This is a genomic window from Gluconobacter aidae, from assembly GCF_009547075.1.
Classification (GTDB): domain Bacteria; phylum Pseudomonadota; class Alphaproteobacteria; order Acetobacterales; family Acetobacteraceae; genus Gluconobacter; species Gluconobacter aidae.
This window is the reverse complement of sequence record NZ_WIPH01000002.1, coordinates 1-196,039: the sequence shown is the minus strand read 5'-3', so window position 1 is coordinate 196,039 and position 196,039 is coordinate 1. Positions and strand designations below refer to the sequence as shown.

Genomic DNA, 196,039 nt, shown 5'->3' with positions numbered 1-196,039 from the left:
GAATTCACAAGGCGCTTATCAACAGGGAAAATGCCGGTTTTCTGCCGCAAAAAAGACTAGTCCCCGTTATTCATTGCGAATCGCACTCGAAAAAAGGCGGATTTTTCTCAATTTTTCTGCTTTTCTCAGAAGTCCGGCCAGTTGGGAGCCAGGTGCCCCCCCATCCGCAGCGGAGCCACCTTTCGGGCCAGGCCGGTTGCGTCATCCGTCTCCACCATCAGGCCACAGACCGTCGCCTCCCCTTCTGCTGGCTGCGGCCGATCCCTGGGAATCTTGCGAACCAGCCTGTGCAATGAGGCGGGCTTCCCCATTCCGATCACGCTATCGTAGTCGCCGCACATTCCAGCATCTGTCTGATAAGCCGTGCCGGCAGGCAGAATGCGATGATCCGCGGTCGGAACATGAGTATGCGTCCCCACCACGACAGAAGCCTTGCCGTCGAAATAGGCGCCGAAGCCCATTTTCTCGCTGGTGGCTTCTGCATGAACATCGATCAGAATCGCATGGACCGTCACTCCCAACCTGTGTCGGGAGAGGATTTCGCTGACGACGCGGAAGGGGTCATCCAGCGGATCCATGAAGATGCGGCCCATCACATTGATGACCAGCGCCCGGCGCCCACGACTGATTTCGACGATATGACTCCCCTGCCCCGGTGTTCCGGCAGGATAATTTGCGGGTCTGACGATGTGGGGAGCCTGATTGATGTAGCCGATCATGTCCCGCCGGTCCCACGCATGATTGCCCAGCGTAATCACATCAACACCGGCATTGTGCAGGTTCTTGGCAATATCAGGAGACAGGCCATATCCGTGTGACGCGTTCTCTCCGTTGGCGACCACCAGATCCAGCGAGAGCTTCTGGCGCCAGTCGGCCAGATTCCTGATTATGGCTTCACGCCCGCTACGCCCGATAATATCGCCAAGAAACAGCAGTCTCAACAGTCAGTCTTTCATAGTGATTTGGGAAGGATCGGTCCTGATGATCCCGCGCTCGGTCACGATCGCCGGGACCGGAATATCGTAAGGACCTCTGGGAACATGATCGACCTGCTGTCCCGCAAAGCCGAAACCGATTGCCGGCACATCCAGCATGGCCAGAGTGCGATCGTAGTAGCCGCCGCCATATCCGAGCCGATAGCCGGAAGCGTCGAAGGCCAGAAACGGCACGAGAACCAGATCCGGAATGTCGATTTCGCCCTCGGGATGTGAGGTTCCAAAGCGGCCGGCCGTCATGATGCTGGCAGGCGTCCATCGCCGGAAGATCAGGGGAGAGCCTTTGGGCGTGGTTTCCGGCAGCAGAACCTGCCGTCCGGATGCCGAAAGAGCGTGGCAAAGGGGCCGGAGATCCACTTCTCCGGCCAGTGGCCAGACCGCCGCGATCCTGTGAGCCGGTCGTAGCAGAATTTCTCTCAGGAGAAATTTTCGCAACGCCGCCTCGTCATCAGGAGAAGCGGCCTGCCGTAACTGGGCCATTTTCAGGCGCAGGTCTTTTTTCAGAAGGTCGAGGTTGGAAATCTGTGGAGCCGCCAAAGCCGTTGGTCTTTTCAGCCCTCCTAGACCTGCAAGTGCAGGTGGGCACCGGTTAACGTGACCAGGGCCACGACAGAGCCAGTTCCCTAAGGAATGCTTATCGGCCCGGGGGATGATTTGCCTGACGCACCAGGCAGCTCCGTACTCTATATTAGACTGTGTCCGGCCCGATGTTCAATGTAAACGTTATAGAAATCAGGATGCACGCTCGAGTTCCGCAGCCAGAAGCTCCGCCTGCCCTGCCAGACGTGCCAGACGCTCCTGTCGTGCCCCCTCAAGTCGAAGGAGCTGTTCGGCCTGCTGGATCTGCGTTTCGGCCTGGGGTGAGATCTGCCGATGTTTCAGCTCGAAAATCTCATCCGCCATCAGCAGGGCGGCCATCATGAGCGTCTTGGATTCGCTTGCGGCCCCGCCCAGGGTCCGCGCCCGCTGGAGCCAGCCTTCCACATGACGGGCCATGTCATACAGATGGGCTTCTTCCCCATCCTGACACCCGACATTGTAGACGTAACCATTGAGACGAATGGATACCTGTCCCATCGGTCAGCCCTCCTTCCTGTCAAGCACGCCCTGAATGCGGGCGCACAGCGCGTCGATATTGGCCGCGAATTCCGAAAGATCAGGAGCGGAATGAAGCGCACGCTCGCAGGCTTCCTTCGCCAGCAGTTGACGTTCGGACGCAGCGGCAATTCGCATCATCGCTTCCTCAAGGCGTTCAACCGCCTTATCGTCCTGCACATTACCTGTCTCGTTTACCGCCACGATCTTTCCGTTCATGCACTCATTCTGCCAGTAAATGCCCGATTAAAATGCCCAATACAGCCCCGCTCCGGCAAGACCATCAGGAAAGACCCGATCCCGGCACGGGGTCAAGGACATCCCTGCCCGTTCACTACCCTGTTTTTATGATTCCGTCCCGTCAGGAGATGGATCAGCTTCTTCTGTCGCAGGATAAACCGTTTCTTGCCCTCTCCGCCGAAAGTGCGGGGAACGCGTTTGGCGTCCCATGGTGGCTCGAAGTTGTGGGATCACGGGCAGGACAATCCATTCTGGACTGCGGCGCATCGCCCGCAATCGCCCGGCAGGCGCTGGACGCCGGGATCGGCTGGGCGATCTGCCGGGTCAGCCCTGCCCAGTTCCGGGCCCTGGAAACATATAGCGATTATCGCGGACGTATCCTGACTTTCCGCCCGTCTAGCTCCTCCCGCCACAATCTGCGAGAACGTCCCCATGACAGCCTGTGACCTCTACCCCGTTCTGCCCGCCGGTTTTAAGGCGGACGCTGCCCTCGATGTGCTCCGCGACATCCTCGTACTGCCCGAAATAACGGCTCTTCGCATCCCCGCCGGGTGGACCCCGGAGGCAACGCAGCTTTCGCAACTCGTGGACCTGCTGCATGCCAATGGTGTGGCCATGATCCTGGAAGTCGCGGGATCGCTGGCCGACACGCCAAAATCCCTTCTGGGGATCTGTGACGGACTGCACGCGACCAACGTCGATGACCTTGTAAGCCTGCGCAAGACGGTCGGAAGCGACATGCCGGTCGGCTGTCTGTGCACCAATCGCGACGACGCCATGAAGTCTGGCGAATCGGGCGCCGATTACGTCGCGTTTCCGCCCGGCGATCTGGAGCTGGTGAAATGGTGGAGTTCCGTCATGGAACTGCCAGGCGTCGCCGAAAACATCCGGAACACGGAAGACGCCTCGTCCGCCATCACGGCAGGCGCCGACTTCCTTGCCATCCCACTTCAGTTTGATGGCAAGGATGCGGAGCGGTTTTCAGTGATGGCCGTTCTTGCTGCCGGCTGACGCCGGTCTCAGAACCGGCACGGGCAGAAGCGTATCCTGCGTGAAGTAGAGAATGCCGTTGGACTGGGGGAAAGACCTGCTCCCCAAACGGTTGATCTGACCTGCCGTGTTCTCAAGGATCAGTTCACCCTTCTGCGGGGAAAGCTGGACACCCAGCAGATCCCCGTACAGGGTCTTCAGCCCGATGGCATGACCATGATTGTGCTGGATGGCCTTGCGCAGGGCCGCTTCATCCCACTTCCCATACGCAATCGTGTAGCCCAGAATGTGAGTGAGCTGCCCGCGATTGGCAGGAGCGAGCAGTCCACCCGGCCATCGGGCGCTCAGACGCTCCATGGCGGCATTGGGAAAGGCAAAGAGTGTGTATGGACCCGGCCCGCTGATCCAGGGATCCAGTTTCGCAACCTGAATGGCCTTGACGTAATCGGAGAGTTCCAGCGATCCCGCAATGTTCTCATTGAGCGGACGGTCTTCGTAAGACAGCATTGACGGCGCATGATAGGCCACCGGACTGTTGGGTGTGCCGTCCGGGCTAGGCTGATAGGCCTGGTCGGTGCTTCCCGGCATGAGGGCTGCGCGGGCGCTGATCCGGGTCTCGAAGTTGTCCTGGTAGTTCTTCGTCCAGTCAGTGCCCTGCCAGTCAGGATCGCCACAGGCGGAGAGCGAGGCCCCCAGAAGAAGCCCCACGCCGAGTTTCAGCCCCTTCCCCCAGCGCGGAAACCGTCCTGAGGAGAAAACATCGAGTCGCACATCCATGCCTGATCGCACCATCCTGTGAGCGGGAGAAACGACCATAGAGCAGGTTGGCCGAATCAGCACCCGTCCCCGCGCATGGTCCATCCGACGACCCTGCCGCTGACCAGCTCGAATGTCGTCTGACAGCTGGTGTTGTAATAGGTCGACGGGAAACCGCCACCCCATCCACCCATGCCGCCCCAGCCGCCACCCCAGCCGCCCATACCACCCCAGCCACCGCCCCAGCCGCCCCAGCCACCGCCCCAACCATCCCAGCCCCAGCCACCACCCGGTGAATACTGCGTCTGATTGTCGATATAGGCGAGGAAGGTATGACCCTGGGCATCGTAGTTGCGGGTCGGAACACCGAACTGGCGCAGCACGTCCACTTCGGACTTTCCAACCATGGAATCCAGAACCTTGCGCTGCTGAAGGGTCGGGACTTCACAGGCGGAAAGGCCCAGCAGCACCAGGACAGACAACATTCCAACTTTTTTCATCTTGATCTTCCCTGACTGTCCCGCGGCAATGCGGTCATGTTCCTTTTTCGACACGTTCTAGCCCTTCTGACGCAAAAGAAGGATTAAAACTCCTGCAAGTTCCGAAAAGATCAGGCCAACCACAAAATGTCACTGATCCGCGGCGCTCCGGTTGCCAGCATGACCAGCCGGTCAAACCCGAGCGCAATTCCTGAACACGGCGGCAGATCCGGCAAAGCCGCCAGAAACGCCTCGTCCACTGCCCAGTCCTGATCTGGCGACAGTTCCATACGACGCTTACGATCCGTTGCAAAACGCTCCCGTTGCTCCACCGGATCGGTGAGTTCTTCAAAGGCGTTCGCCAGCTCCAGCCCGCCCACATAAAGCTCGAACCGCAGCGCCGCGCGCCCGTCTTCGGGGTCCCGGCGTGCGAGTGCCGCCTGTTCCGCCGGCCAGTGCGTCAGAAATGTGGGACGCTCACGCCCGATCACGGGCTCGACACGCTCCAGAAGAAGGCGGAAAAACAGATCCTCCCAGCTCTCCCCGTTCCGCAGGCCAACATGCGCCTGTCTGGCGAGGGCTTCGGCATTTCCTGCCGTCCCCAGCAGATCCGCCCCCACATAGCGTGCGAATGCAGCCTGCATCGTCAGCCGCTCGAAGGGTAGTGACAGATCAATGACATCCATCCCCCGATGCACTACGGGCGGCAGAAGCGCGCGCAGAAAGGCTTCGGTTTCATCCATGAGAGACGACAGATCCGCACCCGGACGATACCATTCGAGCATCGTGAACTCCGGGGCATGCGTATTGCTGGCCTCACCATTGCGCCAGACACGCGCCATCTGGAACACGGGCCGCCCCGTCGCCGCGACAATGCGCTTCATCGCGAATTCCGGACTCGTGTGCAGGAAACGCGCCTCACGCGAGCCGTCCGGCCGCTCAAGCTCCGTCCTGAAACAGCGCAGATGGACTTCTTCGCCCGGAACAGGAACCGCGAACGGCGTTTCGACTTCCAGATATCCGCGCTCCTCAAAGAAGGTCCGGACCGATCTGACCATCTGCGTACGCCGCTCAAGCAGAGGCAGGCGCTCGGCGATCCGGCCCGGATCAGCAGACAATACGGTCATGGCGTCTATCGCTCCTGTTGCAAAACGGGGACCCGCACCGCTAGAGGCATCACATGCATGATATGGTCAAGACAGCCCCGCAACATTCCGCGGAACGTTCTGCAAAACGTCACACGCTTCGCACACCGTCCGACCTGATCAACGCAGGGATGGCCCCTGAAGCCGACCGGACAACGCTCGAAGCTGTCGGCGAGCGCTTCACAATGGCCATTCCCCCGGCTTTTCAGGATCTGATCACGCATCCGGACGATCCCATTGGCCGGCAGGTCATCCCCGACGCCCGTGAACTCGTCACCTTGCCCCACGAAGACGCGGACCCGATCGGCGATGATGCCCTGTCCCCCGTCCCCGGCATCGTACATCGTTATGCCGACCGTGCCCTGCTCAAGCCATTACTGGTTTGCCCGCTCTATTGCCGGTTCTGCTTCCGGCGCGAACATGTCGGGCCCGGCGGTGGTCTTCTCAACGATGCGCAGCTTGAAACCGCGCTTGACTGGGTGCGGCAGCATCCCGATATCCGTGAAATCATCCTCACGGGCGGCGATCCACTCATGCTCGCCCCGCGCCGGCTGAAGCATATCGTGCAATCCCTGTCCGGCATCCCGCATATCGAGACTATCCGCATTCATTCCCGCGTGCCGGTCGCCGACCCGGCCCGCATGACGGAAGAACTTCTGGATGCGATGGAAACGGACTGCGCCATGTGGCTCGTCGTTCACGCCAACCATGCCAGCGAACTGACCCCGCAGGCGACAAAAGCCATCCGCGCCGTCCTGTCCCGCGCCATTCCCGTGCTCTCGCAGTCCGTTCTGCTGCGCGGGATCAATGATACGGTTGAAAGTCTGGAAGCCCTGCTGCGGGCGCTCATCAAGGCACGGGTCAAACCCTATTACCTGCACCATCTCGATGCCGCCGCCGGAACGGGGCATTTCCACGTGCCGGTCGCGGAAGGTCAGGCCCTGCTGAGGCAACTCCGTGGACGCGTCACGGGACTGGCCTGGCCGACCTATGTTCTGGATATCCCGGGCGGCCGGGGCAAAGTCCCGATCGGGCCGGAATATCTGGACCCCGCGTCTCCGGGCACGGTCTCAACGCCCGAGGGAGAGGCGTGCAGCTTCACCTGACACGCCTCATAAAACGAAACCGCCCTATTTGGCGTCGAACATGTGCGTGGCATGGGTGATGGCCCCACCCGCACGGATGGCGGCGGCCACAAGGGCGATCTCGGAGAGCTGCGCATCGGTCGCGCCGGCCTCACGCGCGGCTTTCACATGCAGTTCGATGCAGTATGGACATTGCGTCGTCAGCGCGACGGCCACGGCGGCGAGCTGCTTGGTCAGGGCGCTGACTTCGCCTTCCTCGAATGCGGCACGATCGAACTGCCAGAAGGCGTCCATGCCCTTGGAGGCATTGGCTTCAAGATGGGAAATGCGCGAAAGGTTCTTCATATCATACATGCGGCTTCTCCTTGCGTTTCGCCCTGACCTTCAGGACAGACACACACTCTGACATGACCTGTCCGCCGTCATGTCCCAAGCCCCCTGCTCTTCACAGTTTCCTGAAGCTGCAAACCGTCACGCGCCCCTTGGCCTTGCTTCCAGCCCCCGTGCGGCGCTAGAAGCCCACAAGACGTGACAGAAAATCCCTCTCCAAGGGTCATCAGGACACAAGCATGAAACAGCAAGCCAACCTTATCCGGGCCGGCCAGGTCATCGAGCACGACGGCCGCCGCTGGACGGTTCTCAAGCAGCAGATCATCACCCCGGGCAAGGGTGGCGCCTTCATCCAGGTCGAAATGCGCGACCTCAAGACAGGCAACAAGACCAACGAACGCTGGAGAACAGCGGATTCCGTCGAGCGTCTGATGACGGAAGACAAGGACTACACCTATTCCTACATGGACGGTGACAACGTCGTCCTTATGGACCCGGAAACATTCGAGCAGCTCATCCTCGCCAAGGACATCTTCGGCGACCAGTTTGCCTTTCTGCAGGACAACATGCCGCTGAACGTCAAGCTGGTCGAAGGCGACCCGGTAGGCGTGGAGCTGCCGCCGCATGTGACGCTGGAAATCACCGAAGCAGACCCGGTGGTCAAGGGCCAGACGGCCAGTTCGTCCTACAAGCCCGCCGTCCTGTCCAACGGCGTCAAGACGCTGGTTCCGCCGTTCATCGAAGCCGGTGAACGCATCGTTGTCCGCACGGAAGACGGATCCTACGTCGAACGCGCGAAGGACTGATCCAGCATGCGTCTCTCCCCGCACATGGCCGTCATGCAGGGCGCCGCGCAGAAGGCCTCGCGCCGCCTGCTCCGTGACTTTGCAGAGGTCGAACAGCTTCAGGTCAGCATCAAGGGGCCCGGAGATTTCGTTTCCCAGGCAGACCTGCGCGCCGAAACCATCCTTCGCGAGGAACTGAGCCGCGCCCGTCCCGGCTACGCCTTCCTGATGGAAGAAAGCGGTGCTTCGGGCGGGGATAACTGGACCTGGCGCTGGATCGTCGATCCGCTGGACGGCACGACGAACTTCCTGCACGGCATCCCGCACTGGGCCATCTCCATCGGCCTTCAGCGCAAGCTGCCGGACGGCACGATCGAAATGGCTGCCGCGGTTGTCTACAACCCCGCTGCCAACGAGATGTTCTGGGCCGAAAAGGGCGTGGGCGCGTTCCTCAATGAACGCCGCCTTCGTGTCTCCGGGCGCCGCAACATGCTGGAAGCCGTTTTTGCAACCGGGATTCCGTTCGCGAAAGTCCCGAGCAGCAGCCGCCTGCCGTTCGCGCGCGTTCTCGGCGCCCTGATGCCTCAGGTTGCCGGGATTCGCCGCTTCGGTGCCGCTGCCCTGGATCTCGCCTGGGTCGCAGCCGGCCGTTACGACGGTTACTGGGAGTTCGGCATCAAGCCCTGGGACTGCGCAGCGGGCCTGCTTCTCGTCCGCGAAGCCGGTGGCTATGCGACCGATCCGGACGGAACCGAACTCCATGACCTGCCCGACGACGTCAATGTCGTTGCCGGAAACACCAACCTTCACGGCCCCCTGCGCGCCCTCGTGCATGAGGCCCTGAACCGGAGCTGACGAAACTGCCCTCACTTCCCATTGCGGGAGTCGTGAGGCGTCGTCTAGGATCGGCCTGACATGTACAGGCCGATCCCCTTCTCCCTTCCTCTGGCGGCCTTTCTGGCCTGCCTTCCGCTGTCCGCCGCACAGGCGCAGGTCACCAGCAATCTGGATGATCTGCCTCAGGCCAAGACAGCCCCCCCCGCGAAAAAACCAGCCCCGACGACGCATCCGGCAGGACACGCCGCCCCGAAACCTGCGACAAGGGCCCCGGCCCCAAAAGTGGCCGCCGGGACAGCAACGCCCGCAGCGGGAGCATCCTCCACGGCAGAGCCCGCCCGGAGCGCACCAACGCCCACGACCGTTCCCGGCGTTCCCCCCGCGCCGCCACCGCCGGTTGTCCTGCCCCCGCCTTTCGTCCCCGTCCAGATTCATCCTCCCGTCCCGCCCGCCGAGGTCACGGCCGTTCCCGACGCGGCCAGCCACACGGCGCCACTCCCTGATGGGGGGATGCGGGTTCTGTTCCCGAGCGGAAGCGCGGCGCTGAACGCAGACAGCCTCAAGGTGCTTCAGGACTACGGAACCGAGCTTTCCCATCACCCCGAGCAGCGCGTCGTGCTGATGGCCTATGCGGCGCTGCCCGGCGATGATGTGTCCATGCCGCGCCGCATCGCGCTGGCACGTGCGCTCGCCGTCCGCTCGATCTTCATTCACGCAGGTGTCGCCACGACCCGCCTCTACCCCCGCGCACTGGGGCGTCCGGATGCGGGAGACACCGCACCTGCTGACCGGCTGGATGTTGTCATCGAGACAAATCCCACCGATACCCCCGCCCCCTCCGCAAACGGCATGCCATAATAAAATCAGGAAAGACACGCCGTGACACGTCCTACGACCTACCTGCTGCGAATGGCCGTTTTCCTTGTCGCGGTCGGCCTTCTGGCCGCGACAATGGGCACGACCCTGCTCCATGCTTTCAACGCGAACCCCAAGCTCGACGCCATCATCCTTGGCGTCCTCCTGCTGGGGATCCTGTGGAATCTCCATGTCGTCCAGCGCCTGATGCCCGAAGTGCAGTGGGTTGAGCTCCTGCGTCAGCCCCGCGCCGGTCTGGCCGCGCCCAAGGCCCCGCGCCTGCTCGCCCCCATGGCCAGCATGCTGGCGGCCCGCAACCGCACGGACCGCCTGACGCTCTCGACCCAGACGACACAGGCCATGCTCGACAGCCTGTCCTCGCGTCTGGATGAAAGCCGGGAAATCTCCCGCTACATGACTCAGCTCCTGATCTTCCTGGGTCTGCTGGGCACGTTCTACGGGCTTCTGCTGACGGTCAGCTCCATCGCATCCGTCATCGGCGGCATGTCCGCAGGCGGCGGGGACATGGACGTCATGTTCAACCAGCTCAAGACCGGACTGGCCGGACCGCTGGCTGGCATGTCCACGGCGTTCTCGGGCTCGATGTTCGGTCTGGCCGGAGCCCTGGTCCTCGGCTTTCTGGATCTTACGGCTGGTCAGGCCCAGACGCGCTTCTTCAACGAACTGGAAGAGTGGCTGGCTGGCGTCACGCGTGTCAGCGGCAGCACGTCCATCGACAGCGATGGCGCGCCTGTCCCGGCCTATGTTCAGGCCCTGCTCGAACAGACCGCCGAAAATCTGGAAACGCTCCAGAACGCCGTCTCCCGCAGCGAGGAAAACCGCGTCCGCGAACTGCACATGCTCGACAGTCTTCAGGAACGCCTGCGCGGCATGACGGATCTGCTGGCTGCCAACCAGACGCTCATGACCCGCACGGCCGAGACCCAGACCGCCCTTCTGCGCCATATGGGCGATGAAGGTCCGGGCTCGCAGGGAACGGCGCTCCTGCGGATCGAGACACATCTCAGCCGTCTGATCCAGGAACTTCATGAAGGCCGCGCCCAGACGATCGGCGAGCTTCGCAACGATCTCCGTGTTCTGGCCCGCACGATCGCGGCGGCCTCGGGCAATACGACACCCCCTCCTGGCAGGCAGGGCTGATCCATGGCCCGGCGCAGACGCGGATCCCACAACGCCCTCGATGCGTGGCCCGGCTATGTGGACGCCCTGTCCACCCTGCTGATGGTCGTCACCTTCGTCCTGCTCGTCTTCGTCGTGGGGCAGCAGTTCCTGTCGGTCTCGCTCTCACGGCGCGAACACACGCTCGACGCTCTGCAAAAGCAGTTGGCCGAGCTGTCGCACATGCTGTCGATGACGGAAGACAAGAACAAAAGCCTGTCTTCCACCGTCGCCACGCTGGCGGACGAGAAGCAGCATAACCAGGCCCAGCTCCAGACCCTGTCGACCCAGATCGCCGCCCTGACGGGGCAGCTACAATCGAAGGATCAGGCTCTGGCCTCGGCTGACGACACGAGCAAACAGCAGAACAGCAAGATCTCAGACCTTCAGGCCCAGATCGAGGAACTGACCCGCCAGCTTCAGGCGATCAGCAACGCCCTCGACATCGAGAAGAAAGCCGAGCAGGGCAAGGACGCGCAGATCGCGGATCTTGGCAGCAAGCTCAATCTGGCGCTGGCGGACAAGGTCAATCAGCTCAAACGCTACCGTTCGGAGTTCTTCGGGCGCCTGCGGGACCTGCTGAAAAACCAGAAGGGCGTGAATGTCGTGGGAGACCGCTTCGTCTTCCAGTCGGAAATCCTGTTCCCGCAAGGCAGTGCTGATCTGACGCCGGAAGGCCGCAAGGAAATCACGACCCTCGCCCACACCTTCAGGCAGGTCGCCTCAACGATCCCGACGGACCTGCCGTGGATTCTGCGGGTGGATGGCCATGCTGACCGCCAACCGATCCACAGCGCCTTTCCCAGCAACTGGGAACTGTCGTCCGAACGTGCCATCACCGTGGTCAAGCTGCTCATTGCCGAAGGTGTGGACCCGCATCATCTGGCCGCGACAGGCTTTGCCGATTACCAGCCTCTGGACGCCGCCAGCACGCCGGCAGCCTATGCCAGAAACCGCAGGATCGAGTTCCGTCTGACGGACCGCTGATCCTTCTTCCGCCTGCCTTTTCACAAAGGCAGGCTTTTGCGCAGATCTACTGACATTTCTGCGATAATCCCTTATGTAGCAGCCATGACCGATACCCCGCTCTCCCTTATCCGCAATTTCTCGATCATCGCTCATATCGATCACGGCAAATCGACGCTGGCCGATCGCCTGATCCAGGCCTGTGGCGCGCTGACCGCGCGTGAAATGAAAAACCAGGTCCTCGATTCGATGGAACTCGAGCAGGAGCGCGGGATCACCATCAAGGCGCAGACCGTCCGCCTGACCTATCCGGCCAAGGACGGCAAGGTTTACACGCTGAACCTGATGGACACGCCGGGCCATGTCGACTTCGCTTATGAAGTCAGCCGCTCGCTTGCCGCCTGTGAGGGCTCGCTTCTGGTCGTGGACGCGTCGCAGGGCGTGGAAGCCCAGACGCTGGCCAACGTCTATCAGGCGCTCGATGCCAATCACGAGATCGTCCCGGTCCTGAACAAGATCGATCTGCCGGCTGCCGAACCCGAGCGCGTCCGCGCCCAGATCGAGGACGTGGTCGGCATCCCGGCCGATGACGCCGTCGAGATCAGCGCCAAGACCGGCATCAATATCGAAGGCGTGCTCGAAGCCCTCGTCCAGCGTCTCCCCGCTCCCACAGGCGACGCCGAAGCCCCGCTTCAGGCCCTGCTGGTCGATAGCTGGTACGATGCCTATCTGGGCGTCATCATCCTCGTCCGTATCAAGGACGGCCGCCTCAAACGCGGTGACCGCATCCGCATGATGCAGACTGGCGCGACCTATCATGTCGACCAGGTCGGCGTGTTCCTGCCCAAGATGCAGTCGGTCGAAAGCCTCGGCCCGGGCGAGATGGGCTACATCAACGCCGCCATCAAGACCGTCGCGGACTGCAATGTCGGTGACACCGTCACGCTCGACAGGCGCCCCGCCGAAAAGGCCCTGCCCGGTTTCAAGCCGTCCATTCCCGTGGTGTGGTGTGGTCTCTTCCCGATCGACGCCGACGATTTCGAAAAGCTGCGTGACAGTCTTGCGAAGCTGCGTCTGAACGACGCCTCGTTCCATTTCGAAGCCGAGACCTCAGCCGCGCTGGGCTTCGGTTTCCGCTGCGGCTTCCTCGGGCTGCTGCATCTGGAAATCATTCAGGAGCGTCTGTCCCGCGAATTCAATCTGGACCTGATCGCGACCGCTCCGTCCGTGGTCTACAAGATGCACATGACGGATGGCACGTCCGAAGACCTGCACAACCCGGCCGACATGCCGGAACTGAGCAAGATCGAGACGATTGAGGAACCGTGGATCAAGGCCACCATCATGGTGCAGGACGAGTATCTCGGCCCGGTCCTGACACTGTGCTCCGAGCGTCGTGGCATCCAGGTCGATCTGACTTATGTCGGCAACCGCGCGATGGCCGTCTATCGCCTGCCGCTGAATGAAGTGGTGTTCGATTTCTACGACCGCCTCAAATCCATCAGCCGCGGTTATGCCTCGTTCGACTACCAGATGGACGGCTACGAAGAGAGCGATCTCGTCCGCATCTCCATTCTCGTGAACCACGAGCCGGTCGATGCGCTGTCCTTCATCTCGCACCGCACCGTCGCCGAACAGCGCGGCCGCTCCATCTGCGCCAAGCTCAAGGACCTTATCCCCAAGCAGTTGTTCAAAATCGCCATTCAGGCGGCCATCGGCTCCAAGGTCATCGCCCGTGAAACGATCGGCGCGCTGTCCAAGGACGTGACGGCCAAGTGTTATGGCGGTGATATTTCCCGCAAGCGCAAGCTTCTGGACAAGCAGAAGGAAGGCAAGAAGCGCATGCGACAGTTCGGAAAGGTCGAAATTCCCCAGAGCGCCTTCCTCGCCGCCCTGAAGATGGACTGACCGCTGCCTTATGTCGAAAAGCGCCGCCATCCTGTTCGTTCACAATGAAGTCGACACGATCGGATGGTGGCTCGCGCATCATGCAACCATCGGGTTTTCAACCCTGATCGTCTGTGATGATCATTCGACTGACGGAACAGACGCGGTTCTGTCCAACGCGGCCACGCTTTACGACATCCGCGTCCACTCTTCCGATACACCCCTGACCGAACGCCTGGAACGCCAGACCCGCTTTCACGAAATGGCCCTGGAGCAGGGCAGGAACGAATTCGACTGGATGATGATCCTGGCGGCGGACGAATATCTGCATTTTGAAACCGCCCGGTCCGTCGCCGAGTTCACTGCCGCTGCCTCCGCCGCCATGCTCCCGGTAAACTGGTGCCTGTTTGGCTCGTCAGGCCGCACGCTTCCCTCCCCCTTCTCGCCGGTCGAGACCTTCACGCGGCACGGCCTGCTGAGCCTGCCGGATCATCGCGTTGTCCGGCATCTCGTCCAGCCCCGCCGGATCGCCAACACTCTGCCCGATCCGTTTTCCGCGCTTGAGAAAAACGCGACCTGGTCCGACAGCCGTATCCTTCATTTCGCCGCTGGCGATCATGAAAGCTTCCTGCGGCGCAACTCCAGCGCCGCCCCGGACAAAGCCTGGCAGAACTTCGACCGCAACGACGCCGAATATACGGGCGCGAGCCGCTGGCTGCCGGAAAGCCGCCGGATTGCCTCTTCCATCATACAGGCGTCGCTGACGGATCTGTACTGGCGCCTCAAGGCCAGCGTCACCCACGCGGACCGCGCCATTCTTCAGGACCTCGGCCTGACACCAGCGCAGCTTTCCACGCCATCATCCCGTCGAACACCTCCGCAATTCCATTTCTGCATGTTCGGCCAGACGAAGCAGTTGATGTGGGACATGCAGACGGGCTCTCTCGTGTCTGTCGGGAGGGGAGACGTGAACTTCGGCCGTTACAATCCCCTGATCGTGGCGCTCGAAGCGTCGGACGGGGATGTCTGGAACGCCTGCCTCTTCACGGAAAACCCGCTCCCCGGGCGCTACCTTTCCCTTCCCGGTTCGCCCACCCTTCTGCCGATGGTGCCGCTTCATGTCATGATCTCGGAAAATGCGGTCCTGTCGCCCGTCAGTGGCGAAGAAATCCGGATCGCCATTCCCGACCATGCCCTGACCAGGATCGACGCCACCACGGCACTCTACACGCGGATGACATCGTTCATGGTGCTGACGGCGGAAGGCCATGGTCTTGCCGATCTCCTGCAGGGGATCGACCGGCTCCCTGCTCCGGACGCCAGCGCGCTGGGCTGTGCCATCGCGATGCTTTCTCCCGAAGACGCCGAACGCCTCGCGCAGACCTTCCCCGGCCTGATCCCGCGAAGCCTCATGCCGGTGCGTCCGCCTCAGTCCTGAAGCCCGGCACTCTTCCGGAACAGCGCAAACGTCGCGACCGCGCCCTCCGTCACGGCCTGTCGGCTCACCGCGTCACTTTCATCCAGATACCGCCCGAGCCGCTCAAGAAACGCCGGCCATTCCCCTTTCTGATGAAACGCCGACAGATAGGCCCGGGGCAGCCCTTCTGATACGCGCCCGGACAGAACACGCCCGCCAAGCCGCGAGCCTTCCAGCACATACAGAACACCCATCGCCGTGCCGTCATTTTCCGGGAAACAGTCCGCCTGCACGGCAGGGACAGCCAGGCCCATCTGCCGCAGATCATCCTTCAGAAGCTCCGCCCGCGGACGCCAGGCCGGCACTGAAGACGCATGTCGGCTGAGATAAGCCTCCGCCCCCACAAGCACGCGCGCATGAGCCGTCAGGAAGGCCCCATAGGATTGCGGATCCGCAAGTTCGAACCGGGAAAATGCCTCATCGACCGCCTCATGGGCCTTCCGGCTGACATGCCGCAGTTCCGCCAGAGCAGAGTTCTTCCGCTCATCGGCGCTTCCAACTGTCTCCATTCGTGCTGATCTTCCCATGCGCTGTGAAACCGTTTCCGGTTCTGTCCGTAATCAGAGTGACTTGCAACGACCAGATTCTTTCTGACACGCCCCCGGATTTCGGAGAATACCCTGTTGAGCAGCACCCCACCCCAACCCTCCTCCCCTTCAGATGGGCACGCCCCCCGCCCGGAAAAGCGACATCTGATCCTGAAAACCATCGGGGGGGTGTTGGGAACACTGGTGACTGCCATCATCGTCCTGATCCTGGTCTGGCAGTGGGACTGGTTCGTTCCCTATCTCAACCGCAAGGCCACTTCAGCCCTGCACCGTCCCGTCAGCATCGCACATCTGCATGTCGGCCTTGGGTTTAAAACCACCGTCACCGTCGATGACCTGAAAATCGGTCAGCCGGAAGGTTTCGAGAAAGAGAAGGACGATTTCGCTTCCGCCAGGGCCATTACCGTCACCGTCGATGCCTGGCGCTATCTGACGGGCGGTGGTCTCTCCCTGCCACTGATCCGCGCCGACACCCCCAAAGGCGATATCGTCTCGCTGCTCAACGGCACGAACAACTACAGTTTCGCATCCTCATCCGATCCGTCGTCGCAGACGTCTTCATCGTCCACCGCGACCCTGCCGAAGCTCGGCAAGATCGAAATCAATGGCGGCGATATCCGACTGGCTCTGGCGAAGCTCAAAACGGACATGCATGTCCTCATCCATACCGAGGAGCCGAAAAACGGCGATGACGGACATCTCGTCATCGACCTCAAGGGCCGATACGCGCAGGCCCCGATCACAGGTCATATCGTCGGTGGCACCCTGCTCGGCCTGACGGATTCAACACATCCCTACCCGATCGACGGACGCCTCGCCAACGGCCCGACCTATGTCACGCTGCGCGGCACGGTCGACGATCCGATCCACTTCCAGGGCACCAATCTGGCACTGCATTTTGCCGGCCCGGACATGGCGCTCCTCTACCCGCTGACGGGAATCCCCATCCCCCAGACCCCGGCCTACAGCGTGACCGGCAATCTGGCCTATTCCGACCGCGCAATCCGTTTCCAGAAATTCGAAGGGCATATGGGCTCTTCGGATATCGGCGGGGACATCAACGTCGATCCGCATCAGAAGCCGATCTTCGTGGAAGCCGCGCTTCATTCGCACTCGGTCGATCTGGCGGATCTGGGCGGCTTCATCGGCGCGCAGCCCGGCGAGGCAAAGAAAGCCGAACCGGCCAGCGCCCGCGTCCTGCCTGACAAGAAGATCAATGTCCCCAAACTCAATGCCGCCAATGTCCATCTGACCTATCACGGCGATCACATCCGCAACAAAAACTGGCCGCTGGACAATATTGACGCCGAGTTGAACATTCGCGACGGCGCCATTGACCTCAAACACCTGGCCTTCGCAACCGGAACAGGCACCATCTCCGCGAATGCCACGCTGGAGCCGACGAAAAACGAACAGTTCCACACCCGCTTCCGCCTCGATGTCTCGCGCCTGCCGTTGTCCCGCATCATGACGTCCAAAGACATGTTCCAGGGAGAAGGCACCATCGGCGGACACGTGACCCTGACCTCAACCGGCAATTCGGTCGCAACCCTCGTCGAAAACGGCGATGGCGGCACGACCCTCGTTCTGGATCGCGGTGGCGATGTCACAGCACTTCTCCCGGATCTTCTGGGTCTCAAACTCGGCTCTGCCATCCTCTCCGCCCTGGGCATCCCGAACCGCTCCAAGCTGGAATGCCTCGTCGCCGATCTGCCGCTGAAAGACGGCATCGTACACACCAACTCCATGCTCCTGCAGACCGGCACCACCCGCACGATGGGCACGGGAACCGTCAATTTCCACAAGGACACGCTGGACTACGCGGTCACAACACGCTCGATCGGACCACAGATCCTGTCCCTGCCTGGCGCGGTCCATATTTTTGGCTCCATGAAGAGCCCGACGGTCCTGCCCGGCGCGGAACTGCTCGGTCGCGTCGCAGCCTCCGTGGGCCTGGGGATCGTCTTCCCGCCCGCAGCCCTGATCCCGACGATCCAGCTTGGCGTCGGCAAGGGCTCGGCCTGTGAAAAAGCCATTCTGGAAGCCAACGAGCATCCGGCCGCCGGCATTGCTCCCGGCAGAACCACAGGTGCTGGCCCCAGCAGCGTTCCACACCCTGAACATGCACGGAGTGGAACCCATGCCGCTGGAAAATCTGCAAAAACCCCGCACCGCCGCCTGTCACCGGCTGAAGTCCGCAAGGCCTGGGAGAAAAAATCGAACCCGAAATGAAAAGATATGATCCGGCCCCTGGCAGGAACGGCTTTTTTGACTATAGCTTGGCCCAGCCTTCCCTGCCCCCGGAGCATCCGCTTGCTGCTATCCAGACTCGACCGCTGGTTCCATATCACGGCCCGCGGTTCAACGATCCCGCGTGAGATCATTGCCGGACTGACGGTTTTCGGGGCCATGGCCTATATCGTGGCCGTCAATCCCGCCATTCTCTCGGCAGCGGGTCTGGACCGCCATGACATGGTCATGACGACCATCGCAGGTGCGGTCGCCGGCACACTCCTGATGGCACTCTGGGCCAGACTGCCCATCGCCCTCGCTCCCGCAATGAGCAGCAACGTCCTGTTCGCGCAGGTCGTCGTCCAGCAGGCTCATGTCAGCCCGCGCACGGCCTTCACGGTCGTTCTGTTCAGCGGCCTGTGCTTTACGGCTCTTTCCCTCAGCCAGATCCGCCAGCGCATCATCCGCGGCTTTCCACCTTCGATCGTCCTCGGAATCCAGATCGCCCTCGGCGCCTTCATTGCCCGGATCGGCCTGACAACAGGCGGGATCGCCGTCCCCTCTCCCGAGGGTCTGACATTTGGATCTTTGAGCAACCCGTCCGTCCTGCTCAGCATGGCAGGCGTCGTCCTGAGCGCCATCCTCGTGGTGCTGCGCGTCCCCGCAGGTCTACTCATCGCCATTCTGGCCATTACCCTGGCCGGCCTCTTCATCCAGACGCCTTCCGGCCCGATCACGCATCTGCCCGCACAGCTTCTGGACTGGCCGCACTACCCGACCAACCTCTTCCTGCCCTTCGATTTCCACGAATATTTTTCCCATCTCGGACTGCTCGTCCCCATCACCCTCTACTTCCTGCTGAGTGATTTCTTCGACGCGACCGCGACCATGATGAGCGTCGCCCACCGCGCCGGGCTGGACGGAACGGTCGAGAAACCCGCTCTCGATCACCGCGCCTTCGGCTCCGACGGTGCCGCGAGCATCATTGGCGCCTCGCTCGGAACCTGCACGGTCTCCGCCTATGTCGAGAGCCTTACAGGCGTTGAAGCCGGTGGTCGCACGGGGCTGAGCGCGCTGGTCGTCGCCGTCCTGTTCGCCCTGTCTTCGGTGTTCTGGCCGCTCATCACCGCCATTCCGGCCATTGCCACGGCCCCCGTGCTCATTCTCGTAGGACTGAACATGCTCGGCAGCCTCAGCCGGGTCGCCGAAACGCCCGCAGAAGCCATCCCTCCCCTGACGATGCTGCTCATCGCAGGAGTGACAGGCAATTTCATGCTGAGCCTCTCCTGTGGTCTCCTGATTTACACCGCCCTCGCCATCGCCACACGCCAGTTCCAGCGCCTGACACCCATCGTTCTCGGCCTGGATGCCGCCTTCGTCTTTTACATGATCCTTCAGGCCCACATGGGCGCATGAGCACTTTCCAGACGCCGTTTTAATCATTTTTTCATGACTTCCAGGCAGGCTGTCTGTCATGACTCCCTGCGCCGATACACCTCGCCACGTCTTCATTGCCACGCCCTGCTTCGGTGGCACCGTCACGCTGAGCTACATGCAGTCCCTCATCGGCTGCATGGCCGCCGCCCCGGCTCACAACCTGCAACTGACCCTGTCGACCATCGGAAGCGATGCCCTCATCACCCGCGCCCGGAATACGCTGCTGCATCAGTTCGTGACCATGACCGATGCGACCCATCTTCTCTTCATCGACAGCGACATCGGCTTTTCCATCACCGATATTCTTGCGCTACTGGATGCGGATCGTCCTCTGATCGGCGGGGCCTACCCCCTCAAATCCCATTACTGGGACCACGATACGGACCGTTTCATCGCCGCCGGAGAACCCGCCGCCACCGCCAGCCTGCGCTATGTCGGAGACTGCACCGCACTGCACGATGACAGCGCACCGGGCGAAATCGCGACCGTCTCCTATATCGGCACCGGCTTCATGCTCATAACGCGCCAGATGGTGCTCGACATGATCGCCCGTTATCCGGAAACACGTTACAGCCGCATCGACGCCAGAACCGAAGGCAACAGTCCGAACGCACCGTCCTCAGACGCCTATGCCCTTTTCGACTGCCTGATCGATCCCGAAACCCGTACCTATCTTTCCGAAGATTTCGCGTTCTGCCGCCGCTGGACCGCGATGGGCGGAAGCGTCTCGCTGCACCGCGGCCTTTCCCTGACACATACCGGCAGCACGACATTCAAAGGCGATCTGGCCATCCGGACCCTGCCTCTTTCCTGATCCCCAAACTGATCCGAACCAATTTCCAACGCCACTTGCCACTATTCGGTCATATTGAAACGGTTTAAGTATTCATGCGGTGTCGGGAGCGTGATGCATACATTCCCCGACACCGCTCCCTCCCTTCAGACCATAACCGCCTGCCGGAAATATGGAATATTACTGAGCGGGTCCGCCGCGCCCGCAGCCGTGTTGTAATACTGCTTGTGAAAACGGCTGAGAGCAGCCGGATCACTCGTCACCGGCAAGGGGGCCGAGACCCGGTAATACCGGATACGCGCCATCGCGGACGCATATCTCAGGTTTGAAACCAGTTGCGCGCTCCTCGGCAGATCCTGCGACAGCATTCCCTGCAGAATCCGCTCAAACCGCTTTCCAACCGGATAACACAGAAAATTGACCCAGCAGTCGTCATGCGTGGCAGGCTCCATCTGCCACAGCCCCAGAGCCGGCCCTCCACCAATCTGCCTGACATAAGTCCCCCGGCTCTCCGCCAGAGCCGTGCCCGTCACCAGATTGACCGCGACATCCCCATCAAGCCCCAGCGCCGCCAACGCCGGAGCAACCACCAGATGCTTGAGCTGGCCCGCATCAATTCCGCTCATGCCGCCTCCCTCACTTCGTGCTCAGGGAGAGGGCAAGATGCACCATGCCCGTCCCCAGAATGGATGTGGCCAGCGTGATGATCCCGGTAATGACGGCCCGCCCCCCGATCAGGCGGTCCAGCTTGCCGTTGACGACACGATTCCCCTCGTCAACCTTCGCTTCCAGCAGCTTCATCTGATCCCGCAGAGACGAGATTTCCTGCCGCATCTCGGTACGCAGTTCCTCGTATCGATCCGACAGCCCACCTGCGATCGTCTCCAGCCGCAGAACCCTGTCCTCAAGCATCCGAAGCGTATAAGCGCGTCTTTCATTTCCATCAGCCAGACTGATCGTCCGGCCTTCCCTGTCCGACATGCCGTCCCCCAAATAAAAAAAAGCGCACCCCGAGGGGAACGCTTTTGTGGCATTAAGCCATTAACATAGAAACAAACACGCCGTTTATCAATGAAAACCTGAAAACCACCATCTGGCACAGGAAAACCCGCCTTGGCCCTCCTGCCGGATAGGCGCATAATAGTGCCCCATGAGCGCTCCCCCGACAGAAACACTCCTTGACCTGCGTGGCCTGGCCTGTCCGATGCCTGTTCTCAAGGCCAACCGCGCCCTTCGTGACATGCCGCCCGGCTCCAGGCTGCGCATCCTCGCGACGGACCGCGCATCCGTGGCTGATTTCCAGTTCTACTGCCGCGAAACCGGCCATGCGCTCATTGCGTTTACGGACACCGCAGGCGTGCTTTCCTTCATGATCCGGCGACGTGCAGAAACGTCACCGTCCTGAAGAAACTCCAGCGTTCCCATGCTCGGGGCTGGCAAAACCTGTCTTCTGCCTGTAATCCCCTCGCTACCTTGTTCCAAAGTGTGCCTTGAGGCTTTTCATGCCCGAACCCATTGATGCCATGTCTTTCGAGGATGCCCTCTCCGAACTGGAGCGGATCGTACGTGGCCTTGAAGGCGGCCAGATGAAGCTCGAGGACGCTATTTCCGCCTATGAACGCGGTGCTGCCCTGCGCAGGCACTGTGATGCGAAGCTGGGAGAGGCCGAGATGCGTGTCCGCGCCATCGTGCAGAACGATGACGGCACGACAGGCACGGAGCCTCTTGCCGATACCGGAGAGTCCGGCCGATGAATGCCCCTACCACGTCTGTTTCCCTGAAGGACGCGCTCGCCCGCGCCTGTTCCGAGATCGAAAGCACGATCGACACCCTGCTGCCCATGGTGCCGGGAGACGAGTCCGTTCTCATTGAAGCCATGCGCTACGCGGCCCTCGGTGGCGGCAAGCGTCTGCGTGGTTTCCTGGCTGTCGAAGTGGCCACGCTGTTCGGCGCAGACCGCAAGGCCGCACTGCGTGTCGCCGCATCGGTTGAACTGCTGCACGCCTATTCGCTGGTACATGACGATCTGCCGTCCATGGACGATGACGACCTGCGACGTGGCCAGCCCTCCACGCACAAGCAGTTTGACGAAGCCATTGCGATTCTGGCCGGTGACGCGCTGCAAACCCGTGCCTTCGAAATCCTCGTCGAGCCTGAAACCAGCCCCAACGCGACCGTCCGCGCCAATCTGGCCCTTGCGCTTGCACAGGCTTCCGGATCGGCCGGCATGGTCGGCGGTCAGGTCATCGACATCCGTGGCGAAGGCCGGGCCCTCCCGCTGGACCAGGTCCGTCGCCTGCACGCCCTGAAGACCGGTGCCCTCATCCGCTATGCCGCCGAGTCCGGCGCCATCCTCGCCGATGTGGACGACGCCCGCCGCGCCGCCATCGTCGCCTATGGCCGCGATCTCGGGACGGCCTTCCAGGTTGCGGACGATGTTCTGGACTCCACAGCCACCGCCGAGGAACTCGGCAAAACCGCTGGCAAGGACGAAGCCAGCGGCAAATCAACCTATGTCTCCCTGCTTGGCATTGACGGTGCCCGCACCGAGGCCCGTCGCCTGAGCGACCGGGCCCGGGAGGCCCTTTCATCTTTCGGTGCACAGGCCGACGCCCTCAGGGCTCTGGCAGATTATGTCGTCGAGCGCAGGAACTGATCCCATGAGCAAGAAGTCCTCCACGATTCCCACCTATGGCCGCTATCCGGAACTGGATCGCGTCCGCTTCCCTGCCGACATGCGGAACCTGTCCGTTGACCAGCTCAAGCAGCTTGCCGACGAACTGCGCTCTGAAACCGTTGATGCCGTCTCCACCACGGGTGGCCATCTCGGCGCGTCTCTCGGCGTCGTCGAACTGACCGTCGCCCTGCATGCCGTCTTCAACACGCCGGACGACCGCATCATCTGGGACGTCGGACACCAGGCCTATCCTCACAAGATCCTGACGGGTCGCCGCGACCGCATCCGCACGCTGCGCCAGCCCGAGGGCCTGTCCGGCTTCACCCGCCGCGCGGAAAGCGAATACGACCCGTTCGGCGCCGCCCATTCCTCCACGTCGATCTCGGCTGGTCTCGGCATGGCCGTCGCGCACCATCTGCGCGCGGAAGAAGACCCGAGCTATCATGAGCGCAACGTCATCGCCGTGATCGGCGACGGCTCGATCTCCGCTGGCATGGCTTACGAAGCCATGAACAACGCTGCCGTCGCAGGCCCCGGCGCGAACCGCCTGATCGTGGTGCTCAACGACAACGAGATGTCGATCGCCCCGCCGGTCGGCTCGATGTCGGACTACCTGTCCCGCCTGATGTCCTCGCGCCAGTTCTTCAGCCTGCGCGATCTGGCCGGCAAGGTCGCCAAGCGTCTTCCGGGCAAGATCGAGCGCACCGCCAAGCGCGCCGAGGAATATGCCCGCGGCATGATTACGGGCGGCACGCTGTTCGAAGAACTCGGCTTCTATTATGTCGGTCCGGTCAACGGCCACGACATGAGCCAGCTCGTGCCGATCCTGCGCAACCTGCGCGACGCCGACGATCAGGGCCCGATCCTGCTGCACATCATCACCGAGAAGGGCCGCGGCTACAAACCCGCCGAAACCGCTGGCGACAAGTACCACGCCGTCAGCAAGTTCAACGTCGTCACGGGTGAGCAGAAGAAGGCTCCGGCAGGACCGCCAAGCTACACGTCCATCTTCAGCCGCGAACTGATGCGGCGCGCCAAGACCGACGACAAGCTGGTCACCATCACGGCCGCCATGCCGTCCGGCACGGGCCTGAACGCTTTCGCCAAGGCCTATCCGGACCGCTTCTTCGATGTCGGAATCGCAGAGCAGCACGCCGTCACTTTCGCTGCGGGTATCGCGTCCGAAGGTCTGCGTCCGATCTGCGCGATCTACTCGACCTTCCTGCAGCGGGCCTATGACCAGGTCGTGCATGACGTTGCACTCCAGAACCTCCCTGTGCGCTTCGCGATCGACCGCGCTGGTCTGGTTGGTGCTGACGGCGCCACCCATGCAGGCTCCTTCGATCTGAATTATCTGTGCTGTCTGCCGAACATGGTGGTCATGGCCCCGTGTGACGAAGTGGAACTCCTGCACGCAACGGCAACGGCCTGCGAATACGATAACGGTCCGATCGCCTTCCGCTACCCGCGCGGCAACGGTATTGGTCTTGACCTTCCTGAAAAGGGTGAAGTGCTGGAAATCGGCAAGGGTCGCATCGTCCGCGAAGCCCGCCGCGCACCGAACGCCCGCGGAGGGGTCGCCATCCTGTCGCTTGGCCCGCGCCTGCATGACTCCCTGCGTGCCGCTGACCAGCTTGCCGCGCAGGGTGTCCCGGTCACGGTTGCTGATGCGCGGTTCGCCAAGCCGATCGACAAAGCCCTTGTCGAGGAACTGGCCAGACAGCACGAAGTCTTCATCACGATTGAAGAAGGCGCCATTGGCGGCTTCAGCAGCCTCGTCGTTCAGCACCTCGCCGAGACCGGCCTGCTGGACAAGGTGAAGTTCCGTCCGATGGCCCTGCCGGATCGCTACATCGATCACAACACGCAGGATGCGCAGTATGAAGACGCGGGCCTGACCGCACCGCATATCGTCCGGACGGCAGCAGACGCTCTTGGCGTAAACGTCGCCCAGCAGTCCGCCTGAGCGACTGATGGCCAAACGCCGCGCCGACCAGCTCCTCGTTAACCGGGGGCTGGTCGAAAGCCGGACACGCGCGCAGGCGCTGATCATGGCGGGCCTCGTCTATACGAGTGACCGCCGGATCGCAAAGGCCGGTGACCAGCTCCCCGAAGACGCTCCTCTCGCCCTCAAGGGGCAGGACCACCCCTGGGTGTCGCGTGGCGGTCTCAAGCTGATCCATGCGATCGAGTATTTCGGGCTGGACCCAAAGGGCCGGATCGCCATCGACGTGGGCGCCTCGACCGGCGGCTTCACGGACGTTCTGCTGACCCATGGCGCCGAAAAGGTCTATGCCGTGGACGTCGGGCATGGTCAGCTTGCCTGGAAAATCCGCTCGGACGAGCGCGTCGTCGTCCTGGAAAAGACAAACGCCCGCGCCCTGACGGCCGAGCATATCCCCGAACCTGCCGGAATCGTGGTCTGCGATGCCAGCTTCATCGGCCTGCGCACCGTCCTGCCCGCAGCCCTTGAACTCACGACCCCGGATGCCTGGGCCGTAGCCCTCATCAAGCCCCAGTTCGAGGCAGGCCGCGGGGAAGTCGGCGCAAAAGGCGTTGTCCGGGACCCTGCGGTCCATGAGCGCGTCTGCGAAGAAATCCGGGAATGGTTCGCAGCCCTCCCCGGCTGGGAGGTTCTCGGGATCGAGGCCAGCCCCATTACCGGCCCTGAAGGCAACCGCGAGTTCCTGATCGCTGCCAGAAAAACTGCTCCCCCTCGGCCAGAAGCGGAATAGTTTTCCAAAACAGTTTTACGGGAAAGACCGCGCTTTTCCTTTGGAACTGCGGGTCTTCTCCGTGCTATGGCTCCGCCGTCATGACAGCCGTAATCCATCCCGACATCCGCCCCCGAATCAATTCCGTCGCCTCTGACGACCTGAACGCGGCCGAGCGCGAGCGCATCCACGCCAAATCCGCCCTGTTCGCACCGCCTGAGGCGCGTCTCGCGGACGGACGACGCGATCTGGTGGGCCTGTCCCGCGAAGAACTGGCCACACTCATGACGGATATCGGCGAGAAGCCTTTTCGCGCCAAGCAGCTCTGGCACTGGATCTACCATCAGGGCGCGACCGATTTTTCGGCAATGACGACCATCGCCAAGCCCATGCAGGCCAAACTCGCCGAGCATTTCGTCGTCAGCCGTCCCGAGACCGCGACCGAACAGACCTCCGTGGATGAGACGCGCAAGTTCCTCTTCCGCTTCCGCGACGGTCAGGAAGCCGAAACCGTCTACATCCCGGATCGTCGGGAAGACCGCGGCGCCGTCTGCATTTCCTCACAGGTCGGCTGCACCCTGTCATGCACCTTCTGCCATACCGGCACCCAGAAGCTCGTCCGCAACCTCGGCCCCGCCGAGATCGTGGGCCAGTTCATGGCAGCGCGCGACAGCTACGGCGAATGGCCCAGCCCGAGCGCGGACATGCCGCGCTACCTGTCCACCATCGTCCTGATGGGCATGGGCGAGCCGCTCTACAATTACGAAAATGTCGCCAAAGCCATGCGGATCATCATGGACGGCGAAGGCATCGCGCTGTCCCGCCGGCGCATCACCCTTTCAACGTCCGGCGTGGTCCCGATGATGGACCGTTGCGGCGAAGAGCTTGGCGTCAACCTCGCCATCTCCCTGCATGCCGTAACCAACGAACTGCGCGACCAGATCGTCCCGCTGAATCGCAAATATCCGATCGAAGAGCTGATCGCCGCCTGCCGCCGCTATCCGGCCGCGTCCAATTCCCGCCGCATCACTTTCGAATACATCATGCTCCGTGGCGTGAACGACAGCGAAGCCGATGCCCGCGAGCTCGTGCGCCTGATCCGTGACCTGCCGGCCAAGGTGAACCTGATCCCGTTCAACCCCTGGCCAGGCTCGGATTTCCAGCCTTCGACCCGTCAGCAGCTCACGAAATTCGCCAACATCGTGATGGATGCCGGCTTCGCCTCCCCCATCCGCACGCCACGCGGTCAGGACATCCTCGCGGCCTGCGGTCAACTCAAGACCGAAAGCGAGCGCCAGCGCCGCTCCGCCACCCCGGAAGCCTGACATTCGCCCGGTTTCCCTCTTCCCCCCCGAGATGCTAGAAACGCTTCTCAAACGAAACACACCAAGGACCACGCAGTTATGAGCGCCCACCAGGACGTCAAGAAAGTTGTGCTCGCCTATTCTGGCGGCCTGGACACTTCGGTTATCCTCCGCTGGCTCCAGAAGACCTATAACTGCGAGGTCGTCACCTTCACCGCCGATCTCGGCCAGGGTGAAGAGCTCGAACCTGCCCGCAAAAAGGCCGAGATGTTCGGCGTCAAGGAGATCTTTGTCGAGGATCTGCGCGAAACCTTCGTGAAGGATTTCGTGTTCCCGATGTTCCGGGCCAACACGCTCTACGAAGGCCAGTACCTGCTGGGTACGTCCATCGCCCGCCCGCTGATCGCACAGCGCCAGATCGAGATCGCCGAAGCCGTCGGTGCCGATGCCGTGGCGCATGGCGCAACCGGCAAGGGCAACGATCAGGTCCGCTTCGAACTCGGTTATTACTCCCTCAAGCCGGACGTGAAGGTCATCGCACCGTGGCGCGAGTGGGACCTGACGTCCCGCACGAAGCTCCTCGCTTTTGCTGAAGAGAACCAGATCCCGGTCACGAAGGACAAGCGCGGCGAAGCCCCTTTCTCCGTGGACGCAAACCTTCTGCACTCCTCTTCCGAGGGCAAGCTGCTCGAAGATCCGTCGATCGGTGCCGAGGAAATCGTCTTCCAGCGCACGATCTCGCCAGAAGCCGCACCGGATGTCGCAACCGAAATCACCATTGATTTCGTCAGCGGTGACCCGGTGGCCATCAACGGCGTCGAGATGACCCCGGCCACCCTGCTGACCCGTCTGAACGAACTGGGCCGTGACAACGGCATCGGCCGTCTCGACATCGTGGAGAACCGATTCGTGGGCATGAAGTCCCGCGGCATCTACGAAACGCCGGGCGGCACGATCCTGCTGGCGGCCCACCGTTCCATCGAAAGCATCACGCTCGACCGCGAAGCTGCCCATCTCAAGGACAGCATCATGCCGCGCTATGCCGAGATCATCTATAACGGCTTCTGGTTCTCGCCCGAGCGCCGGATGCTTCAGGCCCTCATCGACACCAGCCAGCATTCCGTGACCGGCCGTGTCCGCATGCGCCTGTACAAGGGCAATGTGACCTGCGTGGGTCGTGAAAGCCCGCACAGCCTGTATGATACCCGCGTCGTGACTTTCGAGGACGACGAAGGCGCCTATAATCAGCAGGATGCCCAGGGCTTCATCAAGCTCAACGCCCTGCGTCTGCGGCTCGGCGGCCAGATCGGCCGTCGCGGCGGCACGCTCTGATTTCTCAACAGACTCCCCGGGGGACCATGACCAGTCTGATCCGTCTCACATCCGCTTTTGCCCTGTGTGGCGCCCTCGCCCTGACAGGGTGCGCCGGTGGCCACAAGCAGGTGGATGATTCCGACCTGACGCCCGAGCAGTACATGGCGAAAGTCCATGCCATGCCCGGCGTCAAGACTCTGCCGGACGGCCTGTCCTACAAGGTTCTCCAGTCAGGCCCCAAAGACGGTGAAAGCCCTCATCACGGCTCTACCATCATGGTCATCTACGAGGGCCGCCTCCCCGATGGAGGCATCTTCGACAGTTCCGATCAGCATGGAAACGGCGCCTATATGGAAATGCCACTGGACGGCCTGGTACAAGGCTGGCTCGAAGCCCTGCCCATGATGCATGTGGGCGACGAATGGATGCTCTACCTGCCGCCAAAGCTTGGCTACGGCAAGCGCTCCATGGGCATCATCCCGTCCAACAGCCCGCTGATCTTCAAGATCCGCCTTCTGGGCGTCAACAACAGCGGCCAGCAGTAACCCGGCCGTCCCCCTTCCGGATATATGCCCTCAGGGTCTGTCCGGGAGGGACCAGTGCGCATCACAGCGCGCTTCATAAAGTTCCTGATCGCCCGTTTCCAGCAGATGCCCGGTTTCATGGGTTTTGGCGGTCCAGGCTGCCGGTGCTCCACAGACATGACAGCGCGCCGTCAGGACAATGACCTCATCCGCCTCATCCAGCAGCCTTGTCATGACGTCGAACGGCACACGCCGGTAGTCGGTATCCAGCCCCCCGACCGTCACGTCCGCGCCCCGCGCACGCGCAGCCCGGATGTCCTCAACGATATCGCCCCGGTAATGCGGCGCGACCCAGAACTGTCCTTCATCCAGAACGATATGACTGTAGCGGTCCGCATCCTCGGGCCACGCATTCGCGAAAACGGCCGCAAGATGCGACCCGTCCCGACTCACCAGTTCCGAACCATCGCGCGTATCAAAACCGGGCTTGAGTGCCAGAACATCCGCCTGCCTCTTCGCCGCGGCAATCAGATGCGCGGATTTGCCCGCAAACATAGGCCCCACATACAGTACAAGACGTCCCCTGACGGTCATGATTGCTCCTTCCGATAGCGCCATGAGCCCTATTCCGACCGTTTTGCCAAGCCCGGCCTTGCTGAAACGCCTCTGAAAATGCCACAACGACAGTGTGATCAGAATTGACCCCGCTGTCCGGCTTCCCCTGTTTCTCGCCATTTCCATGGTGATAGTCTTCGTGATCGGCCATGCCTGGGAAAACCGTATCCAGGCCCCCCGCGAATACTCCAATGAATGCAGTATCTGCCATCATGGCGGCCATGGTCAGGTCTCTGAAATCGCCCCCATTTTCGGACGCGTCGGCCCGATTGCCCAAACGCCCGCAGGTCATCACTATCTCGTCGATGTCCTGCTTTATGGACTGGATGGCCCCATCACGGCCGGCGGCGGCCATTACAACGGCGCCATGCCGTCTTTCCAGCGCCTGCCAAACGACGAGATCGCCCGTATCCTGACCTTCGTCGCGAGTCAGGAAATGTCCGGCAGCACTCCAATCTTTACTGCTGCGGACGTTGCCGCCGCACGCACGCATCCGATGTCGGCATCCGAGGTTCTGCAGGAACGCCAGAAGCTGGACCTGCAGACGCCCGTTCGATGAAACGCATCATCCCTTCCCTGATTTTTTCAGAAACTGAAGACTGAATTCATGCAGCGCGTATTTTCCGGCATCCAGCCAACCGGCATCCCCCATCTGGGCAACTATCTCGGAGCGATCCGCAACTGGGTCACGCTGCAGAAAGACCATGACTGCGTCTTCTGTCTGGTGGACCTGCATTCCATCACCATGCCCTGGGGCCCGCAGACCCTGCGAGAACAGACGCTGGGCTCAACAGCCTGCCTTCTCGCAGCCGGCATCGAGCCCACGCGCCTGTACAACCAGTCCGCCGTCAGTGCTCATGCCCGCCTCGGCTGGATTTTCAACTGCGTCTCCCGGCTCGGCTGGCTCAATCGCATGACCCAGTTCAAGGACAAGGCCGGCAAGAACCGCGAGAACCACTCGGCGGGCCTGTATGTCTACCCGAACCTGATGGCGGCCGACATTCTCGCTTTCCACGCCACTCGCGTGCCCGTGGGCGAAGACCAGCGCCAGCATATCGAACTGACCAACGATATCGCCCAGAAATTCAATCACGACATGGGCGTGGAGTTCTTCCCGCAGGTCGAGGCGTTCATCCCGCCCGCCGCAGCCCGCGTCATGAGCCTGCGCGACGGCAGCAGGAAGATGTCCAAGTCCGACCCGTCCGAGCAGAGCCGCATCGTACTGACGGACACAGCCGATGACATCGCTCTGAAGATCCGCCGCGCCAAGACCGATTCCGAACCGCTTCCCAGCGAAATGGAGGGTCTGAGCGAACGTCCGGAAGCCCGGAACCTTGTCTCCATCTATGCAGCCATGTCGGATGAAACACCCGCGGACGTTCTGGCCCGTTTCAGCGGGCAGGGCTTCGGCCCCTTCAAGAACGCTCTCGCGGATCTTCTGGTGGAGCGTCTGGCCCCGGTCGCCAGCGAAACACAGCGCCTGCTTCAGGACGAAGCGCATCTGCTCTCGGTCCTGCGTGCAGGTGCCGAACGTGCGAACAGTGTTTCGGAACCAATCGTTCAGGAAGCCGAACGCCTCGTCGGCTTCCTGCGCTAGGATCCTAGTGGCTGGACGACCGGGACACCGGTTCGTTCAGCAGATCCATGATCTCTGCCGCCGCCGCGTCGGCGGGCGTTCCCACAGGCGGCGCGAGCATCTCAAGCACATCGGCGAACGCCATACGCTGCTTTTCCACCATCTGTGGATCGCTCAACAGCTTCGAGACCATCTCAGCCAGCTTCTTTGGCGTACAGTCTTCCTGAAGCAGTTCCGGCACAACTTCCCGACCGGCCAGCAGATTGACCATCGCCACATGCGGCACCTTGATCAGGCGCCGCGCGATCGTCGCCGTCACCGGATTGACCCGATACGTCACCGCCATCGGCACATTGCCCATCGCAAGCTCCAGCGTGGACGTTCCTGACTTGGTCAGGGCGCACTGGGCCGCCGCAAACGCATCGTGCTTGTCATGAATGTCCGTGACGATATGCGGCTGGATCGGCCATTTTCGGATCAACTGGCGGATCGTCGGCGCAATCACGGGTGCCACCGGAATGACCGGACAGATATCAGGATACTGCACCCGCAAAATATCCAGCATCTTACGGAACACTGGCAGAAGCCGGGGCGCTTCCGAACGCCGGCTACCGGGCATCAGGATCACGACCGGTGCATGGGCCGGAATGTTATGACGCAGCCGGAAACGCTGCGCATTGCCCTGCCGCACACCGGACTGGAGCACGGGATGCCCCACAAACCGGCCCTCAAGCCCGCGCTTTGCAAACCATTCCGGCTCGAAGGGTAACAGGCACAAAAGCCGGTCCCACAGACCCGGAAATTCCTTGACCCGCTTTTCCCGCCAGGCCCAGACCTGCGGTGCCACATAGTGAACGCGCCTGATCCCGGAACGCTCGATTTTCTGCAACAGGCGCAGAGCGAAACCCGGACTGTCGATCGTCACGACAAGATCCGGTTTCCGCAGTTCGATATCCTGCACGGCCTCCAGAAGGCGCTGCGACAGATGCCGCAGACGAGGCAGCACCTCGACAAGACCCATGACCGCCAGATCACTCATGGGAAACAGGCTGTGCAGCCCCAGCGCTTCCATGCGCCCGCCCCCGACGCCGGCAAACACCAGCGAAGGGTCCTGCGCGTGCAAAGCCTGCATCAGACGCGCACCAATGACGTCCCCGCTGGCCTCACCCGCCAGAATCCAGATCACCCGCCCGTAACGGGGCAAAGGCGTGGCCTTTTGGGAAGGGTCCGCCGGGGACTGTCCGTCAGATCCGGATTCTGGAAGAGCGTTCATCGACGCAGTACTGCCCCTGTTGCCTTGAGAACCGCAGCTTCCACCGATTTGGAAACCGCTTCAAGCTGCGTATCCGTAAGGCTCTCACCCTGCGGCTGCAAGACCACTTCCACACCGAGAGAGCGATACCCTTCCGGCAGGCTGCCGCCTTCGAACACGTCGAACAGCCGGACATCCTGCACCAGATTGCGATCCGCCATCCGCACCGCTTTCAGAACGGCCTGGATTTCGACATCCGGCCCTGCGACGAAAGCAAAGTCGCGCCGAACAGGCTGCAATGCCGAAAGGACAGGCACGGATTTCCGTTTGACCTTCGGCTGCGGCACCCGATCCAGATAAACTTCAAACGCCACCACGGTTCCGCTCAGCCCCAATGCCCGCGCAACACGCGGATGCAGTTCGCCAAAGCTCCCCAAAACCGTCTTCGGCCCCTGCCGTACCTGCCCCGACCGACCCGGATGATAGAAGCGCGGAGCATCCGCCGTCACGGACAGCGCCGCTTCCGGCACTCCCAGCGCCACCAGAGCGGCGGTCAGATCCGTCTTCGCCTCCCAGAGCGTCGCTTCATGCGCCGCAATGCCCGGCTCACGCGCCGTCTGCCCGCCCCGAAGTCCGGCAAGACGCAGATGCTGTCCCTCGGCATCAAAGCACGGTCCGACTTCGAACAACGCGCCCTCGCCCGAAACGCCAAGACCGCGCGCCAGATTACGTGACAGTGCCCGCGCCAGATTGACCAGCGGGGTTGGACGAAGCTGATCCAGATCCGTTGCGATCGGATTCAGAAGATGCTGGGTCTCCGGCAGCTCTCCGACCAGTGCCGCATCGTCCTGCGCCACAAAAGAAAAGCCGACCGTCTCTGTCAGGCCACGCGCCGCACAGATCCGCCGCAGCAGAGCCGCACGCGCCTGAAGAGACGTCACGGCAGGAGCCGGAACCACAGTCGCCTGCGGCAGCGCGACCGCCGGAACATTGTCCAGCCCGTAAAGACGCAGCACTTCTTCAAGAAGATCACATTCCGCTTCCATGGCCTGAACATGGCTGGCAGCCTTCGCGGCGACAGTCTCGTCCAGCGTCGGTGCCTGCGCCAGAACCTGTCCCGAAGCGATATCATTCCGCCAGGACGGCACAAGGAAAGTCGCAGCGTCCGCCGTCTGCTCCGTCACCTCAAAGCCGAGATGCTCAAGCGAGCGCACAGCATCTTCAGATGCGATATCCACGCCCCCCAGCGTCTTCAGACGCCCGAAACGCAGCATCGCGGTCCGCTTCCAGTCCGGCAGAGTGCCTGCTTCGGTAATCTCGCTGACCTCACCACCACACAGATCGCGGATCATGACCGTGGCGGCTTCAAGTCCGTTGAGAACCTGTGCCGGATCAATCCCACGCTCGAAACGCTGGCGCGCATCGGTGTGAATGGCCAGACGACGTCCGGTCAGGGCAATCCGCACCGGATCAAAGAGGGCAGATTCCACGAACACATCGGTCGTGTTCTCATCCACGCCACTGCTCTCGCCACCAATCAGACCGGCAAGCGACTGCACGCCGGCTTCATCGACAATGACCATATCCTCGGTGCCGAGCACATATTCGCGCCCATCAAGCCCCGTAAAGGTCTCGCGGGCCGCATGCGTCACCGTGAGGGTATCGCCTTTAAGTTTCGCAACATCAAAGACATGCAGCGGACGGCCAAGATCGTATGTAAGGTAGTTCGTCACATCGACAAGCGCCGAAATCGGCTTGACCCCGACAGCTTCCAGACGCCGCCGCAGCCAGTCCGGGCTCGGACCGTTCTTCACCCCCCGAATGACGCGCCCGACAATATACGGACAGGCCGGATGTTCGGTCTTCCATACCAGCGGAGACGGGAAATCTCCTTCCAGCGCTTCCGTAAGCCAGGGCTTGAGACGTCCGATTCCCGCCGCAGCCAGATCCCGCGCAATGCCACGAATACTCAGCGCATCGCCCCGGTTGGGCGTAATCGCGATCTCGATGACCGGATCATCCAGTTCAGCATAGGCTGCATAAGACTCGCCGATCGGAGCCGCTTCGGAAAGCTCGGCAATTCCGTTGCTCTCTTCGCCCAGCCCCAGTTCCTTCAGGGAGCACAGCATTCCGTTGCTGTCCTGCCCCCGGATCTTGCCCTTCTTGATGGTGATGTCGAGTCCGGGAACATACGTCCCCGGCGGCGCAAAGATCACATGCAGACCCGTGCGCGCATTCGGGGCACCACACACGACCTGCACATCTTCAAAACCACCGCCAGCCGCTACACGACAGACCTGAAGGCGGTCTGCATCAGGATGGCGGTGCGCTTCAACAATTTTGGCCGTTCGGAAACCCACCAGACGGTCGGCCGGGTTCTCAACACCCTCGACCTCAAGCCCGATGACATTCAGCCGGGCGCAGATGTCTTCAACAGAAGCCGTAAAATCAAGATGTTCACGCAGCCATGAGAGAGAGAACTTCATGTCACACGCCCTCCGTCAGCGTGGCCGGCGAAAACGCCGAAAATCCATAATGCCGCAGCCAACGCAGATCGCTCTCATAGAATGAGCGCAGATCCGGAATGCCATTCTTCAGCATCGCCAGACGCTCGATCCCCATCCCGAACGCAAATCCCTGCCACTCGGCCGGGTCCAGCCCGCAATTCGCCAGAACCCGCGGATGGATCATCCCGGAGCCCAGAACCTCAAGCCAGTCAGACCCGCCACCGATCTCGCCTGTCGCCTTCGACCAGCCGATATCGACTTCCATGGAAGGCTCGGTGAACGGGAAATAGGAAGCGCGAAAGCGAACAGGCAGGTTCGGCTTGTCGAAATAAACACGCAGGAATTCGATCAGACAGCCTTTGAGATGACCCAGCGTGATATTGCGATCGACCACCAGACCTTCGCACTGATGAAACATCGGCGAATGGGTCGCATCATGATCGGCACGATAGGTACGGCCAGGAGCGATAATACGGATCGGCGGCTGTGAGCCGAGCATTGTGCGGATCTGTACACCGGATGTCTGCGTCCGCAGCACCCGTGGCTCCCCGCCTTCAGTCTTCGGCGGCAGATAGAACGTGTCGTGCTCGGTCCGCGCAGGATGGTGGTCCGGCGTGTTGAGCGCCGAGAAATTATGCCACTGGCTTTCGATATCCGGCCCTTCGGCAACGGAAAAACCCATCGCGCCGAAAATGGCCGTCATTTCCTCAATGGTGCGGCTGATGGGATGGATGGTGCCCGTCACGACCGCAGGTGCCGGCATCGTCACGTCCACGCGCTCAGAGCGCAGACGGGCCTGAAGCGCTTCTTCCTCGATATCGCGGCCACGGGCCTCGATAGCTGCCGTCAGTTCGTCGCGCAGACGGTTCAGCGCCTGACCGCGCTCCTTGCGCTCCTGCGGCTCCAGCTTGCCGAGCTGCTTGAGCAAACCGGTCAGCGCACCGGACTTGCCCAGTGTGCCAACACGGATCGCATCCCACTGGGCGCGGTCCTGCGCTCCGGCCAGCGCCGCCAGCGTGTCATTCCTGAGTATATCGAGATCGTCAGCCATACCGCCCATCCCCTGCAGCACAAAACAAAACGGGCCGTCCTGATAACAGGACGGCCCGCCAGTCACCAGACCCCCGGAGGGATCAAGCCGGAAAAGCTCAGCCGAGAGCGGCCTGGGCCTTCTTCACGATTTCACCGAAAGCGGCGCTATCGTCAAAAGCAATGGCGGCGAGGACCTTACGGTCGATCTCGATGCCAGCCTTGTCCAGACCGTTGATGAAGCGGCTGTACGTCAGACCGTGCTCGCGGACGGCAGCGTTGATGCGCTGGATCCACAGAGCGCGGAAATCACGCTTCTTGTTGCGACGGTCACGATACGCATAACGCAGCGCCTTCTCGACACGCTCCAGAGCGATACGGTAGTTCGTGGACGAACGGCCGCGATAACCCTTGGCGAGCTCGAGAACCTTCTTGTGACGGGCGTGCGACGTTACGCCCCGCTTGACACGTGCCATTTACCTTATCTCCTCAGAGCCCGTAGGGCGCCCACTGCTTGATTGTCTTCGCATCCATGTCCGTCATGGTCTGGGGACCACGGTTGGTGCGCTTCATCTTCTGCGGACGGTTGATAAGGCCATGGCGCTTGTTGCCCGGGCCGCACATCACTTTGCCGGTCGCGGTGATCTTGAACCGCTTCTTGACCGACGACTTGGTCTTCATCTTGGGCATTTCGGTCTCCCTCGCCGTAAACGATTGGTCCTTCACACAGTCAGGACTCTGCACGGCCGGGCATGCCACTCGTGGCCCGGACGCGTGCGTGGAAGCGGTGTCCTTATCCGAGGCCAAAGTATTCTGCAAGCGCATTATTTTCTTGAACGCTCAATCATAAGTTCTTCCTTTCCTCAAGTCACGACGACGTGAATACCCTCACACTGACGTGAGCAAGATGAACCTTCTGACATCTTGACCCTTGATATCCATCCATGTGCTTTGTCCGGAAGTCACCGTGATGCATCAGAACAACAGATCCAGGAACATCATGAGCACATCATCCCGGCCAGGGCTCTGGGCCCTGATAACGGCCGCGGTCTTCGCGCTTTGCGGCGCGATCCTTACCGTAGGCGGCGCATGGGTCGCCGCTATCGGCGGCCCACTTTATTATGTCATCCTTGGCCTGGCGCTCCTTGCCACGGCTTTCCTCTCATTCCGGCGCAATCCGGCTGCCCTCTATCTGTTCGCAGTCGTCGTCTTCGGAACGGTCATCTGGGAACTCACCGTTGTCGGTCTCGACATCTGGGCCCTGATCCCGCGCTCGGACATCGTCATCATCCTCGGCATCTGGCTGCTGCTGCCGTTCGTCTCCCGCCAGATCGGTGGCACACGGACGACCGTCCTGCCGCTCGCCGGCGCCGTTGGCGTTGCGGTTCTGGCCCTGTTCGCCAGCCTCTTCACGGACCCGCACGACATCAGCGGCGACCTGCCGACGCAGATCGCAAACGCCTCTCCCGCCGACCCGGACAATGTTCCGGCCAGCGAGTGGCACGCTTATGGTCGTACGCAGGCCGGTGACCGCTGGTCCCCGCTGAACCAGATCAACGCGTCCAACGTCAGCAACCTCAAGGTCGCATGGCATATCCACACCAAGGATATGATGAACTCCAACGACCCGGGCGAAGCGACGAACGAAGCGACCCCGATCGAGTTCAACAACACGCTTTATATGTGCTCCCTGCACCAGAAGCTGTTTGCGGTTGATGGCGCCACCGGCAACGTCAAGTGGGTCTATGATCCGAAACTCCAGATCAACCCTGGCTTCCAGCATCTGACCTGCCGTGGCGTCAGCTTCCACGAAACGCCGGCCAATGCAACGGATTCCGATGGTAACCCCGCTCCGACGGACTGCACCCGGCGTATCATCCTGCCGGTCAACGATGGCCGTCTGGTTGAAGTCGATGCCGACACGGGCAAGACCTGCTCCGGGTTCGGCAACAATGGCGAGATCAATCTGCGCGTTCCGAACCAGCCTTACACGACACTCGGCCAGTACGAGCCGACATCCCCGCCGGTCATCACGGACAAGCTGATTATCGCCAACAGCGCGATCACCGATAACGGTTCGGTCAAGCAGGCTTCCGGTGCCACGCAGGCATTCGACGTCTATACAGGCAAGCGCGTCTGGGTGTTCGATGCCTCCAACCCCGATCCGAACCAGCTTCCGGATGACAGCCATCCTGTCTTTCACCCGAACTCCCCGAACTCCTGGATCGTGTCGTCCTACGACCGCAACCTGAACCTCGTATACATCCCGATGGGCGTGGGTACTCCCGACCAGTGGGGCGGTGACCGCACGAAGGATTCCGAGCGTTTCGCTCCGGGCATCATCGCGCTCAACGCAGACACGGGCAAGCTTGCCTGGTTCTACCAGACGGTTCACCACGACCTGTGGGACATGGACGTTCCGTCCCAGCCGAGCCTCGTGGACATAACGCAGAAGGACGGCACGCTCGTCCCGGCCATCTACGCTCCGACCAAGACCGGCGACATCTTCGTCCTCGACCGTCGCACCGGCAAGGAAATCGTCCCGGCTCCGGAAACTCCGGTTCCCCAGGAGGCCGCTCCTGGCGATCACACCAGCCCGACCCAGCGGATGTCGCAACTGACCCTGCGTCCGAAGAACCCGCTGAACGACTCCGATATCTGGGGTGGCACGATCTTCGACCAGATGTTCTGCAGCATCTATTTCCACACCCTGCGCTACGAGGGCCCCTTCACGCCGCCGTCGCTCAAGGGCTCGCTCATCTTCCCGGGCGATCTTGGAATGTTCGAGTGGGGCGGCCTTTCCGTCGATCCGCAGCGTCAGGTGGCTTTCGCCAACCCGATCTCCCTGCCGTTCGTCTCCCAGCTTGTTCCCCGTGGACCGGGCAACCCGCTCTGGCCAGATGAAAACGCCAAGGGCACGGGTGGTGAAACCGGCCTGCAGCACAACTATGGCATCCCGTATGCCGTCAACCTGCATCCGTTCCTGGATCCGGTGCTGCTGCCATTCGGCATCAAGATGCCATGCCGCACGCCGCCCTGGGGCTATGTCGCCGGTATTGACCTGAAGACCAACAAGGTCGTCTGGCAGCACCGTAACGGCACCCTACGTGATTCGATGTATGGCAGCTCCCTGCCGATCCCGCTGCCGCCGATCAAGATCGGTGTCCCGAGCCTTGGCGGCCCGCTCTCCACGGCCGGCAACATCGGCATTCTGACGTCGTCCATGGATTACTACATCCGGGCCTACAACCTGACGACAGGCAAGGTCCTGTGGCAGGACCGCCTGCCGGCCGGCGCCCAGAACACACCGATGACCTATGCCATCAATGGCAAGCAGTACATCGTGACCTATGCTGGCGGACACAACTCGTTCCCGACCCGCATGGGCGACGACATCATCGCCTACGCCCTGCCCGATCAGAAATGATCTGATCGAGCAGTTCAGGACATGAAAAGGGGGAGATGTCATGTGGCATCTCCCCTTTTTTTCGGCACAGTGGCCAGAAAAACATCCTGAAAAACATCCTGTCGGGGCAATGATGGGCCCGCACCATCAGCGTCGTCGGCTTCCTCACCGACGGCACACCCATAGTCTCTCAGTATCAGGATAGCTTCGGCCGGGATCTCTCCTACCTTTGGATCAAAAGGAGTTCCGCTAACCTCCCCGCGTGAGACAACTTGCGTCAGTTCCAAAACATATTGCATTCTTTCGATAAATCCGGGGCGCGGTCCGCATGCCCCGGTATTGCCCTGGAGACAACCATCATGTCATTCCGCCACCTCTCCGTTGCCGCCCTCGCCGTTATGGCTCTTGGCGCCCAGATGGCCCACGCAAAACCCTGTCGTGACGACAAGGGCAAGTTCACGAAGTGTGAAGCCCCGCAGAAGCCCAAGCCCTGCCGCGATACAAAGGGCAAATTCACCAAGTGCTCCGCCAGCAGCACAGCATCTGCGCCCGCCACGCCCCCCTCGACCAGCAAACCGCAATAAGATCACGCACGATCATGCCCCCGCTGGCTCAGGCCAACGGGGATTTTTCATGTCTAGCGGGCAGCACGCTTCTGAATGGCCTGCGCCATGGCCTCGACCCCATTACCCCGGTTCGTCGAAAGCGCCTTGACCAGTCCCATATCATGCAGAAACACAGGACTTGTCTCCAGGATTTCCGCTGTGGGCCGACCCGAATAAACCCTCAGCAGAAGCGCCACGAGCCCTTGGACGATCGCGGCATCCGACGCCCCGGCGAAAAACAGCTTTCCATCCCGCTCGACCGCTTCAAGCCAGACCTGGCTCTGACAGCCCGGAATACGATGGGCATCATCCTGCCACTCTTCCGGAAATGGCGGCAGCTTGCGTCCCATCTCGATGATGTACTGATACCGCTCCATCCAGTCATCAAACAGACCCAGCTCGGCCTCGATCTCCTCGATGGCCGCAGCAGCCGTGTCCTCCTGGGGAACAAGATAGGCATCACTCACGTGTCACAATCTCCAATTCACAGGCCCCCTGCCGCCAGCCAGCGCAGAACCGGCCTGCTATGACGCGCCGGCGTCCACGGAACGCATGGTTTCGGCAACGGCCCTCTGCAAGCTTTCCTGCGTAAAAGGCTTCGGCAGAAGAAGACCGTTTTCAGGGGCCGGCATATCATCTGTGTGCCCACTGATAAACAGCACCCTCAATCCGGGCACGGCCTTCAGCAATGCTTCCGCACAGGCCAGACCATCATGATCCGGCATCCTCATATCAATGATCGCAAGCTCGAAGGGAGATGCCGGATCAACACGTTTCAGGGCACTCGCCAACGAGGCAACAGCCGTCACCTCATGGCCATCCTGGGCCAGGAATCCGGCCGTCACCATCCGCACAGGCGCCTCATCATCCAGTACCAGGACCCTCAGACGCCGTTCAAGCTTCCCTCCCTGAAGCTGCGGCGCGGCAACCCGTTCCTGACCGGCCCGCGCCACTGGAAGCAGCAGCGTCATGCGCGTCCCCCTGCCCACGACACTATCAACAACGATTTCGCCATAACTCCGGCTCAGAAAACCATACACGCTGGACAGACCCAGCCCGGTCCCGCGCCCGACCTCCTTGGTCGTAAAGAAGGGATCAAAAATCCTTGCCGCCACCTCCGGCGGCATGCCTTCGCCTTCATCCACGACCTCCAGCGCCACGACCCGATCCGGACAGCATTCCGCGGGAAGATCCGTCCGCTTCTGCTCGACGACATGCGCACGGATCCGCACCGTCCCGCCCTCCGCCATGGCATCCCGCGCATTCACACACAGGTTCAGGAGCGCCATTTCAAGCTGGTCCGCATCCGACCAGACCAGCGGCAGATCCGGCGGCACGTCTTCCACACACAGCGCGCACGGAGCCGCCGATGCCGGAACACCCCGCTTCTTGAGACTCTGACGCAGAAGATCCGCCAGCCCCGGCAGCAACTGCCCCAGCGACACCGCCGACAGACGCGCCTCGCGCGGACGTCCGAACTGAAGCAGCCGTCGCGTCAGAACAGCCCCGCGCTGGGCGGAATCCGCTGCATTGCGCAACAATGCCAGAGAGGCTTCATCAAGCTCTGCGATATCCTCCAGAAGCTCGAGAGACCCTGAAATCGCCGCCAGCAAATTATTGAAATCATGCGCGATACCGCCAGCCAGCGTCCCAAGTGACTGAAGCTTCTCGGCCTGACGCAGCCGCGATTCCATAACGACACGGGACGTCACATCCCGGTCCATGCTGACCTGCCAGGCATCTGCCCGGGAGGCACCTTCCGGCCAGGCAAGAGCCAGCCGCGTCAGTTCATGCCAGCGCGTGACAGAACGGCCCTCTCCTTGCGTAAGAACCTCTCCGACCAGACGCTCTTCCTGCCCGGAAACGCGCACATCCTCACGCATGGCCGTGATCTCGGGCCAGAGATTTTCGGGAAAATGGGTCTGCTCGTTCTCGGCCCCACTCTCGGATTCATCCCGAACATTGCTGCGGATACACCGCCCGTCCCGATCAGAAAAGACAAGCCCGATCGGAAGCGCTTCCATCAGCCCCCGTAAAAGCGCCTGCTCCGTCCTCAGGGCACGCTGCGCCAGACAGTGCTGCGTGACTTCCCCGACCAGCGAACGCAGAGCATCCGAATCCCACGGTTTGTGGACATAGGCCTGCACCTGTCCCTGGTTCAGGGCGGAGACGACGGCCTCCAGATCGGCATATCCCGTCAGCAGAATGCTGCGGGCATCCGAAAACGCCCGGGCCTGCATCAGCAACTGGTCTCCGGTCAGACCAGGCATCCGCTGATCGGAAATGATGGTCGCGACATCCCTGTGCGCCCGCAGCAGATCCAGCGCCTTCAGCGGGTCCGTAGTGGACAGGATTTCATACTGGTCTTCCAGCAGATCCGTCAGGGCGACAAGGATCTCCTCCTCATCATCAACCAGCAGGATCAGCGGACGCGACGGCCCTTTGGCACTCCAGAAAGTCATGCTGCACGACCAGTCGCCACCGGCCCCTCCTCGGTCATGCGAACGGGCAGACTCATCCGGAAACACGCTCCGATCCCACGGCCGTCCGGCAGATTGGCGTCCGTTACCTCGATTACCCCGTCATGCGCCTCCATGACGCTATAGGCAATGGCCAGCCCCAGACCTGTCCCGGTTCCCACGGGCTTGGTCGTGAAGAACGGATCAAAAATCCGCGTCCGCAGATCAGGCGGCAGCCCCGGCCCGTCATCACTCACACTCATTTCGTAGCGCCCGTTTTCCAGACGCGAGGCAATAACGATCCTGCCCCGCACGATATCTCCGTCGGTGGACATGTCCGCCAGCGCATCGGCCGCATTGGAAATGATGTTCATGACAACCTGATTGAGAAACGCCGGCTGGCAGACCAGTTCGGCTGGCGCCTGAAGATCCTTCTGCACGACAATCCCCAGCCCCAGCTTGTGCGCCAGAAGAGCGAGCGCCGTATCCAGAGCGGCCGGAACATCGACCTTCTGGAACGAACTCTCATCCAGTCGTGAAAACCGCCGCAGGCTCAAAACAAGGTTCTGGATCCGCTGCAAGCCAAGTTTCATGGATTCCAGACGCGACATCCCCTTTTTCGTCAGCGACATCGCCTCATCGGAAGCATTCACCCCCTGCAACCGCTTGAGGGTCCGCGTCACCGTATCCGCATGTGCGATCGTAAAGGCCAGCGGATTGTTGATCTCATGCGCAATGCCCGCCACCAGCTCGCCCAGCGACGCCATTTTCGCCGTCTGTACGAGCTTGGACTGCGCCTGGAGAAGCCGCTCGTTCGTCCGCGCCAGCTCCATGTTGGCCTGCGCCAGCGCCTCGGCCATTTCCGCCTTGGCACGCGCTGCCTCCAGCGTCAGGGCGTTCTGCTGACGCTCGATTTCCTGCTGACGGAATTCGTCCTGCGCCATCCTGCGCTGCGCCAGCGTCCGGATCCGCATGGCCAGCGCCTCAAGCGCAATATCGCTTGGTACGAGATCATCAATTCCGGCCTCGAAGAACTCACCGGAAGACTGCCGCCGGAAACGCGAGGCCTCCACAATCCCGAGCGTCCGGAACGGAATCCCTCCCGCTTCCAGCACCGCCTGCCGACGCGCATCCAGAAGACGGCAGAACTTCAGATCCTCGTCCCCGCTGCCCAGCTCCAGCACCAGACAGTCCGGACTGTCCGCCCCCCGAAGCCAGCCGCCTTCAATGAGATCATCGGAACGCTCGATGGAGGTGACGGTATGCCCGTCACGCCAGAGCAGCTCTCCCAGAGTGGTCTCAGGAACATCCTCGGCAACTTCTTCCTCGTCTTCATCCTCACGCGGAGAATTGACGATCACGATCCGCGCCCGGCGCAGACGGGATGCCTCATCGACCTGAAGGAGTTCCGGCCCTTCCCGCAACAGGGCCCGCATCCGCAGAACCATGAGATCCGGATGAGCCGACTTGGAGATATAGGCGTCCGCGCCGCTCTCCAGCCCCTCACGCTCCACACCCGGCGACGCATCTTCAGTCAGCATCAGGATCGGGATATTGCGGGTCAGCGCATCCAGCCGCAGCCGCCGCGCCAGCTGGCCGCCACTCATGCCCGGCAGTTCGGTACATGCGACCACCAGATCCGGCATGGTCTCCTCGATCGTGCCCAGCGCCTCCTCGCCACTCGTGGCGCAGGTCAGGGCAAACCCCTCCTTGACCAGAACCTGGGCAATCTGCCGGGCATGGTCACAATCGGGCTCCACAAGGACCACCCGGGGCATGTTGGACGTCACCATAGGCATCTCGAACTCAGGAAAAGGCATGACAGCACGGGAAAGTTTGCATTGGCGTTCTCTTGCAGCTAGTCCGAGGTGAACCGTTCGTCCGTTTTCAGAGGCGAAGACTAACTCCCGTTGCCGGACCACTGGAAGCCATATCTATGGACATGCAGCCCCCACCCCATATCACGGACCGCCTTCTGGGCCGCAGCAGCCGCAGCGATTCATCGCTCACCACGTCCTCCATGATCCGGACGGGTATCTGGTCGGTCTGCTATTTCGCCTTCTATCTGGTCCAGCAGATCGCCGAGCTTATGGCGCCTCTCCTGCTGATTCTGGGAGTAGGCTGGTACATTCTGCCACATATCGTCAACGCGATCACCACGAGCGCCGCCACGGCCGATCCGCAGGCCCGTGACATCATGAACCATGTCGCCGGGACCCTCCCGAACCATCTGCAGATCGGTTCTCACCTCGTCACACCGGGCTCCCTGATTTTCGACGGTATCCTCCTCATGGCCATCGCCGCGATCGGGGCCACGGTCTCGGCCCTCGCTGCCCGCAACATGTAAGATTCGCGGGGGTCAGGAGAAATGTCCGACCCCAGGCAGAAATCCGAAAACGCCAGCGCCCTTGCAGTACCACAGCGCGGCAACCCCGGACCCTGCCAGAACAAGACTGGCGCCCCAGGCCGCAATCCAGACTCTGGTGGACCCGATCATCGACGGACCAGCCGTATCTGCGGGCGCCTGCATTTCTCCGGCCGAGCGCGAATGCAGAACCGCGGAACGGCGCGCATTGCTGCGGCTGGCCATGGCCCCGGTCGCCCGGAACGCCCCTTCGGGCCCCGAAACCGCCGACTCCGCAACGGAAGATGCAGCCGCAGCCTCCTCTTCCGGAACCTCGAAAACTTCAGGCGCGGCGACAGCCCCCTCGGGCGCCTCTTCCAGTTTCGAAGCCGCGGGCGCACCCAGTTCCCAGCTGTCTCCACAGTTGGCGCAACGCAGACGCTTGACCCCTTTTGCCAGCGCCTCCGGGACCTCAAAGACTGCATGACAGTGGGGACATTCAATGCGCATTCAATCAATCCCTTCGACAGCCGGCTCCGATCCGGCCTAGCCTGATCCGTGTGCTTGCCTGTTATGACGAAATGATCGTTATTAAATGGTTAATAGATTGCCCGCCTTTTCAATGAAAGCATCATGATCCGCCTCCTGAATGTCTCGATGATGCCTCCCGGCGTGGGACAGCCCGTTCTGCGGAATCTGACGCTCACCGTCCCGCAGGGAGAGTTCCGCTGGCTGCTCGGACCGTCCGGAGCCGGCAAATCGAGTCTGCTGCGCCTCCTGACGCTCGAAACACGCCCCTCTTCCGGTCAGATGGACCTGCTTGGCGTGTCCGTCAGTCAGGCCAGCCGGTCCACGCTACGGAACCTGCGGCGGAGGATCGGGTTTGTTCCCCAGGACTATCGCCTGATCGGGGAATGGACTGTGTTCGACAACGTGGCTCTCCCGCTGAGACTGCGCGGCGCCTCCGAACGCGACACCAGACGTGAGGCCTTTTCCGTTCTGGAATGGCTGGACGTCGCGCATCTCGCTGACAAGCGCCCCGGAACCCTTTCGGGCGGCGAACAGCAGCGCGCCGCCATCGCCCGGGCCCTGATCGGCCGTCCGGAAGTCCTGCTGGCCGATGAACCCACCAACGCCCTTGAGGATGCGCAGGCCCGTCGCCTGCTGGCCACGTTTCAGGAACTGGTGGACATGGGCACGACCGTCATCGTCGCCACCCATAATGAAGCGCTGGTCCGCGAAGCCCCGGCCTCGTCCATCGTCCTTCAGGACGGCACACTCGCAGGGGCCGATCCTCAGGACGGAATCGCCGCACACCGGAGCGACAGAGCATGAGCGCGCCTGTCTCCCCCGGCCTGCGCTCCGGCAGCCTGCCGCTTCTGGTCGCACTCATGACCCTGCTGGCCGGGCTCTCAATCGCCGGGCTGACAGGCGTGCAGACTCTCGCCGAAGGCTGGGCTGGCGCCGCACGCAACGCCACCACGATCGAGATCCCGTCCGACACGCCCCAGCTTGAGGATCGCACCCGCGCCCTCATCCAGACGCTTCATAAAACGCCCGATGTCACGACTGTCCGGGAACTTTCTCCCCCGCAGGTGCAGACCCTTCTCGCCCCATGGCTCGGGCAGGTCACGGACAGCGGGCATCTTCCCGGCCTTTCCCTGCCCGTCGTTCTGATCGTCGCCCATACCGGAACACCTGATCTGGGTAAGGTCGTGCATGAGGCGCTGCCGGAAGCCGTCGTGGAAGAGGACCGCCGCTGGGGAGACCGGCTCAACGGTCTGGGGAGCAGCCTCGTCGCCTGTGCCTGGCTGGCGGTCAGCCTTATCGCCGCCATCGTGGTCCTGTCAGTCGGCATGACCGTCCGCCGCTCCGTGATGGCCCAGCGCAAGGCCGTCGAGATCGTCCATTTCCTCGGTGCCGGAGATGTAACGATCTCCAGTCGTATCGCTGGCAGGGCCGCCCTCCTGAGTCTCGCCGGCAGCCTTGCCGGACTGTTGTTCCTGAGCCCGGTCATCACCCTGCTCGCACGGAAACTGGCGCCCTTTTCACATGAAGCGGGCCCGTCATCCCTGCCCGCGGCAACATGGCAGACCATGCTGGCCAACTGGTGGAACACCCTGCATGTCCTGCCCCGCCTCCTTCTCGAAGAGCTTGGCGCGCTGCCTCTGATTGCCGCATGCCTGGGCTGGCTCACCGCGCAGACCGTCGTGCTCGTCTGGCTCCGGCGCCTGCCATGAAGCGGCTGTTCCTGAGATGCGTGGGTCTGACGTGTCTGGCAGTGGGAGGGCTCTGGCTGGCGGGATTCGCATGGTTCATTCAGGACGCGAGCAAGGCGTCCGTCACGGCCCCCGTCTGCGATGGAATCGTCGCCCTGACCGGCGGAGAACAGCGCGTCGATACGGCCATCACGCTTCTGCGAGGTGGATACGGGCACCTGCTTCTGATCTCGGGGGTCGGCCCTCATGTCACGCTGCAACATATCCTGCACTCCCAGCGGGAATCCCTGTCCTCCCCCCCGACAGAGCGCATCACGCAGCGCATCACACTGGGCCGCCGTGCTACCAGCACGATCGGCAACGCCCACGAAACCGCCCAGTGGGCCCGTGACAATCACCTCCACCGCCTTCTGGTCGTCACGGCCGGCTACCATATCCGCCGGGCGGTTCTCGAAATCCATCGCGTGGCTCCGGATCTGGCTCTCGTCCCCTATCCGGTCGTGCCCCTCGCCCTTCAGGCACCCCTTTCCCGCCGGACCCTGTTCCTGATGTTTCGCGAATACAACAAGTTCCTCGGCGCGGAAATCTGTGTCCTCACCGGCCTTCCGGATGGCCGGGAAGGACTGGACGGCACCTGACAGCCCTTGTGTCGGAATCACTTTTCTGGTGTGCAGAACACCATGATGAGCATTCTGCGTGGCGTCCTTTTCAATCTCTATCTTTTCTGGATCACCCTGTTCATGGGCCTCGGAACCATTCCGATCCGCCTGATGAAAAACCAGACGCTGGCTCTCTCCTGCGCGAAACTCTGGGCGCGGGCCGTTCTGGCCGGTTTCACCCGGATCTGCTCGGTACGCATCGAGGTCACGGGGCGCGAGAACCTGCCTCCCGGTCCGCTGCTAATCGCCTCGCAGCACCAGTCCTTCTTCGACGGTTTCATCTGGATGACGCTCGTTGACCGACCCGACTACATCATCAAGTCCGAACTGACCCGCATCCCCGTCGTCGGCCCGATGCTGCTCCTGACCGGCATGATCGCCATCGACCGGAAGGCCGGCCCGAAAGCCCTGCGCGACATGATGCGGGACACCAAGGCGGCCCATGCCGATAATCGCCAGATCATCATTTTCCCTGAAGGCACCCGGACCCTTCCCGGAGAGCGCCATCCGATTCAGCCCGGCATCGTCGCCCTGGCACGCCAGGCAGACGTTCCCATCGTGCCCGTCGCCACCGATTCAGGCCTGTTCTGGGACCGCAATGCCTGGCTCAAACGTCCGGGAACCCTGCACGTCGTCATCGGCCAGTCTCTGCCTCCGCAGCAGGAACGCAAAGCCTTCACACAGGCTCTGGAGAGCGCGTGGGACGACCTGTGCACAACCCATACCCTGCCCCGTGATCCTGTGGATAACTCTGTGGACCCGGAAAATGTCTGATCGACCTGAAAAAAACTTAAATCTTTCAACAGCCTTCCGGAGCTGGCGCAATCATGACGGACCGCCCTTAACAGAATCTCCACATACCTTGATCTTCCGCACTTTTCACCGGTCTCCGATTATCGGGATTCCATTTTTGGTCAGGCATCCGTGAGCATTTTCAAACTCATGGAGGCCACTTTCAATGGCTGGGGATAAAACAGGTAGGGCTTGACCAATCCCACAGTCACCCCTGAAAAGACATGCCCAATGGCTCGTCCATTCTTTACTGTCCGTTACGGCCGATCTGCTGTGGTCTTGATTGCCTTTCTCGCAATATCCGCAGAGCTCGATACACTCTTCTGGCTCCAGACCGTCCACAGGCTGGAAGCCACGGCCCAAACCGCCCTGACCGCCGCCCGCGAAAATGGCTGGAAGGTTGAGACGACTCCACTGCACAGGGGTGGCTGGCCCTTCGGAGCCTGGGTGGAACTCAACCGCCTGAACGGCACACACCCCGCCTCGGCCGTCTCTTCTTATGGTGCAGGGTGGGCCGGTGAGAACATCCGTCTGGGCGGATCATGGTTCTCCCTGCTCCACGCGGGACTTCCACTCTCCCTGACAGGACATCAGGCCGCCCGCCTCGCCGTGAATGAGAATGTTCTGACCGTACTGGCTTCCGGCCTTCAGATCCGCTTCCGCAATCCGGAAAACCTGGTCTTTTCGGCACCCCGGCTTCAACTGGCCTTTTCCGGCAGATGGCCGGACAGACAGTTCTCCACACAGACCCTGTCCGGACGCCTCATCCGGTTTCCCGCTGCCAGCCCGGACGCCACACGCCTCGGCCTCATCGCGCATGCCGCCACAGTCAACGGCTTTCCCCTGCCTTATGGCCTCTCCAGCAACCTGCGCAACGCACGTCTGGCAATCGCCCTCACAGCATCGCAGTCATCGCCGGGACTTTCCCTGCTCGACCCCACATCCTACGGACGGCTCATCCTGCAGGAAGCATCAGCCACTCCTGCCCCGGCCTCCCCGGACAACCGGATCACCCTGACAGGCGCCCTCGCCCTACCGGAACAGAACGGTACGCTCACCCTCACCATGACCCACTGGCAGGAACTGGCTTCCCGTCTCCTCGATCGTCCGGAAATAGAGTCGCATCTCGCTCCCGACCTTCAGGCAACGCTGCAAAAACTGCTGCAGAAAGCATCCGGCATCCCGGGCATGAAGGAGCGCCCCTTTTCGCTCTCCATGCCCGTCGTCAATGGTCAGATCCTCCCGGATGCGCAGGCGGTTTCAGCACTTGTCAGCCAGAGTTTCAGAACCCCCTGACACGGCCGGAAAAATCCCGGATACCACATTGATTTTTGTCAAAATCATGTCCGGAGTATCAAACTTTTTCTGGCCAAATGCGTTTAAAAGGTACAAAAGACGGCAACACGCGAAGAGATCACGACTTCGTTATCCTGTTATGCGTGCGGTCTGCGGGGAGCCGACATCCTTCCTGTCGGTCTCTGCGTTTCGCCATCTACCCAGAAGGCAATCGACATGTTTGGCTTGTCGGCTTTATTCCTGGCGCGTTTCCAGTTCGCGTTTACGGTCGGGTTCCACATCGTGTTCCCGGCATTCTCGATCGGTCTCGCAGCCTATCTCGCAGTTCTCGAAGGCCTGTGGCTCAAAACTGGGCGCAGCGCCTATCTCGACCTTTTCAAATACTGGCTGAAGGTTTTCTCCGTAGTCTTCGGCATGGGCGTGGTCTCCGGCCTCGTCATGTCCTACGAGTTCGGAACAAACTGGTCGGCCTTCTCGCAAAAAGCCGGTCCGATCCTCGGTCCGATGCTGGCCTATGAGGTCATGACGGCCTTCTTCCTTGAAGCCGGCTTCCTCGGCGTCATGATGTTCGGCCTCAACCGCGTCGGCAAGGGCCTGCATTTCGCAGCCACCTGCATGGTCTCGATCGGCACGCTGATTTCCATGAGCTGGATCCTGTCGTCCAATTCCTGGATGCAGACCCCGCGCGGCTACCGCATCGACGAGGCCACCGGGCGCTTCCTGCCGGTTGACTGGTGGCAGATCGTCTTCAACCCCTCCTTCCCGTACCGCATCGTCCATATGGGCCTCGCAGCATTTCTGTGCGTGGCATTCATTGTGGCGGGTGTAGCCGGATGGCATCTGCTCAAGGCGCGTCGTGAAGGTCGTCAGGCATCCGAACAGGTCCGCCTGATGTTCTCCATGGCCATGTGGATGGCCGCCATCGTCTCGCCGATCCAGGTTCTGGCCGGTGATACGCAGGGTCTGAACACGCTGGAATATCAGCCCGCCAAAATCGCCGCCCTTGAAGGCGACTGGGAATCCGAAAGCCGCGCTCCGGAACTCCTGTTCGGTATTCCCGACATGGAAAACGAGACGACGCACTACAAGATCGCAATCCCCTATCTGGGCTCGCTGATCCTGACGCACAGCCTGGACGGCAAAGTCCCGGGTCTGAAGGATTTTCCGAAGGAAGACCGCGCCTATTCTCCGCTGCTGTTCTTCTCTTTCCGCATCATGGTCGCCCTCGGCATGCTGATGGTGCTGGTCGGTCTGTGGTCGCTGTATCTGCGCTGGAAAGGCAAATTGTACGATACGCCGCTGCTGCACCGGGTCGCCCTGTTCATGTCTCCGGCAGGCTTCCTCGCCCTGCTGTGTGGCTGGATCACCACCGAAGTCGGCCGTCAGCCTTTCACTGTCTATGGTCTGATGCGGACTGCCGACAGCGTCTCGCCGATCGCCCTGCCGAGTATCGCAACATCGATGATCGCTTTCATCATCGTCTATTTCATCGTGTTCATGGGTGGCATCACCATCCTGCTGCGGACCTTTGCCGAAGAACCCCATCCGGGCGAACATGGCCCCGCTGAAGACCAGCCCCAGCGTGCCGCAGGTACAACACAGGTCTCTCATCAGCCCCCGTCCAGCCCCACGGCCGGCGCTGGCATGGCGGAGTAAGAACCATGACAGAAACAGCCGGCTTCTGGCTCCCGGTGGTCTGGGCGCTGCTCGCAGCAACAGCCATCTTCCTCTATATCTGCCTTGATGGTTTCGACCTCGGGATCGGCATCCTTTTCCTCAGGGAAAAGGACCACGATCACCGCAACCTCATGGTCAACACCGTCGCCCCCGTCTGGGACGGCAACGAAACCTGGATGATCTTCGGCGGCGCGGCGCTGTACGGCGTCTTCCCCGTGGCTTACGGCACGATCCTTCCGGCGCTCTACCTGCCGGTCCTGTTCATGCTGCTGGCCCTGATCCTGCGCGGCGTGTCCTTCGAGTTCCGCTTCAAGTCGGAAACGCCCATGAGCCAGTTCTTCTGGGACACGGCCTTCTGCGGTGGCTCCTTCGTGGCCGCCTTCATGCAGGGCGTCATCCTCGGAACGCTCGTCCAGGGCATCAAGGTCGAGAACAACGTGTTCGTCGGATCCAGCTTCGACTGGTTCTCTCCGTTCGCCCTGTTCTGCGGCCTTGCCGTGGTCATCGGTTACGCACTTCTCGGCGCAACCTGGCTTCTGTGGCGCTGCGAAGGCGAGCTGCATGACACGATGCGCCGCATTGCCTTCGTCCTTGGCGGACTCATGCTGGTGACGATCGCGCTTGTCTCGATCTGGACGCCGATGCTCCACACCACTTACATGCAGCACTGGCTCGCCCTGCCGCAGCTCGCTCTGGTAGCACCAGTCCCGGTTGCAGTGGTCGTTCTCGCAGGAGTGCTGTTCCTTGGACTGCGCAACCCCCGCTCGCACCTGCTGCCATTCATCGCGACGCTGGGCCTGTTCTTCCTGTGCTTCAGCGGTCTGGGCATCAATGTGTGGCCCTATATCGTCCCGCCGACCATCACCATCTGGCAGGCCTCCTCTCCGCCGGAGAGCCAGACCTTCCTGCTGGTCGGCACGATGTTCCTCCTGCCGCTGATCCTCTCCTACACCGCCTATTCATACTATGTGTTCCGCGGAAAAATGTCCGCCGGGCACCACTACCACTGACGGTAAAGGACCAGCCCCATGCGCATCGAATACGGTCAGCCCGACGAGAAGCCAGGCTTCCTGAACTGGATGAAACGTGTGGGCTGGTTCGTGGCGATCTGGGCTGGCGGCGTCGTCGTCGTGGGCCTTGGCGCCGAACTGCTCAAGAAGGTCATCTTCGGCTGGTAACGGCCTGACGATGCCATAAAAAAAGCCCCGCCTCTTTCGAGCGGGGCTTTTTTTATGGCATCGTCAGAACGTATCCTTTTCCCTGCGAAGCCGCGCGAAGGTCGCAACATCCGGCGCGAGCAGGAACGGATTGGTCCTGCGCTCCACACCCAGCGTGACCGGCAGCGTCGGCCGCCCGGCTTCCAGCAGTCGTTCAACTTCTCCGGCCCGCGCCTTCAGGGCAGCATTATCCGGATCGACATGCAGCGCGAACGCCAGGTTGGAGCGCGTATATTCGTGCCCCGCACAGACAAGCGTATTATGCGGCAGACTGTCATAGCGATGCAGACTGTCGAACAGTTCCTGCGCCGTGCCTTCCAGAAGCCGCCCGCAACCCAGACTGAACAGCACGTCTCCGCAGAACAGCGCCGGAACCTCGGGCACGACATACGATACGTGTCCCACCGCATGACCTGGCGTGGACAGCGCACTGATCTGCGTGTCACCCAATGAAAAGCTGTCCCCGTCCTCAACGGCGTGATCCAGCCGAGGGAGCCATTCCTGCTTCTGGCGCGGTCCGTAAACCTGTGCGCCATAACGCTCTCGCAGCGCCTCCGCCCCGGCCGTGTGGTCGGCGTGATGATGGGTCAGCAGGATCATGTCAAGACGGCCCTCCCCGATTTCGTCGATGATCGGCCTCGCCTCACCGGGATCGACAATGGCACGAGCACCCCCGGCCGCGGTCAGCAACCAGGCATAATTATCCGAAAGAACCGGAATCGGCTTGATATCGGGTGGCATGACTGTTCCCCTTCGAAAGTCCTGCTGATTAGGTAACCGAATGCTGACGTTCCTGAACCGCACCCGTTCCGATGATGCCGCAACTTTCTACGAAAGCCGACAGGGTCGCCGCACGGCTCAACTCCTCGACGACAGGCTGCGACACGTCATGCCAACCATGCGCGGCCGACGCATTCTGGGGATAGGCTACACGGCCCCATATCTGCCGCCAAATGCTGAGTTCGCGGTCTGCGCACGCCTGAATCATTCCCAGACCCAGAAATCCCGTAATCGGTCGCAATATGACTGTGTGGTCGACAGCGCCTCCCTTCCTTTCGACGATCTGTCGATGGACAGTGTTCTCGTGGTGCATGGGCTGGAGTTCACCCGTTTTGCGCCGGACTTCCTGCGCGCCATCTGGCGGACTCTGACGGATGACGGCCTCCTTACCCTGGTCGTGCCCAACCGCTCCGGCTTCTGGGCGCATTCCGACGCAACCCCTTTTGGCCACGGCATCCCCTATAGCAGCGGCCAGTTGACCCGCCTCCTCGATCAGGCCCTGTTCCGGATCGAACAGCATCAGGGCGCCCTGATGATCCCTCCTGCCGCCCTTTCCCTCACGCAGGGCCGTCTGACAGAGCGGATGGGCCGGAGCCTCCATCTTCCCTGCGGCGGCGTTCATATCGTCACAGCCCGCAAAAACGTCTATGCAGGCACGCCACTGATTGACGAAAAACTGCGCGTCCCGCTCCCCCGGCAGATCGCAGAACCTGCCTGAGACCGTTTCGAGCGGAAAACCTGCCCGAAAAACGCCTTCTTTGTGGCGAATTCTTGACCCTCCCGCCGTGTGCCGTAAGAGTGCGTTCCATGTCGCTGATCCAGTCCTTCAAGCTCGTCCTGTCGCCGCCGCACCGCGCCGCGACTCCCTTCCTTCTCGCCGGTTCGTTCATCGGACTGCTCGGACGGGCCACGCCATGGCGCGCCACGCGCCTGCTCGGCAATGCGGGCATCGCCTTCACGGCGTTCTGTCTGTATTTCTTCCGCGATCCCAAGCGCGTCCCGCCGCCGCGTGCCGATCTGGTTCTGGCGTCGGCCGATGGTCGCGTCACATCAGTCGCCCTCGTCACGCCACCGCCCGCGCTGGAAATGGGCCATACCCCGGTCTGGCGCGTCTCGACATTCCTCTCCGTACTGAACGTCCACATCAACCGCATGCCAGCCGCCGGTGAAGTGACGAAGATCGCCTATCACGCCGGCAAGTTCCTCAATGCCAGCCTCGACAAGGCGTCCGAGCACAACGAGCGCAACGAACTGCGTCTGACGCTGCCGGACGGTCGCAACATCGGTGTTGTCCAGATCGCCGGGCTGATCGCCCGCCGCATCCTGTGCTTCGTCGAAGAAGGCGACCGGGTGGAAGCCGGCGAACGCTTCGGCCTGATCCGCTTCGGCTCGCGCACCGATGTCTACCTGCCGCCCGGCGTTGAACCCCTGGTTGTGGAAGGACAGACCATGGTTGGTGGCGAAACTGTCCTGGCGAAGCTCTGAGCCAGACGCCGTTCATGACCACACCGCCCACGGCTGACCCCATCCGCCCCGCCAAAAGACGCCGCATCCGACGCAGGCTTCGACGCATGGGGCGCAATCCCCGTACCCGCGTGCGGGGGCCGTCGTTCAACCGCCTCATCCCCAACATCATGACGATGCTCGGTCTCTGCGCCGGGCTCAGCGGCATGCGTTTCGCGCTCGAACACCAGTTCGAACCCGCGGCCGTGGCGCTCCTGATCGCAGCCTGCATCGACGGGCTGGACGGACGCATCGCACGTCTCCTCAAAGGCGCCACACGCTTCGGCGCCGAGTTCGACAGTCTGTCGGACTTCGTGTGCTTTGGCGTGGCTCCGTCCTTCGTGCTGCTCATGTGGTCGCTCGAACATGCCGGACGCTATTCTTTCGTCCCATGCATCCTGTTCACGGTCTGCATGGCGCTGCGTCTCGCCCGCTTCAACGCCAGCCTCGATGACGACGACAAGCCGGAATATTCATACAGCTTCTTCACGGGCGTCCCGGCCCCCGCGGGGGCCGGACTGGTCCTGTTCCCGGTCTTCCTCGGGCTCGAAGCCGACCGCCTGCATGCCGAGGGACTGTCTGCCTTCGCGCGCCTGCCCCTCGTCTCGGCCGTCTGCCTGACCGTCACGGGCCTGCTACTGGTCTCGACCCTGCCGGTCTGGTCCTTCAAGAATTTCAAGGTTCCGGCCCGTTACGTCCTGCCCCTGATGCTCGGAACCGGCCTGTATGCGGCCCTTCTGGTCGCAGACCCCTGGGGCGCTCTTGCCGGTGCGGGACTGCTCTATATTGCAATCCTGCCCTTCTCCCGCCGGTCCTATCACCGCCTGAAACTGGCGGCGGAGGAGATGTCGGAAACGGTGGAAGAAGAACCCGCCTGAGAGCGGGAAATGCCAACAAAAAAGGCCGCCCGGTCATCCGGGCGGCCTTTTTCATATCCAGTCTGCGACAGGCTTATTCCGTCACGTCCCACAGCCATGCCGCACCACGCACGCCAGAGCTATCACCATGCTTGTTCCGTACGATCGGCGTCGTGCAGACCGGGGTAATAACATGCTTGGCCAGAAGCGGCGGCACGCGCTCATAGAGCGTATGAAGGTTGGAGACGCCGCCACCGAGAACGATCACATCCGGATCGAGGAAGTTGATGACCATGGCGCAGGCCCGGGCAAAACGCTCGGTATAACGACCGAGCGCCGCAATCGCAGCCTGATCGCCATTGGCGGCTGCCTCTTCAATCCCGGCCGTGTTGCGGTTGCCCGGCCCCTTCCAGTCCGCCGCCAGCGCGGGACCGCAAAGATAGCGCTCCATGCAGCCCTTGTTCCCGCAGAAGCAGTCACGGGCCGGCATATCGTCTTCCGTCGGCCAGGGCAGAGGCAGATGCCCCCATTCGCCAGCAATGTGATGGCGGCCTTCCAGCACGCGACCATTATTGACGATCCCCGCGCCCATGCCGGTCCCGATGATGACACCGAACACGGTCAGCATCCCCTTGGCTGCACCATCGGCCGCCTCGGACAGTGCAAAGCAGTTCGCATCGTTTTCCGTACGGACAGGACGTGCGAGAGCGGATTCAAGATCATGCCCGAAAGGCTGGTTGTTCAGCCAGGTCGCATTGGCGTTCTTGATCAGCCCGGTCTCCGGAGAAATAGACCCCGGAATCCCGATCCCCAGCGTGGATGTGTGCTGGCCTGCCGAAACACGATGGCTGGGCACCGCTCCCAGACGACGATCCACATCCATCACCAGATCACGGATGGCCAGGACGGCTTCATTATAGATACCAGGGTTGGGAATACGTTCACGCAGGACAAGATCGCCCGAACGATTCAGAACCGCGATTTCGATCTTCGTGCCACCAAGATCAATTCCAAGGCGATAATCAGCCATCTCTAGCCCTGTGCTCTATACGGTGACCTGAACAACAGGCGACCGAACCTCATGGAAAACGCATCCAGTGCGTCCATCTGCTTTAACGCGAAACCGTGTCACGGCAAGCCGTCGGGGGACAAAACTTCGTTGTTTCAGGAAAATTCCCGCGCCCGACCAAACCGTTCAGACCTGCGCCAGTTCCTGCAAAGCCCGCAGAATATCGTCCGGCGACGGCGGACATCCCGTAATCGAACGCCGCACCGGCGTCAGGGCCTCCAGGCCCCCCAGCGTCGCATAACCGGCCGGAAAAGGCCCGCCATCCACGGCACACGCCCCCACAGCAATCAGACATCGGCCCGGCGGCATCGCCCGCCACACCCGGTCCACCATTTCGGCGCAGACCCGCGTCACCGCCCCGGTCAGCAGCAGCCAGTCCGCATCCGCCGGATCGCTCACACAGACAAAACCCGCCTGTTCCAGCGCGAACGCGCTGCCATTGAGGGACTCGATCTCCATGAAGCACCCCTCGCAGCCACCGGTCTCGAGGACATACAGCCCGATCGGCCGCTCCCGACGCGAAGCCGCTCCCTTCGCAGACGGCCGCCCGCGCGTTGCATCCATAAAAGCGTAAAGCAGGCTCAGAGGGCCCGTCCGTTGCACAGTCTTCACAGCGCAATCCCCGCCGGTGAAATCCCGATCGAGCCCAGAGCCGCCGGCACCCGCCTGACTGGATAGCCCCGCAGCATCGCGCCCAGAACCGGAAGAAGCGACACGCCCGGGTCCCGCACATGCAGGCCCTCGATCCGCCCGTCTTTCAGGCGCACCCAGTACCATACGTCTCCGCGCGCCCCCTCGGCCACGCCAATGCCCTCATCCGTCCGATCCGGCGCGGGCTCGTCGTCTTCCAGACCTATGCTCCCCAGAATCCGCTCCAGAAGCTTCAGGGAATCGCGGATCTCCGCAAGCCGCAGCTCTTCCCGCGCCCGGGCATCCCCCTGGCTCGATCCTGTCGCCCGCAACGCCTCCAGCCGCATCCCGGCCTCCCGCCGCCGCATATCCATGCTGCGACCGCTCGCGCGCCCGGTCACGCCGCCCACGGCAAAGCGCTCGGCCAACCGCACATCCAGAACCGCAAACCCGTCCAGACGCGGCGCAAAAACCCGGTGAAGCTCTTCCAGCGCCGCAAGACGGGGCTGCATCGCCGCATGAACGGCCTGAGCCAGCGGTACGATCTCGAGCCCATCCCGAAACCCGTCACAGGCCACCATATCCATCAGACGGCGCGAAACGCCCTGCTCCGCACAGGCCCGCGCGATGACTTCCCGCGCATGATCGCAATGCGTCGCGAGCAGTTCCGCATCCACGCCCCGCGCCGTCCGGGCCATGTCGAACAGATGGAGCGACATCCGCTCGATCTCCAGCAGTACCATCCAGACATCCCGGATGCCGGGCCCCGGAACCAACCCGCGCGCCTGCGCCACAGCCCGCGCAAAAGCCAGCGGATGCGCCACGAACCCACCCGCCGTCATCCGCGACACCAGCGGCATGGCCTCTTCCGGCGTCCGTCCCAGCAAGCGCGACACGACCCCGCGATGCGCGCCGCCCGCGCAGACCTCCACACTCCGGACCTTGCCCTTCAGAACCTCGAAGGACAGTTCCAGCGGTCCGCTCAGCCCCGTCTGCTCGGGACGCAGCAGATGGCTTCCCGCCAGCGGCCGCAATCCTCCCGCCGCCGGCCCCGGACGGGACGACAGCGGCCAGGTGGACGTCCAGCCGCCCTCATCCAGCGCCGGTGCTCCGTTCCCGCGGGCATCCATCGCTTCCACGCCATAGAGGTCATACGCTACGCGCTCACCCCACTCGGCCCCGGCAAAACGCGAGGACGGCGCAAGATAACGCCGCTCTTCCACCGCCGTACTCGCCACAAGCGGGCGATCCCCCTCCAGCAGCAGCACATAGGCACGGGCATCGTCCGCCCAGCAGGATATCAGCGGCAGTGTCGCACCCGGCGCGGACAGCATCGCGCTCCACTGTTCGGCATCAAGATGATAATGCGAAAGCGCAACCCGCTCGCCGCTGCGGATGATCCGCCCCATCCCCATCATGGCCGCCACCCCGTCACCGGGTGCCAGGCCAGCAACAGCGGACCACACAGCCCCCCCAGCAGCAGAACCCCCTGCATCACGGCCACCATGCCCCGCTCTCCCCGCGCAAACGCCGGCAGAAGCGTCCTGTGCCGCACAGACCACAAAGTGGGCAGCAGACACACCACCAGCAGAACAAGCTGCCCCGTCTCAAGCGAACGCCCTATCCCGACAAGCGCACAGAACACCGGCCAGGGCGCAGCCCCGGCCGCGATCCCGTCCTCGCCCACTGCCCCGCGCAGGTCCAGAACCGCAAGCCCGAGCGCCGCAAGCAGCAGCAGGACCAGCGCCGTGCCTTCCCCGGTCGCAGCCGCCAGAGCCCCGAAGGCAGACAGCATCGGCAGGGAGGTACTCCGGCCAGAGGACGCCCCGGAGGAACGCGAGAGGACGAGCATGATGATCGTCCCGAACCCCGCGATCAGCATCAGCAGATGAACCAGCGGATACGCACTCAGCCGGAACATCAGCATGAGTGCCGAAAACCGAAGCCCCGTATCCAGAAGTGCTGCCTCAGGCGCCGGAGCCGGCGACGGCCCAAGCCCCGCCACCATGCACAGCCCTACCGTCAGCAGCACCGCACCAAGCGACGACTGCTGCATCGGCAGAAGCGAGGCCCCCAGAAGCCCCAGAACCACACCGCCCAGCCGGCTGCGCGCCATATCCCAGACAACAAGCGCCCTGCGCGGCCCACGCCCCTCGCGCCAGGCCAGAAGAACCGTTCCCGCGCCACACAGAACCGTCACGGCAAAGGCCGAATGGACATTCAGCGCCAGAAGCGCACAGCCCGTCACCAGAAATGGCAAAATACGGCCAGTGCGATCCTGAGCCTGCGGCAGAAGCAGCGGAATGGCTGTCACCAGACACGAACATGCGGCGGCAAGCGCATCCGTTCCCGGCATGAGCCAGACAGCCAGCGGCGTTATGGCGAGCCCCGCCACAGCGAAAGTCAGACTACTGGAAGACTGGCGGTTTTCCGGCGTCAAAAGCAGCAGCAACGCCGCCAGAAGCGGCCAGACCGTTACGGCAAACAGCGTCCCGACAGGAGCAAGCGGATGCATCAGACGTCCTCCACCCTGCGCCACGCCAGACGCGGCAGAAGCGTGACACCCAGCGCAGCCAGAACGCCCCACAAACTCAGCGCCGCCGCAAAAAGCGGCCATGAATGCAGCACACAGGCCACAACAACCAGCCCGTCCGCTGCCCGCAGCAATCCCGTGAACTGAACCAGCGGCGTCCCCCACGCAGCACCGCAAAGACCGGCCAGAACCGCGCCCGCACCCAGAACAGGCGCGAGCCCCAGACCCGCACCCGACAGCCCGAGCGCGAGCAGCAGCACAAGCGTCCCGACAACCGGCAGAACAGCCGCCCGGTCCGGCGCTTCAGGCGCAAACCGCCGCAGCCAGGCCCAGGCCAGAACATTCAGCCCAACCAGAGCGGCAGATGTCAGAAGCGCCATCAACCCCGAACAGACCGTCGCCCCCGCAAAGGCACAGACCGCCCCGTAAAGCGGCAGCCCCCGCCCGTCCTTGCCCAGCCCCGCCAGCGCCAGAAGCAGCAATAATCCAAATCCGACGATCATGTGCCGAACCTCCCCGCCAGAGCCAGAAGAAGCGCCACACCCGCAAACAGCGCCGTCAGCCGGGCACTCCGCTCCTGCGCCATCAGACGCAGCCCGACCGCCACAGCCACAGTCAGCGCCAGCCGTCCGCCCAGCGCCAGCAGCCCGAGCCACCAGCCCTGCACGCCACCCTGCGCGAGCCCCACACTCACCGGCAGCGCCAGATCCCCCAGCAGCAGCAGCCAGCCACAGTTGAGCACATCGGCGATACTGCGCGCGGTCTCACGCTCATGCCGGCCCCGCAGACCGGACAGCATCTGCGTCACGTCCTCTGACCGCAGAGGCGGACAGACAATTCCCAGCGCCAGGGCACAGGCCGCAAGCGCACCCTCCAGGCCGGGTTCCGGCTCGATATGCAGCATCGCACACAGGCCAGACAGCCCGTCCGTTCCCGGCGCGGCCAGAGCGATCAGGGCCTCGGTCAGACACAGGAGCAGAACCGCAGGCACCAGACGCGCCGCCTCACCCTGCACCAGGCCCGGCCCCAGAAATCCGCGCCCCAGCAGCACGACCAGTCCGATAACAAGCGGATCAGCCAGCGACGACAGCACCGATCCCGTCGTAACCGCCGGCAGACACACAAGCGTCAGCACACCCGTCGTCAGCGCCAGTGCCGGACGCCCGCCCAGCGGAACCTGAAACAGCGATCTCCAGAAACGCACCGCCTGCAACAGACGGAACCTTACTGTCCCGACCGACCGTCCCGCCAGCCAGAACGGCAGGCTGTCCAGACACCAGCCCATCACGGGCGCCAGAACAAGAAGCAGCCCCAGTTGAAACAGTGCTTCCAGCACCGACAGCAGGATCAGGCCGATCTCATGCCCCATCACGCCATCACTCCCAGCACCGCCAGAACGAGACCAAGAAGCACGAGCCAGAGCCCCACCGCGCCCTGACGCAGATCAGGAAGAACAGGAGCCTTTACGCCCCCAAGCGCCCTGAGACGACGACGCCCCGCCACAATGACGCAGCGTATTTTCCAGCCCAGGGACGGCGCTTCCTCAAACAGACCGTCCCCGACCGAAAGCAGGTTTCCCAGTGCAGGAAGAAGCGTGGAAGCCGTCTGCACGATCCCGCCGACAATCCGCCAGGGACGCACCAGCACGCACCACAGAACCGCCCCCGTCAGCACGAAAGCCGGCAACCGCAGAGAGGCTCCATCGCCGCCGCCCATACGCCAGACAGGCCAGACCCACTCTCCACCCACGAAATGCAGGACCGGACTGACCACCCCGAACGCCAGACCGGGCAACAGCAGACTTCCAGCCCCCACCAGCAGGACGCAAACGCCCGGAACACGCCCCTGACAGGCACGGAACACCCGCCCCACAACAAGAATATCCGACAGACCCAGCAGGCCGAGCAGCAGGGCGACCGCCACCCCAAGCACGCTCCACCCTTCGACACCCGCCGCCATACCAAGCGCGGCATGAATCCCGAGCCACAGGACAACCAGTCCCGGCAAAGGCGGAAACGGCAGCCGCAACACCGACAGCACCGGAAACGCGCGTCCCAGTGCGGCCGTCAGAACCAGCAGTGACAGATCGAGAAGTGTGGCTTCCAGTGCTATCCGGGCACAGACCGCAAGCCCTTCCGCCTGCGCCGCCACGACCAGAACCATCAGAAGAACAGGCCGCAAAAGCCCCAGATCTCCCGGGCGACAGGCCCCGAGCACAGACCGGCCAAGCAGCCCGATGACAGCGGCCCCAAGCCCCGCGACGAGTTCCGACGGAACCGCTGTCGGCGCATGCCAGACCAGCGATACGCCTAAAATGCCCGTTACGGCGGGAGATGCCCCGCCTTCCTGTCCCCCGTCAGGCCGGCGCACCAGCGCGGACCAGAACAGGACCGGCAGCATTGCCAGCACGACGAATGTCCGGGCAGGAAACAGCACGGACAACAGCAGAGCCGGAACGCTCCAGACTGCCGGACAGGCCTCCCGGTCCTGCGCTGCAATCACACCCAGCGCGACTGCCTGAACGGCTGGCGACAGGCCCAGAACCGCAGCCAGCGCCGCCACACAGAGAATCACGGCTCTCCCTGCCTGCCCCGGCTGCATCGCCTGCACACAGGCAGGAACGACCAGAAACGCCAGACAGAGAGAAACCGGATCAACGTGGAAAAGGGAGGCGAAAATATGCAGGGCGCGGTCCGGACAAGGGGTGGAAACGGACCGCAATCATCACGACCGTCAGATCATGGCGAGAGATACCTTGCGTTTCGGCGGAGGGAAAGCACTGTCCAGCGTTTTGAGATCCGCATCCGTCAGAGTGATCTCCAGACTGGCCAGATTTCCGGCAACATGCTTCGGCGACCCAGCCTTCGGAATGGCCATCACATTCGGCCGGCGCAGCACCCAGGCCAGTGCGATCTGCGCCGGATCGGCGGGCCCCTGAGATGTTTCATGACGTGACGCTACGTCTTTCAGGGCCGGATGCTCCAGAAGCTCTCCGCCCTGCCCGAGCGGCGAATACGCCATCGTGACCGTATCGATGCCCAGATCATGATCCAGAAGATCGAACTCCGTCCCGCGATGCTCAAGATTGTACAGAACCTGATTGACCAGACAGTTCCCCGACAGGCTTTCAATTTCTTCCATGTCATCGACATCGAAGTTCGAAACACCCCAGCCCCGGATCAACCCGTCATCCTTCAGATCCTCGAACGCACGGATCGTCTCCTCAAGCGGCGTACCCCCGCGCCAGTGCAGCAGATACAGATCAATCCAGTCCGTATCGAGATGCTTCAGTGAACGCCGGCACGCCTTGCGCACCCCATCATAGGACGCATTGGACGGCACGACCTTGCTGACGAGATAGACGTCATCGCGTACATCCGCGATGGCCTCTCCCACCAGGTCTTCCGACCGGCCACCCCCATACATCTCCGCTGTATCGACAACACGAAGCCCGGCTTCCAGCCCCCGACGCAGGCTCTCGATCTCGTCCACGCGCCGCGCGGTACTGTCGCCGATATTCCAGGTTCCCATGCCCAGCGCGGGAACCGTGACACCATTCCTGAGTGTGACTGTTTTCATAACCGTTTCCTGTCCGTGTCCTCAGACAACGACAGGATCAGCCGGCTGTTCCCTCGCAACTTCAGCCTGCCCCACCGTATCGGTTCCCGGCGCGACACCGTTCCGTGCCAGAAGATCCCGCAGCCTGCGCACGATCGGGAAGACCTCGACGTTATGATCGCCGCCCAGTTCGCGCCAGGCGTTCTGCTCCAGTTCCATGATTTCGCGGTCTTCTTCAAAGATCCGGTGCGTGAAGATACCCAGCGCAGGCCAGATCATGTCGATCAGGAACGGCGTCTTGGGCCGCAGCACCGACAGCAGGCCGAAACACTGCGTACTCATGCCATCCGCCGCATTGGGCACATAAACGCTGAACAGTTCCATGACCAGATCGCCGTCCTTGTCATGGATTTTCAGGCTCTGATACGGATAGGTCGTGCGGATGCTGACGATTTCCTCGACCGGCTGCTCCCGGTTCGGATCATCGTGATGCTTGCCGAAAATCAGACGTTCCGCCAGTGGCTGCTGGTTTCCCGTCCGCGCAAAGCTGTAGCGCGCCTCAATGAAGTTCTCACCCGCGTCCTGCCCCAGGAAACGCGCCCTGATCTGCCCCATCTGGCGGCGGTGCAGAAACTGATGGTTCATGTCCATCAGGTTCTCATGCATGAACGTGTAGTGGCACTTCACGACCGGGCTGAAACGCCGCGTCTTGAACGCCGGATTGTCCACCTGGGCCAGAGGCGGCAGCGGCACACTCTCCGCCTTTTCCGCATCGCCGGGGAAAATGAAGATCATCCCGCCTGCCTCACGACAGGGATACGTCTTCACACCATTCGGCAGCTTGCCCTTGCCCAGATACGGCACATCAATGCATCGCCCGGACCGGCCATAGGCCCAGCCGTGATAGCAGCACTGGACCGCCTCACCGCTGACCTTGCCCAGACTGAGCGGAACCTGACGGTGCGCGCAGCGGTCTTCGAGGGCGAAGACATTTCCTTCTTCGGGACGCACCAGTGCAATGGGAAAGCGCCCGAACCGTCGCCCGATCGTCTTCCCGCGCTTGAGATCAGTCGACCATGCCAGCGGATACCAGAAATCGGGATTAATATCGACGCGACGCAGATCAGTTTTGAAAGATGCGGCACAAGAATTCGCGGGCTCTGGCACAGTCAGGCGTCCTCTCCAGTGGAATGAACGGCACCCCGGTTACGGAGCGTCTTCCATCAAGGGTCTCAGACATAATTTGAAACCTTACCCCGCCTTTTTCCAGCCCCGCTCTTCCTGTTTCCAGTACACGAGATTGTGACCGGAAGATTTCATCGCCACCCAGCGTTGTCTTGCCCGCTGAACGGATTGTGAATTTCCACCATCGAACAGATCGAAAATCCGCGTAAAGGGTGCGAACTCATCACGCCCCGCCCCATCCACGCGGAACAGGAACCGCGCCTCGTTCGGCACGTCCTCGCCCTCGGTCAGCCAGATCGGCTGGCGAGCCGCATGACCGCTCTTTGCTGTCCCATGTGGAAGCCAGACCGGGTCCCGGCATGCCCACAGCGCCGCATCCAGTGCCATGACCGCCTCCGCATCCGGACACCGCACAAGCGCGCGCTCCCCCGCATCCAGCGTCCGGCCCAGCAGGGCCGGAAGCGCTTCTTCAAGCGGCGTGCGCGTCAGATGATAGAACCCGACATCCACGGCGTGGTCCCGCTCCTCAGGCGCTGGCTTCGTGGGCCTTCACGAAACAATCCAGCAGACGCACGCCGAAGCCCGTCGCACCTTTCGGAGCGATAGCGGACGCCTTGGTCTTCCAGGCCGTCCCCGCAATATCCAGATGCGCCCAGTCCGTATCGCCCACAAAGCGCTTGAGGAACTCCGCCGCCAGGATCGCACTGCCCGGACGGCCACCGATATTCTTCATGTCGGCAATATCGGAGTCGAGTTCACGGTTATAGGCCTCGCCCATCGGCATCCGCCACAGGCCCTCACCGACCTGCGACCCGGCCTCGGCCAGCCCCTTGGCCAGCGTATCGCTGTTGCTGAACAGCCCCGCGTTCTCGTAGCCAAGGCTGACCACGATCGCGCCCGTCAGCGTCGCCAGATTGACCATGAGCTTCGGGCTGAAGCGCTTGCGCGTATAGGACAGCACATCCGCCAGAACGAGACGGCCCTCCGCGTCGGTGTTCAGAACCTCGATCGTCTGCCCGTCATAGGCCCGCACGATATCGCCCGGACGCTGCGCCCCGCCGGACACCATGTTCTCGACCAGCCCGACCACACCGATCGCATTGACCGGCGCCTTGCGACGGGCCAGCGCACTCATGAGACCGATCACGGTCGCAGCGCCGCCCATATCCGTTTTCATCTCGTCCATGCCAGCCGCGGGCTTGATGGAAATACCGCCGCTGTCGAACGTCACGCCCTTGCCGATGAAGGCCAGAGGCGCCTCGCTGCCACCGCCATTATGACGGACGATCACCATACGCGGCTTGTGCACACTGCCCTGCGCCACGCCCAGAAGCGCGCCAAAGCCCAGCTCCGTCATGGCCTTCTCGTCGAGAACCTCAACCGTCAGGCCAAGTTCACGCAGTTCTTCAATGCGCTGCGTAAAGGTCTGGGGATAAAGCACATTCGGCGGCTCGCTCACGAGATTCCGTGTCAGGATCACCCCCTGCGACACCGCGTCCAAAGCCGTCCAGCGCGCCTGAGCGGCCGCCACGTCTGACACCGCGACGCTCAGTGTCTTCAGAACCGGACGGGCACCGGGCTTTTTCGTACGATACAGATCGAAATCATAAGACGCCAGGCGCGCGCCCAGCCCCGCTTCCGGAGCAAACTGTTCCAGTATCCCGGACACGACCAGAACCGCGCTTTCAACACCATCGAGCAGCCGTACCGCACGACCCGCAGCGTTCTCGACCGCCACGGCATCCACAACCGCGCCGCCCTTCGGCGTCACCCCGGCGAGAACGATCTGCGACAGCCCTTCGGCCGGAGCTGGCAGTACCACGCTCTGCCCCGCCTCCCCCCTGAACCCCTTCAGAGCAACAGCGCGCGACACCGCACCCGCCGTCGTCTTGTCCAGCGCCGAGAACGTCTCGCCCCCCGCAGTCTCGCACAGCAGGACGACCGCTTTGGGCGCATCCGCGGAAAAAGCAGGAAGGGAATCGAAAATCACTGAAAGCATGATGGCCCTGTCGTCTGGAACATGAAATCGTCAGCTCCGTTATCGGAAACACCGCCCTGGCATACAAGCCCTCTCCCGAGAAAGACCTTCCATGCGCCGCATCGCCCTGAAGATCCTGCTCTGCTCCGCCGTTACGCTCGGTTTCCCGAAAGGACATGCCGCTCCCGCCACGCCACAAATCACCGAAATCGCGCCCATTCTGATCGGCAACAGCCCGGTCACCCTGCACCTGAGGGGCTTTCCCGCCATAACGGTCACGCCATTCTGGCGGGAGAACGGAAACGCCTGGGGCTATCATCTGTATGCCGTCACCGTCCCCGACGCCGTACAACCCGATCAGGCTGACCTCGTGGATACGCAGAACGCGAACCATAACGGGCCGCTCCTCGACATGCTTCAGGATAGTCCACACACCGGCGAAGACGCGATCCAGACCATCCATTTCGCCACGGCCCGCGTGAACGGACAACCCGGCCTTCTGCTGTTCGTCACAACGCGCGACATGGGCCCCCATCCCGTTCCGCAGCCCGGCCCGGCGCATGTGCGGATCTACCAACTGACACAAGAACACGGTGAACCCGGCACCACCCCCTTCTCCTTCAGGCTCCTGTCCACACTCACATCCCCGGTCACGACCTGTCACGCCGACATCGCCCTCAGCGCCGCGACAAAAATCCCCTTTGCGACATGGAACGGCAGCACCGCTCCCGTACCCACCTGTCCATGGTAAGACCCGAAGTATTACCGGCCGCATCGACACATGACGCAGAAACCATCTTGGAGTAGTCTGGCCGAATGACTTCCGCTTCCCCCTTTACCGTCCCCGCCAACGATGACCGCGCCCTGCTGGATCTGGCATTCCGGCTCGCTTCCGAAGCCTCGGACATCATCAATGCCATCCGTGAACGCGGCTTTCGCACGGACATCAAGGACGATGCCTCCCCCGTCACGGAAGCGGACCACGCCTCCGAACATCACATCCTGTCCGGCCTGCGCGCGGCCTGCCCGTCCATTCCCGCCATTGGCGAGGAAGAAATATCGGCCGGAATCCGGATAACCGTGGAAGACGCCTACTGGCTGGTCGATCCCCTCGACGGGACACGCGGCTTTGCGTCGGGCGGGAAGGACTTCACCGTCAATATCGGCCTGATCCGTCATGACCGGCCGGTTCTGGGCGTGGTGGCCCTGCCGGGTTATGGCCTGATCTACAGCGGCGGACAGGGCCTCGGCGCCCACCGTTCGGACGGTACAAACAGCACGCCGATCCATACCGCCACGCCTCCCGCGGAAGGCCTGCGCGTTCTGGCCTCGAGCCATCACGGCAATCCCGAACTTCTGGAACGCTGGCTCGCCGGACGACAGGTCGCCTCCGTCGGGAAGCTGTCATCCTCGGTCAAGTTCATGCGGGTGGCCGAAGGCGCCGCGGATTTCTATCCCCGCTTCGGCCCCACGATGGAATGGGACACGGCCGCCCCCCAGGCCATTCTGGAAGCCGCGGGCGGCGCCCTGCTCGACGAGACCGGCATGCCTCTGCGCTATGGCAAGCCGAACTGGCTGAACGGCTCATTCTACTGCACCGGAGGCGCATCTTGAGCGACACGCTTCACACCGAGCGTCTGGCAGCCACGCCCGAAGGCATCCGCCGCGCCGCCGAACTCCTCAAAGCCGGAAAGCTGGTCGCGTTCGGAACCGAGACCGTCTACGGCCTAGGTGCCATCGCCTCTTCCGATATGGCCGTCGCAAAAATCTTCGCCGCCAAGGGACGCCCGCGCTTCAACCCGCTCATCAGCCATCTCCCCGACGCCCAGAGCGCTTTCGCACAGGCATCGCTGAGCGGCAGAATGGAAGAGATCGCCCATGCGCTGGCCGAGCGTTTCTGGCCCGGTCCGCTGACGATGGTGCTGCCCCGTTCTCCGGATTCAACCGTCTCCGACCTCGCGGCGGCGGGCCTGTCCACGCTGGCGCTGCGTGTTCCGCGCGGCAAGACGGCCCTGGCCCTGCTCCGCGAAGTCGGCGCGCCCGTTGCCGCGCCCTCCGCGAATGTTTCGGGCACGGTCAGCCCGTCCAATGCGTTCCACGTCCTGCGCTCGCTGGACGGCCGGATCGACGCGGTTCTGGATTCCGGCCCCTGCTCGATCGGCGTGGAAAGCACCGTGCTCGACCTGACCCGGGAGGTGCCCGTTCTCCTGCGCCCCGGCGGTGTGACGCTTGAAGACCTCACCGAACTGTGCGGCCCCATCCGCCATCCGGACGATTTTTCCGAAATCGCCCCGGCCTCGCCCGGTCGGCTGGCCTCGCATTACGCCCCGAGCCTGCCTGTCAGGCTGGACGCGACCTCCATCGCGCCCGACGAAGCCCAGCTTGCTTTCGGCACCCCCCTGCCCGGCGCCGGCCTGACATGGAACCTGAGCGAGAGCGGAAATCTTGAAGAAGCCGCGGCCCGTCTCTTCGCCGGACTGCGCTTTCTGGACGCGGAAGGAACCCGGCGCGGCCTGACGACCATCGCCGCCCAGTCCATCCCCCGCCACGGACTCGGTCTCGCCATCCGGGACCGTCTTCGCCGTGCCGCCGAACCGCGCACCCATGCCGTGACCCTGACCTGAGCATGGCCCGCGCCCCGGACCCCAGGGAAATCAAGATCCTGTCGGACATTCTGGCGCTGGTGCTGGATGAACAGCCGGGCCATGCCGCAACCGCCCTGGAACGGATCCGCCAGATGGCCCGTCGCGACGGCGTCACGGGCGGCGCGCTGAAAAACCTGTTTGCCACCCGCATCGGAACGCTGTCCGGCAAAGACGAAACCGACCGCGAAAAACGTCTCCGGGAGCATATCTCCGGGCTGGAACGCCGCCTCGGACAGAGCGAGTCCGACACGCGCACGGCACAGATGCGCCTGGGACGCTGCCAAACGGATCTGGGGCTGATCCAGCTGGAACTGGCGACCCTGCGCATGCAACGACCCTGGCGCTACATCGCCATCGTCTTCGCCGCCGGCGCGGGTCTTCTGGTCGGTATTGCCGGAACACAATTCTATCACAGCCTGTCCGTCACAAGGGCGCCCATCGACCGGGCCTCCTATCTGCGATAGAAACTGTTTCGTTTTTTCGCCTTCCTCCCGCCACGCGCTAGGGATAGATGAAGGGCCATGGCCTTATCCTCCGGTATCTCCGGGCGGCAGATCCTGCCTCTGCTCGACCGCTACATTCTTCGCCAGCTTCTCATCGCCCTGCTGGCGCTGACGGGAGGGGCGACGGCCCTGATCTGGCTGACCCAGTCGCTGCACTTCGTCTCGATGGTGGTCCAGCACGGCCTGTCTCTGCGGGTTTTCATCCAGCTCACCGCACTGATGCTGCCATCCTTCATCGCCGTCATCCTGCCGATCACGACGTTTCTTGTGGTGCTTTTCACCTATCAGCGCATGGTCGGCGACAGGGAACTTACGGTCATGCGCGCAGCCGGCCGCTCACCGCTGGAACTTGCAAGGCCAGGGCTGCTCTGTGCCCTCTTCTCGGTCGTCCTGTGCTATGTCCTGACGCTGTGGCTCGCGCCCGTCTCCTACCATGCGTTTCATCGCTACGAGTTCCAGATCCGTAACCGCATGGCGGCCTTCCTGCTTCAGGACGGCGTGTTCACCAGCCTGTCCAATGACATGACGGTCTATGTGCGCGGCCGCACCAGCGATGGCCAGTTGCATGGCGTGCTGGTCGAGGATGACCGGGATCCCGATTCCCACACCACGATCCTCGCGGAACGCGGCACCATGGTCGTGGTCAATGACCAGCCGCGCGTCGTCCTGTATGACGGCTCGCGCGAGGAAATCGACCGTCATACCGGGCGGCTGAATGTCCTGACCTTCGGACGCAACACCATCGACCTCACCTCCTCGCGCCGCAGCAACCACGAAGACCGGGATCCGGACGAAATGTCCCTGCGCGAACTGTTCCATCCCGATCTCCGCGAAGTTTCCGAGCGAGACCGCGGCAAGAACATCGTCGTGGGATGGCGCCGGCTCACCTCGCCGCTGACGGCCCTGTCCTTTGCAATGATCGGTCTGGTCACCGTCCTCCGGGGGGCCTTCTCCCGTCACGGCAACATCACGCGCCCCCTGATCGCCATCCTCACGGTTGTCGGGCTGCTGGCCATTTCACTTATGCTCCAGAACCTCGCCGGGCGGCATCTTGCCCTGGTGCCTCTCATCTGGCTTGAGGCCATTCTTCCGGCCGTCATCTGCGCTGTCATGCTGTTCCTCGAACAGTGGACCGGAACCGTGCGTCAGACCGCCCCCGCGTCCCTGACATCCCCGGGGGCCACCCGATGAGAGCCATCCCGTCCCCCCGTCTGGGCCCCTGGCTGACATCCCTGTTCCAGGCGATCAGCACCCGCGACGAACATGCCGGGTTCTCCACGACACTGGCGATCTATATCGCGCGGCAGTTCATGCTCAGCACCCTGTCCATGGTGCTGGCCCTGACCGGACTGGTCTCCCTGTTCGACTTCATCGACCTGCTGCGCCGCGCGGCAACACGGCCCAATGTCCCGGCCAGCCTCATCGTCAAGATCGCGGCCCTGCATGTTCCCTATTATGTCATCTACGTCCTGCCCTTCGGCATCCTGTTGGGCGGGATCGTATGCTTCTCCCGCCTGACACGCTCGTCCGAACTCATCGTCGCCCGCGCCGCCGGCATTTCCGCCTGGCAGTTCCTCGCAAGTCCGCTGGCCTGCGCCCTGCTGACCGGCCTGCTGACGACAACCGGCATCTCCGCCCTGTCCTCGACCATGTTCCGCAGTGCCGAAATGCTCGACCAGACCTATCTGCGCACCGGCGGCGGGCCCCTGACACTCAACGGAGGCGCGCTCTGGCTCAGACAGTCCGATGACGGTCTGGTCCCGCACGGCGTCGCGATCCTGCATGCCCAGGACGTCCATCTCATCGACGGCGCCCTGAAGGTTTCGGGCGTCTCGATCTTCCGCCTCGACGACCGGGACCGCCTGATCCTCCGTGTCGAGGCCCCGCAGGGCACCCTTGGCGATCACCGGTGGATCCTGCATGGCACCTCGGTACTCCACCCCGATCACCTTCCGCAGCAGATCGGGGACATGACCCTGCCGTCCGATCTGACGGTGGGCCGCGTACAGGAAAGTTTCGCGTCGCCCGATACACTGTCCGTCTTCGCACTTCCCGGCTTCATCAGCCTTCTGGAACGCTCGGGTTTCCCCTCGATCCGGCACAGACTTCATTTCCAGTCGCTCCTGGCCCTTCCCATTCTGGCCGGGACCATGGCATTGGTATCCGCAGGCTTCTCGATGCGCCCGACACGGCGCGGCGGTGTGGCCCGGATGCTGGGATCGGGAATTGCCGCAGGCTTTGCGCTGTTCACCATCTCGAAAGTGGCCGAACAGTTTGGTGAATCCGGCGCCCTGCCGCCGGTTCTTGCCGCATGGGCGCCGACAGGTGCGGGGCTCTGCCTCGCCGTGGCTCTTCTGCTGCACATGGAGGATGGTTGATGACGGTGCCCCTGTGGCTCCCAGCACGCGCCCGCAGACGCGCTTCGTTCATCGGTGCCACGCTGATGGCCGGAACCGCGCTCGTGGCGCCGCAGAAAATGTCTGCCAACACGATGCAGCGCGACAATTCCCATATCATCGTCATCGGAAAACCGACCTCCCAGACCGATCCCCTGACCTATCTTGCAGATAGTGAAAGCTACGCCAAGAACGGCCTGATCACATGGGAAGGTAATGTCCGCGTCTGGCAGGGCGATCACGCCATGCGCGCCGACCGCGTGACCTATGACCGCAGCACCGGCATCCTGTCGGCCAAGGGCCATGTCGCCGTCGTGGAACCCGACGGCAGCACGACCTATGCCGATTACGTCGAGTTCAGCCACGGCATGCATGATGGCATCGGCAGCGGCATCTACATCCGCATGGAAGACAACGCCAAGCTCGCCGGCAACGGCATGCGCCGCACGAACGGGGTGCTCAACGACCTGACACACGCCGTCTACACGGCCTGCAAGATCTGCGAGAAAAACCCCGACCTGCCTCCCTTCTGGCAGTTCCAGGCTTTCGATGCGACGCAGGACGTGCAGCACAAGCGCCTCGAATTCGATCATGCCTGGCTGAAAATGCTCGGCCTGCCGGTTTTCTATTTCCCGTTCTTTTCCATGACCGATCCGTCCGTCAAACGGCAGAGCGGATTCCTGATGCCCGGCATCAGCCCGCATGACCGTTACCTCGGCACCTATTTCACACTCCCCTATTTCTGGGCCATCGACGAGCAGCAGGATCTGACGGTTCGCGGCCTCGTCTCCACCAAGACCGGCCCCGAACTGACGGCGCAGTACCGCAACCGCATGAACTTCGGCTCCGTCGATGTCACAGGCGGGGTGGCCTACGATACCAATAACGAAAGCAAATACACTAACACCTTCGGCAACAATGTCGGCTCATCCAGCGAATATGGCGTGCAGGGCTATGTGTTCGGGCGCGCCAATTTCGCCTTGGACCGCAACTGGAAGCTTGGCGCCAACATCAACGTCGCCAGTTCCGCCAACTACATGCGCGACTATCGCGTTCCCGGCTACGGTCAGGAAATACTGAATTCCAACCTGTTCCTTGAAGGATACGGCATTGGCTCCTATATGCGTCTCGATGGGCAGGCCTATCAGGGACTGAACCAGGGCACCATCCGCAACTCGGACCTGCCCTGGGCGCTTCCTCGGCTGACCTACGCCTTCCAGGGACAGCCCGATATGTTTGGTGGCCGCCTGAGCGTCCAGACGACGGACTTCAACCTGTACCGAAAGAATGGCATCAACGACCAGCGCGGCGAAGCGGCCATCCAGTGGGACCGTCCGTTCCACAACAAGCTCGGTCAGCAGTTCCTGCTGACGGCCCGGCTTGATTCCATGGTCTATCACGCCACCCAGGCCTACCAGCAGCCGACCTACTACACGAACGCCGGCGGCAACCATCTCGTCGGGCAGGTCCAGCCGACCATCGCCCTGCGCATGAACTGGCCGTTCCTGCGCAGCTTCGCCAAGGGGCACGGGTCGCAGATTCTGGAGCCGATCGCCCAGATCATTGCCGCCCCCAACACCGGCAACTCGCAGAACCGCAACATCCCCAACGAAGACAGCCTGTCCTACGAGTTCACTGACACCACGCTGTTTTCCCTCAACCGCTATCTCGGCACGGACCGTCTCGATGGCGGCCTCCGCGCGAATGTGGGCATCCATCAGAACTGGTCCTGGAACGGCCACGCCATCGACATGCTCGTTGGCGAAAGCTTCCAGGAACATATCGACCACAACCGCCTGCCCTATTCCGGCCTCGACCACCACCTGTCGGACCCGGTGGGCCGCCTGCGCGTCAGCCCGAACCAGTATGTCGACGTCACGGCCCGGGGGCGATTCAATCCCTGGACGCACCAGTTCGATTACGGCGAAGGCCTCATCAGCACCGGCGTTCCCATGTTCCGTCTGACCGGTGGTTACATCTACGCGCCCGTGACACCGTATTATTACTATGCGACAAACTTCCGCGAATCCGGGCCGAACGCACCATATCTGGTCAAGACGAGCGAAGTGACAGGCGGTTTCTCGACGCACTGGCGCAATTACCATGCGTCCGGCTTCTTCCGCCGCAGCCTGTCCAGGAAACAGTTCGTCGCAAATGGTGGCACGATCGGCTATTCCAATGACTGTTTCGGGCTGGATATCATGTACATCAAACAATACACCCGTATCGGCGGCGAACAGCGTAACGAGACCATCCTGTTCAACTTTACGTTCAAGACGATCGGCACCTTCGGAATAAACGGTTGAGCATGTCCAAGACCTCCTGCATCGCCTCTACGGCCCTGGCTGCCCTTCTCGCCTTCTCGGCAGCCCTCCCCGCCACAGCCGCCCCGCATCACAAGGCGGACCCGAAAGCGACTTCGAAAACTGCGGCAACCAAGGAGGACGCTCCTCCGGCCAAACCGCCCGAGGACCAGATTCTGGCCGTCATCAACGGACAGGTCCTCACCCAGCGTGACGTGGACAACCGCGCAAAGCTCTTCGTGCTCTCGACCGGCCTGCCCATCAGCCCCGAGATCATGAACCGCATGCGCGGCCAGATCATCCACCAGTTGATCGACGAGCGCCTCAAAACACAGGAAATCCTCAAGCGTCACATCAATGTGGAGCCGGATCAGATCGCGGGCGCCATCGCCAATATCGAACAGCGCAATGGCATGCCCAAAAACGCCCTGCGCAACCGCCTGGCCTCGGATGGCGTCTCCCTGACGACTCTGATCGACCAGATTCGTGTGCAGATCGGCTGGATGCAGGTCCTGCGTGAAAAGCTGGGCGAGGAAGGCCGGATCACCGCAACCCAGATCAGCCAGCGCGAGCAGGCCCTTCAGGCCGAGCAGGGGCGCCCCCAGTATTTCATGAGCGAGATCTTCGTCCCCGTCGCCGATCCGCGCCATGACGAAGCCGAACTCGCCTTCACCAAGACCATCATTTCCCAGCTTCGCGAAGGTGCTCCCTTCCCGATCGTGGCCGCCCAGTTCTCACAGGCCCAGTCCGCCCTCGACGGCGGCTCCATGGGCTGGGTGCAGGAAGACAACCTCGATCCGCAGGTCGTCAACATCGTCCGCCAGATGCCGATCGGTGCCATTTCCAACCCGATCCAGGTCGCGGGCGGCTTCGTGATCGCCACCGTTCAGTCAAAGCGCGTGGTCGGCAAGCAGATGGGCACCCAGCTCGACCTGCGACAGGCCTTCTTCCCGTTCGATGCTCCCCTGAACCCACAGAACCCGACCGAACAGCAGCGTGCCGCCCTGCAGAAGGCCACAACAGCCGTCCAGACGGTCCATAGCTGTGACGCCATGGAAGCGCTCAACAAATCCCTTGGGGAAAAGCGTCCCAGCAATCCGGGCTCGCAGATCCTCGAGCGCCTGATGCCCCAGATGAAGGCCGTTCTCGAATCACTCCCCCCCAACAAGGTCAGCCGCCCCCTGGTCTCGATGGACGGTATTGCCCTGCTCATGGTCTGCAACCGCCAGCAGAAAAACCTGGCCCAGCAGAGCCCGAGCGAGATTGCCGATCAGCTTATGAACGAGCGTGTCGAGCAGGCTTCCCGCCAGCTTCAGCGCGACCTTCAGCGCCGCGCGATCATCGAGATGCGTCCCGCCGCCAAGACGGCCTTCAACTGACGTGTCCCTTCCCTCACTGCGTGACACCATCCAGGCCCATGGTCTGGATGCGAAAAAATCCCTGGGCCAGCACTTCCTTCTCGATCCGGGCATCTGCGCCCGGATCGCGGCTCTGGGCGACGATCTGACAGGGCGCAGCGTCGTCGAAATCGGCCCCGGCCCCGGCGGCCTGACCCGCGCCCTGCTGGATACCCCAGCCAGCCGCGTCGACGTCGTAGAAATCGATGAACGCGCGTGGCCCCTGCTGGACGAACTGGCCACTTACTACCCGAACCGCCTGCACGTCGTCCGTCAGGATGCCCTGAAGCTGGATGCCGCGAGTCTGGCCCCCGCTCCGCGCCAGATCATTGCAAATCTGCCCTATAACGTCGCCACGCCCCTGCTCGTGGGCTGGCTGCGTCAGGCGGCGCAGTGGGAACGGCTGTCGCTGATGTTCCAGCTTGAAGTCGCGGAACGCATCTGCGCCGCGCCAGGAAGCTCGGCTTACGGACGCCTCGCCGTGCTCTCGCAATGGTGCGCCTCGTGCTCGGTTGCCCTGCGCATCCCGCCGGCCGCGTTCTCACCGCCACCCAAGGTCCATTCCGCAGTGGCCGTCATCATCCCCCATGCCGAACAGCCCGCTCCGCAACTGTTCCGCGCCATGGAGCAGGTCACGGCTGCCGCCTTCGGCCAACGCCGCAAGATGCTGCGCTCTTCGCTGAAATCCATCGGCGGCGAGCGTCTGCTGGAACAGGCTGAAATCGAGCCGACCCGCCGGGCTGAAACGCTGTCGGTCGCCGAATTCGCGCGGCTGGCGGAACTGAATCTCGCCAGCCGCTGAGGCTTCTTACGACGTCGCGCTTTCCCGTTCACGCTCGAACATGTAGTCGCGCGTGAACGGCACGGCGTCGATCGACCGGGTCAGCTGAAGCTGGAAGTTCATGTGCCCCTGCACGCGGAACGCCAGTTCGGCTCCCGTGAGATAGAACTCGAACATTCTGACAAACCGCTCGTCATAAAGCGATTGGATCTTGTCACGATTGGCATCGAAACGCTTGCGCCATTCCGCCAGCGTACGCGCGTAATGAAGGCGCAGAACCTCGCAGTCCGTCATCCACAGCCCCGACCGCTCAATCGCCGCCAGCGTCTCGCTCAGCGCGGGTGAATATCCACCGGGGAAAATGTATTTCTGGATCCAGGGATTGGTGCTCCCCGGCCCGTCCATGCGTCCGATGGAATGAATCAGCGCCACGCCATCCGGCTTGAGGCAGGCTTTGAGCTGCCTGAAAAACGCCTCGAACTGTGGCGGGCCCACATGCTCGAACATGCCCACCGAGACAATCCGGTCGAACTGCTGTTGCAGATTGCGGTAGTCGATCAGCTCGAAGCGTACCTGCGCCTCAAGCCCCTCGTCCTTCGCGCGCTTCCGCGCCACCTCGAGCTGTTCGCGTGACAGCGTGATACCAAGGACCTTCGCGCCATAATCCTTCGCCAGCGTCAGCGCCATGCCGCCCCAGCCACAGCCGATATCAAGCACCTCGAGCCCCGGACGATCCAGATTGAGCTTGGACGCAATATGCCGCTTCTTGGCGATCTGCGCCTCTTCCAGCGTCATGTCCTCGCGCGCGAAATAGGCACAGGAATACTGCCGGTCCTTGTCCAGGAACAGATCGTACAGCGTACCGTTCAGATCATAGTGATGCGCGACATTGCTGCGGGATTTCTTGAGCGAATTGAGCGTCTTCCAAGCCCGCGTCACATAGCGCAGACGATCCTCGATCTCTTCGAAGACATGCCCATGCCCGTTGATGTTCTCCATCAGGACCGTCAGCAGCGTCTCGAGCGTACAGCCATCGGGCACGATGCTGCCCGCCATGTATTCCTCACCGAATGACAGACCGGAATTGATAATCAGGGCCCGCTCCGCCTGTTTGTTGAGCAGATGAAGTCCGGCTTCCAGTCCCGGCTTGCGGCCACGATAGGTATGCACAGTCCCGTCACTGAACGTGACCCGCAGGCTTCCTGTCTGGATGAACTTCCTCAAGACAAAATCCAGAATCCGTTTCATTCCGATCTCCTGTTTCCAATACCGGGAAAAAGCCCGAACAGGTCTGAAGTTGTACTCCTCCGGAAGAACAGACACAAAAAAACCCGGCAGGGGATAGTCCCGGCCGGGTTTTTCAGGACAAGGTCCTCGGTAAAAGCCTTACGCTTCTTCCGATGCCTCGGCGGCTTCGGCAGCAGCCTCTTCGGCGGCATTCTCAGCCTGCAGTTCGCCAAGGATGTTCTCATCCTCGTCCTGCACGCCGATGGCTTCGCCACGAGCCTGACGCTCTGCTTCTTCAGCGGAACGGGCAACATTGACCGTCAGCGGAATGGACACTTCCGGATGCAGCACGATGCGTGCTTCCGTCAGGCCAAGCTGCTTGATCGGATGTGCCAGAACAACCTGCTGACGCGAGATCGTCAGACCGGCTTCCGTGGCGGCAGCCGCGATGTCACGGGTGCTGACGGAGCCGTACAGGCTTCCGCTGTCACCAGCCTGACGGATGATGACGACGGACAGCTCGTGCATGCGCTCGGCAAGACGCTCGGCCTCTTCACGCTTCTTGAGGTTCTGGGCCTCAAGCTGGGCGCGCTCGGTCTCGAAACGCTTCTTGTTGGCAGCCGTGGCGCGCATGGCCTTGGCCTGGGGCAGCAGGAAGTTACGGGCATAACCCGGCTTCACGTGCACCAGGTCGCCCATCTGGCCGAGATGCTCGACCCGCTGCAGCAGGATCAGTGCGGTCTGGGACATGATGCTCTCCTCAGTTCACGACGTAGGGGAGCAGGGCGAGGAAACGGGCGCGCTTGATCGCCTGTGCCAGCTCACGCTGCTTCTTGGCCGAAACGGCCGTGATGCGGCTCGGCACGATCTTGCCGCGCTCCGAAAGGAAGCGGCTCAGCAGACGCACGTCCTTGTAGTCGATCTTCGGCGCGTTGGGACCGGAGAACGGGCAGGACTTGCGACGACGGTAGAACGGACGACGTGCGCCAACTGCCGTGCGACGGGCAGCCGGGTTCACTTCGTTGACGTCGGGAGTGATGGTCTCGGACATGTTTCTTACTCCGCTCCGGCCGTCTCACGAGCATCGTCCTGCTCGCCACGTGCACGATATTCCTCACGGTCTTCGCTGCTGCGACGGGGACCGCCACGACCGCTCTCGAAACGACCGGCCGGCTTGGAGCCGCCACGGAAGTTGCCGCGATCGCCACGATCGTCGCTCTTGCGAGCCAGAACCGGAGAGGGGTTCTCGTCGATCTCGTCGACGCGGAGCGTGAGAACGCGCAGCACGTCTTCGTTCAGGCCCAGCTGACGCTCCAGCTCGCGCAGCGTGTCGGGGGTGCAGTCAAGGCCCAGCAGGACGTAATGGCCCTTGCGGTTCTTCTTGATGCGGTATGCGAGCGAACGCAGGCCCCAGAACTCGCGCTTCTGGATGGAACCGCCGTTGTCCTTGAGCAGGGTTTCGATGGTCTCGACCAGGGTTTCCACCTGAGCCTGCGACACATCATTACGTGCGATGAGCACGCTTTCATACAATGGCATGAATACTCCCTTCGGATGAGGTCAACCCGCGACTGGCTCCGGCCCATGCCGGAAACAGGGCCCATGTTTCAGGGCACGGGTATAGCCGGTGCGATGCCACATCGCCCGGCAGGGAAAGGCGGCATTAATCACGCGCGACGCCCAAAAGCAAGCCCTGTCTCAGAGTCGCTTCAGCTTTTCCGGGACATATCTGTTCGGAACGTCCCAGATTTCAGAAGCGACATCCCGCACCGAAAACCCGGCCCGACGATAATTGGGCAGCGCATGCGGATGATCGAGCGTGCAGGTATTGACCCTCAGGCGCCAGCTTCCCGCATCGAAAGCGCGTGCAACGGCATGATCAAGTACGAGACGGCCCAGCCCGCGACCCATCACTTCTGACAGCAGACCAAAATAGGCAAGATTCGCATCCCCACCCTGTCTCAGATCAAGTTCATAAAACCCGGCAGGATGACCGGACACGTCGTGCAGCACCATGAAATGAACGGCAGGATCATGCAGGATGGCCGCCAGATCCGTATCGGGCATCGAACGTCGCATCCACCAGCAGTAATCCCGTCCAACCGCTGCATAAAGCTCGCGATAAAGCGGGAGTGCCTCGCTCCCCGTCACGCGGGTCAGGGAAAATCCGTCTGGCAGGACCGGAGACACACAGGATCTGCGGGTCTCCAGAAAAGTGACATCCACCGCCAGACGGGTGAAGGCCCCTTTCGGCCTGAGCCAGCCAGACAGCATCGCCCCGGTCCCGTGCCCGACGATCAGTTGTCGTCGAGGAAAGAGCGCAGCTTGCGCGAACGGCTCGGGTGCTTGAGCTTGCGCAGCGCCTTCGCCTCGATCTGACGGATACGCTCACGGGTCACGTTGAACTGCTGGCCCACTTCCTCAAGGGTATGGTCCGTGTTCATGCCGATGCCAAAGCGCATCCGCAGCACGCGCTCTTCACGCGGCGTCAGCGACGCCAGAACGCGCGTCGTGGCTTCACGCAGGTTCGTCTGGATGGCAGCATCCAGCGGAATGACGGCCGTCTTGTCTTCGATGAAATCACCGAGATGGCTGTCTTCCTCGTCACCGATCGGCGTTTCGAGAGAAATCGGCTCCTTGGCGATCTTCAGGACCTTGCGGACCTTCTCCAGCGGCATGCCAAGCTTCTCGGCCAGCTCTTCCGGAGCCGGCTCACGCCCGATCTCATGCAGCATCTGACGCGATGTGCGAACGAGCTTGTTGATCGTCTCGATCATATGGACCGGAATACGGATCGTCTTGGCCTGATCCGCGATGGAACGCGTGATCGCCTGACGGATCCACCAGGTCGCATAGGTCGAGAACTTGTAACCACGACGGTACTCGAACTTGTCCACGGCCTTCATCAGACCGATATTGCCCTCCTGGATCAGATCCAGAAACTGAAGGCCACGGTTCGTGTACTTCTTGGCGATCGAAATCACCAGACGCAGATTCGCCTCGATCATTTCCTTCTTTGCGCGGGTAGAATCCCGCTCGCCACGGGAAATGGTCGCGTAGACCCGGCGAAATTCCCCAACCGGCAGACCCGTCTCATGCGACAGTGCCGCAATCTCGCCCCGCAGGTTGCGAAGCTGGTCCATATGCCGGGTCGTCAGGTTCTTCCACCCCTTGCCCGGCAGCGCGGAAATGCTGTCCAGCCACGTCGGATCCAGTTCGCGGCTGCGATACTTGATCAGAAAGTCGTCACGCGAAATCTTGCAGTTCTCGGCCAGACGCATCATCCGGCCTTCAACGCCGTTCAGCTTCTGGACCTGCATCTTGATCTGCGCAACCAGCTCTTCAATCCGGTTGTTATGCAGATGCACCTGCTCCACGAGACTGACCAGCTCGTGACGCAGCTTCTCGTAGGTCTGTTCGGACTTGTCGGAATGGTCCTCACCACCCGTCAGAGCCTCGATGCGCTTGATCTGAAGCCTGCGCAGCTTGTGATACAGCGGCTCGATGGCTTCGAAACGCGCCAGGATTTCAGGCTTCAGCTTCTCTTCCAGAGCCGACAGCGACAGGCCGCTGCCTTCCTGCTGGTCGCCTTCGCCCTCTTCGTTCTCGTCCTCGGCAGAGTCGTCCTCTTCGGACGCCTCGTCACTTTCCTCGCCCTCAACTGCCTCGGGGTCCGGACCACCGCCCTGACTGGCCTCGAGATCCACGATATCGCGGAGCAGCATTTCGCCGTCCTTAAGACGTTCATGCCAGGAGATAATGGCGCGAATCGTCAGTGGGCTCTCACACAGGCCGCCGATCATCTCGTCACGGCCAGCCTCGATCCGCTTGGCGATCGCAATCTCGCCCTCACGCGACAGCAGTTCGACAGACCCCATCTCGCGCAGATACATGCGGACCGGATCATCCGTGCGGCTGGCGGCCTCGGCATCGACATTGCCGCCCTGAGGGCCCTCGGCTTCCTCGCCGTCACTTTCGGCTTCCTTTTCCGCGGGGGCCTCGGCTTCGTCCTGATCCTCGTTCTCGATGACCTGAATGCCCATTTCGGACAATGCCGCCATAACGTCCTCGATCTGCTCGGAAGACATCTGGTCCTGCGGCAGGACAGCGTTCAGTTCGTCAAAGGTGATATGTCCGCGTTCACGCCCTTTGGCGATCAGCCGCTTGACGGCAGCGGACTGCGTATCGAGGAGAGTGGTGTCCCCCTCCTGTTCCTGCGCGTTCCGATCCGTTCCAGAGGCTGTTTTCGTCGCCATTCGTCTCTCCGTCCACTCCGCCGCGAGTTAGCAATCCGGCAGCGTGCAGGTGGTCGATCCTGCGCCCGAAGTCAAGATTGGCACCCCAAAGAATGCAACCTTTCGGGAATAAAATTCATTCCGCCATCATTTCTTCCGCTATGGCGGAGCAGTCTCCGCCACCCCTTACTCTCCGACTCTCTCTCCGCTTTTCAGGGCATCGCGAACCCGCAGACGGGTCATGAGTGCATTGGGAAAGCGCAGCCCGCTCTGCCCGTTCTCATCCACGAAAGGCTCCATATCCCCTTCAATAACGGCCCTGGTCACGTCCTCCTCCAGGGTCCGCTCGAAGGTCTGAAAATTGACCAGGGCATAAAAATGCCACCAGCTTTCAATGACATCCACCTTCAGGATATCGTCCTTGACCTTCCCGTCCCCCACGCTGCGCGGCAACGGCCCGCCTTTCACTCTTCCCGCCAGATCCGCCAGCCCATGCTCCTCCAGCCAGGACATGCAGCTCTCTTCCGTCAGGCCATCTCGCTCCTCTTCCTGACAGGACCAGTCCAGCAGCGCCGAGCGCAGACGGTCCAGTTCAGGCGGCAGATGCAGACCGCTATACGCCTGTTCCACATCCGGAAGGATATCGGGATGGTGAAGCAGCATCGCCGTCATGATGTTAAGCCGCTCCAGATTTCCCGACTCCACATCGCGCATTGCCCCGGGGGCCTGCGTGGAGAGCGGCAGACTCTCGCCCCCCTTGCGCTGGAAGGTTTTCTTCCGCCGGAAGCGCGCAAAGAACATGTCCAGCAGCGTACTGCGATATTCCGATCCCAGCGCCTTGTCCGGAATGAGCCGCGACAGCGCCACCAGCTTTTCGCGCAAGGCCGCCCGCTGATCCGGCCCCGGATCCACCAGCCCCGCCGTCAGCAGCCCGAACAGTTCCTCCGCCATCGACGTCGCGCCGGAGAGGGCCTCCTGCATGGCCCGCGGTCCGCGGCTGCGGATCAGGCTGTCCGGGTCATCCTTCGGGTCCAGCCGGCAGAAGCGGATCGTCCGCTCGGGCGACAGCAGCGGCAGCGAAACCTCACAGACCCGCAGAGCCGCCCGCGCACCCGCCGCATCACCGTCGAGACACAGGATCGGTGACGGAGACATGCGCCACAGCAGTTCAAGCTGCTCCTCGCCCATCGCCGTGCCCAGAGGAGCAACGGCCCCGCCGAACCCCGCCTGATCCATGGCGATGACGTCCATATAGCCCTCGACCACCACGAGATCCGCCCCGCGATGCACGGCCTCCCGCGCCAGGTCGAGATTGAACAGCGTCCGCCGCTTGGAGAACAGGGCCGTCTCCGGGCCATTGAGATATTTGGGCTGCCCGTCTCCGAGCGTCCGGGCGCCAAAGGACATCATGCGCCCCCGCCGGTCCCGGATCGGGAACGTCACGCGATTGAAGAACAGCTCTCCTTTCGGAGCGCCCTGCTCATCCACGCGCATGACCCCGGCGCGGATCAGCATCTCGACCGTCACACCATGCGGTCGCAGTTCGTCAAGCAGTTGCCGCCCATCGCCGGACCAGCCCAGACCGAACCGCTCGATCGTCTCTTCCGTCAGCCCCCGTCCCCGCAGATAGGCCAGCCCCTCGCGCCCTTCCGGCCGATACAGCCGCCGCCGATAGCTCTCCTGCACGAGATTGAGCACATCCCCGAGCGACTGCGCCTCCCGGGCACGGGCTTCCGTCCGCGGGTCGGCTTTCGGAACCTCGAGTCCCGCCTCAGACGCAAGCTGCTCGACGGCTTCAGGGAAGCTGCGCCCCTCGCTCTGCATCACATAGCTGATGGCATCGCCATGCACGCCGCAGCCGAAGCAGTGGAAATGGTCGTCGTAAATGTAGAAGGACGGCGTTTTCTCGCCATGGAACGGACAGCAGGTTTTCCAGTTCCGACCGGACCTCACCAGCTTGTTACGCCGCCCGATCAGCGACGGCAGCGGCGTCCGGTTCCGCAGTTCGTCGAGAAAAGCAGCATCAATTGCCATGGGCAGGAAGAGCCTTTCATGCGGGTTGGGGAAACTGGTTTCCACGCAGGAACCAGATAAGCCCCTCTCTACAGGAACTTTTTTGCCAGCGTCCATAACGACACGAGGCCATCCAGAAAATCCCGGGAAACTGACCGATCGGTCAGTGCTGTCACATAATCATAATGACCGATCGGTCATTTCGAATAATTGCCATGCAGATATAATTTCTCCCTTTTGATATCCATCAATGGTTTCCACCCCGAAGAAGCGTCATGGTGGCGCTGAACGGGGCGCGGGTTCTCTTTGCTCAGCCTGCCCTTCGGCGACAGCCCGCGCCCGACGACAGACACAGGATCGCAGCCAATGACTGTCAAGATTTCAGTCCTGAAAGAACGCGACGAAGGCGGGGAACGCCGCGTTGCCCTCATTCCTCAGGTCGCCGAGAAACTGGCCCCGCTGGGGATCACCTTCGCCATGGAGACGGGCGCAGGCGTCGCATCGTCCTACCCCGACAGCGCCTACAAGGACGTCACCTTCTCGCCGGATCGCAACGCCCTTATCGCCGATGCCGACATCGTCCTCGCCGTCCAGCCGCCGACGCTGGAAACGGTGAAGGCCATGAAGCCCGGCGCCATCCTCATTGCCTTCATCTACGGCCGCAACAATCCAGATCTGGTGAAGGCCCTGCGGGACGGGAAGATCACCTGTTTCGCCATGGAACTGGTGCCCCGCATTTCCCGCGCACAGGCCATGGACGCGCTGTCCAGTCAGGCCACACTGGCAGGCTACTACGCCGTCTTGATGGGCGCGGTGCATATGCCCAAGATCCTGCCCATGATGACCACGGCCGTCGGCTCCCTGCGCGCCGCACAGGTTCTGGTCATGGGCCTTGGCGTCGCGGGGCTTCAGGCTCTGGCCACCGCCAAACGCCTGGGCGCCGTGACCGAAGGCTATGACGTCCGCCCTGAAACCCGGGAAGAGGCGCAGTCGCTGGGCGCGAAATTCGTTGATACCGGCGTCGATGCCACCGGTCAGGGCGGCTATGCCCGCGAACTGACGGATGACGAGAAGCAGAAGGTCCGCAAGGCGCTCAGCGACCATATCGCCCGCTCCGACCTGATCGTCACGACGGCCGCCGTGCCTGGCAAGCGCGCGCCCCGCCTGATCGACGCCGAACAGATCAAGGCCATGAAGCCCGGCGCGGTCATCATCGATCTCGGCGCGGAAGGCGGCGGCAACTGCGAAGGCACGCAGGCCGGGCAGACCGTTCAGGTCGGCCCCACGACCATTGTGGGTCCGATCAACGTCCCGTCCATGCTCGCCGAACAGGCCAGCGAACTCTACTCCAAGAACATCATGCACCTGCTCCAGCAGATCATCACCAGGGACAAGGGACTTGCGCCGGACTTCACGGACGAGGTCATCTCCGGCACCGCGCTGACGCATAACGGCTACATCACGAATGACGGCATCCGCACCGCCGTCGATCCGAATTCGCCAGCCCCGCCCGCGCCGCCCCCTGCTCCCGCCGCATCGCCCTCGCCCACAACTCCCGCCGCAAACGACGCGGGCAAGGAGACCGCAAAATGATCACCGCAATGACGTTTGTCATCGCCCTGTACATCTTCATGCTCGCGGCTTTCACGGGCTATGAGGTCATCAGCCGCGTCCCCTCCATCCTGCACACGCCCCTCATGTCCGGCTCGAACTTCGTGCACGGCATCGTGGTCGTCGGCGCTCTCGGCGCTCTGTTCAACGCGTCCTCCGTTCTGGAGCAGGTCGTCGGCTTTCTGGGCGTCATGCTCGGCGCCGGCAACGTGGTCGGCGGCTATGTCGTGACTGACCGGATGCTGGCCATGTTCAAACCCAGCACAAAACCCGCAGCATCGGCTTCCGCTCCGACACAGGGAGCCAAATCATGATCCTGCTCGCCTATATCGTGGCCCTCAGCGGCCTGGTCGCTTCCGGCCTGCTGGTCTACGGTCTCAAGCGCATGTCCTCCCCTGTCACGGCCGTCTCGGGCATTGTGACCGCAGGCTGGGGTATGCTGTTCGTCGTCGCAGCCAGCTTCCTGCAGATCTTCAGCGTTTCTGACGCAGCCCAACCCCATATCGTCGTGAACGTCATCCTCGCCGTACTCGCCCTGCTGATCGGTGGCGGCTGGGCCGGCTGGAAAGGGCGCAGCGTCGCCATGACGGCCATGCCGCAGATGGTCGCCCTCTTCAACGGCATGGGCGGTGGCGCGGCGGCAGCCGTATCCGTCATCGCCCTCACCGGCCCGAAAGACACCGGCGTCGGTCAGCTTCTCGTCACCGTCGCCGGTGGCCTGATCGGCAGCATGTCGCTCTCCGGCTCACTGATCGCCTGGGCCAAGCTCGATGGCCGCATGAACAAGCCGATCCGCTTCGGTGGACAGCGCATCGTCAACGCCGCCGTCTTCATGCTGACGATCCTGCTCGGCGTCATGGCCGTCGCCCAGTACCATCAGCCCGGCGGTGGCCTGTTCGCCCTGCTGTTCTTTATCGGTGCCCTGCTCTGCGGCATCTGCATGACCGTTCCCATCGGCGGTGCCGACATGCCGGTCGTGATCTCGCTGTACAACGCCTTCACGGGCCTTGCCGTGGGTCTTGAAGGCTATGTCATGGCCGATCCGGCCCTGATGATCGCCGGCATGGTCGTGGGTTCCGCCGGTACACTGCTGACGGTCATGATGGCCAAGGGCATGAACCGCTCCATCACCAACGTCCTGTTCAGCAATTTCGGTGAAGCCACCAAAGCTGCTGCCACGGGCCCGCAGAAAGAAGCCAAATCCGTCAGCCCCAGCGATGCCGCGACCACGATGCGCTATGCGTCCACGGTCATCATCGTGCCGGGCTACGGCCTCGCCGTCGCACAGGCCCAGGGCAAGCTCTACGAGTTCGTCAAACTGCTTCAGGCCGCGGGCGTGGACGTGAAATTCGCGATCCACCCGGTCGCCGGACGCATGCCGGGCCACATGAACGTGCTGCTCGCCGAAGCGGGCGTGCCGTACGACATGATCTACGACATGGACGACATCAACGACAGCTTCGCCGACACCGACGTCGCCCTCGTCATCGGCGCGAACGACGTGGTGAACCCCTCCGCCCGGACGGACAAGTCCTCCCCGATCTACGGCATGCCGATCCTGAATGCCGACAAGGCCCGTCAGGTCTTCGTCATCAAGCGCGGCATGGGCATGGGCTATTCCGCCGTCCAGAACCCGCTGTTCTTCCAGGACAACTGCGCCATGGTCTTTGGCGATGCGCAGGCCGTGCTTTCCAAGATGGTGGAGGCCGTCAAGGGCCTCTCCGCCTCGTAACTTCCGCCAGAAGGAGCCTTTCCCATGGCTGATACAATGCTCGCCGCCGTCGTCCGTGAATTCGGCAAGCCGCTCTCCATTGAGCGGCTGCCCATCCCGGACATCAAGCCCAACCAGATCCTCGTGAAGGTCGATACCTGCGGCGTCTGCCATACCGACCTGCATGCCGCCCGCGGGGACTGGCCGTCCAAACCCAACCCGCCGTTCATTCCCGGCCATGAAGGTGTGGGCCATATCGTCGCCGTCGGCAGTCAGGTCGGCGATTTCGTCAAGACCGGCGATGTCGTGGGTGTGCCCTGGCTCTACTCCGCCTGCGGCCACTGCGAACACTGTCTGGGCGGCTGGGAAACGCTCTGCGAAAAGCAGGAAGACACCGGCTACACCGTCAATGGCTGCTTCGCCGAATATGTCGTGGCAGACCCCAACTACGTCGCGCACCTGCCCGCGACCATAGACCCGCTTCAGGCCTCTCCCGTCCTGTGCGCGGGGCTGACAGTCTATAAGGGCCTGAAAATGACTGAGGCCCGACCCGGCCAGTGGGTCGCAGTCTCGGGCGTTGGCGGCCTCGGCCAGATGGCCGTGCAGTATGCCGTCGCCATGGGCATGAATGTCGTCGCCGTGGACATCGATGACGAAAAACTCGCCACGGCCAAAAAGCTCGGCGCCTCCCTGACCGTCAACGCCAAGGACACCGATCCTGCAAAGTTCATCCAGCAGCAGATCGGCGGCGCACATGGCGCGCTCGTCACCGCTGTGGGACGGACGGCGTTTTCACAGGCCATGGGCTATGCCCGGCGCGGCGGCACCATCGTCCTGAACGGATTGCCGCCCGGCGATTTCCCGGTCTCGATCTTCGACATGGTCATGAATGGTACCACCATCCGTGGCTCCATTGTCGGCACGCGGCTGGACATGATCGAAGCCATGGATTTCTTCGCCCGCGGCAAGGTCAAATCCGTCGTCACCCCCGGCAAGCTCGAAAACATCAACACGATCTTCGACGATCTGCAGAATGGTCGCCTCGAAGGCCGTACGGTGCTCGACTTCCGGTCCTGAAAACAGCCCAAGGAGAACACGCCATGTTCGCCATGCAGCTCAAAGCCCATCATACGCCACTGGAATGGGTCGAACTCCCCGATCCCGAACCCGGCCCCGATGAAATCCGCATCCGGATCGGTGCCTGCGGCGTGTGCCGGACAGACCTGCATGTCGTGGACGGCGAACTCCCCCACGCCACCCTCCCGATCATCCCCGGCCACGAGATCGTCGGCCGGATCGACAGGCTCGGCAGCAATGTCACCGGTCTGTCGGTTGGCGAGAGGGTGGGCGTGCCCTGGCTCGGGCATACCTGTGGGCATTGCTATTACTGCACGCACGGGATGGAAAATCTCTGCGACCATCCTCTCTTCACCGGCTTCACCCGCAATGGCGGCTACGCGACAATGACGGTCGCCGATGCGCGTTACGCCTTCCCGATGGGCGACAAGGGAGAAGACAAGGATCTGGCACCTCTGCTCTGCGCCGGGCTGATCGGCTGGCGCTGCCTGAACAAGGCGGGGGACGGAAAGAAAATCGGGCTCTACGGCTTTGGTGCGGCGGCCCACATCATCACGCAGGTCCTGCGCTGGCAGGGCCGCGACGTTTACGCCTTCACGTCTCCCGGCGATACGCAGAAACAGGATTTCGCCCGCTCTCTCGGCGCCGTCTGGGCCGGCGGCTCGGACGAACTCCCGCCCGAACCACTGGACGCCGTCATCCTGTTTGCCCCCGTCGGCGCCCTGCTCCCTGCGGGCCTGAAAGCCATCCGCAAGGGCGGGAAAGTCGTGTGCGGCGGCATCCACATGAGCGAAATCCCGGCCTTTTCCTACGACACATTGTGGGAAGAGCGCGAAATCGTCTCCGTCGCCAACCTGACCCGTCAGGACGGTCTGGAGTTCCTGAAAATCGCCCCGGAAGTCGGCATCAGGGTGACGAACACGCCCTATGCCCTCAAGGACGCCAATCAGGCCCTCGATGACCTCCGGCACGGCCGTTTCGACGGCGCCGCCGTATTGCTGCCCTGATCCGCGCCAAAATCAGGTTTCGGAAAGATGAATTTTCGGGATAAACATCTCAAAGCGCGACAGAAAGTATCGCGCATGGATCCTGAAGCCATCGCAATGCTGCGCGCTACCGTCAGAAAGAGATATGGGACAGACACAGACCGCCCCACCCGACATTTCCTGTCCCGCCTTCGACCTCCTGCCTGACCTGATCTGCATGGAGCCTGTCAGCAACACAGGCACCATGCACTTCAACACGGCCTGGAGGCAGCAGGCCGACGCGCTTGGCATGCCCCTGCCTTTTTCAGAGTGGCTGCCAGCCCTCGTTCCCGCCGATCAGGCGGAAATCACCCGCCTCCTCCGCGACATCACACCATCAGACCGCTTCCGGAGCACAAGCTTCCGCATCCTCAATCCTGACGGTCACACCCGCTGGTTCCTCCTGCGCCTCGTTCAGTGCCCGGCCACCAACGACGGGGAGGCAGTCCGCCTCCTCATCCTGACCGACATCCATGAGCAGAAACGTCACGAGGAAGCCCTTCTTCAGAAGGCCGCCATCCGCGACCGGATGCTCAATGCCAGCGTGGACTGCATCAAGGAAATCGCGAAAGACGGCACGCTGGTTCACATGAACACCGCGGGCTGCGAGGCCCTCGGTGTGGACAGCATCTCAGGCTTCGGCATGCGCTGGCTTGACCTGCTCCCTCCGGAAGCACATCTTCCCGGCGACGCAGCCCTGAAGGATGCCGCCGAAGGACAGAACGCCCGCTTCATGGGCATCAGCCAGCTTGCCGGTCAGCCCGTCCGGCACTGGGACAACATGCTGACCCCGCTCCTGAACCCCGATCAGAGCGTCGAAACCATTCTCTGCGTCTCGCGCGACGTGACGATCCAGCGCGAGCACGAACAGCGGATCGCCCTGCTGCTCAACGAGCTGAGCCATCGCTCCAAGAACATGCTCGCCATCTTCCAGGCGCTGATCCGACGCACCGTCCCCGACCCCACGGCGCCCTTCGTCAAGGTTCTGGAAGAGCGCATCACCTCCATCGCCCGCAGTCAGGACCTTCTGATCCACGGCGAATGGACGGGCGCCACGGTCCACGATGTCGTCACATCCCAGACCGCGGTGGCGGGCGATTTCCCACCCACACGCCTGCGGATCGAAGGCGATCCGGAGCTTCAGTTCGTCCCCGACACCGCCGACCGCATCGGCCTGGCCATCTATGAACTGACCACCAACGCCATCAAATACGGCGCCCTGTCGAACGACACCGGAACCGTAACCGTCAGTTGGGGTCTGTGCGACGAAGAGGACAAACCCGTCTTCCGGATGTGCTGGAAAGAGACCGGCGGCCCCGCCGTCGCCAGACCCGAACGTCGCGGCTTCGGTTCGGTCGTCATCGAACACAATCCCCGCTCGATCCCCGGCGCCAGCAGTTCCTGCCGCCACGAACCGGACGGGACCATCTGGACCTTCAGCGCGCCGGCCGAAAACGTGGTGCGCTGTTCCACCCAGTTGTTCTGAACGCAGGGTTGAGGCATGCTGGCAACCGTATCTCTGCTGCCGGCCATCCCGACAGCTTTGGAAAAACAGGAAGCACTCATGAAAAAGTACCTGATGCTTGCCGCCGCAGCCGGTCTGCTGGCAACGTCGATCACGACGGCCGAGGCAGAACCGGGTGGCTGCCTCAAATACGGCGCTGCCGGCGCCGTTGGTGGACATGTCGCCAACCATCACGGCGTCCTGGGCGCCATGGGTGGCTGCGTGACCGGCATGTATGTCCGTCACCGTTACCGCAAGGAAGCCCGCGCGAAGGCCGCCCTGTATGACAAGGAGCATCCGGGCGCGAAGGGCACCTACATCGAGAAGGCCACCGCCTACGATGTCGAACACTCCACCACGCCGGGCCAGATGAACAGCACGACCCAGCCGGGAACTCCGGCACAAGGCACGCCGGCCACACAACCGCAGTAAAGCCCTGCCAGTCTCTCACGACTGACACTGTCGGGCTCCCGAAAGGGGGCCCGATCGGCATTCAGGAAGGCTGCGCGGCAATATCCGGAGCACTGTCGCGCTGGTCCTGCGCCTCGACATACATCCGCAGCACCGACGGATACCGCGCCCGCGTTAACCGCTCCAGCGCCGAAACCCCCTGCTCCACCTGCCCGGCCGTCAGCGTATCGTCCCAGTCCAGCGACAGCAGGACTATAATACTCCCCGGCCCCCGCGTCTCGGTCACGACTTCGTTGACCCCGACCACACCTGGCAGCTTCGCCGCCTGGGCCCGCACGAACGCATCGATTTCGGGGCTGCTCTCCCCGACCAGCAGAGAGCGCGTCTCGTTCGTCAGCAGCATCGCGACAATCACCAGAACCACCCCGATCAGCAGCGACGCCACGCCATCGAGCACATGCCAGCCCGTCACAACGGACAGCACGGTGAAGACCAGCGCGATCGTCAGACTGACCAGCGCCGCCCCATCCTCGAACAGCACGACAAACAGCCCCGGATCGGTACTGCGGCGGATCATGGTCCACAGGGAACCTTTCCCGGACGGCAGGGATTTCATGGCCGCCAGAAATCCGTAGCCTTCCATACTGCCCGAAATCCCGAGAATGGCGACATTCAGCCACCAGCCCGGAAAGACATGCCCCAGCACATGGACCTGATCCATCGCCGCCGGATGCCGGACCTTCTCCCAGCCTTCATGCAGGGAGGCGACCCCACCGCCGATGAACAGCGCGCCCGCCACCACCAGCGTCCAGAAATAAAGCTCCCGGTGATGCCCCAGCGGATGCTCCTTCGTTGCCGGAGCCGCCGCACGCTTCATGCCCACCAGCAGCAGAATCTGGTTGCCGCAGTCGACAAAGGAATGAACCGTCTCCGCCAGCATCGCGGCCGAACCGGTCAGCAGAGCCGCCACACCCTTCACGCAGGCAATCGCAAGATTGACCCCCAGCGCAATGAAAACGACCTTCGTTGAACCACCTGCCGACATCCTGACCTCATCCGCAAAACAGGATTTCAGAGTGAGGACCCCGCCGCCGCGCTGTCAAACCCTGCCCCACCCTATTGCAGGCTTCCCAGCGCATCGTCACTGTCATGGCCCTGCTGGACACGTGTCAGTTCATCCACAAGACAGAGCCGTCCGTCACGGAACCGGTAAAACGCAACCACCCGGATCACGCTCCGCACTCCGGAAGGGCGGGTCGCAGAAGCCAGATGAACCGTCGCCGCCCGATCCGCCTCACAGACCAGATGCAGGATCTCGATTTCCAGAGATGAAAGCCCCTCCCGCAGGGCCAGCGCATGGGCGCGGAAATCCGCCAGCGTCATCTCCCGCCCATCCACAAGCTGCCGATAATCCGGCGTCATGAATGCCGTCAGCACATCCAGATCGGACCCGAAATCCGTAAACACGGCGAACATGTCCCGGATGATCTTTTCCGGCGCATGATCGGCCGTCCCAGTCTTTCCTGACATGCCCGACACCTATTTCAGCCCGCTGTCCTGCCGCGCCCGCTCCAGCAGCACGACAAAATCCCGCTCGGCGTCCCCGGCACTGATCGCGCTCAGCAACCGGTCCCGCACCACCGAGGCATAAGGCAGCGGCACGGCATGCTCACCTCCGGCCTTGAGGAACGTCTCCATGTCCTTGAGCCCCAGCGTTACCGGCGTACCCGGATGGCCGTACTCATGATCGACCATCAGCTTCCCGTAATTCCTGTGAACCGGCGCGTTGTAAAAACTGCCCGTCATGATCTCGAAAATCTTATGCGGATCCGTCCCGGCCTTTTCATTCAGCGCGAAAACTTCCGCCATCTGCTCGATCGTCGAATAGATCATGAAGTTCAGCGACAGCTTGGCCAGATTGGCCTGAACCGGGTCCGGCCCCACTTCGAAAATCTTCGATCCGAAACATTCCAGCAAAGGCCGCAGACGCTTCAGCGCCTCCTCCTCACCCGCCGTCACAACAAACAACTCACCCGCCTTCGCGGCTGGCGGACGTCCCAGCACATTGGCACTGACATAGACCTGCCCATGCTCCGCATGCCCGTCCCGCAAACGGCGCGCCTGCTCCAGGGACAGCGTACTGCTGCATGCATGAATACCCCCCGGCGCCAGAGCCTTGGCAATTCCGTGCTCTCCGAAAACAGCCTCTTCCGTGCTTGCATCATCGAACAACATGGAAAACACGACCTCCACCTGTCGCGCCACATCCGCAGGCGTTTCAGCAAAAACAGCCCCCTGCGCCACCAGATCATCCGCCTTCGCGCGCGTCCTGTTGGTCACGACAAGCTCATGCCCTCCCTTGAGAAGACGCTCCGCCATCGCATGTCCCATGGCCCCGAGGCCCACAAAGCCGACTTTCATGTTCCTGATCTCCCGCTGAACACTCCGTTCAGGTTTCAAACCCTTTCGGACACCACAGTTCTAGCGAAAGTCATTTTGGTGTTCTCACGCTCTCAGGCCATAGTTCGACTCATGTGCGCCAATTCCTTCATGACCCCCGCCGCCGCAGACCGTCCAGATGCCGGAACGCCATGGCTTCTCGGCGGCCACATGAAGCAGAACACGCGCCGGATCGCCCAACGACACGCCCATGCACGCGGCCAGATCTTCGGTATTGAGCGCGGCGTCATGGCCATCCGCACCGAGCACGCCTACTGGCTGATCGGCCCCGGCCAGTGCCTCTGGCTCCCGCCTCACATTCCGCACGAAGCCCGCTCCCACGGAGCCGTCGCAGGCTGGAGCCTGTATGTCAGCGCAACAAAATGCTCCGAACTCCCAGACAAACCCTTTCTCGCTGGCAGAACACGTCTGCTCACCGCTCTGGCAGACCGCCTCTCCCACGACGCCGACGAAACACGATGGGACGCGCCTATCAGCCGCCTCGCAGAATGCTTCTGGCACGAATTCCTCACAGCCCCGCGCGTCTCCGTGTCCCTGCCTTTCCCGAAAAGCGAGAAACTCTACCGCGTCGCCAACACCCTGAGCCACAACCCCGCAGACCTACGGGACCAGAAAGACTGGGCCGAACTGGCCGCCATGTCGCTCCGCTCTTTTGTCCGCCATTTCACGCTTGAAACGGGACTGCCATTCTCGGTCTGGCGACAGCGCCTGCGCATCCTGAACGCACAGGAAAAACTGGCCCGTGGCGAGAGCGTAGCCACCGTGGCACTGGATGTCGGCTATGAAAGCCTCGGCGCCTTCGCCACGGCCTTCCACAAAAACACAGGCTACCGGCCCAGCGATTACGCCAGACTCTGCCGGACACCCTGAAAACAAAAAAAGCCGCCCCCGAAGGAGCGGCTTTTTCGTCACACGATACGACTGATCGACGGATCAGGCCGAAAGATGCGCCTTCACCAGCGCACTGGCCTTCGCCGGATCCAGATCCGCGCCGAAACGCTCCTTCAGCGCGGCCATGACCTTGCCCATGTCCTTCATGCCGGCCGCTTCCGTCTTCTTCACGGCGTCTTCAATCCCGGCCTTCAGCGTGGCTTCATCCAGCTCCGGCGGCAGGTAGGACTTGATCGTCGCAATCTCCCCCTCTTCCTTTTCCGCCAGCTCCGGACGGCCACCCTCACGATACATCGTGGCGGATTCCGTACGAGACTTGATCATGGAGCGCAGGGCGGAAATGATGTCCGTGTCCGTCACCTCGGCGCTCTTGGCGCGGGCGGCAACGTCCAGATCCTTGATCTTGGCCGTGATCCCGCGGATCTGGGCCACCGTCTCGGACTGACCGGCCTTCATGGCTGTCTTGAGGTCGTCCATGATCTGCTTGCGAAGCGACATCGCCGTTCTCCTTCATCGGACAGCCCGCAGGAAACTCCCTCGGCGAGCCGTCCCTCATTCCTTGAATGGCGGCAAAATCGCACAAAAGCCGGTTTGCAACAATCCGGCAGCCCGTGTGGCCGCAAAACAAGCCATTCGGAAAAAACTTCCCACCCCTCTCGATAATGCAAAACAGGCAGTGGGAAAAAACTTCCCATTCCGTTTCCGATCCCTTATTCAGAGGCCCCAGAAGTACATCCGGCAGCCAGCAACGGGGCGACCATGGACATCGACAGAATCATCGAAAAAGCCGGAGGCGCGGACGAAATCGCCGCTCTTGCCGGCGTCGGACTCGAGGCCGTCCGCAAATGGCGCCAGTCCCGCATGGTCCCGACCAAGCACTGGCCAGCCCTGCTGCGCGTGCCGGGAATCGCCCTGCAGGATCTGACAGCAGACCTCACCACGACTGAAACCCAGCAAGAACAAGAAAGAGAGACGGACGTGTCCAATCCCTGCCCTCCCGGCGCCAACGCCGCCCTTGTCCTTGCCGATGGGACGGTCCTGTGGGGCCGTGGCTTCGGTGCCCATACGGAAGGCGCCGTCGGAGAGCTCTGCTTCTCCACCGGCATGACCGGCTATCAGGAAACCCTGACCGACCCGTCTTTCGCCGGGCAGATCGTAACCTTCACCTTCCCGCATATCGGCAATGTCGGCACCAACGCCGATGACAACGAGGCCCCGAAAATGGCCGCCCTCGGTGCCGTCGTGAAGGAAGACATCACCGCCCCGGCAAGCTGGCGCTCCCACGAGCCCTTCGCCGCATGGCTCCGCGATCATGGCCGTGCCGGCATCAGCGGCATCGACACCCGCGCCATCACCCGCACCCTGCGCGACAACGGCCCCCAGACCGCCATCCTCGCCTTCCCGGAAAACGGCCGTATCGACACGGACAGCCTGCTGAACCGTGCGCGCCAGTGGCCCGGCCTCGAAGGGATGGACCTCGCCAAGGAAGTGACACGCCCCAGGCGCGTCTGGACTCAAGGCGTGTGGCACTCCACAAAGCCCGTGCGCGAAAACCGCCGCCGCGTGGTCGCCATGGATTACGGCGCCAAGGACAACATCCTGCGCTGCCTCGTGACCGCCGGCTGTGACGTCACCGTCCTGCCCGCCACGGCCACGGCCGAAGAGATTCTGGAACTCAAGCCCGAAGGCGTGTTCCTCTCCAACGGCCCCGGCGATCCGGCCGCGACAGGCACCTATGCCGTTCCCGCCATCCGCACGGTGCTCGACGCGAACGTGCCCGTCTTCGGCATCTGCCTCGGCCATCAGTTGCTGGCACAGGCGCTGGGCGGCAGGACCTACAAGCTGGAGCGCGGCCATCGCGGCGCAAACCAGCCGGTCAAGGACGTCGAAACCGGCCGCGTGGAAATCACCAGCCAGAACCACGGCTTCGCAGTGGACGAAAAATCCCTGCCCACCGACGTGAAAGTGACGCATGTGAGCCTGTTCGACGGCTCTAACGAAGGCATCGCGTCCACCACGAAGGACGCCTTCTCCGTCCAGTACCATCCCGAGGCGAGCCCTGGCCCGTCCGACAGTTTCTATCTTTTCGAGCGTTTCGTCGCGGTCATGGACCGTCGCGCCGCCAACAGCACGAACGCAGGAGCCTGAGCCATGCCAAAACGGACAGACATCTCGTCCATCCTGATCATCGGCGCCGGCCCGATCGTCATCGGACAGGCCTGCGAATTCGACTATTCCGGCGCACAGGCCTGCAAGGCCCTGCGTGAGGAAGGCTATCGCGTCATCCTGATCAACTCGAACCCCGCCACCATCATGACCGACCCCGGCCTGGCGGATGCGACCTATATCGAGCCGATCACCCCGGAATTCGTCGAGCGCATCATCCTCAAGGAAAAGCCCGACGCCGTCCTGCCGACAATGGGTGGCCAGACAGCCCTGAACGCCGCCATGGCGCTCGACAAATCCGGCTTCCTCAAGAAGCACGGCGTGGAACTGATCGGCGCGGACGCGGAAGTCATCGACCGCGCGGAAGACCGCCAGAAGTTCCGCGAAGCCATGGACGAGATCGGGATCGAAAGCCCCCGCAGCACCATCGCTCACACACTGGAAGAAGCCCGCGCAGCACTGGCCGATGTCGGCCTGCCCGCCATCATCCGCCCGTCCTTCACCATGGGCGGCGCGGGTGGCGGCATTGCCTATAACCGTGAAGAGTTCGACCAGATCGTCACGGGCGGCCTCGATGCCTCGCCGACGACCGAAGTCCTGATCGAAGAGTCCGTTCTCGGCTGGAAAGAATACGAGATGGAAGTGGTCCGCGACACCGCGGATAACTGCATCATCATCTGCTCCATCGAGAACATCGACCCGATGGGCGTCCATACCGGTGACTCCATCACCGTCGCCCCCGCGCTCACGCTGACCGACAAGGAATACCAGCGCATGCGGGACGCCTCGATCGCGTGCCTGCGCAAGATCGGCGTCGAAACCGGTGGCTCCAACGTGCAGTTCGGCGTCAACCCGAAGGACGGCCGTCTGGTCGTCATCGAGATGAACCCGCGCGTCTCCCGTTCCTCCGCACTGGCCTCGAAAGCCACCGGTTTCCCGATCGCCAAGATCGCCGCCAAGCTGGCCGTCGGCTACACGCTGGACGAACTCAAGAACGACATCACCAAAACGACCCCAGCCTCCTTCGAGCCGACAATCGACTATGTCGTCGCCAAGATCCCCCGCTTCACGTTCGAGAAGTTCCCCGGCTCCCCGGCCCTGCTCTCGACGTCCATGAAGTCGGTCGGTGAAGCCATGTCAGTCGGCCGCTCCTTCGCCGAAGCCATCCAGAAGGGCCTGCGCTCAATGGAAACGGGCCTCACCGGTCTCGACCCGGTCGAAGCCCCCGGCGACGGTTCGCACAACGCCTATCTCGCCGCTCTCGCCGAACCGCGTCCCGAGCGCATCCTGATGGCCGCACAGGCCCTGCGCGCCGGGCTGTCGGTCGAGCAGATCAACGAAGCCTGCAAGTTCGAGCCGTGGTTCCTGCGCCAGCTCGAAGACATCGTGACGTCCGAGCGCGAGATCGAAAAGAACGGCCTGCCGAAGGACGCCTACAATCTGCGCCGCCTCAAGGCCCAGGGCTTCTCCGACGCCCAGCTCGCTCGCCTTTCCGGCCAGAGCGTCACGGATGTCGCAGAACTGCGTGAAAAACTGGCTGTCACGCCGGTCTATCGCCGGATCGACACCTGCGCCGCCGAATTCGCTTCCGACACGCCCTATCTGTACTCCACCTATGAAGGCGGGTTCGGCACGCCGGACTGCGAAAGCCGCCCGACGAACCGCGACAAGATCATCATCCTCGGGGGTGGCCCGAACCGGATCGGTCAGGGCATCGAGTTCGACTATTGCTGCGTCCACGCCGCCTACGCCCTGCGCGAAGCCGGTTTCGAGACGGTCATGGTCAACTGCAACCCCGAGACGGTCTCCACCGACTACGACACCTCGGACCGCCTGTATTTCGAGCCCCTGACTGCCGAGGACGTGATCGCCCTGATCCGCACCGAAGCCAAGGGCGGCAAGGTTCTGGGCTGCATCGTGCAGTATGGCGGCCAGACCCCGCTCAAGCTGTCCCGCGCTCTTGAAGAGGCCGGCATCCCGCTGCTCGGCACACCGGCCGATGCGATCGATCGCGCCGAAGACCGCGAGCGCTTCCAGGCCATGCTCCGCAAGCTCGGCCTGCGCCAGCCCCGCAACGGCATCGCCCGCAGCCCGGCGGAAGCCGAAAAGATCGCCGAGGAAGTCGGCTATCCGGTTGTCGCCCGTCCGTCCTACGTTCTGGGCGGCCGTGCGATGGAAATCGTCTATGACAAGCCCGGCCTCAAACGCTACCTCAACGAGGTTCTGCGCGCCGCAGGTCCGGAAGTCTCGACCGGCCCTGTCCTGCTCGACCACTACCTCAACGATGCCATCGAAGCGGACGTGGACTGCATCTGCGACGGCGAGAATGTCTATGTCGCAGGCGTCATGGAACACATCGAGGAAGCCGGTATCCATTCCGGTGACTCCGCCTGCTCCCTGCCGCCCTATACGCTCTCCCCGGCACTGGTGACGGAACTGCGCTCGCAGACCGAAGCCATGGCGCGCGAACTGGGCATCCGCGGCCTGATGAACGTCCAGTACGCCATCAAGGATCAGGAAGTCTTCGTTCTCGAAGTGAACCCCCGCGCATCCCGGACCGTACCGTTCGTTGCCAAGGCCACGGGCGTTCCGGTTGCGAAGATCGGCGCGCGCGTCATGGCAGGCGCGAAGCTCACCGAGTTCAAGCTCGATGGCGGTGCGGTGTCTCCGCATGTCGCGGTCAAGGAAGCCGTGTTCCCGTTCCATCGCTTTGCCAATGCCGACACGATCCTCGGCCCGGAAATGCGCTCCACGGGTGAAGTCATGGGGCTGGATTCTAGCTTCGAACGCGCCTTTGCCAAGTCGCAGCTTGCCGCTGGCGTCACACTGCCGCTTGCGGGCACGGTCTTCCTGTCCGTTCGTGACAGCGACAAGGCGCACGTCCAGCCTCTCGCCCGCAAGCTGGTCGCCATGGGCTTCACCATCCTCGCCACCAGCGGCACGGCGTCCCGTCTGGAAGCCGCCGACATTCCCGTAAAGCGCGTGAACAAGGTGATGCAGGGCCGTCCGAACTGCGTGGATTCCATCCGCTCGGGCGATGTGCAGATGGTTATCAACACCTCACAGGGCGGTCAGGCCGCACAGGACAGCTACGAAATCCGTCGCAGCGCCCTGACCATGGGCGTCCCGCATTACACCACGATCGCTGGCGCCCGTGCCGCAACCTATGCCATCGCGGTCCTGAAGGAAGACAATCTGGGCGTCGCCCCGCTCCAGTCCTACTTCAAGGGTAAGTTCTGACCCTATCGACACCCTTCCGGTCCGGTTGTTCCACAAGGGGATCACAGCCTTTCCGGAAGGGATCATCGGACCTGTCGCGCAAAGGAGGGAGCGGATAGTCTGGACGTCCCGGAACTCCCCTCTCCATGCAGGACATCATGATGCTCAGGCTCGCCATCAGCGGTTTTCCGCTTCGGACCGATCTTATGGTCTATCTGGCAGTTGCGGCCCTGGCAGCCATCGAGATCGGGCTGCTGAAGCGCTGCCTTGCAGGCGACCATTTCGTCGCCGGTCCCGCCGGACTGTCGTTTCTGGTCATCGTCCTGGTGCTCGAACATTTTCATCAGGGTGTGATTTCGTCGCATGAACTGATGCGACACTACGGTTTCTCATCAGTGTGAAAATGGCCGTTTTCTTGGCAGCCGGGCTCGCCGCCTGCTTTGGCTGGCTTGTCCTGAGCGAACGTCAGAAGAAAGCCTGATCTTACACAGGTTACCTCCTACCAAACCTGCATTTTCACGCAGCTCAGCCCATGAGCCACCCCGGCCTGTAGGAACAGCATGATGCCTGACATATACAGGCATCATGCCGCCCCACCTTGCAAAAAACCCCGGCAAACCCTAGGCTGTCTGGCTTCATCATAATTTCAGTCACGCTTTTTCGAGGATTTCAGAGTGCAGAAGATCCCCATGACCGCGAAGGGACAGCAGCGTCTCGAAGACGAGTTGCGGACCCTCAAGAGCGTTGACCGCCCGGCCGTCATCCGCGCCATCGCAGAAGCCCGCGAACATGGTGACCTGTCCGAAAACGCCGAATATCACGCCGCCCGTGACCGCCAGTCCTTCATCGAAGGCCGCGTCCTGGAGCTGGAAGGCATCATCTCCAATGCCGAGGTGATCGACCCTTCGACGCTGACCGGAACGCGCGTCCGTTTTGGCGCGCATATCGAACTCGTCGACGAAGAGACCGACAAGGAAGCCCTGTACCAGATCGTGGGCGTCCATGAAGCCGACATCAAGCAGGGCCTGATCTCGATTTCCTCGCCGCTGGCCAAGGCCCTGATCGGCAAGGATGTCGGTGACTCCGTTTCCGTTCCCGCCCCTGGCGGAGACCGGACCTATGAAATCCTCAAGGTCACATATCGCTGATGTCTGACGTCCTGACGTCCACCACCCCTGTCGTGACCATCGCGGATATCGAGAGCGCCCATGAGCGCATCGCGTCCACGGTGGTCCGCACGCCGACCATCGCCTGTCCGGCCCTTTCCCGGCTGACAGGCGCGGAGATTACGCTCAAGCTCGAAAACCTTCAGGCAATCGGCTCCTTCAAGGAGCGCGGAGCAGCCAACAAAATGGCCCTCCTGACGCCGGAAGAGCGAACCCGTGGCGTCATTACCGTCTCGGCAGGCAATCACGCACAGGGTGTGGCCCGTCAGGCCAGTCTTCTCGGCATTGACGCCACCATCGTCATGCCGCGCTTCACTCCGGCCACCAAGGTCGCGGCAACGCAGGCCTGGGGCGCTAATGTCGTGCTCGCGGGCGATGATTTCGCTCAGGCCAGCGAGACGGCTGCCGAACTCCAGAAGCAGGATGGCCGCGTCCTCGTCCATCCCTTCAACGATCCGGCCGTCATCGCCGGTCAGGGCACTGCGGCACTGGAGCTTCTGGAAGATGCTCCGGACATCGATACGGTTGTCGTACCCGTGGGTGGAGGGGGCCTGATCGGTGGATTTGCCACCGTCATGGCCGCACTTCGCCCGGATGTCGAGGTCATCGGCGTACAGGTCGAGGCCTATGCGTCCCTGTCCAACTATCCGCAGGAAGACGGCCCGACACAGGGCGGCTCGACCATCGCGGAAGGTATCGCCGTCACGAAACTCGGCGATCACTGCCTGAATGCCTTTCGCAACAAGATCTCGAAGATCCTTGTCGTCAGCGAGCTTCAGGTCGAAAGCGCCATCACGACGCTGGCCGAAAAGGCCAAGCAGGTCTGCGAAGGCGCGGGGGCTACCGGTCTCGCGGCGGTTCTGGCCTATCCGGAGCTGTTCAAGGGACGCCGCGTTGCCCTGCCCCTTTCGGGCGGCAACATCAATGCCCGCATCCTCGCCAACACGATCCTGCGCTCCCTGCTCCGGGACGGACGGATCCTGCGGCTGATTTTCCAGATCCCCGATCGTCCGGGCATGCTGGCGGATATTTCGGCCCGCATCGGCAATTACGGCGGGAACATCATCGAAGTCTCCCATCACCGCCTGTTCGCGTCCCCGTCCGTTCAGACGGCCGAACTGCTGGTGATGGTGGAAGCCCGCGACACCGAACATGCCCGCCAGATCGAAACCGATCTGGCGCGACATTATATCGTCCGGCGCGACTGATCCTCAGACCCCGTCCACGATCACAACATTGTACGGCCCGGCCTTCCAGCGATGCTCGGCTGCCTTCTGGTAGGCCGGGCTTTCATACCAGGCCCGGGCCGAGGCCGCGTCCGGAAACTCGATAATCACGACACCATCCGGCTCGGTGCCTTCGAGTTTCTCCTGCTTGCCGTAAGCAGCAAGAATCTTGGCTGGAAAACCCTTGAAGGTCTCACCGACCACTTCCGAATATTTCTGAAATTCGGCCGGGTCAGTCAGCTTTTCACGAATGAATACAGCATAGGCAGGCATGGAACGCTCCCTTCTGGATGAGCCTCCATACCCGCCACAAAACCGCGGAAGTTTCAGCACACAAGAGCGTGTGCCAAAGTCTCAGCGCGTACCGAACAGACGATCACCGGCATCACCGAGACCCGGGACGATATAGCCGTGCTCGTCCAGATGACTGTCGATGGAGCACGTCACGATCTGCACATCCGGATGCAGTTCCGCCATGTGCGCAATGCCCTCGGGAACCGCCAGCAGGCAGGCGAAGATCGGGTTCGTCGCACCGGCAGCCTTCACGCGCGTCAGGGCGGCGGCGGCGGAGTGCCCTGTCGCCAGCATCGGGTCGAGCACGATGCAGGTCCGTCCCGGAACATCGCTGGGCATGTTGAAGTAGTATTCGCTGACTTCCAGCGTCTCGTGATCGCGGCGCAGACCAATATGTCCGACACGCGCGGACGGCACCAGATCCAGCATGCCATCCAGCAGGCCATTGCCGGCGCGCAGGATGGAAACGAAACACAGCTTCTTGCCGTCCAGTTCCTCACCTTCCATGGGTCCGCTCGGCGCCTCGATGTGACGCGGCACCAGCGACAGGCTGCGGGTGGCTTCGTAGGCCAGCAGGAGGCTGAGTTCCCTTGTCAGACGGCGGAAACCAGCCGTGGACGTATTGTGGTCACGCAGACGGGTCAGCTTGTGGCGCACCAGCGGATGGTCGAGGACAATAGGCGGGAGCGCCTTGCTCATATTTTTTCTCCTTCGGCCGGGCGAAAATCGAGCGCCAGACCGTTCATGCAGTAACGAAGCCCCGTAGGCGGCGGACCATCGGGAAAGACATGCCCCAGATGGCCCTTGCAGTTCGCGCAGTGGACTTCGGTGCGGACCATGCCATAGCGGCTGTCCTGCGTGGTTTCGACGCCATCCGGCAGGGCCTGAAAAAACGAAGGCCAGCCATTGCCGCTATCATATTTCGCTTCCGAAGCAAAAAGCGGACGTCCGCAGGCCGCACAGGCATAAATCCCCGCGCGCTTCTCGTCGTTAAGGGGGCTGGAGCCAGGACGTTCCGTTCCGTGTTCGTGAAGGATACGCCGCTGTTCCGGTGTCAGGCCGACACCGCAGCCACTGCCGGCCTGCCCGTTCGGGCCGCAACTCTGGGTCATGCTGCTTCTCCGGAAAATCTGAGGGACGTCTTCTGACGATGTATGAAAGCGCCGCCGTATTTTGTCACGCATCTTAAGCTGTCACGACGCAACCCACCGAAGAGAGGCCCGTTAAGGATTGTACAACATCAAGACGGAAGGACCCGGTCATGAGTTCCATGGAAGACAGGATCAAAGGCGTTGCCAATCAAGTTACGGGCAAGATCAAAGAAGAAGTCGGCCACGTAACGAACGACAAAAAGCTTGAGGCGGAAGGCGTGGCCCAGAACCTCAAGGGGAAAGTCCAGAAGACCGCGGGCGACGCCAAGGATGCGGTCAAGAGTGGCATCGACAAGCTCTGAAGCCTTCTCTCCGATCACAATGTAACGCGCGCCTTCATGATCGACGTTCGCATTTGTGGGGAATGATGGCATGATGGGTAACAGTAACAGTCCCATTCCTCCTTTCCTGCAGGAGACATCCCATGTCCGCATCCTCGACACCCCGCCCCGTCATGCTCGTCATTCTCGACGGCTTCGGCTGGCGCGAGGATGAGTCCGACAATGCGGTCCGTCTCGCAAACACTCCGACCTTCGACACGCTCTGGGTCACAAGCCCGCATGCCTTCCTGAAAACCTCAGGCGAGGATGTCGGCCTGCCGGACGGGCAGATGGGCAATTCCGAAGTCGGACATCTGAATATCGGCGCGGGTCGTGTCGTGATGCAGGAACTGCCCCGCATCTCCCGCAGTGCCCGGGACGGCTCTCTGGCGCAGAACCCCGCTCTTCTGGAGTTTATCACAGCCCTGAAGGCGTCTGGCGGAACCTGCCATCTCATGGGCCTGATCTCGCCCGGCGGTGTGCATGCTCATCAGGATCATGTCGTCGCACTGGCAAAAATCGTCAGCGCGGCAGGTGTGCCCGTAGCCGTTCATATCTTCAGCGATGGTCGCGACACGGCACCGCGATCGGGTGAGGACTTCATCGGGAAATTCCTGAAAGACCTGCCGGACAGCGTGCAGATCGCAACGCTGAGCGGCCGCTATTACGCCATGGACCGGGATCGCCGCTGGGAGCGCGTCGCCCTCGCTGTCGAGGCCATCCGCGACGCGAAAGGCCCCCACGCGAAGGACGCCCTCTCGGTCCTTCAGGCCAGCTACGCCAGCGACAAGGGGGACGAATTCGTTCTTCCCACCGTTCTGGGCGATTATGCCGGCATGAAGGACGGAGACGGCATTCTATCCTGCAATTTCCGCGCAGACCGCATCCGTCAGCTTCTGGACGTCCTCGTCCTGCCGGATTTCGCGGAGTATGACAGCGGCCGGAAGGTGAAATTCGCAGCCGTCTGCGGCATGTCGCGCTATTCCGATCATCTGGCGCCTTACATGAGCATCCTGTTCCCCAAGGTGCCGCTCGATGATCTGCTGGGAGACGTGGTGGCCAAGGCCGGCAGAACCCAGCTCCGCATGGCCGAAACGGAGAAATATCCGCACGTCACCTACTTCCTGAACGGTGGCCGCGAAGTCCAGTTCGAAGGTGAAGAGCGCATTCTGGTCCCCTCACCCAAGGTCGCGACCTACGATCTCCAGCCCGAGATGTCCGCTCCCGAACTGACGGACAAAGCGGTTGCCGCCATCGAAAGCGGCAAATTCGACATGATCGTCCTGAACTTCGCCAATCCGGACATGGTCGGCCATACCGGCTCCCTGTCCGCCGCCATCAAAGCCTGCGAGACAGTGGATCAGGGACTGGGCCGCATCAATGACGCCATCGTCAAAGCGGGGGGCGTTCTGCTCGTCACCGCCGATCATGGCAACTGCGAAACCATGCGGGACCCCGTGACGGGCGGGGCGCACACATCCCATACGCTCAACGTGGTGCCCGTCATTCTGGCGCATGCCAGGGGTGAGGCCATCCATGACGGCCGTCTGGCCGATCTGGCCCCGACCATGCTGGCGCTGATGGGCGTGAAACAGCCTGATGCGATGACGGGTGTCTCCCTGCTTGAAAGCGCCTGATCCGCGATCTCTCCTGTCGCTCGCCCTGCTCCTGTCGCCTGCCTGGGCGACAGCACGGCATGCGTCTCATCATCACATCCAGCATACGGGAAAACCGGCGATAGCCGTGCCCAGCGAAGGCCAGAAAGCTCTTGCCCGCGCCCAGGCTGCACGCAGGGCACTGGAAAAACGGCAGGCGAATGAAGCAGCAGCCCTGAAAGCGAAACAGATCGCCTCAGCACAGGCCGAAGCAAAAGCCCGTCAGGACAGCGCACGCACCCTTGCCTTCACGGCCCAGACCCACACGGCCCAATCCGCCATAGATACGACCCAGAGCCGCATTCTTGCACTCAAGGTCAGTATTGCGGAGCTGATGGACAAGCGGACGGCTGTTGAAGCGGACATCCGCCAGCAGAATGCCGCACTGCAACCACTGCTTCCCATCGCCGCGCGCCTGTCCATCGCACCGGATGCCGCGCTGCTGGCCTCTCCGGAAACAGCATCCGAAAGCGTCACCGCGCTCTCCGTCCTCGGTGGCTTCTCGCGGCTGACGCAGCAGCGTGCCCAGGCGCTTCAGTCCCGCGAAGACGAACTCCATGCGATCGGCATTGATCTGGACAGCCGGCAAAAAGAACTCGCGGATCTGCTCACGCAACAGACCCGTGAACGCAATGCGGCCGCAGCCCGGACCCGGATTGCGGCACGGCAGGAGGCCGTCGCGGATCAGGGCGCCCAGAAAGCCCGCAAGGCCGTGGCCGACGCCATGCAGGCCGCGGCCGATCTGTCCGCCGAAATCAACGCGCTTGTCCGACAGGAAGCCCAGGCGCGCGCCGAACTGGAAAAGGAAGCCGCCGCCCTGATGCGTCAGCACCAGCTCGAACGTGCCCGCCATGCACGGTCGCAGGCCCAGGCTCTCTCCTCGGCCGGACAGGGCGTCTCCAGCGGCAGTGGTCACGCCCCCGTCTCTGGCCGTGTCGCCGTCCGCTGGGGCCAGACGACCGAAGCCGGTCCCGCAACCGGAATCACCTATGCGGCCCTCTCTTCCGCGCCCGTACAGGCCCCCTGTACGGGCCGAGTCGAATTTGCCGGCCCCTTCCGCTCCTTCGGACAGATGCTGATCCTCGACTGTGGGCGGAATTACCGCTTCGTGCTTTCCGGACTGGGACAGCTGAATGTTTCGGGTGGCCAAAGCATCAGGAAAGCTGCCACACTGGGCCAGATGCCTGCTTCCGACGGAATGCTGTTTGTCCAGCTCCGGCATGGTACGCAGGTTGTCAGTCCCGCTCCTTTCCTCTGATCCGGTTTGCCGAGCGCGTCTGACCTTGTAGGATTGTTTCTTAATAATTTGGCAACCCGAACCGGCCTAGTCTGCCTTCGCGGCAACGACGGTCAGTACGTTCCTTCGTTCCCAAGGATGGAGATCACATGAAGTTTCGCAGTGGCCTGTTGCTGGGCACCGCCTTTCTGGCCGGACTGGCCGTCGGACCGGGAGCCCTGCGTCTTGCTGGCTCCGGCGACTTTCCGGGCGCGGCCCTCGCCCGTGAAATCTCCCATGACAACAGCGCGGAAACCGTCCGTCTGCTGACACTGCTGGGAACGGTCATGGACGTGGTGAAGGCGGAATATGTCCGCCCCGTCTCCGACAAGGAACTGATCAACAATGCCCTGGACGGAATGGTCGGCAATCTCGATCCCCATTCGTCCTACATGACGGCGGCCCAGTTCCACGACATGCAGACCGAGATTTCGGGCAAGTTCGGCGGTCTGGGCCTTCAGGTTCAGGGGGAGTCCGGACATGTCCGCGTGGTTTCCCCGATCGACGGAACCCCGGCCGCGCGCGCTGGCATCCAGCCCGGCGATTTCATCACGATGGTGGACCACAAGAGCATCGACGATCTGACGCTCGATCAGGCCGTCCGCAGGATGCGTGGTGACCCGGGCACGAAAATCAGCCTGACGATCGTCCGCCCCAAGACCGGCAAGACACTCACTTTCGACATGACGCGTGAGATTGTGCATGTCCAGATCGTAAAGTCCGCGCTGTATGGCAGCACGGGCTATATCCGCCTGACCGAGTTCGATGACGATCTCGAAAGCGCCATGCATGCCGCGTTCGACAAGCTCAAGGCGCAGGCGGCCAAGGCGCCGGGCGGCAAGCTGACCGGTATCATCCTTGACCTGCGCTCCAATCCGGGCGGCAAGCTCGATCAGGCCATTGCCGTTTCGGACGACTTCATCAAGGACGGTGAAATCGTCTCGATCCGTGGCCGTCACGCCGAGAACAACCAGCGCTGGGATGCCAAGGGCACGGACATCACCAACGGCCTGCCGATCGTCGTCCTGACGAATGGCGGTTCGGCTTCGGCCAGTGAAATCGTGGCTGGTGCCCTGAAGGATCATCACCGCGCCATCATTCTTGGCGAAAAGACCTTCGGCAAAGGCTCGGTCCAGACTCTCATCCCCATCGGCGATCAGGGGGCCGTCCGTCTGACCACAGCGCGCTACTACACGCCGTCCGGCCGCTCCATCCAGGGACTTGGCATCACGCCCGATATTCCCGTGGCCGAGACCAAGGATGACGATGCCTATGGTTATCGTGAGGCCGACCTGTCCCACATCCTGACGAATATCGGCGGCAACCGGACGAACGAGACCCCGCGCACCGATATTCCGCCGATCGCAAAATCCATTCCGAAGATGCCGGATGCCAGTTGGCCCGCGTTCGATGCCACGAAACCTGCAACCGATTTCCAGCTTCAGCAGGCGATCAAGGTGATCAACGCCATGGCGGGCCTCTCAAACCCTGCGCCGGCCACCACACCGGCAACAGAGGTCAAGGCTGCCGCGCCGACCACCCCCAAACCGCCTGAAGCCCATCACTGACCACACCACCACTGACAAGGACATCCCGGATCGTGCAGAACCGTCCCGCCTCCAGCCGACCAGGGCTCTGGCAACGACTTCCCGTTATTGGACGCCTTCTGATCGCGTTCTGGGCCGTTCTTCTGGCCGGTGGAGCCAGCGCGGCGGCGTTTCTGTTGCACCAGCAGAAACCCGCTGTCCTCGCTAAGGTCACTCCGCAGTCCAAACCGCTTCTGCCTGCGCAGCCTACCTCGCGGGCCAATTCTTCGATTGTTTCCACTCCGGCACCCAAAGAACCGGCACCAAAAGAAACAACCGTGACTGCCACTGGCGCGCAGGCACCCGCCGCGCCGGTTCCGGCGAAGCCGGCTGACGTGACGTTACCGACGGCGGCGACCACCATTCCCGCCAAGGCTGCCCCGCCTTCACCAGCGGGATCTTCGAACGCTGTGACACAGCAGGCTCTACCACCGGTCGTGTCCTCTGCCGCTCCCCCTTCTCCCCAACCATCAGCGCCCCTCCCGACCGACAAAACCGCCATTGCAATCGTATTGCAGGGATTTGGCTATTCCGATGCCCTGACCTATGATGTTCTTTCGCGTATTCCCGCGCCTGTGGCAGTTGGGATTTCGCCTTATGTCAGCAATATCAGCGATATCATTGCGCGGGCTCATGCCAGCCACAGGGAAGTCTATGTCACCCTTCCCATGCAGAGCGCCCATCCCGAACGGGTCGATGAAGGCCCACACGCGCTGGGATATGGAAACTCCGCTGCTGACGATCAGCGCGAACTGGAATGGTGCCTCTCCCGTGCCGCAGGCGCGGAAGGACTGACGGATGCGTCTGAAAACGGGGACGACCAGCCGGGCGGCGGCTATGCGACTTCGCCCGATTTCTCCCCGATTGCCAGTGCCATCAGCAGCAAGGGCCTGCTCTATCTGGCGGGATCCGCGCAGGATGGCCGTCGTACCCGCGGAATGACGGCAACGGCCTGGATCGACGGGGATACTGACGCCGCCACTCTGGACAACCGACTCGCCGCACTGCTGCCTCAGGACGGAAAGCCGGCAAAGATCCTGCTGATGGTCGGACCGATCACACCTGTCATGATCGACCGCCTCGCAAACTGGCTTAAAGGTCCGGCCGCGCAGAACTTCGTCGTTGTACCGCCATCAGCTTTTGCAGATAGCGGCATCAGCAACGATCAGGCTGCCAATCTTTTACCTTCCAATCCGGTAGCGCCTCTATGACCGACCCCATGACCCTTCCCTACCGCCCGAATGTGGGAATTGCGCTCTTCAACCGTGACGGCAAGCTGTTCATCGCCCGGCGCACAGACCTTCCGGGAGACGTCTGGCAGTGCCCACAGGGCGGCATTGATGAAGGTGAGACACCACAGGTCGCCGCCCTGCGCGAAATGGGAGAAGAAATCGGAACCAAGAACGCGCGAATTCTTGCCGAACGGAGTGGCTGGCTTTCCTATGATCTGCCGTCCGACCTGATCGGAAAGGCTCTGGGAGGACGCTTTCGGGGGCAGACCCAGAAATGGTTCGTGATGGGTTACGAAGGACAGGATTCCGATATCCGTCTGGACCTTCAGGACCCGCCTGAATTCGACGCCTGGGAGTGGGTCGAGCCGCAGGCGGTTCTGAAACGCAATCTGGGCTTCAAGAAAGCCCTCTATGCCGCTCTGATTCCTGAACTGGCAGCGCTTTTTCAGGCTGCGGCCAGGGACTGGGTCCGCACCAGCCGCGCATAAAGGCCGTCCTTGCGAAGAAGTTCGGCATGGGTGCCCGCTTCGGCGACAGCACCCTGATCCATCACAACGATCAGATCGGCAGCCTGCACGGTGGAAAGCCGGTGCGCGACGATCACTGTCGTACGGCCTGAACGCAGGTTTGCCAGTGCATTCTGCACCCGCGCTTCGCTTTCGGAATCAAGCGCGCTCGTCGCTTCATCCAGCAGCAGAACGCGCGGGTTACGAAGCAGGGCGCGGGCCAGAGCCACGCGCTGACGCTGCCCCCCGGACAGTCGGCGCCCTCCCGGCCCGACCCGGGTTTCCAGACCGGCCGGCAGGTTATCGAGGAAATCGACCGCCGCCATGGCACAGGCCTTTTCAACCTCGCTGCGTGAGGCGGAAGGCCGCCCGATCCAGATGTTTTCAAGCACGGACATGTCGAACAGGGTCGTATCCTGACTGACATACGCAATGGCGTCCCGAAGAGAACACAGGGTCAGATCCCGCAGATCCACGCCTTCAAGACGGATGCTGCCCGCGCTGACATCGTGCAGACGCGGGATCAGGGAAAGCGCCGTGGATTTTCCGGCGCCGCTCGGCCCTACGAGCGCGACGGTTTTTCCAGGCTGAACCTCGAAGGTCAGGTTCTGCAGCCCGACCCTGCCATCCTCGTAACGATAACTGGCCTGCTGGAACGCCAGATGTCCTTTTCCGGACGGCAGGGGTTTCGCGTTCGGCCGTTCCACAACAGCCGGTGGTTCATCGATCACGGCAAAGACCCGCGACAGACCGGCCAGCCCTTCCTGAAGAGCCGTATTGAGCGAGCCCAGCGCCCGGATCGGCCGGGCGGCAGTCAGGAGAGCGGCAATAAAGGCGGTGAAGTCCCCCAGTGTCGCACCACCCTGGGCCGCGCGCCAGCCCGCGAAGCCCAGCACGGCAGCCACGGCGGCGCCCCCCAGAACCTCCAGGACCGGATCGACGCGCGCGCGCCCTTTGGCAATCCGCAGGAAGGCCGAGTGAAGCAGATCCAGCGAGTGATCGACGCGCGTACTTTCCCGCTCTTCCATCCGATAGATGCGGACCTGCCGGGCCAGGGCAAAACTTTCGTTGAGCAGGGCCGAGGTCTCGCCGATCTGCTCCTGCATGCCGCCCGAGGCCCGGCGCACTTTCTTGCCCAGCTTCTGGATGGGTACGGCCGCGACCGGGTAGAGCACGAGCGCGATCAGGCTCAGTTCCCAGTCCGTGACGATCATGGAAATGACGAGCCCCACCACCGTCACCGCATCACCGAGCGCGTTGACCACACGGATCATGGCCTCGCGGATCGAAATGGCATCCGTGGTGAAACGGGCGGCCCATTTGGCGGGGGCGTCCTTTTCGATGGTCGAGACGTCCGCCTGAAGCGCATGGGCGAACATGCGCGACTGCAACCCGCGAATTACGGCCAGAACCAGTCCCTGCACGGCAATCGTCTGCCCATACTGGGACGCGGCTTTCAGTCCGGTCACGATCACGACCAGAGCCGGCACCTGATAGAGGATCCGGGAATCATGAGCCGCGAACATGTCCACGGCGCGCTTGATGACCGCGGGATAAAGCGCGGTCAGCGCTGCCATCAGGACCGTCAGAACAATGACGGAGATGATCCGTCCCACATGCTGGCGCATTTCCTCACACCAGATGCGTTTCATCAGGACGCGGCTGTCCGTATCAAGAGCTGTCGTTTTCGTCATATTCCGGGGTTTAGCAGGCCTTGCGAAAAGGACGAAACCGCCGCTTCATTTCTGCCTGGCAAGATAGGCCAGACACGCGCTCCGGTCCGGCAGGCATCCGTGCGCCATCCACCAGTCCCGTCCCGTTTTCAGCCATTGCCCCAGACCCGGTCCTGGCTGGACACCATGCGCAATGGCATCCTTGCCCGTTAGCGGGAATGCAGGCTGCGGCATGGCCTGCACCCGTTCCCGGAACCGGCCCCACGCAATGTCAGGCGCGCCCACAAGACGGGCCTGGAGCAACCAGCTCCGCTCTACAAGCAGGTCCAGATCCTGTAGCACCCGCAGACGACGCAGGTCGTCATCGGACAGTTCCGGATGCAAGACCGGTTGAGCTGACGCCCAGGCATCGATCTTCGCGCCATCCGCGTTGGAGAGTTTCAGACGACCAGCCAGTTCCGGGCTGTTCCGGTGACACAGCGCAAACAGCCTGAGCAGGGAAGACACCGGGGCCTCGCAGGCCAGCAGACGGTTCAGGGCATGCTGGTCCGGCTCGGGCAGAAGTACCTGAAGCAGGCCGACCGATGCCATTGCCCCGATCGTTTCGTTCAGGCGGGGACCGGATAGAATTCTCAGCAACTCCGAGGCGACCCGTTCAGCCGAGAGCGTGCCAATCAGTCCAAGCTGCTCCGAGACGGCCTGACACGCCTCCCGGTCAGGAACGCAATGCCCATATCGTGCATCGAACCGGAAGAAACGCAGTGCTCTCAGCGCATCTTCCGCGATCCGGCGCGAGGCGTCTCCGACGAACCGCACACGGTGGTTCTGAAGATCCTCCCGGCCACCGAAATAATCATGGAGCCGGTCGTGACGGTCCAGCGACATGGCATTGATCGTAAAATCCCGCCGGGCCGCATCTTCCGTCCAGTCCTGCGTCCAGGCCACGATCGCGTGGCGCCCATCCGTTTCCTCGTCACGACGCAGGGTCGTGATTTCGTAGGGCGCATTGTCCAGCAGGGCCGTAACGGTTCCATGCGCCAGTCCGGTGGGGATAACACGGATTCCAGCCTCTTCCAGCCGGCGCTGCACGTCGTCTGGCGGTTCCGGAGTCGCGAGATCAAGATCATGGACGGCAACACCGGCGAGCAGATCTCGCACCGATCCGCCGACAAGGCGCGCATCAGGCAGGACGGACCAGATGCGATCCAGTCCCGTACGATCTGGCAGACGCTCCAGCAGGCCGGAGTTCTGCGTCATGCAGGCCGCGAAAGCGGGAAGAAACAGTCCTGACTCCAGACACCGAGACAGGGCTGGCCCTTCACATGTCCGGGAACCGCAAGCGCCGCGAGTTCGTAATGCACCGCACGCGTCACCCGCGCGAGAATGGGGAAAGCCCCCTCGCCATCACGGACATGGACATAGGGTACGCTGGCGCCCCCGTCCGACCGGCGGTCCCAGTCACAGGAGAGCGGATGTTCGGGGCCGATACAGATCAATTCATCCATGTTGGTGCGGAAACAGAGATTCTGCTGTCGGCCGCAGGTGCCACGGAAGTCCAGCTCGACAGCCACGAACGGTACGTCCTCGACCTGGATGATCCCCTGTTCCATCGGCGTTTTCAGCCAATAGATTCCTTCAGGATCGCGGGTCAGCATCGAAGAGAACATGCACAGCATGGCTTTGCGCTTTATCACAGAGCCCCGGTAGAGCCAGGTGCCATCGCGCTGAATGAGAAAAGGCAGCAGTCGGGGGCCTGGACAAGACAGTCCGGGAAAAGAAGACGGAGGCATCAGGGAATCTGGAGACAGGGCGGCGTCAGGTCGGGCCGCCTGCCGGAACTGATGATCGCTCAATTTTCCCTCCAACTGCATAAAAACTCTCTTCTCACACCAACTTGGGTGCAATCGAGCCTTGATGAAACCCCCACACCTGTCAGACTGGCATCATGAGCGAGCAGCAATATTCTTCCGGCGTCTCCGCCGGCACCCTGCGGGGCGAGGCGGACGTGGCTGAAGCCGATCGTCTGGCTCCGGTTCTCCATCATGTCCGTCAGGCCATCGGCGGGATTGTTCTGGGCCAGGACAGCGTCATTGAACAGGTGCTTGTCACGATCCTGTCCGGTGGTCACGCGCTTCTGATGGGCGCGCCCGGTCTGGGCAAGACCCTTCTGGTCAATACCGCGTCATGTGTACTGGGTCTGGACGCCACGCGCATCCAGTTCACGCCCGACCTGATGCCTTCGGACATCACGGGTGCGGAAATTCTCGATCAGGATGCGGACGGACGTCGCGCCTTCCGCTTCCTGCCCGGCCCGATCTTCGGTCAGCTCGTGCTGGCCGATGAAATCAACCGTGCCAGCCCGCGCACCCAGTCCGCGCTTTTGCAGGCGATGGCGGAACGTCGCGTGACGCAGGGCGGCAAGGATTATGCCCTTCCGCGTCCTTTCCATGTTCTCGCGACCCAGAACCCGATCGAGCAGGAAGGCACCTATCCGTTGCCCGAAGCCCAGCTCGATCGGTTCATGCTACAGATCAGCCTCGGCTTTCCGAACCGCGACGCGGAACGTCAGATGCTGCTTCAGACCACGGGCGCCACGACGCCGACGGCTTCTGCCCTGATGAATGCCGAAAGTCTTCTCGCGGCCCAGAACCTCGTTCGCCGCCTGCCGGTCGGCGACCGGATCGTCGATGCGATCCTGACGCTGACGCGCGCGCTGCGTCCGGAAGATCCGTCCGCCACGCCGGAAGTACGAGAGGCCGTGTCTTACGGTCCCGGCCCCCGTGCGGCGCAGGCCCTGATGATCGCGACCCGCGCCCGTGCGCTGCTGGACGGTCGTCTGGCTCCGAGCCTTGATGACGTCGTGGCCCTTGCAAGTCCGGTCCTGTCCCATCGTATCGGGCTGGGTTTTGGTGCCCGCGCATCGGGGACGGATCGCGAAGCCCTGATCCGCAAGCAGGCTCAGGCTCTCCTCTGATCGCCGTGAAAAATCCGTCCGATACCCTGCGCAGTTTCTTCCACCGCAACCGGGGCACCGCTTCCAGCGCTCCGGCCGTGCAGGCGGAAAGTCTGGCCCTGCCCGCACTTGTTCTTGAAGCCGAAAAAATCGCCGCGAGCCTGCAAAGCGGTGTTCATGGCCGCAGACGTTCGGGACCGGGCGAGGATTTCTGGCAGTTTCGTCCCTATCACGCCGGCGAGCCCGCAACGTCCATCGACTGGCGGCAGTCTGCCCGCTCTCCGGTCGGGGACATGTTCTGGGTCCGCGAGCGTGAGCGTGAAAATGCCCAGTCGCTGATGCTGTGGTGCGACCCGTCGCCCTCCATGCAATGGTGCTCGTCCGATTCCCTGCCCACCAAGGCGGAACGGGCCCAGCTTTGCACGCTGGCGCTGGCTTCGGCGGCCCTGCGGAGTGGCGAGCGCGCCGGGCTGCTGACCGGAATCGAGGCAGGACGTGCGCTGGCTGGCCGACAGGTCCTGCCGCGGCTGGCCGCCTCCCTTCTGCGTCCGGATGCGGGTGAACCAGAGTTCCCGCGCATGGCGCTCGTTCCCGCCCGCTCCGATCTGGTCGTAATCAGCGATTTCCTGTGGGACGAAGAGCGGATCGACACCTTTCTCAAGACCTGCGCCAGCCGCCCGGTACGTACCCATCTCCTCTGCATTCTCGATCCTGCGGAACGGGAACTGAAACGCTCCGGACGAATCCGTTTCGAAGGACTTGAAGGCGGCGTTCTGACTCTTCCCGCCATGGAAAGCCTCGGGGCAGCTTATGAGCAGGCGATGAACGCACATCTTGCGGCCCTGAAGCAGAGTGCGGCCTCGCTTCATGCCGACTGCATCATGCATGACACGTCGCAGAACCCGCTTCCGGCCCTGCTGGCGCTTCATATGGCATTGGGAGGCGGCCGATGATCCTTCTCGCCCCGTTCCTGCTGCTCGGTCTTCTCACGCTGCCCGCCTTGTGGTGGCTGGTCCGCGCCACGCCGCCCGCCCCGCAGGATCAGCGCTTTCCCTCCCTGCTCATCCTGAACCGACTGACGGCCCGGCGTGAGGATGCGGCCCGGTCCCCGCTCTGGCTCCTGCTTCTGCGCATGGCCGCCGTGGCCCTCGTCATTTTCGGACTGGCCCGGCCTGTCCTGACCCCGCATCAGGCCGAAACCGGCAACGGCCCTCTCACCCTTGTGCTTGATGACGGCTGGGCGGCTATTCCGCACTGGAACGAACGTCTTTCCGCGGCTCTGGCCCTCGGCGAAACCGCGATCCGCAATGGTCAGGACGTAACGCTTCTGCATGCCGCCCGCGCGCCAGATGGTGCGATGCCCGAAGCGTTCACGACGCATGACGCCCACGCCCTGTCCGAACATCTCTCCCACCTGCGGCCTCAGCCCTGGCCGACGGACCGTCAGGCGCTGGCGACCCTGCTCCAGCACCGGGACCTGTCCGGCCAGCACGTGATGCTTCTTTCGGACGGGCTGGCTGCAAACGGAGACAACGTCCTGCATGACGCACTCGCAAAGGCCCGTTCCGTGCAGGACATGCGCTGGAATGGCTGTGATATCCTGCGTCTTGCCGCATCCACCGGTCAGGACGGTGCCCTTCATGCCAGAGTGGACACACTGTCCTGCCCGAAGCGCACCGTGACACTCCATGCCGCCAATGCCAATGGTGGAACACTTGCGGCGTATCCTATCAGAACCGGGCAGGATCAGACCATTTCGCTCCCGCCTCTCCTGCGGAACCAGCTCGATCATCTGACGCTGGAAGGCGCGAGCGGCCCTGCTGCCGTGCATCTGATGGGACAGGCCGACCGACGACGCCCCGTCGGCATCCTCCAGACGCCCGGCGATTCCACACCGCTCGTCGGCTCGGCGTTCTTCCTGAACCGCGCCTTGCAGCCCATTTCGGACCTGCATAGCGGGGATGCGACGGCCCTGCTGGGTGCACCCCTTTCTGTCCTGATCGCGACCGATGGCGCGCTTTCCGGCGATCAGACGCGCAATCGTGTCCTGAACTGGGTCCGTCATGGCGGCATGCTCGTCCGCTTTGCCGGTCCCGGACTCGCCGCCGATCAGGGGGCCGCTTCCGACGCCACGTCAGACGCGCTCCTGCCTGTTCATCTCATGAGCGGCATGCGGCAGCTCGGCGGTCCCATGTCCTGGGGCAAGCCCCAGACACTGGCGCCTTTTCCCGAGACTTCTCCGTTCTCCGACCTAACGATCCCGCCCGATGTCACTGTCTCACGGCAGGTTCTGGCCAAGCCTGAAACGGGACTGACGGATCACGTCTGGGCGGCCCTGAGCGACGGGACGCCTCTCGTCACCGCACGGACGGAAGGCAATGGCGAGATCGTTCTGTTCCATGTCACGGCCTCGCCAGACTGGTCCAATATCCCGCTGTCGGGGCTGTTCCCCGACATGCTGGAGCGCCTGATCGAGCGCTCGGCGGGCGTTGCGGGCGGTGGGCCTTCGGAGCTTGCGCCCTGGCGTATTGTGGGAAGTGACGGCGGCCTCATCATGCCGCCACAGGCCGCACGCTCCATCCGCGTCTCGGATCTGGCACATACGGCCGTATCCGTCAGCCATCCCGCCGGACTTTATGGTCCGGCCCATGGAACGCATGCCCTGAACCTTTCCGACTTTGCGCCCGCGATGAAGGAAGAACCCCTGCTCGGAACCCGTATTTCACCGGATGGCGCCCATGCGGACCATCCGCTTGGCCCGGCGCTGATGACGGCGGGCCTGCTGCTTCTGCTGCTGGACCTGATCCTGTCCCTGCGGCGTCGCGGCCTGCTGGGCGCTCTGGGCGTGGCCTGTCTGCTGATCCTGCCCGTGGCCCATGCCCGGAGCCCGACGCAGATGCCGCCCCTGCCAGCAACGGTGCCACAAGCCGCTCTTGAAACACGGCTGGCCTATGTCATCACAGGCCATGACGATATCGACACTGTCTCCCGCGAGGGGCTTCAGGGACTGTCGGACTTTACGACGGCGCGCAGTTCCGCAACTCTTGGCCATCCGGATGGCGTCGTTCCGGGCAAGGACGATCTGGCGTTCTATCCGCTCCTGTACTGGCCGATCACCCCCGATGCCCAGTCCGATCCCGAACGCACGAAGGCCCTCAATGCCTTCATGGACCATGGCGGCATCCTTCTGATCGACGAGCAGGGAGCGGGCACCGACACGGATTCCGGAACCAGTTCCGCGGCCCGGGCCGCACTCCAGCGCGTGACTGACGGCCTCGTCGTGCCGCCACTCGCCAAGCTGACGGAAAAGCACGTTCTCGCTCATACCTTCTATCTGCTGCACAGCGGCTTTCCCGGCCGCGTCGCCGGACAGCCGGTTTATGTCGCGCGTAATGGCGATGAGGCGAATGATGATGTCAGCCCGGTTATCATCGGCAATGGCGACTGGGCACATGCATGGGCCGTGGACAGTTCGGGTAACCATCCCTTTGCCGTCATTCCCGGTGGCGAGGAACAGCGCACGCAGGCCTATCGTTTCGGCATGAACGTGGTGCTGTACGCCCTGACCGGCAACTACAAGAACGATCAGGCCCAGTACCCGGAAATGCTCCGCCGCCTCGGCACACCAGATTCCGGAACTGCCGCGAGCCGTCCCGCCAGCGTTGACGAGGAGGACACGCCATGATGTTCGACCTGTCTCCGATGCTGCCGCTCTGGCTTCTGGCGACGCTGGCAATCCTGACTGTTGCCGGCGCGATTTACGGTGCTGTCCGTGGCGCGCGCGGCATGCTCTGGCGGGCTCTCGCTGTGCTGGCCCTGCTGGGCTGGCTGTCCGGACCGCGCTCGCTTCATCCGGTGCTGCGACCCGTACCGCAGGATGCGCTTCTGATCGTGGACCGCTCGGTCTCCATGCAGGTCGGCCATCGGACCGCCATCGCGGATCACGCCGCCGAACAGATCATGCAGGACGCGGCCCATCTGCCTGGCCTGACGCTGCACCGCGTCGATGTCCCCGGCGGTACCGGTCACGGAACGCGCCTGTTCGAGGCACTGGACCACGCCGATCTGCCGCAGGGCCGTTTCGCAGGCGCCATCGTCGTAACCGATGGCATGGATCATGACGTTCCGCCCCATCTGCCCCCCCGCTTTCATGGCGCGAACGGGCAGACGCTTCCCCTGCATCTTCTGCTGACGGCACATGGCGAGGAACAGGACCGGCGCCTGCGCATCCTGAGCACACCGCCCTATGCGATCGTCGGGCAGAACGCCACGATCCGCGTTCAGGTGGACGATCTGGGCACATCGAATGCTTCGGACGCCATTCTCACGATCCGCTCCGGCGACGCCCCGCCGCAGACACGCCCCGTCCGGACCGGCACGCCGCAGGACATCACGTTCCCGATCCAGCATCCTGGCGAGACGCTGGTGGGCCTGTCCGTCTCCCCTCTGGCCGGAGAAGCGTCCACCGAGAACAACAGTGAAGTCGTCCGCATCCGTGGCGTCCGGGACCGGCTGCGCGTGCTGCTGGTCTCCGGCGTGCCCAATCAGGGCGAACGGGTCTGGCGCCGGCTGCTGAAGGCCGATCCGTCCGTCGATCTCGTGCACTTCACCATCCTGCGTTCTCCCAACACCGATGACGGCACGCCGCTGTCGGATCTGGCACTCATCCCGTTCCCGATCCGCGAACTGTTTCAGGAAAAGATCCGCAGCTTCGATCTCATCATCCTGGATGGCTTTCGCAACAGCAACATCCTGCCCGACGAATACCTGACCAATATCGCCGATTACGTGCGCAATGGCGGTGGACTGCTGGTGACGGCCGGGCCTGAATTCACGCAGGACGGCACGCTTCAGGATACGAGCCTCGCGCAGATCCTCCCGGCGCATATCGGGACAGACGGTGTCGTTACGAAGGCATTCCGTCCTTCCCTGACCGATCTTGGAAAGACGCATCCCGTCACGGCCGGGCTGACAGAAGACTGGGGTCCCTGGTATCGTGCCCTGCGCCCGGACCAGTCGCATGGCGAAGACCTGATGCACGGTCCCGATGGCGCACCGCTTCTCCTGCTGGACCGGGTGGATCAGGGGCGCGTGGCCATGCTGCTGTCGGACCAGATCTGGCTCTGGTCGCGTGGCGAGGGTGGCGGCGGACCACAGGCCGAGCTTCTGCGTCGGCTGTCGCACTGGCTGATGAAAGAGCCCGACCTTGAGGAAAATCGCCTCACGGCCCGGATCGAGAACGGCCAGCTTGAAATCGAACGTCATGCGGCCGGTCAGCCTGTTTCGCCTGAAGTCTTCGTAAGTGCCCCGGACGGAAAGCGCCAGCCCCTGACGCTGACCCGGACGAAGGGCGTCTGGCACGCTACGGCCCCTGCCACGATGCCCGGAATCTGGAGCGTCCGACAGGATGGTCTCGTCGCCTTTGCCAGCCCGCTCTCGCATGATCCGATCGAACGGCAGGATCTGCGCGCCACCGCCACCGTCATGGGCGCCAGTGCCAAAGCCTCCGGCGGATCGGTCTCCTGGATCGCGGATCACACGCCGCATCTGCGACAGGTTCCCACCGGCTCGGCCATGAGCGGTTCGGACTGGATGGGCCTGCCCGTCACGACCGCTGCCGTCGCGGGTGAGACACGCACGAAAGACCTCGTTCCCGGCTGGGCGGCGCTGCTCGCGGCCCTGATTTTCCTCGCAATCGGCTGGTGGCGGGAAGGTCATTGAAAAAATGTCACATTCCGGCACGTCCGGGAGGCATCTGCAGACTCGCACAGGACGATCGATCACAGTATATTGGCATCATGCGACTGCTCCCCACCCTGCCCCGCCTGCTGCTCATTGCCGCTCTGGCAATGACGCCGACGTTTCTCGTACCCTGGCATCACGCCCAGGCTCAGGATGCCGACGACGCCGAGGCTGAACAGGAAGCCGAAGCCGCCCAGAAGAAGGCCGAGGCCCGCAAGGCCGCCAAGCGCGCCGCGCCGCCTTCCGCCCTGCCCGGAGCAGAAGCATCCGATGACGATGCCGGTCATGCCCGAGCGGACGTGAACCCGACCACCGCCCTGTTCGATGCCATCAACCGTGGCTCCCTCAACGCTGCGAAAGAAGCGCTCAACCGCGGCGCCGATATGGGCAGCCACAATGTTCTGGACCAGACGCCGCTGGACATGGCCATCGATCTGAACCGCAAGGACATCATGTTCCTGCTCCTGTCGATGCGGACCTACAACCCGGATGGCAAAATCGAGAACAGCGTCTCCGACGAGGGGGTCGAGATGAAGAATGGCAGCGGCCATCTCACGATCGGCGGCAAATCCGTTACCCCGAAACGCTCTCTCGTCGCAGCGTCCCCGCATTTCGATACGAGCGGCGGAAAACCGGACCCGTCAGTTGGCTTTCTTGGTTTTGCAGGCCACTGATATTTCTGCACCAGACACGAAAAAAGCCGGAGAACAGTCTCCGGCTTTTTTTATGACACTGCCCCGGACGTCAGCCGACGTTGCGGAGCGCCTGGCTTTCCTGACGCAGCACATCGATCTGAACGTACTGGCCGTCCCGTTCGAAATACCAGAACGTCCAGCCATTGCAGGACGGTGCATTGGTCAGCACCGCCCCCAGCTTGTGGATCGAGCCACGCTGATTGCCCGACACGAGCGTACCATCGGGCGTGACGGTTGCTTTCAGCCGCTTCTGCCGATCATACAGCAGCGTCCCGGCCGGAAGGGCACCGGTTTCCACGAAACTGCCGAACGGAATGCGCGGCATTTCGCGCTTGGCAGGCGTCGTCGCAAGCTGCTCGGAGGTCAGGCGCTCTTCACCCGCCACGCGCTCCCGGGCGGCCTTGACGTAGTCCGGGTGGCGTTCGATGGCGATGTAATGACGCCCAAGACGCTTCGCCATCGCCGGCGTCGTGCCGCTTCCACAGAATGGGTCGAGCACCACGTCATTGGCATTGGTCGAGGCCACCAGCACGCGATGAAGCAGACTTTCCGGCTTCTGCGTCGGATGCAGTTTCAGACCATGTTCGTTTTTCAGGCGCTCATTTCCCGTGCACAGAGGCAGGTACCAGTCCGAACGCATCTGAAGGTCATCATTCAGGGCCTTCATGGCCTGATAGTTGAAGCGATACTTGCTCTGCGGCCCGCGAGCCGCCCAGATCAGCGTCTCATGCGCGTTGGTAAAGCGACGTCCGCGAAAATTCGGCATCGGGTTGGACTTGCGCCAGACGATGTCGTTCAGGATCCAGAAGCCCAGATCCTGCATGATCGCACCCAGCCGGAAGACGTTGTGATACGACCCGATCACCCAGATCGTACCATCCTTGTGCAGGATGCGGCGCGCTTCACTCAGCCATTCGCGTGTAAAGTTGTCGTAGGTCGCGTAATCCGCGAACTTGTCCCAGTCATCGTCCACGCCGTCAACGACGGTCTCGTCCGGACGACGCAGTTCGCCTCGTAGCTGAAGGTTGTACGGTGGGTCGGCGAAAATGCAGTCCACGCTCCCATCGGGCAGCGTCTTCATCGTCTCGATGCATTCTCCACGCAGGATCTGGTCGACGGGGAATTCACCGCTCATGCTGCGTGCGCCTCTGCTTCAATCATGTTTCGTATTGGCGCGAACCCGCGCCTGTGATGGGGCGTCACCCCCCGGAGCTTCAGACCCTGCATATGCGCAGCCGTGCCATAGCCAGCGTTGCGCTCCCATCCATAAGCATCATGCCGCACGGCCAGACGCGCCATCAGGCGGTCCCGTGTCACTTTCGCGATGATGGAGGCCGCGGCGATGGACAGGCTGATCCCGTCCCCGCCGATCACCATTTTTATGGGGCATGGCAGCTTCGGGGCGTGTTTGCCGTCCACAAGCGCCAGATCGGGAGTGCGTCCCAGACGGGACAGAGCGCGCCGCATGGCGAGATAACAGGCCTGGGCGATGTTGATCCGCTCGATTTCCGCAACAGAGGCGGCTCCGATGCCAATCAGGGCCTGCCCATCAGCCATCAGGGCCTCATAGGCCAGCATCCGGCGACGGGCCGTCAGTTTCTTGGAATCATCGAGAAGGGAGGACAGGGTCTCTGACGGCGGAGCCGTGAATGCTACGGCAGAAGCCACCACCGGCCCTGCCAGAGGACCACGCCCGACTTCGTCGATCCCGACGACCAGCCCCCCATGGGCAGCTTCCAGGGCGTAATCCGGCATTTCTGAGCATTCTCCCCGACAGACACCCCGAAATCAGGTGACCGAATCGGTTTTGAATCATGGCGACTCGAAAGGGAAGCCCCAAAATGCACATTCTTTAAGTTTAATCTGTCAAGTGTGGTGGGAAAGACTCTTTCCCACCGCCGTCAGAGTTCTTCCTGTTCGTTGTCCTGACCCGAGGCTGGCGGGATCGAGGGAGCAAGCTGATTCAGCTGTCCCTGTCGGGTCTGAAGCTCGGCTTCGATCTGTGGCAGCTGATAGATTTTTTCCGTCACGTTGGCCGCCAGCAGCACGAGACTGACGATCAGGAGCGACAGCCCACGCCCGACAATCTGCCGCCGTCTCCAGAAATATCCGGGCAGGAACAGCCACCACCAGAAGCCCGGCGGCGTCTGTCCACTTTCACGGATGGAGTTCCGGTCCAGCATGAAAGCCGTAAAGAACAGGACCAGCGACATCATTCCAACGATGGAGAAAGTCCCCATCCGCTCGCTGTCAGGGATCTGTCGCCAGTCCAGGACGAGAAGCGCCAGACGCTGGATCAGCCATGGTCCGACCAGCAGAACCCAGGCCCAGTGCTCCGAGATCCCTGCCGACATGCGCAGCAGCCCCGTAAGTGGAGACACCAGCCCCGCGGCGCTGGCCGGCTTCCAGACGTCTCCGAATTCCGACGTCCAGACAAGCGTCTCAGGTCTGATGCGCTGCTGCATGATCAGACGCAGAATTTCTTCACGGGAGACGGGACCGGCCTGCTGCCCGTTATTCTCGTAAAACCATTCCATGCAAAAAGCCTCCCGGATTACTCCGGGAGGCTTCTAGCACAAAGACATCGCTGTGGTCGAAGCGCCTCTTGCCCCCTCAGGAGCTTTTGCGACCGAACATCAGTCCGCCCACGATCATGCCTACGACCGTCGCGATCACCAGCGAAATCAGGGGGCGATCCTGAACGAATGCCGTCGCGGCTTCGAGCTTTGTTTCACCTTCGTCGTACAGATCGGCGAAATCCTGCTGCGCCATGCCGGAAAGCTGGTCGAACTTGCCTTCGGCCTGGAGCTTCGCATCGCCCGTCAGTCCACCGAAACCGTCCTTGATCTTGCCCTTGGCTTCGTCCAGGAGGCCCTCGGCCTTCGTCTCAGTTGTATCAGCCATCTTGTTCTCCTCATGTCCGGATAAACCTATGCCTGCATTGAAACGCATGACGGGAGCATCCGGTTCCAGTCCGATATGATCCCTGAGCGCAGAAGAGACAAGCCCCGCGAAAAGGTAACGAAGCGTATCATTTACATTCTTTTTGATTTTCATTGCCAAAACTGAACAGGATTTAAGGTCGCGTCATGGCAGGCGCTGGCCTCCTGCCTTATAGGTATGGAAACACACAGCATCGCCGCCTGAGAGCCCAGTGCTCTGGTATACAGGAAAGACAGAACCACCATGGATCAGCAGACGGCCGACTCAAACGACCGCCTTACGAACAACACAGCCCAGCCATCCCCCCCACCCGTACGTTCCCGTCGGCGCTGGATCCTCTGGGGAATTGTTCTTCTGGTCGCTTTTCTGATCCTGTTCGCAGTTTTCCGCCCCCATGGCGCAACACACAAGCATGCGCGCGGGACAGCCGCTGACGGAAGCGTGCAGCCCGTCGCCGTCGCAACCGCCCATATCGGCGACATGCCCGTCATTTTCCAGGAAATCGGCACGGTCGTCCCGATCACCAACGTGACGATCACACCGCGCGTCAACGGCCATATCGCCGCCGTCTATTACCAGGAAGGCCAGCACGTCCATAAGGGTGACGAGCTCGAACTGATCGATCCCCGCCCTTACGAGGCCACGCTCGCGCAGTATCGTGGCACGCTTGCGGCCGATATTGCGCAGCTTGAAAAGGCCCGCGTGGACAATGCCCGTTACCAGCGCCTGATCAAGCAGAACTCGACTTCGGCGATGACGGCCCGTGATCAGGAATTCACGGTACAACAACTCGAAGGACAGGTTGAATACGATCGCGCCAATGTCCGCAACGCCGAGCTGAACGTGATGTATTGCCACATCATCGCGCCGGTCGACGGCCGTGTCGGTATCCGCGTGCTTGACATGGGCAACTATGTTACCGCGGGCCAGTCCGGCGGCTTGACGATCCTGACGCAGATGCAGCCCATCTCCGTGATTTTCACGGTTCCGCAAAACCAGCTTGACGAAGTCGCGACCCATCTGCGTGAATCCGGCGAGCTGAAGGTCGAAGCCTGGAACAGCGATAACACCCAGAAAATCGCTACCGGCACGGTGAAGGCCCTCGACAGCCAGATCGACACCTCGACCGGAACGGTCCGGATGCGTGGCATTTTCCCGAACGAGGATGAACGCCTCTTCCCAAACCAGTTCGTCAACCCCCACCTGCTGGTCACGACATTGCATAATGCCCTGCTCATCCCCGGCAATGCGCTTCAGACCGGTCCGGACGGACGTTTCGTCTACCGCGTCAAATCCGACATGACCGTGGAAACCGTTCCCGTCACCGTGGGTGCCACCGACAGCACGAACGCGGTAATCCAGAAAGGTCTGAGCGAAGGCGACCGCGTCGTGACCGACGGGGTCAGCCATCTGCGTCCGGGTCAGAAAGTCTCGATCCCCGATACGTCTTCGGCAGCGAAGCAGACCTCGGAAGCCGAGCAGCAGACCGCCGGTCAGCACCGCCGTCACCGCAACGGCCAGCAGAGTTCCGACGCACCGCAGAGAACCAACGATCCATCCTCGCCCGCCGATACCGGCAACCACTGATCGCCCCCAGAACCGCAAGACCAGAACAGCAAGATTAGGGAACAGCAAGACCGTGAATCCGTCCCGCCTGTTCATCGAGCGCCCGGTTGCCACCAGCCTCCTGATGTTCGCCATCCTGCTGAGCGGTCTGCTCGGCTATCACTTCCTGGCCGTGTCAGCCCTGCCGCAGGTCGAATACCCGACGATCACGGTCTCGACGTTCTATCCGGGCGCCGGGCCGGACGTGATGAGCACGTCCGTCACCGCCCCTCTGGAAACCCAGCTTGGCCAGATGGCGGGTCTGGACCAGATGACGTCCCAGTCCTCGGGGGGGGCCTCGGTCGTGACCCTGCGCTTCGGGCTCGACATGTCGATGGACGTGGCCGAGCAGGAAGTCCAGGCGGCGATCAACAACGCGACCTCCCTGCTCCCCAGTGATCTGCCCGCACCCCCGATCTATGCGAAGGTCAATCCGGCTGACACCCCCGTCCTGACGCTCGGTATCACGTCGAAGACGCTTCCGCTTCCGGAGGTCGAGGACTACGTCAACACGCGCCTTGAGCAGAAGATCAGCCAGATTTCCGGCGTCGGCCTCGTCACCCTGTCAGGTGGCAACCGCAAGGCGTACCGGATCCAGGTCAACATCCCGAAGCTGACGTCCTACGGCATCGCGATCGACACGCTGCGCACCATCATCAGCACGGTGAACGTCAATTCGCCGACCGGTACGTTCGACGGCCCCAAGCGCTCCACCTCCCTGCGCATCGACGGTCAGATCCAGTCCGTCGAACAGCTCATGAACCAGGTGATCGCGTATCAGAACAACGGTCCGATCCGCGTGCGCGACATCGCGACCGTCGTCGAAGGTGCCGAAAACGCGCAGCTCGCCGCCTGGGCCAACCGCACGCCCGCGCTGATTCTGAACGTGCAGCGCCAGCCCGGCGCGAACGTCATCGGCGTCGTGGACAACGTGCTGCGCGTCCTGCCGCAGCTCAAGCTCGACCTGCCGCCCGGCATTGACGTCACGCCTCTGACTGACCGGACCACGACGATCCGCGCCTCGGTCAATGACGTGGAATACGAACTCGCACTGGCCATGCTGCTGGTCGTGGGCGTGATCTTCGTATTCCTGCGGAATGTTCCGGCGACGATCATTCCCAGCCTCTCCGTTCCGCTGTCGCTGATCGGCACGCTGGCGGCGATGTACCTGCTGGGCTTTTCGCTCGACAACCTCTCGCTAATGTCCCTGACCATCGCAACCGGCTTCGTGGTCGATGATGCCATCGTGGTGATCGAGAACATCGCCCGTTACGTCGAGGCGGGCGAGGACCGCTATACCGCTGCGCTCAAGGGCGCGGGCGAAATCGGCTTCACCATCATCTCGCTGACGGTCTCGCTGATCGCCGTACTGATCCCGCTGCTGTTCATGAAAGACGTCGTCGGGCGTCTCTTCCATGAATTCGCGATGACGCTGTCCATCACCATCATCATTTCCGCCGTCGTCGCCCTGACGCTGGTGCCGATGATGTGCGCGCGCCTGCTCTCCGATACGCACGCGCCGTCCACGAAGAACACGCTCTGGAGCCGCCTGTCCAACAGCACCGAACGCGGCATCAATGCGCTGATCGCAGGCTATGGCCGCTGGCTCGACGTGGTGCTGCGCTTCCGTGTCACGACCCTTCTGGTCACGGTCGGCACGATCATCCTGACGGGTGTTCTGGCCTGGACCATTCCCAAAGGCTTCTTCCCGACACAGGATACCGGTGTCATCCAGGGCATCTCCGTGATGTCGCAGGCCATTTCCTTCGAAGGCATGAAGGAGCGTCAGGCAGCCCTTGGAAACGTGATCCTCAAGGACCCCGACGTCGCCAGCATCTCGTCCTTCGTCGGCATCGACGGCCAGAACATGACGCTGAATGTCGGCCGGTTCCTGATTAACCTCAAGCCGCGTGAACAGCGGACGAGCGATCTTCAGACCATCCTGCGCCGTCTGTCCGCCGTCGGGCAGCATGTGACCGGCGCCGAACTCTATGTCCAGCCGATCCAGGACCTGTCGCTGGATTCCTCGATTTCCGCCACGCAGTACCAGTTCATGCTGGAAAACCCGGATTACGACACCTTCAAGACCTGGGTGCCGAAATTCGTGGATGCGCTGCGCAAGGAGCCCTCCCTGACGGATGTGACGTCCGATCTTCAGGCCGAGGGACTGGTCGCCCAGCTCTCGCTCGACCGTCCGACCGGCGCGCGGTACTCCATCACGCCGCAGACGATCGACAATCTTCTGTATGACAGCTACGGCCAGCGCCAGATCACCACGATCTACACGCAGTCCAACCAGTACCGCGTCATTCTTGAAGCTGATCCGAAGCTCCAGACCGATCTGACCTCCCTGAGCCAGCTCTACCTGCCGGGCATCTCGTCCGAAGCCGGTGGCAGCACGTCGGGTCCGACACGCCAGCCGACCTCCGGCCTCGTGCCGCTGTCACAGGTGACGACGATCACCCATGCGCTCTCCCCGCTGCTGATCAGTCATTACGGACAGTTCCCCGCCACGACCGTCTCGTTCAATGTGGCCAATGGCTATTCGCTGGGCACCGCAACCAACGCCATTGAGCGCGTGGAAAAGCAGATCGGCCTGCCGCCCGAGTTCCAGACCGCCTTCCAGGGCACGGCCGCGGCCTTCCGCTCGTCGTTGTCCAACGAGGTCTGGCTGGTCATGGCGGCCGTGATCGCGGTCTATATCGTGCTGGGCATTCTCTATGAGAGTTACGTCCATCCGATCACGATCCTTTCCACCCTGCCTTCGGCCGCTATTGGTGCGCTGATCGGGCTCTATCTGTTCGGGATGGATCTCGACATCATGGGCATCATCGGCATCGTGCTGCTGATCGGCATCGTGAAGAAGAACGCCATCATGATGATCGACTTCGCGCTCGAAGCCGAACGTCTGGAAGGTCATACGCCCCTTGAGTCCATCAAGCGCGCGGCCATGCTCCGTTTCCGTCCGATCCTGATGACCACGCTGGCCGCCCTGTTCGGCGCCCTGCCCCTGCTGCTTGGCACGGGTGTCGGCTCCGAACTGCGCCGTCCACTGGGTGTGGCCATCGTCTTCGGTCTGATGATGTCCCAGCTTCTGACCCTGTTCACCACACCGGTCATCTATCTGTTCATGGATGAACTCGGCACGCGGAGCCGTGCCTTCATCAAGCGTCACCGCCGCAGCAGCCCCCCTTCGCCCAACCAGCCCTCCAACCCCCAGACAGGCGCTCCGTGAATCTGGTCCGCCTCTTCGTTCTAAGGCCCGTTGGCACGACGCTGATGGCCGTGGCCCTCGTGATCGGCGGCATCATGGGGTATTTCGCCCTTCCGGTCGCCGATCTGCCGAACGTGGATTTCCCGGTCATCATGGTGACCGCGAACCAGCCTGGCGGCTCTCCGTCCGAAATCGCGAGTACGATCGCCGGGCCTCTGGAGCGGCATCTGGGCGCGATTTCCGGCGTGACCGAAATGACGTCGGAATCCACAGTCAACCAGACGCGCATCACGCTGCAGTTCGATCTGTCACGGGACATCAACGGCGCGGCGCGTGACGTGGAAGCGGCATTACAGGGCGCGCGGCAGGATCTGCCGACGACCCTGCGCAGCAACCCGACCTACATGAAGGCCAATTCGAATGGTCCTCCGGTCCTTGCTCTGACGCTGACGTCCGGCACCCGGACGCCGCAAGAACTCTACGACTTTGCCAGCAACATCCTGATCCCGCAGCTCAGCCAGATCGAAGGCGTGGGCGATGTGGACATCCGGGGCGCCTCCCTGCCGGCCGTACGTGTAGAGATCAATCCACTTCGGCTCTTCCGTTACGGAATCGGGTTCGAAGATCTTCGCGCGGCCCTGGCATCCGCCAATGCGCATACCCCCAAGGGCTTTCTGGACGCCAATGGCGAGCGCATGATGCTCTCAACCAACGATCAGGCCACGAAGGCCGAAGAATACCGCGACCTGATCATTGCCTACCGTAACAGCCAGCCCGTCCGTCTCACAGACGTTGCGGAGGTCAATGACAGCGTCGAGGATCTCCGCCAGGCTGGCTACCTAAACGGTCAGGCCGCCATCATCTGCACCGTGTTCACCCAAGGCGGGGCCAACGTCATCAAGACGATCGACGGTATCCGCAGCCGCCTGCCTGTCCTGCAGTCCGCCCTACCGGGCAACACCGATATCTCGATCCTGATCGATCGCTCCAAGACGATCCGGGCCTCGCTGAACGATACGAAACAGACGCTCATCATCGCCGTCGTGCTCGTGGTGGCGGTCGTCCTGCTGTTCCTGCGCAGCCTGTCGGCCATCATGGTTCCGGCCATCGTGGTTCCGGTCTCGATCATTGGCACCTTCGGCGCGATGTCGCTGATGGGATATCAGCTCGACAACATGTCACTGATGGCCCTGACGATCTCGACCGGCTTCGTGGTCGATGACGCCATCGTCGTTCTGGAAAACATCGCCCGCTACATGGAGATGGGTTACGAACGGCAGGAAGCCGCTATCAGGGGCACGACGGAAGTGGCCTTCACCGTCGTCTCGATCACCGTTTCCCTGATCGTCGTCTTCGCACCGATCATGCTGATAGGCGGCATCGCCGGACGCCTGTTCCACGAATTCGCTATGACCATGGTCATCACGCTGTGCATCTCGCTGCTTCTGTCCCTAACGCTGACGCCCATGATCAGCGCCCAGCTCCTGACACATACGGACGACAGTGGCCCGGGTCTGTGGAAAAGGATCGGACGTTTTCTGGAACGTACGATCAGCGGCGTGACGACAGGATACGGAAAATCACTGGACTGGGCGCTAGGGCACCAGTTCCTGATCGCCATGTCCCTCCCCGCCACGCTGGTTCTCGCAGGCGTGCTGTATGTGAAGATGCCCAAGGGCTTTTTCCCGTCCGAGGATACGGGACAGATCATGGGCCGTGTCGTTGCCGACCAGTCGATCTCGTTCCAGGCACTCCAGAAAATCGCGGTCCAGGCCATGAAAGCCGTCGCATCCGACCGGGACGTCGTGGGCGTCATGGGTGGCGTGGGCGGACGTTCGACCAACTCCGCCAACATGTTCGTCGCCCTCAAGCCCAAATCCGAGCGCACGGACGATCTCGCCACGACCATCCAGCGCCTGACACGCAAATTTTCCCATACGCCCGGCGCGCAACTTCGCCTGATGGCGCCGGGCAGCGTGCGGATGGGCGCGCGCTCCGGTGACGGCGCCTACCAGTATTCGCTGGAAGGCCCTTCCGCCGAAGACCTGTTCGAATGGACGCCCAAGATCGTGGCCGCGCTCTCGAATCTGCCAGAACTCATGGATGTCACTTCGAATGTTGAACAGGGCGGACAGGGCATCAACATCGCGATCAACCGCGATACGGAAGCCCGCTACTCCGTCACGCCGCAACTGGTTTCCAACACGCTCTATGATGCGTTCGGCCAGCGCTCGGCGTCCATCATCTACGGCAATCTCAACCAGTACCGCGTCGTCATGGAGGCGGCCCCCCGCTACTGGCAGGATCCGTCAATGCTGGATCAGATGTGGGTCAGCATTTCGGGCGGGACAGCCGCAGGCGGAACGGCATCCAACAACATCCGCGTCAAGGCCACAACCACAACCACCACCCTGTCCGAAAGCGAGATCTCCTATCAGAACTCGGTGGCCAACGCCCTCGCCGGCGGCAAGTCAGCCTCGAGCGGCTCTGCGGTGAGCACGAGCACATCCACGATGGTGCCGCTTTCCGTCGTCTCGCGCCAGCGCAACACCAACACGGCCCTGACCGTCAGCCATGACGGGCAGTCCGTTGCGACGACCATCTCCTTCAATCTTGCACCGGGCGTTTCACTTGGGCCGGCTGTCGATGCCGTTCAGGCCGCCATGGTCAAACTGCATGTCCCCGCGGATATTCATGGCGGGTTTGCCGGTAACGCGGCAGCCTTCCAGAAGTCAGTCGGCAACGAGGCCCTGCTGATCCTCGCCGCACTCGCCGCCGTCTATATCGTGCTGGGCATTCTGTATGAGAGCCTGATTCATCCCCTGACGATCCTCTCAACCCTGCCGTCCGCGGGTGTGGGCGCCATCCTGGCCCTTCAGATCTGTGGAGAGGAATTTTCCCTCATGGCGATGATCGGCGTGATCCTGCTGATCGGTATCGTCAAGAAGAACGCCATCATGCTGATCGACTTCGCCCTGGTGGCGCAGCGTGAGGGGATGTCCGCCATGGATGCCATCCGTCAGGCGAGCCATTTGCGCTTTCGTCCGATCCTCATGACTTCCCTCGCCGCGGCTTTCGGCGCCGTCCCCCTGATTATCGGCAACGGATATGGCTGTGAACTGCGGCGCCCGCTGGGCATTGCCATCCTCGGCGGCCTGGTGGTCAGCCAGCTTCTGACGCTCTACAGCACCCCCGTCATTTTCCTGTATCTCGACCGGTTCGGGCGCGCCATGGGCCGTCTGCGGGCCCATCTCGCCTCCTTCTTCCATCTTTCATCCCGGGAAACACAGTCCTGATGACCGCCCTCCGTAAGTCTACTCTGCGCAATACCCTGCTGGGGGCAGCAACCCTGCCTTTCCTGAGCGGCTGCATCGGCGGCATGGTCGGGCCGAACTATCATCGCCCGAAGGCCATCATCTCTGCGAAATTCAAGGAAGCCCCACCACCGCCAGGCTGGCAGATGGCCGCACCGGACCTTGCCAAAATGCCCAAGGGTGACTGGTGGACGGTCTTTAACGACCCCGTTCTGAACGATCTTGAAGAACGTGTCGCCAGATCCAACCAGAGCCTGAAGGAATACGAGGCGCAATACCGCAAGGCTGCCGCGACGATTGATTCGATCCGTGCCCAGCTTTTCCCGACCCTGAGCGGCAAGTTCAGCTTCAACCGGTATGCGCAGGGCAGCAGTGCCCAGAATACGAGTGGCGGCTTCACCTACACCTCCACGCAGTCCTACACCACGAACACCTGGACGACCGGGCCGTCCGCAAGCTGGACCGTGGACGTCTGGGGCATGATCCGCCGTCAGGTCCAGGAACAGGTCGCCGCAACGCAGGCAGATGCAGCGCTCGTTGCGAATATGCGCCTGTCCTATCAGCTGCAGCTGGCCCAGGACTATTTCGACCTGCGCTATCAGGACAGTCTGATCGCACTCTATGCCCGCAATGTGGAGCTGTATCGCCACAATCTGGAAATCCTCCAGAACCAGCTTGATGCCGGCGTTGCGGATCCGACAAGCGTTCTGCAGGCCCGTTATCTGTTGCAGTCCACGCAGGCCAATCTGGCAAACGCTCATATCGCGCGCGCGGAGTATGAACATGCCATTGCCATGCTGACAGGCCGCGCACCGGCAGAGCTTACGCTGCCCCCCTCGCCGCTCCCCGCAACAATCCCGGCCGCACCTGTCGCCGTACCCTCCATGCTGCTGGAACGCAGGCCGGATGTGGCGCAGGCCGAACGCAATATGGAAGCCTATAATGCGGAGATCGGTTACGAAATCGGCGCTTTCTTCCCGCAGGTCACCCTCTCCGCATCCTATGGCTATAGCGGCAATCCGCTCCAGCAGCTGATCCAGACGGCAACGCGGACATGGAGCCTCGGTGCAGCAGCTACGGAAACCATTTTCGAAGGGGGCTCGCGTTCCGCGGCCGTCCGCAGTGCCGAAGCAGACTACGATAATGCCGTTGCCACCTACCGCCAGACCGTTCTCGCTGCGCTTCAGGATACCGAAGATCAGATGTCGGGCCTGCATTATCTCGATCAGCAGCTGGCCCTGCAGAACGCCGCCGTAAAATCCGCCGAAGCCGCGGTTCAGGTTTCGATGAACGAATATCTTGCCGGAACGCAGATCTATACGACCGTCATCACGGCCGAGCAGAACGCCCTGCAATATCAGGAAACCCAGCTCAGCGTGCGGCAGCAGCAGTTCCTTGCCGAAGTAAAGCTGATAACGGATCTTGGCGGTGGCTGGACCACGCAGCAGCTTCCCAGCAAAAATTCGCTCCAGACGGACAATCCGCTGCTTCCGTCCTTCATTCAGAGGGACAAGAACGGAAACTGAAGCACAGAAAAAGGGCGGGGCCAACGGCACCCGCCCTTTTCATATCCCCGTCTGCCGGGATCAGAGAGCGTGCAGCCCCGCCACCCCTGCGAGAATGGCCAGCACTGCCAGAACAAGGAAGATGATGAAGAACAGCTTGGCGATCCCAGCCGTTGCCGCCGAAATACCGGAAAAGCCGAAAACACCGGCAATGATGGAAATGATAAAGAAAACAATCGCATAATGCAGCATGACGCAGGCTCCTCGCCCAAGAGTTCGTGGTCATGTCGTAACGTGACGCGCCTGCGGAAGTTTAACTTTTCCGAAAAAGACCTTTTCCCAACAAAATCCCGATGAAAAACGAGGTCAGCAACCAGAACAGTGGCTGATCCACCATCAAATCGCTGACAAGTGCCTCTGTTTCTCTTGCCGCACTGGAAACTTTTTTATCAAGACCGTTCATCCAGGGACAGACGCCGGCATCCTCCTGCAACCGCCCTACTCCTGCCTCCAGATACTGTTCCAGATCGGCGTCCATAGCTATTCTCCTTGACGTGACTGCCTCCCAACGCGGAAGGGGGCAGCCCGATCCCGGACTGCCCCCTTCTTTTACAGCGTCAGGACGATGACGGAATGCCCTGAACTCAGTGCCCAACCACTGAAGCGCTCTCGCCCCGCGCCGCAGCTTCTTCGCTGTAGCGACGTGCTTCCGGCGAGATGGTCAGAGCCATCGTCATGCCGGCAGAGGCCAGATAGATCACGGCAAAGGTCCAGATCACATACTGCATGCCCGGACCAAAGACGGCCTCACAGCCAGCCACAACTGCCGGGCCAACCCAGGTGGACGCCCCCGCCCCCAGCCCCAGAATGGAGAGGGCAGCAGCTTTTTCACGCGGGCAGATCTGCGGCATCAGGCCGGACAGCGGAACGAACGCTGCGACGGTCGCGCCATAGAAGATGCCTGCGGCGGCCACGGCCCAGAAGTTTCCGGGGAACCACAGCGGCACATAATAGAACAGTGGAATTGCGATAAACCCGCCAATCCCACCGAACACGGCGACAACGAAGCGGTGCCCAAGGCTGTCCGCCACCATACCCGAGACAAGATTGAACAGAATGTTGCTCAGGAAGATGAGCGACAGCAGGTTCAGCCACTGCCCGAGGGAAAACCCGAGATGGTCGACGAAGAACGCCGGCATGATCGCCAGGAAGGCATATTCCGAAGACGTGTCGATCACACGGACGATACCGGCAATCAGCGTCTTGGGTTCACGCCACATGATGCTCATGGAACCGAAGAAAATGTCCTTGGTCGGCACATGGTCTGGCAGAAGGCGCTTCTTGCCGGTCGGCTCATGCGTAAACAGCAGGGCGACAAGACCGCCAATGATCACCAGTCCGAGGGAGCACCAGAAGGTCCGAAGCTCGCCGATCTGGGGAATGGCAAACCGTGCGAACTGCGAGCCAAGCGTCGGCAGGCCGGCAGAGAAGGAAAACCAGAACCAGCCTGCCGCCGAACCCAGCATGGCGGTCGGCGTGGCGGCGGCAATCCAGACAAGAAAACCATACGCAAAGAGCGGATAGGCAAAGCCGCGAAGCGTATAGAAAAGCAGGATCATCGGCCCGCTGTTGGGTCCAAGACCCAGGGACAGGAAGCCCACTTCAAGAATGGCCCACAGAATGAGACCAAGCCACATGACTTTCTTTGGCCCCATGAGATCCGACAGCGGCCCGGAGAACCAGGCGGCAATCATCACGGTGATGCCGTAGAAAGTGAACATTTCGTTCACGAAACCCTGCGTATGGCCGTGATGAAGCATGTAGGTATCGAGATACCCCGCCTCCACGCCATCACCGACCATGAACAGGAGCTGTCCCACAAATGCCCAGAACAGGGCTCTGGGTATCCCAAGGGCTTCCGCAAGCCCGTGCTTGGGGGGGGAAGATTCGGACATTATAACGCTCTCCAAACGCTGGACGCATCACGAACCCATCCGGGCCTCATTGCCGGGATACATATTCGATGCGTCGTGGCAGGCCCTACGAGAGTGCTCGGACCTGTTTCTCAGAATTGTGCAGACCCACCGCGAAGGAGGGCGAAACATTCTCCAAAAGGGCGGGAACCGCTCGCGTGAGGAAACGGAATTTCACGCTGTCCCGACACAGGACAGGAATGGGTCTGCAAAGAGTGGGGACTGCATATCACACAACTTCGTGGCAAAGAAACCACGAATCAAAAAAGGCCGAGGCATTCCTGCCCCGGCCTTTTTCAAAGCTTCGAAAACAGAAAGCTCAGGCGGCTTCCTGCTCTTCTGCAACGTTCTGCTTCGGTCCGCTATCCTGGCCCTTTGCAGCGACATCACGATCGACCAGCTCGATCACGGCCATATCGGCATTGTCGCCATAACGGACGCCGGCCTTCAGGACACGGGAGTAGCCACCGGCACGCCCCTTGTAGCGCTCGGCAACAGCCGAGAACAGCTTCGTCACGACGGCGTCGTCACGCAGCTGTGCGAAAGCCTGACGACGGGCGTGCAGATCGCCACGCTTGCCGAGCGTGATCAGCTTCTCGACCACCGGGCGAAGTTCCTTCGCCTTCGGCAGCGTCGTCGTGATCTGCTCGTGCTTGATGAGAGCCACGGCCATGTTGCGGAACATGGCAGCGCGGTGAGAAGAGGTGACGTTGAGCTTACGCCCGCTCACACCATGACGCATTGCTAGTTTTCCTTACCTTGAAAGTTCTCAGAACGTCTCGTCGAGACGCTTGGCCAGATCCTCGATGTTCTCGGGCGGCCAGGCCGGGACGCTCATGCCGAGCGACAGCCCCATACCGGTGAGAACTTCCTTGATCTCGTTGAGCGACTTGCGCCCGAAATTGGGCGTACGGAGCATTTCCTGTTCGGACTTCTGCACCAGATCGCCAATATAGACAATGTTGTCGTTCTTGAGGCAGTTGGCGCTACGCACCGACAGCTCGAGCTCGTCAACCTTGCGGAGAAGATTGCGGTTGAACGGCAGGTCATCCTGCGGCTCTTCATGCTGGACCGGACGCGGCTCATCGAAGTTGATGAACAGCTGCAGCTGATCCTGAAGAATCCGGGCTGCAAGAGCCAGGCTGTCTTCCGGCGTCACCGCACCGTTGGTCTCAACCGTCAGCAGCAGCTTGTCATAGTCAGTGACCTGACCTACACGCGTCTGCTCGATCTTGTAGGAAACCCGACGCACCGGCGAATAGATCGCGTCGATGGGAATCAGGCCAATGGGGGCATCTTCCGGACGGTTTGCTGCTGCTGCAACATAGCCCTTGCCCATATTGACGGTGAATTCCATGCCGAGCTTCACGCCGTCATCGAGCGTGCAGATCACGAGATCGGGGTTCATGATCTCGATGTCATGACCCGCCTGGATCTGGCCAGCCGTCACTTCACCCGGGCCCGTGGCCGTCAGGATCATGCGCTTGGGGCCTTCACCATGCATGCGCAGGGCGAGCTGCTTGACGTTCAGGACGATGTCCGTGACGTCTTCGCGAACACCCGGCACGGCGGAGAACTCGTGCAGCACGCCATCGATCTGGATAGCGGTCACGGCAGCGCCCTGCAGCGACGACAGGAGAATACGACGCAGTGCGTTACCGAGCGTCATGCCGAAGCCGCGTTCCAGAGGCTCGGCCACGACAGTGGCGATGCGCGAGGCAACCGGTCCGGGCTCGACTTCAAGCTTCTCCGGCTTGATGAGGGACTGCCAGTTTTTCTGGAGAACCAAGGTCGTGGCCTTTCAAACAACGAAGCACGCCAAGAGAAATTGGCGGCACCTGGGCCCGCACCGAAGGTGCGGCAAAAGATGCAATCACTTACAGATGCTGCGTATCGCGCACGATACGCAGCAAAGCATCACTCAGACGCGACGACGCTTCCGGGGACGGCAGCCATTGTGCGGCACGGGCGTCATGTCGCGGATGGACGTAATGTTGAACCCTACGGCCTGAAGGGCACGGAGAGCGCTTTCACGCCCCGAACCCGGACCGGAGACCTCGATCTCAAGCGTTTCCATGCCATGCTCGCGTGCCTTGCGGCCGGCATCTTCTGCAGCGACCTGAGCAGCATACGGCGTGGACTTACGGGAGCCTTTAAAGCCCTGCGCACCCGACGACGACCAGGCAATCGCGTTGCCCTGTGCGTCAGAAATGGTGATCATGGTGTTATTGAACGTGGAAAGCACGTGAGCAACACCGGAAATGATATTCTTGCGTTCCTTTTTACGGATACGCGGAGCAGCGGCCTTGGCCATGAGAGAGGTCGTCCTAAAAGTTTAACGAAAAACGTCGATGAAGATGTCAGGCGCGGATTAGCGCGTAACCTTCTTCTTGCCAGCAATCGCCACGGCCTTGCCCTTGCGGGTACGGGCGTTCGTGTGCGTGCGCTGACCGCGGACCGGCAGGCCACGACGGTGACGAAGACCACGGTAGCAACCGAGGTCCATCAGACGCTTGATGTTCATTGCGGTTTCGCGACGGAGGTCGCCTTCAACGCGCAGTTCGGAATCGATCAGCTCGCGGATCTTCACGATTTCATCGTCAGACAGCTCGTTGACGCGCTTGGCATCGGGGATTTCGAGCTTGTTGCAGATGGACTGCGCCGTCGACGGGCCGATGCCGTAGACATAACGCAGGGCAATGACGACCCGCTTGTTGGTCGGAATGTTTACGCCGGCAATACGTGCCACGCCTGTTACTCCCATTGGAACGGCTCGGGGCCGTACCAGACTGTTACGTGCCCGGCCGTGGCCAGGTCGATTATCTCGCAGCCGGGCCTGTCACCTGCCGATTCCGGCATGCGCATACACGACCTGACTGCACCTGTGTCGAGGGCGCGCAATATACTGCCCACCCTACCTGAGTCAAATGATAGAGATCACTTTTTCGTGATTCTATCAGAATACTCAGTGTTTCTTCGCTGTCGCAACGATGGCATCGATCTCTTTGCCAACGCTCTCAACGTCTTTCATGCCATCAACATGCAGCAGACGCCCGGCCTTCTCATAATAAGGAAGGATCGGCGCGGTCTGCTTGCGGTAGACATCCAGACGGGCACGGACCACATCAGGGTTGTCATCCGGACGCCGCGTACCATCTTCACCACGACGGCTGGCGATCCGCTCAACGAGTTCTTCTTCGTTGACGTCCAGAAGAATAACGGCATCGATTGTCAGGCCGCGTGCGGACAGCATGGTGTCCAGCGCCTCGGCCTGACTTTCGGTCCGCGGGAAGCCATCAAGAATGAAGCCCCGCTCGCAGTCCGGCTGTGCAATCCGGTTCTGGATCATGGCAACGATAATCGGATCAGGAACAAACTGTCCCTTCTCCATGATCGCCTTGGCTTCGTTGCCAATCGCCGAACCAGCAGCGACTTCCGCCCGCAGCATATCGCCAGTGGAAATCTGCTTGAAGCCATAGAGAGTTTCAAGACGTTTGGCCTGAGTTCCCTTGCCTGCCCCCGGGGGGCCAAGAAGAATGATGTTCATCGACGCTTCGAGCCTCCCGGAATACCACCACGGGAACCGCGGCTACGCTGTTTGCGGATCAGGCCCGAATACTGGTGCGCTACCAGATGGGACTGAACCTGTGTCACCGTATCAATCGTGACCGATACGATAATGATCAGACTGGTGCCACCGAAATAGAACGGCACGTTATATTTGCTGATCAGGATTTGCGGCAACAGGCAGACCCCCACGAGGTACATCGCACCGATCGCCGTCAGACGGGACAGGATCTTGTCGAAATACGTTGCAGTGCTTGCGCCAGGACGAATGCCAGGGATGAAGCCTCCCTGCTTACGCAGGTTCTCCGCCGTTTCTTCGGGATTGAACGTGATCGCCGCATAGAAATAGGAGAAGAACAGGATCATCGCTGCATAGAACAGCATGTACAGCGGTTGTCCCTGCCCCAGTTGCTGCCCCAGAACCGAGAGCCATCCCGGCATCGAATGCCCGTTCATGAAGCCGGAGATGGTCACCGGAATCAGAAGAACGGAGGATGCAAAGATCGGCGGAATGACGCCGGCCGTATTGACCTTCAGCGGCATGTGAGTGGAGTCGCCGCCAAAAATACGGTTTCCAACCTGGCGCTTCGGATACTGGATCACGACGCGGCGCTGTGCCTGTTCCATGAAGACGATGAAGCCGATGACTACGATCGCCAGAACAAGGAAGATCACAACGAAAATGGGCGAAAGAGCCCCTGTCCGTCCCAGTTCGAAAAGACTGGCCAGAGCATGCGGCAGGTTCGCCACGATACCCGCGAAAATGATGAGGGAAATCCCGTTTCCAACACCTCGGGACGTGATCTGCTCTCCAAGCCACATCAGGAACATCGTGCCGCCCACAAGCGTCACGACGCAGGATGCAATGAAGAACATCCCCGGGGCCACCACAGCAGTCGCACCGTGCGCCGTCATGTTCTCAAGCCCCACAGCAATGCCATAGGCCTGAAAAAGGGCGATGAAAACCGTAAGATAGCGCGTATATTGATTGAGCTTCTTACGACCCGCCTCACCTTCCTTCTTCATTGCTTCCATGGACGGAAGCGCCGTGGAAAGAAGCTGAATGATGATCGAAGCACTGATATACGGCATGATGTTCAGCGCGAACACGGTCATACGCCCGAGCGCACCCCCCGTGAACATGTCGAACATTCCCAGGATACCACCCTGATGCTGGGCCAGAAGCTGCCCCATCACGGTCGCATCGACGCCGGGAACCGGAATATACGTGCCAAGTCGATAGACGATCAGCGCACCCAGGGTGAACCAGATGCGCTTCTTGAGTTCGGTCGCCTTGGAAAACGAACTCATATTGAGATTGGCGGCGAGCTGCTCTGCTGCGGAAGCCATCCACCTGTCCTTTCATGAAAACAGCGTCGCCGCACGAGAGCACGGGACGCTGTTCACTATCCAACCCTATTCCGGGCCGAAGCCCGGAGAAGAAATATCAGGCGTCAGCCTGAGCTTCCTTCTTGGTTTCGAGCACCTTGATGGTACCGCCAGCCTTCTCGACCGCAGCCAGAGCCGCAGCGGAAGCGCCAGCCACTTCGATGGCCACACCATGCGAAAGCTCACCATGGGCAAGAAGACGGACACCGGCCAGCTTGCTACCGTTGACGAGACCCGCCTTGCGCAGGGACTCCTCATTGACGGTTGCAGCCTTGTCCAGCTTTCCGCTTGCGATGGCCTTGGAGATCGCACCAAGGTTCACCGGAGCATATTCCTTGCGGAAGATGTTCACGAAGCCACGCTTCGGCATACGACGGTACAGCGGAAGCTGGCCACCCTCGAAGCCGTTGAGGGACACGCCCTCACGAGCCTTCTGTCCCTTGACGCCACGACCCGACGTCTTGCCCTTGCCGGACCCGATGCCGCGTCCGAGACGCTTCTTGCGATAACGGGAACCCTCGTTATCGCGCAGTTCGTTGAGGTTCATTTCAACCCTCCACCTTGATGAGGTGGGCAACCTTGCGGATCATTCCACGCACGGCCGGAGTATCCTCCAGCGTACGCGTGGAACCAATTCCACGCAGACCAAGACCGGTGATGGTCTCAGCCTGGCCCGGTTTACGACCGATGACCGATGCGATCTGCGTAACCTGGACGGTCTTGCCGTTCTCAGCCATTTGTCACCTCCGCTTCTGTCTGGCCCTGCTCGCGCTTGCCAAACAGTTCTGCAGCCTTCTTGCCGCGACGGGAAGCAACATGACGCGGGCTGCTGGCCTTCTCAAGCGCAGCAAACGTCGCCTTGATCATGTTGTGCGGGTTCCGCGTACCGAGGCTCTTGGCCACAACATCATTGACGCCGAGGCTTTCAAACACCGCACGCATCGGACCACCGGCGATGATACCCGTACCGGCTTCAGCCGCACGGACAACAACCTTGCCGGCGCCGTAGTGACCGAACGTATCGTGATGAAGGGTGCGACCCTCCTTCATCGGTACGCGAATCATCGTGCGCTTGGCGCGCTCGGTTGCCTTGCGGATCGCCTCGGGAACTTCACGGGCCTTGCCCGCACCGTAACCAACGCGTCCCTTCTGGTCGCCAACAACCACGAGGGCAGCGAACGCAAAACGGCGACCACCCTTCACGACCTTGGCGACACGGTTGATGGTTACGAGCTTGTCGACCAGATCATCGCCCTGCTCGCGCTCACGACCACCACGGCCGCCTTCTCTTGGCTCACGTGCCATGTGTGATCCTCCTTAGAACGAGAGTCCGCCCTCACGGGCAGCCTCTGCCAGGGCTTTGACCCGGCCATGATACAGATAAGAGCCGCGGTCGAACACGACGGTCTTGACGCCAGCTGCAACACCGCGCTCGGCAATCAGCTTGCCGATAACCGTAGCCGCAGACACGTCGGCACCGGTCTTGCCAGCATCGCGAAGCGTCTTTTCCAGCGTAGAGGCGCTGGCGAGCGTACGACCCTGCGCATCGTCGATGATCTGGGCGTGAATGTGCTTGCTGGAACGAAAGACCGACAGACGCGGCCGGCCGCCGCTCTTGCGACGAAGCTGGAAGCGCAGCCGCTGACGGCGGCGTTCCTGCAATCCTTGCTGCGTTGCCATTACTTCTTCTTACCTTCCTTGCGACGCAGAACCTCGGTCTCGTACCGAACGCCCTTACCCTTGTAGGGCTCCGGCTTGCGGAAACTGCGAATATCGAGCGCAACCTGACCGACACGCTGCTTGTCGTTACCTTCAACAACAATCGCGGTCGGACGCGGCGTGGTGATCTTGATGCCTTCCGGAATCGGATAGACAACATCATGCGAGAAACCGAGGTTCATCACCAGGTTGGAGCCCTGAACAGCAGCACGGAAACCCGTACCCTGAATTTCAAGCCCCTTGGAGAAACCGTCTGACACGCCTTTCACCGTATTGGCGATCAGAGCGCGCGTTGTTCCCCACATGGTCCAGTTTTCGCGGGAGCGACGACCGACAGGAGCGACGGAAACGTTGCTGCCTTCGATCTTGACTTCCACATGACGAGAAACGGGCACGGTCAGTTCACCCAGCTTGCCCTTGGCCTTAAAAAGGCCATCAGCAAGAGAAACCTGCACGCCAGCCGGAACTTCGACGGGATATTTACCTACGCGAGACATGCGATCCTCCTTAGAAGACGCGGCAGAGGACCTCGCCGCCAACGTTGGCAGCGCGGGCCTCGACGTCCGACAGGACGCCACGCGGGGTGGACAGGATCGACACACCAAGGCCGGCATAAACGCGCGGAAGTTCCTTGATCTTCGAGTAGACGCGACGGCCGGGCTTGGAAACGCGATGGATTTCCTTGATGACCGGCTGGCCTTCTACATACTTCAGCTCGATACGGAGCTGTGCAACACCCTTGCGGAGTTCTTCAGCGGCGAAACCACGGATGTAGCCCTCACGCTTCAGAGCTTCCAGCACGCTTGCGCGCAGCTTAGATGCAGGTGCAACGCAGACAGCATGACGGGCACGCTGCGCATTGCGGATCCGGGTCAGCATATCGCCCAGTGGATCAGACAAAGACATTCGATCTACCCTTTACCAGCTCGACTTGACCATGCCAGGAATCTGGCCGGCGGAGGCAAGATCACGCAGAGCGATACGGCTCAGCTCGAACTTGCGATAGTTGGCACGGGGACGACCAGAAAGCTTGCAACGCAGGCGGACGCGCGTGGCGGATCCATTGCGCGGCATCTGGGCCAGCTTGAGGGTCGCATCAAAGCGGTCTTCAACCGACAGAGTGCGATCCTTGATGATGTTCTTGAGAGCGGTCCGCTTTTCCTTATCGCGCTTCACCAGGGCAGCGCGATGGTTATTACGGTTTACCGCTGAGACCTTCGCCATCTCGAATTTTCTCCCGGAACCTGTCAGGCCTATCCCGACGGTTTTCCAATCAGCGTGTCTATAAAGGAAAGCGGCCTTCCAATGGAAGGCCGAATCCAGATTTTAACCGTGATCGGTCTGAAAAATTATAGATCAGCCGTTGAACGGCAGATCAAAGGCCTTCAGCAGGGCCTTTGCTTCAGCATCAGACTTGGCGCTGGTCACGAAAATGATGTCCATGCCGCGAACGGCATCGATCTTGTCATATTCGATCTCAGGAAACACGATCTGTTCTTTGATGCCCATGGCAAAGTTGCCATGTCCATCAAAGCCCTTGTTTGCCGGCAGACCGCGGAAATCGCGGATACGCGGCATGGCGATCGTCACCAGACGGTCAAGGAACTCGTACATGCGGGCACGACGGAGCGTGACCTTGCAGCCGATGGGCAGACCTTCACGGATCTTGAAGCCGGCAATAGCCTTGCGAGCAAGGGTCTTGACGGGCTTCTGACCGGAAATGACGGTCATTTCCGCAACAGCAGCATCAAGCTTCTTCTGGTCGCCAGCGGCTTCACCAACACCCATGTTCAGCACGATCTTCTCGAGCTTGGGAACCTGGAGTTCGTTAGCATAACCGAACTGCTCACGCAGCTGCTTCTTCAGAACGTCTTCGTAGCGCTGGTGCAGACGCGGCAAAGCGTTTTTATATTCGCTCATTGTTGCGCTCCTCAGCCTTCGATCACTTCGCCGGTTGCCTTGGCAACGCGAACCTTGCGACCGTCTTCCAGAACACGGAAACCGACACGCGTCGGCTTGCCGCTCTTCGGATCAACCAGCTTCAGGTTGGACAGGTGGATCGGCATTTCGCGCTCGATGATCCCACCTTCTCCGCCCATGCGGTTGGGCTTCGTGTGGCGCTTGGCAACTGCCACGCCACGCACAACAGCCTTCTCGGCCTTCGGCATCACGGCGAGAACTTCGCCACGAACGCCACGGGACTTGCCGGAGAGGACCAGAACCTGGTCACCCTTCTTGATACGAGCAGCCATTACAGCACCTCCGGAGCCAGCGAGATGATCTTCATGAACTTGCGCGCACGCAGCTCACGAACCACCGGGCCAAAGATACGCGTACCAATCGGCTCCTGCTGCTTGTTCAGCAGAACGGCAGCATTCTTGTCGAAGCGGATGGCGGAGCCATCTGCACGACGGACCGGGTAGGAGGTGCGAACGATAACGGCCTGATGGACGTCACCCTTCTTCACCTTGCCGCGAGGAATTGCTTCCTTGACGGACACGACAATGACGTCGCCGACCGAGGCAGTTTTCCGCTTGGAACCGCCCAGCACCTTGATGCACTGCACCCGACGTGCGCCGGAGTTGTCGGCGACGTCCAGGTTGGTCTCGGGATGAATCATGTGCCTACCCCCTTATGCGCTGACGGAAGAGGAGGCAGATGCCAAGTCCTCTCCGTTGCGCGACACGACAGACCACGTCTTGCGCTTGGAGATCGGTGCGCATTCTTCAATGCGGACCAGATCACCCGTCTGGCAGACGTTCTCTTCGTCATGAGCCGCATACTTCTTGGAGCGGCGAATAAACTTCTTGTAGAGCGGATGCATGATGCGACGATCGACAAGAACGGTAACCGTCTTGTCCATCTTGTCGCTCGTGACCCTACCCGTCAGGACGCGCCTTGGCATCGTCCGTCTCCTCTCAGGACTTAGCGGCGGACGTTTTGGCGCCCGCACGGTTCTTCGATTGATGAGCCAGTGTCTTGATACGTGCTACTGCACGGCGCACGACCTTGACGCGGCTTGTGTTCTCCGACTGCCCGGTGGCAGCCGAAAAACGGTGGTTGATCTGTTCGCGCTTGAGATCGAGCAGAAGAGCGTTCAGCTCGTCCTCGCTCTTCGCGCGCAGATCGGCAGGCTTGTACGTGTCGGCCATTACGCGTCTCCGATACGCTGAACGAACTTGGTCTTGATCGGAAGCTTTGCAGCACCCAGGCTCAGGGCCAGCTTGGCGACCTCAGGCGGAACGCCTTCGATCTCGAACAGGATACGACCCGGCTTAACACGTGCGGCCCAGTACTCGGGGTTACCCTTACCGGAGCCCATACGCACTTCTGCAGGCTTTGTCGAGACCGGAGTGTCCGGAAAGATACGAATCCACACGCGACCGGCACGCTTCATGGCACGCGTGATCGCACGACGGGAGGCTTCGATCTGACGCGCGGTAATCCGCTCCGGCTCCAGCGCCTTCAGGCCGAAGGCACCGAAGTTCAACTGGGTTCCGCTTTTCGCCAGACCGTGAATGCGGCCCTTGTGGGCCTTACGAAACTTTGTCCGCTTCGGGGAAAGCATGTTGTTAAATCCTCAAATCAGCACCAGCAATGGAACTGTGAGCTTTCGCTCACAGTCTTAGCGCTGGGGAGCCTGCTCCGCAGCACGACGATCCTGTGCCAGCGGGTCATGAGCCAGGATCTCACCCTTGAAGATCCATACCTTCACACCGCAGGTGCCATACGTTGTCTTGGCGGTTGCCGTACCGTAATCGATATCCGCGCGAAGCGTATGCAGGGGAACGCGTCCCTCACGATACTTTTCGGCACGAGCGATTTCAGCACCACCCAGACGTCCACCGCAGGTGATCCGGATGCCCTGGGCACCAAGACGCATTGCGGACTGGATTGCGCGCTTCATGGCACGACGGAATGCAACACGACGTTCCAGCTGCTGAGCAATGTTCTCGGCAACGAGGGTCGCATCGATTTCCGGCTTGCGGATCTCGACGATGTTCAGCGCCACGTCGGTCTTCGCCATACGGCTCAGTTCCTTGCGGAGCGCGTCGATGTCCTGACCCTTCTTGCCGATCACGACGCCCGGACGGGCAGCGTAGATCGTCACGCGGGGCTTCTTGGCCGGACGCTCGATAACAACGCGGGACACGCCTGCGCCGGACAGCTTGCGACGCAGAAATGCACGAAGTTTCAGATCTTCATGCAGCAGACGTGCGTAGTCTTGACCGGCGTACCAGCGGCTGTCCCAGGTACGGTTGACGCCGAGCCGAAGCCCGATCGGATTGACCTTGTGTCCCATGGATCAGGCTGCCTTCTGCTCTTTGTTGGTTCCGCGAGACGGCTTCGTCTCTTCCGGTGCTTCTGCACGCTCGGCAACAACAATCTTCAGGTGGCTGAAGAACTTCTCGACGCGAGCAGAACGGCCACGGCCACGAGCGTGGAAACGCTTCATGACGATGGACTTGCCCACTTCTGCCGTCTTGACCACCAGCTGATCGACATCGAGCTGATGATTGTTCTCAGCGTTGGCCACGGCGCTCTCAAGAGTCTTCTTGACCTGCTGCGCGATACGACGACGCGAGAAGGTCAGAGCGGCGATAGCCTTGTCAGCCGGCTGGTTGCGGATCATTGCCGCGACCAGATTCAGCTTGCGCGGGCTGACGCGGATGTTGCGGGCAACTGCCTGCGCTTCCGTATCAGCGAGCGTGCGGATGTGCTTCGGCTTGCTCATTTTCAGCCCCGCTTCGACTTCTTGTCAGAGCCATGACCGGTGTAGGTCCGCGTCGGCGAGAACTCACCGAACTTGTGACCGACCATGTTCTCCGTGACCTGCACAGGCAGGAACTTGTGACCATTATAGACGCCGAACGTAAGTCCAACGAACTGCGGAAGGATCGTCGAACGACGCGACCAGATCTTGATCACTTCATTACGACCCGAAGCGCGTGACGCTTCAGCCTTGCCGAACAGATACCCGTCAACGAACGGGCCCTTCCAGACGGAACGTGCCATCTCTGTTTGCCCCCTCTTACTTGCCGGACTTACGGCGACGGATGATCAGGCTATCCGTCTTTTTGTTAACACGTGTCTTATAACCCTTGGTCGGAACACCCCACGGCGTAACCGGATGACGGCCACCAGAGGTCCGGCCTTCACCACCACCATGCGGATGGTCAACCGGGTTCATGACAACGCCACGGTTATGCGGACGACGTCCGAGCCAGCGGGAACGACCGGCCTTGCCCATGTGCTGGTTCATGTTGTCCGGGTTGGACACGGCACCAACGGTTGCCATGCATTCACCACGAACAAGACGCAGCTCACCGGACTGCAGCTTGATCTGCGCGTAGCCGGCGTCCTTGCCGACCAGCTGCGCATAGGTGCCAGCAGAACGGGCCAGCTTGCCACCGGCGCCCTGCTTCAGCTCGATGTTATGCACGATCGTTCCGACCGGCATTGCACCCAGCGGCATGGCATTGCCAGGCTTGACGTCCGTATGGGCGCCAGAAATGACGCGATCGCCAACCTTCACGCGCTGCGGAGCAAGGATGTAGGCGAGTTCGCCATCTTCATACTTGATCAGCGCAATGAACGCGGTGCGGTTCGGATCATATTCGAGACGCTCGACCGTAGCGGCCACATCGAACTTGCGACGCTTGAAGTCGACATAACGATAGGACTGCTTATGCCCGCCGCCACGGAACCGAACTGTCGTACGACCGTGATTGTTACGGCCACCGGACTTGTTCTTGCCTTCCGTCAGCTGCTTGACCGGCTTGCCCTTGAAGAGCTCGCTGCGATCAATCAGCACGGTGCCGCGCGTGCTCGGCGTCGTGGGATTAAAGTGCTTGAGTGCCATGGTATCCTACCCCGCGTCAGCCCAGCTTGGCTGTAAGGTCAATGGACTGACCTTCAGCAAGCTGTACATACGCCTTCTTGATGTCCGAGCGACGGCCAGGACGACCCTTGACGCGCTTGATCTTGCCCTTCTGGACCAGCGTGTTCACGCCGGTTACCTTCACGTTGAAGAGCTTCTCAACCGCAGTCTTGATCTGGGGCTTCGTCGCACCGGGAGCGACCTTGAACACCACCTGGTTACGCTCGGAAAGAAGCGTCGCCTTTTCGGTGATCAGCGGTGCACGGACCACGTCGTACAGGGCTTCCTGCGACATGTTCTGTGCTGTCTTGTGTGCGTTCATGACGGTATTGATGGTCATGCCAGACGCTCCTTAAGACCCTCAAGACCGGCGCGGGTGATGACCAGCACGTCGTGGTTGAGGATGTCATAGACGTTTGCACCAATGGTCGGCAGAACGTCGATCTTCGGCAGATTGGCGATTGCGCGAGCGAACTGCTCGTCAACAGCGCCATCAACGATCAGCGCGGACGTCCAGCCCAGGGCCTTGATCTTCGCTGCGGCTTCACGGGTCTTGGTGACACCGTTGGCTGCATCGAGAACGATCAGCTTGCCCTCGGCTGCCTTCTGCGACAGGGCACAGATCAGGCCAAGACGACGGACCTTCTTGGGGAGGTCATAGCCGTGGTCACGAACGACCGGACCATGGACAACACCACCCGTACGGAACTGCGGCGCGCGCAGGGAACCCTGACGGGCAGAACCCGTACCCTTCTGGCGGTAAGGCTTCTTGGTCGTGCCAGAAATCTCACCCATGCCCTTCGTACGGTGCGTACCGGCACGGCGCTTTGCGAGCTGCCAGTGCACAACACGTGCCATGATGTCAGAGCGCGGAGTGACCGCGAAAATCTCTTCCGGAAGCGCGACAGAGCCTGCGCTACCATTATCGAGGGTCTTGATATCGTATTCCATGCCCCTCGTCCTCAACCGGCGGCCGCCACTGTTGCTGCCGGATACGGCGCATCAGCATGGCGAGCCTTCTTGATTGCATCGCGAATCAGCACAAGGCCGTTCTTCGCACCAGGAATTGCACCCCTGACCATGATCAGGTTACGCTCTTCATCCACGGCAGCGATCTCAAGGTTCAGCGTGGTAACACGCTCGTCACCCATGTGACCTGCCATCTTCTTTCCCTTGAAGACCTTGCCAGGATCCTGGCGCTGGCCCGTAGAACCATGGGAACGGTGGCTGATGGAGACGCCGTGGGACGCTTCGAGACCTGCGAAGTTATGACGCTTCATAACACCCGCAAAACCCTTGCCCTTGCTCTGGCCCGTGACGTCAACTTTCTGCCCCACAACGAAGTGAGCAGCGGACAGCTTGGTTCCAGCTTCCAGCAGGGCGTCTTCAGAGACGCGGAACTCTGCCAGATGCTTCTTTGGCTCGACCTTGGTCCGGGCGAAATGGCCACGGTTCGCCTTGGTGACATTCTTCACCTTGGCATTACCAAGTCCGAGCTGAATGGCGGTATAGCCATCGCGCTCGTTCGTGCGGGCATCCACAACCTCGACATTGTCGAGGTGAAGGACCGTCACAGGCACATGCGTGCCATCTTCCTTAAACAGCCGGGTCATTCCCAGCTTCTTTGCAATCAATCCGGTTCGCATCGTCTGGACCTTAGAGTTTGATCTCGACGTCCACGCCAGCGGCGAGGTCGAGCTTCATGAGGGCGTCCACGGTCTGCGGGGTCGGCTCGACAATGTCGAGCAGCCGGCGGTGAGTCCGAATTTCGAACTGTTCGCGGCTTTTCTTATCCACGTGTGGCGAGCGGTTCACCGTGAACCGTTCGATATGCGTCGGCAGCGGGATCGGACCCCGAACCCGCGCACCCGTACGCTTCGCCGTGTTTACGATCTCCTTGGTGCTGTTGTCCAGCACGCGATGATCGTACGCCTTAAGGCGAATGCGGATGTTCTGGTTGTCCATGTTCTTGTTCGTCCAACTCAAAAATTCGGGTGTCGTCCTACTGCCATTGCCCCTGAAAGGGAACCCCGGTCAGAAAAAATCTGACCGGGGCTGTCAAAGCCAACGGCTAAACGCAGGACTTAGGCGGTGATGGAAGAAACCACACCGGCACCCACGGTACGGCCACCTTCGCGGATAGCGAAGCGCAGGCCTTCGTCCATGGCGATCGGAGCGATCAGCTCCACATCCATGGCAACGTTGTCACCCGGCATGACCATTTCCGTGCCTTCCGGCAGCGTCACGACGCCCGTGACGTCGGTCGTACGGAAATAGAACTGCGGGCGGTAGTTCGTGAAGAACGGCGTGTGACGGCCACCCTCCTCCTTCGTGAGGATGTAAGCCTCAGCCTTGAACTTCTTGTGCGGCGTGATGGAGCCGGGCTTTGCCAGAACCTGGCCACGCTCGACGTCTTCACGCTTCGTACCACGAACCAGCGCACCGATGTTGTCACCGGCTTCACCGCGATCGAGCAGCTTGCGGAACATCTCGACGCCCGTAACGGTCGTCTTGACGGTGTCCTTCAGGCCGACGATTTCGACTTCGTCACCCACGTTGACAACGCCGCGCTCGACACGGCCCGTGACAACCGTACCACGACCAGAGATCGAGAACACGTCTTCGATCGGCATCAGGAACGGACGGTCAACCGGACGCTCCGGCTGCGGGATGTAGGCGTCAACCTGCGTCATCAGTTCGAGAACGCGGTCTTCACCGATGGACGGATCGCCATCTTCCAGCGTCACAAGAGCGGAGCCCTTGACGATGGGGATATCGTCGCCCGGGAACTGATAGGAAGACAGAAGCTCACGAACTTCCATTTCCACGAGTTCGAGCAGCTCCGGATCGTCAACCTGGTCAACCTTGTTCAGGAACACGACCAGTGCCGGCACGCCAACCTGACGGGCAAGCAGGATGTGCTCGCGGGTCTGCGGCATCGGACCATCAGCAGCGGACACGACGAGGATCGCGCCGTCCATCTGAGCTGCACCCGTGATCATGTTCTTCACGTAGTCAGCATGGCCCGGGCAGTCGACGTGAGCATAGTGACGGTCAGCCGTCTCGTACTCAACGTGAGCCGTGGAAATGGTGATACCACGAGCGCGCTCTTCCGGAGCCTTGTCGATCTGGTCGTACGCGCTGTAGGTGGCGCCGCCGGTCTTAGCCAGCGTCTTGGTGATTGCAGCAGTCAGCGAGGTCTTGCCGTGATCGACGTGACCGATGGTGCCGATGTTGCAGTGCGGCTTCGTCCGCTCGAATTTAGCCTTTGCCATCGTCTTTCTCCAAAACCCCGCTCCACCTGGAACGGGAGTAAGACTGAAAGTTCAAACCAGTCAGTGCACGATCCTGAGATCGACACACTGCCGGAAGCCCTTTAACCGGTTCTGATTACCAGCGATAGTGGCTGAATGCCTTATTGGCTTCAGCCATGCGGTGCGTGTCTTCGCGCTTCTTGACAGCGGAGCCACGGTTGTTGACCGCATCCATCAGTTCGTTGGACAGACGCTCCTGCATCGTGTTCTCGCCACGCTTGCGGGAGGCATCGATCAGCCAGCGGATCGCGAGAGCCTGACGGCGCTCGGCGCGGACTTCAACCGGAACCTGATAGGTTGCGCCACCGACGCGACGCGAGCGGACTTCAACCGCAGGCTTCACGTTGTCCAGAGCCGAGTGGAACATGGCCACCGGATCTGCAGTCGCGCCGCCGCGGCGGCGCATGACTTCGAGAGCACCATAAACGATGCCTTCGGCAGTGGATTTCTTACCATCGTACATCAGCGCATTCATGAAGCGCGTAATGACGACGTCTCCGAACTTCGGATCGGGAAGGATCTCGCGCTTTACAGCGCGGTGACGGCGACTCATTCCAAATACCTCTTACTTCGGACGCTTCGCGCCATACAGCGAACGACGCTGACGACGCTTGGCGAGACCCTGTGTATCAAGCACACCACGCAGGATGTGATAACGGACGCCAGGAAGATCCTTCACGCGGCCACCACGGATCAGAACAACACTGTGTTCCTGAAGGTTGTGGCCTTCACCCGGAATGTAGCTCACGACCTCATACCCGTTGGTCAGACGCACTTTGGCGACCTTACGCAGAGCGGAGTTCGGCTTCTTCGGCGTTACGGTATACACACGCGTGCAAACGCCGCGCTTCTGCGGGCAGCCCTGCAGTGCGGGGACCTTGTTCCGCTTTGCGGCCGGCTCACGGCCGTTCGCGATCAACTGGTTGATGGTCGGCATGCGCCCTTCCCAATCCTTGTCCTATTTCAGACAGCAACATTACTGTTTCTGTCGTGACATTTGTTCCAACCGACATGCGGTAGGACCGCCTGCCATTTCCACATCGTGAAAAGGAAACAGCCTGAACTGTTCCCTTCTCTCTTTAGCGTGCGGCCTTGGCATTTTCTCCTGAGAGAATAGCGGCACCGCATGCGATTCTTTAAACTTCGTCGGCTTTTTCAGCCTTCCGGGAAGGCAGTAGCCGAGGGCGCGGAACCTACGAAGGGTTCGACGCCAAGTCAAGTGGTTCAGCCGAAATGGCCCGATTCTGCAAAGAAAGTTTCCGGAATCGGGCGCACCGGATCCCCGCCTCATTCAAAAGCGGGGATCCCTTTCTCATTCCGCTGCGTCTTCGACGGCCTTCGGAGACGTTCCACCGACACGCTGACGATCCTGGCTGGCAGCGATGCCCCGCAGACGGTTCATCACACTGCCCGTTCCTGCCGGGATCAGACGCCCGACAATCACGTTCTCCTTCAGGCCGTTGAGGGTATCCACCTTGCCCGACGTCGCCGCATCCGTCAGGACACGTGTGGTCTCCTGGAAGGAAGCCGCCGAGATGAAGGACTGTGTCTGCAGGGACGCCTTGGTGATGCCCTGCAGAACCGGCATGGCCTTTGCAGGTGTATCCCCGTTCTCCATGAGACGCTGGTTTTCGCCCTCATACTCGATACGATCCACCGTCTCGCCGATCAGGTAGGTCGAATCACCCGGCTCGAGAATCTCCACCTTCTGCAGCATCTGACGGACAATGACTTCGATGTGCTTGTCATTGATCTTCACGCCCTGCAGTCGATAGACGTCCTGGATCTCGTTGACGAGATAGTCGGACAGAGCCTCGACGCCCATGACCTTGAGAATGTCATGCGGCACGCGCGGACCGTCGACCAGCGGATCACCCTTCTGGACAAAGTCGCCTTCCTGAACGGAAACGTGCTTGCCCTTCGGAATGAGGTACTGCGTCTCTTCACCCGTATCGTCGTTCTTGACGATGACGCAGCGCTTGGATTTGTAGTCCTTTCCGAATTCGATACGGCCCTCGCCTTCGGCGATGATCGCATGATCCTTCGGACGACGTGCCTCGAACAGTTCCGCCACACGCGGCAGACCACCCGTAATGTCACGCGTCTTGGACCCTTCGCGAGGAATACGGGCCAGCACGTCACCGGCATTGACCTCGGCTCCGTTCTCCACCGACAGGATACTGTCCGGAGAGAGGAAGTAGCGGGCGTCATTGCCATTGGCGAGCTTGACGACGTTGCCGGAAGCATCCTTGAGCTGCAGGCGCGGACGCAGATCCACACCCTTGGCGGCCTGCTTGTAATCAACGACGACCTTCGAGCTCAGACCCGTGACTTCATCCATGCGCTCAACGAGCGTGATGCTGTCGATCAGATCGAGATATTCGACGGTACCAGCCTGCTCGGTGATGATCGGCAGGGTGTACGGGTCCCACTCGGCCATCTTCTGGGTCCGCGTCACCGCTTCACCTTCCGAGACCATCAGACGTGCACCGTAAGGCACACGATAGCGGGCACGTTCCACACCGTTTTCGTCGGTCAGCAGGATCTCGCAATTACGCGACATCACGACCAGAACCTTCTGAGAGTTCTCGACGACGTTACGGTTCTTGATCGTCACGATACCGTCGCGGGACGCCTCGACCATGGACTGCTCGGCGCCACGCGTCGCCGCACCACCGATATGGAAGGTACGCATCGTCAGCTGGGTGCCCGGCTCACCGATGGACTGGGCAGCGATAACACCGACAGCCTCACCGATATTGACCGGTGTACCGCGGGCCAGATCACGGCCATAGCAGTGAGCGCAGATACCGACGCGGCTGTCACACGTCAGGACAGAGCGGATATCGACGCTTTCCACGCCAGCCTTCTCGATGAGCTCGGCCTCGGCTTCCTCGATCAGCGTGTTGCGCGGCAGAATGACATCCTGCGTCACCGGATGGATCACATCCTTGGAGAGGGTACGACCCAGAATACGCTCGGACAGGGAAGCGACGACCTCGCCGCTATCCATGACCGCACGGACCGTCAGGCCGCGTTCCGTGCCGCAATCCGGCTCGACGATGATGCAGTCCTGCGCCACGTCGACGAGACGACGCGTCAGATAACCCGAGTTCGCGGTCTTCAGCGCCGTATCCGCGAGACCCTTACGGGCACCGTGGCTGGACGTGAAGTAATCGAGAACCGAGAGACCTTCCTTGAAGTTCGCGATGATCGGCTGTTCGATGATTTCGCCCGAAGGCTTCACCATCAGGCCGCGCATACCGGCGAGCTGCTTCATCTGGGCCGGCGACCCACGGGCACCGGAATGGCTCATCATCCAGACCGAGTTCGTCGGCTTGCCGATGACCTGCTTGGAGATTTCCTTGAGCATCGCGGCCTGGACTTCGTCCGTGCAGCGTGACCAGGCATCGACCACCTTGTTGTAGCGCTCGCCAGCCGTGATCAGACCGTCCTGATACTGCTGCTCGAACTCCTTGACCTCTTCCGAAGTCTTGCCGACCAGCGTTGCCTTGGCTTCCGGAATGATCATGTCATCCTTGCCGAAGGAAATGCCTGCGCGAGCCGCATGACGGAAACCAAGCCCCATCAGGCGGTCACAGAAGATCACGGCTTCCTTCTGCCCACAGTGACGATAGACCGTGTCGATCACGTCAGACACGTTCTTCTTCGTCAACTGCTTGTTGATCAGGCTGAACGGGATAGCCTGATGCTTCGGCAGGATCTGCGCAATCAACGCACGACCCGGCGTCGTCACGATCGTCTGGCGGACCGACTTGCCCTCTGCATCGATCGTCGGCAGACGCAGACGGATCTTGTCATGCAGCTTCAGGGAACCCGAAAGCATGGCATTCTCGATCTCGGCGACGTCAGAATAGGCTGGGGGAGCAGCCGTAACCACCTTCCCGTCCTTGATGACCGCTTCATCCGGTGTTTCCCGGTATTCCGGAACTTCAAGGCTCAGATAATACAGACCCAGAACGATATCCTGGGACGGCACGATGATCGGCTTGCCATTCGCGGGGCTGAGGATGTTGTTCGTGGACATCATCAGTACGCGGGCTTCAAGCTGGGCCTCAAGCGACAGCGGCACGTGAACGGCCATCTGGTCACCGTCGAAGTCGGCGTTGAACGCGGTGCAGACCAGCGGATGAAGCTGGATGGCCTTGCCCTCGATCAGCGTCGGCTCGAACGCCTGAATCCCCAGACGGTGAAGCGTCGGCGCCCGGTTCAGCATGACCGGATGCTCGCGGATCACCTCTTCGAGGATATCCCAGACTTCCGGACGCTCCTTCTCCACCATGCGCTTTGCAGCCTTGATGGTGGTCGCGTGACCGTACTTCTCGAGCTTCGAGTAGATGAACGGCTTGAACAGTTCGAGCGCCATCTTCTTCGGAAGACCACACTGATGCAGCTTCAGTTCCGGACCAACCACGATGACCGAACGGCCGGAATAGTCGACGCGCTTTCCGAGCAGGTTCTGACGGAAGCGGCCCTGCTTGCCCTTCAGCATATCGGACAGCGACTTCAGCGGACGCTTGTTGGCACCCGTGATGGCGCGACCACGACGGCCATTGTCGAACAGGGCGTCAACGGCTTCCTGCAGCATGCGCTTTTCGTTGCGGACAATGATGTCAGGCGCACGCAGCTCAATCAGCCGCTTCAAACGGTTGTTACGGTTGATGACGCGGCGATACAGGTCGTTCAGATCGGACGTCGCGAAACGACCGCCATCCAGCGGCACCAGCGGACGCAGTTCCGGCGGAATGACCGGCACGATGTCCATGATCATCCAGTCCGGGCGCGAGCCGCTTTCCACGAAGGCTTCGACCAGCTTCAGGCGCTTGACGAGCTTCTTGCGCGCGGCTTCCGAGGTTGCCTTGCGCAGCTTCTTGCGCATCATGGTCTTCTCGGAATCGCCTTCCATGACATCAGCGTCATAGTCGAACGGATCGGGCAGGCCCTTTTCCTTCGCCGCGAGGCTCAGCTCACGCTCCTGGTCGTTCGGAATACCCCAGTCATAGCTGGACAGCGCGCGCTTGATGGCTTCCGCACCGATTCCGACATCGATACCGGCATCCGGATATTCATCCAGCAGGTCTTCGCAGCGGATTTCGTCCAGCAGGTACTGATCGCGCTTCTTGCCATTCTTGTAGGAATCGATCTGGTCGGATTCACAGACGCCCTTGTCGAGCACCAGGAATTTCTCGAAGTACAGAACCGGCTCGACGTCCTTGAGCGGCAGATCCAGCATCGTGGCGATGCGGCTCGGCAGGGACTTCAGGAACCAGATATGGGCAACCGGGGAAGCCAGTTCGATATGGCCCATGCGCTCACGACGCACTTTGGCCAGCGTGACTTCCACACCGCACTTTTCGCAGACAATACCGCGGAACTTCATCCGCTTGTACTTGCCGCAGAGGCACTCGTAATCCTTGATCGGGCCAAAGATACGCGCACAGAACAGACCGTCACGCTCAGGCTTGAACGTACGGTAGTTGATTGTCTCCGGCTTCTTGATTTCGCCGTAAGACCATGACCGCACCTGCTCGCTGGACGCGAGCTGGATCTTGATCTGGTCGAAGGTCACCGACTGGCCGGTCTGACCCAGGATCTTCATGAGTTCGTTCATGCGCCGAAACCCCAATGTGTTCCGCGGCGTACCGCGGACACCTTAAAAATGAACCGTAACGAGAAGGAAGGAGCGGACAATTAAAGCCCGCTCTGCTCGAGTTCGACATTCAGGCCGAGCGACTTCAGTTCCTTGATCAGAACATTGAAGCTCTCCGGAATACCGGCTTCGAAATCGTCCTGTTCGCGAACGATTGCCTCATAGACCTTGGTACGGCCGGACACGTCATCCGACTTCACCGTCAGCATTTCCTGCAGCGTGTATGCTGCACCATATGCCTCAAGGGCCCAGACTTCCATTTCACCGAAGCGCTGACCGCCGAACTGCGCCTTACCACCCAGCGGCTGCTGCGTGACGAGCGAGTAAGGACCGATCGAACGGGCATGGATCTTGTCGTCGACAAGGTGATGCAGCTTCAGCATGTAGATATAGCCAACCGTCGTCTGACGCTCGAACGGCTCACCCGTACGACCATCGATCAGCTGCGACTGGCCCGACTTGTTGACACCGGCCTTCTCGAGCATCTCTTCGATGTCCGGGATGGAGGCACCGTCGAACACCGGCGTTGCGATCGGCAGACCCTTGCGAAGGTTGTTCGCAAGCTCAATCAGCTGCTCGTTCGGCAGGGTCGCGACATCGTCATTGAAGATCGCATCACCATAGACTTCGTGCAGGCGATCCAGAAGCTCCTGCTTGCGTTCACCGGTCCGCTGATACTCGTCCACCATATCGCCGATGCTTGCGCCGATATTCGCACAGGCCCAGCCCAGATGGGTCTCGAGGATCTGACCGATGTTCATGCGCGACGGCACACCCAGCGGGTTCAGCACGATGTCGACGGCCTGGCCATTCTCAAGGAACGGCATGTCCTCGACCGGAACAACACGGGAGACGACACCCTTGTTACCGTGACGGCCAGCCATCTTGTCACCCGGCTGAAGCTTGCGCTTCACGGCGACGAAGACCTTGACCATCTTCATCACGCCAGGCGGCAGTTCGTCACCCCGCTGCAGCTTCTCGACCTTGCTGTCGAAACGCGCATCGATCCGGCGGGTCGCTTCCTTGAACTCGCCACGCAGCTTTTCAAGCTCCGCCATGACCTCATCGGACGTGACCGTGATGGTAGCCCAAGTTGTCCGATGATGCTCGTCCAGAACCTCTTCCGTAATCGGCGTACCCGAGCGGATGCCCTTGAAGCCAACACCGGCCGTCTGACCAATCAGACGCTCACGCAGACGGTTGTAGAAGCTGCGCTCCTGAATACCACGTTCGTCGTCGCGGTCCTTGGTGAGACGCTCGATTTCGGCGCGTTCGATGGCCATCGCACGCTCGTCCTTATCCACGCCACGGCGGGAGAAGACGCGAACGTCGACAATCGTGCCCGTCGTACCGGGCGGCAGCTTCAGAGACGTGTCGCGAACGTCGGAAGCCTTTTCGCCGAAAATGGCGCGCAGAAGTTTTTCTTCCGGCGTCATCGGGCTTTCGCCCTTCGGCGTCACCTTACCGACCAGAATATCGCCTGGATTCACTTCGGCGCCGACATACACGATACCGGCCTCGTCGAGGTTACGCAGGGCCTCCTCACCGACGTTCGGAATGTCACGCGTGATTTCTTCCTGACCCAGCTTCGTATCACGAGCCATGACTTCAAACTCTTCAATATGAATCGAAGTAAAGACGTCATCACGGGCAATACGCTCGGAGATCAGAATGGAGTCTTCGAAGTTGTAACCGTTCCAGGGCATGAACGCGACGAGTACGTTACGGCCCAGAGCCAGTTCACCGAGCTCAGTGGAGGGACCATCAGCAATGATGTCGCCGGCATGAACCGTATCGCCGACCTTCACCAACGGACGCTGGTTGATGCATGTGGACTGGTTGGAGCGCATGTATTTGCGCAGACGGTAGATATCCACACCCTGCGTGGCACCAGCCTCGTCCGTGGCACGTACCACGATACGGGCACCATCGATCTGGTCGATGACACCACGACGCTTGGCAACGATGGTCGCACCGGAGTCATGCGCAACAGCAGCTTCCATGCCGGTACCGACCAGCGGGGCGTCAGCCTTCACCAGCGGCACGGCCTGACGCTGCATGTTCGCGCCCATCAGCGCACGGTTGGCGTCATCGTTCTCAAGGAACGGAATGAGCGCGGCGGCAACGGACACAAGCTGCTTCGGCGAAACGTCACAGGCCGTGACCTGATCCGGCGGAACAACGCGGAAGTCACCCGAACGGCGAACGGAAACCAGCTCCTCCGTCAGACGCCCCTGATCGTCCTGCCTGGCATCGGCCTGGGCAACGACCAGCTTTTCTTCTTCCATGGCGGAAAGATATTTCCAGCCATCCTGAAGAACGCCTTCTTCCACCAGACGATACGGCGTCTCGATAAAGCCGTACTTGTTCACCTTGGCATAGGTCGACAGCGAGTTGATCAGACCGATGTTCGGGCCTTCCGGCGTCTCGATCGGGCAGATACGGCCGTAATGCGTCGGATGAACATCACGGACTTCGAAGCCTGCACGCTCGCGGGTCAGACCGCCCGGGCCAAGCGCCGAAAGACGACGCTTGTGCGTCACTTCGGAAAGCGGGTTCGTCTGATCCATGAACTGGCTGAGCTGCGAGGAGCCGAAGAACTCACGCACAGCAGCGGCAGCCGGCTTCGCATTGATGAGATCATGCGGCATCACCGTATCGATGTCGACGGAACCCATACGCTCGCGGATGGCGCGCTCCATACGCAGCAGACCGACGCGATACTGGTTTTCCATCAGTTCGCCGACAGAGCGGACACGACGGTTGCCGAGATTGTCGATATCGTCGATCTGCCCACGGCCGTCCTTGAGATCGACCATGATCTTGATCGTCCGCAGGATATCTTCCTTGCGCAGGACACGAAGTGTATCCGGAGCATCGACATCCAGACGCATGTTCATTTTCACACGGCCGACAGCAGACAGATCATAGCGGCTCTGGTCAAAGAACAGGCCATGGAACATGGCTTCCGCCGTTTCCTTGGTCGGCGGCTCACCTGGACGCATGATGCGGTAAATATCGATCAGGGCTTCGTCACGGCAGCTGTTCTTGTCGGCAGCCAGCGTGTTACGGATCCAGGGTCCGTGCGAACCGTCAACGGACAGCAGCGGCAGTTCCGTGATCCCCATTTCCTCAAGCGCGGCAAGGCGATCTTCCGTCAGTTCTTCGCCAGCTTCGCCGTAGATCTCGCCCGTGTTCTCGTTCACGAGGTCATAGGCCAGGAAGCGCCCAAGAATATCGAGGCGACCGACCTGCACGACACGGGTCTTTTCCGCGATCTTGCGGACCATACGCGCTGTCAGCTTGGCATCAGCCTCGGCGACCACTTCACCTGTATCAGCATCCACCAGCGGGCTGAGCAACTTCAGACCACGGAATGCATCCGGATCGAACGGACGCGCCCATTCGCCACCCAGACGGGTGAACGGCACAGCCTCGTAGAAGTAGGACAGGATTTCATCCTGATCCATACCACGAATGTCGAGCCCCTCGACATCGCCACCTTCCGCAATCTTCTGCTCACGCTGAGCGAGGTAGTTTGCCCCCTCAAGCGCATAAAGAAGCGTGGTGACCGGCAGCTTGCGCTTGCGGTCGATGCGGACATAGATCAGGTCCTTGGCGTCGAACTCAAAATCGAGCCAGGAACCACGATACGGAATGACGCGGGCAGCAAAGAGGTATTTGCCCGAAGAATGCGTCTTGCCCTTGTCGTGATCGAAGAACACGCCCGGGCTACGATGCATCTGGGAGACGATGACACGCTCGGTACCATTGATGATGAAGGTGCCGTTATCGGTCATGAGCGGCATGTCGCCCATATAAACCGGCTGTTCCTTCATGTCGTGGATCGAGCGCGACCCCGTATCCTCGTCAATGTCCCACGTCGTCAGACGGAGAATGACCTTCAGCGGCGCTGCATAGGTCAGACCGCGCTGAATGCACTCTTCGACGTCATATTTCGGATCTTCGAATTCGTAGGACATGAAGTCCAGACGACCGCGACCCGCAAAATCGTTGATCGGAAAAACCGAACGGAAGACTTCCTGAAGCCCGGCATCCTGCCGGCTGTCAGGGCTCACGTTCATCTGCAGGAATGCCTCATAGGAGGCGCGCTGCACGTCGATCAAATTGGGCATCGGCGCAATTTCGGGAATACGCCCGAAACTTTTGCGGATCCTTTTGCGTCCCGTGAACGATTTGGTGATCGCGTTCATCTCTTCTGCCCTCTGCACCAGACCTTCGAGTCGCCCGCAAACGGCGCTGGAAATCTGCCCCCAGCATTGCGGACGACCGGAACGACCGGCCATTATGAAATTTTCAGTACGTGGCGAGCCGCGCACTATACACCTGTTTTGCTCCAACGGCAAATCGGGCGGGAACCGCATGCGATCCCCGCCCCATCTGTCTGCCAGGCAGAGACTGCTCCGCGAACGGAGCAGTCTGAAGTCAGTGAATTACTTGACTTCGACCTTGGCGCCGGCGTCTTCAAGAGCCTTCTTGATCTTGGCGGCTTCGTCCTTGGACGCGCCTTCCTTGACGGTCTTCGGTGCGCCTTCGACCAGGTCCTTGGCTTCCTTCAGACCCAGGCCCGTGATGCCACGGACTTCCTTAATCACGTTGATCTTCTTGTCGCCGGCGTCAGCCAGGACAACCGTGAATTCGGTCTGCTCTTCAGCAGGTGCAGCAGCAGCGCCACCGGCAGCAGCAGCAACTGCAACCGGAGCAGCAGCGGAAACGCCCCACTTCTCTTCGAGCATCTTGGAGAGTTCTGCAGCTTCCAGAACGGTCAGAGCGGACAGCTCTTCAACAATCTTTGCCAGATCGGCCATGGTCTTATCCTAAATTGATGTACTGTTGATCAGGTTAAAGCCTACGCCGCAGCGCAGACCTTCATTCTCAGGCGGCTTCTGCTTCGCCGGCCTTGGCATAGGCACCAAAGACGCGAGCAAGCTGGCCAGCCGGCGCCTGGACAACACCTGCGATACGCGTGGCCGGGGTATTGATCATACCCACCAGCTTTGCGCGCAGCTCGTCCAGCGACGGCAGCTCGGCAAGGGCCTTGATTCCATCGACGCCAAGCGTCTGGGAACCGAGGGCACCACCAAGCACCACCAGTTTGTCGTTCGTCTTGGCGAACTCGACGATCACCTTTGCCACCGATGCCGGGTCTTCAGACCACGCAAGCGCGGTCGGTCCCTTGAGCAGCGGCGCGATGCCGTCGAATTGGGTCCCATCCAGAGCACGGCTGGCCAGCCGGTTCTTCGCAACCTTGTATGTCGCCCCTGCCGCACGAATGCGTCGACGCAGCTCCGTCACATCAGCAACCGTCAGACCCTTGTTCTGGGTGACGACAACCATGGACGTGCTGCCAAACACATCGGCGAGGAACTCAACAAAGGCCCGTTTTTCCGTACGGTCCAAAACCTGTCTCCTCGTCAGTCCGGCTTTCACCGAACTAGGTTACCCATGGAACCAGCTTCTTTCGAAGCGGTCCCGCTCGCCTGTCCACAGAAGTGAGCGAACCCAGCACATCGCAGCAGAGCCACAAAAATACCGTCGCCCCGTCTGACGCCCGCGATCCCGGAAGATCCTTAAGGCCCCGAAGGTCCACGTGCGGTCTTGGACAGGTTTGGAAGCAGCCCACCGAAGCGGCCTACCCCTTAGCCGTCGCACCCGAAGGCGTGACGTCATTTCGTGGTGGTCTTTCCCAGAAGGAAGACCACCTGTCAATCAGGCTTCAAAGCTCGCAACGTCAACGCGAACGCCCGGACCCATCGTGGAAGACAGGGCTGCCTTCTTCAGATACGTACCCTTGGCACCCGTCGGACGAGCCTTCTGAACGGCATCGACCAGAGCGTTGATGTTCTCGACCAGCTTGGCTTCATCGAAGGAAGCCTTGCCGACGCCGGCATGAATGATACCGGCCTTCTCGGCGCGGTATTCGACCTGACCGGACTTGGCTGCCGTGATGGCACCCTTGACGTCCATGGTCACCGTGCCGAGACGCGGGTTCGGCATCAGACCACGCGGGCCGAGGATCTTACCCAGACGGCCCACGAGAGCCATCATGTCCGGCGTTGCGATGCAGCGGTCGAAATCGATTTCGCCAGCCTGGATCTTTTCAGCCAGATCTTCCGCACCGACAACTTCCGCACCGGCCGCCAGGGCTTCTTCAGCCTTCGGGCCGCGGGCGAAAACGCCAACGCGAAGGGTCTTGCCCGTGCCGTTCGGCAGGGAGATCAGACCACGGACCATCTGGTCAGCATGACGCGGATCAATGCCGAGGTTCAGCGAGATTTCGATCGTCTCGTCGAACTTTGCCTTGGCGTTGCTCTTCACCAGAGCGACGGCCTCGGACAGACCATACGGCTTGTTACGCTCGACAGTTGCCTGTGCGGCGGTCAGACGCTTGTTCTTGGCCATGATATCAGCCCTCCACCACGTTCAGGCCCATCGACTTGGCGGAACCGGCGAGCATGCGCACGGCGCCGTCAATGTCGTTGGCGTTCATGTCCTTGAACTTCGTCTCAGCGATCTCGCGAAGCTGAGCCGTCGTCACGGAACCAACCGCAGCGGACTTGCCGACCGTCTGGCTGCCCTTGGAAATCTTGGCGGCCTTCAGCAGGAAGTACGTGTTCGGCGGCGTCTTCGTGATGAAGGAGAACGTGCGATCCGCATAGGCGGTGATGACCACCGGGATCGGCATGCCGGGCTCGAGCTGCTGCGTCTTGGCGTTGAACTCCTTGCAGAACTGCATGATGTTCAGGCCGCGCTGACCCAGAGCCGGACCAACCGGCGGAGAAGGATTGGCTTTACCAGCCGGAATCTGAAGCTTGATGTAGCCAACAACTTTTTTGGCCATATCCGGGACTCCCCTGTTTGTCGTTCCCGAACCGCGGTTCAACGGAGTCGGCCACGCCTCCTCCTCCCGCGTTCGAAGTGAGGCGGACCCCTAGACCAGTCAGGGCCGCCCCGTCAAGCCTTGCGGGACATTCTCCGACACGCGATCGCCGCGCAGATCATTGTCCAGCGGCTTGGCATGGTTATCGATGCCATTGACCGGCTTTGGAGTCCGCAGATTGTTATACTGAAGCGGGCCAAACGGATCGATCTGCTTGATGCCCGGCAGGTCAGCGGTGCTCCAACCACCACCCAGGGCACGGACCAGACGCACGGAGGACTGGACCTGCGCCGTCTGGACCTCGACCTCGGCCAGACGCGCCTGAAGGGCATCCTGCTGGGCCACAAGAGCATCAAGATAGTTCGACAGGCCGCCCGTATAGAGCGCCATGGTCATGCTCTGCGTGCGCAGCGCCGCATCCACGGCCTTCTGCTGCTGATCCTGTGCGATCTTGAACTGGCGTGTCTGCGTCAGGCCATCTTCGACATCCTGGAACGCGGACAGGACGACGGACCGGTAGTTGTCCACCATGCTCCGGTACTGCGACCAGGAGCGCTGGAGCGCTGCACGCCGCAGACCACCGGTAAAGGCCGGCTCGACCGCCTGAACCGCGATCTTCCAGAATGCCCGGGAGATGCTGGCGAGATCGAAACCACCGTCCTCGAAACCGCCTTCGGCACTGAACGTGATATGCGGGTAGAACGCGGCACGTGACACACCGATGGCCCGGGCCGACGCGGCCATCTGCCGCTCGGCAATGGCGATATCCGGGCGGCGCTCAAGAAGCGACGCAGGAAGTCCCTCATTGATCTTCACGACCCCGAAATGCATTTTCACGTCCTTGACGGGCGCGATATGGAAGCCTGCGGGAGCCGTGTTGAGCAGGACCGCAATCGCGTGCTCCATGACGTTGCGTCGGGCGATCAGATTGCTCTTGCCGGCCTGCGCGGAATAGAGCTGGGTCTCCGCACGCGAGACATCCAGGCCGGCACCGATCGAACCTGCCTGACGCAGTTCCGTGATCTCGACCGCGGCACGGAAGTAACGGATGGAGTCATCATAAACCGCGTTCTGGGCATCAAGTCCGCGCAGGGCGATGTAGTCGGACGCCAGTTCCGCTTCCAGACTCAGCCTGGCCAGCGCGTACTGAGCCGCCGACGCCTGCGCCAGGTTTTTCTGCATCCGCGTGGTGTTACGGATCGAGTTCCAGAAATCCGGCTCCCAGGTCGCAGCACCGCTATAGGCCTGATTGGACTCATAGACGAGACTTCTGCTCGTGGCCGGGTTGTTATACAACCGGCCGAGCGAGCCCTTGTTGTCGCTCATGTGGGCCGCGCCGGTCACCTGCGGATAAAGACGGCTTTCCGTCTCGCGGGCCACATCGCGGGCCTGCGTGAAGGCTTCCGCCGCGGCCTGCAGATCGGGATTGACGGCCAGCATGCGCTTTTCAAGCCCATCGAGAATGGGATCGTTGAACATGGTCCACCAGTCACTGCGGACAATGCCATCCGCGGGCTGCGCATTGCCCATCATTCCCTTCCCTTCCCATCCTTCGGGGTAGAGGAATTTCTGGGGATGATATTCAGGCGACAGGTCACATGACGCCAGTCCGATTGAAAACACGCCGGCCAGCGCCGTCGTGATTCGCCATCTGGAACGGTTACATCTGGAAGAAGCCACGGCGGATGGGGATGAGTGGAGCGGGGACGACTGGGAACATTCCGGTTTCATCAGCGAGATCCGGCCTCCTCAGGGTTTGCATCATGCTGACGGGCAGGCTGCTGATCCGCATCCTGCTGCGCTTTGCTCGGCGTGTTGTATCCCGGCGTGGTCGGGACGATCTTGACTTCATCCCCTTCCAGCAGATCAGCAGTAGGGTTGGCAACCACACGGTCGTCTTTTGTAATACCGCTGAGGACCTGCACTGTCGTGCCAAAGTTGATGCCGACTTTCACATTCACCAGATGGGCGTGGTTATTGATAACCTTGGCCACCTGCGTCCCTTCGGCCCGGAAGATGATCGCACCTTCCGGCAGGATCAGGATGTTCGGATTGCCCGGGGCCGAAATATGCGCCGTCGCATAGGAGTTCGGCCACAGCAGATTATCGCTGTTATCCAGCGTCAGCTCGGTCGTAACCGTACGGGTCGCGGCATTGAAGGCGTTAGCCGTTGCGAGGAATGTCGCCCGGAAGCGGCTGCCAGGATACTGGGGCACCGTGAGTTCAGCCTCAATCTTCGGAGAAATGACACTCGCGAAATCCTGCGGCACCGAGACGAATACGCGCATCCGGTGAATATCAGCCACCGAAAACAGCTCGGATGCCGCACCACGGGAATTCACGTTCCCACCGCCCGCATTCACATAATCGCCCACATTCACTAGGCGGGACGTCACGATTCCGTCAAATGGAGCGACGATCTTCTTGAAGTCCTCAAGCGCCTGAAAACGATCCACATCATGGTGCGCGGCCTCCAGTTCGGCTTTCTGGGCAGCGGCATTTGCGGCCTGCACGTCCACTTCCTGACGTGACACGGCCTGCGTCCCCTTCAGAGCCGTCCAGCGCTTGGTCGTGATCAGGGCCAGATTGTACCGCGCCAGAATGACGTTGTAATGCGCCTTGGCCGCCTCGAACTGGGCGTCGATGCTCGGAGTACTGATTTCAGCCAGAACATCGCCGCGTTTCACCCGGGCACCATAGTCCTTGTACCACATCTTCACATAACCCGAGACCTGCGCATAAATCGGTGCCTCGTACCAGGCTGCGAGATTGGCTGGCAGATCAACTTGCCGCGTCTTCGGGCCTGGCTGCGGCGTAATCAGGGTAACGGGCGGAATGGCCGCGTCCTCTGTCGCGCTGGTCAGGGAATGATAATGCGCTCCCCGCTGTACGATCCCCCAGGCCGCCAGTATGATCGCCACCAGGATCACCAGCAGCAGAATAAGCTTGCCACGTGCTCCAGAACCCGCGCGTACCGGATGGTTTACCGGAGGCACCTGCCCCTGATCCGTAGAATGGTTCACGCGCGGTCTCCTTCAGGCCCAGCAGGCCGCTTGTAATGAATAAGGGCAAAAACGCAGGGAACAAAAAGCAGGGTGGCAACAGTTGCCACAAGAAGCCCGCCGATCACCGCCTTACCCAGCGGCGCATTGTCGGAATTGCTGATGGACATCGGGATCATACCGATCATCATCGCCAGCGCCGTCATCAGAACCGGGCGGATACGTTCATAACCAGCTTCCAGCGCCGCCGTAATGGCATCACCATGATGGTCCATCCGCTCACGGGCGAACGACACCACGAGAATGGCGTTGGCTGTAGCCGTTCCCATGCACATGATTGCACCGGTCAACGCCGGGACAGACATTGAGGTGTGTGTCAGGAAGAGACTCCAGGAAATGCCGCCCAGAGCGCCCGGCAGGGCGGTGATGATGACGAACGGATCGAGCCAGGACTGGAAGTTCACGACAATGATCAGATAGACCAGCACGATCGAGAGCGCGAGGCCGCCAATCAGTTGGACATAGGCGTCATTCATCGTCACGGCCTGACCGCGGACCACCATGCTCGACCCATGCGGCAGCAGCTTGCGCTCGTGATCCACGATCCGGTTCACCGCACGCGAGACTGTCCCCAGATCCATGTCTTCAGGTGCCGCATAGATATCGAAGACCGGCATGATGTTGTAATGCGCGATTTCCGCAGGTGTTCCGGTCTGTACCAGCTCACTCAGTCCACCCAGAAGCTGCGGCGTCCGATTGGTCGGGTTGCCATCCCCCTTGTCGATCGGAAGGATTTCCAGATCGTTCATGGTCTGCAAGTAGTTCGCAGGCGCCTGAACGTCGATCAGCTGCGATGTGCCCTGCGCATTCAGGTAATAGGTCTGACCGACCTGGCCACTACCGGACAGCGTGACCAGCGCATTCAGCGCGACATCCCGCTCGGTGATGCCCGTTCCGAGTGCAAAGCTTCGGCGGTTGTTCACCATGATGGTCGGCTGCGTCATCGGCTCCTGGATGGAGACATCCGTAATGCCCGGAATATGGCGCAGTTTCTTGGCGAGCTGCGTAGCAAAGCGGAAGTTGTCGGTCAGATCACGTCCCACCACCTGCACGTCAATAGGTGACGGCAGGCCGAAGTTCAGGATCTTCGCGGTCAAATCGCCCGGCTGGAACGTGAAGATGGTCCCCGGGAAATCATTGGTCAGCCCCTTGCGCAGCCGCCGCCGGAATTCGGAGATCGGGCTTTCCGCGTCCCTGAGCTGGATGGTAATATTGCAGTCCTGCGTTCCAACGGTCGGGGACGGAATCATGGCCTGGTTCAACTGACTGCGCGGCAGGCCACAGTTGTTCACAACATTGACGACCTGCCCAGGCAGCAGATTACGAATTCGTCTCTCAACCAGCCCGACGATCTTGCCCGTCTCTGAAAGTCGCGTACCGATTGGGGCACGCATGTGCATCTCAATCGTCCCCGACTTAATCTCGGGAAAGAAATCCTGCCCGATAAACAGCAGCAATGCCATGGATGAGATAGCCGCGAGCAGGAACAGCGTCACGAAACGACCGCGGATCGAGATCAGGGTTTCGAGAATGGATTTGTAGTGCTCGCGGAAGCTGGTGAAGCGTGCCTCAAACCCCTGCTGAAACCGGCCAAAAACACTCAGCTTGCGATTATGCCATTCAGGATCGCGATGCATCCGGACCTGAGCTGCCAGCATCCAGTTCGCCATCGTCGGGACCAGCGTCCGCGACAGGATGAAGGACGCGATCATGGCGAAGATGATCGCCTCGGCCATCGGCATGAACAGCCAGCCCGAAATCCCCGTCAGTTCGAACAGCGGCAGCCATACGATGCAGATACAGGTCGTGGACACGAAAGTCGGAATGACGATCTGGTTCGCCGCATCAATGATCGCATCCTCCAGATCCTTTCCGGTCTCGAGATGCGCATCGATGTTCTCGATCATGACGGTCGCATCATCGACGAGAATACCTACCGCCAACGCCAGCCCACCCAATGTCATGACATTGATGGACTGACCCGCGATGCTTAACCCGATAATCGAGCACAGCATCGCGAGTGGAATGGACGTCGCCACAATGACTGTCGAGCGCCACGACCCCAGGAACAGCATGACCGTCAGACTGGTCAGGATGGCAGCCGTGATCATCTCACGCACCACATCCATAACCGATTCTTTCACGAAGCTCGACGCATCGGTCAGAACATTGACGGTCGTCCCGGCCGGCAGCGTGGTCTCGACCTGCGGGAGGAGCTTCTTGATTCCGCTCACAACAGAAAGCGTGGATGCATCACCACTCTTGAGAACGACGATCAGTACCGCCTGCTGCCCCTTCACGAGCACGGCATTCATTTGTGGCGGCCCACCGCGATGCACCCAGGCAACGTCCCGGAGATAGATTACGGAATTGCCGACCTGCTTGATTGGCATTTTGTTGAACACTGCCAGATCAAGAGGCGTCGAGTTCGTCTTTACCATCCAGTCGAGCTGGCCGATCCGCTGGTCACCCGCCGGGAGAACGATATTTTGCAGGTTCAACGCTGCTGCCACATCTTCGGGTGACAGGCGATGCGCGAGCAATTTGACTGGATCAAGATCCACCATGATATCCGGAGCCAAACCACCATAGGGATTGGGAATGGCCGCCCCGGGCACGGAAATCAGCTCTGGCCGGATCAGGTTGGACGCCATGTTGTAGATTTCCGACCCGGACATGGTCGGATTGTTGACCTGTAGCGTAAGGACCGGAACGGAAGACGCATCCATCGCCAGGATCAGTGGTGGCGTAGCGCCGGTCGGCAACTGCTTGATGACAGTCTGGGAAACCGACGTGATCTGCGTCTGCGCCACCGCCGTATTGGTGCCCGGCTGGAAGAAGATCTTCACGATGCCGCGCCCGTAATAGGACGAGCTTTCAATATGTTCGATGTTGCTGACGGTCGCTGTCAGGGCGCGTTCATAATAATAGACGATACGTCCGGACATGTCATCGGGCATCAGCCCAGTATAGGACCAGATGACAGCCACGATCGGGATCTTGATCGAAGGAAAGACGTCCGTCGGCGTGGAAACAATGGCCCTGACTCCGAAGATCAGGATCATGATCGACAGAACAACGAAGGTATAAGGCCGCTTCAGTGCGGTAACGACAATAGCATTCATGCGGTCAGACAACCCCTTGGGGCTCTTCTTGGTCCGGTCAATCTCAACGGGCGTCCCCTTGCAAATTGATCCGAGTCATATCCATCGAGACCCAGACGACAAGGAAAATTCTATTTAAATATCAAGACACACAGAAAACATTGACACAGTATGGTACAATCAACCTTTTTTCACACAGAGACCGGTGGTGCGAAATGAATAGTGAAAACCGCTCCGGGCAGCGTATGACCGGGATGGGTGGACACGATATCTACTGACGCTCCGTGCAGCCGCAGGATCGCCGATACCAGACTTAGTCCAAGCCCGCTTCCCGGGACATGGCGACTTTTATCCGAACGATAGAACCGGCCCATAACGGCCTTGCGCTCGTCTTCGGCAATACCGATTCCCGTATCAGCAACCTGAAGCCAGGTCGCCCCGTCTGGCGCCTGCCCCGCACTCAGCCGGACGGTTCCCGGCTCAGGCGTAAACTTGATCGCATTGTCCACGAGATTGGCCAGAACCTCATTCAGCAGATCCTTGTCCCCGAAAAGCGGCACCGGTTCGTCCGAATCCAGCACCTCCAGCATGACACCTTCGGTCTCGGCGATGGGTTCGTACAAATCCACCACGCCGACCATCAATTCACGCAGATCGAGCATGGCAAATCCCGCCCGGCGGCGACCATTCTCGATCTCGCCGATCCGCAGCAGGGCCGTAATGACGGAAAAACACTGTTCAAGATCCAGCGTGGCGCGCTCAATCGCCCCCTGGAGCGCCAACGGATCATTCGTGATGGCCGAAACACGCTCCAGCCGGGCTTTCACCCGCGCCAGAGGGGTCCGCAGATCATGAGCAATGTCATTACCCACGTCCCGGATCTCGTCCAGCAGATGTTCCAGGCGGTCCAGCATGCGGTTGACCGAGACCGCCAGCCGCTCGATATCGTCGCGCTCCCGTCCAGTCGGGAGACGTTCATGCAGATCGCCGTCCATGATGCGGTCAATCGCCTCATGCATGTCCTTGATCCGCCCCAGTGCGCGGTGGCTCAGGAAAACCCCTGCCATCAGGGCAAACGCAACGACCGGGACGACGGACATCAGCGCCGCGCGCTTGGTGATATAACGTAACTCATTGGCCATGTGCAGCGAGCGGGCCAGAACGAGAATACGGTCGCGGTTGCCGTTCGCCCCCTCGACCTCGACGGCCAGATACCGCATTTCGTAGGGCGTATCCCCCGGCGGGGCATCCCACAGGCGCTGCGTCTTGGGCGAGACCTCAAGCCCGACCGGCCATTTCTTGATGTCACCCGCAATCCGGTTGCGACTCATGTCGAACAGGGCCGCCCCGTTGAGGATCACGCGCAGATCGGTCTTGCTGCGCTCGCGGACTTCATATTCAAGCTGGGCCGGCGTTTCGTGAACCAGCAGCGCGGCCTCACGCTGGAGCAGATCCGTCGAGCGCTGCTGCTCGTATCCGCTCATCTGGCCGTAAACGAGCCCGAACTGCAGCGCCATTCCCGCGATGATCGCCACGACAAAGGCCAGGGTCAGCCTAAACGTTGCCGTTCGGAAAAGATCAGCCCGGAAGAGTTCGGAAAGACGCGGGTCAGCCCGGGACACGCAGACTGAACCCGGCACCGCGAATGCTGTGAATGAGCGGCGGCTCGCCGGGCACGTCGATCTTGCGACGCAGCTTCCCGATATGGACATCCACCAGATTCGTCTGCGGAACGAACCGGTAATTCCACACATCCTCAAGCAGCATGGTGCGCGTCAGCACGGTGTCGGGACGGCGCATCATGTATTCCAGCAGACGGAACTCGCGCGGCAGAAGCTCGATTTCCTGTCCGTTACGGAACACCCGGCGCTCGATCAGATCCATTTCAAGCGGGCCGACCCGGAGCATCGTCACGCGGCTGTCCGTCGGACGACGCAGCAGCGCTTCCAGACGCGCGGCAAGCTCTTCCATGGCGAAGGGTTTGGTCAGGTAGTCATCCCCACCTGCCTTGAGACCGCTCACGCGGTCATCCACCGCCGAAAGTGCAGAGAGCACCAGAACGGGAATGTTGATCCGCTGTGCCCGGACACTTTCAATAACGGTCAGCCCGTCCAGTTCCGGCAGCATACGGTCCACGATCATCAGATCGAACTGACCCGTGCAGGCTTGATCCAGCCCCTCACGCCCTGTCGCGGCGCGCGTGACCTCATAGCCACGGGTCGTGAGTTCCTCGGCAACCTCGGCCGCAATGCTATCGTCATCCTCGATCAGCAGAAGCCGGGGAGAGGATCCGACAGTGCGCTCGGGCGCCCCATGTTCTTGTATGGACGTCATGGTCATGATCCTCACATGAGGCACGTCCCCATGTCATCCAATTAAAATCGGTCTTAATGGCGTAAAGTGTTCAAGAGCTGGCCGGTTCCTCCAGAGCTTCTTCCATTTCATCAGCCGTTCCGTCCAGAGCCCTCAGCCGCCGCCCGAGCACACGCGTCCGACGACGCGCCTCCTCGATCGTGTTGCCCATGGTCCCGGCGTTACGATGCAGCTTTTCCAGAACCTGATCCATCCGCAGCATTTCCTGCCGCGTCGCCCCCAGAAGCCCGGCGATCGCTTCCGTCCGCTCCTCAAGCGTCAGCGTGACATATCCCAGATGAACGGTCCGGAGCATCGCCGGCAGCAGTGATGGCCCCATCACCATCACCCGATACAACCGGCCGATCTCGTCAATCACGCCAGGCATCCGGGCAATTTCAGCATAAAGCCCATCCGTCGGCAGATACAGCACGGCAAATTCGACCGTCACCGGCGGCAGGATGTATTTGGAGGCGATTTTCTTCGCCTCGAACCGGATGACGTTTTCAAGCTCCCGCCGCGCCTGACGCTCAGCCAGCGCGTCTCCCGCTTCCGCGGCATTCAGCAGCCGTTCATAGGCTTCGGTCGGGAACTTGCTGTCAATCGCAAGGCGCGGCGGCGCCTCCGTCCCACGCACCGGCATCTTCACGGCGAATTCGACATTCTCCCCGGCCGTCCCCAGACGGAAATTCGTATCGTAGCTGCCTTCGGGGAGGATATCGTCCAGAATGGCCCGGCACTGCGCTTCGCCCCAGCCTCCCCGCGTCTTCACATTGGAAAACAGCCGCTTCAGGTCCCCGATCTGCGCCGTGACACTCGTAACCTCGCCCAGCGCCTTCTGCATGGCGCTGAACTGCTCCACCACACGCTGGAAGCTGGTCTGCATCTGCTTTTCGACAGCGCCATGAAGCTGTTCGTTCACGGTCGCACGGATCCGTTCGATCTGTTCGTTCTGGTTCTGCGCCATTTCGCGCAGCGCATCGGACAGCAGGAGCCGCCCTTCGGCCTGATCCTGACCCAGATTACGCGCCAGCGTACTCAGCCGCTCGCTGGTCTCCAGCCGGAACTGATCCAGTCGCCCCGACAGGACGCGCTCGACTTCCGACAGATGTGCCCGGTGATATTCGACGTCCTGTGAGCGCTCCTGCGCCTCGCGCTCAAGCAGGCGCTCGAACCGGCCACCGCCATTGCCGCCCCGCAGCACAGCCAGAAATGCGACCAGTAACGCTACAGCCGCCACGATCCAGGGAAAAAACTGCGCCATTCCGGAAATATTCTCCTGCATGGCGCAGTCCTACCCCCTCAGCACAACGGGGCCAATGCCGTCTGTCTTACGGCTGATGGATATTCCCGTAAGACGCGGCACCAAGACCCGGGCACGAACACGGCGCGCCAAGCGGAACCTGCGTCGGCATCTTGCAGGTGTAGATCCCCGCCTTGCAGGTATAGCCATACCCCGCGATCGGTGTGCCCGGCGCGACGGGACCGGAAGCCGCCGTGCCGACACAGGCGCCAAGCCCCAGAAAGGAGAGACCGGCAGCAGCACGCAGAACATGACGGAAAACGGAACGAGACATTTCGATGTGTCCTTGAACGGCCAGTTTCAGAAAACCGGAATTGGAAAAGCGGAAAACGGATCACCACCTTATCGGTTGCCGCGTGATCGGACGTCAGGATGGCAATCCTGTGGCAAAGAGCGACTAGCGATGTCCGGCCGCCGCCTGCCCTGCCGCAACACCACTCGCCCAGGCCCACTGGAAGTTATGGCCACCCAGCCAGCCCGTCACATCCACGGCCTCCCCAATCGCATAAAGTCCCGGAACATCCCGGGCTTCGAACGTCTGGGACGACAGATCCCGCGTATCGATTCCGCCGCGCATGACTTCCGCCTTGGCATAGCCTTCCGTCCCGGCGGGGCGAAGCTGCCAGTTCGACACCCTCTCGGCCAGCGCCTTGATCGCCCGATCCGGCTGGTTCGCCAGCATCGTATCCCCCATGCCCACGGCCAGAACGCGGGCCAGCCGCTGGGGCAGCGCTTCCAGAAGCCTCGGCGGCAGGGCTTTCGGGCGGTCTTTCTTGACCTTCAGCAGCATATTCAGTGCATTCTGCCCCGGCAGAAGATCAATCTGCGCTGCCTCGCCGTTTTCAAGATAGGACGAAATCTGCAAAATCGCGGGGCCTGAAACCCCGCGATGGGTGAAGACCATCCCGTCTTCGAACCGCGGCCCCTTCTTGCCCACGCGCGCCACGATCGGCAGCGACACGCCCGCAAGCTCCGGATCGGCATCCGCCAGAACCAGCGGCACGAGCGCGGGTGCTGGCGACACAATCCGCAGACCAAATTTCCGTGCCAGCCGCAACGACAGGTCGGACGCTCCGAGCTTGGGAATGGACAGCCCGCCCGTCGCGAGGATCACCACCCCGGTCCGGATCTCGCCCCCATCCGTGACGACGATGAAGCCGTGCTCCGCCTGCCGCACATCCAGAATGCGGGTCTGCATCCGCAACTCACATCCGGCGGTCCGGCATTCCGAGACCAGCATATCCACGATCTGCCCGGCCGAGCCATCACAGAAAAGCTGCCCCCGCGCCTTCTCATGCCAGGCAATACCGTAGCGGTTCACCAGCTTGAGAAAATCCTGTGGCGTGTATCGCGCCAGTGCGGAACGCGCGAAATGGCGGTTCTGCGAGATGAAACAGTTGGGCCCGGTCTCAAGATGCGTGAAATTGCACCGGCCGCCGCCCGAAATCAGGATCTTGCGCCCCGGTTCCGGACCGTGATCCAGAACCAGAACCCGCGCCCCGTTCTGACCGGCCGTCGCCGCAGCCATCAGCCCCGCTGCACCGGCTCCGAGCACAATCACATCGGGGTTCATCATGGCGGCTCTCAGAAATCCAGATTGGCGTAATGCGCCGGCGGCGTGATGCCACTGACCTTGTCAGACAGCAGCCCCCGGAAACAGGGCCGCGACTTCACCCGCGCATACCAGTCCTTCGCGGCAGGCGCCTTGGACCAGTTCACATCCCCGATGAAATCCAGCGCTGACAGATGGGCCGCGGCCGCGAAATCAGCGAGCGACAGCGCAGGCCCCGCAAGCCAAGACCGCGTCTCCGCCAGCCACCCGATATAATCGAGATGAAAGCGCATGTTCGCATAGCCGGCCCGCAGCGCATTGCCGTCCGGATGGCCGCGTCCGAACTGGCGCTTGTCGACCTTTTCGCCAAGCAGGTTGCGGGTGACCTCCTGTGCAAAGCGGGTGTCGAACCAGTCCACAAGGCGCCGCGTCTCGACGCGGTCGGCAAAGGTACGCCCCAGAAGCGGTGTATCGGGATAGGCGTCTTCGAGATATTCGCAGATGACACGCCCGCCCGGCACGGCCAGACCATTTTCCTCAACCAGCACGGGAACCTCGCCCGCGGGATTGAGATGCAGGAATTCCTCACGCTGTTCCCAGACCCGCTCGATGACGGGTTCGAACGGGAGTCGCTTCTCGCTGAGGGCAAGCCTCACGAGACGGCATTGCGGAGAAAGTGGAAGGTGATGCAGGATACGCATTGCCACTTTCTAAGTCAGCCGATACCCGCTCACAAGAGCCTCACCGACTGCCCGACACAGGTCCGACGATTTTCACGATGCCCGATCCCGTTTCCGCACCCTCTTCGAACACCCCCATGCGCATCCGTGCGCGCGGCCGCTCCTTCCTGGCGCTCGTCCTGTCCCCCGAGGCGCCCCTCCCCCTCTGGCTGGAAGGTCTCGACTATCAGATCGCCCGCTCAGGCGGCCTTTTCACCGGAAAACCGGTCATTCTGGACCTCAGCCTTGTCAGCGAAACCACGCCGGACCTCACAACACTTCTGGAAGATATCCGCAGGCGCGGTGTACGGATCATCGGCATCGAGGGGGGAAACCGTCACTGGCAGGCCGTCGCGCACTGGGACTGGCCCGAAACGCTCGACGGTGGCCGCCCGGCCGGGGAAGTCGAGATCCCGGAAGATCCTGCTGCCAGCGCGGCGGGGCCGGTATCCGGTGGCGGGACACTCATCATCGAGCAGACCGTCCGTTCAGGGCAGAGCATCCAGCACATGCAGGGCGACGTAATCATCCTTGGATCGGTCTCGTCCGGCGCGGAGATCGTGGCCGCGGGGTCCATTCACGTATACGGAACGTTGCGGGGCCGGGCGATCGCGGGAGTGGGCGGACAGTCCCAGAGCCGGATTTTCGCAAGCCGGATGCTGGCCGAACTGCTGGCCCTCGACGGGTATTATGCCGTGACGGAAGACATCGATCCCGCGATCCTCGGGCAGGCCGCGCAGGCTACCCTGGACGAGGACCGCGTCCGGGTCCTGCCTCTGATGCCGTGAACTGCGAATTGATGGGTCTGCCACGAAAGCGCCCCTATTCGCAGGTTGCCGCGGGGTATAAAACTTTCATAGAATGGGAAACCGGTTGCGGTAACCCGTCATAGGCAGACGCCGACCGCAGAGACGTTTTTTTGGAGTATTCATGGCCAAGGTTCTGGTTGTCACTTCCGGCAAGGGTGGCGTCGGCAAGACGACATCGACCGCCGCGCTCGGCGCCGCTCTCGCTCAGAGCGGGCAGAATGTGGTGGTGGTTGATTTCGATGTCGGGCTGCGCAACCTCGACCTGGTCATGGGTGCCGAACGCAGGGTGGTTTTCGATCTCATTAACGTCGTGCAGGGCGATGCCCGCCTGTCGCAGGCCCTGATCCGGGACAAGCGCTGCGAAACGCTGTCCATCCTCCCGGCATCCCAGACCCGTGACAAGGACGCGCTGACCTCCGAGGGCGTCGCCCGCGTGATGGACGAGCTTCGCGAGAAGTTCGACTGGGTCATCTGCGACAGTCCGGCCGGGATCGAGCGTGGCGCGCAACTGGCCATGTATCACGCCGACATGGCGGTAATCGTCACGAATCCGGAAGTCAGTTCGGTCCGTGACTCCGACCGTATCATCGGCCTGCTCGACAGCAAGACCCAGAAGGCCGAACAGGGCGAGAAGGTCGAAAAGCACCTGCTCCTGACACGCTATGACCCTGCCCGCGCCGCGCGCAAGGAAATGCTGAGCGTCGAGGACGTTCTCGAAATCCTGTCCATCCCGCTGCTCGGCATCGTGCCCGAAAGCGAGGATGTGCTGAAGTCTTCCAATGTCGGTGCGCCCGTCACGCTGACTGCGCCTACGAGCCTTCCTGCCCGCGCCTATTTCGAAGCAGCCCGTCGCCTGAGCGGCGAGAAGCTCGAGGTCTCGGTTCCCGTCGAGAAGCGCGGTTTCTTTGACTGGCTCTTCAAGAGGGACGCATGAATTCATGAGTTTTCTCTCAAACATCTTCGCCCGACGCCAGCAGTCCAGCAGCGTCGCCAAGGACCGTCTGCAGATCCTGCTTGCGCATGAACGCGGCGCGGGTGAGGCAGGTGAGTCCGATCTGATCCGCCAGCTTCACAAAGAGATCATGGAAGTGATTGCGCGGCATGTCGCCGTTGATCAGGACAAGGTCCAGATCAAGGTCGACCGTGGCAGCGGCTGCTCCATGCTCGAAATCGATGTCGAGGTTCCCCAGGAACTCAGTGGCAAGCGGGGTTCGTGATCCGGAGCCTTTTCCGGATATAACCCAGTTTTAAAAATACCGGCTGCGGCCCTGATGCCGCATCTGCAAAAGACGGAACAATACGGATGAGCGGCTTTCTCGGAAACCTCATGAATCAGGCTGTCGACGCCATTGGTGGACAGCTGGGCGAAAAGTTTGGCGGCAGCATCGGCGATTTCCTCAAGGGAGATGGCCTGAATATGCTCATCAGCCAGGCCCAGAGCGCTGGCCTGACCGACAAGATCCAGTCCTGGATCGGCCACAGCGAGAACCTGCCCATCACGGCGGATGAGCTGCGCAGCCTCCTGACGGATCAGCAGATCCAGACGATCGTCGCCAAGACGGGCCTTCCCGCCGCCACGATCCTGCCGGCACTGGCGCAGCTTCTTCCCGCCGCCGTGGACAAGCACACGCCGGACGGTCAGGCGCCCTCTACGACGGCCTGAAGCCAAACTTCTACAAAGAAGCTGCAGAAAGCCCCAGTGGATTATTCCATCGGGGCTTTTTCGTATCCTCGGTCAGGTTTTCTGCCCCTGCGGCAGGGCGTCGTAAGGCTGCGGCTGTTCGATCGGAAAGCGGATCAGAAGATAGGGCGTGACCCTGCGATCGGTCCCCTCATTAAATGATGCGAGGCGGTTCCACTGCCCGAACGTGCAATAGACATGATCCGCAGTTGCGAAAATCCCGTCCGGTGAGAGAGCACGCGGATCGCGGAGCATCATTTTGAACGATCCATCCGGGTCGCGCCGCAGAATGCAGTCGTGTTCGTAATTCGTCGTATAGAGCCGGTTCTGGTCATCCAGGGCCAGACCATCCGCCACCCCCTTCTCGCCTTCGTCACGAATGGCGGGGCCGAGAACGGCATCATCCGACGCGGGATCGACGAGAAGATCCACCGACAGACTGTAAAGCCGGCGGCTGGTCAAGGGAGCGAAATAGAGACATTTTTCGTCCTTCGTTAGCGCAATCCCATCCACGCCACCTGAGACCATCTGCGGATGACCGGGGATATAGCGGCGGGGCTCGCCTTCCACGATGGCCAGAAATCCGGTTTCCGGAAGGATTGCGGGATGCGTCGTCAGCACGCGACGGGCCTGCTGGGTCGCGACATCGACGATCACCAGTCCGGGGCTTGTTCCGAAGGATGAATCGGTCACGAAGACCGTCCCCTGCGCTCCATGGGACAGCGACACCCGCAGATCGTTCATGTGGCTGTCCGGCAGAAGCACCGGCGCCTTGAGGATGATCCTGTGCACGACCCGGTTCGTTGCCGGATCAATGCAGACGATCTTCGCTGCTCCCGGCCGCAGGGGAAGCCCGGCGCGCTTGCCGTCATCGATGATCCAGAGCCTGCCGCTCCGGTCCAGGGTCATACCGTGAACGGAAACAAGACACTCTTCCGGAACATTCCCCGGTAGACTCATTTCGGAATTAGGATAAGGTATGACCTTCCCACCCACCAGTTCGCCGAGAGTTGCTCCCTTATGATCCACGGCATGACGTGGAAAACCGACAAAAATTCTGCCATTCGGCAGAACCACGATCCCCGACGGGCCAGGGCCATCGAATTCGGCAACGATATCAAGCTCCCCGTAAGGACCCGTGCCGCTATCCTCGTTTCCGGCTGCACGCGCCTGGGCAACCGGCAGTGCTGCAGAAACCGCGAGAGAGGCTGGGGTCGTCGAGGCTACCCGCAGGAAATAACGTCGCTTCATGCACAAACTCCCGAAATCCATTTGCAAGACACACCGTTTCCATAACGCCCCAACCGTGTAAGGAACGCCACAGCCCCTCCAAAATGTGATCGAAATTTTTCCGGAACCGGAAAATGATGTTGACGTTCCGCAAATACGAAACAACTCTGTATTTCGTATAAACTACTAACTTATCGCGTGGTAAAAGTGCTGACCCAGCTTTCCCTTCGTCATGTGACCCTTCTGGGGACTTCCCTTCTTGGCTCTGCCTTTGTCCTGATGATGGACGGAAGCCGGGCTGCGACAACGCAATCCGTTCCGGTTCAGCACAAACAGGCCCATGCAACCCCCGCGTCCCGGAAGGTCGGCTCCCGCCCCGCTCCGAAACCGCCGTCGGAAGTGTCGGGGGGTAGTGAAGCGATCGTTGTGACGGGAACGCGTGAGTTCGGAAAGAAAGCGCGGGATTCGATTGCTCCTGTCGACATCGTGACGAATCGCCAGTTGACAGGCACGGGCCAGCCCACGCTCCGCGACTCTCTGGCGCTGTTGCTGCCGTCCCTCACCGTTCCCACAGGCGGTTTTGATGCGGGCGCCCTGACCGACACCATTTCGCTCCGCGGACTCAACCCCAACGAGACCCTCGTTCTGGTGGACGGCAAGCGGCGCCATACCACAGCGAATATCTATGCGGATGGAGGTCCCGCGCAGGGGTCCACGCCTGTCGATATCGACATGATCCCCATGTCCATGATCGACCATATCGAGGTCCTGCGGGACGGTGCATCCGCCCAGTACGGTTCGGACGCCATTGCAGGCGTCGTCAACATCATCCTGAAGAAGCAGAATCATGGTCTGACCATGCGCTCGAACACGGGAATCACGAGCGAAGGCGATGGTTTCCAGCAGGGCGTGTTCATTGATGGTGGCCTGAATCTGAACAATCGCGGCTTCGTTCATATCGGCGGCGATTTCGTGCATCAGGACCATACGGTCCGGTCCGGGGCGGACAACCGGACCAACACCTATGTCAATCAGCTTCTCGGACAGCCCGAACAGACCCGTGAGAGCGTCGCCATCAATGCCGGCTACGACATCACCGATAATGTGCAGGCCTATGCCAGCGCGACCTATGCGCACCGGCATGCGGAATCGTATCAGAACTACCGACTGGCCTCCACGCTCGCCAAATATCCCGGCTATGCCGCGATCTATCCATACGGCTACGCCCCCATTGAGGCCCTGAACGAGGACGACTACGAACTGACGGCCGGCTTCAAGGGGACCCTGGCAGGCTGGCACTGGGATGTATCCTCGGTTTTCGGGCGGGATTACGACGCCTTCGATACCGAGAGCTCAACGAATGTGGGTCTGTACACGGCCACGGGGCAAACACCGACGTCCTTCGCCGCACAGTCCTATAACGACACTCAGTGGACGAACAGCGTCGACCTGAGCCGCAAGTTCCGCACGTCCTTCTGGCCCTATGCCATCAACGTCGCAGGGGGAGCGTCCTATCGGTACGAGGCCTATGCCATCGGCACCGGGTCTCCGGCGAGCTACACCTATTCCAGTTCGGATGGCTTTCCTGGCACCAACCCGGCCAATGCAGGCAAATGGTCCCGTGACGTTGCGGCGGGCTATCTCGACATCTCCACGAACCTGATGAAGCACTGGCAGATCGATCTGGCAGGCCGCGTCGAGCACTACACGGATGTCGGCAACACCAAGACCGGCAAGATCTCGACCCGCTACGATTTCAGCCCGCGCTTTGCCATCCGCGGCACGTTCAGCAATGGCTTCCATGCGCCGACGCTGGCGCAGGAGCATTATTCCGCACTCTCCGTCTCTCCGACCGCGGCCAGCGGCATCATTGCGGCGAACTCCGCCGGCGCACTCGCCAATGGCGCCTCGACCCTGAAGCCGGAATCTTCCACGAGTGCGGAAGGTGGCATCATCGTCGAGCCGATCAAGAAGCTCCACGTCACCGTCGACGTATATCAGATCGACCTGCGCGACCGGATCATGCCAGGGGGTACGATCTACGGATCGCAGGCGTACAGCGCGCTCCAGGCTGATGGTTTCAACCTGCCTGCAGGGTCCGAAAACTGGGCTGGAAGCCAGCTTGCCACGCACTGGTTCGCCAATGTCGCCAATACCCGCACTCAGGGCCTCGATCTGACGGCGACCTATCCAACCGATTTCGGTCGTTATGGTCATGCGGACTGGGATGTGGCGATCAACCTGAACCGTACACGTCTGCGCCATCAGGCGGCCAGTACGACGGGAGCGGCCCTTCTGAACGCCCAGTACATCGCCTATCTCACTACGGCATATCCCCGCAGCAAGATTATCTTCGGTGGGACCTGGCGCTCTGCCCGCAACAAGTGGGCCGTCTCCGTCCATGAGATCCGTTATGGCGAGACAACGTCCCAGCTCACCTACTACACCGGGCCTTATACCTACTCCACGAGCCACTTCCTGGAGTTCCAGAATGTGCCGAAATGGACGACGAACGCCTCCGTTACCTACAACATTACGCCCAAATGGAGCGCCACGATCGGCGGGAACAACATCTTCGCCAAGTTCCCGTCCGTCGTGCCGGAAGGAAACCGCTATCTGGGCGTGCCCAAATATTACATGAGCACATCCCAGCTCGGCATGAATGGCGGGTATTATTATCTGGATGTTTCAGCGCGCTTCTAAGCGCCGGCTACATCGGAGAAGCGCCGCATGACAGTTGAGCAAGGCGTCCGGGCAAATGCACCCCGGACGCCTGTCGGCATCACAGAATACGGGTCCGTCTCCGTGAATCTCTGAAGAACTGCACCTGTCACTGTTCAGATTATCCACAGACCAGCATACGCATTTCCGCTTAGTGCCCTGTAAGTTGTATCCCCATTAGAAATCGTGCCTGGAGACGTAATTTCGAGCGTCTTCCTTTCGTTGAGGATCGCAATTTTCGGGCAATTGGCGGAATTCACACCAGAGAGGGCACGCTCAATTCCCGTACTGGTCAGCGAGCAACGTCATCCCTGTACGGCAGCTTGTCTGTGTGGTGTCCGCGAGAGGATTCGAACCTCCGACCCCAGGATTCTTACCACTTCGGTTTTCACCGCCATGCCCAAAAGCATGTTCGTGGTCTGGACTGTCTCTTCACCATGGCCAGAAAGCCAAGGTGTCACCCGTACAGTCTCTACACCTTCTCGCCGGCAAGCCGGAAAGCTTGGCTCGGGATTGGCACGATCAAGACGATCAGAGCGTTCCCCGAATTTGAGCGAATCCACCATGCGGTTTCCCATCATGGCGCCCAATTCAAACCTTAGGAATCCTGTGCTCTATCCTGCTGAGCTACGCGGACAAACAAGTTCATTCTATCGCAGTTATATGATCGCTGCAACCGCATCGGTTTTCATCGAGTATGAAAAATGTCAGGAATTCTCCCTCCAAACCAGCGTGCGCCAGAAGGAAGCGAGAAAAATCGCCTCCCTCGACAGGACATATCCTTAGATGATGAAGATCACATATCCCGTTTATGCTATTTAAACTTTTTCTGGTTAGCCTTTATAAGCGAGGCTCCTGCTACGGCCTTGCGCGACATCTTTTTTCCATCAAAAAGGTGATCTGTTTTTCTGGTAGTACCAAATCCTGAGTAGGATAGAGCGCGTTCGCAGCTGGCATCCTACACAATACCCCTCTGTGGGGTTTGCAGGTTTGACTGGGTTGAGAATTGCCATGCTCTGCGTTGCTGACAACGATTTACTGAAAAAGTCTGGAGTCTCCGTGCTTTTCGGCAAGGAATGCTGATTGTGGAGGCGACGAAGATAGTCGACAGTTCATCCCGTCATATCCGCGAGACCGATCCCACCCTTCTGCGCATGCGACTGATCGGGCAGATGGAGGCGAGAACCCTCACGGGCGAAAGCGTGCTCCCGGTCGGAGGTAAAACACGGGCACTTCTGGCCATTCTTGCTCTTTCTGACCGAAAGCCGGTTCTCCGATCCCGGCTGGCGGAACTGTTGTGGAGCCAGCGCCCCGAGGAAATGGCGCGCGCGTCCCTGCGGCAGGAAATCCACCGTCTTCTGGACGCACTGAGTCCACTGGGGGTGGATGTCATCGACGTTCAGCGACACTCACTGGCCCTGAAGCCCGCCCTCACCTCGGTGGATGCGGAAAGGCTGCTCACTGTCAGTGTCCGGACGATCGACAGTGTGGCCCTGCCTGACGAACCTCTCCTTGGGGAACTGACCGGCGTGGATCCGGCGCTGGACGAATGGCTGATCCAGCAGAGGGAACGCCTTTCGGCACATCTCCAGCGAGTTTATGAAAATGCCGTTCAGGAACTGACGGACCCGGATCAGATCGAGGACGTGGCCGAACGTCTGTTGAAATTTGACGGACTGAACGAGATTGCCTGGCGGGCCAGGGTGCAGATGGCCCTGCATCGTGGCGACAAGGGGAGGGCAGCCGCGCTGGCTGACCAGATGACCCATCTTTTCGGAGACGCGGAGACCCCCTCCCTTACTCCGTCAACGCAGGCACTGATCAAGAGCATTCCGACTGAAAACCCGAGCAGGGACCTGGTAAAGGATTTCTCTTCAGTACCCTTGGCCGCCGGGGGGGCTGAAGCCCCTTTCATGGCCACTGTGCCGCGTCCGGATCCGATGCTGGCCATGCCACTGCATTACGCCGCACAGCATCCGGACGCAGCGGAGCCCCGGAAAATCTCGCTGCTTTTCCTGCCTCCCTTCTGTACGGATGAAACGCCTGCCGAACAGGGCCGGAATCTGCGGGATCAACTGGAACTCATATTCGTCAATATGGGCGCTTTCGATATTCTTGCACGTCCTGAATTTTCCCAGCCCCACTCTGTGAGTGCGGCCGCGATCTATCGATCCTGCGGCGTGGATTACATCATTTCCGGAAATCTGCGGACAGATCCTGAGGGAACTGAAAACCGGCTGATCCTCCGCGTGCTGGACGCCCGGCGCGGGGGTACCATCATCTGGGGAACACATTACGATTTCCCGTCCTCAGGCCCGGATACAGCAAAAAACAGCCTTCTGGCCCCCGCGCAGGCGATGCAATGGAGCATCTTCATCACCGAAGCCCGCCGGATTGCAGCCCGTCCCGACGCAGAACTTTCAGCACTTGGAATGGCATTGCGGGCTTTCATACTACTCCTGCGGCATGATTCTTCGCTTTTCGGGAGAATTGGATTTCTACTGGAACGTGCCGTCGATCTGGACGGAGACGACGGCACAATTGCCCTCATTGATGCCCTGCATTGCTATATTCGTTTCTTAAATGACTGGAGTCCTGAAGCCGACGCTATTTTTGCCCATGGCCTTCGCAGCGTTCGTGCCGCCGTTTCTCTGATGCCGGATTTGCATGCGGTCGAAGTTCTCCTCGCAGCGTATCTGATGCATCAGCCTGTCATGCACAATACCGCTCTCTCGGTTGCCCGATCCGCGGTCGAGGGAATCTCCCGGATCAAGGGGCCTCACGAGGATTCTCCAGACCTTTTGATGGCGAAGACTGTTCTGGCCCTGCTCGGAGGAGATATGAAAGCAGCAGCCGAAAAAGTGAATCTGCTATTGGAAAACAAGTATCGCTCACAGTTGCTTGAACTCCTGCGACCGGTTTTCATGATGGTCCTGCTCCTGGGGGAAGACTATCAGGAAGTAATCTCAATGGGCCGGTTGATGTCCGGGCTTTATCCGTCCTGCCCGAGTTCTCTGGTTTATTATCTCATCGCCCTGATTGAAGTGGGTGACTGTGCCGAAGAGATGCATCAGGTCTGCCGCCACCTTCTTCGTCTGGTGCCGGATCTGACCATTTCCAGAGCTGTCAGCCGGTTTCCTTGCGCGGGGAAGACACGACTGACGAGGCTGGCTGAAGCACTGGGCGAGGCCGGCCTGGCTGAAGGATAAGAACATCTTCCTTCAGGTGCTTGGCCTCTTGCCGCCGGCACGATATGAACACTCAAACAGAAGTTGCCGGCTGCAGGCCTCGCCAGTCTGCATCCTTGCTTGTGACCGGCCCTGGCGCGGCCCGCAGGACCACACATGATGTCTCGCATCCAGTTAACCGTTCTTCGCCCCCTCCACCAGCCGACAACCCGGCTTGCTCTGGGCTTTTTGGCGCTCGGCGCTCTTGCCGCCTGCGGCAGCGGGCGTGACCCCAGCACCCTGACCGCGCCCCGCAATCATCTTCTCGGAGTGGATCGCGGCGCCGAAGGTGGCGCTGACGAACTGCGCGGCGGTGTGAACGCATATCTGTGGCGTGGAGCGATCGACACCCTGTCCTTCATGCCGCTGGCCTCTGCCGATGCCGTGGGCGGTGTCATTCTGACGGACTGGTATCAGCCGTCCGCCAGCCAGAACGAGCGGTTCAAGATTGCAGCCTATGTGCTGGACCGTCGCCTGCGTTCGGACGCCCTGCGGGTTTCCGTGTTCCGGCAGGTTCTGCAGGACGGCCAGTGGGAAGACACTCCTGTTTCCGCCACCACCACTTCCGACATCACCACCCGTATCCTGGCGCGTGCACGTCAGCTGCGTGCCGAAAATGGCGAGCGGGACAACTGAGTCAGACATGAGCGATACCACAGCCCCCGCATTCGATTTCCAGAATCGCGAACCATTCTGGCAGAACGAATGGAAGCGGCGGAATACCTTTGCGGTTCCGGATGTTCCCCCGGCCGATCGTCCGAAATACTATGTGCTGGAGATGTTCCCGTACCCGTCGGGACAGCTTCATGTCGGACATGTCCGAAACTACACGCTCGGGGATGTGGTCGCGCGCTACAAACGGGCCCGTGGTTTCGCTGTCATGCACCCTATGGGATGGGACGCGTTCGGTCTGCCGGCGGAAAATGCCGCCCGTGAACGCAATGTCCATCCTGGCAAGTGGACGATGGACAACATCGCCACCATGCGGGGCACGCTGCAGCGTCTGGGTTTCTCGCTGGACTGGGACCGTGAGATCGCGACCTGTCTGCCGGAATATTACGGCAAGCAGCAGAAGCTGTTCACCGACATGCTGGCCGCCGGTCTGGTCGAGCGGCGGGACTCTCTGGTCAACTGGGATCCGGTCGACGAGACGGTTCTTGCGAACGAGCAGGTCGTGGATGGGCGCGGCTGGCGCTCGGGAGCACTGATCGAGAAGAAGAAGCTCTCCCAGTGGTTCCTGAAAATCACGAAATTCGCTCAGCCCCTGCTCGATGATCTGAAGACGCTTGATCGCTGGCCCGAACGCGTCCGGACAATGCAGGAGCGCTGGATCGGCCGTTCGGAAGGCGCGCGGGTCCGCTTTGCGCTGCATCAGCCGCCCGTCGGTTATGACGAGGATCTCGACAGCATCGAAGTTTTCACGACGCGCCCTGACACTCTGTTCGGCCTGAGCTTCATCGGGATTTCGGCGGAACATCCGCTGGCCCGAAAGGTTGCGGAAAGCAACCCGCAGGCTGCTGCCTTTATTGGGGAATGTCGCCGTCTCGGGACGTCCGAGGAAGTGATCGAAGCTGCCGAGAAGCGCGGATTCGACACAGGTCTGCGGGTAGCCAACCCGCTTGATCCCGAAAAAACGGCGCCTGTCTGGATCGCCAATTTCGTCCTGATGGATTACGGCACGGGCGCTGTTTTTGGCTGCCCGTGTGGCGATCAGCGCGATCTCGATTTCGCCCGCAAATACGACCTGCCGGTTCCGCAGGTTCTGCTGCCCCCGGGGCAGGATGCCGACACTTTTGTGCTGGGCAAGAAAGCGGTTTCGGGCGACGCGACGCTTTTCAATTCGGGTTTCCTCGATGGGCTGGATCCTGCTGCGGCGCGGACGAAAGTCATTGAGCGTCTTGAAGGTCTGGGGGCTGGCAAGGGCGTCGTGAACTGGCGCCTGCGCGACTGGGGCATTTCTCGTCAGCGCTACTGGGGCTGCCCCATTCCCATCATCCATTGCGACACCTGCGGCCCGGTTCCGGTGCCAGATGAGCAGCTTCCCGTCATCCTGCCGGAAGACGTGACATTTGATCGTCCCGGCAATCCGCTCGATCACCATCCGACCTGGAAGCACGTCAACTGCCCGCATTGCGGCAATCCTGCGGTTCGCGAAACCGATACTTTCGACACTTTCGTTGACAGTTCCTGGTATTTCGCCCGCTTCACCAGTCCGCATGCCGAAACTCCGACGGTTCCGGCGGCGGCGAATGGCTGGCTGCCGGTGGACCAGTATATCGGCGGCATCGAGCATGCGATCCTGCATCTGCTCTATGCGCGTTTCTTCACCCGCGCGATGCATGAAACCGGGCATCTGGATGTGGACGAGCCGTTTGCCGGCCTCTTCACCCAGGGCATGGTAACGCATGAGAGCTACCGCGACGACAGTGGCTGGCTGTATCCCGAAGAGGTCGAGCGGCAGGGCGATCAGGTCGTGCGCCGTGAGTCCGGCACGCCGGTTCAGGTCGGACGCTCGGAAAAGATGTCCAAATCCAAGCGCAACACGGTGTCTCCGGTCGACATCATCGAGCGTTATGGCGCGGATACGGCCCGCTGGTTCGTTCTCTCCGATAGTCCGCCCGAGAGGGACATGGAATGGACGGCCGCAGGCGTTGCCGCTGCTGCCCGCTTTGGCCAGAGGCTGCACCGTCTCGTGGCCTCCGTGGCCACACGGGATGCAGCCGACAGTGCACATGGTGTGGCGGGGGATGACCTGCGCCGTGTCACACACCGGACCATTGCCGCCGTCGGTGAAGCTCTCGAAGCCTTCACCCCGAATGTTGCCGTGGCCCGTCTGCATGAACTGACCTCGGCTCTGGCAGATGCGGAGCGCCTTGAAGGTGCCGGCATTGCCGCTGCGCGCCGTGAGGCGGCCCGCGTGCTGTGTCTGCTGACGGCTCCGATGATGCCCCATCTTGCGGAAGACATGATGGCGGTTCTGGAACCGGGCAGTGCGCTGGTTGTGGAGCGTCCCTGGCCGGAAGCCGAAGAAAAATGGCTGGCCGTGCAGAGTGTGACGATCGGTGTGCAGATCCTTGGCAAGCTGCGCGGAACCATTGAAGTTCCGCCCAATGCGCCGAAGGAAGACGTGCTGGCCGCAGCGAAGAGCGAGCCGAACGTGGCCCGTCTGCTTGAAGGGAAACGACTGGTGAAGGAAATCCATGTTCCGAACCGGATCGTCAATTTCGTGGTGGCGAGCTGATGTCTGACCGGCGCGGCGCCTTTCTGCTCACGGCTTTCCTTCTGCTGGGGGGGTGTGGTTTTTCTCCCCTCTATGGAAAGCTGACCCCGAAAACCGACATGTCGGAAGAGTTGGCACAGATTTATGTGGACAACATTCCGGGGCGTTATGGCCAGGAACTCCGTCTGGCCCTGCAGAAAAATCTGGCCGGCGCCGGGCCGGAAGACCCTCATAAATACATGCTGAAAGTCTCTTCCGGCATGAACGAGGAAGCGATCGACATCCATCAGGACAATACGTCCGGCCGCACCCGGAGCACAGGAGCGGCGCACTGGATGCTCATCACCGTCGAGCAGAATCCGCGCCTTCTGGCGCAGGGAGATGCAACGACGCTGGATGGTTTCAACACCACGTTCGAGCAGTATTTCGCCCAGACCCTGAATGATGAAACGCTTCAGGCACGCGTTTCGGACACGCTGGCGCAGACCATGACGCAGCAGATCGCAATCTGGTTCCGCAATCACAACATGCCTGAGAAAGCCGCGACGGATGAACTGCCGCGCTATCTGAACACGGACCGCATGCCGGATGACAACGGCAATGCCGCCACCGACCGGACGGGTGTCGATGGCTTCCCGGCTTCCGCAACGGGCCGTCTGTCCAGAAGCACGACCAGCACGTCTGCGCAGTAAGTGGTGAAGATCGACGCACGAAGCATCAGTCGGACACTGGCCGATGCCGGGTCCTGGCGGGCCATCGTGCTTCATGGCGAAGATACCGGTCTTATTCGTGAACGTGCGGCGCAGGCGGTCAGGCTGGTGGCCGGGACGACGGATGATCCGTTCCAGGTGGCTCAGCTGGATCGGGAAACGCAGGACCGGCTCGAAGAAGAGGCCACGGCACTTTCCCTGATCGGCGGGCGACGGGTGGTCTGGGTGCGTGAGGCTCAGGACAGTCTGGCCCCTCTGTTCAAGCGGGTGCTTGAGACCGAAACAGAAACCCTGATCGTTATCGAGGCTCCGGGAATTACGGCGCGCTCGAAACTGCGCGCCCTCGCCGAAGCCCACAAGCAGGTCGCGTCCATCGCCTGTTATCCCGAAGAAGGACGCGCCCTCTCCCAGACCGTGACGGATGCTCTCGGCCAAGCCGGTGTGACGATCGACCGCGATGCCCTGACCTGGCTGATGGGCGTGCTTGGCTCCGACCGCGGTGGCGTGCGGGGCGAGATCGAGAAGCTTGTTCTGTATGCGGGCGAAAAGGGCCGTCTCGATCTACAGGCCGTGCAGGACTGTGTCGGCGATGCGGGCGGCAATTCCTTGGAAGATGCCGCTTTTTCCGCGCTGTGCGGAAACCGTATGATGGCCGATCAGGCTCTGGAGCGGGCACTGGCCGATGGCGCCAACCCCGTGGCGGTCGCACGAACCGTTCTGGGCGTTCTGGTGCGGCTTCAGAAAGTTGCGCAGGGCGTGCAGGATGGTCAGGGACGGGCCGAGACCATGAAGGCACTCAGGCCCCCCGTATTCTTCAAGCGGACGGCGGCTTTCAACCAGGCGCTCGACCGGTGGCCTCTTGCGGCTCTGAGCACAGCGGCCTGGGAAACGCAGGCGTTCGAACTGGCCTGCAAGCAGAGCGCATCCCCTGACATGGCGCTGTGCAGGCGGCATATCGCCTCTCTGTGCACCGTCAGGAAGACCTGAACCGTTCAGGCAGGAATGGGGATAAGTAATTTTCCTCTATTTCCGATCCCTCAAGCCAAATATAACGATGCGCCCGCTATATGGCGTTCGTCTTTCGTGCGTAAGGTTTCAGGTCCATGTCTCTTTCTTCCCAACCTCATACATTTCGCCTGTCTCCGGCGGACTATGGCCATCTAGTGGAACAGGCCACTGTCGCGCCTGAACAGTACTGGGCGCGTGAGAGCACACGGCTGACCTGGAGCACCAACCCCAGTCAGGCCCATTGCACCAAAGACGGCTGGTTTCCGGGCGGAGTGCTCAATGCGAGCGTCAACTGTCTGGACCGGCATCTCGAGAAGCGCGGCGATCAGCACGCCCTTGTCTGGCAGGCCGAAGAGACCGACCGGGTTGTGACCTTCACCTACCGAACGCTCCACGAGCGCGTCTGCCGCATGGCGAACGTGCTGCGCCAGCAGGGCGTACAGACAGGAGACCGGGTTGCCATTCACCTGCCGTCCGTCCCCGAAGGTCTGATCGCCATGCTTGCCTGCGCGCGGATCGGGGCCATCCACGTGGTTCTTTTCGGCGGGTTTTCTCCGGAAGCGATTGCCGACCGGCTGGCTGACAGTGGCGCGGTTCTGGTCATTACCGCCAATATGGGACGCCGCGGTCCCAAACGGATCCCGTTCAAGACGACGCTGGACGCCGCTCTGGACCTCCGTCTGGAAGCTCTCGCCGTCAGGCATGTTCTGGTCGTGAGCGTGACGCAGGACGACGTTGATCTGACGACGGGACGTGACATGTGGCTGACGCCCCTCCTCAACGAGGCACCGGCCGACTGCGCGGCGCAGGACATGCCCGCCTCAGCCCCGCTGTTCCTGCTGTACACATCCGGCAGCACCGGAAAGCCCAAGGGGATCGTGCATGGTACGGGCGGCTATCTGGTCTGGGCGTCCTATACCCATGAACTGGTCTTCGATCATCAGGAAGGCGACATCTTCTGGTGCACCGCCGATATCGGCTGGATCACCGGGCATACCTATGGCGTTTACGGCCCCCTGCTGAATGGCGGGACGATTCTGCTGTTCGAAGGCATGCCGTCCTATCCGGGACCGGGCCGCTGGTGGAGCGTCATTCAGGACCATAAGGTCACGACATTCTATACGTCTCCTACCGCGATCCGGGCTCTCATGCGCGAAGGCGACGAGGTTGTACAGCGTCATGATCTCTCCTCCCTGCGCGTTCTGGGGACTGTCGGCGAGCCCATCAGTCAGGAAGCCTGGTCCTGGTTCAATGACCATGTTGGCGGCGGGCGCTGCGCTTTCGTCGACACCTGGTGGCAGACGGAAAGCGGCGGGATCATGATTTCGCCCGTTCCGGGCGCCGTCCGAGAGAAGCCGGCTTCCGCCACGCTTCCCCTGCCCGGTGTCCATCCGGTTCTTCTGGACGAACGCGGCGCTCCGAAAGAAGGCGCAACGGAGGGTGTGCTCTGCCTCAGGGGTTCGTGGCCCGGCCGGGCGCTCACGATCTGGAATGATGCTGCCCTTTTCGAGCGCACCTATCTTCAGCCCTATCCCGGCTACTATTTCACGGGTGACGGCGCGCGGCGTGACGAGGACGGGTATTACTGGATCACCGGGCGCGTTGACGACGTGATCAACGTCTCCGGTCACCGGATCGGATCCGCAGAAATCGAAGACGCGCTGGCGACTGAACTGGCCATTGCGGAGAGTGCGGCGATCGGCGTCCCGCATGACCTCAAGGGACAGGGGATCGTCGTCTATGTCGTCCCGCGCGATAACGCTCCGGAGGATCTTCACGTCCGGGCCGCGAAGGCCATTACGTCAAAAGTGGGCCGCTATGCGGCGCCGGAACGCATTCATGTCGTGCCGGATCTTCCCAAGACCCGCTCGGGGAAAAGCGTTCGTCGCCTGCTTCGCAAGATTGCCTGCGGAGAGACCGAAGGATTTGGTGACCTCTCCACCCTTGCCGATCCTGAGATCGTTGCAACGCTGATCGCGCTGATCCAGGTACCGAAAAGCTGATCTGTCAGCCCTGACAGGGTTCAGACATCGGTCGTGCCGCCCGATGTCTGAACCGGGATGAGCGCGTCGCTCAGGAACCCGAAGACGACATGCATGAAATAAACGGAAATGGCCGCGACCAGCAACACGGCAAACAGCCGTCCGAAAATCCTGAACGACGCCACGATCAGCGCTCCCAGAAGCAGGAACAGCAGCACTGTCTGTGAGTTTCCCTGTATCCCGAGACTGGCCAGGACGGTGCGGGCCATGACCTCGATGATCGCCACACCGGCCACAACCACGCCCAGCAGTCCCAGGATCAGGCCCCACAACGTATCGAGTATGGATTGCATCACGTGATCTGGCACCGATTGAAAGAGGACAAGATCACTCCACAAAGCCATTCTCCGCGGCTCCGGTCAACTGTCATCTGCCATGGGGATAGACGAATGTTGGAGCGACCGTTACGAAAGGTGATCCTTTCCTGACCGGATTTTCTGACATGGATCATCGATGACGAGTTCGCCCGCCCTGCTGCTGACGATCGTTCAGTCCATTCTCCCGATTCTCGTAACGCTGGGATTTGGATATTTCGCGGCATACCGAAAGGATTTCGATGCCCAGCAGGCTGGTGTTCTGACACGTCTGGTCATGCTCTACGCGCTTCCGCTGGAACTGCTGGCGTCCATCCTCAGTACACCCCGCAACCAGGTTCTGGCAGCAGGTCCGGTCGCAGCTCTGATCCTGCTCGCCATGATCGGTGGCTATGGCCTGATCTTCGCCATCCTGCGCCTGCTACTCAAACGCCGTCTGGGTGAAGCGGCCCTGATCGCTATGACCATCACGGGTCCCTCCGTTCCCTTCATCGGCATTCCGGTTCTGGGACAGATCTTCGGTCCAGCCAGTTCGGTGCCGATTTCAATCGCGTCCCTGGCCATGAATCTGGTTCAGCTTCCCATCACCCTGATTCTGATGGGACATGACCGTGGCAGCCGCCATCGGGTCGAGACTGAAGGGAAAACCCGGAACGAACTCCGCGAGCTGCTGGGACACCTCTTGCATTCCTGCCGGGAGCCGGTCGTCTGGGTTCCGATGATGGCGCTTGTCCTGGTCAGCATCGGCGCCTTCCTGCCACAGTTTCTCAAGGGCTCACTTCAACTGCTCGGCCGCACAACCGGTGGCGCGGCGCTGTTCGCATCAGGCGTAGTGCTCTTTACGCGTCAGGTAAAATTCAGCCCTCTGGTCGGCGTGATCGTCAGTGTCCGGAATGTCATTATTCCCGGAATCATCTATGCGCTGGCCCGTCTGTGGCATCTTCCCCTGCCTGCACTTCAGGAGAGCGTCCTGACGATGGCGATCCCCAGTGCGTCGATCAACGTCATCCTTGCCATGCGCTATCATGTGCTGGAACGTGAAATTGCATCCGTTCTGTTCTTCGGAACGTTAAGTTCAATCTTCACGATGGCATTTTTCATTTGGCTGACAGGTGCATGACCAGTTTTCTTTTCGTGTGTACAGGCAATATCTGCCGCTCCCCCCTGGCCGAACTGGCCATGCGTCGCGAAGCCAGCCTGCGCGGACTGACCCTTGATATCGATTCTGCGGCAACCGGGCGCTGGAATCTCGGCGAGGCGCCTGACCCCCGTGCCCGTGTCGTCGCATCCAGACAGGGCCTGGATGCGTCACCGCTTCGGGCACGTCTTGTCACCAAAGAAGATTTCGACCGGTTTGACCACATCATTGCGATGGACCATTCCCATCTCGCCATCCTCAGACAGATGCGCCCTCATCAATCAAAAGCGCGCCTTTCCCTGATGCTGGACCATATTCCCGCCCGTGCCGGACAGGACGTCATTGACCCCTATTACGGCCCGGATGAAGGCTTCATCACGACATGGGAAGACGTCGAAGCCGCTTGTGCCGCCCTTGCCAGAACAGTTCTTGGTCCCCGTCCCTGAAGCTTCTAGCTTGAGGGAAACAGAAATGGAGAATTCCGTGTCCCCCAAACCTGACATTCTGACAATTGATCCCCTCGTGCCGCTCATGAAGGAAAGGCTGGAGAAATCGTTTACACTTCACCCCTACACATCACTGGAAAATCTGAAGAACATTGCTCCTGCCATTCGCGGGATTACGACAGGTGGCGGATCCGGGGTTCCTGCCGAAATCATGGACGCCCTGCCCAATCTTGAAGTCATTTCCGTCAACGGCGTGGGCACGGACCGCATCAATCTGGATGAGGCAAAACGGCGCAATATCGGGGTCGCCACAACCCAGAACACCCTGACGGACGACGTGGCCGACATGGCCGTCGCGCTGATGATGGCGATGATGCGGGGCATCGTAACGAACGATGCCTTCGTCCGTGCTGGAAAATGGCCGTCCGCCACGCCTCCCCTCGGACGAAGCCTGACACGGAAAAAAGTGGGCATCGCAGGATTCGGACATATCGGCCAGGCGATTGCCAAACGCATCTCGGCGTTCGGAATGGAGGTGGCCTACTTCAACTCACACGCCCGGCCTGAAAGCACCTACCACTTCGAGCCTGATCTGAAGGCGCTGGCAACCTGGTGCGATGTCCTGATCCTGGCGGTCTCAGGCGGTCCACGATCCGCCAACATGATCGACAGGGACATCCTGGATACTCTGGGCAAGGACGGTTTCCTGGTCAATATCGCCAGAGGAACAGTGGTTGACGAAGCAGCACTTCTGAGCGCCTTGCAGGAAAAACGCATCGCTGGCGCAGGGCTGGACGTTTTCCAGAACGAACCGAATATCAACCCGGCTTTTCTAAGCCTGCCAAACACCGTTCTGCAGGCCCATCAGGCGTCGGCCACAGACGAAACCAGAACAGCCATGGCTAATCTGGTCGTGGACAACCTGATTGCCTATTTCACCGACAAAACCCTGCTTACGCCCGTAA

Annotated in this window: 191 protein-coding genes, 1 other RNA gene and 1 pseudogene; 88 read left to right on the top strand and 105 right to left on the bottom strand. The window is 61.4% G+C overall.

Annotated features, from left to right (window positions below):
* Positions 1-125: 125 nt before the first annotated feature.
* The 5 genes from GFJ39_RS02170 to GFJ39_RS02150 form a co-directional block, all read right to left on the bottom strand.
* Positions 126-941 (bottom strand): TIGR00282 family metallophosphoesterase, encoded by an 816-nt coding sequence (locus GFJ39_RS02170; protein ID WP_153429354.1) that lies wholly within the window; start codon positions 939-941, stop codon positions 126-128.
* 3 nt (positions 942-944) lie between these two features.
* Complete coding sequence (locus GFJ39_RS02165) at positions 945-1,532, bottom strand: 5-formyltetrahydrofolate cyclo-ligase (RefSeq protein ID WP_153429352.1); 588 nt, start codon at positions 1,530-1,532, stop codon at positions 945-947.
* Positions 1,519-1,675: non-coding RNA, 6S RNA (gene ssrS, locus GFJ39_RS02160), on the bottom strand. Before ssrS ends, GFJ39_RS02165 begins: the two co-directional genes overlap by 14 nt.
* A gap of 52 nt (positions 1,676-1,727) precedes the next feature.
* Entirely contained in the window at positions 1,728-2,072 is a 345-nt protein-coding gene (locus tag GFJ39_RS02155; RefSeq protein WP_153429350.1) for a cell division protein ZapA, read from the bottom strand.
* A gap of 3 nt (positions 2,073-2,075) precedes the next feature.
* Positions 2,076-2,309, bottom strand: a complete 234-nt coding sequence (locus tag GFJ39_RS02150; protein WP_153429349.1) for a hypothetical protein — start codon at positions 2,307-2,309, stop codon at positions 2,076-2,078.
* A 149-nt stretch (positions 2,310-2,458) separates the two neighbouring features.
* On the opposite strand from GFJ39_RS02150, the gene GFJ39_RS02145 reads away from it, so the two are divergent.
* Together GFJ39_RS02145 and GFJ39_RS02140 are read left to right on the top strand one after the other, a co-directional pair.
* Positions 2,459-2,776: a hypothetical protein gene (locus tag GFJ39_RS02145; protein WP_153429347.1), complete on the top strand. Its 318-nt coding sequence runs from the start codon at positions 2,459-2,461 to the stop codon at positions 2,774-2,776.
* On the top strand, positions 2,763-3,341 hold the full coding sequence (locus GFJ39_RS02140; RefSeq protein ID WP_153429345.1) for a thiamine phosphate synthase: 579 nt from the start codon (positions 2,763-2,765) through the stop codon (positions 3,339-3,341). The genes GFJ39_RS02145 and GFJ39_RS02140 overlap by 14 nt, the downstream gene beginning before the upstream one ends.
* On the opposite strand, the gene GFJ39_RS02135 is transcribed toward GFJ39_RS02140, so the two are convergent.
* The 3 genes from GFJ39_RS02135 to epmA form a co-directional block, all read right to left on the bottom strand.
* Positions 3,312-4,097 carry a fasciclin domain-containing protein gene (locus tag GFJ39_RS02135; protein ID WP_153429344.1) on the bottom strand — a complete coding sequence of 262 codons (786 nt, stop codon included), beginning with the start codon at positions 4,095-4,097 and terminating at the stop codon, positions 3,312-3,314. The genes GFJ39_RS02140 and GFJ39_RS02135 overlap by 30 nt on opposite strands.
* Positions 4,098-4,153: 56 nt before the next feature.
* Complete coding sequence (locus GFJ39_RS02130) at positions 4,154-4,576, bottom strand: hypothetical protein (protein WP_153429342.1); 423 nt, start codon at positions 4,574-4,576, stop codon at positions 4,154-4,156.
* A 110-nt stretch (positions 4,577-4,686) separates the two neighbouring features.
* Entirely contained in the window at positions 4,687-5,682 is a 996-nt protein-coding gene (epmA, locus tag GFJ39_RS02125; protein ID WP_062457810.1) for an EF-P lysine aminoacylase EpmA, read from the bottom strand.
* Positions 5,683-5,735: 53 nt separating this feature from the next.
* Between epmA and GFJ39_RS02120 the strand changes: the two genes are divergently transcribed.
* The gene (locus GFJ39_RS02120; protein ID WP_153429340.1) at positions 5,736-6,806 is read left to right on the top strand and encodes a lysine-2,3-aminomutase-like protein; all 1,071 of its coding nucleotides are present in this window, start codon (positions 5,736-5,738) and stop codon (positions 6,804-6,806) included.
* A 24-nt stretch (positions 6,807-6,830) separates the two neighbouring features.
* Here the strand turns inward: GFJ39_RS02120 and GFJ39_RS02115 are convergent, their stop codons facing one another.
* Positions 6,831-7,139 carry a carboxymuconolactone decarboxylase family protein gene (locus tag GFJ39_RS02115; RefSeq protein WP_011251821.1) on the bottom strand — a complete coding sequence of 103 codons (309 nt, stop codon included), beginning with the start codon at positions 7,137-7,139 and terminating at the stop codon, positions 6,831-6,833.
* Positions 7,140-7,354: 215 nt separating this feature from the next.
* Between GFJ39_RS02115 and efp the strand changes: the two genes are divergently transcribed.
* From efp to GFJ39_RS02080, 7 genes are all read left to right on the top strand, one after another.
* The gene (gene efp, locus GFJ39_RS02110; protein WP_153429338.1) at positions 7,355-7,921 is read left to right on the top strand and encodes an elongation factor P; all 567 of its coding nucleotides are present in this window, start codon (positions 7,355-7,357) and stop codon (positions 7,919-7,921) included.
* A 6-nt stretch (positions 7,922-7,927) separates the two neighbouring features.
* Complete coding sequence (locus tag GFJ39_RS02105) at positions 7,928-8,755, top strand: inositol monophosphatase family protein (RefSeq protein ID WP_153429337.1); 828 nt, start codon at positions 7,928-7,930, stop codon at positions 8,753-8,755.
* 60 nt (positions 8,756-8,815) lie between these two features.
* Positions 8,816-9,595: an OmpA family protein gene (locus tag GFJ39_RS02100; protein ID WP_194285256.1), complete on the top strand. Its 780-nt coding sequence runs from the start codon at positions 8,816-8,818 to the stop codon at positions 9,593-9,595.
* 21 nt (positions 9,596-9,616) lie between these two features.
* Positions 9,617-10,753, top strand: a complete 1,137-nt coding sequence (locus GFJ39_RS02095) for a flagellar motor protein MotA (RefSeq protein WP_325062789.1) — start codon at positions 9,617-9,619, stop codon at positions 10,751-10,753.
* 3 nt (positions 10,754-10,756) lie between these two features.
* Complete coding sequence (locus tag GFJ39_RS02090) at positions 10,757-11,758, top strand: peptidoglycan -binding protein (RefSeq protein WP_153429335.1); 1,002 nt, start codon at positions 10,757-10,759, stop codon at positions 11,756-11,758.
* An 84-nt stretch (positions 11,759-11,842) separates the two neighbouring features.
* Positions 11,843-13,645 carry a translation elongation factor 4 gene (gene lepA / locus GFJ39_RS02085; protein ID WP_153429334.1) on the top strand — a complete coding sequence of 601 codons (1,803 nt, stop codon included), beginning with the start codon at positions 11,843-11,845 and terminating at the stop codon, positions 13,643-13,645.
* Between the two features lie 10 nt (positions 13,646-13,655).
* A complete protein-coding gene (locus GFJ39_RS02080) occupies positions 13,656-15,062 on the top strand; it encodes a glycosyltransferase family 2 protein (protein WP_153429332.1) in 1,407 nt (468 codons plus the stop codon).
* On the opposite strand, the gene GFJ39_RS02075 is transcribed toward GFJ39_RS02080, so the two are convergent.
* The gene (locus GFJ39_RS02075) at positions 15,053-15,610 is read right to left on the bottom strand and encodes a biliverdin-producing heme oxygenase (protein ID WP_153429330.1); all 558 of its coding nucleotides are present in this window, start codon (positions 15,608-15,610) and stop codon (positions 15,053-15,055) included. The two genes, GFJ39_RS02080 and GFJ39_RS02075, sit on opposite strands and share 10 nt — an antisense overlap.
* A 114-nt stretch (positions 15,611-15,724) precedes the next feature.
* Here GFJ39_RS02075 and GFJ39_RS02070 point away from each other — a divergent pair, with 114 nt between their 5' ends.
* From GFJ39_RS02070 to GFJ39_RS02060, 3 genes are all read left to right on the top strand, one after another.
* The gene (locus tag GFJ39_RS02070; RefSeq protein WP_194285255.1) at positions 15,725-17,881 is read left to right on the top strand and encodes an AsmA family protein; all 2,157 of its coding nucleotides are present in this window, start codon (positions 15,725-15,727) and stop codon (positions 17,879-17,881) included.
* A gap of 84 nt (positions 17,882-17,965) precedes the next feature.
* On the top strand, positions 17,966-19,297 hold the full coding sequence (locus GFJ39_RS02065; RefSeq protein ID WP_153429396.1) for an NCS2 family permease: 1,332 nt from the start codon (positions 17,966-17,968) through the stop codon (positions 19,295-19,297).
* Positions 19,298-19,355: 58 nt separating this feature from the next.
* Positions 19,356-20,132 carry a hypothetical protein gene (locus GFJ39_RS02060; RefSeq protein ID WP_153429329.1) on the top strand — a complete coding sequence of 259 codons (777 nt, stop codon included), beginning with the start codon at positions 19,356-19,358 and terminating at the stop codon, positions 20,130-20,132.
* A 125-nt stretch (positions 20,133-20,257) separates the two neighbouring features.
* Here the strand turns inward: GFJ39_RS02060 and GFJ39_RS02055 are convergent, their stop codons facing one another.
* Together GFJ39_RS02055 and GFJ39_RS02050 are read right to left on the bottom strand one after the other, a co-directional pair.
* A complete protein-coding gene (locus tag GFJ39_RS02055; RefSeq protein ID WP_153429327.1) occupies positions 20,258-20,737 on the bottom strand; it encodes a hypothetical protein in 480 nt (159 codons plus the stop codon).
* 10 nt (positions 20,738-20,747) lie between these two features.
* Positions 20,748-21,092, bottom strand: a complete 345-nt coding sequence (locus tag GFJ39_RS02050) for a hypothetical protein (protein WP_153429325.1) — start codon at positions 21,090-21,092, stop codon at positions 20,748-20,750.
* Positions 21,093-21,261: 169 nt separating this feature from the next.
* Between GFJ39_RS02050 and GFJ39_RS02045 the strand changes: the two genes are divergently transcribed.
* The 8 genes from GFJ39_RS02045 (at position 21,262) to GFJ39_RS02010 (ending at position 28,665) form a co-directional block, all read left to right on the top strand.
* Positions 21,262-21,516 (top strand): sulfurtransferase TusA family protein, encoded by a 255-nt coding sequence (locus GFJ39_RS02045; RefSeq protein ID WP_153429323.1) that lies wholly within the window; start codon positions 21,262-21,264, stop codon positions 21,514-21,516.
* Between the two features lie 97 nt (positions 21,517-21,613).
* On the top strand, positions 21,614-21,865 hold the full coding sequence (locus GFJ39_RS02040; protein WP_011251836.1) for an exodeoxyribonuclease VII small subunit: 252 nt from the start codon (positions 21,614-21,616) through the stop codon (positions 21,863-21,865).
* Positions 21,862-22,767, top strand: coding sequence for a polyprenyl synthetase family protein (locus tag GFJ39_RS02035; RefSeq protein WP_153429321.1), 906 nt, complete (start codon positions 21,862-21,864; stop codon positions 22,765-22,767). Before GFJ39_RS02040 ends, GFJ39_RS02035 begins: the two co-directional genes overlap by 4 nt.
* 4 nt (positions 22,768-22,771) lie before the next feature.
* Positions 22,772-24,754, top strand: coding sequence for a 1-deoxy-D-xylulose-5-phosphate synthase (gene dxs, locus GFJ39_RS02030; RefSeq protein WP_153429320.1), 1,983 nt, complete (start codon positions 22,772-22,774; stop codon positions 24,752-24,754).
* Positions 24,755-24,761: 7 nt separating this feature from the next.
* Complete coding sequence (locus GFJ39_RS02025) at positions 24,762-25,523, top strand: TlyA family RNA methyltransferase (RefSeq protein WP_153429318.1); 762 nt, start codon at positions 24,762-24,764, stop codon at positions 25,521-25,523.
* A gap of 80 nt (positions 25,524-25,603) precedes the next feature.
* Positions 25,604-26,827, top strand: a complete 1,224-nt coding sequence (gene rlmN / locus GFJ39_RS02020) for a 23S rRNA (adenine(2503)-C(2))-methyltransferase RlmN (RefSeq protein WP_153429316.1) — start codon at positions 25,604-25,606, stop codon at positions 26,825-26,827.
* Between the two features lie 78 nt (positions 26,828-26,905).
* On the top strand, positions 26,906-28,138 hold the full coding sequence (locus tag GFJ39_RS02015) for an argininosuccinate synthase (RefSeq protein ID WP_011251841.1): 1,233 nt from the start codon (positions 26,906-26,908) through the stop codon (positions 28,136-28,138).
* Positions 28,139-28,164: 26 nt separating this feature from the next.
* Positions 28,165-28,665 (top strand): FKBP-type peptidyl-prolyl cis-trans isomerase, encoded by a 501-nt coding sequence (locus GFJ39_RS02010; protein ID WP_153429314.1) that lies wholly within the window; start codon positions 28,165-28,167, stop codon positions 28,663-28,665.
* Between the two features lie 30 nt (positions 28,666-28,695).
* Here the strand turns inward: GFJ39_RS02010 and GFJ39_RS02005 are convergent, their stop codons facing one another.
* Positions 28,696-29,238, bottom strand: coding sequence for a thymidine kinase (locus GFJ39_RS02005; RefSeq protein WP_153429312.1), 543 nt, complete (start codon positions 29,236-29,238; stop codon positions 28,696-28,698).
* A gap of 94 nt (positions 29,239-29,332) precedes the next feature.
* Between GFJ39_RS02005 and GFJ39_RS02000 the strand changes: the two genes are divergently transcribed.
* Together GFJ39_RS02000 and trpS are read left to right on the top strand one after the other, a co-directional pair.
* On the top strand, positions 29,333-29,818 hold the full coding sequence (locus GFJ39_RS02000) for a c-type cytochrome (protein WP_325062787.1): 486 nt from the start codon (positions 29,333-29,335) through the stop codon (positions 29,816-29,818).
* Positions 29,819-29,866: 48 nt separating this feature from the next.
* Positions 29,867-30,856 carry a tryptophan--tRNA ligase gene (gene trpS / locus GFJ39_RS01995; protein ID WP_153429310.1) on the top strand — a complete coding sequence of 330 codons (990 nt, stop codon included), beginning with the start codon at positions 29,867-29,869 and terminating at the stop codon, positions 30,854-30,856.
* 4 nt (positions 30,857-30,860) lie between these two features.
* On the opposite strand, the gene lpxB is transcribed toward trpS, so the two are convergent.
* From lpxB to rpmI, 5 genes are all read right to left on the bottom strand, one after another.
* Positions 30,861-32,108 carry a lipid-A-disaccharide synthase gene (lpxB, locus tag GFJ39_RS01990; RefSeq protein ID WP_153429308.1) on the bottom strand — a complete coding sequence of 416 codons (1,248 nt, stop codon included), beginning with the start codon at positions 32,106-32,108 and terminating at the stop codon, positions 30,861-30,863.
* The gene (gene pheT / locus GFJ39_RS01985) at positions 32,105-34,573 is read right to left on the bottom strand and encodes a phenylalanine--tRNA ligase subunit beta (RefSeq protein WP_153429306.1); all 2,469 of its coding nucleotides are present in this window, start codon (positions 34,571-34,573) and stop codon (positions 32,105-32,107) included. The genes lpxB and pheT overlap by 4 nt, the downstream gene beginning before the upstream one ends.
* Position 34,574: 1 nt before the next feature.
* On the bottom strand, positions 34,575-35,645 hold the full coding sequence (gene pheS / locus GFJ39_RS01980; protein ID WP_153429304.1) for a phenylalanine--tRNA ligase subunit alpha: 1,071 nt from the start codon (positions 35,643-35,645) through the stop codon (positions 34,575-34,577).
* 97 nt (positions 35,646-35,742) lie between these two features.
* On the bottom strand, positions 35,743-36,099 hold the full coding sequence (rplT, locus tag GFJ39_RS01975) for a 50S ribosomal protein L20 (RefSeq protein ID WP_011251849.1): 357 nt from the start codon (positions 36,097-36,099) through the stop codon (positions 35,743-35,745).
* 13 nt (positions 36,100-36,112) lie between these two features.
* The gene (gene rpmI, locus GFJ39_RS01970; RefSeq protein WP_046901279.1) at positions 36,113-36,313 is read right to left on the bottom strand and encodes a 50S ribosomal protein L35; all 201 of its coding nucleotides are present in this window, start codon (positions 36,311-36,313) and stop codon (positions 36,113-36,115) included.
* Positions 36,314-36,623: 310 nt separating this feature from the next.
* Here rpmI and GFJ39_RS01965 point away from each other — a divergent pair, with 310 nt between their 5' ends.
* Together GFJ39_RS01965 and GFJ39_RS01960 are read left to right on the top strand one after the other, a co-directional pair.
* Positions 36,624-39,050, top strand: coding sequence for a glucose/quinate/shikimate family membrane-bound PQQ-dependent dehydrogenase (locus GFJ39_RS01965; protein WP_153429303.1), 2,427 nt, complete (start codon positions 36,624-36,626; stop codon positions 39,048-39,050).
* A gap of 338 nt (positions 39,051-39,388) precedes the next feature.
* Positions 39,389-39,613, top strand: coding sequence for a hypothetical protein (locus GFJ39_RS01960; RefSeq protein ID WP_153429302.1), 225 nt, complete (start codon positions 39,389-39,391; stop codon positions 39,611-39,613).
* Positions 39,614-39,666: 53 nt separating this feature from the next.
* Here the strand turns inward: GFJ39_RS01960 and GFJ39_RS01955 are convergent, their stop codons facing one another.
* Genes GFJ39_RS01955 through GFJ39_RS01945 form a run of 3 tightly spaced genes read right to left on the bottom strand, consistent with a single transcriptional unit; the run spans position 39,667 to position 43,871 of the window.
* Positions 39,667-40,101, bottom strand: a complete 435-nt coding sequence (locus tag GFJ39_RS01955; protein WP_325062786.1) for a SufE family protein — start codon at positions 40,099-40,101, stop codon at positions 39,667-39,669.
* A 57-nt stretch (positions 40,102-40,158) separates the two neighbouring features.
* On the bottom strand, positions 40,159-42,096 hold the full coding sequence (locus GFJ39_RS01950) for a response regulator (protein WP_153429301.1): 1,938 nt from the start codon (positions 42,094-42,096) through the stop codon (positions 40,159-40,161).
* Positions 42,093-43,871, bottom strand: a complete 1,779-nt coding sequence (locus GFJ39_RS01945) for an ATP-binding protein (RefSeq protein ID WP_194285254.1) — start codon at positions 43,869-43,871, stop codon at positions 42,093-42,095. Before GFJ39_RS01945 ends, GFJ39_RS01950 begins: the two co-directional genes overlap by 4 nt.
* Before the next feature lie 158 nt (positions 43,872-44,029).
* On the opposite strand from GFJ39_RS01945, the gene GFJ39_RS01940 reads away from it, so the two are divergent.
* Positions 44,030-44,440, top strand: a complete 411-nt coding sequence (locus GFJ39_RS01940; RefSeq protein WP_153429299.1) for a hypothetical protein — start codon at positions 44,030-44,032, stop codon at positions 44,438-44,440.
* A 12-nt stretch (positions 44,441-44,452) separates the two neighbouring features.
* Here GFJ39_RS01940 and GFJ39_RS01935 read toward each other — a convergent pair whose 3' ends face one another.
* The gene (locus tag GFJ39_RS01935) at positions 44,453-44,947 is read right to left on the bottom strand and encodes a zinc-ribbon domain-containing protein (protein WP_153429298.1); all 495 of its coding nucleotides are present in this window, start codon (positions 44,945-44,947) and stop codon (positions 44,453-44,455) included.
* 123 nt (positions 44,948-45,070) lie between these two features.
* Between GFJ39_RS01935 and GFJ39_RS01930 the strand changes: the two genes are divergently transcribed.
* The 8 genes from GFJ39_RS01930 to GFJ39_RS01895 all read left to right on the top strand — a co-directional run bounded on the left by GFJ39_RS01930 (position 45,071) and on the right by GFJ39_RS01895 (position 52,258).
* Positions 45,071-45,772 (top strand): cell division ATP-binding protein FtsE, encoded by a 702-nt coding sequence (locus GFJ39_RS01930; protein WP_153429297.1) that lies wholly within the window; start codon positions 45,071-45,073, stop codon positions 45,770-45,772.
* A complete protein-coding gene (locus GFJ39_RS01925) occupies positions 45,769-46,677 on the top strand; it encodes a cell division protein FtsX (RefSeq protein WP_153429296.1) in 909 nt (302 codons plus the stop codon). Before GFJ39_RS01930 ends, GFJ39_RS01925 begins: the two co-directional genes overlap by 4 nt.
* On the top strand, positions 46,674-47,294 hold the full coding sequence (locus tag GFJ39_RS01920; protein ID WP_153429295.1) for a YdcF family protein: 621 nt from the start codon (positions 46,674-46,676) through the stop codon (positions 47,292-47,294). The genes GFJ39_RS01925 and GFJ39_RS01920 overlap by 4 nt, the downstream gene beginning before the upstream one ends.
* 45 nt (positions 47,295-47,339) lie before the next feature.
* Entirely contained in the window at positions 47,340-48,089 is a 750-nt protein-coding gene (locus GFJ39_RS01915; protein ID WP_153429392.1) for a lysophospholipid acyltransferase family protein, read from the top strand.
* A gap of 249 nt (positions 48,090-48,338) precedes the next feature.
* Positions 48,339-49,403, top strand: a complete 1,065-nt coding sequence (locus GFJ39_RS01910) for a DUF2125 domain-containing protein (protein WP_153429294.1) — start codon at positions 48,339-48,341, stop codon at positions 49,401-49,403.
* A gap of 216 nt (positions 49,404-49,619) precedes the next feature.
* Positions 49,620-51,059, top strand: coding sequence for a cytochrome ubiquinol oxidase subunit I (locus tag GFJ39_RS01905; protein WP_153429293.1), 1,440 nt, complete (start codon positions 49,620-49,622; stop codon positions 51,057-51,059).
* Positions 51,060-51,064: 5 nt separating this feature from the next.
* Positions 51,065-52,090 carry a cytochrome d ubiquinol oxidase subunit II gene (gene cydB / locus GFJ39_RS01900; RefSeq protein WP_153429292.1) on the top strand — a complete coding sequence of 342 codons (1,026 nt, stop codon included), beginning with the start codon at positions 51,065-51,067 and terminating at the stop codon, positions 52,088-52,090.
* Between the two features lie 18 nt (positions 52,091-52,108).
* Positions 52,109-52,258, top strand: a complete 150-nt coding sequence (locus GFJ39_RS01895; RefSeq protein WP_086648760.1) for a DUF2474 domain-containing protein — start codon at positions 52,109-52,111, stop codon at positions 52,256-52,258.
* 63 nt (positions 52,259-52,321) lie between these two features.
* On the opposite strand, the gene gloB is transcribed toward GFJ39_RS01895, so the two are convergent.
* Positions 52,322-53,038, bottom strand: a complete 717-nt coding sequence (gloB, locus tag GFJ39_RS01890) for a hydroxyacylglutathione hydrolase (RefSeq protein ID WP_153429291.1) — start codon at positions 53,036-53,038, stop codon at positions 52,322-52,324.
* Positions 53,039-53,078: 40 nt separating this feature from the next.
* On the opposite strand from gloB, the gene GFJ39_RS01885 reads away from it, so the two are divergent.
* From GFJ39_RS01885 to GFJ39_RS01875, 3 genes are all read left to right on the top strand, one after another.
* Positions 53,079-53,795 carry a methyltransferase domain-containing protein gene (locus tag GFJ39_RS01885; RefSeq protein ID WP_153429290.1) on the top strand — a complete coding sequence of 239 codons (717 nt, stop codon included), beginning with the start codon at positions 53,079-53,081 and terminating at the stop codon, positions 53,793-53,795.
* Between the two features lie 89 nt (positions 53,796-53,884).
* Positions 53,885-54,562 carry a phosphatidylserine decarboxylase gene (locus GFJ39_RS01880; protein WP_153429289.1) on the top strand — a complete coding sequence of 226 codons (678 nt, stop codon included), beginning with the start codon at positions 53,885-53,887 and terminating at the stop codon, positions 54,560-54,562.
* Positions 54,563-54,576: 14 nt separating this feature from the next.
* Positions 54,577-55,458, top strand: coding sequence for a CDP-alcohol phosphatidyltransferase family protein (locus GFJ39_RS01875; RefSeq protein ID WP_153429288.1), 882 nt, complete (start codon positions 54,577-54,579; stop codon positions 55,456-55,458).
* A 73-nt stretch (positions 55,459-55,531) separates the two neighbouring features.
* On the opposite strand, the gene GFJ39_RS01870 is transcribed toward GFJ39_RS01875, so the two are convergent.
* The 11 genes from GFJ39_RS01870 to GFJ39_RS01820 form a co-directional block, all read right to left on the bottom strand.
* The gene (locus GFJ39_RS01870; RefSeq protein WP_153429287.1) at positions 55,532-56,467 is read right to left on the bottom strand and encodes an ROK family protein; all 936 of its coding nucleotides are present in this window, start codon (positions 56,465-56,467) and stop codon (positions 55,532-55,534) included.
* A gap of 165 nt (positions 56,468-56,632) precedes the next feature.
* Positions 56,633-57,118: an NADH-quinone oxidoreductase subunit B family protein gene (locus GFJ39_RS01865; protein WP_325062785.1), complete on the bottom strand. Its 486-nt coding sequence runs from the start codon at positions 57,116-57,118 to the stop codon at positions 56,633-56,635.
* A complete protein-coding gene (locus GFJ39_RS01860; RefSeq protein ID WP_325062784.1) occupies positions 57,115-58,602 on the bottom strand; it encodes an NADH-quinone oxidoreductase subunit D-related protein in 1,488 nt (495 codons plus the stop codon). Before GFJ39_RS01860 ends, GFJ39_RS01865 begins: the two co-directional genes overlap by 4 nt.
* On the bottom strand, positions 58,551-59,651 hold the full coding sequence (locus tag GFJ39_RS01855; protein WP_153429286.1) for a hypothetical protein: 1,101 nt from the start codon (positions 59,649-59,651) through the stop codon (positions 58,551-58,553). The genes GFJ39_RS01860 and GFJ39_RS01855 overlap by 52 nt, the downstream gene beginning before the upstream one ends.
* On the bottom strand, positions 59,651-60,172 hold the full coding sequence (locus GFJ39_RS01850) for a hypothetical protein (protein WP_041110742.1): 522 nt from the start codon (positions 60,170-60,172) through the stop codon (positions 59,651-59,653). The genes GFJ39_RS01855 and GFJ39_RS01850 overlap by 1 nt, the downstream gene beginning before the upstream one ends.
* Entirely contained in the window at positions 60,169-61,038 is an 870-nt protein-coding gene (locus GFJ39_RS01845; protein ID WP_153429386.1) for a hypothetical protein, read from the bottom strand. The genes GFJ39_RS01850 and GFJ39_RS01845 overlap by 4 nt, the downstream gene beginning before the upstream one ends.
* Positions 61,038-62,390, bottom strand: a complete 1,353-nt coding sequence (locus GFJ39_RS01840; RefSeq protein ID WP_194285253.1) for a hypothetical protein — start codon at positions 62,388-62,390, stop codon at positions 61,038-61,040. Before GFJ39_RS01840 ends, GFJ39_RS01845 begins: the two co-directional genes overlap by 1 nt.
* Before the next feature lie 12 nt (positions 62,391-62,402).
* Positions 62,403-63,248 carry an aldo/keto reductase gene (locus GFJ39_RS01835; RefSeq protein ID WP_153429285.1) on the bottom strand — a complete coding sequence of 282 codons (846 nt, stop codon included), beginning with the start codon at positions 63,246-63,248 and terminating at the stop codon, positions 62,403-62,405.
* Between the two features lie 21 nt (positions 63,249-63,269).
* Positions 63,270-64,394, bottom strand: a complete 1,125-nt coding sequence (locus GFJ39_RS01830; RefSeq protein ID WP_325062783.1) for an aromatic ring-hydroxylating dioxygenase subunit alpha — start codon at positions 64,392-64,394, stop codon at positions 63,270-63,272.
* Between the two features lie 84 nt (positions 64,395-64,478).
* Positions 64,479-64,922, bottom strand: a complete 444-nt coding sequence (locus GFJ39_RS01825; protein WP_325062782.1) for a DNA polymerase III subunit chi — start codon at positions 64,920-64,922, stop codon at positions 64,479-64,481.
* A gap of 16 nt (positions 64,923-64,938) precedes the next feature.
* Complete coding sequence (locus GFJ39_RS01820; protein WP_153429283.1) at positions 64,939-66,411, bottom strand: leucyl aminopeptidase; 1,473 nt, start codon at positions 66,409-66,411, stop codon at positions 64,939-64,941.
* Positions 66,412-66,502: 91 nt separating this feature from the next.
* Between GFJ39_RS01820 and GFJ39_RS01815 the strand changes: the two genes are divergently transcribed.
* The 9 genes from GFJ39_RS01815 (at position 66,503) to rsmA (ending at position 76,436) form a co-directional block, all read left to right on the top strand.
* Entirely contained in the window at positions 66,503-67,141 is a 639-nt protein-coding gene (locus tag GFJ39_RS01815; RefSeq protein WP_153429282.1) for a hypothetical protein, read from the top strand.
* 65 nt (positions 67,142-67,206) lie between these two features.
* Positions 67,207-68,004, top strand: coding sequence for a 3'(2'),5'-bisphosphate nucleotidase CysQ family protein (locus GFJ39_RS01810; protein WP_153429281.1), 798 nt, complete (start codon positions 67,207-67,209; stop codon positions 68,002-68,004).
* A complete protein-coding gene (locus GFJ39_RS01805) occupies positions 68,001-69,014 on the top strand; it encodes an L-threonylcarbamoyladenylate synthase (RefSeq protein WP_153429280.1) in 1,014 nt (337 codons plus the stop codon). Before GFJ39_RS01810 ends, GFJ39_RS01805 begins: the two co-directional genes overlap by 4 nt.
* Positions 69,015-69,016: 2 nt before the next feature.
* Complete coding sequence (locus GFJ39_RS01800; protein ID WP_153429279.1) at positions 69,017-69,499, top strand: hypothetical protein; 483 nt, start codon at positions 69,017-69,019, stop codon at positions 69,497-69,499.
* Between the two features lie 57 nt (positions 69,500-69,556).
* On the top strand, positions 69,557-70,729 hold the full coding sequence (gene lptF, locus GFJ39_RS01795; protein WP_153429278.1) for an LPS export ABC transporter permease LptF: 1,173 nt from the start codon (positions 69,557-69,559) through the stop codon (positions 70,727-70,729).
* Positions 70,726-71,916, top strand: coding sequence for an LPS export ABC transporter permease LptG (lptG, locus tag GFJ39_RS01790; protein WP_153429277.1), 1,191 nt, complete (start codon positions 70,726-70,728; stop codon positions 71,914-71,916). The genes lptF and lptG overlap by 4 nt, the downstream gene beginning before the upstream one ends.
* The gene (locus GFJ39_RS01785; protein WP_153429276.1) at positions 71,916-74,240 is read left to right on the top strand and encodes an LPS-assembly protein LptD; all 2,325 of its coding nucleotides are present in this window, start codon (positions 71,916-71,918) and stop codon (positions 74,238-74,240) included. Before lptG ends, GFJ39_RS01785 begins: the two co-directional genes overlap by 1 nt.
* 2 nt (positions 74,241-74,242) lie before the next feature.
* Complete coding sequence (locus GFJ39_RS01780) at positions 74,243-75,616, top strand: peptidylprolyl isomerase (RefSeq protein WP_153429275.1); 1,374 nt, start codon at positions 74,243-74,245, stop codon at positions 75,614-75,616.
* A 1-nt stretch (position 75,617) separates the two neighbouring features.
* Positions 75,618-76,436, top strand: a complete 819-nt coding sequence (rsmA, locus tag GFJ39_RS01775) for a 16S rRNA (adenine(1518)-N(6)/adenine(1519)-N(6))-dimethyltransferase RsmA (RefSeq protein WP_325062781.1) — start codon at positions 75,618-75,620, stop codon at positions 76,434-76,436.
* 6 nt (positions 76,437-76,442) lie between these two features.
* On the opposite strand, the gene GFJ39_RS01770 is transcribed toward rsmA, so the two are convergent.
* The 7 genes from GFJ39_RS01770 to dnaG form a co-directional block, all read right to left on the bottom strand.
* Positions 76,443-77,663 carry an SAM-dependent methyltransferase gene (locus GFJ39_RS01770; protein WP_153429274.1) on the bottom strand — a complete coding sequence of 407 codons (1,221 nt, stop codon included), beginning with the start codon at positions 77,661-77,663 and terminating at the stop codon, positions 76,443-76,445.
* A gap of 138 nt (positions 77,664-77,801) precedes the next feature.
* Positions 77,802-78,392: a 50S ribosomal protein L9 gene (gene rplI / locus GFJ39_RS01765; RefSeq protein WP_011251890.1), complete on the bottom strand. Its 591-nt coding sequence runs from the start codon at positions 78,390-78,392 to the stop codon at positions 77,802-77,804.
* A gap of 10 nt (positions 78,393-78,402) precedes the next feature.
* Entirely contained in the window at positions 78,403-78,693 is a 291-nt protein-coding gene (rpsR, locus tag GFJ39_RS01760) for a 30S ribosomal protein S18 (protein ID WP_041110768.1), read from the bottom strand.
* 5 nt (positions 78,694-78,698) lie between these two features.
* Positions 78,699-79,181: a 30S ribosomal protein S6 gene (rpsF, locus tag GFJ39_RS01755; RefSeq protein ID WP_041110770.1), complete on the bottom strand. Its 483-nt coding sequence runs from the start codon at positions 79,179-79,181 to the stop codon at positions 78,699-78,701.
* 159 nt (positions 79,182-79,340) lie between these two features.
* Positions 79,341-79,916: a GNAT family N-acetyltransferase gene (locus GFJ39_RS01750; protein WP_153429273.1), complete on the bottom strand. Its 576-nt coding sequence runs from the start codon at positions 79,914-79,916 to the stop codon at positions 79,341-79,343.
* 23 nt (positions 79,917-79,939) lie between these two features.
* Positions 79,940-81,898, bottom strand: coding sequence for an RNA polymerase sigma factor RpoD (rpoD, locus tag GFJ39_RS01745; RefSeq protein ID WP_153429272.1), 1,959 nt, complete (start codon positions 81,896-81,898; stop codon positions 79,940-79,942).
* Between the two features lie 165 nt (positions 81,899-82,063).
* Positions 82,064-83,911, bottom strand: a complete 1,848-nt coding sequence (dnaG, locus tag GFJ39_RS01740) for a DNA primase (RefSeq protein ID WP_153429271.1) — start codon at positions 83,909-83,911, stop codon at positions 82,064-82,066.
* Between the two features lie 345 nt (positions 83,912-84,256).
* Here dnaG and GFJ39_RS01735 point away from each other — a divergent pair, with 345 nt between their 5' ends.
* From GFJ39_RS01735 to GFJ39_RS01705, 7 genes are all read left to right on the top strand, one after another.
* Entirely contained in the window at positions 84,257-85,483 is a 1,227-nt protein-coding gene (locus GFJ39_RS01735; protein ID WP_153429270.1) for an NAD(P) transhydrogenase subunit alpha, read from the top strand.
* Positions 85,480-85,815 (top strand): NAD(P) transhydrogenase subunit alpha, encoded by a 336-nt coding sequence (locus tag GFJ39_RS01730; protein WP_153429269.1) that lies wholly within the window; start codon positions 85,480-85,482, stop codon positions 85,813-85,815. The genes GFJ39_RS01735 and GFJ39_RS01730 overlap by 4 nt, the downstream gene beginning before the upstream one ends.
* The gene (locus GFJ39_RS01725; RefSeq protein ID WP_153429268.1) at positions 85,812-87,233 is read left to right on the top strand and encodes an NAD(P)(+) transhydrogenase (Re/Si-specific) subunit beta; all 1,422 of its coding nucleotides are present in this window, start codon (positions 85,812-85,814) and stop codon (positions 87,231-87,233) included. Before GFJ39_RS01730 ends, GFJ39_RS01725 begins: the two co-directional genes overlap by 4 nt.
* 24 nt (positions 87,234-87,257) lie before the next feature.
* Complete coding sequence (gene adhP / locus GFJ39_RS01720; protein ID WP_153429267.1) at positions 87,258-88,289, top strand: alcohol dehydrogenase AdhP; 1,032 nt, start codon at positions 87,258-87,260, stop codon at positions 88,287-88,289.
* Between the two features lie 23 nt (positions 88,290-88,312).
* Positions 88,313-89,296, top strand: a complete 984-nt coding sequence (locus GFJ39_RS01715) for a zinc-dependent alcohol dehydrogenase family protein (RefSeq protein WP_153429266.1) — start codon at positions 88,313-88,315, stop codon at positions 89,294-89,296.
* Between the two features lie 124 nt (positions 89,297-89,420).
* Positions 89,421-90,800, top strand: coding sequence for a sensor histidine kinase (locus GFJ39_RS01710; RefSeq protein ID WP_153429265.1), 1,380 nt, complete (start codon positions 89,421-89,423; stop codon positions 90,798-90,800).
* A gap of 78 nt (positions 90,801-90,878) precedes the next feature.
* On the top strand, positions 90,879-91,250 hold the full coding sequence (locus tag GFJ39_RS01705; RefSeq protein ID WP_153429264.1) for a hypothetical protein: 372 nt from the start codon (positions 90,879-90,881) through the stop codon (positions 91,248-91,250).
* Between the two features lie 61 nt (positions 91,251-91,311).
* On the opposite strand, the gene GFJ39_RS01700 is transcribed toward GFJ39_RS01705, so the two are convergent.
* The 3 genes from GFJ39_RS01700 to GFJ39_RS01690 form a co-directional block, all read right to left on the bottom strand.
* Positions 91,312-92,274, bottom strand: a complete 963-nt coding sequence (locus GFJ39_RS01700) for a cation diffusion facilitator family transporter (protein WP_153429263.1) — start codon at positions 92,272-92,274, stop codon at positions 91,312-91,314.
* Between the two features lie 71 nt (positions 92,275-92,345).
* A complete protein-coding gene (locus GFJ39_RS01695) occupies positions 92,346-92,759 on the bottom strand; it encodes a nuclear transport factor 2 family protein (RefSeq protein WP_153429262.1) in 414 nt (137 codons plus the stop codon).
* Positions 92,760-92,768: 9 nt separating this feature from the next.
* Entirely contained in the window at positions 92,769-93,689 is a 921-nt protein-coding gene (locus GFJ39_RS01690) for an NAD(P)-dependent oxidoreductase (RefSeq protein ID WP_228391735.1), read from the bottom strand.
* Positions 93,690-93,761: 72 nt separating this feature from the next.
* On the opposite strand from GFJ39_RS01690, the gene GFJ39_RS01685 reads away from it, so the two are divergent.
* Positions 93,762-94,559, top strand: coding sequence for an AraC family transcriptional regulator (locus GFJ39_RS01685; RefSeq protein WP_228391734.1), 798 nt, complete (start codon positions 93,762-93,764; stop codon positions 94,557-94,559).
* A gap of 63 nt (positions 94,560-94,622) precedes the next feature.
* Here the strand turns inward: GFJ39_RS01685 and GFJ39_RS01680 are convergent, their stop codons facing one another.
* Positions 94,623-95,078 (bottom strand): GatB/YqeY domain-containing protein, encoded by a 456-nt coding sequence (locus GFJ39_RS01680; protein WP_041110791.1) that lies wholly within the window; start codon positions 95,076-95,078, stop codon positions 94,623-94,625.
* A gap of 261 nt (positions 95,079-95,339) precedes the next feature.
* Between GFJ39_RS01680 and carA the strand changes: the two genes are divergently transcribed.
* The 5 genes from carA (at position 95,340) to GFJ39_RS01655 (ending at position 102,339) form a co-directional block, all read left to right on the top strand.
* Positions 95,340-96,728 (top strand): glutamine-hydrolyzing carbamoyl-phosphate synthase small subunit, encoded by a 1,389-nt coding sequence (gene carA, locus GFJ39_RS01675; protein ID WP_153429260.1) that lies wholly within the window; start codon positions 95,340-95,342, stop codon positions 96,726-96,728.
* 3 nt (positions 96,729-96,731) lie between these two features.
* A complete protein-coding gene (carB, locus tag GFJ39_RS01670; protein WP_153429259.1) occupies positions 96,732-99,986 on the top strand; it encodes a carbamoyl-phosphate synthase large subunit in 3,255 nt (1,084 codons plus the stop codon).
* Between the two features lie 125 nt (positions 99,987-100,111).
* Complete coding sequence (locus GFJ39_RS01665) at positions 100,112-100,366, top strand: hypothetical protein (protein ID WP_153429258.1); 255 nt, start codon at positions 100,112-100,114, stop codon at positions 100,364-100,366.
* A 273-nt stretch (positions 100,367-100,639) separates the two neighbouring features.
* A complete protein-coding gene (gene greA / locus GFJ39_RS01660; RefSeq protein WP_011251910.1) occupies positions 100,640-101,113 on the top strand; it encodes a transcription elongation factor GreA in 474 nt (157 codons plus the stop codon).
* Entirely contained in the window at positions 101,113-102,339 is a 1,227-nt protein-coding gene (locus tag GFJ39_RS01655; protein WP_153429256.1) for a threonine ammonia-lyase, read from the top strand. Before greA ends, GFJ39_RS01655 begins: the two co-directional genes overlap by 1 nt.
* 3 nt (positions 102,340-102,342) lie before the next feature.
* On the opposite strand, the gene GFJ39_RS01650 is transcribed toward GFJ39_RS01655, so the two are convergent.
* From GFJ39_RS01650 to msrB, 3 genes are all read right to left on the bottom strand, one after another.
* Entirely contained in the window at positions 102,343-102,630 is a 288-nt protein-coding gene (locus tag GFJ39_RS01650; protein WP_153429255.1) for a DUF1330 domain-containing protein, read from the bottom strand.
* A gap of 81 nt (positions 102,631-102,711) precedes the next feature.
* Positions 102,712-103,350: a uracil phosphoribosyltransferase gene (upp, locus tag GFJ39_RS01645; protein ID WP_153429254.1), complete on the bottom strand. Its 639-nt coding sequence runs from the start codon at positions 103,348-103,350 to the stop codon at positions 102,712-102,714.
* On the bottom strand, positions 103,347-103,763 hold the full coding sequence (gene msrB / locus GFJ39_RS01640; protein ID WP_153429253.1) for a peptide-methionine (R)-S-oxide reductase MsrB: 417 nt from the start codon (positions 103,761-103,763) through the stop codon (positions 103,347-103,349). The genes upp and msrB overlap by 4 nt, the downstream gene beginning before the upstream one ends.
* Positions 103,764-103,912: 149 nt before the next feature.
* Between msrB and GFJ39_RS01635 the strand changes: the two genes are divergently transcribed.
* The 6 genes from GFJ39_RS01635 to GFJ39_RS01610 all read left to right on the top strand — a co-directional run bounded on the left by GFJ39_RS01635 (position 103,913) and on the right by GFJ39_RS01610 (position 110,359).
* Complete coding sequence (locus GFJ39_RS01635) at positions 103,913-104,104, top strand: CsbD family protein (protein ID WP_153429252.1); 192 nt, start codon at positions 103,913-103,915, stop codon at positions 104,102-104,104.
* Positions 104,105-104,226: 122 nt separating this feature from the next.
* The gene (gene gpmI / locus GFJ39_RS01630; protein WP_153429251.1) at positions 104,227-105,759 is read left to right on the top strand and encodes a 2,3-bisphosphoglycerate-independent phosphoglycerate mutase; all 1,533 of its coding nucleotides are present in this window, start codon (positions 104,227-104,229) and stop codon (positions 105,757-105,759) included.
* A complete protein-coding gene (locus GFJ39_RS01625) occupies positions 105,746-107,035 on the top strand; it encodes a murein hydrolase activator EnvC family protein (RefSeq protein WP_153429250.1) in 1,290 nt (429 codons plus the stop codon). The genes gpmI and GFJ39_RS01625 overlap by 14 nt, the downstream gene beginning before the upstream one ends.
* Positions 107,036-107,163: 128 nt before the next feature.
* Positions 107,164-108,621 carry a S41 family peptidase gene (locus GFJ39_RS01620; RefSeq protein ID WP_153429249.1) on the top strand — a complete coding sequence of 486 codons (1,458 nt, stop codon included), beginning with the start codon at positions 107,164-107,166 and terminating at the stop codon, positions 108,619-108,621.
* Positions 108,622-108,653: 32 nt separating this feature from the next.
* Positions 108,654-109,850, top strand: coding sequence for a divergent polysaccharide deacetylase family protein (locus tag GFJ39_RS14480; RefSeq protein ID WP_325062780.1), 1,197 nt, complete (start codon positions 108,654-108,656; stop codon positions 109,848-109,850).
* Positions 109,847-110,359 (top strand): RNA pyrophosphohydrolase, encoded by a 513-nt coding sequence (locus tag GFJ39_RS01610; RefSeq protein WP_153429247.1) that lies wholly within the window; start codon positions 109,847-109,849, stop codon positions 110,357-110,359. The genes GFJ39_RS14480 and GFJ39_RS01610 overlap by 4 nt, the downstream gene beginning before the upstream one ends.
* Here GFJ39_RS01610 and GFJ39_RS01605 read toward each other — a convergent pair.
* Genes GFJ39_RS01605 through GFJ39_RS01595 form a run of 3 tightly spaced genes read right to left on the bottom strand, consistent with a single transcriptional unit; the run spans position 110,317 to position 113,840 of the window.
* Positions 110,317-112,071, bottom strand: coding sequence for an ABC transporter ATP-binding protein (locus tag GFJ39_RS01605; RefSeq protein WP_153429246.1), 1,755 nt, complete (start codon positions 112,069-112,071; stop codon positions 110,317-110,319). The genes GFJ39_RS01610 and GFJ39_RS01605 overlap by 43 nt on opposite strands.
* 45 nt (positions 112,072-112,116) lie before the next feature.
* The gene (locus GFJ39_RS01600) at positions 112,117-113,307 is read right to left on the bottom strand and encodes a CCA tRNA nucleotidyltransferase (RefSeq protein WP_153429245.1); all 1,191 of its coding nucleotides are present in this window, start codon (positions 113,305-113,307) and stop codon (positions 112,117-112,119) included.
* Positions 113,304-113,840: a DUF1285 domain-containing protein gene (locus GFJ39_RS01595; RefSeq protein WP_153429378.1), complete on the bottom strand. Its 537-nt coding sequence runs from the start codon at positions 113,838-113,840 to the stop codon at positions 113,304-113,306. Before GFJ39_RS01595 ends, GFJ39_RS01600 begins: the two co-directional genes overlap by 4 nt.
* 155 nt (positions 113,841-113,995) lie before the next feature.
* On the opposite strand from GFJ39_RS01595, the gene GFJ39_RS01590 reads away from it, so the two are divergent.
* The 5 genes from GFJ39_RS01590 to GFJ39_RS01570 all read left to right on the top strand — a co-directional run bounded on the left by GFJ39_RS01590 (position 113,996) and on the right by GFJ39_RS01570 (position 121,419).
* Complete coding sequence (locus GFJ39_RS01590) at positions 113,996-115,024, top strand: AAA family ATPase (protein WP_153429244.1); 1,029 nt, start codon at positions 113,996-113,998, stop codon at positions 115,022-115,024.
* Between the two features lie 5 nt (positions 115,025-115,029).
* Complete coding sequence (locus tag GFJ39_RS01585) at positions 115,030-115,956, top strand: DUF58 domain-containing protein (RefSeq protein WP_325062779.1); 927 nt, start codon at positions 115,030-115,032, stop codon at positions 115,954-115,956.
* Entirely contained in the window at positions 115,953-118,688 is a 2,736-nt protein-coding gene (locus GFJ39_RS01580; protein WP_153429243.1) for a DUF4159 domain-containing protein, read from the top strand. Before GFJ39_RS01585 ends, GFJ39_RS01580 begins: the two co-directional genes overlap by 4 nt.
* A complete protein-coding gene (locus GFJ39_RS01575; protein ID WP_153429242.1) occupies positions 118,685-120,724 on the top strand; it encodes a DUF7408 domain-containing protein in 2,040 nt (679 codons plus the stop codon). Before GFJ39_RS01580 ends, GFJ39_RS01575 begins: the two co-directional genes overlap by 4 nt.
* 77 nt (positions 120,725-120,801) lie before the next feature.
* The gene (locus GFJ39_RS01570; RefSeq protein WP_153429241.1) at positions 120,802-121,419 is read left to right on the top strand and encodes an ankyrin repeat domain-containing protein; all 618 of its coding nucleotides are present in this window, start codon (positions 120,802-120,804) and stop codon (positions 121,417-121,419) included.
* Between the two features lie 70 nt (positions 121,420-121,489).
* On the opposite strand, the gene GFJ39_RS01565 is transcribed toward GFJ39_RS01570, so the two are convergent.
* The 4 genes from GFJ39_RS01565 to GFJ39_RS01550 form a co-directional block, all read right to left on the bottom strand.
* Entirely contained in the window at positions 121,490-122,575 is a 1,086-nt protein-coding gene (locus tag GFJ39_RS01565) for a site-specific DNA-methyltransferase (RefSeq protein WP_153429240.1), read from the bottom strand.
* On the bottom strand, positions 122,572-123,195 hold the full coding sequence (locus GFJ39_RS01560; RefSeq protein WP_153429239.1) for a ribonuclease HII: 624 nt from the start codon (positions 123,193-123,195) through the stop codon (positions 122,572-122,574). Before GFJ39_RS01560 ends, GFJ39_RS01565 begins: the two co-directional genes overlap by 4 nt.
* A 146-nt stretch (positions 123,196-123,341) precedes the next feature.
* Positions 123,342-123,977, bottom strand: a complete 636-nt coding sequence (locus GFJ39_RS01555) for a DUF4339 domain-containing protein (protein WP_153429238.1) — start codon at positions 123,975-123,977, stop codon at positions 123,342-123,344.
* 76 nt (positions 123,978-124,053) lie between these two features.
* Positions 124,054-124,344: a CsbD family protein gene (locus GFJ39_RS01550; protein ID WP_153429237.1), complete on the bottom strand. Its 291-nt coding sequence runs from the start codon at positions 124,342-124,344 to the stop codon at positions 124,054-124,056.
* A gap of 282 nt (positions 124,345-124,626) precedes the next feature.
* Between GFJ39_RS01550 and GFJ39_RS01545 the strand changes: the two genes are divergently transcribed.
* Genes GFJ39_RS01545 through GFJ39_RS01530 form a run of 4 tightly spaced genes read left to right on the top strand, consistent with a single transcriptional unit; the run spans position 124,627 to position 134,042 of the window.
* Complete coding sequence (locus tag GFJ39_RS01545) at positions 124,627-125,970, top strand: efflux RND transporter periplasmic adaptor subunit (RefSeq protein ID WP_153429236.1); 1,344 nt, start codon at positions 124,627-124,629, stop codon at positions 125,968-125,970.
* A 52-nt stretch (positions 125,971-126,022) separates the two neighbouring features.
* A complete protein-coding gene (locus GFJ39_RS01540; protein WP_325062778.1) occupies positions 126,023-129,223 on the top strand; it encodes an efflux RND transporter permease subunit in 3,201 nt (1,066 codons plus the stop codon).
* Complete coding sequence (locus tag GFJ39_RS01535; protein ID WP_325062777.1) at positions 129,220-132,498, top strand: efflux RND transporter permease subunit; 3,279 nt, start codon at positions 129,220-129,222, stop codon at positions 132,496-132,498. The genes GFJ39_RS01540 and GFJ39_RS01535 overlap by 4 nt, the downstream gene beginning before the upstream one ends.
* On the top strand, positions 132,498-134,042 hold the full coding sequence (locus tag GFJ39_RS01530; RefSeq protein WP_153429235.1) for an efflux transporter outer membrane subunit: 1,545 nt from the start codon (positions 132,498-132,500) through the stop codon (positions 134,040-134,042). Before GFJ39_RS01535 ends, GFJ39_RS01530 begins: the two co-directional genes overlap by 1 nt.
* A gap of 60 nt (positions 134,043-134,102) precedes the next feature.
* Here the strand turns inward: GFJ39_RS01530 and GFJ39_RS01525 are convergent, their stop codons facing one another.
* The 48 genes from GFJ39_RS01525 to fzlA all read right to left on the bottom strand — a co-directional run bounded on the left by GFJ39_RS01525 (position 134,103) and on the right by fzlA (position 176,510).
* Complete coding sequence (locus GFJ39_RS01525) at positions 134,103-134,273, bottom strand: DUF1328 domain-containing protein (RefSeq protein WP_007282750.1); 171 nt, start codon at positions 134,271-134,273, stop codon at positions 134,103-134,105.
* A 61-nt stretch (positions 134,274-134,334) separates the two neighbouring features.
* Entirely contained in the window at positions 134,335-134,559 is a 225-nt protein-coding gene (locus GFJ39_RS01520; protein WP_153429234.1) for a hypothetical protein, read from the bottom strand.
* Positions 134,560-134,665: 106 nt separating this feature from the next.
* Positions 134,666-135,976 carry an MFS transporter gene (locus GFJ39_RS01515; protein WP_153429233.1) on the bottom strand — a complete coding sequence of 437 codons (1,311 nt, stop codon included), beginning with the start codon at positions 135,974-135,976 and terminating at the stop codon, positions 134,666-134,668.
* Positions 135,977-136,313: 337 nt separating this feature from the next.
* Positions 136,314-136,736 carry a 50S ribosomal protein L17 gene (rplQ, locus tag GFJ39_RS01510; RefSeq protein ID WP_011251941.1) on the bottom strand — a complete coding sequence of 141 codons (423 nt, stop codon included), beginning with the start codon at positions 136,734-136,736 and terminating at the stop codon, positions 136,314-136,316.
* Between the two features lie 27 nt (positions 136,737-136,763).
* Entirely contained in the window at positions 136,764-137,783 is a 1,020-nt protein-coding gene (locus GFJ39_RS01505) for a DNA-directed RNA polymerase subunit alpha (protein WP_011251942.1), read from the bottom strand.
* A 132-nt stretch (positions 137,784-137,915) separates the two neighbouring features.
* The gene (gene rpsK, locus GFJ39_RS01500) at positions 137,916-138,308 is read right to left on the bottom strand and encodes a 30S ribosomal protein S11 (protein WP_011251943.1); all 393 of its coding nucleotides are present in this window, start codon (positions 138,306-138,308) and stop codon (positions 137,916-137,918) included.
* Between the two features lie 57 nt (positions 138,309-138,365).
* On the bottom strand, positions 138,366-138,743 hold the full coding sequence (gene rpsM, locus GFJ39_RS01495) for a 30S ribosomal protein S13 (protein ID WP_011251944.1): 378 nt from the start codon (positions 138,741-138,743) through the stop codon (positions 138,366-138,368).
* A gap of 216 nt (positions 138,744-138,959) precedes the next feature.
* Complete coding sequence (locus GFJ39_RS01490) at positions 138,960-139,541, bottom strand: adenylate kinase (protein WP_153429231.1); 582 nt, start codon at positions 139,539-139,541, stop codon at positions 138,960-138,962.
* Entirely contained in the window at positions 139,538-140,911 is a 1,374-nt protein-coding gene (gene secY / locus GFJ39_RS01485) for a preprotein translocase subunit SecY (protein ID WP_153429230.1), read from the bottom strand. Before secY ends, GFJ39_RS01490 begins: the two co-directional genes overlap by 4 nt.
* Positions 140,912-141,008: 97 nt before the next feature.
* Positions 141,009-141,497 (bottom strand): 50S ribosomal protein L15, encoded by a 489-nt coding sequence (gene rplO / locus GFJ39_RS01480; protein ID WP_153429229.1) that lies wholly within the window; start codon positions 141,495-141,497, stop codon positions 141,009-141,011.
* A 1-nt stretch (position 141,498) separates the two neighbouring features.
* Entirely contained in the window at positions 141,499-141,687 is a 189-nt protein-coding gene (rpmD, locus tag GFJ39_RS01475; RefSeq protein WP_011251948.1) for a 50S ribosomal protein L30, read from the bottom strand.
* A complete protein-coding gene (gene rpsE / locus GFJ39_RS01470) occupies positions 141,680-142,255 on the bottom strand; it encodes a 30S ribosomal protein S5 (protein WP_011251949.1) in 576 nt (191 codons plus the stop codon). The genes rpmD and rpsE overlap by 8 nt, the downstream gene beginning before the upstream one ends.
* A gap of 12 nt (positions 142,256-142,267) precedes the next feature.
* Positions 142,268-142,630, bottom strand: coding sequence for a 50S ribosomal protein L18 (gene rplR / locus GFJ39_RS01465; RefSeq protein WP_146859707.1), 363 nt, complete (start codon positions 142,628-142,630; stop codon positions 142,268-142,270).
* A complete protein-coding gene (gene rplF, locus GFJ39_RS01460; protein ID WP_153429228.1) occupies positions 142,630-143,166 on the bottom strand; it encodes a 50S ribosomal protein L6 in 537 nt (178 codons plus the stop codon). Before rplF ends, rplR begins: the two co-directional genes overlap by 1 nt.
* Positions 143,167-143,176: 10 nt before the next feature.
* Positions 143,177-143,575, bottom strand: coding sequence for a 30S ribosomal protein S8 (rpsH, locus tag GFJ39_RS01455; RefSeq protein ID WP_011251952.1), 399 nt, complete (start codon positions 143,573-143,575; stop codon positions 143,177-143,179).
* A gap of 12 nt (positions 143,576-143,587) precedes the next feature.
* A complete protein-coding gene (gene rpsN, locus GFJ39_RS01450) occupies positions 143,588-143,893 on the bottom strand; it encodes a 30S ribosomal protein S14 (RefSeq protein WP_011251953.1) in 306 nt (101 codons plus the stop codon).
* A gap of 132 nt (positions 143,894-144,025) precedes the next feature.
* Positions 144,026-144,589, bottom strand: coding sequence for a 50S ribosomal protein L5 (rplE, locus tag GFJ39_RS01445; protein ID WP_011251954.1), 564 nt, complete (start codon positions 144,587-144,589; stop codon positions 144,026-144,028).
* 11 nt (positions 144,590-144,600) lie between these two features.
* Positions 144,601-144,921 (bottom strand): 50S ribosomal protein L24, encoded by a 321-nt coding sequence (gene rplX, locus GFJ39_RS01440; RefSeq protein ID WP_007282732.1) that lies wholly within the window; start codon positions 144,919-144,921, stop codon positions 144,601-144,603.
* Positions 144,921-145,289, bottom strand: coding sequence for a 50S ribosomal protein L14 (rplN, locus tag GFJ39_RS01435; protein WP_011251956.1), 369 nt, complete (start codon positions 145,287-145,289; stop codon positions 144,921-144,923). The genes rplX and rplN overlap by 1 nt, the downstream gene beginning before the upstream one ends.
* 12 nt (positions 145,290-145,301) lie before the next feature.
* On the bottom strand, positions 145,302-145,574 hold the full coding sequence (gene rpsQ, locus GFJ39_RS01430; protein ID WP_024717239.1) for a 30S ribosomal protein S17: 273 nt from the start codon (positions 145,572-145,574) through the stop codon (positions 145,302-145,304).
* A 13-nt stretch (positions 145,575-145,587) separates the two neighbouring features.
* Entirely contained in the window at positions 145,588-145,821 is a 234-nt protein-coding gene (gene rpmC, locus GFJ39_RS01425; RefSeq protein ID WP_011251958.1) for a 50S ribosomal protein L29, read from the bottom strand.
* Positions 145,821-146,237, bottom strand: coding sequence for a 50S ribosomal protein L16 (rplP, locus tag GFJ39_RS01420; RefSeq protein ID WP_011251959.1), 417 nt, complete (start codon positions 146,235-146,237; stop codon positions 145,821-145,823). Before rplP ends, rpmC begins: the two co-directional genes overlap by 1 nt.
* A 57-nt stretch (positions 146,238-146,294) precedes the next feature.
* Positions 146,295-146,972, bottom strand: a complete 678-nt coding sequence (rpsC, locus tag GFJ39_RS01415; protein WP_011251960.1) for a 30S ribosomal protein S3 — start codon at positions 146,970-146,972, stop codon at positions 146,295-146,297.
* Positions 146,973-146,975: 3 nt separating this feature from the next.
* Entirely contained in the window at positions 146,976-147,404 is a 429-nt protein-coding gene (gene rplV, locus GFJ39_RS01410) for a 50S ribosomal protein L22 (RefSeq protein WP_011251961.1), read from the bottom strand.
* Between the two features lie 2 nt (positions 147,405-147,406).
* On the bottom strand, positions 147,407-147,685 hold the full coding sequence (gene rpsS / locus GFJ39_RS01405; RefSeq protein ID WP_011251962.1) for a 30S ribosomal protein S19: 279 nt from the start codon (positions 147,683-147,685) through the stop codon (positions 147,407-147,409).
* Between the two features lie 16 nt (positions 147,686-147,701).
* Positions 147,702-148,532 carry a 50S ribosomal protein L2 gene (rplB, locus tag GFJ39_RS01400; RefSeq protein WP_141351579.1) on the bottom strand — a complete coding sequence of 277 codons (831 nt, stop codon included), beginning with the start codon at positions 148,530-148,532 and terminating at the stop codon, positions 147,702-147,704.
* Between the two features lie 16 nt (positions 148,533-148,548).
* On the bottom strand, positions 148,549-148,845 hold the full coding sequence (locus tag GFJ39_RS01395) for a 50S ribosomal protein L23 (protein WP_194285258.1): 297 nt from the start codon (positions 148,843-148,845) through the stop codon (positions 148,549-148,551).
* 41 nt (positions 148,846-148,886) lie between these two features.
* The gene (rplD, locus tag GFJ39_RS01390; protein WP_011251965.1) at positions 148,887-149,501 is read right to left on the bottom strand and encodes a 50S ribosomal protein L4; all 615 of its coding nucleotides are present in this window, start codon (positions 149,499-149,501) and stop codon (positions 148,887-148,889) included.
* A gap of 11 nt (positions 149,502-149,512) precedes the next feature.
* On the bottom strand, positions 149,513-150,196 hold the full coding sequence (gene rplC, locus GFJ39_RS01385) for a 50S ribosomal protein L3 (RefSeq protein ID WP_041110841.1): 684 nt from the start codon (positions 150,194-150,196) through the stop codon (positions 149,513-149,515).
* A 10-nt stretch (positions 150,197-150,206) separates the two neighbouring features.
* Complete coding sequence (rpsJ, locus tag GFJ39_RS01380) at positions 150,207-150,515, bottom strand: 30S ribosomal protein S10 (protein WP_007282720.1); 309 nt, start codon at positions 150,513-150,515, stop codon at positions 150,207-150,209.
* A 119-nt stretch (positions 150,516-150,634) separates the two neighbouring features.
* Entirely contained in the window at positions 150,635-151,825 is a 1,191-nt protein-coding gene (gene tuf / locus GFJ39_RS01375; protein WP_062368211.1) for an elongation factor Tu, read from the bottom strand.
* 115 nt (positions 151,826-151,940) lie between these two features.
* Positions 151,941-152,417: a 30S ribosomal protein S7 gene (gene rpsG, locus GFJ39_RS01370; protein ID WP_153429226.1), complete on the bottom strand. Its 477-nt coding sequence runs from the start codon at positions 152,415-152,417 to the stop codon at positions 151,941-151,943.
* Between the two features lie 12 nt (positions 152,418-152,429).
* Entirely contained in the window at positions 152,430-152,801 is a 372-nt protein-coding gene (gene rpsL, locus GFJ39_RS01365; RefSeq protein ID WP_011251969.1) for a 30S ribosomal protein S12, read from the bottom strand.
* Positions 152,802-153,176: 375 nt separating this feature from the next.
* Complete coding sequence (rpoC, locus tag GFJ39_RS01360; protein WP_153429225.1) at positions 153,177-157,496, bottom strand: DNA-directed RNA polymerase subunit beta'; 4,320 nt, start codon at positions 157,494-157,496, stop codon at positions 153,177-153,179.
* A gap of 80 nt (positions 157,497-157,576) precedes the next feature.
* Entirely contained in the window at positions 157,577-161,749 is a 4,173-nt protein-coding gene (rpoB, locus tag GFJ39_RS01355) for a DNA-directed RNA polymerase subunit beta (protein ID WP_153429370.1), read from the bottom strand.
* Positions 161,750-161,989: 240 nt separating this feature from the next.
* Positions 161,990-162,364 (bottom strand): 50S ribosomal protein L7/L12, encoded by a 375-nt coding sequence (gene rplL, locus GFJ39_RS01350; RefSeq protein ID WP_041110858.1) that lies wholly within the window; start codon positions 162,362-162,364, stop codon positions 161,990-161,992.
* Between the two features lie 67 nt (positions 162,365-162,431).
* Positions 162,432-162,956, bottom strand: coding sequence for a 50S ribosomal protein L10 (gene rplJ / locus GFJ39_RS01345; RefSeq protein ID WP_041110860.1), 525 nt, complete (start codon positions 162,954-162,956; stop codon positions 162,432-162,434).
* Positions 162,957-163,265: 309 nt separating this feature from the next.
* Positions 163,266-163,958 (bottom strand): 50S ribosomal protein L1, encoded by a 693-nt coding sequence (gene rplA / locus GFJ39_RS01340; protein ID WP_011251974.1) that lies wholly within the window; start codon positions 163,956-163,958, stop codon positions 163,266-163,268.
* A 4-nt stretch (positions 163,959-163,962) separates the two neighbouring features.
* Complete coding sequence (gene rplK / locus GFJ39_RS01335; protein WP_008852418.1) at positions 163,963-164,397, bottom strand: 50S ribosomal protein L11; 435 nt, start codon at positions 164,395-164,397, stop codon at positions 163,963-163,965.
* Between the two features lie 99 nt (positions 164,398-164,496).
* The gene (locus GFJ39_RS01330; protein ID WP_228391733.1) at positions 164,497-166,167 is read right to left on the bottom strand and encodes an efflux transporter outer membrane subunit; all 1,671 of its coding nucleotides are present in this window, start codon (positions 166,165-166,167) and stop codon (positions 164,497-164,499) included.
* The gene (locus tag GFJ39_RS01325; protein WP_325062776.1) at positions 166,167-167,459 is read right to left on the bottom strand and encodes an efflux RND transporter periplasmic adaptor subunit; all 1,293 of its coding nucleotides are present in this window, start codon (positions 167,457-167,459) and stop codon (positions 166,167-166,169) included. The genes GFJ39_RS01330 and GFJ39_RS01325 overlap by 1 nt, the downstream gene beginning before the upstream one ends.
* Complete coding sequence (locus tag GFJ39_RS01320) at positions 167,456-170,623, bottom strand: efflux RND transporter permease subunit (protein WP_153429224.1); 3,168 nt, start codon at positions 170,621-170,623, stop codon at positions 167,456-167,458. The genes GFJ39_RS01325 and GFJ39_RS01320 overlap by 4 nt, the downstream gene beginning before the upstream one ends.
* Before the next feature lie 170 nt (positions 170,624-170,793).
* Complete coding sequence (locus GFJ39_RS01315) at positions 170,794-172,224, bottom strand: sensor histidine kinase (RefSeq protein ID WP_325062775.1); 1,431 nt, start codon at positions 172,222-172,224, stop codon at positions 170,794-170,796.
* A complete protein-coding gene (locus tag GFJ39_RS01310) occupies positions 172,211-172,936 on the bottom strand; it encodes a response regulator transcription factor (protein ID WP_407645848.1) in 726 nt (241 codons plus the stop codon). The genes GFJ39_RS01315 and GFJ39_RS01310 overlap by 14 nt, the downstream gene beginning before the upstream one ends.
* A 70-nt stretch (positions 172,937-173,006) precedes the next feature.
* On the bottom strand, positions 173,007-174,239 hold the full coding sequence (locus tag GFJ39_RS01305; RefSeq protein ID WP_153429222.1) for a DNA recombination protein RmuC: 1,233 nt from the start codon (positions 174,237-174,239) through the stop codon (positions 173,007-173,009).
* Positions 174,240-174,285: 46 nt separating this feature from the next.
* A complete protein-coding gene (locus tag GFJ39_RS01300; RefSeq protein WP_024717246.1) occupies positions 174,286-174,531 on the bottom strand; it encodes a hypothetical protein in 246 nt (81 codons plus the stop codon).
* 123 nt (positions 174,532-174,654) lie between these two features.
* Positions 174,655-175,830: a BaiN/RdsA family NAD(P)/FAD-dependent oxidoreductase gene (locus GFJ39_RS01295; RefSeq protein ID WP_153429363.1), complete on the bottom strand. Its 1,176-nt coding sequence runs from the start codon at positions 175,828-175,830 to the stop codon at positions 174,655-174,657.
* An 11-nt stretch (positions 175,831-175,841) separates the two neighbouring features.
* Positions 175,842-176,510, bottom strand: coding sequence for an FtsZ-binding protein FzlA (fzlA, locus tag GFJ39_RS01290; RefSeq protein WP_041110865.1), 669 nt, complete (start codon positions 176,508-176,510; stop codon positions 175,842-175,844).
* Positions 176,511-176,587: 77 nt separating this feature from the next.
* Between fzlA and minC the strand changes: the two genes are divergently transcribed.
* The 4 genes and pseudogenes from minC to GFJ39_RS01270 form a co-directional block, all read left to right on the top strand.
* Positions 176,588-177,316 (top strand): septum site-determining protein MinC, encoded by a 729-nt coding sequence (gene minC, locus GFJ39_RS01285; protein WP_153429361.1) that lies wholly within the window; start codon positions 176,588-176,590, stop codon positions 177,314-177,316.
* A 142-nt stretch (positions 177,317-177,458) separates the two neighbouring features.
* Positions 177,459-178,271, top strand: a complete 813-nt coding sequence (gene minD / locus GFJ39_RS01280; RefSeq protein ID WP_153429221.1) for a septum site-determining protein MinD — start codon at positions 177,459-177,461, stop codon at positions 178,269-178,271.
* 4 nt (positions 178,272-178,275) lie between these two features.
* Positions 178,276-178,554 (top strand): cell division topological specificity factor MinE, encoded by a 279-nt coding sequence (gene minE / locus GFJ39_RS01275; protein WP_011251986.1) that lies wholly within the window; start codon positions 178,276-178,278, stop codon positions 178,552-178,554.
* 62 nt (positions 178,555-178,616) lie between these two features.
* Positions 178,617-179,000 (top strand): annotated as a pseudogene (locus GFJ39_RS01270) (YidB family protein); the annotation flags it as partial.
* 72 nt (positions 179,001-179,072) lie between these two features.
* Here the strand turns inward: GFJ39_RS01270 and GFJ39_RS01265 are convergent.
* On the bottom strand, positions 179,073-180,269 hold the full coding sequence (locus GFJ39_RS01265) for an L-dopachrome tautomerase-related protein (RefSeq protein ID WP_153429219.1): 1,197 nt from the start codon (positions 180,267-180,269) through the stop codon (positions 179,073-179,075).
* A gap of 258 nt (positions 180,270-180,527) precedes the next feature.
* Here GFJ39_RS01265 and GFJ39_RS01260 point away from each other — a divergent pair, with 258 nt between their 5' ends.
* The 7 genes from GFJ39_RS01260 to acs all read left to right on the top strand — a co-directional run bounded on the left by GFJ39_RS01260 (position 180,528) and on the right by acs (position 193,137).
* A complete protein-coding gene (locus GFJ39_RS01260) occupies positions 180,528-182,951 on the top strand; it encodes a TonB-dependent receptor plug domain-containing protein (protein WP_228391737.1) in 2,424 nt (807 codons plus the stop codon).
* Between the two features lie 1,103 nt (positions 182,952-184,054).
* On the top strand, positions 184,055-186,178 hold the full coding sequence (locus GFJ39_RS01255) for a hypothetical protein (RefSeq protein ID WP_153429218.1): 2,124 nt from the start codon (positions 184,055-184,057) through the stop codon (positions 186,176-186,178).
* Between the two features lie 135 nt (positions 186,179-186,313).
* A complete protein-coding gene (locus tag GFJ39_RS01250) occupies positions 186,314-186,832 on the top strand; it encodes a DUF3576 domain-containing protein (RefSeq protein WP_228391732.1) in 519 nt (172 codons plus the stop codon).
* A 7-nt stretch (positions 186,833-186,839) separates the two neighbouring features.
* Positions 186,840-189,437, top strand: a complete 2,598-nt coding sequence (leuS, locus tag GFJ39_RS01245; RefSeq protein WP_153429217.1) for a leucine--tRNA ligase — start codon at positions 186,840-186,842, stop codon at positions 189,435-189,437.
* Entirely contained in the window at positions 189,437-190,108 is a 672-nt protein-coding gene (locus tag GFJ39_RS01240; RefSeq protein ID WP_153429216.1) for a hypothetical protein, read from the top strand. Before leuS ends, GFJ39_RS01240 begins: the two co-directional genes overlap by 1 nt.
* Positions 190,109-190,111: 3 nt before the next feature.
* On the top strand, positions 190,112-191,113 hold the full coding sequence (gene holA / locus GFJ39_RS01235) for a DNA polymerase III subunit delta (RefSeq protein ID WP_325062774.1): 1,002 nt from the start codon (positions 190,112-190,114) through the stop codon (positions 191,111-191,113).
* 116 nt (positions 191,114-191,229) lie between these two features.
* Positions 191,230-193,137, top strand: a complete 1,908-nt coding sequence (gene acs / locus GFJ39_RS01230) for an acetate--CoA ligase (protein ID WP_153429215.1) — start codon at positions 191,230-191,232, stop codon at positions 193,135-193,137.
* 20 nt (positions 193,138-193,157) lie between these two features.
* Here the strand turns inward: acs and GFJ39_RS01225 are convergent, their stop codons facing one another.
* Positions 193,158-193,469 carry a hypothetical protein gene (locus GFJ39_RS01225; RefSeq protein ID WP_153429356.1) on the bottom strand — a complete coding sequence of 104 codons (312 nt, stop codon included), beginning with the start codon at positions 193,467-193,469 and terminating at the stop codon, positions 193,158-193,160.
* A gap of 160 nt (positions 193,470-193,629) precedes the next feature.
* Here GFJ39_RS01225 and GFJ39_RS01220 point away from each other — a divergent pair, with 160 nt between their 5' ends.
* The 3 genes from GFJ39_RS01220 to GFJ39_RS01210 all read left to right on the top strand — a co-directional run.
* On the top strand, positions 193,630-194,610 hold the full coding sequence (locus GFJ39_RS01220; protein ID WP_153429214.1) for an AEC family transporter: 981 nt from the start codon (positions 193,630-193,632) through the stop codon (positions 194,608-194,610).
* A complete protein-coding gene (locus GFJ39_RS01215; protein ID WP_153429213.1) occupies positions 194,607-195,074 on the top strand; it encodes a low molecular weight protein-tyrosine-phosphatase in 468 nt (155 codons plus the stop codon). Before GFJ39_RS01220 ends, GFJ39_RS01215 begins: the two co-directional genes overlap by 4 nt.
* 37 nt (positions 195,075-195,111) lie before the next feature.
* A partial coding sequence (locus GFJ39_RS01210; protein ID WP_325062773.1) for a 2-hydroxyacid dehydrogenase occupies positions 195,112-196,039 on the top strand: 928 nt, incomplete at its 3' end.

Coding starts and splice junctions, on each gene's coding strand:
- GFJ39_RS01580 (WP_153429243.1), top strand. CDS start 115,953: ATGATCCTTCTCGCCCCGTTCCTGCTGCTCGGTCTTCTCACGCTGCCC.
- lpxB (WP_153429308.1), bottom strand. CDS start 32,108: ATGAACGCTCTTCCAGAATCCGGATCTGACGGACAGTCCCCGGCGGAC.
- rplV (WP_011251961.1), bottom strand. CDS start 147,404: ATGAGCAAGCCGAAGCACATCCGCACGCTCGCTGATACGGAAGCGCAG.
- GFJ39_RS01915 (WP_153429392.1), top strand. CDS start 47,340: ATGAGCATTCTGCGTGGCGTCCTTTTCAATCTCTATCTTTTCTGGATC.
- GFJ39_RS02090 (WP_153429335.1), top strand. CDS start 10,757: ATGGCCCGGCGCAGACGCGGATCCCACAACGCCCTCGATGCGTGGCCC.
- GFJ39_RS01885 (WP_153429290.1), top strand. CDS start 53,079: ATGCTGACGTTCCTGAACCGCACCCGTTCCGATGATGCCGCAACTTTC.
- GFJ39_RS01620 (WP_153429249.1), top strand. CDS start 107,164: ATGAAGTTTCGCAGTGGCCTGTTGCTGGGCACCGCCTTTCTGGCCGGA.
- GFJ39_RS01565 (WP_153429240.1), bottom strand. CDS start 122,575: ATGAGCGGTGAATTCCCCGTCGACCAGATCCTGCGTGGAGAATGCATC.
- GFJ39_RS01320 (WP_153429224.1), bottom strand. CDS start 170,623: ATGAATGCTATTGTCGTTACCGCACTGAAGCGGCCTTATACCTTCGTT.
- GFJ39_RS01575 (WP_153429242.1), top strand. CDS start 118,685: ATGATGTTCGACCTGTCTCCGATGCTGCCGCTCTGGCTTCTGGCGACG.
- rpsK (WP_011251943.1), bottom strand. CDS start 138,308: ATGGCCAAGGCCGCTGCTCCGCGTATCCGTAAAAAGGAACGCAAGAAT.
- GFJ39_RS01520 (WP_153429234.1), bottom strand. CDS start 134,559: ATGGACGCCGATCTGGAACAGTATCTGGAGGCAGGAGTAGGGCGGTTG.
- efp (WP_153429338.1), top strand. CDS start 7,355: ATGAAACAGCAAGCCAACCTTATCCGGGCCGGCCAGGTCATCGAGCAC.
- GFJ39_RS02010 (WP_153429314.1), top strand. CDS start 28,165: ATGACCAGTCTGATCCGTCTCACATCCGCTTTTGCCCTGTGTGGCGCC.
- GFJ39_RS02045 (WP_153429323.1), top strand. CDS start 21,262: ATGAGCGCTCCCCCGACAGAAACACTCCTTGACCTGCGTGGCCTGGCC.
- upp (WP_153429254.1), bottom strand. CDS start 103,350: ATGAGCAAGGCGCTCCCGCCTATTGTCCTCGACCATCCGCTGGTGCGC.
- GFJ39_RS02100 (WP_194285256.1), top strand. CDS start 8,816: ATGTACAGGCCGATCCCCTTCTCCCTTCCTCTGGCGGCCTTTCTGGCC.
- pheT (WP_153429306.1), bottom strand. CDS start 34,573: ATGAAGTTCTCTCTCTCATGGCTGCGTGAACATCTTGATTTTACGGCT.
- GFJ39_RS01800 (WP_153429279.1), top strand. CDS start 69,017: ATGGCCCGCGCCCCGGACCCCAGGGAAATCAAGATCCTGTCGGACATT.
- GFJ39_RS01965 (WP_153429303.1), top strand. CDS start 36,624: ATGAGCACATCATCCCGGCCAGGGCTCTGGGCCCTGATAACGGCCGCG.
- rplL (WP_041110858.1), bottom strand. CDS start 162,364: ATGGCCGATCTGGCAAAGATTGTTGAAGAGCTGTCCGCTCTGACCGTT.
- GFJ39_RS02055 (WP_153429327.1), bottom strand. CDS start 20,737: ATGAGCGGAATTGATGCGGGCCAGCTCAAGCATCTGGTGGTTGCTCCG.
- GFJ39_RS01750 (WP_153429273.1), bottom strand. CDS start 79,916: ATGCTGTCTGGCTGGCTCAGGCCGAAAGGGGCCTTCACCCGTCTGGCG.
- minC (WP_153429361.1), top strand. CDS start 176,588: ATGCCCGATCCCGTTTCCGCACCCTCTTCGAACACCCCCATGCGCATC.
- rplE (WP_011251954.1), bottom strand. CDS start 144,589: ATGAGCGAATATAAAAACGCTTTGCCGCGTCTGCACCAGCGCTACGAA.
- adhP (WP_153429267.1), top strand. CDS start 87,258: ATGGCTGATACAATGCTCGCCGCCGTCGTCCGTGAATTCGGCAAGCCG.
- rplF (WP_153429228.1), bottom strand. CDS start 143,166: ATGTCTCGCGTAGGTAAATATCCCGTCGAAGTTCCGGCTGGCGTGCAG.
- GFJ39_RS02080 (WP_153429332.1), top strand. CDS start 13,656: ATGTCGAAAAGCGCCGCCATCCTGTTCGTTCACAATGAAGTCGACACG.
- GFJ39_RS01940 (WP_153429299.1), top strand. CDS start 44,030: ATGGACATGCAGCCCCCACCCCATATCACGGACCGCCTTCTGGGCCGC.
- GFJ39_RS01265 (WP_153429219.1), bottom strand. CDS start 180,269: ATGAAGCGACGTTATTTCCTGCGGGTAGCCTCGACGACCCCAGCCTCT.
- rpmC (WP_011251958.1), bottom strand. CDS start 145,821: ATGGCCGACACGTACAAGCCTGCCGATCTGCGCGCGAAGAGCGAGGAC.
- GFJ39_RS01880 (WP_153429289.1), top strand. CDS start 53,885: ATGTCGCTGATCCAGTCCTTCAAGCTCGTCCTGTCGCCGCCGCACCGC.
- GFJ39_RS01960 (WP_153429302.1), top strand. CDS start 39,389: ATGTCATTCCGCCACCTCTCCGTTGCCGCCCTCGCCGTTATGGCTCTT.
- GFJ39_RS01515 (WP_153429233.1), bottom strand. CDS start 135,976: ATGTCCGAATCTTCCCCCCCCAAGCACGGGCTTGCGGAAGCCCTTGGG.
- rpsJ (WP_007282720.1), bottom strand. CDS start 150,515: ATGGACAACCAGAACATCCGCATTCGCCTTAAGGCGTACGATCATCGC.
- rpmD (WP_011251948.1), bottom strand. CDS start 141,687: ATGGCTGAGAACGGCAAGACCGTCCAGGTTACGCAGATCGCATCGGTC.
- pheS (WP_153429304.1), bottom strand. CDS start 35,645: ATGGCTGACGATCTCGATATACTCAGGAATGACACGCTGGCGGCGCTG.
- rpoB (WP_153429370.1), bottom strand. CDS start 161,749: ATGAACGCGATCACCAAATCGTTCACGGGACGCAAAAGGATCCGCAAA.
- GFJ39_RS01650 (WP_153429255.1), bottom strand. CDS start 102,630: ATGCCTGCCTATGCTGTATTCATTCGTGAAAAGCTGACTGACCCGGCC.
- rplN (WP_011251956.1), bottom strand. CDS start 145,289: ATGATTCATCCCGAGACCAACCTGGACGTCGCCGACAACTCCGGCGCA.
- GFJ39_RS02145 (WP_153429347.1), top strand. CDS start 2,459: ATGGATCAGCTTCTTCTGTCGCAGGATAAACCGTTTCTTGCCCTCTCC.
- GFJ39_RS01605 (WP_153429246.1), bottom strand. CDS start 112,071: ATGACGAAAACGACAGCTCTTGATACGGACAGCCGCGTCCTGATGAAA.
- GFJ39_RS01870 (WP_153429287.1), bottom strand. CDS start 56,467: ATGGCTGATTATCGCCTTGGAATTGATCTTGGTGGCACGAAGATCGAA.
- GFJ39_RS01710 (WP_153429265.1), top strand. CDS start 89,421: ATGGGACAGACACAGACCGCCCCACCCGACATTTCCTGTCCCGCCTTC.
- secY (WP_153429230.1), bottom strand. CDS start 140,911: ATGGCTTCCGCAGCAGAGCAGCTCGCCGCCAATCTCAATATGAGTTCG.
- rpsN (WP_011251953.1), bottom strand. CDS start 143,893: ATGGCGAAGGTCTCAGCGGTAAACCGTAATAACCATCGCGCTGCCCTG.
- minE (WP_011251986.1), top strand. CDS start 178,276: ATGAGTTTTCTCTCAAACATCTTCGCCCGACGCCAGCAGTCCAGCAGC.
- rpsS (WP_011251962.1), bottom strand. CDS start 147,685: ATGGCACGTTCCGTCTGGAAGGGCCCGTTCGTTGACGGGTATCTGTTC.
- rplT (WP_011251849.1), bottom strand. CDS start 36,099: ATGGCACGTGTCAAGCGGGGCGTAACGTCGCACGCCCGTCACAAGAAG.
- lptF (WP_153429278.1), top strand. CDS start 69,557: ATGGCCTTATCCTCCGGTATCTCCGGGCGGCAGATCCTGCCTCTGCTC.
- GFJ39_RS01300 (WP_024717246.1), bottom strand. CDS start 174,531: ATGTCTCGTTCCGTTTTCCGTCATGTTCTGCGTGCTGCTGCCGGTCTC.
- GFJ39_RS02025 (WP_153429318.1), top strand. CDS start 24,762: ATGGCCAAACGCCGCGCCGACCAGCTCCTCGTTAACCGGGGGCTGGTC.
- GFJ39_RS02005 (WP_153429312.1), bottom strand. CDS start 29,238: ATGACCGTCAGGGGACGTCTTGTACTGTATGTGGGGCCTATGTTTGCG.
- rplC (WP_041110841.1), bottom strand. CDS start 150,196: ATGCGAACCGGATTGATTGCAAAGAAGCTGGGAATGACCCGGCTGTTT.
- GFJ39_RS01850 (WP_041110742.1), bottom strand. CDS start 60,172: ATGATCGTCGGATTTGGATTATTGCTGCTTCTGGCGCTGGCGGGGCTG.
- GFJ39_RS01225 (WP_153429356.1), bottom strand. CDS start 193,469: ATGCAATCCATACTCGATACGTTGTGGGGCCTGATCCTGGGACTGCTG.
- GFJ39_RS01855 (WP_153429286.1), bottom strand. CDS start 59,651: ATGCATCCGCTTGCTCCTGTCGGGACGCTGTTTGCCGTAACGGTCTGG.
- GFJ39_RS02105 (WP_153429337.1), top strand. CDS start 7,928: ATGCGTCTCTCCCCGCACATGGCCGTCATGCAGGGCGCCGCGCAGAAG.
- dxs (WP_153429320.1), top strand. CDS start 22,772: ATGAGCAAGAAGTCCTCCACGATTCCCACCTATGGCCGCTATCCGGAA.
- GFJ39_RS01820 (WP_153429283.1), bottom strand. CDS start 66,411: ATGCTTTCAGTGATTTTCGATTCCCTTCCTGCTTTTTCCGCGGATGCG.
- GFJ39_RS01685 (WP_228391734.1), top strand. CDS start 93,762: ATGTGCGCCAATTCCTTCATGACCCCCGCCGCCGCAGACCGTCCAGAT.
- GFJ39_RS01525 (WP_007282750.1), bottom strand. CDS start 134,273: ATGCTGCATTATGCGATTGTTTTCTTTATCATTTCCATCATTGCCGGT.
- rplO (WP_153429229.1), bottom strand. CDS start 141,497: ATGAACCTCAACGAACTGCGCGATAACGAGGGTTCCCGTTATCGCAAG.
- GFJ39_RS01395 (WP_194285258.1), bottom strand. CDS start 148,845: ATGTCGCAGGAAGCCCTGTACGACGTGGTCCGTGCACCGCTGATCACC.
- GFJ39_RS01570 (WP_153429241.1), top strand. CDS start 120,802: ATGCGACTGCTCCCCACCCTGCCCCGCCTGCTGCTCATTGCCGCTCTG.
- GFJ39_RS01700 (WP_153429263.1), bottom strand. CDS start 92,274: ATGTCGGCAGGTGGTTCAACGAAGGTCGTTTTCATTGCGCTGGGGGTC.
- carA (WP_153429260.1), top strand. CDS start 95,340: ATGGACATCGACAGAATCATCGAAAAAGCCGGAGGCGCGGACGAAATC.
- GFJ39_RS01545 (WP_153429236.1), top strand. CDS start 124,627: ATGGATCAGCAGACGGCCGACTCAAACGACCGCCTTACGAACAACACA.
- GFJ39_RS01920 (WP_153429295.1), top strand. CDS start 46,674: ATGAAGCGGCTGTTCCTGAGATGCGTGGGTCTGACGTGTCTGGCAGTG.
- GFJ39_RS01945 (WP_194285254.1), bottom strand. CDS start 43,871: ATGCCCCGGGTGGTCCTTGTGGAGCCCGATTGTGACCATGCCCGGCAG.
- GFJ39_RS02140 (WP_153429345.1), top strand. CDS start 2,763: ATGACAGCCTGTGACCTCTACCCCGTTCTGCCCGCCGGTTTTAAGGCG.
- GFJ39_RS01220 (WP_153429214.1), top strand. CDS start 193,630: ATGACGAGTTCGCCCGCCCTGCTGCTGACGATCGTTCAGTCCATTCTC.
- carB (WP_153429259.1), top strand. CDS start 96,732: ATGCCAAAACGGACAGACATCTCGTCCATCCTGATCATCGGCGCCGGC.
- GFJ39_RS01935 (WP_153429298.1), bottom strand. CDS start 44,947: ATGCGCATTGAATGTCCCCACTGTCATGCAGTCTTTGAGGTCCCGGAG.
- rplA (WP_011251974.1), bottom strand. CDS start 163,958: ATGGCCAAGAACAAGCGTCTGACCGCCGCACAGGCAACTGTCGAGCGT.
- rplK (WP_008852418.1), bottom strand. CDS start 164,397: ATGGCCAAAAAAGTTGTTGGCTACATCAAGCTTCAGATTCCGGCTGGT.
- rplQ (WP_011251941.1), bottom strand. CDS start 136,736: ATGCGTCATGGTGTGAGCGGGCGTAAGCTCAACGTCACCTCTTCTCAC.
- GFJ39_RS01330 (WP_228391733.1), bottom strand. CDS start 166,167: ATGAAACCGGAATGTTCCCAGTCGTCCCCGCTCCACTCATCCCCATCC.
- rpsG (WP_153429226.1), bottom strand. CDS start 152,417: ATGAGTCGCCGTCACCGCGCTGTAAAGCGCGAGATCCTTCCCGATCCG.
- cydB (WP_153429292.1), top strand. CDS start 51,065: ATGACAGAAACAGCCGGCTTCTGGCTCCCGGTGGTCTGGGCGCTGCTC.
- GFJ39_RS01770 (WP_153429274.1), bottom strand. CDS start 77,663: ATGAAACGGATTCTGGATTTTGTCTTGAGGAAGTTCATCCAGACAGGA.
- rplD (WP_011251965.1), bottom strand. CDS start 149,501: ATGGAATACGATATCAAGACCCTCGATAATGGTAGCGCAGGCTCTGTC.
- rplX (WP_007282732.1), bottom strand. CDS start 144,921: ATGGCTGCTCGTATCAAGAAGGGTGACCAGGTTCTGGTCCTCTCCGGC.
- rpsL (WP_011251969.1), bottom strand. CDS start 152,801: ATGCCGACCATCAACCAGTTGATCGCGAACGGCCGTGAGCCGGCCGCA.
- GFJ39_RS01610 (WP_153429247.1), top strand. CDS start 109,847: ATGACCGACCCCATGACCCTTCCCTACCGCCCGAATGTGGGAATTGCG.
- GFJ39_RS02015 (WP_011251841.1), top strand. CDS start 26,906: ATGAGCGCCCACCAGGACGTCAAGAAAGTTGTGCTCGCCTATTCTGGC.
- rpoC (WP_153429225.1), bottom strand. CDS start 157,496: ATGAACGAACTCATGAAGATCCTGGGTCAGACCGGCCAGTCGGTGACC.
- GFJ39_RS01590 (WP_153429244.1), top strand. CDS start 113,996: ATGAGCGAGCAGCAATATTCTTCCGGCGTCTCCGCCGGCACCCTGCGG.
- GFJ39_RS01725 (WP_153429268.1), top strand. CDS start 85,812: ATGATCCTGCTCGCCTATATCGTGGCCCTCAGCGGCCTGGTCGCTTCC.
- gpmI (WP_153429251.1), top strand. CDS start 104,227: ATGTCCGCATCCTCGACACCCCGCCCCGTCATGCTCGTCATTCTCGAC.
- GFJ39_RS02115 (WP_011251821.1), bottom strand. CDS start 7,139: ATGTATGATATGAAGAACCTTTCGCGCATTTCCCATCTTGAAGCCAAT.
- GFJ39_RS01635 (WP_153429252.1), top strand. CDS start 103,913: ATGAGTTCCATGGAAGACAGGATCAAAGGCGTTGCCAATCAAGTTACG.
- leuS (WP_153429217.1), top strand. CDS start 186,840: ATGAGCGATACCACAGCCCCCGCATTCGATTTCCAGAATCGCGAACCA.
- GFJ39_RS01305 (WP_153429222.1), bottom strand. CDS start 174,239: ATGCAGGAGAATATTTCCGGAATGGCGCAGTTTTTTCCCTGGATCGTG.
- GFJ39_RS02135 (WP_153429344.1), bottom strand. CDS start 4,097: ATGGATGTGCGACTCGATGTTTTCTCCTCAGGACGGTTTCCGCGCTGG.
- GFJ39_RS01735 (WP_153429270.1), top strand. CDS start 84,257: ATGACTGTCAAGATTTCAGTCCTGAAAGAACGCGACGAAGGCGGGGAA.
- GFJ39_RS02155 (WP_153429350.1), bottom strand. CDS start 2,072: ATGGGACAGGTATCCATTCGTCTCAATGGTTACGTCTACAATGTCGGG.
- rpsH (WP_011251952.1), bottom strand. CDS start 143,575: ATGTCTTTGTCTGATCCACTGGGCGATATGCTGACCCGGATCCGCAAT.
- lepA (WP_153429334.1), top strand. CDS start 11,843: ATGACCGATACCCCGCTCTCCCTTATCCGCAATTTCTCGATCATCGCT.
- rpsC (WP_011251960.1), bottom strand. CDS start 146,972: ATGGGACACAAGGTCAATCCGATCGGGCTTCGGCTCGGCGTCAACCGT.
- acs (WP_153429215.1), top strand. CDS start 191,230: ATGTCTCTTTCTTCCCAACCTCATACATTTCGCCTGTCTCCGGCGGAC.
- GFJ39_RS01925 (WP_153429296.1), top strand. CDS start 45,769: ATGAGCGCGCCTGTCTCCCCCGGCCTGCGCTCCGGCAGCCTGCCGCTT.
- GFJ39_RS01490 (WP_153429231.1), bottom strand. CDS start 139,541: ATGAACATCATTCTTCTTGGCCCCCCGGGGGCAGGCAAGGGAACTCAG.
- GFJ39_RS01705 (WP_153429264.1), top strand. CDS start 90,879: ATGAAAAAGTACCTGATGCTTGCCGCCGCAGCCGGTCTGCTGGCAACG.
- GFJ39_RS02040 (WP_011251836.1), top strand. CDS start 21,614: ATGCCCGAACCCATTGATGCCATGTCTTTCGAGGATGCCCTCTCCGAA.
- trpS (WP_153429310.1), top strand. CDS start 29,867: ATGCAGCGCGTATTTTCCGGCATCCAGCCAACCGGCATCCCCCATCTG.
- GFJ39_RS01895 (WP_086648760.1), top strand. CDS start 52,109: ATGCGCATCGAATACGGTCAGCCCGACGAGAAGCCAGGCTTCCTGAAC.
- rpsF (WP_041110770.1), bottom strand. CDS start 79,181: ATGCCATTGTATGAAAGCGTGCTCATCGCACGTAATGATGTGTCGCAG.
- fzlA (WP_041110865.1), bottom strand. CDS start 176,510: ATGCGTATCCTGCATCACCTTCCACTTTCTCCGCAATGCCGTCTCGTG.
- GFJ39_RS02150 (WP_153429349.1), bottom strand. CDS start 2,309: ATGAACGGAAAGATCGTGGCGGTAAACGAGACAGGTAATGTGCAGGAC.
- GFJ39_RS01785 (WP_153429276.1), top strand. CDS start 71,916: ATGACGGTGCCCCTGTGGCTCCCAGCACGCGCCCGCAGACGCGCTTCG.
- GFJ39_RS02075 (WP_153429330.1), bottom strand. CDS start 15,610: ATGGAGACAGTTGGAAGCGCCGATGAGCGGAAGAACTCTGCTCTGGCG.
- GFJ39_RS01595 (WP_153429378.1), bottom strand. CDS start 113,840: ATGCCTCCGTCTTCTTTTCCCGGACTGTCTTGTCCAGGCCCCCGACTG.
- GFJ39_RS01555 (WP_153429238.1), bottom strand. CDS start 123,977: ATGGAATGGTTTTACGAGAATAACGGGCAGCAGGCCGGTCCCGTCTCC.
- GFJ39_RS01835 (WP_153429285.1), bottom strand. CDS start 63,248: ATGAAAACAGTCACACTCAGGAATGGTGTCACGGTTCCCGCGCTGGGC.
- rplP (WP_011251959.1), bottom strand. CDS start 146,237: ATGCTTTCCCCGAAGCGGACAAAGTTTCGTAAGGCCCACAAGGGCCGC.
- rlmN (WP_153429316.1), top strand. CDS start 25,604: ATGACAGCCGTAATCCATCCCGACATCCGCCCCCGAATCAATTCCGTC.
- tuf (WP_062368211.1), bottom strand. CDS start 151,825: ATGGCAAAGGCTAAATTCGAGCGGACGAAGCCGCACTGCAACATCGGC.
- GFJ39_RS02130 (WP_153429342.1), bottom strand. CDS start 4,576: ATGAAAAAAGTTGGAATGTTGTCTGTCCTGGTGCTGCTGGGCCTTTCC.
- GFJ39_RS01655 (WP_153429256.1), top strand. CDS start 101,113: ATGTCTGACGTCCTGACGTCCACCACCCCTGTCGTGACCATCGCGGAT.
- GFJ39_RS01930 (WP_153429297.1), top strand. CDS start 45,071: ATGATCCGCCTCCTGAATGTCTCGATGATGCCTCCCGGCGTGGGACAG.
- GFJ39_RS01295 (WP_153429363.1), bottom strand. CDS start 175,830: ATGAACCCCGATGTGATTGTGCTCGGAGCCGGTGCAGCGGGGCTGATG.
- GFJ39_RS01260 (WP_228391737.1), top strand. CDS start 180,528: ATGATGGACGGAAGCCGGGCTGCGACAACGCAATCCGTTCCGGTTCAG.
- rplB (WP_141351579.1), bottom strand. CDS start 148,532: ATGGCACTCAAGCACTTTAATCCCACGACGCCGAGCACGCGCGGCACC.
- msrB (WP_153429253.1), bottom strand. CDS start 103,763: ATGACCCAGAGTTGCGGCCCGAACGGGCAGGCCGGCAGTGGCTGCGGT.
- GFJ39_RS01780 (WP_153429275.1), top strand. CDS start 74,243: ATGTCCAAGACCTCCTGCATCGCCTCTACGGCCCTGGCTGCCCTTCTC.
- GFJ39_RS02035 (WP_153429321.1), top strand. CDS start 21,862: ATGAATGCCCCTACCACGTCTGTTTCCCTGAAGGACGCGCTCGCCCGC.
- GFJ39_RS01715 (WP_153429266.1), top strand. CDS start 88,313: ATGTTCGCCATGCAGCTCAAAGCCCATCATACGCCACTGGAATGGGTC.
- lptG (WP_153429277.1), top strand. CDS start 70,726: ATGAGAGCCATCCCGTCCCCCCGTCTGGGCCCCTGGCTGACATCCCTG.
- GFJ39_RS01730 (WP_153429269.1), top strand. CDS start 85,480: ATGATCACCGCAATGACGTTTGTCATCGCCCTGTACATCTTCATGCTC.
- gloB (WP_153429291.1), bottom strand. CDS start 53,038: ATGCCACCCGATATCAAGCCGATTCCGGTTCTTTCGGATAATTATGCC.
- GFJ39_RS01845 (WP_153429386.1), bottom strand. CDS start 61,038: ATGGGGCATGAGATCGGCCTGATCCTGCTGTCGGTGCTGGAAGCACTG.
- rplR (WP_146859707.1), bottom strand. CDS start 142,630: ATGGCAACGCAGCAAGGATTGCAGGAACGCCGCCGTCAGCGGCTGCGC.
- rpsR (WP_041110768.1), bottom strand. CDS start 78,693: ATGTCCGAGACCATCACTCCCGACGTCAACGAAGTGAACCCGGCTGCC.
- minD (WP_153429221.1), top strand. CDS start 177,459: ATGGCCAAGGTTCTGGTTGTCACTTCCGGCAAGGGTGGCGTCGGCAAG.
- GFJ39_RS01695 (WP_153429262.1), bottom strand. CDS start 92,759: ATGTCAGGAAAGACTGGGACGGCCGATCATGCGCCGGAAAAGATCATC.
- GFJ39_RS01810 (WP_153429281.1), top strand. CDS start 67,207: ATGACTTCCGCTTCCCCCTTTACCGTCCCCGCCAACGATGACCGCGCC.
- rpoD (WP_153429272.1), bottom strand. CDS start 81,898: ATGGCGACGAAAACAGCCTCTGGAACGGATCGGAACGCGCAGGAACAG.
- GFJ39_RS01250 (WP_228391732.1), top strand. CDS start 186,314: ATGATGTCTCGCATCCAGTTAACCGTTCTTCGCCCCCTCCACCAGCCG.
- rplI (WP_011251890.1), bottom strand. CDS start 78,392: ATGTCCCAGACCGCACTGATCCTGCTGCAGCGGGTCGAGCATCTCGGC.
- GFJ39_RS02060 (WP_153429329.1), top strand. CDS start 19,356: ATGACTCCCTGCGCCGATACACCTCGCCACGTCTTCATTGCCACGCCC.
- GFJ39_RS01665 (WP_153429258.1), top strand. CDS start 100,112: ATGCAGGACATCATGATGCTCAGGCTCGCCATCAGCGGTTTTCCGCTT.
- GFJ39_RS01910 (WP_153429294.1), top strand. CDS start 48,339: ATGGCTCGTCCATTCTTTACTGTCCGTTACGGCCGATCTGCTGTGGTC.
- dnaG (WP_153429271.1), bottom strand. CDS start 83,911: ATGGCAATTGATGCTGCTTTTCTCGACGAACTGCGGAACCGGACGCCG.
- rpmI (WP_046901279.1), bottom strand. CDS start 36,313: ATGCCCAAGATGAAGACCAAGTCGTCGGTCAAGAAGCGGTTCAAGATC.
- GFJ39_RS01215 (WP_153429213.1), top strand. CDS start 194,607: ATGACCAGTTTTCTTTTCGTGTGTACAGGCAATATCTGCCGCTCCCCC.
- GFJ39_RS01310 (WP_407645848.1), bottom strand. CDS start 172,936: ATGACGTCCATACAAGAACATGGGGCGCCCGAGCGCACTGTCGGATCC.
- GFJ39_RS02120 (WP_153429340.1), top strand. CDS start 5,736: ATGCATGATATGGTCAAGACAGCCCCGCAACATTCCGCGGAACGTTCT.
- GFJ39_RS01560 (WP_153429239.1), bottom strand. CDS start 123,195: ATGCCGGATTACGCCCTGGAAGCTGCCCATGGGGGGCTGGTCGTCGGG.
- GFJ39_RS01550 (WP_153429237.1), bottom strand. CDS start 124,344: ATGGCTGATACAACTGAGACGAAGGCCGAGGGCCTCCTGGACGAAGCC.
- GFJ39_RS01600 (WP_153429245.1), bottom strand. CDS start 113,307: ATGACGCAGAACTCCGGCCTGCTGGAGCGTCTGCCAGATCGTACGGGA.
- GFJ39_RS01875 (WP_153429288.1), top strand. CDS start 54,577: ATGACCACACCGCCCACGGCTGACCCCATCCGCCCCGCCAAAAGACGC.
- GFJ39_RS01530 (WP_153429235.1), top strand. CDS start 132,498: ATGACCGCCCTCCGTAAGTCTACTCTGCGCAATACCCTGCTGGGGGCA.
- rpsE (WP_011251949.1), bottom strand. CDS start 142,255: ATGGCACGTGAGCCAAGAGAAGGCGGCCGTGGTGGTCGTGAGCGCGAG.
- epmA (WP_062457810.1), bottom strand. CDS start 5,682: ATGACCGTATTGTCTGCTGATCCGGGCCGGATCGCCGAGCGCCTGCCT.
- rpsQ (WP_024717239.1), bottom strand. CDS start 145,574: ATGCCAAGGCGCGTCCTGACGGGTAGGGTCACGAGCGACAAGATGGAC.
- GFJ39_RS02050 (WP_153429325.1), bottom strand. CDS start 21,092: ATGTCGGACAGGGAAGGCCGGACGATCAGTCTGGCTGATGGAAATGAA.
- GFJ39_RS01950 (WP_153429301.1), bottom strand. CDS start 42,096: ATGACTTTCTGGAGTGCCAAAGGGCCGTCGCGTCCGCTGATCCTGCTG.
- GFJ39_RS01815 (WP_153429282.1), top strand. CDS start 66,503: ATGCGCCGCATCGCCCTGAAGATCCTGCTCTGCTCCGCCGTTACGCTC.
- GFJ39_RS01905 (WP_153429293.1), top strand. CDS start 49,620: ATGTTTGGCTTGTCGGCTTTATTCCTGGCGCGTTTCCAGTTCGCGTTT.
- GFJ39_RS01240 (WP_153429216.1), top strand. CDS start 189,437: ATGTCTGACCGGCGCGGCGCCTTTCTGCTCACGGCTTTCCTTCTGCTG.
- GFJ39_RS01680 (WP_041110791.1), bottom strand. CDS start 95,078: ATGTCGCTTCGCAAGCAGATCATGGACGACCTCAAGACAGCCATGAAG.